This is a genomic window from Brevundimonas vesicularis NBRC 12165, assembly GCF_001592205.1.
Lineage (GTDB): Bacteria > Pseudomonadota > Alphaproteobacteria > Caulobacterales > Caulobacteraceae > Brevundimonas > Brevundimonas vesicularis.
This window is the reverse complement of sequence record NZ_BCWM01000006.1, coordinates 1-177627: the sequence shown is the minus strand read 5'-3', so window position 1 is coordinate 177627 and position 177627 is coordinate 1. Positions and strand designations below refer to the sequence as shown.

Genomic DNA, 177627 nt, shown 5'->3' with positions numbered 1-177627 from the left:
ATTTCACCATCGCCCCCGTTCCATCCGCTCCCGCCGCCGCAAGGTCGCAGGCCAGGCGAGCCCTCCATGCGACGAGACGGATGTATTATGGGGCCGTTTGACCCCGTGGACGGGAGACGGGGGACATAAATCGGCAAGCGGTTGAAATCGCTGCGGATGGGCCAGCGTCCTTGCGATGGCTGAGCGACGCCACCTCCCCATGTCATGGGGAGGTGGCTCGAAGCGCAGCGGAGAGACGGAGGGGGTCTTCGCGCATCCCCGGCGCTTAAGCGGCGTCAAGACCCCCTCCACCGCGCCGCCTGTCCTCGGGCTCGCCTTCGGCGAGACCCGGGGGCGGTCCCCCTCCCCACAAGTGGGGAGGCGACGGTGTGTGGCGCTTGCCCTCGGGTAAGTCTCGGCTTACGGGTCCGCGCCTTGATGAACGATTCAGGGAGCGGTCGATGACCCTCGCACTTCTGTTTCCGGGACAGGGCAGCCAAGCCGTCGGCATGGGCGCGCAACTGGCGGACGCTTTCCAATCCGCCCGCGACGTCTTCGCCGAGGTGGACGAGGCGCTAGGCCAGAAGCTGTCGGTGCTGATGCGCGAAGGCCCCGAGGACCAGCTGACCCTGACCGAGAACGCCCAGCCCGCGCTGATGGCGGTGTCCGTGGCGGCGATCCGGGCGTTGAAGGCCGAGTTCGGCTTTGACGTGGCGAGCGCGGCCTATGTGGCCGGTCACTCGCTGGGCGAATATTCGGCCCTGGCGGCCGCGGGCGCAATCTCGCTGTCGGACACGGCGCGGCTGCTGAAACTGCGCGGTCAGGCCATGCAGCGCGCGGTTCCGGTGGGGCAGGGTGCGATGGCCTCGCTGATCGGACCCAAGACGGATCTGGCGCTGGCGGAAGCAGCGGCGGCGGCCGGTTCGGAAATCGGCGTCTGCGTGGTCGCCAATGACAACAACAACGGCAATATCGTCATCTCAGGCGAGAAGGCCGCCGTGGATCGGGCGATCGAGAAGGCCAAGGAACTAGGCGCGCGGGCCATTCCTCTGAACGTCTCGGCGCCCTTCCACTGCCCGCTGATGCAGCCGGCGGCCGACGAGATGGCCGCCGCCCTGGCCGAGGCGAAGATCGTCGCCCCGGTCGTGCCCGTCGTCGCCAACGTTCTGGCGCGGCCCGAGAGCGATCCGGAAGTCATTCGTCGGCTGCTGGTCGAACAGGTCACCGGCCGGGTGCGCTGGCGTGAGAGCATGGAATGGATGGCGACCGAAGGCGGCGTGACGCGCTTTGTCGAGATCGGCTCGGGCAAGGTGCTGACCGGCATGGCCAAGCGGATCGCGCCTGACGCCGAGGCCCTGCCGCTGAACACGCCGGAAGAGCTGGAAGCCTTCGCCAAGGCGTTGTGAGCCACGTAGGTCGCCATCCTCGGGCTTGACCCGAGGATCGGACCGTCCGCACTTCGGCGTCTGAGCGCCATCATCGACATCGGCGCTGCACAGCGCCTGATCCTCGGGTCAAGCCCGAGGATGACGGAAGGAATAGAGGGAACAGATGTTCAATCTTGCAGGCAAGACCGCGCTGGTGACCGGCGCGACGGGCGGGATCGGCGGGGCGGTGGCGCGGGCGCTGCACGCCCAGGGCGCGACCGTGGTGTTGTCGGGCACGCGCGAGGCCGTGCTGGCGGATCTGGTCAAGGATCTGGGTGAGCGGGCGCATTTCGCCACGGCGAACCTGTCGGATCCCGAGTCGGTCGATAATCTGGTCAACGCAGCCGAAACGGCGGCGGGCTCAGCCCTGGACATCCTGGTGGCCAATGCGGGCATCACCAAGGACGGCCTGCTGATGCGGATGAAGGATGAGGATTTCCAGTCGGTCCTGACCGTCAATCTGGAAAGCTATTTCCGCCTGACCCGCGCGGCGGTGAAGGGGATGATGAAGCGCCGTTCGGGGCGAATCATCGGCGTCACCTCGGTCGTCGGCGTGACCGGCAATCCGGGCCAAACCAACTATTCGGCGTCTAAGGCCGGGATGATCGGCTTTTCCAAGTCGCTGGCGCAGGAGGTCGGCTCGCGCGGCATCACCGTCAACTGCATCGCGCCGGGCTTCATCGCCTCGCCGATGACCGACGTGCTGAACGATCAGCAGCGCGAGACCATTCTGGGCCGGATTCCGGCAGGCCGGCTGGGTTCGGGCGACGAGATCGCCGCCGCCGCCGTCTACCTTTCCTCCGACGAAGCCGCTTATGTGACGGGCCAGACCTTGCATGTGAATGGCGGCATGGCGATGATTTAAGGGTCGCGGCCCTTATCGCGTCGCGCAACAGACTATTTCCAGCCCGAAAGCCTGTGCTAAAGGGTTGAACGCGTCGGCGGTTCGGGCTTTCGGGCTTGCGTCGCCTTCGCTGCCGTGAGACGGCGATTTCTGAGCTACCCCCGCCTCTACGGCGATTTCAAACAGGCAGAGAGACACTCATGTCCGACACCCTCGAGCGCGTTCGCAAGATCGTCATCGACCATCTGGACGCCGATCCGGACAAGGTCACCGAAAAGGCCAGCTTCATCGACGACCTGGGCGCTGACTCGCTCGACAACGTCGAGCTGGTGATGGCCTTCGAAGAAGAATTCGACATCGAGATCCCGGATGACGCCGCCGAGCACATTCAGACGGTCGGCGATGCGGTCAAGTTCATCGACGAAAAGTCGGCCGGCTGATCTCAGTCGCCGATCTCGGCCGAATAGGCTGACGGTTCACAGGGCCGCCCGGCGCTCCTAGCGGAGACGCCCGGCGGCCTTTACTGTTTCTGACCCGCGCGAATCCGCAATGATTCCGAAGGGTCGGGCTGGAGATAAGGGAGCACGCACCATGCGCCGCGTCGTCGTTACGGGCATCGGTCTGCTGACCCCCCTGGGTTGGGGCGTCGAGAAGAGCTGGAAAGGCATCGTCGAGGGACGCTCGGGCATCGGCCCGATCACGTCGTTCGACACTACGGGTTATGGCTGCACCATCGCCGGCGAAGTGCCGAGCGTGGATGGACGCGGCGGCGGCGGCGAGGGCGACTTCGATCCCGAGAAGATCATGTCCGCCAAGGACAGGAAGCGTGTCGATGATTTCATCCTGTACGCCATCGCGGCGGCGGACGAAGCCCTGGCCGATGCCAAGTGGAAGCCCGAGACGGACGAGGACAAGGAGCGCACCGGGGTGATGGTCGGCTCCGGTATCGGCGGCCTGGGCCCCATCGCCGACACGGCGATCGTGCTGAAGGAGCAGGGCGTGCGTCGCGTCAGCCCCTTCTTCATTCCCAGCGCCCTGATCAACCTCGCCGGCGGCCAGATTTCGATCCGTCACGGTCTTAAGGGGCCGAACCATGCGGCGGTGACCGCCTGCGCTACGGGCGCCCACGCCATCGGCGATGCGGCCCGGATGATTTCGTTGGACGACGCGGACGTGATGGTGGCGGGCGGGGCCGAAAGCTCGGTCGTGCCGATCGGCATCGCGGGCTTTCTGGCCTGCAAGGCGCTTTGCACCGCCTATAACGACACGCCTCAAAAGGCGTCGCGTCCCTATGATCGGGGCCATGCGGGCTTCGTCATGGGCGAAGGCGCTGGCGTCCTGGTGCTGGAAGAATACGAACACGCCAAGGCGCGCGGGGCCAAGATCTACGCCGAGGTCGTGGGCTATGGCATGAGCGGCGACGCCTATCACATCACCGCCCCGTCCGAGGACGGCGAAGGCGGGGTGCGGGCCATGAAGGCGGCGCTGAAGCGGGCCGGTCTTCAACCGTCAGACCTCGACTACGTCAACGCCCACGGCACCTCGACCATGGCCGACTGGATCGAGCTGAAGGGGATCGAGGGGTTAGTCGGCGATCATGCGCGCAACCTGACCGTCTCTTCGACCAAGTCGATGACCGGACACCTGCTGGGCGCGGCGGGCGCGATCGAGGCGGCCTTCTGCGTGCTGGCGATCCGCGATCAAATCGCGCCGCCGACGATCAATTTGGACGATCCCGAGATGGAGACGCCCATCGACCTGGTCCCCAACAAGGCCAAGCCGATGAAGATCGATGTGGCCATGTCCAACAGCTTCGGCTTCGGAGGCACAAACGCCTCGGTGATCTTCAAGAAGGTCGACTGAGATGTTCGGGCGCGGGCGGGTCGAGAAATCCAGCGGGCGGTCGGGCTTTACGGTCTCGCTGCTGACCGCGTCCGCGACCTTCGGCCTGTTCCTGCTGGTGGCGCTGATCGCCGTCTGGGCGGTCTATTATGCGCCGGGACCGTCCGCGCGGCAGGGCCAGACGACGGTCGTCACCCTGCCCAGCGGGTCCGGCGTCTCCGCCATCGCCGCGCGGATGAAGGCGGCGGGAGTAATCCGATCGACGGACCTGTTCCGCGCTGCGGCGACCCTGACCGGCGCGGATCGGCGGCTGAGAGCCGGCGAATACGAGGTTCCGTCCGGCACGTCCCTGGCCGGGGTGCTGAACCTGCTGGTCGAGGGGCGGGTGGTGCGCCATTTCGTGACCCTGCCAGAGGGCTGGTCGTCGTTGCAGGCGGTGGACATCCTGAACAAGGAGGCGGTGCTGACCGGGACGGTCGCCGAGACGCCCGAGGAAGGCAGCCTGTGGCCCGACACCTATGAGGTTTCGCGCGGCGACACGCGCCAGTCGGTGATCGACCGGATGCAGCGCGCGGCGACGGAAAATCTGCGTCTGCTGTGGAGCCAGAGGTCGCCGGCGACCGTGGCGCGCACGCCGCAAGAGGCGGTGATCCTGGCCTCCATCGTGGAGAAAGAGACCGCGCTGGCGGCTGAGCGGCCCCGCGTGGCGGCGGTGTTCTCCAATCGTCTGCGCGCCGGGATGCGGCTGGAGAGCGATCCGACCATCGTCTATGGTGTGACCAAGGGAAGGCCTTTGGGGCGCGGCATCCGGCGCTCGGAGCTACTGGCTCAGACGCCGTGGAACACCTACCAGATCAACGGGCTGCCGCCGACGCCGATCGCCAATCCGGGTAAGGAGGCGGTCAAGGCCGTGTTGAATCCGCCGGCTGATCCGGCCCTGTTCTTTGTGGCGGATGGCTCCGGCGGACACGCCTTCGCCCTGACCTATGACGAGCACCTGCAGAACGTCGCGCGGTGGCGTCAGATCGAGCGCCAGAAGGCGGGCTTGCCGCCGGAGGCCACGCCGCCCGCAACGCCGGGAACCAGTGCGGCGCCGATGACGACCGAGCCGGCCGCCGCGTCGATTGAGAATGGTCAGGCGACGATCACCCTTCCGGCCGGCGCGACGCAGGGGCCCCGATGAGCACGCTTTCTGGCATGACCGGCTTTGGCCGGGCCGACGGGGCCGGCGAGGGCTGGACCTGGTCGGTCGAGGCGCGCTCGGTCAACGGGCGCAATCTGGAGGTCCGATTCCGTGGGCCAAACGGTTTCGACGGGCTGGAGCGCGCGGCCAAGGCGGCTGGCCAGGCGCGGTTTGCGCGGGGCCAGGTCACCATCGGCGTTCAGGCCAAGCGAGCCGAAGCCGGCGAGGCGGCAGTCACAATCAACGCCGCCGTGCTGGCGCGCTATCTGACGCTGGCGAACGAACTGGCTGAAGACGGCGCAACGCCGCCGTCCGCCGACGGCCTTCTGGCCCTGCGCGGCGTGATCGAGGCGCCCGAGGAGGCGGACGATCCCGAGGCGCGGGCGGCGGTCGAGGCGGCCATGACCCGCACGGTCGAAGAGGCGCTGGATGCGCTGAAGGCGTCACGCCAGAACGAGGGCGCGCAACTGACGCCGGTGCTGGACGAATTCATCGCTCGGATCCAGGCGCTGGTCGCCCAGGCGGAAGGCGAGGCGACCGCGCAGGTCGAGGCTATTCGCGACCGCTTCACCCGCCGAATTTCCGAACTGGCGCCCGATGCGCCGGGGCTTGAGGACCGGATTTTCCTGGAAGCAGCCGCTCTGGCGACCAAGGCCGACGTGCGCGAGGAACTGGATCGGCTGACCGCCCATGTCGCCTCGGCGCGTCAGCTTGTGGCCTCGGCGCCCGCCGGGCGGAAACTCGACTTTCTGATGCAAGAATTCATGCGTGAGGCCAACACGCTGTGCTCAAAATCCGCTACGACCGCGCTCACCGGAATCGGCCTGGAGCTCAAGGCCGTCATCGAACAGTTGCGTGAGCAGGTCCAGAATGTCGAATGAACGCAGCCCCCGCCGGGGTGTCCTCCTGATCGTCGCCAGCCCGTCGGGCGCCGGAAAGACCTCGCTGTGCCGGCGGTTGATGGCCGATCACGGCGGTCTGGAGCTGTCGGTCTCAATGACCACGCGCGGCATCCGGCCGGGCGAGGTGCATGGGCGCGACTACAACTTCGTCGGCCATGACGAGTTTCAGCGCCTGATCGACGAGGACGCCTTCCTGGAATGGGCGGACGTCCACGGCAATCGCTACGGCAGCCCGCGCGGGCCGGTGGACAAGGCGCTGGCCGAGGGGCGCGACGTGCTGTTCGACATCGACTGGCAGGGCGCGCGCGACGTGGCCGAGAAATGTCCCGAGGACGCCGTGCGCGTCTTCATCCTGCCGCCCAGCCTGGAAGAGCTGCGGCGCCGTCTCGTCACTCGCTCACAGGATGCCGACGACGTGATCGAGCGCCGTGTGGCCAACGCCAAGGGCGAGATCGAACACTGCGACGCCTTCGACTATGTGCTGGTGAACGAGGATTTCGACCGGTCCTACGCTGAACTGGCCCACATCTATCACGCCGAGCGTTCGCGTCGGTTCAGGAACCTGTGGGTCGGCGACTACAAGGCCGCCCTTCTGAACGAAGCCGTCTGAAAAAAACAGCGCCACAGGCCGTGGGGACCTGCGGCGCTGTGGGGTACTCAACGCTACGCTACTGACGCTGTTTTGCCGCCCAGAAGATTTCGGACGGTAAACGCGGCCATAGGGAATGTCCCGTAGCCGCCCAACGGCTCAGGTTTACGTCCTGTTCGCCCTCTTGACCTAACGTCAGGCGGTGAATGGGGGTATCATGGGCTTTCTTCATTCGATCGCGCCTCTCCTGGCCAGCAGCGCCAAGGAGAGGGTCAGGCAGGTCCCGGTCAGGCTTTTGCTGGCCGCCTTGGTCGGTTGGGCCATGAACGAAGCTGGAATGCTGCGATGGGTCCCGCTGTGGCTGGCGGTCGCGGTTCTGGTTCAGGCGTTCGAACTGTGGGCCATGGCGCCGTTCAGACGCGCTGATGCGTCGCAGAGCCCGCTGTCCGTGTTTGTCGCCCTGGCGTCCACCACCGTGATGGCGACGACCTATGCCGCGATGGCCCTGATGGTCTGGTCCACCAACCATCCAGCGCTGGTGACGCTCGCCGCCTTGACGATGGCGGGCGGGCTATTGACCAATGTCGCGTCCGGCATCGCCTCGCGTCGGATCTTCTTCATCGGCGGCAGCCCTTATCTGGCGGCGCTGGCCTTGATGCCGGCGATCAAGGTGATCCAGGGCGATACCCGCGGGGTCGTGGTCATGACCCTGTCCGCCATCCTGTTCGTCGGCATGGTGTTGAACATCTACTGGCGGGTGCACGGATCACGCGAAGCCGAGGTGAAATCTCGGGCGGAGGCGGAAACGCGCTTGGAGCAGGCGCAGGCGGCCATGGCCGATCGTGCGGCGATGGCGGCGATCGTCAGCCACGAACTGCGCACGCCCGTCAGCGCCATCCTGGCCGGCGCCCATGTCATTCGTGATGGCAAGTCGCCGGAGCACCGCCAGGAGACGGCCGACCTGATCATCGACGCCGGACGATTGATGACCGGCATGCTGAACGATCTGCTGGACCACTCCAAGATGGAGGCCGGGGCGATGGCTATGGAAAGCCGCGACTTCGAGCTGGGCGATTTGATGCGCGATACGGTGCGGTTCTGGGCGGCGCCGGCCGCTGACAAGGGACTGACGCTGGACATGTCGGGCGTGGGCAGCGAGGCGGTGTGGCTGCGCGGGGACCCCTATCGTCTGCGTCAGATCATCAACAACCTGGTGTCCAACGCGATCAAGTTCACACCGTCAGGCGTGATCCGTCTTGAGGCGTCCGCGCCGCGTGGCGACGGGAAGCACTGTCTGACCCTGACCGTCATCGACCAGGGCGCCGGCATTGCGCCAGACGCGATGAACCGGCTGTTCACCCCCTTCGCACAGGGGTCGGCCGAGGTGGCACGCACCTATGGCGGGACGGGCTTGGGCCTGACCGTCAGTCGTGAACTGGCGCGGTTGATGGGCGGCGACCTGACGGTCGAGAGCACGCCGGGGCAGGGCGCGGCCTTCACCCTATGTGTCGATCTGCCGGCGGGTCAGCCGACGCAGGCTTTAGATGGGCAAGAGACGGCGGCGCCCGTTCTGGCCCGGCGGCTTCGCGTCCTGGCCGTGGACGATCACGAGATCAATCGCCGCACGATCTCGCTCGTGCTTCAGCCGCTGGATGTCGATCTGACCACGGCCTCGGACGGCCATCTGGCGCTGGCGCTGTTGTCGGAGAAGGCGTTCGACGTGGTGCTGATGGATGTGAATATGCCGGGCATCGATGGCAACGAGACGACGCGCCGCTTGCGGGCATCGGACGGGCCTAATGCGGACGCCCCTGTGATCGGGTTCAGCGCGGGCACGGAGGCCGAACAGGTGCAGGCCTGCTATGCGGCCGGTATGACGGACTGGTTGGCGAAGCCGCTGGAGCCGAAGAAGCTCTACGACGCCTTGCACCGGGCGACATCGGCTGCAGTTCAGCCCAAGGCGGCTTAAGCCAAGGCAACTTATCAGAGGGCTGCAAACCAAGGCCGCAGGCGGCTCAAGGCGTCTTCGATTTCGGGCGTCGAAACGGCGAAGCTGAACCGGATGAAATGGTGGCCTTCGACGGGGTCGAAATCGACGCCGGGCGCGGTGGCGACGCCGGTGTCGCGCAGCAATCGCTCGCAGAAGGCCACGCTGTCGTTCGTCAGATGGCCGATGTCAGCCCAGATGTAGAAGGCGCCGTCGGGGGGCGCGATCTTGCGCAGACCCAGCGCGGGCAGAGCGTCTAGCATCAACTGGCGGTTGCGGGCGTAGGTCCGGATATGGCCTTCCAGCTCATTGATCGCGTCCATGGCGACCAGACCGGCATGCTGGCTGAGGCTGGGCGGCGTCAGGAACATGTTGCCGATATAGGCGCGGGCGGCGTCGATCCGGTCCTCTGTGACCAGCAGCCAGCCCAGGCGCCACCCCGCCATGCTCCAGTATTTCGAGAAGCTGTTGATGACCACGGCGTCGGGCGCAAACTGCAGCATCGAGGGCGTCGGGCCGACGTAGCTGAGGCCGTGGTAGATCTCGTCCGAGACGATGGCGATGTTGCGCGCGCGGCAGACCTCGGCGATGGCGGCCAGCTCGGCGTCCGGAATGATGGTGCCGGTCGGATTGGCCGGGCTGGCGATGATGACGCCGGCGGGGGCGGGATCCAGCCCCTGGAGTTGGGCGGCGGTGAGCTGGAATCGGGTCTCGGGACCGCAGGCGATTTCGACCGGCTCAAGATGCAGGGCCCGCAGGGTGTTGCGATAGGCGACGTAACCGGGCCGGGCCAGGGCGATCCGGTCGCCGGGCTTGAACAGAGTGCTGAGCGCCAGAACCAGGGCCGGGGAGGCGCCGCAGGTCAGCAGGATGCGGTTGGGATCGACGGCGACGCCGTACCGCTCGTCGTACAGGCGCGCGATGCGGCCGCGCAGATCGGGACTTTCCCAATAGCCCATGGCGTCGGCGTCCAGCACCTGATGCGCTCGCGAAATGGCGGCGGCAGGCGCGCCGGTCGACGGCTGGCCGAACTCCATATGGATGATCGAGCGGCCTTCGCTCTTGAGCTGATGCGCCAGGCGGCTGACGGAGATGGCGCGGAACGGTTCGACGGTCATTGAAGGGCGTCCGCCAGTCGCAGGAAGCCCGCGACGTCGATGGTTTCGGCGCGGGCGTCGGGCTCAATGCCGGCGGCCTCGCACAGGGCGGCGCCGCCCAGCTGTTTCAGGCTGGACCGCAGCATCTTGCGGCGCTGGCCGAAGGCGGCGGCGGTGACGCGTTCCAGCTTTTTCAGGCGTTCCGGCGACGGCCGCTCATCCAGCGGGACCAGATGGACGACGGCCGAAGCCACCTTGGGCGGAGGGGTAAAGGCGGTGGCGGGCAGATGCATGACGATGCGGGCGGTGCAGACGGCCTGGGCGATGACGGCCAGACGGCCGTAGGCGTCTTCGCCTGGCCCTGCGGCGACGCGTTCGGCGACTTCCTTCTGGAACATCAGGGTCAGGCTGTGGGGCAGCCACGGGCCGGTCAGCCATTTGATCAGCAGGGGGGTGCCGACATTGTAGGGCAGGTTGGACACCAGATGGGTCGGGCCGGAGACCAGATCCGCCTCCTTCACCTTCAGCGCATCGGCTTCCACGATGGTCAGGCGGCCGGAGCCGTCGTCCAATTCGGTCAGCAAGGGAATGAAGCGCGGATCCTTTTCCACCAGGACCACGGGGCCGGCGTCGGATTCCAGCAGGGCGCGGGTCAGGCCGCCAGGACCGGGGCCAACCTCGATCACGGCGCGGCCCTCGAACGGACCGGCCAGGCGCACGATCTTGCGAGTGACATTCAGGTCCAGCAGGAAATGCTGGCCGAAGCTCTTCTTGGCCGAAAGGCCGTGGGCGTCGAGGGTTTCGCGGAGGGAGGGAAGGTCTATCACACGCCCTGTTAGCGCGCGGCGCGGGCCGCCGCCATCTCCGATGCCAGGCGAATGGCGGCGATCAGGCTGTCAGGACGCGCGACGCCCTTGCCGGCGATGTCGAAGCCGGTGCCGTGATCGGGCGAGGTGCGGATGATCGGCAGGCCGAGGGAGACATTGACCCCGCCCCAGAAGTCCAGCGTCTTTACCGGGATCAGGGCTTGGTCGTGATACATGCAGATGGCCGCGTCATAGGTCGCGCGCGCCCCATCATGGAACATCGTGTCGGCCGGTCTGGGGTCGGTGATGTCGATCCCCTCGGCGCGAAGCTGTTCGGCGACGGGGATCAGGATGTCGAGTTCCTGCAGGCCCAAGGCGCCGCCTTCGCCCGCGTGGGGATTCAGCGCCGCCATGGCCAGGCGCGGGCGGGCGATGGCGAAGTCGCGTTTCAGGCTTTCGTGGACAACGCGGGCGGTGCGGGCGACACGCTCGGCTGTGACCAGTTCCGGCACCTGGTCCAAGGCGACGTGAATGGTGACGAGACAGGCGCGCAGGTTCTGGGCCGTCAGCATCATCACCGGGCCGCGCGTACCGGCGTATGGCGCGTGGGCCGTCAGTTCGGCAATGAACTCGGTATGGCCGGGAAAGCGAAAGCCCGAGGCGTACATCGGCGCCTTGGCGATCGGGGCGGTGACGACGCCGGACGCCTCGCCGGATAGGGCGAAGCTGACCGCCTCCTCGATGCCGTCCGCGACGGCCGAGGCATTGGCTGGATCGGGCGACCCGACCACGACCGGGGCGGGCAGGGGGCGATGGATGACGGGAAGGGCGGATCCGAACAGGCCGCCGGCGTCGCCGGGAACCCCGATCTCGGCCACGGGAACACCCTGCGTCCGCATCAGCGCCGCGTCGCCGATCACAGCAAAGGCCGTCTGGTCGGCGCGCAACGCTTTCCAGGCGGCGGCCACGATCTCCGGCCCGACGCCGGCGGGTTCGCCCAGCGTCAGAACCAGAGGCGCGACCGCTGGGCTCATTTGAACTCGATCAGGGCGTCGCTGCGCAGGTCGCGCAGATAGCGGCGCTCCAGCACGGCCAGGTTCTGGGCGCGCAGACGGTTTTCGACCTGCTGACGGTTCGGCGCTTCCGGCCCACCGACGCGACGACCGCAGACGGCGACCAGGTGCAGGCCCAGCGGGGTGCGGATCGGCGTGGAGACCGAACCGATTTCGCCGGTGCGCGCGAACTGCTGGAACTGGGGCGCCAGGTTGGCGACATCCGATTCACCGAGATCAGCGCCCAAGACGCCCTGCGTCGCGCGGGCCTGGGAGATGATATTGTCGCAGGTCAGACCGTTGCGCAGACCTTCCAGCTTGGCGGTCGCAGCGGCCACGTCAGCTTCCGACGCGGTTTCGGGCAGTTCGACCATGACCTGTTTCAGCGAAACCAGGCTCGTCGAGGCGCCGTCACGCTTGTCGCGCAGGTAGAGGATATAGACGCCGCCATCGACGACGATGGGGTTCGACAGCTGGCCCGGCTGGAGCTGTTCCAACACTGACTGCACAGCCGGCTGGAGCGAATCCTTGACCACCCAGCCTGCATCGCCTGGGACGCGGGCGCTGGCCGAGGGGGCGGCGGAAAACTGCTGGGCGACGGCCTGGAACGGCGCGCCCTGGATGATCTGCTGCACCAGCTGGCGGGCGCCGTTCAAGGCTGCCTGCGCGCCGCCGACGCGCGCGGCGTCGATGTAGATTTCCCCCAGCAGGAACTGAGGCTTGGACGCCGCCTCGTTCAGACGACGGACTTCCTGATCGACTTGAAGGGTGCTGGCGCGGGCGCGGCTATTGAAGCGACCCGGGATCAGCTGGCTCCAGCCGATCTGGGTGCGCAGGTTGTCACGGAAGGCTGCGGGCTGGATGCCGCCCTGTTGCAGGAATTGCAGATAGGCCTGCGGCGTCGTGCCTGCGGCGCGGGCCATTTCGGCGATCTCGCCGTCGATTTCCTCGTCCGTGACCTTCAGGCTCTCGAACTTGGCCATCTCCTGATCCTTGAGGCGATCCTCGATCAGGGCGTTCAGGGCGGCCTGCTGAATGGCGGGCAGGTTCTGCTCGGTCGGCTGAACCTGAGACGAGGCGATCAGCATCAGCATACGCTGACGCAGATCAAAGCCGGTGATGATCTTGTCATTGACCGTGGCGACGATGCCGTCGGCCATTTCGAACTGAGGCTCGGCGCGCGCCGTCGTCGGCGCCTCTTCAGCTGCAGGATTCGGCGCGCCGGCCGCAGGACCTTGCGCGGGCGTGGGGGTCTGTGCCGGAGCGGGCGCCGTCTGGGCATAGGCCGAACCGGCGAGGAGGACTGCCGCGAGCGCAGCCCCCGTCGAATAACGCATCAAACCCATTGGTCGTCCTGATTCCTCACAGCGGTCCGCCAGCCAGGCCGGCAGGCGGTCGCGCCCCGTAAAGCGTCATGCTCAACGCATATCGCCCTGTCCATAACCTGAACCTCCGAAAGTGGCGAGGTTTAGGCGCACATAGATGCCTTCCGACGGGCCGCCGGGCCGGGCGCGGGTGTTGTCGCGCCGATAACCCAGTTCGAACCGCAGGCAGTCGTCGTCGAACAGCACGCCGACTTCGGATCGCGTGATCTCGTTCTGGTCCAGATCGGCGATGCCGGCGACGGTGAAACCCCAGTTCTGGAAGACGAACTGCTGGCCGGCCAACTGGACGAACTCGTAGTTGCGGTTCAGCGGCCCGTCGACGGGGTTCGACTGATCCAGAATGTAGCTGACGGTCGCCAGGTTGCGGCGGCCCCAACGACCGTCCAGCGCCGCTTCGGCGCGGCGCACCTCACCCGACCCGTCGACCGTGGCGTGGAACCAGCTGCGGATGCGATCCGACGGCGAGAAGTCGCCCTGGACCACCCAATCCGAGGTCTCGGAGGCCAGACCTGTCGGGTCATAGAGACGCGCGGGATCGTCGGGAATCGACGTACGGAAGTCGTCTTGCTGGTCGAAGCGATAGCTGCGTCCCACAAACAGGCTGGCCTTACGACCTTCGGCCCAGCGGATGGTGGCGCGACCGCCCGCCGTCACGCGCGCGCCGCCTTCCAGCAGATCGTAGCCGGAGAAGCGATCCATGCGGAACAGCGACGACTCGTCCAACTCCAGAACCTGGGAGTCCTCGATGGGAATGCGGCGGTCCAGGCTGACCTTGTTGGAGACCGAGAACTGACCCACCGGCTCCAGGATGATGTCGGCGTCGGCGATGCGTTTGATCAGGGGATAGGCGACGTCCACGCCCGCGCTGAACCTGGATCGACTGACCGTTTCGTCGCTGTCGACGCCCATCATCGGCGGCAGATCGGACATGGAATAGAGATCGACGCGCGTATCGACGAACGGCTCCACCCGCATGCCGACAGGAAGGATGATCGCCCGTCGCCATTCCACTTGGCCTGTGATGCGGCGGCTGTCCACGCCGGCCAGACCTGTCGTGACGGTTGGGACGATCTCCGGGTTCAGGATCGGCGCGCCGACGAAAGCGTCGCGGTAGAGCGAAACGGCCGAACCCTTCAAGCGCAGCCGGCCGCCGAAGACCAGTTCGCGCGGCTCCCAGCGGGCATCGATCAGCGGAGCGACGAAGGGCAGGGTGTCGTCGTCCTCGAACACCTTGAAGCCGTTGGCGTCGCGGAAGTCCGTCGCGGCGAAGGCCGGGTTCAGGCGCAGGCTCTGGATCGAGAAGGCCGCGACCGAAACATAGGACCGATCGGTCTGATGTTCCGCGTAGATCTGGCTGATCAGACGACGGCGGTCGCCGTAATACAGGCCGTTGTCCTGATACGGAGAGCGCACGTCATAGCGGTCGAACAGCGTCTTGTCCGAGGTGCGCTCGGCCGTGAAGCCGAACCGCCACGGGCCGTCGGGATCAAACTCGCCGTGCGACAACAGATAGCTGCGGTGTTCGCGATCGCCGAACTTGACGTTGCTTTCGAAGTCGCCGTCCCCGTCCCGATCGAAGTCGCCGAACTCGCGCTCGTAGGTGTAGCCGCCGCGCGCCACGATCATGCCGTTGGCGAACCGTCGCCGCCATTGCAGGTTCAGCAGCGGCGCGACCCTGGTGTTGATCTGCGGGCTGATCAGCCAGTCCTCGGACGGCGACACGACGTGCAGATAGGGAACCTCGACGGAGACACCGCGACCCTCGTCATAGTTGACGATCGGCACCAGGAAGCCCGAGGCCCGCTCCACCGAGGGATCGGGGTGGGCGAAGAAGGGCGTGTAGAAGACGGGCACCGGCCCGATATAGAAGACGGCGTTGCGATACAGGATCGCGCGAAGTTGCTCGTCCTGCGTCACCTTTTCCGCCTGGATCGAGATGGTCGGCGTCTTGGGACCGCCGTCGTCGCAGATCGGGCAAGGTGTGAAGCGGGCGTAGTTCAGTTCGCTGACGTTCTCGCTGCGGCGGACAGCTGTTGCGGCCATCAGGCTGGCGCCGTTGGCCAGACGCGTGGCGAAATCCACGGCGACGCCGGTCTCCAGATTTTCGTCCAGCTCGAGACGGCTGGCGTAGACCACGGTGCCATCGGGCGCGATGGCCTCGACGCGGCCTTCGGCGGTCGCCGAACCGGCGTTCAGATCATAGGACAGGTTCTCGCCGCGCAGCACATGGCCGCGCGTGCGGACATAGGCGCGGTTCTCGGGCGTGCCGCTGACGATGATGTTGTCGCCTTCGCGACGCGCATTGTCGGCATCGACATAGACCGCTTCGGGCGGCAGGCCGTCGGAACGGGCGGCCGCGGCTGGAGGGGTCGTTTGCGCCCATGCGGGCGTCGCCAAGGGCGCGCAGGCGACCAGGGCCGCACCGGCGAGAAGCCTTGCTTTGAAAGCGTCGAAGCGCCGATCACCCTGCATAGGCCATCCGTAGTCTGAGAAGCGAGCGCCCGATTAGCCGTCTTCGGTATAGAACAGCAAGGTCAAGGCTGCGAGCGCTGTAAGAACAGGCGGCAGCCAGGCGGCGACGAAGGGCGCCACGACCTCGGCCGATCCCATCGCCGACGAGAACTGGTTCAGGAAGAAGAAGGCGAAGCCCAGCACGACAGCCGCCACGCTCATGCGCGCCAGGTCGCCCAATCGCATCAGCCGCAGCGAGAAGGCGGCGGCCAGGATGGACATGGCGGCGAACACGAGCGGCGTGGCCAGAAGTTGCTGGAAGCGCAGGCGATAGGCGGTCGAGGTGAAGCCCGCGTTTTCGATTCGGCTGATCTGGTTGGGCAACGACCAGAAAGGCGTGGCCTGCGGCCGGGCGAAACGCTCGAAGGCCTCGTCATCCGCCAGGCTGGAGACGAGGGTCAGGCTGGAATAGGTGACGGCGCGCTGGCCGATCTGGGCGCCGACGGCGTCGGTCAGGCGCCAGCTGCCGGCGTTCAGCGAAGCCGACTTGGCGTCGATCCGCTCGGAGAAGGTGCGACCGCCGCCGGGCGCGGTTGTGTAGATGAAGAAGCTGACGTTCAGCAGTCGCGCGTTGGCGCGGTCCTGCTGGCCGGCGCGAATGATCATCTGGCGCTGATCGTCGCCCTCGCGCAGCCAGATCGCTTCCTTGGGGTCGCCGCCGGGCGCCGTACCGGAAATCCGCGCGCGCTCGCGTTGCCACAGACCGTCGCCGGCCGAGGCCATCGGACCCAATACCGTGACGGTCAGCACACCCAGCACGAAGGCCATGCCGGCCGCCGGCAGGACGAACCGCCAGGCGGAGACGCCCGCCGCGCGCATGGCGATCAGTTCGCTGCGTCGGTTCAGGCTGATGAAGGCCGACAGGGTGCCGAACAGGAAGACGAACGGCATCAACTGCACGATGACCGAGGGCGACTTCAGCAGCACCAAGCCGAAAATGCGGACGGCCGACAAATCTTGCGCCGAGCCGACGCCGCGCGAGACTTCGACGAAGTCGATCAGCATGACCAGGGCCGAGATCACGGCCAGGGCCACGCCCAGCGACTTCAACTGCTGGACCAGCACATAACGTTCGATGCCGCCGAGACGGGGGATATGCGGCGAGCGACGGGCGGCGACGGCGGTCATGCGAACTTGGCCTTCAGATCGCGCAGGGCGGCGGTGGTCCGGCTGCGACGCGGCTTCAGCGCGCGGAACAGAACTCGCAGGGCGACGACGATGGCCACGATCGGCACGACGTATTGCAGTAGGTTCATCCAGCCGTTCCAGGCGCTGGCGGCGACCAGGCCATAGCCGATGACGCGCAGGACCAAAAACAGGCCCGCCGCCTTGGCGATGCGCAAGGTATAGCCGGTGCGGCTGAAGGCGCCGCCCAGGATGGCCGAAAGCGCCAGGGCCATGGCGACCATGGCGTAGAGCGGCGAGGCTAGCCGCGAATGCGCCTCGGCGAGAAGTTCGCCGCGCGAGCCGGCGACCTCAAGCACCTTGGCCGTCGGGTTCAGCAGCTGGCGCAGATAAAGGTCGGTCGGCTTGTAGCGAATGGTGTCGGTCACGCCGACGAAGGGCGCGAGAGAGAAATCGTATCGCCCGAACGACAGCGTCTCCAGCACGCCGCCCGACGAATAGCGCTGGGCCGAGCCGTCGATCATGGTCAGGATCGGAATGCCGCCGGCGTCCCGGCTGAAGCGCGCCTCCGACGCGTTCCAGGTCGTGACCTTGTCCTTGTCATCCAGATAGACAAACAGGTTCTTCAACAGACCGTTCTGTTCGATCTGCTGCACATAAACGGTCAGACCGTCAGGCCCCTGAACGAACTGGCCTTCCTCGACCAGAAGCGCGGCTAGGTCGGTGCGGATGTCGAACGCCTGACGCCGCGCCTCCTGCTGCGCCCAGGGCAGAATGAAGACATTGACCAGAAGGGTGACCAGGGCGACCAGCACGGCGATACGGGCGGCGGGGGATATGACCTGCCACCGGGTCATGCCCCCGGCGAAGGCCGCTGTCAGCTCCTGTTCGCGTTGCAGACGGGTCAGGGCGATGAGCGCGCCGACGAAAAGGCCGATCGGGAGAATCACTGACAGCAGTTGCGGCAGGGCGAGCAGGGTCAGCTTGACCATGATCCACACGCTCTGACCCCGCTCCACAATGACCTGGAGTTGGTCGAGGCTCTGGCTCAGAATCCCGATTCCCGCCAGCGCTGCGCACGCGGCGATCACAGGGAACAAGATCTGGCGAAAAAGGTATCTTTGAATCAGGGTCATGGGCGGATGGACTTCGCCCGGTTGCAGGCGGCGATATTGAGGCGCATCTAGTAGCACATCAGGGCGCGTCCGCGACAAGCAGACGCGCCGTTGTCATTTTGCTGTTTGCAGACGCCGGGTGGGGCCTGGCTGGAGTTGATTGAATGAAGATCGAATTCGTCGCCGCCGTGGACGCCGCCGAGATTTTGGCCGTTCCGGTTTTTGAAGATCGCACCTTCACCGCCGCCGGGACCGCGCTGGACGGCAAGACCAACGGCGCCCTGACCAAGGCGGCGGGCAAGGGCCGTTTCACCGGCAAGGCAGGCCAGAGCCTGAGCATCGCCGCGCCGGCGGGTGTCGAGGCGGACGTCGTGCTGCTGGTGGGCGTAGGCGCCAAGGACAAGCTGGACGATCTGGCGGTCGAGGCCTTTGGCGGCAACGCCTATGCGGCGGTCAAGCTGTCGGGCGCCGAGGTGCTGACGATCGACGCTTCGGACCTGTCGCCTGAGCAGGCCGCCCGCGTTGGTTTCGCCGCGCGTCTGGCCGCCTATCGCTTCGATAAATATCGCACGACGCAAAAGGCCGACAAGATTCCGTCGATCACCGCCATCCGCGTGGTCACGACCGACCTGCGGGGCGCGGAAGCCGCGCTGGAGCCGCTGTCGGCGGTGGCCGACGGTGTGATCTTCGCGCGCGACCTGGTGTCCGAGCCCGCCAACGTCCTGTATCCGGCCGAGTTCGCCAAGCGGGTGAAGGCGCTGGAGAGCCTGGGCCTTGAAGTCGAAATCCTCGGCGAGGCCGAGATGGAGAAGCTGGGCATGCGCACCCTGTTGGGCGTGGGCCAGGGCAGCCGTCGCGAAAGCCAGCTTGCGATCATGAAGTGGAACGGCGGCGAAGCCGGCGCTCAGCCGCTGGCCTTCGTCGGCAAGGGCGTCTGCTTCGACACCGGCGGCATCTCGATCAAGCCGGCGGACGGCATGGAAGACATGAAGTGGGACATGGGCGGCGCAGCAGCCGTCACCGGAACCATGATCGCCTTGGCCAGCCGCAAGGCCAAGGCCAATGTCATCGGCGTGCTGGGTCTGGTCGAGAACATGCCGGACGGCAACGCCCAGCGTCCGGGCGATGTGGTCGTGTCCATGTCGGGCCAGACGGTGGAGGTCATCAACACCGACGCCGAAGGTCGCCTCGTCCTGGCCGACGCCCTCTGGTACACCCAAGAACGTTTCAAGCCGAAGTTCATGATCGACTTGGCCACCCTGACGGGCGCCATGATCGTGGCGCTTGGCCTGGATTACGCCGGCGTCTTCTCGAACTCCGACGATGTCGCCGATCCGATCCTGGCGGCGGCCAAGAAGGTCGGCGAGAACTTCTGGCGTATGCCGATCCCGTCCATCTACGAGCAGCACATCGATTCCAAGATCGCCGATGTGAAGAACACCGGCAACGGCCGCGCCGGTGGCTCGATCACCGCCGCCCTGTTCCTGCAACGCTTCACCAACGGCGTGCCGTGGGCGCACCTGGACATCGCCCCGACGGCCTGGGCCAACAAGAGCCCCAGCCCCACCGTCCCGGAAGGCGGCGTCGGCTTTGCTGTGCGGACTCTGGACCGGATGGTCGCGGATTCCTACGAAGGCTGATCGGTCGGGAGGTAGAGCCGGGTGAGCGACAAGCCCGAAATCTGGTTCTATCACCTGGAGCGTTCATCGCTGGATCAGGTGCTGCCAACCCTGCTCGAAAAGACGATCGAGCGGGGCTGGCGCGCCATGATCAAATCGTCGCATTCGCATCGACTGGATGAGGTCGACGAGACGCTGTGGACGTTTCGCGATGACAGCTTTCTGCCCCACGGCCGGGCCGACCAGCCTCATGCCGAGCGCCAGCCTGTGCTGTTGAGTGAAACGGGCGAGAACCTGAACGGCGCTCAGGCGCTGTTCATAGTCGACGACGCAGAACTGGGCGGGACGGAAGGGTTCGAACGATGCTTCATTATTTTCGACGGTCGCGACGAGCCGGCTTTGCAACACGCGCGGGGACGTTGGAAGGCGCTGAAGGGGCAGGGCGCGAACCTGGCCTATTGGCGTCAAACGGACGAAGGGCGCTGGGAAAAGGCGGCCTGATCGGACTGGTTTTGTTGGCCGGCTGTTCGACGCCGGTCTCTGAGGCGCCCGCGCCGCGTGCGGTCGAGCAGGCTCAACTCAACCCGCCCGTCGGCAGCCGGATGCCGACCGCCCAGACGGAGGACGTCTGCAAGGCCGGCGAGATGCAATATCTGGTGGGCAAGTCCCGGACCGAAATTCCGGTGCCGGTGGATGTCGTCAATCGGCGCGTGACCTGCACCACCTGCCCGGTGACGCAGGACTTCTCCGCCTATCGTCTGAACATCTTCTACAACGAACAGACTGGCATCATCGAACAGGTCCGCTGCGGCTGAGCCTGACGCAAGGAGACGACCATGAAGATCATCGTGAGCACCCTGTTGGCCGCCGGCGCCTTGGCCGTGTCGGCCTGCGCGCCGGTCCAGACCGCCGAGCCTGCGCCCGGATCGGACACCGCCTTCAAGGCGTGCAAGGTTTCGGATTATCAGAGCTACGTTGGCCGCAACCGTTCGGCCATCCCGACCGCGCCCGCCGGCCAGACCTTCCGTGTGCTTTGCACCACCTGCGCCGCGACCATGGACTATCGCGAGAACCGGGTGAACTTCGTTTATGACGAGGCGACGAACATCGTGCGCGAAGTGAAGTGCGGCTGAGCGTTACCGCCCGACCGTATCGCCCGGCCAGAGCGGTCCGCTGAACTTCGCCGCCAGATAGTCCATGAAGGCCGTGACCCTGGCCGGGCGCGGTCCGCCGCTGGGCGCCACCAGATGCAGGGCGATGGGCGGCAGGCGCCAGTCGGTCATCACCGTCTCGAGATTGCCGTCGGCGACGTCCTTCCAATAGATGAAATCCGGCTGTGGAAAGAGCCCCAGACCCGCGCACAGCGACGCCGTCAGGGCGTCGGAGTTGTTGGCCCGCAGCGGCCCGCGCGGATGCACCACCACTTCTTCACCCGCCGCATTGCTGAACCGCCAGGTGTCCGGGCTGGGCATGTAGGCGTAGCCGAGGCAGGCGTGACGGGCCAGATCGTCGGGATGGGTGGGGCGGCCCCGCTGATCCAGATAGGACGGCGAGGCCACCAGGGCGCGGGCCACAGGTCGCAGCTTGCGCGCCGTCAGCGAGGAATCGGCCAGGGCGGCGATCCTCAGCGCGCAATCGAAGCCGCCGCCGACCAGATCGATGACCTCGTCCGACAGGTGCAGATCGACCGACACGTCCGGGTGAGTGGCGAGGAACTCGGGCAGGGCCGGGGCCACATAGGCCATGCCGAACGACATCGGCGCCGCCAGTCGCACCAGGCCGCGCGGCGTGATCGACATGTCGAGCGCCTCCGACACCGCGCCCTCGGCCTCGGCCAGCATGTGGGCGGCGCGGGCGGCCAGGGTTCGGCCTGCATCGGTAAGGGCGAAGCGCCGCGACGTGCGGTGGAGCAGGGTGGTCTTCAGCTGTTGTTCCAGACGCGTCACCGCTTTGGACACGGTCGCCTTGGACAGGCCCAGCGTCTCGGCTGCGCCGGAGAAGGATTGGCTGTCGGCGACCTTGGCGAAGATGGCCAGGGCTTCCAGATCGGGCAGGCGGGACATGGGCGGCTTTGCGTCCTGAAACGATGAGTTTCGGGTGTTTCTATTTCTGATCGGTCGCCGATCTCTATCTTGGCGTCAAGCAAAGGCGTCGGACGGTTCCGACGCGAAAGGACGAGTGCGATGATCGAGCGCAGACCATTTGAATCCCTCGGCGGCGCCAACCATGGCTGGCTGAACGCCAAACACCATTTCTCCTTCGCCAACTACTATGATCCCAAGCGGATGAGCTGGGGCAATCTGCGGGTGTGGAACGACGACGAGATCGCCGCCGGCACCGGCTTCCCGCCGCATCCCCACGCCGACATGGAAATCATCACCTATGTCCGCGACGGGGCCATCACCCATGAGGACAGTCTGGGCAATAAGGGCCGCACCGTCGCGGGCGATGTCCAGGTGATGAGCGCCGGAACCGGCATACGGCACGCCGAATACAACGCCGAGCCGGACCTGACCCGGATCTTCCAAATCTGGATCGAGCCGACCCGCCGCGGCGACGCGCCGAGTTGGGGCACCAAGCCCTTCCCCAAGGGCGAGCGGTCAGGCCAGTTCGTGGTCCTGGCGTCGGGCTTTGAGGGCGATACTCTTGAAAGCGGTGGGGACGCCCTGCCGATCCGCACCGATGCTCGGATTGTGGCGGCGACGCTGAAGGCGGGCGACAGCGCCGACTATCCGCTAGGCGGCGCGCGGCGGGCCTATCTGGTCCCGGCGAAGGGCGAGGTCGAGGTCAATGGCGTCCGACTGAACGCCCGTGACGGCGCGGCCATCGCTCAGGAGGATGTCGTGACGGTCAAGGCGCTGTCCGACGCCGAGATCGTGCTGGTGGACGCCGCCTGATTTTCGGATCAAGCTTCACGGTCGGACCCGATCCGACCGTGGACAACCGCATCAAAAAGGCGAGGAAAGAGAATGTTCAATCAAGTGAATGGCTGGTCTTCCCGCGCCTTGGCGGCGCTCAGGATCGTCGCCGGTCTGCTGTTCCTGGCGCATGGCGTCATCAAGGTCTTCGGCTTTCCGGCCGGGGCCGAGCCCGGGCAGCAGGAACTGTTGTCGCTGTTCGGCGTCGGCGGGGTGATCGAGCTGATCACGGGCTTGCTGCTGATCCTGGGACTGTTCACGCGTCCGGCCGCTTTCATCGCCTCGGGCCAGATGGCGGTCGCCTATTGGATGTTCCACTTCCCCAGCAGCCCCTATCCGGCGGTGAACGGCGGCGACGCGGCCATCCTGTATTGCTTCATCTTCCTGTACATCTTCACCGCCGGTCCGGGCGCGTGGAGCATCGACAATCGAACCACAAAACGGTTCTGATTTTTCAGAATGGAAAGGCCGCCGCGCTGTCCTGCGCGGCGGCTTTTTCATTCCTGAAGGCTTGCAGCCCAGTCGGCGGCGCGGACCAGGCTGTCGACGATACCGGGTTCCGACGAGGCGTGGCCGGCGTCGCCGACGATGTCCAGATGGGCCTCGGGCCAGGCGCGGTGCAGAGCCCAGGCGCCAGAAATCGGCGTCACCACGTCGAATCGGCCCTGCGCGATCCAGCACGGGATATGCCGCATCCGGTCCACATTCTTCAGCAGCCATCCGTCCTCCTCAAAGAAGCCGGCGTTGGTGAAGAACCAGTTCTCGATCCGAGCGAATGCGACGGCGAAGTCGGGCTCGGCGAACTTGTCCGGGCGGGCGTTGGGGCCCTCGACGCTGACGGTCTCGCCCTCCCAGCTGGACCAGGCGACGGCGCATCGCTCGCGCTCGGCGACGTCATCGCCGATCAGCCGCTTGTAATAGGCGGCCATCAGGTCGCCGCGCTCGGCCTTGGGGATGGGGGCGATGAAGCGCTCCCAGGCGTCGGGGAAGATCATCGAGGCGCCGTCCTGATAGAACCAGTGCAACTCCTTCTTCGTCAGCAGGAAGATGCCGCGTAGCAAGAGCGCGATGACCCGCTCAGGATGGGTGATGGCGTAGGCCATCGACAGGGTCGAACCCCAAGACCCGCCGAACACCACCCATTTGTCGACGCCGCACAGGGCGCGCAGGCGCTCGATGTCGTCGATCAGGGTCCAGGTCGTGTTGTCTTCCAGCGAGGCGTGGGGCCGCGACTGACCACAGCCGCGCTGGTCGAACATGATGATGCGATAGACGGCGGGATCGAAGAAGCGGCGCATGCCCGGATTGACCGCACCGCCTGGTCCGCCGTGAAGGACCAGAACCGGCAGGCCGTGCGGATTGCCGGACTCCTCGTAATAGATTTCATGCACGCCTTCGGTCGGCATCCAACCCGAGGCATAGGCCTCGATCTCAGGGTGGAGCACACGACGCGGCTCGGCGGGCGTGGGGAAGGCCATGGATGCTTGGTCTTTCTACGAGGAAATCAGGGGCGAGAACGCAAGGCCGCAAAGGCCAGGCAGAGCCAACCGGCAATCATCAACAGGCCGCCGATCGGGGCTACGGCGCCGAACGCCGGTACGCCGAGAAAGGCGATCGCCGCCAGGGCGAGGCAGAAGATGAGGCCGCCGATTGATCCGAGCCAGCCCGCAAGCCGCGCCAGCCCGCCGCCCCCTGTCCAGTGGGCGCAGGCGAAGGCGAAGACGGCGTGGACGATCTGATACTGGGCGCCGGTGGTCAGCAGGGTCTTGATCTGCGGCCCGGCGCCATGCGCGGCGAAGGCGCCGAGCGCCACGGCCAGGGCGCCGTTCAGGGCGGCGAAGACGATCAGGTTGCGACTCACTGTCATTTCGAAACCCTAGACCGCCAGTTCGTCGATGTCTGCGACCCAGGAGGGTTAACCGACGCGCGGCAGCGGCGTCAGGTGGCTGGCCATGGCCGAGGCGGCGGCCTTGACGCCCTTGCGCACCGCCGCTTCGTTGGCGGGGGCGGGCGCGCGCAGCAGGCCGATCGATGGCGTCAGCGGCCCATCCGGAAGGTCCGAGAGCACGCGGTAGAGCAGGTAAGAGCCGGCGTCCTCTTCGATGTCGGACGAGGCGTCGGCTTGCAGCCCGGCTGCGGTCAGGGCGCGAACCATGTCGGCGACGGGCGCCGTGGTGCGGGCCACGCCCGGCCCGGTGCTGGACAGGCGGTGCTTGTAGTCGAGGGTGCGGTTTTCCGCGCGCATCTGGACCCGGAAGCCTGCGCCCTTTTGCGTGCGTCCGACGAGTAGGACGGCCCGGCATTCCCCGCTGCCGAGACGGGCGGCCAGGGTCGAGGCGAGCTCGTCGGGATCGGCTGCGGCGATGGGCACGGCGCGGGCCCCGCTGGGGCTCCAGATTTCGCCCGACAGATCCTCGACCAGATCCCAACCGTCATCATCGCCGTCATAGGCGCAGATGATGATGCCAGGGCGGCGATCACCACTGGAACGACTGTCGATTTGGTTCATCGTGCCAGCCATAGCCCCATCCATGACAGTTCGGTGACGTGCAAGAGGCTGTAACTTCCCGACGCCGTCAAGTCCGCAAGAGTCTTAGCCCAGGTCGCCGACCGCCGCATCCAGCAACATGAAGGCGCGACCGCTGTCGGACGCCAGGCTGGACTGCACCGCCGCGCTGTCTCCGGCGCGGGCGGAAGCGTTCAGCATGACCGCAAAGTTGCGGACGTACCGTTCGGCGTCGGCGCGCAGTTCAGCGTCGCTGAGGACACGCCGAGACACGCTGCGGACAGCGGCCGGCGCGACGCGACGCACGATCTGGCGTGCGGCATCGGGGTCGCCATTGCTGAAGGCCCGAGCGGCCTCTTCGACGCGAGAGCGAGGCAGGAGGGCGTTGGGATCGACCCCCATGCGCCGGATGGCGGCGGCGACCCGGTCGGACAGGGCTTCGGCCTCGGCAGGCGAGGGGGAGGGCGTGTCCAGCTCCAGCGGCGCCTCGTTGTCGTCGTCGCCGTCGATCAGATCGCTCCAGTCCAGGCCCTTGTCCGCCGACGGCGGCGGCTCGGCGGGCTCGAGGCGCAGACGGCTGCGCAGACCGAACCGGCGCTCTTCGACGGGCGGCGAGGCGGAAGCCGTCGTGCGCTCGGTGCGGCGCTCGGGACGGGGCTCGGGACGGGCCTCGATCTCCGCAGCCGGCTCGCGACGACGCGCCGGCGTCGTATCGCCCGACACCACGCCCATCAGACGCACGGCTTCGGTCAGCATGTCGTAGTTCCGGCGCACGCGATCCTGGAAGCCGACATCCAGCGCCTCGGTGTCCTCGGCCGCCTTGCGCGAGGCGGCGGAAAGGGAGGCCAGGCCTTCCTCGACAGTGGCGCGCACGGCGTCGGCGCGGACGCGGGCTTCCTGAGGCAGGCGCGCGGCCCGTTCGTCGATGTCGGCGACGGCGGTGTCGATTTCTGACAAGGCGCTGTTGAGACGTGCCACCAGGGTTTCCAGGCGGCTGACCATCCGCTCGCCGGTCTCTTCGACCAGGCCGGACGTTTCGGTGACGATGCGGCGGGCGTCGGCGATGCGGGCGTCGGCGGCGGTGTCGGCCTTTTGGGCCGCGTCAAACAAGGATTCGCCCAGGCGGTCGGTGCGCAGACGCGCCTGTTCGGCGGCGTCGGCGGCGGCGGCGCGAGAATCCTCGGCCGTGGCGCGCATCTGCTCCAGGGCGCGGCGCGTCTCTTCCATCAGGGCGTCGCGCGCCTCGGCTGCCAGGGCCTCGAAGCGGTCGAGGGCGAGCTTGGTGGCGGAATCGAAGCCGTCGGCCTCGCGTTGCGACATGTCGACGAGAGCGCGGAACTGGTCGGTGGCCGCCTCGACCAGATCGCGCATGGACTCGACCGAGGTCTGGGTGGTGCGATCCAGATCGCCCGCGGCGCTGCGCGTGGCGGAGAGATGTTCGATCAGTTGAGCGCGCTGGCTTTCGACCTGAGCGGAGAAGTCCTCCTGATCGGTGCGCAGGGCGTACGCGGCGGTGACCAGGGCGGCGCGCTGCTGGCTGAGGCCTTCCTCGACGGACTGGATCTGCTCGGCGACGCCCGAACCGGCGTTCTCAAGTCGGATGGTCTGGCGCGCCAGATCGTCGGACGCCACGCGGGCGGCGTCCTGGGCTTCGCCTGCGGCGGCGGCGAGGTCGGCGGCGCGGGCGGCGAGGGCGGCCTCGGCTTCGCGAAGTTGCGCCTGAGCCAAATCAGAGGCGTCGGCGACCATGCGCGACTGACGCTCGACGGCGTCGATGACGCCCGACGCCTGCGTATCCAGATGGATGCCCAGGGTCTGCATCTGGTCGCGCTCGCGGCCCAGGTTTTCCGTGAGACGACGCGCGGTGCGGCCGGCGTTCTCGGCCGCCTCGTTCAGCCGCGTTGTCTCTTGGGCCAGCGCCTCTCGGAGCAGGGCCATATCGTTGCGTGCGCGTTCCGCCGCCAAAGTGGCGTGATCGATGTCGGAACGTAGCGACTGAAGCACCTCGCCGGTCTGCTGGGCAGCCAGGGCGGTCGGGGCGACGAGGGCCTCCGCCAGTTGCCGGGCGCGACGCGTCTCTGCGGCCAGACCGGCGCCCTGTCGGACGGCATGGGCCAGCATGATGGCCAGGCCCGCAGGGGCAAGGGCGATCAGGGCGTAGATGGCGATCCGCAGCGGATCCAGTTCCGCCCCGCCGGCGCCGAACTCGTAAGCAGCCCAGGACGCGACGCCGCCGATCCACAGGGCGGAGGCGACGCCTGCGATCACATAGGCGTGGCGCCCGGACGTCTCGGCCTGGGCCTTGGCTTGAACGGTTTTCACAGCGGGCGGTTTGGACAGCTCGAACGGCGCGGGCGGCTGACCGACGGCGACGGCCATATCGACAGGAGTCTCTGGCGTCGGTTTCGCATTGACGGGGGCGGCGCCGCGTTCGGCGGCAAGGGCGCGTTCCTCGGCCTGCCGCTGCTCTTCCAGCAGGCGACGGCGACGCCGTTCCGACATTGGCGGCTCGAACGTCGGCTGCACGATTTCGAAATCGGGCTCGGGGATCGGGTCGAGCGGCGGTGTCGCCTCTTGGACCGGCATTTCATCTGAAGTCGAAAGCTCGACCGGCGCGACGGCCTCGTCGTCGGTCAGCTTCAGAGGCGGCCGTTTGGGAGACTTCATAAGCTCAAAAACTCGATCTCTACGCGGGCGTCCGACAGCGCCGAGGAAACTCTAGAGCATGATCGATGCGGACGAAACCGACTCAAGCCCGCAACCTGTCGATGAAGCGCGTCATGCAGCGCAAAGCGCCGCAGCGTTCAGCAGTCGCGCTTGGATTCGGAAAGCAGCGTGGCGTTGGAGCCGGTGTCACGACACTCCACCACACGACGCACTTCGCGGTCGCCGTGGTTGGGGTTGTGGGTGTCGACGCCGAACTGCGTCAGGACGGCGGCGGCCAGCAGGGCGATGAAGCCAGCGATCAGTTCGACAAGCGCCTGCATTCTACCCTCCCTCGCAGCCTGTATGGCTACGCTCCTTATGCGCCAAATCGGCGAACGTCACAATCCCGCCCTGAAAGATTGACCGAAGGACACGCGCGTGGAACGGAGGATGCAGGCGCTTCGACACCATGTCACGCGAATCAGACAGATAGGTCGCATGACTTTAGCCGGCGACAGTTACGAAGGCAGTCTGCTGGAGCCGGGGCCTGCCCTGTGGACGTCCGCCGTCGCGCACCGCTTTTCCGTGCTGATGGAAAACGAGGCCTATTTCGACGCCCTCTCGTCTGCGATTCACAAGGCCCAACGCTCCATCGTGCTGCTGGGATGGCAGTTCGATCCACGCACCCATCTGGATCCGGAAACGCGACCCGGCGACAAATCGGCGGAAATCGGTCGCCAGCTGCGGATGCTGGTCAAGAAGAAGCCGGACCTAGATGTGCGACTGCTCATCTGGAAATCGCCGCTGCTGATCGCCGCGTCGCAAGGCTTCTATCCGCACAAGGCGCAGCGCTGGTTCCGTAAGCGGATGGTGGAGTTCCGGCTTGATTCCCCCGGTCCGATCGGCGCCTGTCATCACCAGAAGGTGGTTGTCATTGACGACAAGGTGGCCTTCTGCGGCGGCGGCGACATCTCCACCGATCGCTGGGATTCCGACGAACATCTGGACGGCGACCCGCGCCGCGCCCTGCCTAGCGGCCTGATCTGCAAGGCGCGTCACGAGGTGATGAGCGTGATGGACGGCCCTGCGGCGCGTGCGCTGGGCGATCTGGCGCGCGAACGCTGGTTCAAGGCGACGTGGGAGCGCACCATCCCGGACGAGGTCGAGGACGATCCCTGGCCCGACGGCGTGCCGGTGCAGATGACCGACGTGCCCGTCGGCATCGCCCGCACCGAGCCGAAATGGTCGGGGCGGCAGGAGGTGCGCGAGAGCGAAGCCTTGCACCTGGAATCAATTCGGCGCGCCAAACGGCTGATCTATATCGAGAACCAGTATTTCACCTCGCCGGTCATCGCCGCCGCATTGGCCGAACGACTGGCCGAAGTGGATGGACCGCAAGTCATCGTCATCTCGACCGCCAAGAGCCCGAGTTGGTTCGACAGCATGACTATGGACACGGCCCGGGCCGAGGTGCTGCACCGGCTGGAGCAGGCGGACAAATACAACCGCTTCTTCGCCTTCGCCCCGCTGACCGCCGACGGCGACCGGATCATCGTCCACGCCAAGGTGACGATCATCGATGATCGGCTGCTGAGGATCGGGTCCACAAATCTCAACAACCGGTCGATGGGCCTGGATACAGAATGCGACATCGCCGCCGAGCCTGTCGATGCGGCCGGTCGAGCCTTCATCACGGCGCACCGTCACCGGACGATCGCTCACTGGCTGGGCGTTGCGACGGAAGACTATGCGGCGGTCGAGGGCGTCTTCGGCTCGGTGGGGCAGGCGATCTGCAACTTCGAAACCGATCGGCTGAAGCCGCTGGGCTCGGAGCCGCCGACGCGTATCCAGCGGATGTTCGCCGAATGGCAGTTGGGCGACCCGACGTCGTCCAGCGACGCCTGGCGGCCTTGGAAGCGTCTGAACCGCTCCCAACGCACGCGACCAGCGTCCGAGGGCGGTCACGCGCCGGGTTGAACGACCTCGAAATCGACGATCAGCGGCAGGTGGTCCGATGCGATGCGGGCCAGGGGCGAGAAGGCGGATCGCACCGCGCGGATGCGGATATGCGGGCTGACGAAACAGTGGTCGATGCGGATGGCGGGGAAGGCCGACGGGAAGGTTTTTACGCTGGGCTTCTGGCCCAACTGACGCTGGCAGTCCTGCAGGGTGCGACACAGGGTCTGATAGGGGCGGGTGATCGAAGTGGCGTTGAAATCGCCGGCCAGCAGGATCGGTCCGTCGCATCCGCCGACCCAGCCGGATCCGGCCAACGCGGCGGCTTGAAGCCGCTGCTCGCGCGGAACCAGACCCAGGTGGGTGTTCATGACGTTGACGGCCGTGCCGTCGATCTCGATTTCCGACCAGATCGCCCCGCGCGGTTCCAGGCCCGGAATGCCGCTCACGGTCGGCAAGGCGCCGGCGCGGATCAGCCGTTCGGGATGCGGGGTCAGGATGGCGTCGCCGTACTGTTCCGCCTCGACCCGCATCGCTGGATGGAAACGCGAGGTCATGGCCAGACCGTCGGCGATCGCCTCGGCCTGATCGACCCCGCCCGTGCGCGCTCGGCCGACGTCCAGTTCCTGCAGGCAGACAATGTCCGGCTCGAACTCGGCGATGACGGCGACGATCCGGCCGACATCCAGACGGCGATCCGTGCCGACACAGCGGTGGACATTGTAGGTAAGAAGGCGAGGCATGAGGTGGCGGCTGTTTGAACGTTGACCGTGGGCTAGGCCTTCTGGCGCGCGAATGCGACCCCGATGCGACGATCAGAGCAGGATCAGATGATCGGGCAACTCATTGCGGTTGTCGGCGCGCGGTGGAAAGTGGCGGGCCAGAACCTCGCCGCATAGGGCGACGGCGGCGGCGAAGCCATCGACGGGGCGGTCGGCGCGCAGTTCGCGGGTCAGTGCCGCGACGGCCTGGGCCCAGGCGTCCTCGTCGACCTTGGCGTAGATGCCCTCATCGGCGATCAGTTCGACCTGATGTTCATCCAGGGCCGCGAAGATCAGGACGCCCGTGCGCTCCTCCGTGACATGGACGCCGTGCGCCAGGAACTGCTGCAAGGCGGCCTCCCTCACACGGCCGCGCCTGACGCCGGCCGGGGTCACCAGACGACGCACAGCCGGAATACGGGTCAGCAGAAAGACGCCGACGAAGACGATGGCCTGCGACAGGGCGTAGAGGCCCAGCGCCTGCGCCGTCGTGGCGTCCTGCGCGACCTGGTGGGCCGCTTCCCAGCCGTCGCCGGGCCAGCGAAGATCCAGCACGAACGGAACGAAGACGATCGGGGCCACAAGCGCCATCGCCGCCGCCCAGGCCAGGCTGACGTCCACATAGGTCGAGACACGACGCGCGACGACGCAGAAGATTTCGCCCGATGTCTGACGCTCGGCGGCCGCTATGGCTTCGGCGATGCGGGTGCGGTCGTTGTCCGTGATCTGCATCACCATCCCCCCGAGGCGCCGCCGCCGCCGAAACTGCCGCCGCCGCCGCCGAACCCGCCCCCGCCGAAGCCGCCGCCGCCGCCCCAACCGCCGCCGCCTCTGCCGGAGTTCCGCAGCGCCTCTGACGCGGCCCACAGCAGGACCGAGCTGACATTGCTGCGTCGTCCGCGCCCGGACCGCATGGCGATCAAGAAGATGAACAGGAAAAGCCCGGCGATGATGACCAGCGGGATGACGGATTCGCCTTTGGTGTCGGCTTGCTCGGTCGCGGCGGCCTGGGCGCGCGCCTGCGCCTCCGCCGGGTCGAGCGACAGCTGGGAGATCAGGGCGTCGACGCCCTTGATCACCCCAGCCTGGTAATCGCCGTCTCGAAACGACGGCAGGATGTCGTTGCGAATGACCTGAGACGAGAAGGCGTCAGTCAGAATGGGCTCCAGCCCATAGCCGACCTCGACGCGGACCTTGCGTTCATTCGGCGCGACGATCAGCAGGGCGCCGTTATCGTTCTCCTTCTGACCGATGCCCCAGGCGCGACCCAGCTGATAGCCGTAGTCCTCGATCTCCTGATCCTGGAGGCTGTTGACCGTCACGACGACCAACTGGTCGGTGGAACTGGCCTCCAGCGCCGCGAGCTTTTCGGTCAGGGCCTGTTCCGTCGCCGGATCGAGCAGATTGGCCTGATCGACCACGCGGCCGGTCAGCGGCGGAAAGTCGATCTTGCTCTGCGCGGCCGCCGGAAGGACGAGCAGCAGCGCGATGAACAGGCCGAAGATGAGGGCGGCGACGCCCGGCGAACGCCGCGCCGCCGCTTGAAGGGTCGTCACTGGGCGGGCGGGGTCGCGCCCGGCGTTACGGCCGGTGCGCCGCCGCCGGGCGCCGAGGCGTTGGCGGGCGGGGCGTTCAGGTTGAAGTTGACTTGCGGCGCCGATTGGGCGGCGGCGGTGGCGGTGAACAGCTGCATCGGCTGCGAACCGCCATGCAGGGTCTTGGCCCAGATCACCTGCGGGAAGGTGCGCAGGGTCGTGTTGTAGTCGCGAACGGCCTCGTTGTAGTCGCGGCGCGCGATCTGGATGCGGTTTTCAGTCCCTTCCAGTTGCGACTGCAGGGTCAGGAAGTTCTGGTTGGCCTGAAGTTGCGGATAGGCCTCGACCGTCACGAGCAAGCGCGACAGGGCGCCGGACAGCTGGCCCTGGGCTTCCTGATACTGCTGGAAGGCCTGCGGATTATCGAGGTCGTCGGCCGAGACATTGACCGAGGTGGCGCGGGCGCGGGCGTTGATGACGTCCGTCAGGGTGGTACGTTCCTGAATCGCGGCGCCTTGCACGGTCGCGACCAGATTGGGAATCAGGTCGGCGCGGCGCTGATACTGGCTCTGCACATCGGCCCAGGCCGCCTCCGCGCGTTCCTGCTTGGTCGGAATGGTGTTGTAGCCGCAACCCGCCACGGCGGGGACGATTGTTAGAGCGCCGGTCAGAGCGACGGCGCGAGCGTTGAAGCGGACCATGACATCTCCCGTTCGGCGATAGCGCCGTGGGGCGGGACTATTCACCGGCCCAATGAATGCATCAAGCGTCCAATGGCTCCGGTTGGATATTGTTGAGGCGGCAGGCGGCCGAATAGGTGTTGGCCAACAAACAGGCGATGGTCATGGGGCCGACGCCGCCCGGCACCGGCGTGATGCGGCCCGCGACCTCGACCGCTTCCTTGAAAGCCACGTCGCCGACGACGCGGGTCTTGCCCTCGGCGGCCTTGACGGGATCGGCTGACGGGACGCGGTTGATACCCACGTCGATGACGGTCGCGCCCGGCTTGATCCAGTCGCCCTTGATCATCTCGGGCCGACCGACGGCGGCGACCAGAATGTCGGCGCGGCGGCAGACCTCGGGCAAATCCCGCGTGCGCGAGTGGGCGATGGTGACCGTGCAGCTTTCGCCGAGCAGCAGTTGCGCCATCGGTTTGCCGACGATGTTGGAACGGCCGACGATGACGGCGTTCAGGCCCGACAGATCGCCGAGTTGATCCTTCAGCAGCATCAGACAGCCCAGAGGTGTGCAGGGGACCAGACCCGGCAGACCGACGGCCAGACGACCCGCATTGACCATGTGAAAGCCGTCCACATCCTTGTCCGGCGAAATGGCGTCCAGAACCACCGTCGCGTCGATGTGGGCGGGCAGGGGCAGTTGGACCAGGATGCCGTGGATGCCCGCATCCGCATTCAGCTGAGCGATCAGGGCCAGCAGCTCGTCCTGGCCGGTCGATTCGGCCAGGCGGTGGGTATCGGAGCGCATGCCGGCTCGCAGCGTCGTCTCGCCCTTGTTGCGGACGTAAATCTGGCTGGCCGGATCCTCGCCGACGATGACGACGGCCAAGCCGGGTTTGACGCCGTGCGCGGCCTCCAGCCGGGCGACGGCCGCGCCGACGCGTTCCACCAGGGCGGCCGAGAAGGCCTTGCCGTCGATCAGGGTCGCAGGCGTGGATTGGGCCGACATGGCAGCTCCGTCTGGTGGGAAATCAGGATGGCGCGATTTACAGCCGTCACGGTTCGGCGTCTATGATCCGCAGCCTATGCTGGAGGAATTCATGAACCGTCCGTCGCTCGCCGCCGCTGTCAGCACCCTGGCCCTTTTGTGGGCGGTCGCGCCGGCCGTGGCCCAGGACGCGCAGTCTCTGCGCATCGGCGCCAACGTGACCGGCGCCCTGACGGATGGCGACGCCAAGGCGGCGGATGACGAATATCGCTACGACGACTATCGGTTCGAGGCGCGGGCGGGGCAGCGGCTGGAAGCTACGCTGAGATCGGACGCTTTCGACGCATATCTGGAAGTCTACGACGACGGCGCAGCGGGCGAGCCGCTGGCGTCCGACGACGACGGGTTGGGGGACGGCACCAATGCGCGGCTGCGGTTCACGCCTGACCAGGCGGGGACCTATGTTCTGAGGGCCCGGACGTTGAGCGGACTGGACGGTGGCGACTATCGTCTGTCGTTGCAGGAACGCCCGGCGCCGCCGCGTGCGCCGCGACCCGGCGGCATTCGTGTCGGGGCGACCCAGAGCGGCGAACTGACGACGCGCGATCCTGAGCAGGAAGACGGCGGCCGCTATGACGCCTACGCCTTCCGCGCCAATGCCGGCGATCGGTTTGTCGTGACGCTGGACTCCGAGGCCTTCGATCCCTTGGTGCGGGTGGGGCGGATGAACGGGCCCGATTTCATCGAGATCAGCTCGAACGATGACGCGCCCGGCGGCGGGCTGAATTCCCGGTTGACTTTCACGGCGCCGACAGCCGGCGAATATGTGATCCGGGCTACGTCGCTGGAAGACGGGCTGGGTCGCTACGAATTGGGCCTGGCCGAGGCGCCGCCCGCGCCGCCGTCAAAGCCCATCGCGATCGGTGACGAGATCAAGGGCGAACTGGGCTCGGACAGCGCCACAAATGATGGCGGCCAGCGCGCGGAGACCTATCGCTTCACCGGGACGAACGGCCAGCGCGTCGCCATCGAGATGAAGTCGAGCGACTTCGACGCCTATCTGACGCTTCGCCGTGCTTCGGATGATACGGTTTTGGCGGAGGACGATGACGGCGCCGGCTCGGGCACCGACGCCCGCATCGCGCGCACGCTGGAAGCCGACGGCGACTACATCATCGAGGCGCGCGGGTTCAGCGACGAGGCCGAGGGCGACTATACGCTGAAGCTGACCGAAACCGCGCCGCCGCCGCCGCCGACCACGGCGACCCTGGGTCAAACCGTGGAGGGCGAGATCACCGACGAGGATCCCCAAGGCGACGATGGCAAACGCTATGACGCCTACGTCTTTTCCGGAACCGAAGGACAGCGCGTCCAGGCGATCCTGCGGTCCGGCGATTTCGACGCCTATCTGGAGATCGGCAAGGCCGACGGTGAGTTCGAGGCCCTGGCCAGTGATGACGACGGCCTGGCCGAGGGCACCGATTCAAGGCTGAACTTCACCCTGCCGTCGGACGGGAACTATGTGGTCCGCGCCATGCCGCTGGATGCGGAAGGCAAGGGCCTCTATTCACTGGAGCTGCTGGATCGCGGGCCAGAGCCCAAGCCCGGCAGCCTGCTGATCGGGTCGACCGTGCGCGGAACCCTGTCGAACAGCGCCGCGCTCAGCGACGAAGGCGCCTTTTTCGACGCTTACCGCTTCCAGGCCAAGAAGGACGAGAAGCTGCGTCTGACGATGGTGTCGAACGCTTTCGACTCCTTCATCGATCTTGGCAAGGAAGACGAGGACGGCGATTTCACCAGCCTGGCCACCGACGACGACAGCCTGTCCGACGCGCACGCCAAGCTGGATTGGACCGCGCCGGATGACGGCTGGTACGTCGTGCGCGCCCGCGCCTATGGGCCCAACCAGATGGGCGCCTATGCCCTGACGGTCGAGCGCCAACCGGCCGGCGCATCGACCTCGGCGCGCGATGATGCGCCCGCCGCGACGGCGCCCAAGTCGGGCACATGATCGACCTGTGAGGTTGCCAAGCGCAGGAAGCGGCGTGTAGAGAGCCGCCTCCTGTTGGGGAGTAGCTTCCGGCGTTCGTCGTCGGGATCGCGTCAACATACTCGCGCTTCGGCGCGTGGCGCGATCAGCGGAACCACCGCCTAGCGAGACCAGCGTGTCCTGACGCCGCGACCGGCCGGTGCAGGACCGCTGTCACGCGTCCGGTCGAGTGCTGTCCCATGACCCCAGGCGCCATCGCCATTCTCTCGCTCAGCATGTCCACGGACGCCTTTGCAGCCGCCGTCGGACGCGGGGCGTCGCATCGACCCGCCGTCAAGGACGCCGTAAAGGCCGGCTTGGTCTTCGGCGTCATCGAGGCGATCACGCCCCTGATCGGCTGGGGATTGGGCATCATCGCCGCCGGCCTGGTTGAGAAGGTGGATCACTGGATCGCCTTCACCCTGCTGCTGATCGTCGGCGGCAAGATGATCTGGGAAGGCGTTCAACCGCGGGGCGCGGGCGAGGATGAGGCGCAGCGCCGGTCCGGCCCGTGGGCGCTTGTGGCGACGGCGGTCGGAACCAGCATCGACGCTGCGGCCGTGGGCGTGGGTCTGGCCTTCATCGGGGCCAATATCTGGGTGATCGCCGCCTCGATCGGCTTCACCACCTTTGTGTTGACCACCATCGGCATGCTGATCGGCAAGGCCGTAGGCACGCGCTTCGGCAAGACGGCCGAGATCATCGGCGGCGTGGCCCTGATCGGTCTGGGCACGGCCATCCTGCTGGAACACCTGGGCGTTCTCGGCGGCTGAGCGGGATCAGGCCGAAGGCAGCAGGTCCGCCGCAAAGGGTCGGTAACGACCCGCGCGCACGGCGTCGGTTGCACGGGCGATGTCCGGGGCGAAATAATGGTCGCTGGCATAGGGGGCGGCCGCTTCTCGCACGATGGCGAAGACCTGTTCCAGCGTCGGCGAGCTGGTCAGCGGCCTATGGAACTCCAGTCCCTGCGCCGCCGCCAGAAGCTCGATACCGACCACTGTCGCCGTATTCTCGGCCATGTCCAGCAGGCGGCGGGCGCCGTGGGTGGCCATGCTGACGTGATCTTCCTGATTGGCGCTGGTGGGCACGGTGTCCACGCTGCACGGATGAGCGACCATGCGGTTCTCGGCGATCAGGGCCGCAGCCGTCACCTGGGCGATCATGAAGCCGGAGTTCAGGCCGCTTTCCTTGACCAGAAAGGCCGGCAGTTCGCTCATCTTGGGATCGACCAGAATCGAGGTGCGACGTTCCGAAATATTGCCGATCTCGCACAGAGCCATGGCGATCTGATCGGCAGCGAAAGCAACGGGTTCGGCGTGGAAGTTGCCGCCCGAAATGACGTCGCCATCCTCGATGAAGACCAGCGGATTGTCGGTGACGGCGTTCGCTTCGCGCGCCAGCGTGGCGGCGGCGCTGGTTAGCACATCGAGGATCGCGCCCATGACCTGGGGCTGGCAGCGCAAGGAGTAGGGGTCCTGAACCTTGGAGCAGTCGTCGCGGTGACTGTCGCGGATGGCGGAGCCCGCCATCAGCTCGCGCAGGCGGGCGGCGACGGCGATCTGGCCTGGTTGGCCGCGCAGGGCGTGGATGCGATGATCGAAGGGGGCGTCGGACCCTTTCAGCGCATCGACCGACAAGGCGCCGGCGGCAATCCCGGCGGCAAACGCCGCCTCGGCCGCGAATAGACCCGCCAAGGCCAGCGCCGTCGAACATTGGGTGCCGTTAAGCAGGGCCAAGCCTTCCTTCGGGCCGAGCGTGAGCGGCAAAAGCCCGACCTTGGCCAGAGCCGCTTCGGCCTCCAACGTCTCGCCGTTCAGCCGCGCCTCGCCCACGCCGATCAGGACGCAGGACATATGGGCCAGCGGCGCCAAATCGCCCGAGGCGCCGACCGATCCCTTGGACGGAATGCAGGGCAGGATGTCCGCGTTGACAAGAGCAATCAGGGCCTCCAGCGTCTCACGCCGAACGCCAGAGGTGCCACGCGACAGACTGGCGATCTTCAGCACCATCAGAAGACGGGTCACCGCATCCGGCAGCAGCGGCCCGACCCCGCAGGCGTGGCTGAGAACCAGATTACGCTGCAGCGTCTCCAGATCCTCAGGCGCGATGGAGGTGTTGGCCAGCAGGCCGAAGCCCGTGTTGACGCCGTAGACGGTGCGCCCCTCGGCCACGATGGCGGCGATGGTCGCTGCGCCTCGGTCCACATCGGTCCAGGCGGTGGGCGTCAATGAGACGGTAGCGGGCCCCTCCAGCACCGCACGAAGCTGCGCCAAGGTGAGAGGTGATTGGCCGAGGGTGATCGCGGTCATGGCTCAGGCCTTCAGGCTGGGAAGGTTCAGTTCGTGCTCGCGCGCGGCCGCGCGGGCGATCTCATAGCCGGCGTCGGCGTGACGCATGACGCCCGTGGCGGGGTCGTTCCACAGCACCCGCTCAAGCCGTTGCGCGGCTTCCGGCGTCCCGTCCGCGACGATGACGACGCCCGAGTGCTGAGAATAGCCCATGCCGACGCCGCCGCCGTGGTGCAGCGACACCCAGCTGGCGCCCGAGGCCGTGTTCAGCAGGGCGTTCAGCAGCGGCCAGTCGGACACGGCGTCCGATCCGTCCACCATGGCCTCGGTCTCGCGGTTCGGGCTGGCGACCGAGCCGCTGTCGAGATGATCGCGGCCGATGACGATCGGCCCCGACAGTTCGCCCGACGCCACCATGTCGTTGAACATCAGACCGGCGCGGTGGCGATCACCCAATCCGATCCAGCAGATGCGGGCGGGAAGGCCTTGAAAGGCAATGCGCTCGCCCGCCATGTCGAGCCAGCGGTGCAGACCTGCATTGTCGGGGAACAGGCGCTTCATCGCCGCGTCTGTCTTTCTGATATCTTCCGGATCGCCGGTCAGGGCCGCCCAGCGGAACGGACCGATCCCCCGACAGAACAGCGGGCGGATGTAAGCGGGCACGAAGCCGGGGAAGTCGAAAGCATTCGTCACGCCCGCGTCGAAGGCGACCTGACGGATGTTGTTGCCGTAGTCGGTGGTCGGAACGCCCATCGCCTGGAAGTCCAGCATGGCCTTCACATGAGCGGCGATGGAGGTGCGCGCGGCGGCGGCGACGCTGCTGGGTTCGCTGACGCGCTTGTCTTCCCACTCCGCGACGGTCCAGCCCGAGGGGAGGTAACCGTTGATCAGATCGTGCGCGCTGGTCTGGTCGGTAACCAAATCGGGCCGGATGCCGCGTCGGACCATTTCAGGCACCAGATCGGCTGCATTGCCCAACAGGCCGATCGACAAGGGTTTCTTGTCCCGGAACGATTGCTCCAGCAGCGCCAAGGCCTCGTCCAGGGTTTCGGCCATGACGTCGACGTAGCGCGTCCGCATACGGAACTCGATCCGGCTGCGTTGGCATTCGATCGTGATGCACGAAGCCCCCGCCATGGTCGCGGCCAGGGGCTGGGCCCCGCCCATGCCGCCCAGGCCTGCGGTCAGGATCCACTTGCCCGACCAGTCGCCGCCGTAGTGCTGGCGGCCGGCCTCCATGAACGTCTCGTAGGTGCCTTGGACGATGCCTTGCGTGCCGATGTAGATCCACGACCCGGCGGTCATCTGGCCATACATGGCCAGACCCTTGCGATCGAGTTCGTTGAAATGCTCCCAGGTCGCCCATTTGGGCACCAGGTTGGAGTTGGCGATCAGCACGCGCGGGGCGTCGGCATGCGTGCGGAAGACGCCGACCGGCTTGCCCGATTGCACCAGCAGGGTCTCGTCGGCTTCGAGCGTCTTCAGCGTCTCCACGATCCTGTCGAACGCCGCCCAATCCCGCGCCGCCTTGCCGATGCCGCCATAGACGACGAGGTCCTGCGGCCGCTCGGCCACCTCGGGATCGAGGTTGTTCATCAGCATGCGCATGGCCGCCTCGGCGGCCCAGGTCTTGGCGGTCTTTTCCGGTCCGCGCGGGCTGCGGACGATCCGTGCGTTGGGCGTGTTCATCGTTGGCTCTCGGCGAAGGCGATGCAGGCGGTCAGGACGCGGCGCAGATGACCGCGCAACGGCTCGGTCCGATCCGGCTCATAGGGGCTGGGCCAGTTGTCGGGCGACACCGGGCCGGTTGGATCGAGGATGTAGCCCCGGTCCGCCAGTTCCATCTGGATGGCGTGAAGACCGGCCTCGGGACGGCCGTAGTGGCGCGTGGTCCACCCGCCCTTGAAGCGGCCGTTGACGACCACGCTGTCGCCGCTGGCCGTGCAGGCGACCGCGACGGCTTGGGTCAGACTGCGCGCGCACGTGGCGCCGTCGTTGTCGCCGATGTTGAACTGCGGCAGTTCGCCCTCGAACAGGCGCGGCACGACGGACCGGATGGAATGGGCGTCGTAGAGAACCACCGGGCCGGAGCTGCGCAGTCGATCCAACTGGCCCTGCAGGGCGGCGTGATAGGGATCGAACCAAGTCGCGCGTCGCTCGGCGATTTCGGCCGCGTCGGGTTCTTGGTCTGGGCGATACAGCGGCTCGCCGTCGAAGGTTTCGGTCGGACACAGGCCGGTCGTGGTCATGCCGGGATAGAGGGAGACGCCCGACGGATCGCGATTCACGTCGATGACACTGCGCGACACGCCCGTTCGCACCAGGGTCGCGCCCATGTTGATCGCGAAGTCGTACAATCGATCCACCCACCAGTCTGCGTCCTTGCGGGCCAGCCAGGATGAGGTCATCCGCGCCTCGATGGCGGGCGGAATGTCGGTCCCCGTGTGCGGCAGGCCGATCACCAGCGGCGCCGAACCTTCGTGGATGGTCAGCCAGTCCTGCATCCGTTCGGCCTCCCTCGCCAAATCGATCCACCGTGGTATGTCTAGACATATTGATCGTAACGACACGGACCTGTCCAGTGACCCTTCAGCCGCAGCCTGTGGATCGCACCCTATGGTTCGAGGCAGCCCTCTTGCCGGATGGATGGGCGCAAGATGTGCGGATCGGCGTGGCTGGCGGACGGATTGTCAGTCTGGAAACAGACGTTGCGCGCAGCCCGGCGGACGAAGGGGGCGGTGTCGCCCTGCCGGGCGTCGCCAATGTCCACAGCCACGCCTTTCAGCGCGCCATGGCGGGCCTGACCGAGGCGAGGGGGCCTTCGGACGACGACTTCTGGACGTGGCGCGAGCTGATGTACCGTTTCCTGGATCGGGGCGGTCCGGAAGAGATCGAGGCCATCACCGCTCTGGCCTTCATGGAAATGCTGGAGGGCGGCTTCACCCGCGTCGCCGAGTTCCATTATCTGCACAACGACCCGTCGGGCGCGGCCTATTCGGACCGGGCCGAGATCGCCGCGCGGATCGTGACGGCGGCGCAGGCGACGGGCATTGCCCTGACCCTGCTGCCGGTTTTCTACGCCCATGCCGGGTTCGGCGGACAGCCGCCGGCGCATGGACAGCGGCGTTTCATCAACGATCTGAACGGATTCGCCGATCTGGTCGCGCAATGCCAGATCCTGACCGCCGATCTGCCCGACGCCGTGGTCGGGGTGGCGCCGCACAGTCTGCGCGCGGTCAGTCCGGATGAACTGACGGCCATGCCTTCGCTGGCGGGCGATGGGCCGATCCATATCCATGTGGCGGAACAGACCAAGGAGGTCACGGACTGCCTGGCCTGGTCGGGCGCGCGGCCGGTCGAATGGCTCCTGGCCAATGCGCCGATCGATCCGCGTTGGTGCCTGATACATTCCACCCATGTGACTGAGGCCGAGTGGCGCGGCGTCGTCGCGCGCGACGCCGTCGTCGGCCTGTGCCCGATCACCGAGGCCAATCTGGGCGACGGCGTCTTCCCGGCGGTCGATTTCACGCGCGCCGGCGGGCGGTTCGGCATCGGGACCGATTCCAACGTGCAGATCGGCGTCGCCGAGGAACTGCGAATGCTGGAATACAGTCAGCGGCTGGCGCTGCGCGGTCGCGCCGTCATGGCGGACCCTGAACGCTCGACGGGCCGCGCCTTGTTTGATCGCGCGCTGGCGGGCGGCGTTCAGGCGACGGGCGCGGCGTCGGGTCTGAGCGTCGGGGCGTCGGCGGACATCGTATCGCTGGATACAAGCGGCGTCGCCTTTGCGGGACGGTCGGGCGATGCAGTGCTCGACAGCTGGATCTTCGGCGCGCCGACGGGCTCGATCCGTTCGGTGTGGCGAGCGGGCCGCGAGGTCGTGAAAGACGGCCGCCATATCGCCCGAGACGGCATCGAGGCGCGCTATCGCAAGGCCCTGTCGGCGGTGTTGGGGTGAGCCTGCATCGCCGCATCTATGCCGATCTTGAGGGGCTTATCCTGTCCGGCGAGCTATCGCCCGGCGACCGCATTCCATTCGAGCATGAGCTGACCGAGCGCTACGGCTGTTCGCGCATGACGGTGTCCAAGGCCATTTCGGAACTGGCGGGGCGGGGGCTGGTGACGCGCCGACGTCGCGCCGGCACCTTCGTCGCCCAACCCAAGGCCCACGCCGCCGTCCTGGCTATTCCCGACCTGCGGGCCGAGGTGATCGAGCGCGGGCAGGCTTACGGCTATGTCCTGCTGGAGCGGATCGCACGCAAGCCGGACGGTGAGGACGAAATCGAACTGGCATCCGGTGGTCTTCTGCTGGACCTGACCTGTCTGCACAGCGCCGACGGCGCGCCGCTGGCTTTGGAACACAGGCTCATCGCGCTCGGCGCGGCGCCTCAAGCCATAGACGTCGATTTTCATACGGTTCCGCCGGGAAGCTGGCTGCTGGACTCGGCGCCCTGGACCGAGGCTGAGAACCGCATTTTAGCGATCGCGGCGGACGCCCGCGCTGCCCGCCTACTGCAACTTAAGACCGGCGCCGCCTGTCTGTGCGTCGAGCGGCGGACATGGCGGGACGGGCAGGGGGTGACGCGGGTGTGGCAGATCTTTCCGGGCGACCGCTACGATTTGGTGGCGCGCTTCTCGTCCGCCCATTCACCCGTTCTGGCAAAGGAGCCTCGCCGATGAAGGCCGATCGTCTGCTGATCGATTGCCATGTCGCCACCATGGCCGAGGGACCGATCCCTTATGGCGCCATCCGGGACGCCGCCGTGGTCGTCGCCGATGGCCGCATCGCCTGGGTAGGGCCACGCGCTGACCTGCCGGCCGTGGAAGCGGCTGAAACCGAGCGGCTGGACGGGCGATGGATCACGCCTGGCCTGATCGACTGCCACACCCATCTGGTGTTCGGCGGCGACCGTTCGGCCGAGTTCGAACAGCGGCTAGGCGGAGCGACATATGAGGAGATCGCGCGTGCAGGCAGGGGCATCGTCTCATCCGTGAAGGCCACACGCGCCGCGTCGGAGGATGACCTGTTCGCGTCCGCCATGACGCGGTTGGCGGGGCTGAAGGCCACCGGAGTCACCACCGTCGAGATCAAGTCCGGCTATGGTCTGGACCTTGAGACGGAGCTGAAGATGCTGCGCGTCGCGCGCAGGATCGGGCGCGAGGGCGGGGTGCGTGTCTGTACCAGCTATCTCGGTCTGCATGCCGTGCCGCCTGAGTATCGCGACGACCGGGCGGCCTATGTCGACCTGGCCATCGACCACATCCTGCCTGCCGCCCATGCCGAAGGTCTGGTTGATGCGGTCGACGCCTATCGCGAACCCATCGCCTTCTCGACTGCAGAAGTGTCGCGTCTCTTCGACAAGGCGCGCGTTCTATGTCTTCCGGTGAAGCTGCATGCCGACCAGTTGTCGAACGGCGGCGGTGCGGCCTTGGCGGCGCGCTATCAGGCTCTGTCCGCCGATCACATCGAACATGCGAGCGAGGAAGGCGTCGCCGCCATGGCCGCAGCCGGGGGGGTCGCCGTCCTGCTCCCCGGCGCCTATTTGATGCTGCGCGAGACCCAGGCGCCGCCCGTCGATCTGCTGCGCCGCCACGGCGTGCGCATGGCCGTCGCCACCGACTGCAATCCCGGCACCTCGCCCGTCACTTCCATGACCGCCGCGCTCAACCTCGCCTGTGTTCAGTTCCGCCTGACGCCAGAAGAGGCTTTGGCCGGCGCAACGCGGGAGGCGGCGCGGGCGCTGGGGGTGCTGGCCGAGATTGGGACGCTCGAAGCCGGAAAGGCGGCCGACCTTGCGATCTGGGATATCTCGCGACCGGCCGAGCTTTGTTACTGGCTGGGCAAGCCCTTGCTTAACGCTGCATACAGAGACGGAAAACACGTATAGATTGCGTTCAGGAATCGAACCATAGATTGTCTGCATGGGCGCAGAACAATCAGACGATGTCGAAGGCTTCATCAAACATTGGTCCGCTGCGCCGATCAGCGAACGCGACCACTATCAGACCTTCATCATTCAGCTCTGCCGCCTGATCGGCGTCCCCGCGCCGGACGACGAACGCGCGGGCGATCTGGACTATTGCTTCGAGCGGCCGATCCGCTTTCATCACGACAATGGCCAGACGACGGCGGGCTGGATCGATTGCGCCAAACGGGACTGTTTCGTCCTGGAAGCCAAACAGTCGCGCAAACGCCGCGACGGAGGTCCGCTGGACCCCGCCGCGCAACTGGCTTTATTGGGCAAGTCCGCCGGAAAGGCGCATGCGCCGTCGATGGAGGCGCTCGATCGCGTGATGCGGGTCGCCAAGCGGCAGGCTGAAAACTACGCCAAGGCCTTGGCCGAATGGCCGCCGTTTTTGATCACGGTGGATGTCGGACGGTCGATCGAGCTGTGGTCGGACTTTGCGAGGCAGGGCAAGATCTATGCGCCGTTTCCAGATCGGGCGGGCTATCGGATCACGCTAGACCAACTGCGCTCGCCCGAGGTTAGAGAGCGGCTGCGCCGGGTCTGGACCGATCCGATGTCGCTCGATCCGGCCGCCCGGTCGGCGGCGGTTACGACGGAAATCGCAAAGTCTCTGGCCTGGTTGGTAAAGTCGATCAACGGTCGGCGACAGGCCGGGCTTGGGCCAGTCGATCGCGCCGCGCAGGCGAGCAAGACCGCGCGTTTCGTGATGCAGTGCATCTTCGCCATGTTCGCGGACAGCGTCGGCCTGATCGAGCGGCGCAGCTTTCTGAGCTTGCTCGAAAGCTACCGCGGGGAGTCGGAACGCTTCCACCAGGGCGCGCGGTCGTTGTTCGTGGCGATGGATCAGGGCGGCTATTGCGTCGCCACCCGCCAACACATCCGCCGGTTCAACGGCGGCCTCTACAGCGCGGTCGACACGCTGCCCATCGAGGAAGGCGAGTTGGAGGCCTTGATTGCTGCGGCGAAGAGCGACTGGACCGACGTCGAGCCAGCCATCTTCGGAACCCTGCTGGAGCAGGCGCTAGACCCGGCTGAGCGGGCCGAACTGGGCGCGCATTACACGCCTCGCGCCTATGTCGAGCGCCTGATCGCGCCGACGATCATGGAACCGTTGCGCGCGGATTGGGAGGCGGTGGAGGGCGAAGCCGTTGCGGACTTCATGCAGGGCGATGTCCTCAAGGCGCGTCGCCGCCTGCACGCGTTTCATGATCAGCTGTGCAAGACGCGCGTGCTGGATCCCGCCTGTGGCACGGGCAATTTTCTCTATGTCGCCATGCGGATGATGAAGGAGCTGGAAGAGGAAATCTTCAGCGCCCTGGGAGAGATGGGCGAGCATCAGGGCGTGCTCGCTTTCGACGGGCGGGTGGTCAGCCCCGAGCAATTCTATGGGATAGAAAAGAACGCCAACGCCGCCTGGATCGCCGAGATGGTCATGTGGATCGGCCATCTTCAGTGGCACTTCCGCATATCCGGCGCGCCGATGCCGTCGGAGCCCATCCTCAAGAACTTTCGTACCATCCGACACGCCGACGCCCTGCTGGAGTTCTCGCGCGTCGAGATGGTCCATGGACGTGATCAGCCCGAGCGAGAGCGAGTTCGCTATATCGACCCGCGCCCCACACCTTGGCCGGACGTTGAATTCATCGTCGGCAATCCGCCCTTCATTGGCGGCAAGGGCCTGAGACGAGAGCTGGGCGACGGTTACGTCGATGCCCTTGCAGCCATACGGGGCGGCCGATTTCTTTCCGCAGACCTGGTCATGGCCTGGTGGGATAGGGCAGCGGAAATCCTGATCGAGCCAGATACGCGGTTGCGGCGCTTTGGGTTCATCACCACCAATTCGATCACCCAGACCTTCTCGCGACGCGTGATCGAACACCATCTGGCCAAACGACCGCCGATCAGGATTGTCTTCGCCATCGCGGACCATCCGTGGGCCAGAGGCGTGGGATGCGCTGACGTCAGGATCGCCATGTCGGTCGCCGAGCGGGGCGAGCCGGACGGCCAGGGACGATGGCTGAGGGTCAAGGATGCGGATGCCACGACGTTCGAGGAGCGTCACGGCGACATCGGCGCGGACCTGATGCTGGACAGTCGACTGATGCGCGTTCGACAGCCGAAGGCCAACGCGGTGCTGGCCTATCGCGGCGTGCAGCTGATGGGCTCGGGTTTTCAGGTCACGTCAGAGAAGGCCGAACGCCTTCTATCCGGCTCAGACCCGCAGGCGCCGTCGCCGGTTCGCGACTATCAGAATGGCCGAGATCTGGCGGATCGATCACGCGGGCTGCAGGTCATTGATTTCTTCGGCTGGGACGAAGGCGAGGCGCGTCGTCGGCATCCGCTGCTGTTTCAGCATCTGCTGGAGACGGTGAAGCCGGATCGGGATCGCAACAACCGGGCGGCCTATCGCGACAACTGGTGGATCTTCGGAGAGCCGCGTCGTGATCTGCGCGACGCCCTGGAGGGATTGAGCCGCTTTATCGTCACCATAGAAACCGCCAAACATCGCTGGTTTAGATTCATGGATGCCGCCACCTTGCCGGACAACAAGCTGGTGGTGATCGCCAGCGATGATCCGTTCGTGCTTGGCGTCTTGTCTTCGCGCCAGCATCGCGCATGGTTCGCCGCCAACGCCGGCCGCATCGGCGAATACGAACGCGAGGCCGTCTATGTGAAAGGCGCCTGTTTCGACACCTTTCCATTTCCGGATGCAGGCGCCGCCTTGGCGGCAGAGATCGGCGTCCTGGCTGAAGAACTTGATGCCGTAAGGGGTACCGTCCTGCGCCACAGCGACGCCTTGACGATGACCGGCCTTTACAACGCCAGAGCAAGGATAGGCCTGGGCGATCACGGGTCGGACGCTGAACGTGCGATCGACGACCAGGGGCGCGTCGGCATCATCGACCATCTGCATCAGCGCCTCGATCAGCTGGTCGCCAAGGCCTATGGCTGGCCTGACGACCTGGCGGACAGGCAGATCGTCGAGCGCCTGATCCAGCTGAACCAGGCCAGGGCTGAGCAGGAGGCGCAGGGCGACATCCACTTCCTGCGACCGGATTATCAAGCCGGCAAGGTGCGCCAAGGGACTGCAAGACCGACGCAGCCTCTTCTACCGACATCGAGGCAGAAGGCCCTGTTTCCCGAACAACCCGGCGTTCTGGCGTCCAGCCTGCTCTCAATCCTGCGCCGACAGGGCGTTCCGATGTCGCCGACCGAACTGATGGACGAGTTCGAGGGCAGTCGGCCGCGTGCGAAGCGGCTGATTACACATACGCTCACGGTGCTGGCCGTCGCAGGGTCCGTGCAGACTACCGATGAAGGATGGTTCGCGCCGCGGCGGATGCCGAGTTAGGGGTCAGGCCTCGGCGACGCCCATGGCCTTCATCAGGGCGTCGCGGATGGCGGCTTCAGTGAAGGGCTTCTGGATCGTGGGCTGGCCGCGCCATTCGTCGGGCAGACCGCCTTCGCCGTAGCCGGTTGAAAAGACGAACGGCACGCCGCGTTCCTTCAGCGCCTCGGCCACGGGAAAGACCTGCCGGCCAGCGACGTTCACGTCCAGCAGGGCGGCGTCGAGATTTTCCGTCTCTCGAGCCAGTTTTTGACCGTCGTCCACATTGGAGGCGGGGCCTATCGGCACGCATTCCATGTCTTCCAGAATCGTTTCCAGAAGCATGGCGACGAGCGACTCGTCCTCGACCACAAGGACACGGCGACCGGTCAGAGGTTGAGTCATTGTGCGGCCGTCCTGTCCAGTGGAACCGTCAGTTCCGCGATCAATCCATCCGGGGCGTAGACCAGATCGATCTCGCCCGCCAGATCATGTCGAATGTTTCGTTCAATCAAACGGCTACCGAAGCCTCTTCTGTCCGGAGCCGTAACTTTGGGGCCGCCAATTTCGCGCCAGCTCAGCTTGAGTTTGCGGTCGCGCTGATCCGCCAGACCCCAGTCGATGAGGATGCGACCGTCCGGCGTATGCAGCGCGCCGTATTTGGCGGCATTCGTCGCAAGCTCATGGAAGATCATGCCCAGAGACAGAACGACGGCCGGCTCCAGCGCCACCGGTGGTCCATTCAGGCTTATGCGGGTCGGCCCGTAAGCTTCAGTCTCATGTTCCAAGATGGCGCGCAGGTCGGCGCCCTCCCAATGGCTTTGCGTCAGCAGATTGTGGGTGTGCGACAGGGCCATGATCCGGGACTGGAAGGTCTCGGCGAAGCTGGCCGGGTCGGTGTTGGAACGGGCCGTCTGGATCGCGATGGATTGCACCGTGGCCAAGGTGTTCTTCACGCGGTGATTCAGTTCGTCGATCATCAACTTCTGGCGCTGGGCGGCCAGGACGTTCTCGGTGATGTCGTGGCCCTGAACGAAGATGCCCACGACCGCGCCTGAGTCGTCGCGGATCGGTTGATAGATGAAGTTGAGATAGACGGTTTCGAGCAGCCCGTCGGGCTTGCGCTGCAGCTGCGCTGCGCTCTCGCGGCCTTCATAGGGTTCGCCTGTGGCGAAGACGCTGTCGAGAAACTCGTAGAAGCCTTGGCCTTCCAGTTCTGGCAGGGCCTGCCTGACGGGCTTGCCGGCGATGTCCCTATGGCCGATCAGCTGGCTGTAGGCGTCGTTGTGCATCTGGAAACGGTGATCTGGCCCCGACAGGATGGCGACGAAGCCGGGTGCCTGCATGAACATTTCGACAAGCCGATTGCGCTCGGTTTCCAGGCGACGATTGTCCTCCTGCACCGACTGGGCGCGACGCAGGACGGAGCCGCCTACGATGGCGTCCAGCGCGGTGGTCGGCTCATCCGGGCGGATGACGGGCGCCAGATCCGTCACATCCGTGGTGTGCTGAAGCAGCATGACCACGTCGCCGTCGGCGTTCAGGATGGGCATATGGGTGGCGCTCCAAAGGCGCTCTTCGAAAATCTCGCTGCCGTCCGGCTGGGCTCGGGGCATTGAAAAGCGCACGACCGCTAGGTGATCGCGTTGTCGGGTGTCGCGCGCCTTTTCCAGTGAAGCACGGACTTGGCGGACGTTCTCTGGGGCGTCCGAGCCAGGACCCGAGTCAAAAGCGGCAAAAAGAGGTTGGCCCAAAACTTCGCTGCGCTTGGCGCCCGTGACATCCATATAGGCCTGGTTGACCTCGGCGATCCGAAGGTCAGGCGTAAGCAGCACATAGGGATTGGGCGAGGCCTCGAAGGCCGCGCCCAGATCGACGGTCAGGTCGCTTGATTTCACTGTTTCGTTCAACGCCTACCCCGCACAGCTTGGCGATAACGCGCCACATCGAAATCGGTTCTCTCACCGTGTGTCGTGATCTGTGATCGCAAGATGATTGGCGCGCCGCCGTAATTTGCTAATCAGCGCGCATGACAATCGCCGGCGTTTTCGCCACCCTCTCGCTCATGATGGCGCCCGCAGCCGACCAGCCCACCGTCCGCATTCCGCAGGGCGTCCTGAACGGACGCGCGGATGCCGATGTGGCTGCGTTCAAGAATATTCCCTACGCCGCGCCGCCGACGGCCGAGCGGCGTTGGCGACCGCCCGGCCCCGCGCCGACCTGGCAGGGCCAGCGCGACGCCTCGGCCTATGGTCCGCTGTGCATCCAGGCGCCGCCGAACGGCGACCCCGGCGTCGGTCCCTTGCCGATGAGCGAGGATTGCCTGAACCTGAACGTCTGGCGGCCCATCAGTGCGGCTCAACCCGCCCCGGTCATGGTCTGGATTCATGGGGGCGGCTTGGTCAACGGGTCGGGAACCGCGCCGCTGTATGACGGAACGAACCTGGCCAAGCGCGGCATGGTCGTGGTGACGCTGAACTATCGGCTGGGGCGGCTGGGCTTCTTCGATCATCCGGCGCTGGCGGCCGAGCGGCCGGCGGGCGAGGCGGCGGCTAATTACGGCCTGATGGACGTGACGGCGGCGCTGAAATGGGTGCGCGCCAATATCGCGGCCTTTGGCGGCGACCCCAAGAACGTGACCATCTTCGGCGAATCGGCAGGCGGGGCGATCGTCACGCGGCTGATGATCTCGCCGCCGGCGCGCGGTCTGTTCGATCGGGCGATCGTTCAGTCCGGCCTGGGGCGGGAGTTGCAGACGCCGCTGGACCGCAAGGGCCCCTATGGCGCGCCTTCAGCGCGGGAGCGCGGCGAGGTCTGGGCCTATGGCGCCGGATTGAGGACGGCGGCGGATTTGCGCGCGGCGCCGGCCGATCTGTTCCTGACGCCGCCTCCGGTCTTCGCCAACGGCGACCTGACGCTGATCGACGGGCGGATCGTGCCGTCCACCGTCGAGGCGGCGTTCAAGGCGGGTCGGCAGGCCCCGGTGCCCTTCATCATCGGCAGCAACAGCGCTGAATTCTGGTGGATGCGGCCCACGGATCGCAACGGCTATGGTCAGATCGATGACGACATGACCTGGCTCGAGCGCGCCGACGCCGTTCAGGCCTATGGCGGGCTGGAGGCGTTCGACAAGCTGGCGATCACGGATCTGGTGTTCTCCGAGCCGGCCCGGATGCTGGCGCGGCTGCATGCCAAGGCAGGCCATCCGGCCTGGCTCTATCGGTTCGATATCTCGTCGCCGCAGAATCCCGAGCCGCATGGCGGCGCGACCCATGCGATCGAGCGGCCCTATGTTTTCGGCACGTTGAACACCCTGCCGTATCCGGTCGAGGATCGGGACCGAAAGGCGTCGGAGGCCATGATGGGCTATTGGACCGCATTCGCGCGCTCGGGCGATCCCAACGGCGTTGGACGGCCGCGCTGGCCTACGGCGACCCGTGTGGACACCCGGCTGATGAACTTCGGCAATCGGGGACCGGCCGTGACGCCCGTGCCCTTCAGCGCCCGGCTGGACCTGCTCGAGCGGTTCCGCGAGCGGCCCAGGCCCTGAGGGCAAGCGTCAGCCGGCGGAGGTCGCGCCCGACTGCTTCTCCTTCAGCGTGACCAGCTCTTCGGCCATGGTGGGGTGAACGGCGCATGTGGCGTCCCACTGCGCCTTGGTCAAGCCGGCCTTTACCGCGATGGCGGCCAGCTGAATCATCTCGGGGCTGTCGGGGCCGACGATATGGACGCCGACCACCCGCTGGCTGTCGGCATCGACCACCAGCTTCATCAGCACCCGCTCATCCGAGCCGGTGAAGGCGTATTTCATCGGCCGGAACCGAGTGACATAGACATCGACGCCGTTCGAGCAGGAGCGACGGGCCTCCGCCTCGCTGAGGCCCACGACCCCGACCGGCGGCTGGCTGAAGACGGCGGTAGCCACGGCCTCGTAGTCGAAGTGCTGGGGATTGTCGCGATAGACGGTCTGATGGAAGGCGACGGCTTCGCGGATGGCGACGGGCGTCAGGTTCATCCGGTCGGTGACGTCGCCGAGGGCCCAGATATTGTCGGCCGTCGTCCTGGAATGGGGATCAACCTTGATGGCGCCCGCTTCATCCAGCTCGACGCCTGCGCTCTCCAGCCCCAAATCCTTGACGTAAGGGATGCGGCCGGTGGCGAACATGACCACGTCCGTCTCCAGCTTCATCCCGTTTTCGAGGTGATTGACCAGGCCGGTGTCAGTCTTTTCGATCTTCTCGTGCTGGCAGCCGAGAATGACCTTGATGCCGCGCTTTTCGATCTCTCCGGCCAGGTGCGCGCGCACATCGTCGTCGAAGCCGCGCAGGATGTTGGGGCCGCGATAGATCAGTGTCGTCTCGACGCCCAGGCCCGCGAAGATGCCGGCGAACTCCACCGCGATATAGCCGCCGCCCGCGATCAGGATGCGCTTAGGCAGTTCCGGAAGGTGGAAGGCTTCTTCGGACGTGATGGCGTGCTCAATGCCAGGTAGCTCTTCCGGCTTCCACGGGCGGCCGCCCGTGGCGATCAGAATCTTTTCGGCGGTGATTGTGCGATCCTTGCCGACGATCTCCACAGTATGGGCGTCTTTCAGAACCGCCCGCCCGTGGACCAGTTCGACCCCGGCCTTGCCCAGATTGGCGGCATAGATGCCGGACAGGCGCGCGATTTCGACATCCTTGGCTTCAAGGAAGGTGGGCCAGTCGAACTTCGCATTGTCGAACGACCAGCCGTAGCCCTCGGCGATCTCGAGCGCGTGGCTGACCTCGGACGCCATGACCATGAACTTCTTGGGCACACAGCCACGAATGACGCAGGTGCCGCCGACCCGATATTCCTCGGCGACCGCGACCTTCTTGCCGTCCAGCGCCGTCAGCCGCGCCGCTCGCACCCCGCCTGAACCGGCGCCGATGACGAAGAGGTCGTAGTCGTAGTCGGCCATAGGTCGGATTCCGTTCAGCGGCAGGCATCGGCATTTAAGCCACGCCGCGCGAAATCCAAGAGGCTGTTGGGAAGCTAGGGAAAGACGATGGTGGGTGATGTAGGGTTCGAACCTACGACCCGCTGATTAAGAGATGCCGATTTGGCGCTTTCCGAACCCCGCCGGATGCACGCTATATCGCGATATTACACGATTGATTTAATTAGACATTTTCTTGTTTTGGCGTAGACTGGCGTACGTCGGAGAAACGATCCGCTGATAACCCGGCAGGTCAATTTCACCGTTCTAAACGCCGTTCTAAATCACCGTTCTAAACGCCAAAAAGTCAGCACATGGCCGACCCTCGTCTCACCCTCACCGACCGCGCGATCGCGGGCCTCGCCTACGCCAAATCCGGCCAGTATCGCGTCCGCGACACAGAGCTCGCCGGCTTCTTCGTCCTGATCGGAAGCCGGACGAAGAGTTTCATGATTCAGGCCGATCTGAGGACCGGCAAATCCAGGACCTCTATCCGAATGAAGGTCGGCGAGGTCGGCGAAACGTCCGCGCGGGACGCCCGCGCCAACGCCAAGATCCTGATCGGTCGGATCGAGAAGGGCGACGACCCGCGACCACCCAGGGCGCCGAAGCTGCGGGCAGGGGGTGCTGGAGACGGTTCCGGCATAATGATCGCGTCAGCCGACGGCGTACCCACGCTTCGTGAGGCATGGTTGCGTTTCAAGGCGTCCCACCTCGAACGCAAGAAGCGCGCCCCCGGAACGGTGCGGAGCTACACCGATCACATGGAGCGGCTGTTCGTCGACTGGCTCGACCGCCCGCTGTCCGAGCTTGGCGACGACCCCATGCTTCTCGCAAACCGGCATGACACGATCACCTCGGCGAACGGACCGGCGATCGCCAACGGCGCCATGCGCAGTTTCCGCTCGGTCTACAATCACGCCAAGAAGACCTGCAAAGCCTTGCCGCGCGAGAACCCGGTCAGCGGCGTCGACTGGAATCCGGAGCATCGCAAGGACACGGCCATGGGGGTCACAGATCTGCCGGCCTGGTTCGAGCAACTGGCCCTGATCGCCAACCCTGTCCGTCGCGAATTCCACCTGATGACGCTCCTGTCCGGCTCTCGCCCGGAAGTGCTCAAGAACGTCAGGGTGACCGATCTGGACCTCCGAAACCGGGTCATGCGCATGAGCAAGCCCAAGGGCGGAGAAATGAAGGCCTTCGACATCCCGCTGTCGCGCGCGATGATGGAGTGCATCTTCCGCCTGCGCCGCATCGCCCCGATCATCTATCCGCAGAGCGGGCGCGAGTGGCTGTTCCCCAGTGACGCGCCGTGCGGCCATCTGGTCGAACACAAGGAGGACCGCGCGGTTCTCAGCCATTGGGGGAACGACCTGCGCCAGACCTATCGAACGCTCGGCCAGGCGGCCGAGGTGTCCGAGGTCGATATGCACTTGCTGATGAATCACTCCCTGCCGGGCGTGAACGCCGGCTACATCACCCGCTCCAAGTTGATGCGGGATCACCTGAGAGCCCAGCAGGAGAAGCTCTCGCGGTTCCTGATCGGCTCTTGCGTGGGGCGTGGAAAGCGATCCAGCGCGGAGCTCAGCCGTTGGCTCAACAGCACCAGCCGGACCTTGCTCGATGACCTGATGGCCGAGCATCCGGATCAGGCCAGGCTGAGCGGGGGATCCCGCGCGGCGTTGCGCAAACTCGAGGTGCAGGCGGCGCGCGTTGCTGTCCACGCCCTGCCCGGGACCCTGATCGATGCGCCGAGCCGGCGCGCGACACGCGCGGTCTAGGCAGGAGGCACTCGACCTGCTGCACTACGGCCGTGGACACCAAGGGGCCCGAGGGAGGCGGCGATGACGGATCAGCCGGGCAAGAGGCCGAGGTACAGGTTCGATGGCTGGGACGACGCGGACTACCTGTTGGGGGCGGATCTCGACTATCGCACGCAGGTGCGAGCAATCGAAGAGCTCCTGGCGCGTCTGGACAAGGCCGACGGCGAACTGTCCCAACAGATAGAGGACCTCGAGGCGCGGGCCCGAGGCGCTATGGGCGACCACGCGGAACATCTGGTGGACCTGTCGGTCGACCACATGCACTTCTCTGTCTACCAGCACGCGGCGCACGCGATGGCGGCCGCCGGCATGCTGGCGCCTCTGTTTGAATCCATGCTCGTTCGGATCTTCGCCCGGATCGGCGAGCGACCCTGGCCGGTAGGCCAAGCGGACCGTCTCGCCCGCGCGGGCGCCGGTCATGCCGACCTGTGGAACGCGCAGATCTGCTTTACCGAGGACGGCGGTCCAAAGTCGGACCTGCTCGGCGGCGTGCGTCAGCTCGCCACGATGAGCGGCCTGGTCAAACGGCTCCCGAGCGATTTCCACGCCGTGTTCGAAGCGCTCATGCTTTATCGCAACAACATGTTCCACAACGGCCTGGAATGGCCTGTCGAGAAAAGGGCGAAGTTCCAGCGGCAGATCGGCAACAAACGCTGGGAGAGCTGGTTCAGCGCAGCGACGACCGGCGGAGAGCCCTGGGCCTTTTACATGACCGACGCCCTGATCGTGCGATGCCTCGAGGTCTTCGACGAGGTGATGGTCGGCGTCAGCGGCCTTGTGCAGGCCCAGGTGGAGGTCCACGGCTGGAGCGATGAACCGCTGGAGCCGCCTCCGGACTTCATTGTCGCGATGCTGGAGGAAGACGCCTCCAAACATTGAAGGGCCGGTCGCGCCCGTCGGCCCTCCCCAGTCTGTCCCCCGTTAGCGCAAATCCTCGAGAATTCCGGTCGCAAGTTCACGGTACGAGGTTCCGGTATAGCCCAGCCTCCGCCCATCCTGGCGCATGAGCGAGACCAGCAGGCAGGCCGTGATCACCCAAAACGGTGACTCGTCAGGCAGATTGTAGCCACCGATCATCGCCTCCAGTCGAGATCCGATGGGCGGATAGTCGCCACCGCCCCAGTGGGCATGTCTCGGTGTCATCGCGTGGATCGCCACCGCGGCAAACGCGATGCCCGCCGCCCGCTTCTGAAGAACCTGCGCGTGGCTCCAGCCGTTCTCCCTAGCGTATATGGCAAGCCCCGACGTCATGTAGTCACGCGCCCAGATATCACATGCCATCTCTTCCTCGGAGGCGGGCTGACGTTCTCCCTCGGGCGTTTGGTGCGCGTGTTCGGTCGCGCGCGCCTGAACGTGCTTGAACTCGTGAAGAAGGGCAAAGGCCAACGCCAGGGCGACCAGGTCGAACACGGCCTGGTCCTGGCTGGTAGGGAGGCTTTCGCGATCGGCCGTCGGCTGGGGCAGGTCGTCAGGCCATTCGATCTCGGAGGTTTCAGCGGAGTCCAGAAGCGCCCTGGCGCTTGCGATCCGCGACTTGAAATCCTGCTCGAAGCGTCCGCGTTCGTCATCAATCCCAAGCGCAGCGTCGACTGTCGCGCCGGTCAGGGTCGCGACGGTCAGGGCCGGCGCATAGACCTCGATCGCGCGCCAGGCGCTGAACCCGATCAGCCAGAAGAAGTCGATGGTCTTGGTGTCGAACCGAATACGCTTGCTCGTCGCCTCCATCGTCGAACCCACCGAGTTCGGGACCACGTCGACCTCATGGCCATGTGCACGCCACAGCCTGGAGATCTCGTCAGCACGCTCGGGGACGGCGCCCCGCAGGAGATTGAGAACGATGGTCCCATCGGTTGAGCGCGTCGTCATCTCTTCTCCTCGTCGCCTTGATGGCTGGTGGCCGACCGTCCGGCGAGACCGTCATAGTTGGGAGCGATGCGAATGCGCCAGAGCGGAAGGGCCTCGCTGTTCTGGACCTCCCTGAAGGGGGCGAAAAGCTCCGGGTTAGGCGGCGCAGCGAGCCGGACGACGGCGCGCTCTTCCAGCGTATGATTGGCATAGTAACGGGCGAACATCCGACTGAGAGTGCCGACATGGTCGAACCCTTGTTCGGCCGCTTCCTCCGGCTCATGGACAAACTCCACACCCAGCAGCCGCTCTCCGTCCATCACCGCGAGAGGGCCTTCGACCGACCACTGCCCGAAGTTCATCAGGATCCAGGCGATCTGTTGATCGACCGGATCCAGAAGCTCCCGATCCTGGCTGAAGACCTGAGCCTTGCCGACGATGAACTGCGCGATGCCCTTCTCGTCGATGAAGTGTGGTTGGTCGGGATTGGCGGTCAACCGCATCACCAGTGGTCCGCAGGTGCTGATCCCCTCATCGCCGAGCTCCGAGAGTTCGTTGACGGTCATAGCCGTGACCATGTCCAGCTCGAGATCCTCGTCTTCGGCGACGAGCCTGGACGGGGTGACCAGCGTCCAGATCGACCACCGCGCCCAGAAGACCGCCAACTTCAGCTCGGCGCCGGTGGCGTTGGCATAGGCCTCCATCGGGCGGCGGTAGGCGGCGGTCATGATCTTCTTGCGCTGTTCGCCGGGATCCTCGCAGTAGACGTTCTTGACCTCGACCAGCCACTGCGCGCCGTTCTTCAGCACCAGCCGAAAATCCGGCACCCGGAAGTCGGCCTCCGGCCAGACCTTGCCGCCGTCCTCGGCCTTGATCATCCGGCATCCCCCGAGGGCGATCATCAGGGCTTCGAACATCGCTTCGACGCGCTGGCCCTGAAGCAGGGCCGGCATGCCGAGGCCCACGTCGAGCTGCTGGCCCACATGCAAATCGAAGGCCGCCCTGGTCTCGGGGTCGTTCAGTGAGGCATCCCGGTTGGCGCTGAACTTCCCGTACAATTGCATCAGGTCGAAAGGCGGCTTCTCCATGGGCGTCGTCACCTGCGCTTGGGGGGAGGGTTGAGGAGCCGAATGACCTCGCCGCACACCACAGGTTCCCCGAGATCCTCGACGGCCTTGTCGTCGAGGATGATCGTCTCGTCACCCAGGGCGCGGGCCACGGCGACATGGCCGGGTGGAAGCAGCGCGGCCATAGCCTCGGCGGTGGCCGGATCCCGCTTCGCCATGCCGTAGATCAGGGGCGCCACCATGATCCTCCGACGTTGGGAGGCCGCGACGCCGCGCGCCGTCACCAGGGCGGTGGCCGGGTCGCCGGCGAGACCCAGAAGGAATGCGAGAGGCGCGGCGATGGCGGCCCCTGTTCGTCGCAGGACGTCGGCGTCGACGCTGGCCGCCAGGTTGGGCCCGATCCGGTCGTAGCCATACATGAGAGCATAGGCGGCGGTCCTGCGAATGAGGCCTCGCCCGGGCGCGATGGCGAGGTCCATGACACGTCGCTGCTCCTCCTCGGCGCCCGTTGCGATCAGGAGAGAGAAGATCGAGGCGCGAAGGGTCTGGTCCCTGGTTTCGATCGCAATGTCGTAGAGACGGCCGATCCAGGTCCTGTCGAGCGGCGAGTAGGCCGCGAGCGCGGCGACCGCCTGCCGGGCGATCGGGTAGGTGGAATCCTCATCCTCGTAGTGAATGCTCGACGACCAGGTGTCGCCAGCGAGCCTGACCAGCGTTTCCGCGTGGGTCGGATGAGCGTCCCTCGCCAACTGCCCGACCAGCGACTTCAGCACGATGCTGGAGTTGCTGTTGGCCCTGGCCAGGAAGCGCGCTTCGAGCGGCGGCGGCGCATCGGCGACGATGGCCTCGAAGGCTGTCGTGCTGACCCGCGCGAAGGGATGTTCGAGGGCTGTGTCGACCACCTCCGCCATTCCCTGCCTGATGGCGGCGTCGATCGCGATCCCTGCATCTGCGGCCGCGTCCGCATCCGTCCTGGCGAGCAGCCACTGGATGTCGTCTGCGACGTCCAGATCGACGAACGCGGACGCCTCGACGCGCAGCCGGTGAACCGCTGCGCTTCCCCCTCTGGCGGAGCGCAGCAGGGTCAGGCTCTCATCGGCAAAGGCCGGCGTCTCGTCCAGCGAGAGGGCGAGCGAAGCCTCGATCAGTCCTGCCACGGAAGCCGGCAGCATGGCCTTGACGCGCGCGACATCGTCCGTTCCGCTCTCCTTGCGCCTTGGCCGCTCGCTGACTTCGGCCAGATCGATGGCGATTTCGACGATGCGCGCGGCCAGGCCACGGCGTTCGAGTTCCGCGACGATGCGGGGAAGTTCATCGTGGGCGTGGGCGACCAGGCAGGCCAGGGCGGGGCGGCGGACATTTCGCTCTGGATGGCCGTCACGGACGCGCGCTGCGAGTGACGCGTGGTAACGCTCGTCCCAGGCGTTCGAGACGACAAACCACAGCAGGCCTTCCTCGTCCGTGCCGAGCGCGGCTGCGGCGGCCCCGTTCACCTCGTCCGGGTCTAGCGCCGTCGTCCGAACGTCGCGGGACATGTCGAGGAGCCAATAATAGCGCAGACCCGGCGCATGGGGGTGTTGGCTGACACGCCGCCAGCCGAGCGTCTCGCGGACATGGCTGACGTATTCCGAGAGGAAGACGCCGGCGGTCCAGCCTTCGTCATGGTCGGCGAAATCCCCGTAGTCGTCCGGATAGACGCCGTTCTCCATCGCGAGCCGCTCGGTCTCGGCCGCCTCGCGATCCGCCTGGGTCGGCTCACGCACTTCGACGGCGGTGCTGACGATCTCCTCGAACCCGCCGAGGTCGCGCATCGCGCCCTTTGCGACGGTGCCCGAGGCTTCTGTCAGCCCCATCCCGACCATCAATCTCGCCGCCGTGAGGTAGTCGGCCGTCAGGTCCGGCGCGAAGCGTTCGACGGCGTCGACGAAGTGTGTCGGGTAATCGTCCCGGTCGACCGGCAGCACCTCGCGGACGAACCGACCGAGGATCGACGCCGCTCTCGGATCCCCGCGCATACGCTCGTACCAGGCCTCGTCATGGTCCTGCTGACCCCAGCGATGGAACCCGCCGAAATCGGGGTCGGGGCGGTGGAGGATAAACCGTGCAGCCTCAGAGGCGATGCTTGCGTCCGAACCCGCATTGGCTGCGAGGCGCAGGTCGTCCGCGAACGTCTTGCTGGTTTCGTCGGTCAGGCGACGATCAATCCAGGCGTCGATCAGGATCCGCGCATTGTCCGGCGCGACAAACCTGAGGTCCGTCCGAGCCGCGGCGGCGATGATCCGTGCAGACGCTTCTGCGCCCCACTCGATGTCCGGACTGTCGGTCGACACGAGATACTCGACGAGGGCGCGCAACGCATGGCGGGCCTGCATACGCTTTCCGGCGAGCGCGCGCGCGATCCCCGCCTCGACACGGTGGTGATAGTAGGCGGTGACACCTTCGCCGGGTCGCAGATTGCGTGCGGCAGTGAAGAAATTGATCAGGGGCTGCACGCCGTTCCCGAGCGGCGGGTGCCGTGCGGCCAACCCATCCTCGATGTCGGGCAGCAGGGCGAGAGACAATTTGTCCGCCGCCTTCAGCATGCCCCACAGGACCGCCGCGGCCGCAATCTCTCCACGTTGCTCGATCTGTTCCTGGACCGTGGCCTCGATCGCGTTCTGGTGGGCCTTGCTGATCGCGTCGGTCACCAACCCATGCGGATTGTCGGGATCGATGCGGTCGAGCATCTGCAGGGCGTCGAAGAATTTCTGGATTTCGAGGGGCAATCCGATCTCGGACAGCACCCGACCGATGTTCTGGATCGCGAGCGGACGCAGCCGGCGCGGCAACAGATCGATGCGGGATCGGTACAGCTGGATGCGCTCCTGCCAGCCGTAATTCTCCGCCTCCAGATCGAAGCGCCATGCCTCCAGTCCCTCCAGCGCGCCGGCATCCTGGATCACGTCCTTGCGGGATGTCGCGATGAAAAGCCGATCATGACGCGCCTCGCTGAAGAAGCCCGGCAGCTGATTGGTCCAGCGCCGGCGCGACGGGTCGAAATCGACCCGCCCCCAGGGATCCTCGATATCGTAGAGCACCGGGCCGGTGGTGGTGTCGGTGGCCAGCTGTTCAGGGCCCTGGGTGATCACCACGCGCTTGAGGCCGGGGATCTCGGCCCGGAGCTCCTCGTAGAGCTTGCGTGTCGCCTCGGTCTTGCCGGTGCCTGATTGCCCCACGATCACGGCCGCGCCATGGGTCTTCATCAGGGTTTTCAGCGCCCCCCAGTTGGTGGGGTGGACATACCGGTCCAGCGTCGGGCTGGCCGCCAGATAACCGCCATGGGCGCGAATGGTCTCCTCGACCTCGCTGCGGCTCCAGACGCCGCCCGCCACGCCCTGGATGCGCAGCCGGGCGGCGTCCCGCAGATCGCGAAGGCAGGCGCGCCAATCGTCGAACGGTACGCGGCAACGCTCGATCAGCAGATCCTTGATCTCTCGTTCGAGTTTCTCGTCGTCAATAGCCCCGACGATGGCGACGCGGCCGGCTGCGTTCTCGGGTAGGATGTCCGCGATCGTGGAGGGTATGTCCGCGGCCTTGGGCCAAGCACCGGTCCGGCGAACCTGAAGGTCGCGCGCGCCGCCGTTGAGGGCCGCGCTCGTGACGAGCACATAGCGGGCGTTGGGCTGTTCGAGGCGTGTCGCCGCTGACACCCGAGTCGGACCACCATGCTGGAGCAGGGCGCGGACGCCGGCCACGGTCCAGGCGTCGCCCGTGCGGCGTTTCGCCTGGACGATCATCTGATAACCCTCGACCGTCGCCTTGCCGGCGACGACGCCTGGGTCGGTCTCGGCCAGTTCGGCCTCGAGGTCTTCGTCGCCCTTGGGTTCAAGCACGAGTTCGCCGGTCAGGCGGCGCGCGACCATCAGATCCAGAGCGATCCAGACCGAGGCATTCATCTGATACTCGTAGCCGGCTAGGGCGTGGCCGCCGGAGCCTTCCGGTTGCTCCGCGGCTTCGTCCGACGTTTCCGCGTCGCTCAACTCAACGCCTCCCTTTCCTGCCCCTGAAGTCGCGCGGGCGCCGCGCCGCGCATGTGTGATCTCTGGCGATGCCGGTTTCGGCGAGCCTAGATGTCCATGCGCAGACTGGGATCGATGGACTTGCGCATGGCTTCGTCGACTTCGGCTTCGGCCGCGAACCTCGGCCAGTCGGCGACGGTGGCCACCACCTCGTCGATGATGGCGCGGGCGCGGGCCGCGTTGATCGACGCCGTGGCCGCGCAGGCCTCGAGGTCGGCGCGGGTGAAGTCGTCACGGCGGCCATTGACCGACATCTGGTGCTGCCGGAGCCACTTGTTCGTCGGATCCATCGCCCAGGTCACGTCATAGGCGGGGGCGAGCGACCAGACGCCTTCGCGATCCATCAGGAAGGCGATGTTCTTGACGTGGTCGTCCTGGTTCCGGGCCACGACGTTGAACGTCATGCGCCGGAACAGCTCCTCCATCTGGTCCATCGGCAGACCCAGCCGCCGCATGACCTGGAAGGCCTGCTCATAGGTGTAGCTGTCGGGGCTGCAGTAGTCGTAGTGGGCAAGGGCCGCGAGCGACTGCATATGCAGCTTGCCCCCGGCCTCCGTGCGGTCGAACCGCCGGGTCATGAAGTGACGGCGTCCGCCCTCGGGAAGGAGCCGGCAGTCCGTCATCGCGATCCCGGCCGCCTTGGCCATTTCCGAATAGGCGAACTCCACGGCGCCGTAGCCCTGGGGGTCGGCCAATCCCCGGTCCTTGTTGTTGCTGACCCCGTCAAACTTGAGGAGCCAGTAGCCGAAACCGTCTCCGGCCTCGACCTGGCCGGAGCGGACCTCGTTCGTCTCCGGGTTCCAGGCGATCACCGCCTTGGCGCGGGCGCCGCCGGCCGAAGTGCCGACCTGCAGGATTTCATGCAGGGCGGCGGCCTTATCCGGGTCGGCGAAGGACACCTGCAGGGTGTTGCGATTGCTGAGCACCTCCGAGGCCAACTGAACGAGGCTCTCGACGTGGATCCGTTCCGACTTGCGAGTGCGGGGCCCCGCCGCCGGTGTGAACTCCAGTGCGCCCATGCCGCGTGCGCCCATGTAGCAGAGCCGCTCCACGGCATCGAAGCTGTCTGGCGTCCGGCCCTGGGTCGCCAGCCAGGCGTCGATCAGGGTGTGGCCGTAGCGGTCGGGCAGGGCGTCGGCGAGCAGGCCCGGCAGGCCGTAGAAACTCTCGGGGTTCAGACCCGGAAAGCTGTAGATGCGGTCGCCGAGCGGCATGAACAGCGGCGCCACCTCGATCTGGGAGCGCACGAAGGCCGGTTCATAGGCGAAGGTCGCGACATCGGCGCCCTCGGCCAGCGAGACGGCGCCGATGCGGCGCCCCCATAGATTGACGGCGGCGAGGGTCATGCGTCGTCTCCCCAACGCCAGGGCTGACCGGCGTCCTCGTCCGGTCGGGCGTCCGGCCGGGCGCGCTGTCGGGTCTTGCCGTGGCGCTCCAGAAGATCGACGGGATTGGCCGGAGCCTCCGGCAGGAAGCGATCGAAGGCCGCAAGCTTGTCGAGGACGCGCAGGGCCCGGATGAGATTGATGAGCTGGACGGACTCGCCCGCTTCGAGACGCTCAACGGTGCTCTTGGACACGCCCGCGGCTTCTGCAAACTGCGACTGGGTCATATGACGTTGCAGTCGATAGTCGGCCGTTCTTCGGCCGAGTTCGGCCAGAACCGTCTGATCCGTGGTAAGATTGGTGATCTTCATAATTCGTCACTTTCGACGAGTTATCTACCATTCCGAGAGTTAATTCGTCAACAATGACGAATTATGAGTGGTTAGGTGGATCATCGATAATTCGTCATAGGTGACGAGTTATCGAGAATTCTACAAGGTAAGTCGTCAATTTTGACGACTTATGAGGATGCAGCTTCCTATCGTTTGGACCGGCTTCCGAGAAGGCTCATCGCCTCCCGCAGGCTGCGCTCGTCGACACAGTGCGCCAGAGGGGTCGCCATGCCGAGTTCGGGGCGCCGGTTGTTGAGGAAGAACTCGGCGCGGGCGGGCTCGAAGCTTGCCCCGGCGGCCTGCCGAAGCCGAGCCTGAAAGCCCCCGATGACCATGGCCTTGCGGGCGGCCTCCTCCAGTTCCGCGACATGGCGCCTGAGGGCGCCCAGCGCGGCGCCAAGGCCCTCGTCGGATTGCTCGGACATCCTGATCGCGCAGGCGGCGCCCGGCGCCAAGGGGGATGAGAGCCAGCCTTCGGCCTCACCGTTCAGGGCGGCCCAGGCCGCCTCTCGAATAGCGACCACCCGCCCCGCTCTGGCGCGACGTTCGGCCTCTTCCTGGGCCGCCCGTTCCTGGGCCGCGATCCACGCGGCCTGCCGCCGGCCCTCCTCGAGCCGCTCCTCGAACGGCAGGCCGAGGAGTTCATCCGTCAGCGCACCCCCCGCCAGCATCCGCTCGATGGCCGAGAGGCCGGAGAGAAGCGCGCGCCAGTCGGCGTCGCCGGCCATCACAAGATCGGCCAGGCTTCGTCCGGGGGCGATCGGCGGATTGCGAGTCCACGCCGCCAGGGAAAAGGCGTCGTCCTCCGTCGGCTGGTCAGCCAGAGCGAACAGGCGTTCCAGTCGGGCCTGGACATCCGTCTCCCGCCGCAGCCGCGCCGCCTCGGCCGCCGCGGCGGCGCGGCGAGCGTCCCGGTCGGATCGAACCCGTTCGATGAGCGCGGGCGACAGGCGATGATCGCCCTTGCGATACAACAGGAGCCCTTCGCTCTGCAGGTCGTCCATAAAGGCCTGCATCGCTTCGCTGGGAGGTCGGAAGCCGGGCACAGCCGACCTCAGCGCCTCCAGGCTCGCTCTCTGCCGGGGCGGACGATCATCGCTCCAGAGGCAGTCCCGGATCAGACCCAGAAGCATTTCCGGAGTCACCTGATCGACCGGCCAGCCATCGAGCGCGCGCGCGACGAGCCGGGACAGGGCGGCGGCTTTCCACAGATGCGCCGGCACGATGAAGCCGTCGCCGGGCCTGGCGCCACCGACCAGCCGCCCGTAGCCCAGATGGACCAGCTCGGCGCGCATCAGCTCCAGCTCACGCGGCCGACGGACGGGGGCTTTGCGGATGCGGGCGACCAGCCGTTGGCCGCCCTCCTTTTGCCGTGCCGCCTCCGCTCGCGCCCGCGCTTCGGCTTCGCTGGCGAGCAGGGCCCCGACCTCGTCGAGCCTGGGATTGAAGAGCCAGACCCGCGGCGCCTTGGTCAGTAAGGCCTGGGCGACCTCTTCGGCGTCGTCGCAATCCTTCCAGGCCGACAGGTCCACCTCGATCGCAGAAACGCCTCCGGCGCGGATCCGTGCGATCTTCTCCGGTCCGCAGGCGTGGGTCACCAGCACCTCCACTATAAGACGCCGTCCATCAAGCGCCGTGAGCTCGACGTCGGGGACGATCTCGCCGGCACGCTTCTCCAGCTCGGCCTTGAGGAAGGTGAAGTCCTGACCCCGATGGACCTGTCTGGCGAGGCCGCCGCCCTGGGCCACCAAAGGTGGCAGCCGTATCCAGAGATGGGCGCCCAGGGCCTGTTTGGCCCAGAGGTGCGCGTTGGTCTCCAGACCGGTTCCGCAGCTTTCGCCGGAGCCGGCGTGAGCGAAGTGGTGGACGAGGATGTCCCCCTTGTGCGCTACGAGTTCGCCGCCACAGGCCGGGCAGATGCACCGGCAAGCCGCGCCGCGCTCGACATCGCGGATGGACACGTGGACGCCATCGCGCAGGCCATAGGCCAGCTCCTTGCGGAACCCCAGAAACTCACTGTGATCCTTCCGACGGGACATCACGCCGAACCTGACGCCGCTTCGCCTCCGGCGACAAGACGGGCCTGAACGGGGTGCGACCAAAACTGACGTATCTCGCGGCCGGGCTCGAGGTGGATGACCGAGACCGACTCCGCCTATGGCCGTCGCATGACCCGTGATGATCTCGATCAGACGCTCGACCGGATGGCGGCCGAAGCCACGGCGCCGGAGGGGCAGCCCGGCCTCGTCACGGTCCAGACTGACAACTGGCTCGGCAGCCTGTCCGGGGTGAAGGTGAAATGCGCCTCCCTTCAGGACGGGATGCGCTACCGGGAGATCCAGCTTCAGGTCTCTTCGCAGTTCGAGACCCGGGTCCTGTCACGGGCGGAGGCCGGCGGACGCGGCGAACCCTATCGCGAGCTGCTGCCGAAACCGACGGACGCCTGACGACAGGCGGCGTTCAATGCAGCGCCAGGCCCTCGGGTCTGGCCGGCGTCATGATCAGGCTCTCGACCATGGCGTCGATCTCTTCGTGCAGCTCGGCGATGTCCTGACCGGGAAAGCGGTCTTCGGCGGCGCAGCGCCAGGCCGCCCTCAGAACCTCACGAGCCGCTTCAGGATCGAGATCGTCGAGATAGACGAGGCCGCGTTCCGCGAGGATGCGGCGGGCCACGACGCCGGCCCGTTCGGCCAGGTCGGCATAGACCTCCGCTTCCTCGCTGGAGAACTCTTCGGCCATAGCGATCCTCGTTCAGGACGAATGGGGGACGGGCCTGGAACTTCTGTGAAGAAGCCCGGTGTTTCGGAACCGGCCGCCGCCGACGTGTGAACGTCCCCCGGCTCCAGATCGGCTCCTATCATCCCGGAACCCGTCGCCGCCTAGCCTACAGTCTCGCCGACCAGGCGCAATGTTAAGGCCCGGACGGGCCTGCGAGATCGCGAGAATCGATCTGATGCTCTACGCGGGATCGCCGGTTGGCGACCGACCTCGCCGCCGGCTGCGGCCCTGCGCCGACCCGCCGTCGGCCGGGCCGCACCCTTTCCGGAAAAGGATCCCGGCGATGAAATCCCTGATCGCGCTCTCTCTTTCAGCCACCCTTCTGGCGAGCTGCGCCGGTTGGACGCCGTCGCGTGAGAGCGACGCGCTGAAGGTCGCGAGCTGGAATCTGGAGCATCTGGCCGAACGGGATGGGGAAGGGTGCGCACCGCGCACCGAACCCGACTACGCCCGTCTGCGTGAGCACGCGATCGCGCTGGGCGCCGATGTGGTCGCCTTCCAGGAGGTTCAGAACCGCGCCGCGGCCGAGAGGGTCTTCGATCCTGCGGTCTACGACGTGGTGATGTCAGGTCGGCCACCCAGTACGCGCAGCGGCGAATGCCGGGGGCGGCCCGGTCTCTTCATCCAGAACCAGGCCGTGGGCTTCGCCATCCGCAAGGGCATCCCCTGGACACGCAACCCGGATGTCAGCGCCCTGGCGCTGGGCAATCCGGACTTGCGGTGGGGCGTGGACATCACCGTGTCGAGGGGGCGGCCGGTCCGCCTCCTGGCCGTGCATCTGAAATCAGGATGCAACGCCGGTCGCGACCCCGCCGACCCGGACTGCCCGGTGCTCTTCGACCAGCTCCCCATCCTGGAAGGCTGGATCGAGGCTCGGGCTCGCGAAGACGCGGCCTTCGTCGTCCTCGGCGACTGGAACCGCCGTCTGGCCGGAGCCGGAGACGCTTTCCTCGCGGACCTGAACGACGGCGAGCCTGCGGGCTCGATGTTGACGCTAACATCCGGAAATCGACCGGCGGGCTGCAAGGTGCGCTACCGCGAGTATATCGACTTCATCGCTACCGGCGTTCGCGCGTCGGAGCGGACGGTCGCTGGTTCGTTCGAGGAATACGCCTACGGGGGAGTGCCCGAGGATGAGCACCCCTCGGACCACTGCCCGATCGCCGTCCGGATCGCCGGCTGAGGCTCGGGCCGTGGCTGGCTTCACGAGCTAGTCCACGATGGATCCGAGATCCTCGACCTCCTGAAGCGCGTCGAACGCGCCTTCGAGGGTGAACCGGGTCGCCAATCCGACTGCGGGCACGGACACCCGGAGCGACGAGCCCTTGCGGAAAGCCGCCACGATCTGACGAAGGTGTTCGACCTCTCGCCACTGGATGGCGTGGATGCTGAACGATCGTCCTCCGTCATCCGGAAGGTCCAGTTCGAAGAGTTGGTCGTCCACTTCCAGCACCACCTCGACCGTGTCCGTTCGACGCGCCCCCCTTTGCCCAGTCAAACTGATGTCGAAACTGATCTTGTCTGCCCCGGCGCCAGGGTTGGCCGACACGACGAACTCGCCGCCCGAGTTGGTGCGGACGCGGATTTCGATCCAGCCCTGACCGAAACCGACCGCTCTCCAGCGGCGATTGACCGGAGGCTCCGTTGTTTTCCCGCGAGCCCGCCAGTTGGCCCAGAAGAGCACCAGGCCGACCAACATGATGGCCCCGACGCCGAGCAACAGGCCGCGCGCCAGTGGGACATCGAGATCCGGAAAGGCGAGGGGAATGAGCAGGGAGATGCCGGCCGCGGCGACGGCCAGCAGGCCGGCGCCGATGACGCGCTTGCGCGTACCGGCATGATCCGGCTCGTCAGCGGGCTCGTTCATAGGTTCCCCGGAAGCTCACGTTCATGCCGTAAAGGCCGAGTTCGTTGTCCTCATCGACCGATAGAACGCCGCCGTCGAAGGTCAGACGGATCATGTGAACCTCATCGCCCCGCCTCGGCTCGAACACCTCGATCACGCCATTGCGCAGGGCTCCGACGAAAGCGGTCTCGCCGATGTTTGGACCATACTCGCGGTGCGAGCCCCACAGGGCCTCGCCCGTGATCGCGTAGCGCGCGTCGCCTTCCGGGCTGTCTGCGATGGGGGTGAGGGAAAGTTCTGCGGTGTCCGTTCCACTTCCGACGCGGATCCACACGCCTGCATGGGGGTCCTGCGGTGGGATGCGCAGTTCTCCGAAATGGACCGGCAGGCTGAGGACCTCAGCCAGACGCGCATAGAGCTCATCGCGATAGGCTCTCACCTCAGCTTCGACGAGGCCTTTTCGCTGACTTGTCCGGCTGTCGTACTCGTCGTGATGCTCGAGACAGAGATACGCGAGGTTGTCCTCGCTCGGGTCGTCATTCCGCTGATTGAGGTGCGCGATCTGGCCGGGCTTGAGTCCAAGATCGCGGCTCAGTCCGAAACAGATGCAGCAGCGCCGCCGCGACTTCAGAAGCACTGCGGTTTCGGTGGCCTTCGGAATCGAGCGGCGCGTCATGGCCTGAATAGTGGCAGGGCGAAGCCAACCTGCACAGATGGACGCGGGCATATCCATGTCGTGCCGACAGGCGCCAGCAAGAGGCTAGGGGCTCCGCCCCCGCGCGGGCCAGGGTGCGCGGCTACGCCGCCGGATAGGCCGGTCTCCCCGGCCTTCCGCGCCGGCGAAGGATGTCCGGTCTCCCAAGTCAGTCAGGCTTGTGCAGGCCGGGCGATCCCCCTCCGGCCGATCCGCCCTGGCCCTTGCTACCCCGGTCTCGCCGACGGGCAGGGTTTCAGGCGCGCCTTCCGCGTGCCTGCAACCCTTGCCCAAAGGAGGCAGACATGACTGCTCAATCCACCCAAGCCCGTGTCCCGGCGGCGGCTGACGCCGCCGGGACCGGAGCGGAGGAGCCGAAGCACGGCGCGGAAATCTTCGTGCCGCTCAATCTGTTGAAGGCGTCCTCCAAGAACGCCCGGAAGGTGAAGCATTCCGAGGCCACCCTCGAAGGGCTGGCGGCGTCGATCAAGGCGAAGGGGGTGTTGCAGCCGCCCGTGGTCGAGATCGAGCGTGGCGAGGACGGCGCCCCCACCGGCGCCTATCTCGTGACCATCGGAGAGGGGCGGCGGCTGGCCCTGCGGATGCTGGTCAAGCGCAAGGCCATCAAGCGGAACCATCCGGTCAAGGTGACGGTCGATACCGAGAACGACGCGCACGAGATCAGTCTGGACGAGAACATCACCCGCGAGGCCATGCACCCCGCCGACCAGTTCGAGGCGTTCAAGCGGCTCGCGGACGAGCGCGGCTATGGCCCCGAGGAGATCGGCGCCCGGTTCGGGGTTTCGGCCCAGACGGTGCGCCAGCGGCTTCGGCTCGGCGCGGCGGCGCCGGAGTTGATGACCGCCTATCGGGAGGAGGCGCTGGCGCTGGACCAGCTGATGGCCTTCTGCCTCAGCGACGATCAGGATCGCCAGCGTCAGGTGTTCGAGCAGATGGGCCAGCACATGCCGGTCTATGCGATACGCCGCGCCATGACCGAATCCAAGGTCGCCGCTGGCGACAAGCGGGTCCGCTTCGTCGGCGTCGAGGTCTATGAGGCCGAGGGCGGGACGGTGCTGCGCGACCTGTTCACCGAGGATGGCGGCGGCTGGCTGGACGATCCGGCGCTGCTGGATCGACTGGTCAGCGAGAAGCTGGCGGAGCTGGCCGATGAAGCGCGTCAGCGCGAGGGCTGGAAATGGGCCGAGGCCGGGTCGGACTATCAGGACGCCGCCGCCCTGGGCCGGGTCTATCCGGTCGAGGTGGTCCGCTCCGAGGCCGACGCCGCCCGGATCGCGGCGCTGTCCAAGGAATACGACCGCCTCGTTTCCGAAACGGACGCGGCGGACACCCTGCCGCCCGAGGTGGATGCCCGGCTGGAAGAGATCGACAAGGCCCTGCAAGCCTTCGGTCCGGACTTCGACTACACCGCCGAGGTCAAGGCGCGGGCCGGGGTCATGGTCCTTCTGGGTCACGACGGTCTGGCCCGGTTCGAGCGCGGACTGGTTCGGGCCGAGGATGCGGTGGAAGACCGCCGCCCCGATCCCGAGGCGCCGGAAAGCTGGACGGAGTCTGAGCGGGAAGGCGAAACGCCCCCCGCACCGGACGCCGAGGCGGACGAAGGGCTGGCGCCCCTGTCCGAGCGGTTGGTGATCGACCTCACGGCCCACCGGACCATGGGCCTCCGCGATGCGGTTCAGGCCGACGAGACCATCGCCCTGACCGTCGTGGTCCATGCGCTGGCCTTGCAGGTCTTCTACCCGGCGTGGGGGACGTGGACGCCGCTGCAACTGCGGTTGAGCGTGACCGGGCTGGAGCGTCTGGCCCCCGGCGTCAGCGATGGCCCGACGGGGCGGCGGGTGGCCGACCGACTGGAGGCGTGGGGCGCGCGGCTCCCGGAGGAAGCCCGCGACCTGTGGGCCGTGCTGGCGGTCATGCCGCCGTCCGACCTTCTGGGCCTGATGGCCTGTTGCGCGGGCGTGGGTCTCTATGCCGTGCGCGATCCGCACGACCGGAAGCCTGATGCGCTGGCGCATGCCGAGACGCTGGCGACGGCGACTGGTCTGGATATGACCGGGACGTGGTCTGCGACCGCGTCGTCGTATTTCTCGCGGGTGTCCAAGGCGCGGGTTCTGGAAGCCGTGACCGAGGCGACCACCCCCGAGGAAGCCGGGCGGATCGCCGGGTTCAAGAAGGGCGACATGGCCGAGGCCGCCGAACGGCTGGTCGAGGGCAAGGGCTGGCTGCCGGTGGTGCTGCGCACGGCCCCGGCGGTCGATCCGGACGCTCCGGAGCCGGAAGGCGAGGCGACAGAGCCGCCGCCATCCGATGACGACGCCTACCGGTTCGCTGCCGAGTAAGCGGCGTCAGGTCCGAAAACTGGCCGCGCGCCCCTTGGGGGCGCGCGGCTTTTCGCTGTGAGCGCCGGCTAGCCGGCGAAAGTGAAATAGATGGTGGCCACGAGGGCGAGCGCCACCACCACGGCGAGGCCGAGGCCGCTGGCGGAAAGTCGCCAACCAGGGGCTTCGAAGTCGAAGCGGTGCTTTTCAGGATCGTTGGTCGTCATTCGAACTCTAGCCTTTCTAAAAAGGCCTCGGCTCTGTCGCGTGTTGCAGGTGCAGCAGCAGGCAGAGATCCGAGACCGGTTGGGGTCTCTGCCGTTCCAACCGATCTGCGCCGGGGACGAACGGATATCTCGCGGAACCCGTTACTGGAGAGGGTTCCATTACCTGCCGCGGTAGTCACGCTCAGACGTTCTTGTGCGGCGTCACCAGATGATTTCGAGGTGAGAGCGTTGATATCGAAACGCGCTTCCACCGCGCGAGTTGCATGACGCGAGCGTCCGCCTATTCCCAGAGGATCGGTCATGCAAAGAGGGATTCGTGAGCGCGATATCCGAACGCACCAAGCATAAGGCGCAAGTCTACGACGTGGCCTTGAACGCCTTCTTCCGCACCCGCGATCTCGACGCTGAAAGTCTCGGAACGTCTAGAACCGACACGGGCTGGGATATTGCCGAGGCGATGGTCGCGGCGGCCATAAGCGGCGTCACCTACAAGACCCGCAGCCAGACGACGCTCATCGACGCCGCGATGCTGCTGAGGGGTCTTGCGGACAAGGTCCAACAGGACGGGCTTGCGAGTCTGGACTGGGGCTACAAGGGCGACATGCTTTCGCGCCACGCTTGGCGCCCGGACATCCGGACGTCCGACGGTCTCGATCAGCTCGACAAACGCACGGCCGCGCTCATCGACGGATTGATGGGCACGACCCGGTCGCGCACGGTTGCGGACAAGCGCGCTATCGTTTGCCTGTCTTTCGCCCGCATGGCGCTCGATCAGGTATGCGACCTCATCGATCAGGAGCCGGAGAGCGCAGAGGGCATCCGGAGCGCGGCAGTCGCCATAGTCCAGAACCGGCTCGAAGAATTGAAGACCACCTCAGCCCAATAAGGCGGCGAGTTGGCAGGCAGACCCTGACGACCTGTGCAGAAATTCAATCATGTCTTGCCCGGACGCAGGTCATCGGGGAGACTCGCGACGTGAAGAAGACCCTCGATCATTTGCCGCTGCCCAAGCAGACCGAGCTGCGTCACGTCGTCGATGTGATCCGAACCTCCTTCGAGGAAGCGATCGTTACGCGACGCGCCGAGCGCCTGAAGAACGGCAAAATCCTCAAGATCATCCTGTATGGATCATACGCTCGGGGCGATTGGGTTCATGATCCGGTCGGCCGCTACTTTTCGGACTTCGACCTTCTGGTCATCGTCGATCATGAAGACCTGACCGACGGCGAATTCTGGTTCGACGCGCACAACAGGACCATGCCCGGCGAGGGAGAAATCCGGACCCCCGTCAGCATCATCGTCCACAGCATGGACGACGTGAACGAGCAACTGGATCGCGGGCGCTACTTCTTCGCCGACATCCTGCGCGACGGCGTCATCCTCCACGACACCCCGGGGGCCAGGCTGCATAAGCCGGCGACAATCAAGGCGAAGGCAGCGCTCGTTGAGGCGGAGGAATTCTTCGCCGAGTGGATGGCCAGCTCGGCAGAATTCCAAGCCGGAGCAGGCTTCTACGCAGCCCGCGAGAACAACAAGCTGGCTGCCTTCAGTCTGCATCAAGCTGCGGAGCACCTCTACCATTGCATCCTGCTGGTCGTGACGCTCTACAGCGGCAAGGCGCATAACCTCGCTTTCCTTCGGAAGAAGGCCGAAGCCATCGATCCTCGACTGTCGGACGCCAGGCCGCGTGAGACCAAGTTCGAACGCCGCTGCTTCGAGCTGCTGCGCGAGGCCTACGTCAAGGCGCGATACTCGAAGCACTACAAGATCAGCGACGAGGAACTCGCTTGGCTGACCGAGCGGATCGAGGTGCTGCGCGGGCTGACCATAGCCGTATGTGAGGCGCGTCTGGTCGAGCTGCGACGGGAGGCCGCCGACGATGTCTGAGGCTCCCGCCTTCTTCCTACCGTTCGCTGATTCGGCCGCGACGGCCGACGAGGCCTACGAAACGATCCGATCCACAATGGCGAAGGAGGCCTTTCCGCCCACCGATCGCCGCATCTACCGCGTCGCCTACCAGCACAACGGGCGCGACCTCGTCGCGACCGTTGGCGAAAAAGACGTCGACGGCGAGACCGTGATCGCCATTCTGGAGGCGTACAATCCGGAGCCGATCTATATGATCTGCACGCCGAGTAGGGGCGTGGTGCGGGGCGATCCCATTCTCGCGGGCGCCGCCTTGGCGGTGATCGATTTTTCCGAGGAGAAACCGGCATGAGCGTCAAGGACAAGGTCGATCGAGCCATCTTCGGCTATCACGGAGATGACCTGCATGGCGTCACCGTGGGCTTTGAGCTCTGGGATGACTTTTGCCGAGAAACCGGATTGACGCCTCATCCGGCCCAAGTCGGCGGTGAGGATGTGGAGGTCACCTACCAAGGCCTGAGCATCAGGCCCGGCGTCACCCCAGACGCGATCAAGCTCGTGACGGGCTTCTAGGCACCGGTCGCTATGAGTGCGCCTGATCCGGACATGGATAATTTCATGCGCCGGCTCGAACTGGTCCAAGCCTTTCGCGCTAAGGAGCCCGTGGTCATTGACGGCGTAACCTTCGACCTCCGCTGGGACATCGACAAGGACTACTGGCGCCCGGTGGCGCCGATCGGCACCTATGGGCGGCAGACCCTTCGCTTCGGTCCACGCATCGTCTTTCCCTGGACGCCCCCCGAGTGGATCGAGCACTGGCGCGACAATGGCGGATATCTGGCCGCTCCCGCCGGCAGCACGATCAAAACCGCCCTCGTCCGCGCCGTTCCAATCGAAGGGTCGTTCGAAGTCCTGGAGGTTGAGGACAATCGCGAATGCCAGCTGATGTACCTTTGGGTCTTTTCGCCTGACGGCCAGATGAAACCAGCTGAACCGCCGCTGGCGTTGTTCGCTCGAACCGCGACCCCGACCCAGATCGATCTAGGCGAGTTTGACGTCGCCTATGGCGGTCTTGTGTCGAAGCTCGAAGAGATGCTCGACTGCGACGACCTGGAGGAACGGCTGGACAAACCCAAGCCTGACTTTCCACGCCCCGGCCCCGATATGCCGCTAACCTATCGGCGGGCTGTCCTGACGCTGCACGAGGCCATCCAGGAGAACGATGAGAAGGCCTACGTGGCGTTCGGCTATCTGATGGGACGGGCGGAGGCCGAGCTGCAACTGCTCGACCTCGCCCTGCGCGAACATAAGGCGACGGGCGACCGGGCCCGTGGCGGACGAACCCGTCACGAGACCAGCCGCCGCGACACCGAGCCTCTGCGCGATCTCGCCAAACGACTGATCCGGTGCAATGCGAACATGTCTCTCGGCGGGTGTGCGCGTAGGGTCTCCGAGGCCCTTCCTGACAGTTGGCGTCGTGGTCGCGACCCCGAATGGATCAAGGGGCACATCCGCGAGCTATTCGAGAAACGCAGCAAAGGCGTGGGGTATCGGCCCCGGCGCGAGTGGGTCAATCCGAGTGACGGAGAAGGGGGTTGATCACAGATCAGGGGGGGATGATCACAGGCCCGCGCCTGTATCCTGGAACGTCTCGGAAGATGAAAGGTCTCCACGCAAGGAGACCCGCCATGGACCCGAACTGGCTGACCGCGATCGCCGCTCTCGTCGCCGCAGTCGCGACTTTTATCACCGCCGTGCGCAAGAAGTGACCGCTCCCGATCCCGAGGGCCCGTCGCAGTATTTCCTCGACGAGAGCGGGGCGAGCGGAGACCTGTCCACCGCCGGTCCCGGCCTCGACTTCAAGCGTCAGCCGGTCTTCGTCCTTGCCGCCGTCGGCGTCGATGACGAGGCGGCTCTTGGCGATCGACTGGCCGAAATCCGCAGGCACCGCTTCCCGCAGGCCGGGGAGCTGAAGGCCGGCAAAGGACACGCGACGGCGGTCGTCGTCTCGGAACTGCTGGATGTGATCGACGCGCTGGAGGGCGGCGTCTTGCTCGAGGTGATGGAGAAGCGCTTCACGATTGCGGCCACTATGATCAACACCCTCATCCTGCGGCCGTTGTCGCCGGCGGATCAGGCGCCGAAAGCGCTCTGGTTTCGGGCGCAGCTAGCCGAGCAACTTCACGAGAGCGCCCCAGCGGACGTCTACGACGCCTTCATCGCGGCGTGTCGTGAGCCGGGTGAGGCGAGCCTGAAGGCGGCATTCCGCGCGCTGCTGGACGCCTTTCCGCCGGAGGCGCCGCGCGACGCGCCGGCCGGGGCCATACGCTTCTTCGCGCTCGACAGCCTGAAAGACTTCCGGAAGGCTGGCGCGCGGAAGCAGGAGGTCCAGCGCCGCTTTCTGCCGCTTCCCGACCCCAGCCACACTGGCAAGGAGGTCTGGATACTGCCGCACCTGTCTGCCTTCACCAATCTCTATGCTCGCATCAACAAGTTGAGGAACGGGCACATGGCGGGCGTCCGGATTGTTCACGACGATCAGCCGTATTTCGCAGAAATCCTCCGGTCGTCGAAACAGGCCGCCGAGGATCTGGCGGCGAAAGACGAAGTGATCAATCTCGCGCGAGCGGACTACCGGTTCGTCGAATCTGGCGAGCTCTCCTTTGCGCCGTCAACCGGATCGCCGGGGGTCCAAGCCGCCGATCTTGTTGCGGGGTTCGCCATGAGGTTCGCTCGTGATGCGTTGTCAGGGGCTTCGCCAGATCGCGAACACCGAGCAGTTTTCCGGCGGCTCGCTCGCTCGCTGGATACAGCGCCGGGGTTCGGCATGAACCTGATGATGTCCAACCGCGATGTCTTGCGATGCGGCCTGGCCCCCGGCCGGGATCCGTTGGTGACGCCTTCCGATCCTCGTTGATTGAGCACCGCGAGGACATACGATCGCCCTATCGAAAATCCCGGGTGCGAACCCGGATCGCCTCAAGCGACAGGTCAGGGATGTAGATGTCGCGAACCTTGGGCGTTCGCGCGTCGGGCGCGCTGCCGCGATAGACTTCGTCGCCTCGCCCGTGAGGAAGCGGAAACGGACCGCGCTGACCAAGCGACGCCAAGAGGTTGGAGGCGTCATGGAGGCGGGTCGCCACGATGTGAACGACGTCCCCCTCGCGCTGAACCTTGCCATCCACGACGAGCAGGCTGGCCCCGAGCACAATGCGGCGCTGCTGTTCATAGAGGCTCGGCCAGATCACGAGGTTGGCGACGCCGGTTTCGTCCTCGATCGTGATGAACATCACGCCCTTGGCCGACCCCGGTTTCTGACGGACCAGAACAAGGCCGGCGACGCGCGTCAGCCGGCGATCGCGCATGGCCGACGCGTCAGTGCATGTCATGACGTGGCGGGCCTGGAGCGTCTCGCGCAGAAAAGCGACGGGGTGATCGCGCAGCGTCAGGCCGACGTGGCTATAGTCCTCCACCACCTCCTGACCGGCTGGCGTGGTCGGCAGGATGAGCGCCGGTTCGGAAACCTCCGACGTCGTGGCGCCGTCGCCCTGAACAACGGCGAACAGAGGCAGCGGATCGTCGCGCAGAGCCTTGATCGCCCATAGGGCTTCGCGCCGCTGAAGGCCCAGGTCGGGAAGAAAAGCGTCCGCCTCGGCAAGACGGGTGAGGGCGCCGACTGGCGTCGATGAGCGCCGCCAAAGGTCGTCCACACTGACATAGGCGCCAGCTTCGCGGTGTATGATGAGACGCCCAGCATCGGCGTTCGCCAACCCTCGTACCATCCGGAGACCGAGGCGCACCGCGAACCGGTCTTCCCGGCCGGTCGGCTCCAATGTGCAGTCCCAGCGGCTGGCGTTGACGCAAACCGGCCGGATCTCGACGCCGTGCTCACGCGCGTCGCGGACGATCTGGGCCGGGGCGTAGAAGCCCATCGGCTGGGCGTTGAGCAGGGCGGCGCAGAAGACGTCAGGGTGGTGGCATTTGAGCCAGGACGACGCGTAGGCGATCAGCGCGAAGGAGGCTGCATGGCTTTCGGGGAAACCATAGGAGCCGAAGCCCTCCAGCTGCCCGAAGGTCTTTTCGGCGAACTCCGCCTTATAGCCGCGCTCCAGCATGCCCGAGACCAGCTTGTCCCGGAAATGGCTGACGCCGCCGGTGAATTTGAAGGTCGCCATGGCGCGCCGAAGCTGATCGGCCTCGGACGCGGTGAAGCCCGCGCATTCGATCGCCACCCGCATCGCCTGTTCCTGGAACAGCGGCACGCCCAGGGTCTTGCCAAGCACTCGCTCAAGCTCGGGCGTGGGGTAATCGACAGGTTCGCGACCTTCGCGCCGGCGCAGGTATGGATGGACCATATCGCCCTGGATCGGCCCCGGGCGCACGATCGCGACCTCGATCACCAGATCGTAGAAGGTGCGGGGCTTGATCCGGGGCAACATGGCCATCTGGGCCCGGCTCTCGATCTGGAAAACCCCGAGCGTGTCCGCCCTGCGGATCATCGCATAGGTCTTCGGGTCCTCTGCCGGGATGGACGCGAGATCGAGGCCGACGCCCTTGTGGTCGCGCAGCAGGTCGAGGCCACGCCTCATGCAGCTGAGCATGCCGAGCGCCAGCACATCGACCTTCATGAACTTCAGGGCTTCGATGTCGTCCTTGTCCCACTCGATGACCTGCCGGTCCTTCATGGCGGCTGGCTCGATAGGGACGAGATCATCCAGGCGGTCGTCCGTCAGAACGAACCCGCCCGGATGCTGACTCAGGTGTCGGGGAAAGCCGATCAGCTGGCGTGACAGATCGAGCGTCAGCCGCAGGCGACGGTCCTGAAGGTTGAGGTTCAGTTCCTCGGCATGCCGATCCTCGACCCCTTCGCTCGAATACCTCCAGACCTGGGACGACAGGGTCTTGATCAGATCCTCGGACAGGCCGAGCGCCTTGCCGACGTCGCGCAGGGCCCCCCGTGACCGGTATCGGATCACGGTGGCGCACAGCGCCGCCCGGTCGCGGCCGTAGGTCTCATAGACCCACTGGATCACTTCCTCGCGTCGCTCGTGCTCGAAGTCGACATCGATGTCCGGCGGCTCTTTCCGCTCCTGACTGACGAAGCGCTCGAACAACAGGTCGTTGCGGCTGGGGTCGATCGAGGTGATGCCGAGGACGAAGCACACCGCTGAGTTGGCGGCCGACCCTCGACCCTGACAGAGGATGTCGCGGCTCCGGGCGAACCGGACGATCGAGTTCACCGTCAGAAAGTAGGGGGCATAGCCGAGCGCCTCGATCAGGGTCAGCTCGTGACGGAGGCTGGCGCGGACCTTCTCCGGGAGGCCGTCCGGATAGCGTTCCGCCGCACCCTCCCATGTCAGCTGTTCCAGCGCCTGTTGCGGTGTCTGGCCGGGGAGGGCGGCCTCCCTGGGGTACTGGTACGACAGTTCGTCCAGATTGAACCGGCACCGGTCGGCGATCTCGACCGTCCGGCGCAGCGCATCGGGATAGCGGGCGAACAGCCGATGCATTTCCTCGGCGCGCTTGAGATGGCGGTCGGCAGACCGCTCGCGCTTGAAGCCAACGTCGTCGATCGTGCAGCCTTCGCGAATGCAGGACAGGATGTCCTGTAGGATGCGGCGGTCAGGGTGGTGGAAGAGGACGTCGTTGGTCACCACGGTCTTCACCCCGAGCTCGGCGGCGAGCTCGGACAGCTGATGCAGCCGCATCTGGTCGCGAGGGCGGCGGCGGAGCGTCAGGGCGCAATAGGCGTCGATGCCGAAGATGTCGGAGAGTGCCGTGAGGCGTCTCCGGCAAAGCGCATCAGCGCGGTCGGTCACGAGCACGGCGACCATGCCCTCGGCATGATCGGCCAGATCAACCCAGTCGAGATAACAGGCGCCCTTGCCCCCGCGCCCCTTGCCCAGGGTCAGTAGCCGACAGAGCCGGCTGTAGGCCGCCTTGTCCGTTGGGTAGACGAGGATGGCGGCACCGTCGGCGAGTTGGAGGCGACATCCGACGATCAGCCGGACGCCCGTCGACTTGGCGGCTTCGTGCGCGCGTACAATGCCAGCGACGCTGTTCAGGTCGGTGACAGCGAGCGCTTTCAGACCGCAGACAGCGGCCTGGGAGAAGAGTTCGTCGCATCCGCTCGCGCCGCGCAGGAACGAGAAATGGGACGCACATTGAAGTTCGGCATAGAGAAAGTGTGACACGATGTTCGCGTTATGTTCTCACCTTCGCCGATCTGGAAGTCCGGATCTCAGCCCCGCGTCGAGAAATCCATGGGGGATAGGCGTCGGCCCAGAAGCCGACCCTTGTCGCCGTCGTCCGTGAGGTGAAGACGCACGAAATTCTCGAGCACCATATCGCCCATATGGCCATTCGGGAGCGCGCCTTCGTTCAGGCAGCAAATGTACTGGAAGCCCTCGCGCTCGGCGACGGCGGCGCCGAGCTGGAGCGCCAGCCCGAACTGGCGAGGATCCACGTCCGCGAACAACGAGCTGTCGTGGATGAGCGTCCGGAAACGCGCGCCCCGCCGTGCGCGAAGGGTGGCGACGGTCAGATCGAAACAGAACACGACCATCTGATCGACGCCGTCGCTCCCTTGGCGATCGATCAAGAACGTGAGTGTGTACCCGGCCTGACCGACATCAATCCCGAGGCGGCCCGGCCGTCCGTAGAGGAAGCCGCTAAACTCCGCGAACAACTCGATCGCTTCGTCCGCGGCGACCCGGCGATCATCGAGGTCTTGTTTGAGGAGCTTTCGGGTCGAGCCAATGTCAGCGGTGAGATCATCCTTGCGACGGTCGAACCGCTTGCGCTCCTCGATGCGCGCCTTGAGCCCTTCAAGCTGTCCAGCGAGGTCTGAGGTCGAACGCTGAAGCTCGATGAGGGTCTCAAGAGCGCCGCTTGAGCTCAGCACGCCGAGCAACTGGGATTTCTGGGCTGTAGCGCCTTCGATCCTGTCGGTGCGGGCCGCGATCTGGCCCTTCAGTCGCTGGATTTCGCTGGCTAGGAAGGCCGATCGGTTCTGATAGACCTGCTGATGGAAGGCGGAGACCTCAGCAAGCGCTCGCAAGGCCTCGGGCTGGAACAGCGCGCCGGCGTCTCGCAGGATTGCTACCGGTTCGTCCTTGTTGAACAGCGGCGCTTCCATCGCGCTATCCTCATAGTAGCGCAGCAACTGACGGTCGGCGTGATTGTCGTTGATCAAGTCGTGAAGGGCGCGGTCTGCATTTCCAAGTCGCCGCTCGAGCTCGTGGTAGTCGCTACGCAGGTTGAAGCCGGCCACCTCAGCCTGTCGGGCTGTCAGCGCTTTTTCCAGAACGACCCTCTCGGCTTCGAGATCGCCGATTGAGGGTTCCGATGATCCATCCTGTGCGTCGCCCAGCGCCTTCAGCGCGGCGCTCACCTTGTCTCGCTCGGCCAGCATCCCATGAAGGCGCCGCTGCACCTCCCAGTTCATGTCCAGCAGATAGCTCACGGCGAGGCGCTTCGGCGGTCCCTTCTGATTGGCGTAGGCCTTGCTCGGTTCCGAGAAGGCCTCCTTGCCGAGACGGATCAGATAGAGGACTACCTCGCGGAAGCTCGGAGAATAGGCTTCGTCCGCGCCGTCCCGTCGGGTCTCAGGCGTGAACAGCCTCGATAGCGCCGATCGCCATGTGTCCCAGTGCAGCCGGGCGCGTCCTTCCGACACTTCGACATCGAGCGGCACCAGGTCGAGGAGGCCGGCGTCCACAACGACGAGGTCGGCGGAAGAGGTATTGCGCCAGACAGCGTAGACTTCGCCGTCGATCTCTAGGTCGATGCCGAAAGTCACCCCCGCAAGCTCGTCATGCGCAAGGATCGAGTTGCGCTTGAACTCCGCGCCCAGCACGAAATGGATGATACGGAGTAGCGTGGATTTTCCGAGGCCGTTGGTGCTCTCGGTGTCTTCGGAATCCTTGCCTCGGTTGGCCAAGACGATGCTGAGCCCGGTTCTGTCGAACTGGGCTTCCCTGAAATCCGGCAGGCTGGACCACACACGCCGGATCACGACACGATCCCTGGCATGGTTCTTTGAAGCCGTCCGCGTTCCAGACGTATCAGGCGTCCGGCGTAGAGGATGGTCAGCGCGGCGGCGAACCGGTCGAACGTTCTCACCCGCTGGTCAGCGCGGCAGCGGTCCCACAGGGACGACACCGTGTCGTTGGGCCGGACGATCGCGATGAGGAGAGCCGCCACGCCAACGAGCGACTGTTCAACCGGCACATGCTTGGTGGGCAGGGCTGACACGCGGCTACTTCTCGAAGACGTCGCAGAGGATGAAGAGGTGCGACAGAATGCAGAGCCCGGAAGCGCGTCGTACCTCGTCGTCGCTCCCGCCGCTCGCCCAATCGTACATCTCGAAGAAGAGATCGTCTCCGGTCAAGCCAAGCGCCTTTTGCTTTTCGTAGTGCGCAACGAAGCCGGCGGTCATTCGCGCCGGCATGTACGGGTCGAGCTGCGCCGCCTTCAGGAGCACCTGTTCGACCTCGTGCGACTTTGCGGCGCCCATGGACAGCAACAACGCCGGCTTTGACCCGAGTTGGTTCCGCTCCATTTTATCGGCAGGTGGGATCACGGTGTAATCCGTGGGTGACGGCGCTGCCGTCGCGGCCGCCACGGCCCTCGCAGCGACCTCCAGTTCGGCGTAACCCACATCCGTGATGGATCGTCGCAGATCGCGACTGATCTTCGTTTCTTGGGCGGCTTTCCACTCGAGCAGCGTATCGGCAGGGAAGCGTTGGTGCTGGCCATCGACTTCCCCATGATGTGTTGGGCAGAGAACGATCAGATTCGAGGGATGATCGCGCTCGGCCGGAGTCAGGCCGGGCTTGCCGCGCGGCCCCTTGTCACTGGAGGCGTAGATGTGGGCGATCTCGCCGACCACCTGAACATCAGCCCCATCTCTGGCGGGGCGAATAACCCGCTCGGTGCAATCCGGCTCTGCGCATCTGTTGCCGGAAAGGGCAAACAGCGTCTTCAGCGTCTTGGGGCTGTAGCTGCGGGCTCGAGGCTTCTTCGGCGGTTGAGACATGCGACTCGTGACACCTCCCGCGCCACCGCCCATTCGTAAGGCCAGAGGGCGTTGCACGCCAAGGTTTCGTTGAACGTGGGTCATCGCGTCATCCGAAACGGCCATGGATGAACCAGGCCTGTGAGCCGGTGGTGGCGTCCTCGCCGTCGCCTGCGCGGAACAGCCAGAAGCGTTCGCCAGCCTCGTCCTCGACTTGGAAGTAGTCGCGGACTGCCCACATTTCGGCGTCGCGGCGTCCCCATTCGCCGAAGATCCGCTCCGGCCCATCGGCCCGGCGGATACGGCGGCGGACGCCCCGCCAGGTGAAATGGGTCGGGGGATTGTCGGGCAAGAGCGCCATGGTCTCGATCGGCTCCGGCCTCCTGAACAGGCGGGTCGGACGCGGCCAGTCCGGCGTCCAGGTCGCACCCGTCGGTGCGGCGAGGGGGCCGACCTTGCGGGTCGACCGCTCGGGCACGTCGCTCTCGACCGGCGCCAGCCGATAGAGCCGGTCGGCGCCAATCCGGTTCGCCAGGGTATCGACGAGCATTGACACATCCGGCGTCAGCTCCGCACCGAGACGTGCGGCGGCTGGCCGCCAGTCCAAGGCCTCGGCCGCGCTGGCCGCGAGCGTCATGCGTTCGATGCCGAAGCCCGGGTCGATGGTCTCGATCCGGTCCGCCAGCAAACGGGTCAACCGCCGAACATCCCGCACCGGCTGAGCCAGACCGATGCGGGTCGCCTCGATCCGATTGTCGACCCGGTAGCACAGCCAGTCCAGGCGGCGTGCGCCAAGGCCTCGCGTCTCCATGAGCGCGCATAGCGCCTCGGCGAGCGCGCCCGCGTAGCGCGCCAGCGTCTCCGGCGCGCCGATCGGTTCGGCGAAGACGCGTTCAACGGAAGGCGTGTCCGGCGCCTCGACCGGGATCAGCGGCTCGGCCGCCCGGCCGTAGGCCTGGTCAAGCCGTCGCCCCAGCTCCGCGCCGAAACGCAACTGAAGCGGTGCGCGAGGGCGATGGGCGATGTCGCCGATCCGCTCGAAGCCCATACGTCTTAGTGTGGAGGGAAGATCGGTCGGGAGGCGCAAGGCCTCTAACGGCAACGGCGCCAGAGCCGTGTCGATGCCACTGTCGGCGACCAGGTGAAGATCGCCACGATAGCGGGCGACCGCGTGAGCGGCGCCAAAGGTCGGTGCGACGACGCCACGACTTGTCACGCCGACGCGTCCGAGCCGCGCCGTCAGATCCAGCAACAACGCCGGCTCGCCCCCTTTCAGGTGCGCGGCGCCGGTGATGTCGATTGCTAACCCGTCCGGCGGGTCGGCCTGACAGATCGGGGCGTAGCGGTGCATCGCCCAGAGGGCGAGGCGATCAAGGGCGTGGGCGTCACCGGCGGGATCGGCGTCCCTGACATCCAGGCCCGGGATCAGGGCCTGGACTTGTGTCGCGGCCATGCCGACGCGCGCGCCGCACGCGGCGGCGGCGGCGTTGCAGGCCGTGACGATCCGCTTGCGGCCGACCCGGCCGGTCAGGACAAGGGCGCGATCAGGCGGCGGCGCGTCGGCGCCCAGCTGTTTGCGCAGCCGTTCGACGGGCCAGTTCGGCAGGAAGAGCGAGACGACCCGTCTCATCGCAAGCGTCCAGAATGAAATCCGCCGCGTCGGCGCCGCGGCAGCGCATGAGTTCGATCCGCCATCGCGCTCGCCCGATGCCGGGGACCGGCAGGGGCGCCGATGGCTCCGCGCTGACCCGCCATCGCGTCGCGGCGGCCGTCGGCTGGCCGAAGTCGGCCGCTTCGGCAGCGCGCCGCCATCGTCGAACCGCCACACCGATCACGCCCGACGCCTCGGCAGCGAGCTGGAGCCGGCGCGAGGCGGTCATGGTCAAACGCGATGTTTCGCAGACGACCCCGGCCAGACCGCCATGGCGAAGACCTTCCTCGAAGCAGGCCATGAGGGCCTTCTCGTCGCCGGCCTCGACATAGATGACGCGGTCCGGCTCCAGCCCGGCGTGGCAGAGCGCCGGGGCGAACAGGTCCGGCCGCGTGACACACCAGAGCACCGGGCCGGGCAGGCGAGCGACGACCCCGGCCGCGAACAGCGCGGCGGCCGCGCCGCCTACGGCGTCGTCGCCGCCGCCGGCCACCTCGTGAAGGGCTCCCAGGGCCAGACCTCCGCCGGGGAGCGCAGCGTCCAAAGCCTCCACCTCGAACGGAAGCACGCCGACCGATCGACGGTCAGCCTGCTCCAGTGCGCGGACCTGTGCGCGCAAACCCTCGAGTTGGGCCGAACCGGCGGCCGGCATGGACGAGCTCCTCCTGTGTCTATAATGTTCCCGAAATGTTCTGGTTCGAAGCGGATGACGGAGTCAATCCGGTCGGCGCCTTATCCCCTTCGATTTGCAGCGGCACCGGACCCGTGAAATCCTCTATCCGAAGCCACAGGAGATCGCGCGATGTGCAATGAGTACCAGCTCATCCTGCCGTTCGACGACATCATCGAGGCGTTCAACCTCAGTGGAAACCGGCTGGTCTTCCCCGGGGGCATGCCGAACTTCGGTCCGATGGCGTCCATCCGCATCGGAGATCGAGCCCCTGTCATCCATATGGGGGCTCAAGGGCCTGAAGCGGTGATGACGCCCTGGGCCTGGAAGGGGCCGGGCGGGCGGCCGGTTTTCAACTTCCGATCCGACGGCCGATCCTTTGAAGGCTCGAACCGGTGCCTGATCCCGGCGGACGGCTTCTTCGAGTTCACAGACCCCGAAGCGGGCCAGAAGCGAAAGACCAAGTGGCGCTTCACCCTGACCGGCCAGCGGCTCTTCTGGGTCGCGGGCCTGATCAAGGATGGAGCCTTCGCCATGCTGACCACGGAGCCGGGGGCGGATATCGCCCCCTATCACGACCGGCAAATCGTGCTTCTGCGTCCCGAGGATGGTGCGGCCTGGCTCAATCTTCAGAAGCCCGAGGCCGAACTGTTGCGGGCGTTGCCCGCCGGGAGCCTTGACGTCGAGAAGGTCTTCCCGATCGCGGCCTGAGCCCCTGGGCATCGGTGGGGTCTTGAGAGCCGTGGGGTCGTCGGCTGCGGTGTCGGAGGAGGAGGCGGCCCCGTCTCGCCCTGTTCTCGCGCCAGCCAGCGCGGCCTCTCGATGAGGCGGATCTGACCGAAACCCGGTCGGCTGGCGCAACCGCTATCGCGACTTTCATCCCCGGCCTGACGGCCTTCCTCGCGAAACAAGAAAGTCTCTCATCGCGGTCCTCCGCTTCGCTGCGGGGGCTCGCTCCGCTCTCCCTGCGCGCCGCCCGGTCCCCGGTCTCCCGATCGCCATCGAGGCCGCGGCAGGCGTGGCCCGAAGCAAAGGAGAGACTGACATGGCAACCATCGGCACCTTCACCGCTCAAGGCGACGGCTACACCGGTTCGATCAAGACCCTGACCCTGAACGTCAAGTCGGCGGTCCTGCGTCCCAACGAGAAGACCGACGACAAGGCCCCCGATTTCCGGATCTTCGCCGGCCAGACCGAGTTCGGCGCAGCCTGGAAGAAGACGAGCCAGCAGAACCGCGAATACCTCTCGGTCAAGCTCGACGATCCCAGCTTCCCGGCGCCGATCTACGCCTCCCTGGTGGAGGTCGAGGGCGGACACAGCCTGATCTGGTCCCGCTGACCCAAGAGCCGCGGCGGCGCGGGGACCGCGCCGCCGCTCCGTCTTCCCACAATCCAGTTCGAGGAGGCCGCCATGACGCGCCCCGCCGATCCTGCACGCCCGGACATCCACACCCGGATAACCCAACAGATCATCGCTCAGCTCGAAGCCGGGGTCCGCCCCTGGACCCAGCCCTGGAAGAGCGCCGCATCCGTAAGCCGGCCCCTGCGCCATGACGGCACGCCCTACAATGGCATCAACGTCGTCCTGCTCTGGGGCGAAGCGGCCAGCCGGGGCTACACCCGGCCGACCTGGATGACGTTCCGGCAAGCGATGGCCCTCGGTGCTCATGTCCGAAAAGGGGAACGGGGCGCGACCGTGGTCTACGCCAACCAGATCGTCCGCGAGGCTGCCGACGAGAAGGGGGAGGGCGTTGAGCAGCGCATTCCGTTCCTGAAGGCCTACACCGTCTTCAACCTGGATCAGATCGAGGGGCTACCCGATCGCTACGGTGCGCCCGAGGTCCAACATATCAATCCGGACGAACGGATCGCGCGCATCGACGCCTTCTTCCGAAACTGCGGCGCCGACATCCGTCACGGCGGCGGGAGCGCCTATTACGCGCTTGGTCCCGATCTCGTGCAGATGCCGCCCTTCGAATGCTTCGAGCATGCCGACGCCTACTACAGCACCCTGGGGCATGAGATGACGCACTGGACGCGCCATCCCTCGCGCCTGGACCGGGACTTCGGCCGTCAGCGTTTCGGGGATGCCGGCTATGCTCGCGAAGAACTGGTCGCCGAACTCGGCGCCGCCTTCCTCTGCGCGGACCTCGGTCTGGCCCTCGAGCCGCGCGAGGATCACGCCGCCTACATCGCGAGCTGGCTGCAGGTCCTGAAGGACGACAAGCGGTTCATCGTCTCCGCCGCCTCTCATGCGCAGAAGGCCGTTGACCATTTACACGGTCTGCAGCCGCCGACGTGAGCGTCAGCGGATCCGATTGAGCTGTTCCGCGACATAGGCCTCCACTACGGGGCTGCGAACGGCGGGCGGCGGCGGAAAAGCGACCGCCGCCGCCTCACGTCGCATGTCATCGAAGATCGATAGCGTCAGTGGGGTCCCGATGCCGTGGTTCGTCTTCTGCATCTCGGCGAGCAGCGCGCGCTGGCGCGCGGCGGGTATCGCTCGCCAGACGGAGGGTTTGATGAACCAGTGATCCGTGCCGCGGATCATCCAGCGCTCGATGGTGTCGATAAGCGGAAGCCGGGCGGTCTTGTGTTCAAGATGGCCGTTGATCCGGTCTTGGGACCCGGGCGGGCCGACCATGAAGATGAGGGTTCCGATGTCTTGGGGGATAACCCCGAGCAGGCACATGACGGTGCGATCCGGCAGATGCAGATCGGTCATCCCTGACAACGCCACCGGAAACGGGAGTTCGATCTCGAAAGCGATACCCTCCAGAGCGGTCGGGCCGGATTGCTCGACCGTCGGGTAGTGGGCGGCATGGAGCGCCCGAAGTTCCGCAAGAGTCCCGGCCGCCTCTTCGATGTAGTCCTCCGCGAGATTGAGGTTCATCCCCTGGTAGGTGAAGGTGCTGAACTCCACCCTCAGACGGCGCGCCTCGTGCTCGACGTCTCGCGACAGGCGCGCATGGAGATCGGCGACACGCGTCTCCAGGCGGGCCAGATCGAACTCCTTGCGACGGATCTCCCGGCAGAGGCTGCGGAAAATCTGGAGGGCGAGATCGGTTTCGCTCCTGATCCTGCGCGCCCTTTCGAACGACGAGAAGGCGCTCTCATGACCGGCGCAGTACCCCGGAAATGTGGACGCTTCCGCGCCGCCGATTTTCACCATCGACAAACGCCCCTTGTAGGACCGTGGCGTGAGGACGTGATCATCTTCCAGCAATGGGGAAATCGGCCCAGCTCGCTGAAGCGTGTGCGAGGCGGTGATCGTTCGTTGGTCGCAGCCCGGAAACATGCAGACCGAAGAACGACGCCAATCCCGGACAGCTTGGGCCGCCTCGCCATGGAAGGCTTTCTTGTGTTCGGCGTCCGAGGCGAACAGCAGACGCGTCTGGGTCAGACGGTCTGAGATGTATTCGATGAGCTGAAGCGCCGCGCGGGCCTTGGCCGGATCCATCATGCCGTCGGATGATGGCACCCAGCCTTGCTGAAGCAAATCGTCCGCCTGGCTGGGGCGCCCTTCAGGGCGGCGGGCGAGCGGCCGGAACCGGCCGCCGAGGGGAGGGCGGGCAGACCCGTAGGCCTACGGGGCGAAGGGGATGACGGTCGAGGGCAGGATAGGCTTTGCGCCGGCAATGTCTGACAGACCGACCCCCTCATGGACCGCCTCACGCTTCGCGTTACGCCCGATCTGATCCACCGGTTCGACGCAGCCGCGGCATCCCAGGGCGGCCGCTCGCGCCTGCTGCGACAGCTGATGGAGAGGGCCGCGCATGCGGCTCTGCCCGAGAGTCTGGATGCGTCGCCGGCGCGTCTGACCGGCAAGCTGGGACTCAGGCTCGTGCCGGCGGACCTCGCTGCCCTGGAAGCCGAGGCGGCGCGCAGGGGCATGAGCCGCACCCAGTGGACCGTCGCCCTGATCCGGGCGCGACTGTATCGTCGACCGCAGCTCGACCGCGCCGAGGCGCTGGCCCTGATCGAGGTGCAGCGCGAACTGCGGCGCATTGGGGTCAACGTCAACCAGATCGCCCGGGCCCTGAACACGGCGGTGATGGAAGGCGCCGTGCTGGACCTCGAGGTGGCGCAACTCGGCGCCTTCTCCGGGGAAATCCGAGGACACCTGTCCGGCGTTCGGGCCGCTTTCGAGGGGAACCTCGCCTACTGGTCGGTCGAGGCGTGAACGACTTCCATATCCCCTCCGGATTTGAGGAAGCCCTGCGTCCGCCCGTCCGCATGCGACGGGCGCGGCTCGCTCATGCGGTGCTGCGCGTCGGTCGATCGGGGGATGCCGATGCGGGCCGGGCCCAGCTCCAGCGTGTCGTGCGCGGGGCACCCGAGGTGATGGTCAAGATCACCGGGCGGACCCGGGACGGCGGCCATCTGCAGCGTCATCTTGACTACATCACTCGCAACGGAAAACTGACCCTGGAGGGGCCTGACGGCGAGCGTCTGATCGGGCGGGCGGACGTCCGGGCGCTGGCCGAGGACTGGCGGTCCGAGTTGTCGGTGGTGGCGCAACGACGGGACGCGCCCGTGTCCCTGTCGATCGTTCTGAGCATGCCGGCAGGCACGGACGAGGGCCGGGTCCATGATGCGGCGCGCGCCTTTGCCTCGCGCCTGTTCGCGGACCGGCATCCCTATGTTTTCGCCCTGCACACCGATGATCGGCACCCTCATGTTCATCTCACGGTCCGCGCGCTTGGGCGGAACGGCGAACGCCTCAATCCCCGAAAAGGCGACCTGCAGCTGTGGCGGGAAACTTTCGCGGCCGCTCTGCGGGACCGGGGCGTCGAGGCCGAGGCGACGCCCCGTCGGGCCCGCGGCGTCGTGCGCAAGGCAGAGCGCACGCCTGTACGCAAGCTGCGCGAACGCTTCGAGCGCGGTGAAGGACCGATGCCGAAGACGCTGGAAGGCGCGCTGAAATCGGCGGCGAATCCTACGGCCGTCGAGCCGGTCTGGGAGACGCGTCTGCGTCAGCGTCAGGCAGCCATCCGACGCACGCTCGTGGTCGAGGCGTTACGACTGCAAGCATCGACGGCCGAGGGAGATCGGCGCCTCGGCCAGGACCTTGAACAGTTCCTTCGCACCTTGCCGCCGGTCCTGACCCAACGAGAGATTCTTGCGAAGGCACTGGGATCAGACTTGAAGAGGATGCCGCCGACCAAGGGGCGATCGCGCTGAGTGCTCAATGGCCGGAGCGGGGCCATAAAACCGCAACTGCAACCGCAATCGTCCGGAAAAAGCTGTTGTCCGCCTTGGCCGCATCCGACACTGCCTGCGTCATCCGCGCTGTTGCCGTTTGCCTCGACCTCCCTTACAGGCCGAAGGACTGGGGGAACCGCGTGAGCCGAACGCTTCGTCAGATCTTCGCCTGCTTGGCCGTGACGCTCGTCGTCGCGCTGCAGGGCTATGGCGTGGCATCGTCGCAGCATCGTCTGGTTCATGCCGTCGATTTCCCCGGGGTCTCGTTCGCGGATTCTTCCCACGACGGGCACGACCACGACCACGCCGAAGTGGTCGATGACCACGACTCGGGGTCTTCGGTCGATGCCGCAACCTCGGATGACGGCGACACACCTGTCCGCCATCACCACCATTCGACCGGCGACCTGCACATCGCCCTGAATACGGCCAGCCACCCGTCCGACGACCGCAACACGCTGTCGTCGCGAATGCCGCTTGGCCGCGATCAACTCCCTCCTGGGGCCGACCGCGAGGCGCCCTCCGACCCTCCAAAAGCACGCGCCTGATCACCTGAAACGCTGATCCTGCGCGGCCGCACGGCTGCGCGCGCCCTTTTGGAGCCCATCCTTGTCATACTCGAAGTCCGGCCTGGCCGGATGGCGGGTGCGAGCCGTTTCGACGCTCGCGCTCGCCTTGGCGGCAGCCTTGCCGACCGCGCAGGCGTTCGCCCAGGCGACGCTTGAAGAACCCCCTGCGACCGCTCCGGCGGCGCCTCTCCTTACCTTGGACCAGGCGCTCGCCCGGGCCGCCGAAGCCGACCCCGCGCGGGCCGGGGTCGCGGCGCGGATGCGCGCTGTCGAAGCCGGGGTGCGTCAGGCCGACGTGAGGCCGAACCCCACCCTCGGCCTGATGGTCGAGAACCTGCCGACCCTCGGCGCCGGCGACTTCATGAGCCGGACCGAGACGACGCTGACCTATGAGCAGCGTCTGGAACGCGGCGGCGACCGACCGGCGCGGGTCGCCCTGGCCCAGAGCGAGGGCGCCTTGATCCTCGCCCAGGCCCAGGCGGCTCGGCTGGATCGGCTGGAGACCGTCCAGCGGCTGTGGACCGAGGCGCTGGCCGCCGAAGCCCTGCTAGAAATCGCCCGCGAACGGCTGGATCTGGCCGAACGCTTCCAGTCGGAGGTGCAACGCCGGGTGGACGCCGCCCGTGATCCCCTGTTCGCAGGAGCGCGCGCCGAGGCCGAACTGGCCCAGGCCCAGATCGAGTTCGATCAGGCCGATGTGACGGTGCGCACCGCGCGCATCTCGCTGGCCCGCTACTGGGACGGCCGGGTCGATTTCTCGCTGGGTGCGGATGCGTTCGAGGACACCAGCGCCTCGCGCGTCGCGGCCGGGGCTCCGGCCCAGGCGGACCTCGACGTCTTCCTGGCCCGCCGCGCCACGGCCGAGGCCCAGGTGCGGGTCGAGACGGCCCGCGCGGTCGTCGATCCCACCGTCAGCGTCGGCGTCCGGCACATCTGGGACAATGACGTCTCGCTGGTGTTCGGCGGGTCGATCCCCCTGCAACGCTACGACCGCAACCAGGGCGCCATCGACCGCGCCCGGGCCGAGGGCGTGGCGGCGACCGCCGACGCCGAGGCCTACCGGATGGATCGGGAGCGGGAGATCGCCCGGCTTCAGGTGCAGCTCCTCAGCCGCGCCACCGAAGCCCGCCGTATCGCGGAGGAGACCCTGCCCCAGGCCGAGCGGGCCGTGGTTCTGGTCCGCGACGGCTTCAACCGAGGCGGCTTCACCTACAACGACGTCATCACTGCCCAGACGTCGCTGCTTCAGACCCGGGCCAGGCGCGTCGCCGCGCTTCAGGCCTTCCACAATGACCGCGCCCGCCTCGACCGGCTGACCGGCGCGCACGCTGACCTCGTCGGCATGGAGACCCAATGATGACCCGCACACCATCCCGCCACGCCATGGGCGCGGCGATGACCGCGCTTGCCCTGGCGCTGGCCGCCTGTGGCGGCGGTTCCGAAAAGGCCGAGAAGGCGGAAGGGGCAGAAGGCGCCGACGCGACCGATTACGAGCGCGGTCCGCACAACGGCCGCCTGCTGCGCGACGGCGACTTCGCCCTTGAGGTCACCATCTACGAGGAAGGGCCGGAGCCCCTGTTCCGTCTCTATCCCTACCTGAAGGATGAGCCGCTCGATCCGCGTCAGGTCCAGGCGTCCATCGCCCTGACCCGTCTGGGGCCGAAGGTGGATCGCTTCACCTTCACGGCCGAGAACGATTATCTGGCCAGCCCGGGTGTCGTGTCGGAACCCCACTCCTTCGACGTCGCGGTCGCGGCGACGCGGGGCGCCCAGCGCTCGAACTGGACCTACCAATCCTATGAGGGCCGCACGATCATCGCCGCCGACGCCGCCCGCGCCGGTGGGGTGACCACCCAGCGCGCCGGTTCGGCCGTCCTCGGCGAAAGCCTGGAACTGGCTGGCCGTGTCGAGATCAAGCCGGAGGGCGAGGCCGAGGTCCACGCGCGCTATCCGGGCCGGATCGTTTCGATGAACGTCGAGTTGGGGTCGCGGGTCTCGCGCGGTCAGGTCATCGCCCGCGTCGAGTCGAGCGAGAGCCTCCAGACCTATGCGGTCACCGCCCCGATCTCGGGCGTCGTCCTGGTCAAGAACGCCAACCCCGGCCAGATCACCGGCAACGGCGAGCCGATGATCGAGATCGGCGACCCGACCCAGTTGCACGCCGAGTTCTTCCTCTATCCCCGCGACGCCGAGCGCGTTCGCGTAGGACAGCGGGTCGAGGTGCGCAGCCTGGCGGGAGAAAGCCGCGTCAGCGCGACGATCGAGGCCATCCTTCCCGCCGCCGATGTGCTCAGCCAGACGATGGTCGCCCACGTCCATCTGCCGGCCGGCTCCGGCTCCTGGCGGCCGGGCCTGGGGGTCGAGGGCACGGTTCAGGTCGGCTCGGGCGAGGTTCCGCTCGCGGTCCAGACACGGGCACTCCAGCCGTTCCGCGACTTCACCGTCGTCTACGCCAAGGTCGGCAACACCTACGAGGTCCGCATGCTGGATCTCGGACGTCGCACCGACGAGTGGACCGAGGTTCTGGGCGGGCTTGAGCCCGGCACGGAATACGTCGTGGACGGCGCCTTCCTCATTCGCGCGGACATCGAGAAGTCCGGCGCGAGCCACGACCACTAAGCGGGGGATGCGCCACAATGCTTGAACGCATCATCCGCCTGTCGATCCAGTTCCGCTGGGTCGTCATGGCGCTCGTGCTGGTCGCCTGCGCGGTCGGGGTCTGGAGCTTCCAGCGCCTCCCGATCGACGCAACGCCGGACATCACCAACGTCCAGATACAGGTCAACACAGAGGCCCCCGGCTATTCGCCGTTGGAAGCCGAACAACGCATCACCTTCCCGGTCGAGACCGCCATCGCGGGCGTGCCGGGTCTGTCCTACACCCGCTCCGTCTCGCGCTACGGCCTGAGCCAGGTGACGGTCGTGTTCGAGGACGGCACCGACATCTACCGGGCGAGGCAACTGGTCAACGAGCGGCTTCAGACCGCTCTGGGCCAGCTCCCGCCCGGCGTGTCGCCCGAACTCGGCCCGATCGCCACGGGGCTCGGCGAGATCTTCATGTATACGATCGAGGCCGAGCCCGGCGCCCGCAAGGCGGACGGCACGGCTTACACGCCCGAGGATCTGCGAACGCTTCAGGACTGGGTCATCCGGCCCCAGATGCGCAACACGCCCGGCGTCACCGAGGTCAACACCATCGGCGGCTTCGAGCGGCAGTATCACGTCACCCCGCGCCCGGAGCGGCTCGCCGCCTACGGCGTGACCATGGGCGAGGTGGTCGAGGCGCTGAACCGCAACAACGCCAACGTCGGCGCGGGCTATGTCGAACGCTACGGCGAACAGTATCTGATCCGCGTGCCGGGTCAGGCCTCGACCACCGAGGACCTGCTCAACATCGTGGTGACGACGCGCGGCGGGGTTCCGATCCGCATCGCTGAGGTCGCCGACGTCGGTCTGGGCGAGGAACTGCGCACCGGGGCCGCGACAGAGAACGGCAAGGAGACAGTGCTCGCCACCGTCCTGATGCTGGCCGGAGAGAACAGCCGAGTGGTGGCCCAGGCCGCCGCCGCCAAGCTGGAGGAAGCGTCCAAGGCCCTGCCCAACGGGGTCGTCGCCTCGCCGGTCTATGACCGGACCGATCTCGTCGAACGCGCCATCAAGACAGTCGAGAAGAACCTCGTCGAAGGCGCGCTGCTGGTCATCGTCGTCCTGTTCCTGCTGCTCGGTAACATCCGTGCGGCGCTGATCACGGCGGCGGTCATCCCGGTCACCATGCTGATGACCATCACCGGCATGGTGCAGGCGGGGGTCTCGGGCAACCTGATGTCGATGGGCGCTCTGGACTTCGGTCTGATCGTCGATGGCGCCGTCATCATCGTCGAGAACTGTCTGCGGCGGTTCGCCGAGGCCCAGCATCAGCACGGGCGTCTGCTGACCCGTCAGGAGCGGTTCGACCTCGCGGCCGAGGCGTCCAGCGAGGTTATCCGGCCGTCGCTGTTCGGCGTCCTGATCATAACCCTCGTCTATGTGCCGATCTTCGCCCTGGACGGGGTCGAGGGTAAGACCTTCCACCCGATGGCGATCACTGTCGTCATCGCCCTGACCGGGGCGCTCCTGCTGTCGCTGACCTTCGTGCCGGCGGCCGTGGCCATGTTCGTCACGGGCAAGGTGCAGGAGAAGGACAGCTTCCTGATGCGCTGGGCGCGCCTCGGCTATCAGCCGGCGCTCGACTTCGCGCTGAAGGCGCGCGGCCTGATGATTGGCGGGGCCATCGCCCTGGTGCTCATCGCCGGCTTCATCGCCTCGCGGATGGGTTCGGAGTTCGTGCCGAACCTGGACGAAGGCGACATCGCCATGCACGCCCTGCGTATCCCGGGCACCAGCCTGAGCCAGGCCATCGAGATGCAGACCGCGCTCGAAGCCCGGATCGCGCAGTTCCCGGAGGTCGAGCGTGTGGTCGCCAAGATCGGCACCGCCGAGGTGGCGACCGATCCCGTCCCGCCGTCCGTCGCCGACACCTTCATCCTCCTGAAGGATCGCAAGGACTGGCCCAACCCGCGCAAGGATCGCCTCGAACTGGTGCGCGAGATGGAGGAGGCGGTGAACGCCGTCCCCGGCTCGAAATACGAATTCACCCAGCCGATCCAGATGCGCTTCAACGAACTGCTCTCGGGCGTTCGGGCCGACGTCGCCATCAAGATCCACGGCGACGACCTCGACCAACTGGTGGCCCTCGGCTCCCAGATCGAGGAGATCGTCGGCTCGGTCGAAGGCGCGGCCGATCCGCAATCGGAACAGGTCACCGGCCTGCCCATGTTGCAGATCACGCCGAACCGGGCCGCCATCGCGCGGCTGGGGCTCAGCATCGACGACGTCCAGCAGGTCATCGCGACCTCCATGGGCGGCACGACGGCGGGCCAAATCTTCGAGGGCGACCGCCGTTTCGACGTCGTCGTCCGCCTGCCCGAGGACCTGCGCTCCAACACCGACGCCATCGGCCGCATCCAGGTGCCGCTGCCGGCGGCGGAGGGGCAGCCGCGCGGCTTCGTGCCGCTCAGCGAGATCGCTACTATCCAGCTTGAGACCGGCCCGAACCAGATCAGTCGCGAGGACGGGAAGCGACGCATCGTCGTCACCGCCAACGTCCGCGACCGCGATCTGGGTTCCTTCATCGGCGAGGTGCGCGAGCGCGTCGAACGCGATGTGGAACTGCCCGCCGGCTACTGGATCACCTATGGCGGCACCTTCGAGCAACTGATCTCGGCCGCCCAGCGGCTTCAGGTCGTGGTTCCGGCGGTGCTGCTGCTGATCCTGGGCCTGCTGTTCGCTCTGTTCCGTTCGTGGCGGGACAGCCTGATCGTCTTCTCCGGCGTGCCTCTGGCGCTGACCGGGGGCGTGGCCTTCCTGGCCATGCGGGGCCTGCCCCTGTCGATTTCGGCGGGCGTCGGCTTCATCGCGCTGTCGGGCGTGGCGGTGCTGAACGGCGTGGTGATGGTCAGCTTCATCCGAAGCCTGATCCAGGAGGGCAAGCCGGTGGGCGAGGCGATCCGCGAGGGCGCCCTGACCCGTCTGCGTCCGGTTCTGATGACCGCGCTCGTGGCCAGCCTGGGCTTCGTGCCCATGGCCCTGAACGTGGGCGCAGGCGCCGAGGTCCAGCGTCCGCTGGCCACGGTGGTCATCGGCGGGATCATCTCCTCGACGATCCTGACCCTGCTCGTGCTCCCGGCCCTCTACAGCCTGGTGCATGGACGTGAGCGGGGCGCCGACTGGCCGCGTCCGGCATGGCTGGACCACCTGCCGTTCCGGAGAAGGAATGCCTGATGAGCGCCGCGCCTCCTGCGGAGCGCGGCAATCCCGGCGCGGTCGATCCGACCGCGTCGGACCCGGGCTTCCCTGAACGCCTTCCGGCCCTGACCAGCGTGCGCTTTCTGTTCGCGCTGGGGGTGGTGCTGTTTCACTACCAGCTCAACATCGTCCAACCGGGCGATGCGGGGCTGGCCCTGATCGAGCGCGCCCGGCTGGCGGTGGACTTCTTCTTCATCCTGTCCGGCTTCGTCCTGGCCCACGTCTATGGCGCGGCTGTGCGGAGCGGGACCTACGATCACGGGCGGTTCCTGATCGCCCGTCTGGCGCGGATCTATCCGGCGCACATCGCCATGCTGGCCTTCATGGCCGTCCTGGCGATCGCGGCGGTCTTCCTGAACCAGACCTTCGACGCCGAAAGCTATTCGATGGTCGGCTTCCTTCAAGCCGTCCTTCTGATCCACGCCTGGTTCCCGGCGACGACCCCGAACGAATGGAACGGGCCGTCCTGGTCTCTGTCCGCCGAGTGGGCCGCCTATCTGGCCTTCCCAGTCTTCGCCTGGATCGGACTGAGGCGAGGCCGCAACCCCTGGGCGGTCATCGCCCTGGCGGTCGGTTTATTCGTCGGCATCGATGCTCTCTACCGCGCGCGATACGACGAGATCCTGACCCACGCCGAGCTTGTGCTGGGCGTGCTGAGGATCGTGCCGGAGTTCCTCTTCGGCATCGGCCTCTATCAGCTCGGGTCGCGGCTGCGTCCGTCGCCCGTCGTCGCCCGCTGGGCGGCGATCGGCGCCACAACCACCCTCGTCCTGATGATGGGCTTCAGTGCCGACGAACGCCTGACCGTGTTCGTCTCCGACCTCTTCATCCTGACCCTGGCCTAGCTCGCCCGGTCCGGGTCCGACCGCGCCTTCGCCCATCCGTGGGCGCTGGCGGCGGGCGAGGCCTCCTACGCCCTCTACCTCGTCCATCTGCCGCTCCTCATCGTCTGGAAGAACGGCATGGCGATGTGGATGGGTATGACCAGCGCCTACCGGATGTCCGCGCCGGAGGCTGCCCTCCTTCTGGTCATCACCGTCGCGGCGGCCTTCGCCCTGCATTTCCTGTGGGAGCGACCGGCCCGTCTCTGGGCGCGCGACACCTTCCTTCCCGAACCTTCCCCCACCGCACCGAAAGGACACTCATGACTTCCGTAGCGTCCCGCGATCCAGGATCGCGGCTCCGCTCCCTGATGCTGCTGGCCCTGCTCACGCTCGGCCTCTTCTTCATCGAGGGGCTCTACAGCTCCGCCCTCGCTCACGGCGTGGCCGAGGGCGACAAGGGCTATATTCAGGAAACCTCCGGCTTCCTGTTCTGGCCGTTCGTCTACCTGGGGGCCAAGCATATGGTCACCGGCTACGACCACCTGCTGTTCCTGTTCGGGGTGATCTTCTTCCTCTACCGGATGAAGGACATCTCGATCTATGTGACCCTGTTCGCCATCGGTCACTCGTCCACCCTGCTGCTGGGCGTTTTGACCAACGTCAGCGTCTCCAGCTACGTCGTGGACGCCATCATCGGTCTGTCGGTCGTCTACAAGGCGCTCGACAACATGGGCGCCTATCAGCGCTGGTTCGGCTTCCAGCCCTCGACCAAGGCCGCGACCGTGATCTTCGGGCTGTTCCATGGCTTCGGCCTGGCGACCAAGCTCCAGGACTTCCAGCTCTCGCCCGACGGCCTGATCGGCAACCTGATCGCCTTCAACATCGGGGTCGAGGCCGGACAGCTTCTGGCGCTCGGCGGCATCCTGATCCTGATGGGGTTCTGGCGCCGCTCGAACAGCTTCTGGAAACACGCCTACCTCACCAACGTCGTGCTGATGACGCTCGGCTTCCTCCTGACGGGCTACCAGCTCGTCGGCCTCTTCATCATGTGATCGGAGACCCTCCATGTATAACGCAAACCGCCCCAACCGCACCGACCTGCCCAGCACGTCCGAGCTCCTGAAATCCACCGGCATCGCCGCCGTGGTCGCCGCCGTCATCACCGTGACCATCGTTATGCCGGCGGAATACGGCGTCGATCCCACCCGTATCGGCTCCGTCTTCGGCCTGACCGAGATGGGCCGCATCAAGGTGTCCCTCGCCAAGGAAGCCGAGGCCGACGCCGCCATGGACGCCCAGATCGCGGCAGGCGGCGCGGTTCCCGTTGCACCCGCTGCAACAGTTTCACCTGCCGCCACGCAACCCCTGCCGCCGACCCCGGCCGGCGGTCGCGCGGACCAAACCGTCATCACCCTCGAGCCGGATCAGGGCGCCGAGATCAAACTGGTCATGGAGGAGGGCGCCACCGCCCGCTTCACTTGGACCAGCAGCGGTGGCCGGATCAACTTCGACACCCACGCCGACCGTCCGGGCCTGTCCTACCACGGCTACGGCAAGGGCTCGGCGAGCGAACAGACCGGCGAACTGACCGCCGCGTTCACCGGCAGCCACGGCTGGTTCTGGCGCAACCGCACCGGCGAGCCGGTGACCATCACCCTGCGCACCGAAGGCGCATACTCCGAGGTGAAACGGGTCGTCTGATCCACGCGGGCCGATCTCGAAAGGGTCGGCCCGCCCCTTCCTTTTCGGATGCACAGGCGCATCCTCGAACATCAACCGGCAGATCGCCCATGCAACTCCTCGCCCCGCTCCGCCACGCCGCCTATCGACGGCTCTTCACCGCCCAGGTCGCGGCCCTGCTCGGCACGGGTCTCGCCACCGTCGCTCTGGGCCTTCTCGCCCACGACCTCGCCGGGGCCAATGCGGGCGAGATCCTCGGCATCGTGCTGGGCATCAAGATGGTCGCTTATGTCGGGGTCGCGCCCTTCGCCAGCGCCCTCGTCAGCAACCTGCCGCGCAAGACCCTGCTGGTGAGCCTGGACATCGTCCGAGCACTGGTCGCCGCCAGCCTGCCGTTCGTCAGCGAGGGCTGGCAGGTCTATGCCCTGATGACGGTCCTCTATGTCGCCGCCGCCGCCTTCACCCCGGCCTTCCAAGCCATGATCCCGGACCTCCTGCCGGACGAGCGCGAATACACCGAGGCCCGGTCCCTCTCGCGTCTCGCCGCCGATCTGGAGAGCGTCGCCAGTCCCGTGCTCGCGGCCTTGCTGCTGTCGGTCATGACCTGGAGCGGTCTCTTCGGCGGCACGGCGATCGGCTTCGTCATCTCCGCCCTGTTCGTCGTCTCGGCGGCGCTCCCGACCGCCAAGGCGGCCGCGCCCCGTCCCTTCATCGAACGTCTGACCGGTGGCCTGCGCCTGTTCCTGCTGACGCCCCGTCTGCGCGGCGTCCTCGCCTTCAGCCTCGCCACCTCGGCGGGCGGCGCCATGGTGTTCGTCAATACCGTCGTCCTGGTCCAGTCGGGCTTTGACCTCGGCGAACAGGCGACCGCCTGGGCTCTCGCTGCTTTCGGTCTCGGTTCGATGGCCACCGCCTTGACCCTGCCCCGCGTGCTGGAGCGCGTTCCGGATCGCAGCGTCGTCGCCACAGGCGGCGTGATCATGACCCTGGTCCTTATCGCCGGCAGCATGCTCGCCACCCGCTACCCGGTCCTTCTGGGCCTGTGGCTGGTGCTGGGCGCCGGCTACGGCATGACTCTCGTTCCAATCGGACGGGTCCTGCGTCGCTCGTCTGCGGCGGAGGACCGGCCCGCGCTATTCGCCGCCTACTTCGCCCTGTCCCACGCCTGCTGGCTGATCGCCTATCCGGTGTCGGGATTGGTCAGCGCCACCGTCAATCCGGCCGCCGCCTTCCTGACGCTGGCGGCGCTCTGCGCGATTGGCCTGGTCGCGGGCCTTCTCCTGTGGCCGCGCCGCGATCCCGACGCTGTTCCGCACAGCCACCCGGAGCTGGCCCCGGACGACCCGCACCTGGCCGATCACCCGCTAGAAGGCGGCGTCCACGCCCCCGCCTTCGTGCTCGACGACCTGCACCGGCGCTGGCCCGGCTGAGGCGGGACGACCGAGATCGATGGCGGACCTCAACGAGATCCGATGTGGGCCACAGCCAGTTGCCCACAATGCGCTCGAGCGGACTGTCGTGCTCACCGCGATCGTCAATGGCTGCTGCCTGAAATTCTCACCTACCGCTCTCGGCTTCTTTCCGCTCTCCGACTTTTGCCGGGATCGCGAGCGTGCGTCTGTTCCGCCCCCGATCGTGCCCGGGACCACGCCCGTTTCATCAGTCGCGTCTGGACCGCCGGATCGGCGATCAGGGTGCGGACCACGACGGCCGCCAGCTCGAGCCGCCGTTTGACGGTCTGCGTGGCGGGCTTGGTTTCGGCATCCCTGGAGGGGCGCCCGCCCGCGACGCGGTCCGGTTGATCGTTGGCGGCCTGGCGGTCGCGTTCCGTGGGCTTGTGGCCGGCCACCTCCAGGCCAAGGCTACGGCCCTGAACCCAGACCTCGCGGCGGAAGGCCTCGTCTCCGGACACCTTGATGTGCGTCCATCCCCGGTGCTGCGCGATCCGCAGCATGGAGGCGACCGAGTCCGGATAGGCCTGGAGCGATGACAACGCACGGCCGTGGTCGCGGAAGACGGGATCGGCGGTCTTGTGGTCGCGGTAGTAGCGCTCCGGCCGGCCCTGGCGATCGCGCTCGATCAGATACCGATCCAGCAGCTGGGCGGGTACGTCGCCCTTGTCGAGCGAGCGGCGCTCCGGGGCGGCGCCGGGCTGCGGCGCCAGCCGGTTGCTTGGAGTCGGCCGAGGGGCGGACTGGCTCATGGTCTACGCTCGAGAGGGGCGCGCGCGGTGGCGGGGGCCGCCACGACGCGGTCGAGCCAGGCCTGGACCTCGGCTTCGCTGGCCCCCGGAGCCGGAGGTTTGAGCCCTTCCGCGGCGAAGCGGCGGACGATGCTGTCGAAGTCCATGTCAGGCTCCTCGATCGCTGGTGATCGGGGAATGACGGCCGCCAACGGCGGAGGCGGCGCGGGCGCAGTTTCCGGCTGCGGCCGCAATCGGGCGGTGAAGCGGCGGTCGCGGTAGAAGACGAGTTTGCGTCCACGGGTGGGCGACAGCCCCGCCTTGAGGACGATCAGCGCCTTTCCGGAGAGCTGCATAAGCTCCTGTGGGAGCATCAACGCCCGCTTCTGATCGGAGTCTGTCAGGCTGCGTCGGCCCTGTCCCAGGCCGATCGGACGGCTGCGGCTGCGCGCCCGGTAGGTGTAGTAGCCGAGCCGCTCGCTCAGCTCCTGGGCCACCTTCAACTCCTTTGGTGCGAAAACGATCTCCAGGCCGCAGTTGGTCAGGATGTCCTCGGTCACGTCCGGGCCGTAAAGGGCGCGGAGCTGGGACGGGCTCTGCACGACCGGCAGCAGCCGCAGGCCATAGCCGGCGACCCAGGCGAATGCGTGGGCCAGCACCGGGGCGCGGCCGAGACGGGCGAACTCGTCGAGCAGCACCAGGGTCCGGGGGGCGTCTGGCGCGGGCAGGTCCCGGCTGTTGAGATCGACCAGTTGCTGGAAGAGCAGGGCATAGAGCGGGGCGACACGATCCATGTTCTCGGGCGAGGCGGCCAGATAGAGCGACAGGCGGCCGTTCCGGATCGTCCGCAGATCGAAGTCGCTGGCGCTGGTCGCGGCATCCACCAGGGGGTTGAGCCACAGGCCCATCCGGGTGGTGATCGACTGACGGATCGAGGCGAAGGTGTTCTCGCCGGAGCTGCAGAAATCGGTCAGGGCCGTCGTCGCGCCTCGGGGGAGAGGATCGCCGTCGAGGCGACGTTGTTCGATCAGCCTCGGGAAGCGATCACGCGGATCGCCCTCGGTCAGCTGGCGGTAGATCTCGCCAAGGGTGAACGGCAGATCGGGAGTGGTGGCCACATAGGCGCCCACCCCGATGAAGCCAGTCCGGGCCGCTTCCGACCAGAAGGGGTCGGCATGGCTATGGGCGGGGAACAGCATGCCCGCGATCCGCTGAAGTTCATCGAGGACGATGACCGGCTTCGTGCGGTCGATATGATCGAGAGGGTTGAACCTCGCCGTCCGCCCGTCGGCGGCAAGCGGGTCGAACAGGTGAACCGTCTGCCCGGCCTCTGCCCGGAAGCCGGCGGTGGCGTTGAAATTCTCCCGCTTGATGTCGAGGACCACGACCGAGTTCGGCCAGGCCAGCAGGTTCGGGATCACCACCCCGACGCCCTTGCCGGTGCGGGTGGGGGCGTAGAGCAGCACATGCTCGGGACCGTCGCTGACGAGAAGCTCTCCCGTCGCTTCGCCCAGCAGAAGTCCGCTGCGCGCCCGCAGGCCGTGCCGGCGCTGCTCACCCGCCGTCGACCAACGTGCGGCGCCGTGCAGCGGGCGTCGTATGCCCAGAGCAATGGCGGCCGCGAGCACGACAAGCACCAGGCCCATGACGGCGCCGCCGATCGTCAGCCAACGGCGGACCTCGGGATCCTGTCGGTAGTAGAGGAACCAGCCCGGAACCCGGGCAGGATCGATGTCGCCGGAGAAGCGGCCCAGGCCGATCAGCGCGAGGGTCAGGGTCCCGATCGTGAACAGGGCGAGGGCGGCCAGGACGGCGACCGCGACCAGGCCCGCTCTAGTCGCCGGCGCGGCGCTTGCGAAGCGGCTCATGCCAGACCTCCGTCATCAGGAACCGGCCGTCGATCTTCTTCATCTGCACCACCACATCGACCATCAGGTGCAGCATCGTGCGAATGTCGTCGCGCGGCAGGTCGCGACCGCCCTCGGACTCCCGGACCAGCAGCGTGAGCTGTTCGAAAGCCAGGGTGGCGGAATCGGCATGGACCGTCGTGATCGATCCGGGATGGCCGGAGTTGACGTTGCGCAGGAAGAAGAAGGCCGTTCCGTCACGGAGCTCCTGCAGCAGGATCCGGTCCGGGCGCATCCGCAGCGCGCTCTCCAGAAGGGCTTTCGGGCCGACCTTGGCCAGACCCTGGCCATCCTTCGAATAGAGCAGATGGACGACATTGCGCTGAGGCAGGACCAGTTCGCGCGTGTCCTCGATCGTCAGCAGCCGCTCATGCTCGGGGATGAGTTCGACCAGGCCCTTGGCGAAGGTCGTCTTGCCGGAGCCCGTTGCGCCCGAGATGAGGATGTTGCGGCGGCGCTCGACCGCCAGTCGGAAGAAACCCACCCAGTCGCCCGCCTCGCGCAGGCGGATCAGCTCGGTGTCGGTCTCATCTAGCCCGCCGTGCACGGTCCTGGCCGCGGCGAACAGGCCGGCGGCGTGAAAGTCCTCGAGACCCATGCGCGCGCCGGAGGGTTTGCGGATGGTCAGGGAGACGGCGCCGGCGGGGACGACCGGCGGCAGCACGATCTGACACCGCGCGTCGCCGGGAAGGACCGTCGAACAGATCGGCCGCTCGGCATCGACATCCTGCCCGGTGTAGGCGGCCGCCGCGACGGCGAGGGTGCGCAACCAGGTTTCCGTCAGCTCGGGCACTTCATGCCAGCGCCAGCCGTCAGGATGCTCCACCCCGACCTCGCCCGGCCGGTTGACCACGACCTCGGTCACCGACTGGGGAGCCAGGAAGGGACGGAGCGGGGCGAGGTAGTGGTCGATGACGGAGGTGTCGCGCATCACCTCGGCCGCAGGCGATAGACGTCCGCGAAGTCGAGGTCCTGAGCTACGAAGATCGAGACCTCCGCTCCCTGGGCCTTACGCAGGGTGGGCCGAATGCCGACCGAGCCCTGCAGGGCGACTGAGGCGGCGTCCGACGGCACGCGCGCGGTGGACTGAAGGGACTGGCCGCCGCCGGCCGCCGCGTAGGCGGCGTCATCGACGATCGACAACAGAAGCGCCCCGCCGAACCGGTCCCAGAACCGGGTGTCGATGGCGCCGTCGAAACCCGCTCGCCCGAGCGAATCCGCGGCGGGCGAGGCGAGGGCGACGGCGACGCCGGTCGGAGTGACGGCGCGGGTCCACAGAACGAACAGCCGGCCTCGACCCGGCTCCACGGCGCCGCGGTACTCGCCGAGCACCCGGGTCCCTCGTTCCAGCAGCACGACCGCGCCATTCTCCGAATAGACGTCCCGCGAAATCAGGCAGCTGACGTAGCCCGGCGTCGAGCTGTCCATCGCCGTCTGCAGGACGCAGGGCACGCTGGACCCCGCCGTGATCAGAAGGTTGCGATCCGGCAGACGGCCGGCGCGGGCCGAGGCGATCGGGCTGACCCGTCTCAGGGTGTCGAGCTCATGACCGGGCGGGTCGGACCGGTCCGAGGCGAGGAGGGGGGCGACGGCCGCGGCGGCTCGATCCGGGGCGCCGCCGGGGCGGCTGTAGGCGAGCACCGGCGACCGCTGGGCGCTTTCCGCGAGCGCGCGTCTTTGTTCGCCTGGTGTCGGTCCAGACGTCGAACCGGCGGCAGGCCCCGGTTCGATTGCAGGGATCCGCTCGTCGTCATCGACAAGGGTGGGCGCGAACGGGTCTGTCTCCGCCGTTTCCAGCAGCGGCGGCTCGGCCCGTCGCGCCGGCTCGAACGGCGCCAGCTGGCGGGGAGGCGTATCGTCCGCCGCCCGATCGCGGTCGCGGTCTCCGCCCCGGTCCCAGGTTGCAAACAGAAAGACCCCGCACCCGGCGGCGAGGGCCGCGAGGGTGATCATCCGGCCCTGACGGCCGACGAGCCGGCCCGCGATCGGCGAAACGCCCCGGTCCTGTCCTGTCGTCGGCGTCTCCGGAGTCTCGGCCGGCGGGGGCGGAGCTGCAGTGGTCATGGCCGGTCTCCCGTCACGGTCCGATCGACGGCCGGAGACGCCGTTCCGGTCCCGGTCGCGCGCCCGCGCGGATCGAAGGCCTCGTTGAAGATGCAGAGAACCGACCCGCCGTGGCGCAGGCGCAGGCCGGCGACCACGCCGTGGATCACCACGAATTCACCGCGGACATCGTAGGGCACGAGCCGTTCGGATCCGTCTCCGGCGACCTCGAAGATGGCGGGCACGGGCTGGTTGCCCGGGAAGCGGAGCACCGTGAACCGGCCGTTGTCCGTCACCTCGCTTGGCTGGAGGCCGGGGTCCCCCTGGGCGGAATAGGCGAGGTTGCGCCGGCCCTCGATGGCGCCGGCCTGAAGCTCAAGACCTATCAGGCGCTCCTCCGCGACCTGCGCCGAGAGGGCGAGGGCGGCGGCCGCTCGCGCCTGATCGTCGTCGGGATACCGGAAGCGGACCTGATAGGCCGCCGTCCTTGCGGACCGGTCGTGGGCCAGGAGTTCGAACACGTAGTGCCGGGCGACGCCGGCTCTCTCGGTGACGACCAGAAGATTGGTGGACTGGTGGCGCTCGCGTGGTTTCAGGAACAGGACGGACCCCTCCGCCGCGACCTCCCACGCCACGCTGTCGCCGATGGCGGCGTGCCGGATCGTCTCTTCGGGCGAGAAGATGATCTGCGTCGCCGTGCGGAAGGCGCCGGAGATCGGATAGACCCCGTTCGGCGCATAGGTCAGCTCCTGGATCCGGCCGCCCGGATCGGTCCGAGCCAGGGTGGGGCTCGCCGTCGCCACCAGAGCAACGGCCAGAAGAAGCGCGGGGGTTCTCATCGAATGACCTCCGGGTCGGCGCGGTAGGACGTCACCTGGAAGCCGAGCGGGTTGCGCAGACGATCCGCCTCCGACATCGGGGCCCGGGTGTAGGCGAAGGCGATCGTGGCGATCCAGTCGCTCTCGGTGATCTGCTGGGCCTGCCGCACCGTCCGGCGAAACCGCACATTGGCCACGCTGTCGTTGATGAAGCCGATCGCCCGGATCGACACCACGGCCTCTCCGTCGCGCCCGTAGAGGTTCTGGGGGCTTTCCGGATTTGAGCCGCGGTAGAGGTCGGCCCAGCGGCGTTGCTCGGAGGGCGCGGACAGGATCGAGACCTGGCGGAACGCATCTTCGGCGGCGGGATCGAGATAGCCTTCGCGGCCTCGGACGTACTGGCCGAGGAAGTATTTGCTGACCGCCTCGTCATATCGGATCGGCCCGTCGTCGGCCGAGAGGCCGCGCACGACGTCGACCGATCCGGTCGTCCGGTCGACGCGAATGACGAAGGGTTCGCTCGTCTTGAGGGGCGTGAGGAAGGTCACGGCCGCGGTCGCCGAGATCGCCAGCGCCGCCGCCACGCTCGCCGCCGCCCACGCCAATCGCCGGGACTGCAGGGCGCTGGCCAGTCGGTCCTGGTCCCAGCGCCGCGCCTCGGTGAAATAGCGCTTCAGCTCCTCGGAAGGGACGCCGCTCATGCGCAGCCTCCCGCCGACGGCTCGCCTTCGACCGGTTCGACCGGGGGCTCGGGCGGCGTCGCGGGCAGCGATGGGACGAGGATCGACCCGTAGGGATTGGCGGGACGCCGCTCTCGACCGTCGCAGGTCGGCGGCGTCTCCGTCCGTCCGGTGGCGCAGCCGCCGAGGAGGACGCACAGGGTCAATAGCAGGCGAAGGCTCATGTCAGGCTCCGTTCGGTCGGATGGTTCCGCCGCCCTTCGGCGGCTGCCGGCTGGCCTCCTGCGGACCTCTGGCGCGTCCCGAAGGGCTCGACCCGAGGGCGGCGGCGTTGGCGAAGTCGGCGAGGCCTGCGCTGGCGCCGCCGGCGATGCCTGCGGCGATGGCCGGCGTCTGCAGGAAGAAGATCGCGCCCAGCAGACAAAGGGCGATGAAGATCAGGCCGCCGATCATGGGATCGGAGCCCTGGATCGAGCCCCATTGGTCGCGCACCAGCGACAGCACGAGCTGGAAGATGACGATGATCAGGGCGAACAGGACGAGATAGTTCACGGCCTGGCTCAGCCACCCGAAGAAGTAACGGCGTGTCGCGTCGAACAGGGCGCAGGCGATGAAGATCGGGCCGAGGGTGACCAGAAGCGCGAGCGCCAGCTTGGCGACCAGCACCACACCGAAACCGAGGGCGGCGGCCAGGGCTCCGACGATGAAGACCCCGGCGGCGACGATGTAGGGGGCCGGATTGAAAGCCGAGGCGTCCCGGGAAATGTCCTCGCCCAGCCAGGCGGCATAGGCGAAGAACTGGTCGAACGCGGCCCCCACGCTCGGCGTTTCAGAGCCACTGACCGCACGGGTCAGGGCATTCGGCATGTCGCTGAACAGCGGCCCGGTGACGAAGGTGGAATAGGCGGGGGTTGTCGCCAGCGCGTAGAGGAGGGCGAGCTTGATGGAGCGGACCGCGAAATCCCGCATGGGCTCGGTGATGGAGCCGCGCAGGATCGCGTACCCGTACAGGACCACATAGAGGAGCAGGGCGACGCGTAGCGGACCCTCCACCTGGGCGATGACCGACGACAACCGTTCGCCCAGGAACACATTGAGGCGCTCGTCGATGAAGTCGTAGCTGGGCTCGAAGACGCGGAACGACATGATCAGGGCTCGCGGAACGTCCGGGCATAGGCGTCCATCCGATCGCGCCGGCGGGCTTCCGCCAGCCCCCCTCGCGCCGCCGCGCAGTCGGACCGGTGAGCGCCGGCGTCGCAGTCGGCGACCACCTGGAGGGCCGCTTCCGGCTCCGCCGCGAAGGCCGCAGCGTCCCGCTCCGGGGGCGAACAGGCCGCCAGGGCTAGGACGCCGAGAAGACGCCCGAGCCTCACCGGAAGGCCCGTTCGTAGGTCGCCTGACGCGCGGCCCGCGCGGCCTCGGCGCGTTCGCGGTTTCTCTGCTCCTCCAGCCGCGCTTCTGCGGCCTGGGTGACGGCCAGCCCCTGCAGGCGCAGCTGCTCGTTCTGGATCAGCGCCTGTTCGGCGGCGAGGCGGGCCTCCAGGTCCATCACCGCGCGCGCATTGGGTGCGGTGTCCAGCGCGCGGCGCAGCGTCTCCAGGCCCCCCAGTCGGCGGTCGGACGCCTCGCCGACGGCCTCTCCGATGGCCAGATCACGGGCCGTGCGCGCGCCGGCCCGCTCCAGGCTGTCGCGGTAGTAGGCATCGGCCTCGGACAACTCGCCGGCAGACGGTGTGAACAGCCGTGTTTCGCGACGGATCGCATCGGCCCGGTCGGCCAGGGCCCCCAGAGCCGACAGGTCGCCTTCGGCGGCGGCGCGCAGCGAGCGCGCATCCGGCAGCGGATTGCGCACCTCGGGCAGGCCCAGAGCCTGAGCCAGGCCGTTGACGTCGGACAGATCGTTCAGGCTGTCGAAGAGGGCGCGTTGTTCCTCGATCTGCGCCTGCAGGGCCTGCAACTGCTGCAGGCTGGTGCGGGCGTCCTCGATCATCTGCACCAGGGCGCGAGGATCGTGCACGACATACTGGGCCTGGGCGGCGGGGGCGGCGAGCAGCAGGGCGCCGGCCAGGGCGGCCGACGCCAGATGACGAAGGGTCATGACGTTCTCCTTTGGGCATGGAAGGGGGCGCGCCAGTGCGCGTAGTCGTCGCCGACCTCGGCGCGGATGCGGTCCAGAAGGGCGACCGTGGAGGCGCGACCGGACAGGATCGCCAGGGCGTCGTCCATGCCGCCGAGATCGAGCTCCACCACGACGCTGTCGTGGCCCTGCTTGACCAGAAAGCGGTGGGACTCCGGCGTGAGCTCCTCGCGCACGAGGCGGAACTCCTCCTGCGTCAGCCCGAAGCCGTCGACATAGTCCCGCGCCTGCCCGTGGGCGTTCGGCAGGAAGATCTGGGTGGCGCACTGCTCCAGGATGGCGTGGGCGATCGGCGAGCGAAGGACATCGGCCGGCGACTGGGTGCCGAACACCATGAAGGCATTCTGCTTGCGCCAGGTCTTCAGACCGTCCTGGGCCAGATCGGTGAAAGCCGGGTCGCCCAGAACCTTCCAGAACTCGTCGATATCGAGGACCAACCGTCGACCATCGACACGCTCGGTGATGCGATGGAACAGATAGAGCATCGCCGGGGTCCGGACCTCGTCCTGATCCAGAACGTGGGTCATGTCGAAACCGGCGAAGCGAGCGTCCAGACTGAGCGCGTCCTCGTCGTTGTCGAGCACCCAGCCGAGTGGACCGCCCTTCTGCCAGCGCTCCAGCCGCGCGCCGATCCCGCCGGCGTCGGCCTGGCCCAAAAGGCTGCGGAGGGCGGCGATAGAGCGCCGCTCGCGCGGCAGGGCCTCGAGCGCCGAAACGCCCTCGTCGATCGCCCGGGCCTGGGCGACCGAAAGGGTGTCGTCGCCGCGGGCGACCAGCGTCCGGACCAATCGGACGAGGAAGGCCCGGTTGGCGGGCGAGGGAGACAGCGCCTTGAAGGGCGCGAAACCCGTCGGCTCTCCGTTGCGCAGCGCGAGGTAGGTTCCGCCGCTGGCCCGCACGAAGATCTCGGCGCCGCGATCCTTGTCGATGAAGATCTGCTGGGCGCCGAAGCGCTCCAGCTGAGCCAGCATGAAGTTCTGGACGACGGTCTTGCCGGATCCCGACGGCCCGCAGATGAAGGCATGGCCCAGGTCGCCGACGTGGAAGTTGAAGTGGAACGGCGAGCCCGCCGTCGTCCGCAGAAGCGCGACCGCCGGACCCCAATGATTGCCGTCCGCCTTACCGACGGGGTAGGCGTGAAGGGGCGCCAACGCCGCGAAATTGCGCGAGGTGATCGCCGCCGGCCGGGTTCGCCGCGAGAAGACCCCCGGGAACTGAGACCAGAACGCGGCCTCAAGCCCCAGATCCTCGCGCGCCACCACCAGTCCCGAATCGGCCAGTATGGCGCGCGCCTTCGACAGATGGTCCGCCAGGGCCGCGGGGGTGTCGCCGTGAACCAGCACCGACGCCTGATGCTCGCCCATCACGAACCGGTTGCTCACCAGATCGTCCAGGGCGTCCGACAGGCCGACGATCTGGGACCCGGCCTTGTCGCGGGCCGAGACCATCTGGTTCTGCTTGCGCTCCATCACCGCACGGGCCGAGGCCTTCGACAGGAAGGCGAAAGACTGGGACATCACGAAGCCGAAGCGGGCGTTGAGCAGCCCGTCCCAGAGGCCTGGGCGCGTCGTCGCCGGATACTCCTTGATCGCGAGGACGCCGCCGAAACGCTCCCCGGCCGCGCCGCGCAGCTCCAGGGTCTCGCGGCCGAAGATCGCTCTCACGGTATAGGCGGCCGCGCCGAGGTGCCCGTAGACGAGGGGCGCGGGCGAGCGCCGTCCGGTCAGGATCAGGCCCATGACCTCGAGCGGTTCCGAGAACCAGAGACCGTCCCGTTCAAACAGAGCGAGACGGCGCGGGTCGTAGCGCTCCAGATATTGCGCGAGGTCACGGCCGGCCTCCTCGAGGCGCCGGACCTGCGCGACCATCACTTCACCGTCGTCGCGGCGCGCCTGGCGCAGGCGGCGCATCAGGGCGGCGGCGCGATCGCCCGCGTCCCGGCCGGGATGCAGCACCAGGGTGACGAACAGCTCGTTCACCCAGAGGCGGCGGCCGGACATCTGGGCGTCGTAGTCCGCAGCCAGGCCGGCGGCGAAGGCCGACCGATAGCCGTCGCAGGATGATGGAGCGACTTCGCGGCGGACGACATGGTGCCAGACCGCCAGCCGGTCGTCGGCGAGGTTGCGCCAGGCCTGGTTGAGCTTGACGTGCCAGTCGTTGAGGTCGCGGACATCGGCGGTTTCGAAGCTCGCGCCCGCGACCTGGAAGACCATCATGAGAGCGCCGCTGTCGAGGGCGACGATGTGGTCGTTCACATGGCGTGCGTAGGGGAGGTGGGACCGAACCTCGGTCTCGCGACGCAGGCGCGACGGGGAGGCGGCGCCGTCAGCCACGACGCAGTTCCTCGACGACGTAGCGGCGCACCACGGGCAGCGGCGAGACGGAGCTGCCGCCCCACAGCGCGCCGTTGCGGCAGCGGCCCTTGGTGTCGACGTAGACGAAGAGCAGACGGAAGGCGTTGTGGTCGGCGCGGCAGATCGCGCGGAACACCAGGTGAAGGGCCGGGGCGACGAGCAGGTAAAGCAGGCTGCCTCCCACGAGGAAGACGACGCCCGAGAGGATGACGTTGACGCCCATCGCCTCCATCGGCACTCCCATGATCATGGCCGGGCGGGTGCAGGCCAGGAACAGCGGATCCTCGGTCAGGCGTTCCTCACCCATGTCCGCCTCCGTCGATGAGCCAGACGCCGGCGCAGACCAGGGCGATCCCGCCGGCGCCGCCGCCCGCGAGTTGGGCGAACCTCTTCGGAGAGATCAGGCCGAGGCCCTGGGCAAGACAGAGCGACAGGAGGCCGGCGGTCGCGCCGATCAGCAGGACGGGTCCGGGAAAGGGCATCACGAGCCCCCGGTGATCAGGTTGACGATTTCGGCCGCCCCGAAGACCACCACGATGCCGAGCACCACAATGGCTGCCCGTCGCAGGTCGAACAGGCCGAACATCCAGAGGATGCCGACGACCACGACGGCGAGCACCGCAAGAAGCCGCGCGGTATTGCCCGTGAGCATGTCGACCACGTTCTGCAGCAGTCCCTCGACGTTCGCGGACGCCAGGGCAGGCTGGGCCGTCAGGGCGGTCGCGGCCAGGGCGATAGAGAAAAGGGCGCCGAGATGACGGGCGGGGCGGCGCGAAGGCGCGATTGAAAGCATCAGAGTCACCGTTCGGGGGAGGTTGAAAAGACGATCAGCTCCGGTTCCGGCCGGCCGAAGACGTCCCAGACGGGGGCGGCCGTTGGAGGCGGGGAGGGCGGAAGCGGCGTCGGGTTGATGGAGATTGTGGGGAGCGCCGAGGATGGCGGGGCAGTCAGCCGGAGCGTGACGGCGGCGTTCTCGACACGGCCGACGTAGCCGTTGCGGAATCCCCTCGACGCGTCCCCCGTGTTGTAGCGGGACAGGGCGACGCGTAACGCCGCCTGCGCGTCCTCGGCTGTCGGGCCGGACACCTGATAGCCGGCGCGCAGGACCGTCGCGGCGGCCGCCAGATTGCGGCAGGGGTCGAAGGCCTGTTCTACAGTCAGTCCCAGCCAGGTCAGATTGCTGCTGTTGATCTGGGCGAGGCCGAGGTCGAGGTTCGCGCCGGTCGCCAGCAGACTCTTCGCCACCCGCGTGGCCTCGGCGGCATCGCGGGCGGGAGGGGGACGACGGCCGCCCCGATTGACGCCGATCGCCAACGGATCGAAGCGGCTCTCGACGTGTGCGATCGCCGCCAGGGTCTCGGGTGCGATAGACGGCGCACAGGCCTGGGAGAGGGCGAGAACCGCGACGAGATCGAGCATGGAGGGCTCCTGGCGAAACGCCGATCACCTCACCCGATCCGTTTTCCGCAAACGACCCGCGACCTTCCCGCCGGAAATTTACGGGCGGAAGCTGCGCCCCTCCGCGGGCCGTTCGCTCCTGACCAGTCTCGCGACGGCCTGGATTCGGGTTCGGACCCCCAGAACCACGCACGCCGACGTCAGGTGCTCATCAACTGTTCGTGGTGAGACGCCGAGACGATCCCCGATCGCGGCCGATGTCAGGCCCTCGGCCGCCAAGGTCAGACATTCGCGCTGGCGCGACGTGAGGTCGTCCACGCAGGCGGTCGCGCTAGTCGGATTATGGGACGGTTCGAGGCGCACATCGCCATTGAGCCCCGAACGCCGCGCACCGTCGAGACGGAAGGTCTCGGGCGTGAATCTACGGTGGGGTTCAGCTTTCGCCGTTTCCGTCGTCACGCGCCGGCGTCATCAGTCGGCCCCTGCGCTGCTCCAGCCAGGCCTCCGCCTCCGCATCCTTGCTGACGGACTGGTCGGCGAGATCCTTCAGTGTCTTGGTGAAGGCGTTGATGATCGTTCGCGCATCGAGATCGATGATGGCGTCACCAGCCTCCTCGTCGAATTCCTGAAGCACGACGGCGATGATGGTCGCCAGCTTGTTGTCGGCGCACCGCAGAGCGAAGGCCGGAGAGCCAAGCGCCAAGGCCGCCAGGATCGCATGCGGATCGCTGTTCGTGACCTCGGCGAACCGGTGGATCCGCTCCAGGTTGATGCGTCCGGCTCCGGACTCGAAATGTTCGTAGGAGCGAAGAGCCATGTTCATCCCGGCGGCCACGTCGACCGTGCGCATCCGCCGGTGAGACCGGATGAGGCGCAGGCTGGAGGAGAGCACCGCGTTGGATGACTGGGTCTGCCGATTGTCCATGTTCCGGTTCACCGCCCCGCCATCGACATCACGCAACCAACACTCCCGTCACCTCTGCAGGTTGAAAAATGCCTCAGGCTTGCGTCAAATGAAAGCCTATTAAGATCAACAGCATAAAAGCTGCGGTTATGGCGCAAGTTTCTTGCGGATGTGAGTATAGACGCTACCTCGCCGCGTGCGCGCCCCGCAGATGGAGGGTCGATGAACTACGGGCGAAGGCGGTTTCTTGCGGGGATGGCCCGTGAGACAGCGTGATCCCTTCGGCGACGCGACGGCTAGTCTGCGGAGGGCCCTCGAGCAGGGGCTCGCGCCAGGCCAGCACCTGTCAGTGGCGGATATCGCCGCATCGCTGAAGCTCAGCACCAGTCCCGTTCGGGAGGCTCTGTCCCGGCTCTGCGGCGAAGGTCTCGTCGAAGATCGGCGAGGGCTGGGCTACTTTACGCGATCCGCGCCGGTCGAAGACATTGTGGGATTGCTGGACCTCGAGGCCGCACACGTCCGGCTGGCCGCGACCTGTTCGATGAACGTGCCGCCGCTGGATGACGGCTCCGACGAAGCGGTAGAGGCCTGGATCGTCACATTGGTGGAGCACTGCGACAACCAGCCCCTGGTCGAGAGCCTGTTACGGGTCAGGCGTCGGCTCGCCCCACTCCGTCGTCTGAACGGGTCGACATGCCCTTCGGAAGGATCGGATCTGGACCACCTCAACGCCTACTACGCGCGGTGGCGGACCGCCGCCGGCGGCTTGGCCGCGCGGGTCAGGCGGCTTGATCCCGACGGCGCCGAATACATCCGCAATATCGTTTGAATCGATTTGAACCCGGGTGCTGATGGTGCGTCGTCGACCTTCCGTCGACCTTCAGAAAGAGGAGACGACCATGACCACCAAAAGCATCTCGCGCCTCGTTCGCCTGGGCGCCGCCCGCAAGCTCACCCGGGCCGGCGTCCTCGGCGAGTTCATCGAGCTGAACCCGGCCGAGCGCTACGACATCACTGTCGGCGCCTGACCGAATGGGCCGCCCCCACAGGGGCGGCCCACACGCCCGGGATGTCCCGACCGTGGCGTCGTTCGTCTAGGGGCATCACGACGAAACGGAGACTGGTGATGAAAGCCACCACCCGAGTCCTGCGGTTGGGTCAGGCGCGATGCCTGACCCGCGCTGCCATGGACGGCGAGCTCGTCGAGCTCAACTCCCACCTCAAGTGGGATATGCCGGTCGGCTGAAGACGGACGGGCCGTCACAGCTGACGGCCCGATCTGCCGCCCCAGGAAAGCCAAGCGACAACCGCATTCAGCTTCAAGGACCTTCATGCAGCCCGCCGTCTCGCCTTCGTTCGGAGACCATCTCGAGCGCGGCCGACTCGCCGACACGGTGTACGCCGCCAAGGCGGGCTCCGATCTCGTTCTGCTGGACCTCTCGACGGACGGCTATCTGCTGGTTCCGGATTGCAGTCAGGTCCAGGTGGACGGCGGATCGTTGCTGGCCCCAATGGATCTCATGCTCGATCTGGCGGCGAACGAGCTGCTGCACGCGGATGCGCCAACGGGTCCGCGCCGCCCACCGCCGCCGATCCCGCTGCATCGTCTCCCGGATGTCGAGGTCGGAACGCCTTCCACCGCAGACATGGCGACGTTCGCGCTGCTCTGGGCCGATACGGCTCGGCGCAAGCCAACGCTGCAGGCGCTGTCGCAGAATGTCTCCGGACGTGGCGGACGTCGTGACGACCTGGCCGCAATCGCGGCGAGGGTCGGCGTGTTTCACCGGATGCTTCCTTATGCGCCTGTCGTCGGCGCCTGTCTGTTTCAGGCCGAGCTCCTGCTCCGGTTCCTGAACGCCGCCGACCTCGACGCCGACTGGGTCTTCGGCGTGCGGGTGTGGCCATTCCTCGCGCACTGCTGGCTCCAGGTGGGGGACCATTGCGTCAGCCAGGCGCCGGACACCCTGACCATCTACCGGCCGATCATGGTGATGTGACCATGAGCGCGGACGCCTACGTCGTTCTGGTGGGAGACGATGCGGCGGCGCTGGAGGCGCTGAGCCAGAAGGTGGCTCGACGCCTCGCCGGGGCCGGCTGGAGTCGCCGCGTCTTTCACCCCTTCATCGCCGTCTACGCGCCCGCGACGTCCCGGGTTGAGATCGTAGCCGCTCTCGACGGCCACGGCGCCGTGGTCGGAGAGATGTTCGACCAGACTGGTTGTCCGTTGTCGGCGGCCGAACGCGGCGTTCTGGCCTGCCGTGTGCTCGACGCGAAGCAAGCAGCGACAGTCGTTTCCACCCACTGGGGACGCTACGTCCTGATCCGGCGGACCCCCGGTGGCGCGGCGATTCTGCGAGACCCCTCTGGAGCCGTCGAGGCCGTAGTGTGGCGCAAGGGCGGCGTGAGCGTGGTGGCGCCGACCGCGCCGCCCGCCCTGGACGGCCTGCTGCCCGACGAGCTCGCCATCGATTGGCAATCGATGCGGGGGCTGCTCGCAAGAGGTGGCGGCTATCGCCACGAACTGGCGTTGTCCGGACTCACACCGGTCGCGGCAGGCGGTCTCACGGTCGCTGGCCGAGGCGGCGTCGCTTCCCGGCAAATCTGGAGCCCCGCAGACATCTATCGGAACGCCAGGGAGAAGGCGCGACCCGACCTTCGTGAAGTGGTCGATCGGACGGTCCAGGCGCTGGCCGGAGAGCGGGTGTGGATCGCCGAGGTCAGCGGAGGTCTGGATTCGGCGATCGTGGCCGGCGCGCTCACGGATCAACAGCGTGCCCGCGTCGCCCAATGGGTCAATCACTTCGTTGGCGATCCGGAAGGCGACGAGCGGGCGTTCGCGCGGCCCGTCGTGGAACGGCACGGATACGACCTGACGGCAGTGAGGCGCAGCGGCCTGACCCTGTCTCCAGCGCGTCTGGCTCGATCAACAGACGCCTTTCGGCCGGCAACCAACGATATCGATACTGACTACAATGACGACATCGCGGGTCGTGTGGAAAGTTCGGGCGCCTGGGGCTCTTTGACCGGCCAGGGCGGTGACGTGGTGTTCTTCCAGATGCCGACGTTCCTGATCGCTTTCGACGAAGTGCTGGAACGGCGCATGCGCGCGCGGGCACAGGTTCTCCATGATGCTGCGCGATGGACCGGTCAGTCGCTCTGGCCCAGAACCTGGTTGCAGACGCGACGCGCTCATTCCCTTGCGTTGCGTGAGCGGCGGCATCCCTGGCTCGAAGCGCTCAAGGGCGTTCCTCCAGGGAAGGTGATGCAGATCCTTGGACTGGTGAATTCCCAGGCATTCCAGGGGCACGCGGTTCGGAGCCGAAATGGGCCCTGCGTGAACCCGCTTCTCAGCCAACCTGTTGTGGAAGCGGGGCTCGCCTGGTCCTCCGTCGATTTGACATGGGGAGGACGCGACCGGTCTGCGGCGCGGGCAGCCTATGCCGACGCCATCCCTGCCGCCATCTTCCATCGACGTTCCAAGGGAGAGCTGGGCGCGTTCTACGGTGAAGCCGTCGCCGGCAAGCTCGATTTCCTTCGAGGCTATCTCCTGGAAGGGGAACTGGCCGCAGCGGAGCTCCTGCCTCGGGGGCTCGCGGACGAAATGACCCGCGAGGCCCTGGTCTGGCGGGGTGGCTTCTCCCGATTGCTCACCCTGGCGCTGACCGAAGCCTGGCTTCGGCGGTGGAAGGCCCGGATCGCCTCTCGTCGGGCCTGAGATACTGGTCGAACCAGGCCGTCAGCTGATCGTAGTAGACCCGGGCGTTACCCGGGTTGTGAACGCTGTGGTCCTCGCCGAACAGATAGGTCAACGCGACCGGTCGGTGGAGACGAACGAGTGCGGCGTACATCTGCTCGGTGTGAAACCCGAGGAAGTCCAACTCGCCGTGGAAAAGAAGGATCGGGGTCCTGATGCGGTCGGCTTGCTCGAAGGGGCTGCCTCGCCGATATCGCTCGGGATCCATCCAATACGGTCTGAGCATCCCTGCTTGCCCGGTTTCGAGCCATCGCGCGCCACTTACGGCGTCGATGGTGTTTCCGCCGAGGATGCGCTGGCTCTGGGCCATGTCGGCAAGAGACAGTTGCAGATTGTAGGGCCCGTTGAGGGCTACGACTGCGCTGAAACGGGGCGATTGGGCGGCGCTCATCATGACCGACCAGCCTCCGAAACTATGACCCCAGAGCCCGATCCGATCGGCATCGATCGAACCGTCGGCGGCGGCGGCGTCGACAACGGCCAGAATCCTGTCCGCGATACCAACCGACGGCTCGGCGTTCGTCGGTAGATCGGGGTAGATGACCGCATAGCCCGCCGCGACAAGCAGCCCCCCGTTCTGGGTCATCTGCACCATCTCCGGGCGCATCTTTGCCGGAGCGGTGGAATAGGTCGTTCCGGGGTAGGGAATGACGATCACCGGTGGCGGTTGACCGGAGGTCGCCTCGGGCAGGAACAGCCAGCCCCGGGCGCCGTCTGGACCGGTGATCAGGCGGGCCTCCGGTACAAAGACCGTGTCGAGCTCCGGATTGAGACGCCTTACGACCTCGGAACCCGCGTCACTGCGGACCTCGAGCTGGTTGAGCTGACGACCTTCACTTCCGATCCCGACGCTGACCCTGCGCTCCCAACTGACGCTGGCGCCGGGTCTCGCAGCCACGCATGCCGGCGGTTGGGCCTGGACATCGGCGAAGACCCGGCACAACCGGCCGCCGTCTCCCACCACCTCCGTCGCACTCTCGCCCATCGGGTCGGTCTGGCGTCTGTACCCGAAGATGCCGAGAGAGCGTGAAATCCTGCCGGTCTGGCCGAGATCCTCGGACGACAGGTCGGAGCTGAGGCGAAGGACGCGCCCTCGATCCTCGAAAAGCGCGGACTGTCGTCCACGGGCGACCACGCGCGCTGTGTTGCTCAGGCTGTTCACAGCGACGACCCCGGTCCCGCGTCCGGACCACCATGCCATTTGCCCGTCGCGGGCGCCGCGAACGACGACTTCGCCGCCAAGCCAGGCCGCGTGCGCTGTCGGGCTTCCGAAGACGTCGGGCTCTTTGTCCGGCGACACGCCGGTCGGAGTTCGATCCTGAACCTGGCCAGTCGGCGAGATCGAGAGGAGACGGGCAGGATCGGCGCCGACGACGCTCACCAGCAACGCCGAGGAATCCGCCGACCAGCCGAGAAGGCTGGTGGAGATGTCCACGGCCTCGGGCGGGTCTACCCACGAACCCGTCCGCGTGTTCAGCAGACGCAACGACCGCGCCCGGCGAAACTCGGTCGAGGCGTCCAGGCCCGGGGGAGCGGCCAGAGGGCCGTCCTTGAGCACGGCGACATGGCTCCCGTCCGGGGAGGCTTCGAAGTCAAGGAAGTCGCCGTCGGTCAGGACCGTGGCGGCGCCCGTATCCGCATTCACGCGCCAGAGGATGCGGGACTCGCGGATTTCCTCGGGCGCCCCCTGGCCGGCGGACACGAAGGCCGACTGACCCCGTGCGGCCCGGGCCCACAGATCGGGGAGGCGGGTCTGGGTGACGATCTGGATCGCGAGGCGCGGCGGCAGATCGCCGTCAGGCATACCGAGCACCAGCAGCTCGCTGTCCGAGATCCACTGCACCGATCGCCCCCAGGCGCCGCTTTCGGGAGAGAGGTCGCTCCAGGCGACGACTCCGGTTCCCAGATCGACGATGCCGAGCCGGAACACGTGCCCCTGGAGACGATACACGACGAGCTGAGAGCCGTCGGGCGAGAAGGGCCCCATGGTGTAGCCCGCGTCCTCTTCCATCGGCAGCAGCGGCTTGATCCCGGAGGGTCTGTCGAGGTCAAGCCGGTAAAGATTTGCGTACCGGAGAAAGCCTTCGGGCTGCAGATCGTACTGCGGAAGATTTCCACGCGCGCGCCGCTCCTCGAAGACGGCGACAGAGCCCGAGGGATCGATCTCGATCCGTCCGAAAGTCTCCAGGCCGAGCAGCGTGTCGAGGGTGAGGGGCTCCGTAACAGCGCGCGACGGGCATGCGAGCACGAGCGCGCCAAGCGCGCACAACACAGTGATGCGCATGTCGGATCACCAGCGCTTGACGAGCTGGAGGGAGACCTGGCGTCCGAGCGCATTGGTATTGGCGCCGTCGAAACCGAGACCGTTGGGGGAGTCGTAGAAGGGCGGCGCCGCATTGGAGAGGTTCAGCACATTGAGGCTGAGCGAAAGATCTTCCCCCCAACCCGCCGCGAAATCGTATCGCACCTGACCGTCGAAGGTGGTCCAGTCGTCGATCCCGCGATTGGTCAACGGGTCGGTGCCGCCGCTGACATAATTCGCGGCCAGTCCCAGAGTGATCGGACCGCGGATCCACTGCGTTCCGGCACGCCCCCGCCATCTGGCCGGGAAGTTCGGATCCCCGAGCAGGTGCTCGGTGGGGGAGGCCGCGGTGATCTGCCGATTATTGGTCAGCAGATGGGTGATGGTCGTGTCGATCATCGCCTGACCGGCGGCGAGATCGAACTGGTAGCGCGCGGACAAGTCCAGTCCCTCGACTTCGACGCTCGCCGCATTGACGAAACGATTGTCCACGATGACGCCGTAGGAGGTCGCCGGGAAGACCGTCGGATTGAAGTTGCCGGGGTGGTCCAGAAGCGACTGGACCAGGGCTCGGTCATCCGCAGACGTGGTCGGGGTGACATAGCGAACGAAGGGGGCCAGCGCCGGGTCGTTCAGCGCGTTGACGAGGTTCTGAAGAACCGGATTGCCGATGCGGTCGTTGAACTGCGTGCGGAACCAGCTGCCTTCGAGGCGGAGACCGTCGTAGGCGGCCGGCGTCCAGACGAAGCCCGCTGTGATCGACTCCGCGGTTTCCGGTCTGAGGTCGGGGTTTCCACCGTACTGGATGAGGGTCAGGACGTTGCCGCCGCCGCGGTTCAGGAACGACGGGCCGATCTGATAGGTGCTCTGCAACTCCCTGAGGGATGGCGCGCGAAAAGACGTCCCCCAGGAAGCTCGCAACACCAGATCGGGCGTTGGGCCGTAGAGCACGCCGAGCTTGGGATTGCTCGTCCTCCCCACACCCTCGTGGTCTTCCACTCTCCCCGCCAGCGACAGTTCCAGCCGTTCCAGGCCGGGGCGGGCGTTGGTCGGGCCGAAAATCGGAACGCGGACTTCGGCGAAAGCGGAGGAAACGTCTCGTTCGAATGAGATCGGGGCGGTCACGCGCGGAGCGGTTCCGGACAGAAAACTCTCGCCACCCGACTCGAACCGCTCGGCGCGGAAGTCCAGGCCGAACGCAGCCTGCAGCGGACCACCGGGCAACTCGAAGACCGTCCCATCCGTCTTGATGTTGAAGGACGACACCGTGCTGACGTAGTCGGTATCGGTGTAGCCCGAGCCGATGTGCGCCAGGATCGTCGCGGAGTTCGCGGCCGGGCCGCCAAACGGGTTGAAGAATCCGTCCGTCGCTGTCCTGAAAGTCGTGGTCGGTAGATCCGCTCTTGCGCCCAGTGCTTCCTGCAGGAAGGTTGTCTGCACACGATTGGACAGACGGCGGTCGGTGATCTCCTGTGCGCCGCTGGCGTAGGCGGAGACATTCCAGCCGAGGAGTCCGCCCGATACACCGATCGCACCGCCGACGCTCTCGGTGCTCCCTTCGGACACGCCCGGTCCCAGATCGTTGACCCACGAGTAGGCGATGTCATGGGAGGTCGAGCCGTTCGGCGACACGAAGTAGGGATTGGCGGCGGTGACGGTGAAGGTCCCCGCGTCCGCGCTGGTCTTCAGGAAGAAGTCTCGCTCGGTGTATCGGACATCGCCGTCCAGGCTGAACCCGGCCGGGAGGTTCTGCCTCGCCGCCAGAAAGACGCTCTGACGCTTCTGATCCGGCAGGAACCACTGACCTTCGAGTTGATTCGTCCTGTTGATCCGCCCGGCCAGGAAGTCGCCGGGCGCGAGACCAATGCCATTCTGGCCGGAAGGAATCGCGAAGAGCGGAATGTAGGTCGCGGTGGCGGCGTCGAGGCGGACGATGTTTCCGGGTGAAGCCGTGAGGAGCCGGCGATCGGTTCCTCCAAACCGGCGCAGGTCGGCGTCTGCGGTAGCGTCGCGGTCTGCCCCCTGGAGCTCGCTGCGATCGTGATACTCGTAGGCGGCGACGATGCTGCCGCTTCCCCAGCTTAGACCTCCAGCATGGGAGAAGAGGAACTCCTCGGCGCCGCCGTCGCTCGTTCCGCCGACGCGGGCCCGGGTCTCTGCGCCTTCGAAGCGGGATCTGAGGATGATGTTGACCACGCCGCCGACCGCGTCCGCGCCATAGAGGGCCGAGGCGCCGTCGAGCAGGACATCGGCCCGCGAAATGGCGCTGGACGGGATGTTGGAGATGTCCGCGAAGTCCCCGGCGCTGCCCGTTCCGGCGACCCGTCGCCCGTTGACCAGCACCAGAGTCGCGTCGGCCCCGAGGCCACGGAGATTGACGCCGGTCGCGGATCCGATGTTGCGCCCAGAGCGGTCGGCCCCGGTATTGGCCGAGCCTTCGTAGGCTGAGCCGGTGAAATTCTGCGGCATAGCGGCCAATGTTTCAGCGACGGTCGCCCGGCCTTGTCGCGCGACGTCGGCCTGAGTGATGACGGTCACGGGGGACGGGCTGTCGGCTCCGCGCAGATAGGTGCCGGTGACCACGACCTCGTCGAGCTCAACCGCCTCGACCCCGGACGCTTCGGCGCGGGCCGAGGGATCGACGAGGACGAACACGGTCGGGCGGCTCTGGCGATAGGTCAGTCCGGAATCGCGAAGGAGCAGCGTGAGCGCCGCCTCTGACGTCAGGTCGCCGTTGACGGCGGGCGACTGCCGCCCCGCCACGAGTGCGCTGGGATAGAGAATCTGCAGCCCGCTCTGGCGAGCGAACTCAGGAAGGCTGCGATCCAGCGGGCCAGCCGCGATCTCGAAGCGGCGCGCGACATCGCTCGACTGTGCGATGACCGGCGTGGCGACGCCCATCATCAGTGCGGCAAGCGCGGTCGACGTGAATCCTTGGCCCATGACCATCCCCCGTTTTTCTACCCGCGGATGTGCGGGACGGGGAGGAGACGTTGGGTCGCGGGGTTTCCTCTAAGTCGGGTACGGATAAATTTTCAGGCGGGTCCGCTGAGGACGATGCGGCCATCCTCGGCCCTGGTGGCCTGGAGGGCGTAAAGGTCGCTCAGTGCGGCCACGAAGCCGTCGATGTCGCCGGCGTTGAAGACACCGCTGACCTGCACCGAGGAAATCCGGCTGTCGCGGAGCTCTATCGGCTCGCGGCTGTAGCGGTTCACCTCCGCCACAGCCTCGGCGATGGGCGTGTTCTCGAACGTCAGCCGCCCGCTGGTCCAGCTCGTGGAGGCCGGGACATTGGCCGTGGCGATCGTCGGGCGGGGCGCCGAGGTCGTGACCTCCTGACCGGGCGACAAGGCCCAGCGGCCGTCCGCCGCGGCCTCTCGTCTGACGTCGACCCGACCCTCGACGAGAATGACGCGGGCGCCCGCCCCCGATCGGCGCACGTCGAACCGGGTGCCGATCGCCGTCACCCGGGTGTCGCCGGCGGCCACGATGAAGGGTCGAGCCGGATCGCCTTCGACGTCGAACATCGCCTGGCCGTTGTTGAGCGTCACCGAGCGACGCCCTCCGGTAAACCGCACCGCGACCTCGGAGCCGGTGTCCAGGATGATGCGCGATCCGTCTTCAAGCTGGATCGTGCGTTGCTCGCCGACCGCGGTCGCGTAGCGCGTCGGCTGCTGCGACATCCACAGGACGCCGCCCGCGCCCAGCGCCAGGGTCAGCGCGCCGACGACCCCGATCGGGATCAGACGGCCCGTCGCCAGCCTCGGCTTCCGGACGGGCTTGGCCGCCGTTGCAGCCTCCCGCGTCAGGTTGGCCATATCGGGATTTTTCGCCAGGGTCCCGGCAGCCTCCCACATCGCCTCGACACGGCTGAAGGCGCGCGCGTTCTCAGGATCGCGACGCCAGTCGCTGAAACCTCTCACATCCGCAGTCGTGACCGTGCGCTGGTTGAGCCGCGCGAACCAGTCAGCCGCTTCCTTCCGTCTCGTGTCGACGTCACCCTCGATCGTCATCCGTCTTGCCTAAAGGTCCAGCCGAGACGCGCAGTACTCGATCGCCCTGGCCATTCGCCATTGCACCGTCTGCACACTGATCTCGAGCGTCCGGGCGATCTCTGGATAAGTCATACCGCCAAAGCGGTTGAGAACGAAGACGTTCCGGTAGAGCGGCGGCATCGAATGGATGACCTGCGATAGAAGAAGCTCGTCGAACTGGGTCGCGGCCTCGCCTTGCGGAGGCGCTTCGGCCTCGTTCTGCTGCGGCTGGCGCGACTGCCGTCGGCGCTCGTCCCGCAGAAGGTTCATGGCGATCCGCAGAAGGAAGGCCTTCGGATGCCGGATGTCCGCCAGGGCGTAGGGCGCGGCGCGGATGTAGGTCTCCTGAACCACGTCAGCGGCGTCGTCCGGCCCAATGCGCGACCGCAGCCGACGGCTCAGCCAGGGGGCGTATTGCCGGTACAGGCGGTTCAGGCCGTCCCGTCCATCCACGCCGAGCTGTTTCGCCTCTGTCACCACGCCTCTCCGGCCTCTTCACGAGAGGTCTGGAATCCCGGCGCGGCCGCGCGACCGGGCGCACGCGCGCGAGCGCATGCCTCCGGAGCCGTCGGCAACCGACATCCGCGCGCGGCGCGGGGTCGTCGATGATCAGATGTCGCACAGGGGATTCCAGGCCCCACCAGCGCGGACGCCGGCAGGCGAACCATGAATCAAAGGCGGCGGGCGCGCAAGTCGGCTGGGTGCGCGGGAGCTGGCGCCTTCGTTCCGCAAGATTATTGCGGGCGGCCCGCAATTCACTGTCGTTGCCTGAAATGGGGATTCCCGCCCAACGTGCGCGAAACACGTCAAGGAGCAGCCATGGACTGTGCATCCCCGTCAGAACCTCGACCGATGACGCCCCTGAGCGCGCGCGAGACCGAATGCCTGCTCTGGGTCAGCCGCGGCAAGAGCTCCGTCGATATCGGGCAGATCGTCGGCCTCTCGCACAGGACCGTGGACAGTTACCTCGAGAAGACCTGCGCCAAGCTCAGGGTGCGGACCCGGATCGAAGCGGTTGCGGTCGCGGTACGTGCCGGCATCATCGATCCGGACAGCGACTGAACGCCGCACGAGGGGGCCGCGGAGGGAAGGGGGCGGGCCTGGAACTTCTGTACGGAAGCCGGGCGTTTCAGCCCTGATCGCCGCCGACGCAAAGCGTCCCCCGGCTCAGGATCAGCGTCTATCCGTTCCGGGACCCGCCAGCATGAAACCTACGGCTAGGCTTCCCGGAGAGTCTACCCGGACATTAAATTCGTCTCCTATGGCGGTGTCATTTTGCAGGTTGCCTGCATGAATGTTCGCGCCGTTGGAAAATAAACCAGCCTGGCGGCGAGTGCGGCGTCGCCCCCGCGCGTATGACTTTTGATGGCCGGCAAGCCAAATGACCGGTTCGCGTCGTCCGGTGGACGCCGCCTTCCGCATCATGTCGCGACCAATGTCGCGGACGCTCGCGCGAGTGTCTGGTGAGACTGAGCCTCGCGACAGCAGAAGGAGGACATCATGCAAGAGCATCAGCAAGGAAAGAACCTCTACAAGAGTTTCTTTATCGAGATCGGCATCGACTTCGTCATCATGTTTCTGGTGATGTATACGATGATCGCCTCGCTCGATCATTTCTATCTCAACCTTAACAACGTCTACATGACCCTGATGATGGTCGCGCCCATGGGCCTGCTCATGTTGGGCTTCATGCGCGGCATGTACCCCTCGGGCAAGGTCAATCTCGCCATCGCCGCGGGCGCGGTCGTAATCTTCCTGTTCGCGTTCTGGGGCATGCGGACACAGGCTTTCGTGGGCGATCACGAGTTCCTTCGATCGATGATCCCGCATCACTCCGGCGCCGTTCTGATGTGCGAGCAGGCCAAGCTCAGTGATCCACGGATCGTCTCCCTGTGCGACGACATCGTCAGGTCGCAACGAGAGGAGATCGCTCAAATGAAAGCGCTCCTGGCGGAGACCTGACTGGGATTCAGCGACGCGGGCGTTCGGGCGGTATAGAAGTCGCCGACTTGTTGAGGGGTATGTCCGCCGTCCGCGTATCAGGTGTAGGGGCGTCGAGTTCCAAAGGAGTTACAGTTGACCCGCTTCAAGATTGCAACCTTCGCGGCTTCCATCGCCGCGCTCTCTCTGTTCGCCAGTCAGGCCGATGCGCATGCGCGTCTCGTGTCGGCGACTCCGGCGGCCGGGTCGACGGTGAGCGCTCCGCGCACCATCACCCTGACCTTCAGCGAACGCATGGTGCCGGCCTTCTCGGGCTTCGACGTGGTCAATGCGGCCGGCGCGACGATCCCGGTGCGGACGCAAGTCTCCGACGATGGCAAGACGGTGTCCGGCGCCCCTGCGCGTGCGCTGCCCGCCGGGGCTTACACCGTCAACTGGCGGGTCGCCTCGCCCGACGGTCACCGCATGACGGGAACCACCAACTTCGTCGTTCGGTGATCCCATGGAAACAACGGTCATCCTGCTGAGGTTGGGGCAGTATATCGGCGCTACCCTCCTGTTTGGCGTCCCCCTTTTCTTCGCGTTCAGGATGCCCCTGTCGAACGCGGCCATCGAAAGATGGCCGCGAACGACACTCGCGATCGCTGGCGCCCTTACGAGCGTCGCCGCCCTGGCCGCCCTGGTCGTTCAGACCGCGGTCATGGCCGGCTCGGTCAGCGAGGCCTTGAAACCCGAATCCCTGTCCTACGTCGCACTTGGCACCGGCCTCGGCATCGCCTTCCTTGTTCGTGCGGCCGGAGCCGCCTTGGCCGCTGTGCTGGTGGTGATCCTGAAGCCTTCGCGCGCGGCCTGGGCGAGCCTGATGATCCTCGGCGGCGTCGTGACTGCGAGCCTCGCCTGGACCGGTCACGGCGGCGCCACCGAAGGCGCCGGGCGCTGGCCGCATCTCGTTGCTGACGTCGTGCACGCACTCGCCGCCGGCCTATGGCTAGGCAGCCTCGCCGCCCTGACCCTGATGCTCCGCCCCCGACACGGCCATGCCGCCGGAGCGCCCTTGACCCACGCCGCGCTTGAGGGGTTTTCAGGTTTGGGCACCCTTGCCGTCGCGCTGCTCACGGCGACCGGCCTGATCAATAGCTGGTTCCTCATCGGTATTGACGGGCTTCCAGGGCTTGTGACGACGCCCTACGGCTGGCTCCTTCTGTTCAAGCTCGCGGTGTTTGGCCTGATGCTGTTGCTGGCGGCTTCGAACCGGTTCGTTTTGACCCCCAACCTCGGAGCCAGCCTCGATGACGACTGGGCGCGCCCACATGCGCTCCAGCGGCTTCGCAGGAGCCTGGTCCTCGAGAGCGGCCTCGCGCTCGCCCTCCTGTTCGCCGTGGCGATCATGGGCACCCAGGCGCCGCCGGCCGCCATGGTGATGTAAGAGGGCCCCCCCGCCTCAGAGCGCTGGTGCGGGGGGCTCGCTCTTCTGATCCGGAAGGCCGCCTCTACGGCTTTCGGTCCGGTTGACCCAGGCTTGTGTCGGCCGGTCGAACCCATACCGGAACATCGCTGCGGCGATGAATGCGGCTGCCAATCCGGCGGCCCAGGCGGCCCAACGAGCCGCCGGACTCCATCCAGACCAGCCGGCGGCGTCAAGAACGCCGAACCAGGCGATCCTCACCACTTCGTTCGTCAGAAAGATCGAGAAGGCCATCAGCGCCAGATGCTCGACCACCCGCGACTTCCGCCGGACGGGCAGGGCCCCGGCGGCGAAGATCAGCAGGGTAAGCAGGCCCAGCGTGGGCAGGCTATAGCGCCCCCACGCCTGCAGCAGGATCAGACCAATGAGCGCCAGACCCGTCAGCGCCACGGCCAACCGCGGAGAGCAGTAGACCTGACGGGCGAAAAGGGCGACGGCTACGCCGAGAACGAAGAGCGGAAACGCCCGAACGAAACCCAGACGCAACGGCATTTCGTAGACGGGCAGGCCAAAGAGCGCATGGGTGGTGAGATTCGCCAGCAGCAGACCGCCGATGCCCGCCGCGAGGATCAAGCACGGAGAATGGTCTTTGGCCACGCGCGCCAAGAAAGGCAGGGCGAGATAACAGCCCAGAAGCGCCGAAAGCGTCCAGGTCGGAGCGTTCCAGCCTTCGCCCCCCGGAACGCCGTAGGCCTGCACGAGGAAAAACTGGGCGGGCCATGAGGACCAGTCGAACCATTCCGGATGGCTGGGCGCTTGCCCGGCCAAGGCAGCGGCGAGGACGAGCGCGGCCAAGCCGAGACTCACGGCCATGTGCGCGGGCACGACTCGCAGGAAGCGCTGCTTGTAAAAGGCGGGCAGCGGGATGCGGTGCTGCGCGAGCCTGTCGGCGTAAACCCGCGCGAGGACATAGCCGGAATCGATGATGAAGAAGTCCGTCAGCAAATAGCCGCGATCAAAAACCGGATGAAGATCAGGCAAGGGCAGCGGCGCGACGTTGCGGAAGTGGTAGAGGACGATCATCGCACCGACGATGAAGCGTAGGGCATCCAGCCAACCGCCCCGGCCGATCGGGGGCGGGCGCAGTACGGTCGTCGGCGGCGTGGACGCGGTCATCGGATCATCTTGAGGATGAGGCGTGCGGAAAACGGGGTTGATCGACGCGGTGCCTCAGCGCGGATCGCGTCGGCGAGCGCGCCAGAGGGTGAAATCTCTCGCCAGTCTGATCCAGAGCAGGATGAAACCGGTGATGACGATAGTGAAGGTCAGGAAGGTGACGATGATGATCAGCGGATGGTTGAAGTTTTCGCCCTTCTCCAGGTCCATGATGTGAAGGCGCCAGAAGAAGTCGTAGACGCGCCAGACATTGGATCGACGTGTAACCACTTCGCCCGTCTGGGGCGACAGATAGAAGGTGGTCCGCTCCATGTCGTCGAAATCCACGCGCCAGATCGGGCCCTCGCGACCCGTTTCCTGGGGCGCTATAGCAAGCAACGTCGCGCCGGTGGCCGCGCCCTGCCCCCTGTAGGCTTCGGTTGCGATCCTGCGAGCGACGTCCGGCGTCATCGTGGGAAACGCTTCACCGGTGCGTGCCGACACCGTCAGCGCAGCGCCCTGGACAGGGCTCAGCATCCACGCCGGTCCGCGGGGCGTCTCTCGCAACTCGGCCTTTGACAGGGTCAGGCTGCGCGCGTTTGCGATCTCCGCGACCGGGCGGACCTGTGCGAGATCCAGCGCTGTCGGCGGACGCTCGCGCACATGATGTTCGCTGCGCACCGTCTCGATCGGAATGGCGGTCATCACCAGTCCGCCCGCGACCCAGAACAAAACCTGGATGCCGACAGCGAGAGCCACCCATTTGTGCAACTGGGTCGAGATACGGAGCGTCTTCATCTTGACCTTCAGGCGTTGTGGCTAGCGAAAACACGCGTCTCGCCGGATCTGAGGACCAGAAGGGTGTCGTAGGCGTCCCGATCTCCGGCGTCGGTTTCCATCCCCGGCGAGCCTAGCGGCATTCCCGGAACGGTGATGCCGACGGCGTCGGGGCGTTCGGTAAGGAGGCGACGCACATCCTCCGCCGGTACATGGCCCTCGATGAAATATCCGTCGATCAGGCCGGAGTGACATGACGCCAGCGCCTCCGGCATCCCGTGACTGCTGCGCAAGCCACGGAGATCAGGAAGGACGTTGATTGTCGTACGAATTCCGGCCCGATGAAGGTGTTCCACCCAAGCGTCGCAACACGCGCAGGTCGGCGTTTTGTAGACCGTCATCACACTGGGGTCGCGAAGCCGGGCGCAGGCCATAGTCGGGAGGGCGGCGACCAGAATGACAGAGCCAAGAAACCCGCGACGGGCAAAGATCGTGGAATGAGACATGATGTGACTTTCTGAAACGGTTAACGGGGCGGACCGCAAGCGGTCCGCCACCTCGCCGATTAGCAAGGGGGGCTATGCCCGGCGTCAGCCACCCGCACGCGGTGTGCGCGAGGAGGAGTGATAGGTGATGATGCGCCATTCGCCGCGTCGCCGTTCCAGCACGCTGGTTGCGACGCCGCGTCGTTCGATGGCGGCACGGCTCGAATCCTTGAAGGAGATCCGGTAACTGTAGGTTTCCGTAGCGTAGGCGATATCGCCGACCGTCCGGAGATCGACGTCATAGTTGCTGAAGCTGAACGCCGAGAAGGCCTCCAACTCAGGCCCGAGATGGTGCGACAGATAGTTGGTGTAGGAACCTTCCACACCGCCCTGCTCGAGCACCTGTCCCTCGGGCCAGAAGAAGGCGGCGCCCGCCCGGCCGTCGAGCGCCTCGATGGCGGCACGATAGCCTTGCAACGCCTGGGCCGGCTCGGCGGCCGCGCGCGACACCGTCGCTGCGGCGGGTTCGTCATGGGCGAACGCCGCACCGGCCGGAGCCGTCAGGGCGAAGGCCAAGATCATGAAGGCGCGCGTCATCAGAATGGTTCTCCTTGGTCGCTGTTGAGGCTTCGACGGGTCTCGCCGGGCGAAGCGAGGGCTTTGCGGTCCAGCCATCGACGGATCACGGATCGGCCGGGTCGCTCGACCAGCACATGGATGAGAGCGGCTGCGGCGAGCGTGGTCAGGAGCAGGACCGCGAGCTCAGGAAGGCCCATGCGGTACGAGCCATCCAGCCCTGTCAGAGCCTGGATCGCGTTGCGCCAGACCATCAGGATCGGGATGTGCGCGAGATAGAGCGCATAGGAGGCCTCGCCGGCGAAAAGCCAAGCCGGTCGGTCGAGGAAGATCCTGACGCCCGACTTTGCGAGCAGGGCGAGCGACAGAAGGAAGGGGCCGGCCAGAGCCACGATCACCCGGTCGTCCAATGGGATCTGCATCGCGACCAACAGCAGTAGGGTCATGGCGATGCAGACCGTGATCGCGGTTCGGGCCGAGAGGCGGACGCGTTGCCCGAGATAGTAAAGGCCGATCCCGTAGAGGAATTCAGGGATGATCCTCAGGATGCCGAGATTGTCTTCGGCGCGGGGCAGGACGACACCGTAGGCGCGACCGTAGAGGAAGTCGATGACACCGAAGCTGACGATCGCCAGACCGACCAGCACAAGCGGCCGTTCACGCAGGCGCAACGCAATCCAGGCGTAGGCCGGGAAGACCAGATAGGCGAACCATTCGGCGGACAGGGACCAGGCCGGGCCGTTCCACAGGGTCATCGACTGACGCGGAAGCCAAGCCTGGGTCAGTAACAGGGTCTGGATGAAATCCGGCGCGTTGAAACGGCCCGGTTCCAATCCGACGCCGACCAAGTTCGCGCCGCCGACGAGCGCCAGCATCCCAAGAAGGATGAAGATATGAGCCGGATAGATGCGGGCAAAGCGCGCCACGATGAAGCGGCGAAAGGACGGCGGTTGATCTCCCTGCAGGTAGACATGCGTCAGAATGAAGCCGGAGAGGATGAAAAAGACGTCGACCCCGAGACGGGCGCGGTTAAGCAGACCTGAGGCTTCGGGCGGCAGGGTCCAGGCCAGTTGGTAGTGGAACAGCACGACGCCGAGAGCGAGAAAGAACCGCACACTGGTCAGCGGCGCCAGAACGTCGGGGAAAGGATGGCGCCTAGAAGCGGAGATGGTCGACGCCATGGCTCAGCACTCCCCCCAGAAAGCCGTTGAGCAGGACGGCGGCGATGATCGAGACCAGAAGCACGGCGTAGACCGGTCTCGCCCAGGCGGGCCGGTTGGTTTGAATGGTGCGTTCTTTGACCCACCAGGCCAGGAGGCCGGCGATTGCGATGCCGGTCCCGATCCAGCGATGAAGTGTGTGAGTGAGATCCTCCCCAGGGCCGGGCAGTCCCATCGCGAGCCAACCGAGCGACGCCGCGCCGATCGCCGACACCGACGCCAGACCTATGAGCACCCGCGTGCCGTCCGCCAGCCATGCCCGGCGCCGCGACAAGGCGGCTGCCTCGAGCACGCCGGTGGCGAGGAACAGGGCAATCGGGAAGTGAATCGCCGCCGGATGCCAGCGACCGAGCCAGCTGACGACGCGCTGAGGAATGGGTTTGGGCGGGCCGTCCATCTCCATGCCGTGATCCATGCCCGCCATTCCGGCGGGTCCGGCCGCCGCCGCGACGGCGGAGGAGGGCGCATGGTCCTCGTGAGCGCTGACGGGCGTGGCGGCCTCGAACAGGGCGCCCAAGATCAGAACGATCGCGATCCAACGCCCCGTCATCGTTCGCCCCTCCCGCCAAATGCCTGCTATTGGAGTGTTACGCGCGGACGAGATGCGCCCCTCGCCGGTTTGTGTCGAAATATCGATGCGGCCGGAGCGAGGGGCTCGATCCTGCACCGCGTAGTGTTTTATGGGGGCGTGGAATAAGGCGACGCATCATGAACAAGCTGGATGATTGGCTGACGCACGCGCCGGCCGGAGGAGCCTCGCTGGATGATTTGGAAACGAGCGTCTGGGCGCGGGTCAGGGAACTGCGCTCCGAGCGGGCTCAGACGCGATTCCGGGTCGTTGCGGTCGCGTTCGCGCTGAGCGTGGGCATCGCGAACGGTGGCGTCGGCGCGACCCTGTTGCAGCCGCCCCGTTCGGAGATGGCGGTGTTCACCTCGGCTTCGCTTTCGCCTCTGGCGCGTCTGGAGGCCGGTTGATGTCGGCAGGCTGGAAGTCGATCGCGCTCACGGCGGCGCTGGCGGTGGCAGCAAGCGGAGCTGGCGCCTGGGGCGGGGCAAGCTGGATTCTCAAACGTCACACCCAACCGTCCTTGCACGAGATCGTCCACGGCGATCTCGACCTCGACAAGAGCCAGTTGGAGCGAATCGAAGAGATCGAGAACCGTTTCGCGGCCCGACGGGTGACCCTCGAGCGTCGGGTTCAGGCCTCCAACCGCGAACTTGCGGGGGCGATCGCCGCCAGTGACGGCGACAGTCGCCGCGTCCAGCCGGCCGTCAACCATTTTCACGACGCCATGGGCGACCTTCAGCAGGAAACCATCGCCCACATTTTCGAGATGCGCACGGTCATGACGCCCGCCCAAGCAGAACGGTTCGATAGGCGCATCGTCGAGGCCCTGTCGACAGAAGGCGACTGAGCCTCGGTGAGCGAGCCCGACAGCTTCGCCGCAAGGGCCGCCGAGGGCGACGTCGCCGCTTTCGGGGAGCTGATGACGGCCACCAAGGCGAGCCTCTATCGCTTCGTGCGCCGCTACGTCGGAGATGCCGAAGAAGCCTATGATCTCGTTCAGGAGGCCTATGCGGCGGCTTGGCTGGCCATTCGTCGTTATGATCCCGAAAGACCGTTTGAAGCCTGGCTGCATACGATCGCGATCAACAAATGCCGGGACTGGAGCCGACGACGGCGCGTTCGGCGCTGGTTGATTGGTGTGAGCGACCTGGGGAATACGGAAGCGCTCGCCGTGCCTGACACGGCGCGGAACCCTGAGGCGGAACACGAGGCGGCTCAGGACGCGGGTCGCCTCGAAAGAGCCATCGCCGACCTTCCGCCGCAGCTCAAGGAGCCGCTTCTTCTCACCGCGATCGAGGAACGCAGCCAGGCCGAAGCCGCCGCCATCCTCGGGGTGTCCGTCAAGACGGTCGAAACGCGCGTCGCACGCGCAAGGCGCAAGCTGGCCGAGGTTCTGACCGCCCAGGGGATGACCCTGTGAGCCGACGCGGAACCGATGACCGGCGGTCGATTTCCGTCAGCAGGCTGCGGCAGCCTGTCACGAGGGATGGGCGTCCTGGACGCGTAGGTACTTCAGAGGGTCGGCGTCCGCACGTCGGCTACAGGATTACGGAGTAAGGTATGAAGCTCGATCGTCGAGCCCTTTTGCGTGGCGCGGCCGTTGGCGGCGGCGCGCTGGCCCTGCAGGGCCTGATGCCCGCGTGGGCGCAAACCGGATCGCAGGGGCTGAGGGCGGATCTGCCGACCTTGACCGGCCCCAATGTGGACCTAACCATCGGACACACGCCTTTCACCGTTGGCGGTCGAACCGCTATGGCGACGACGATCAACGGGGTCCTTCCCGCCCCGTTGCTGCGGTTGCGTGAGGGCCAGAACGTCCGTCTCGCGGTTCATAACGGTCTGGACGAGGACACTTCGATCCATTGGCACGGCCTGCTGTTGCCTTTCCAGATGGATGGCGTCCCTGGCGTCAGCTTCCCCGGCATCCGGCCTCGCGAAACCTTCGTCTATGAGTTCCCGATCATCCAGTCCGGGACCTACTGGTATCACAGTCACTCCGGCCTGCAGGAAGCTTTGGGACACTATGGTCCGATCGTTATCGATCCGGCCGGGGCCGACCCCGTCGGCTACGATCGAGAGCATGTGCTGGTGCTCTCGGACTGGAGCTTCATGAACCCCCACGAAATCCTCGAAAAGCTCAAGAAGAATCCGGGCTACTTCAATCGCCAGCGGACATCGCTTACCGGCCTGATCGACGGCAGCGACCGGATGAGCCTGGAGGAACGCCGGATGTGGGGGGGCATGCGCATGGACCCCCGGGACATTCTCGACGTCAACGGCTCCACCTATACCTATCTGATCAACGGGCATGGCCCGGAAGAAAATTGGACCGGCCTGTTCCGGCCGGGCGAGCGCGTCCGCCTTCGGGTCATCAACGCCTCGGCCATGTCCATCTTCAATGTTCGTATCCCGGGACTGGCGATGACCGTGGTCCAGGCCGATGGCGACAACGTCCGGCCCGTGGAGACCGACGAGTTCCAGATCTCGGTGGCCGAAACCTATGACGTGATCGTCCGGCCGACCGAGGACCGCGCCTATACGATTGTTTCAGAGGCGATCGACCGATCGGGCATGGGGCGGGCCACTCTGGCGCCCCGTCTCGGTATGACGGCGGAGGTTCCGCCGCTACGCGAGGTTCCCAACCTGACCATGCGCGATATGGGCATGGGAGGAATGGCCGGCATGGACCATGGCGGCGGCTCGATGGCGGGTATGGACCACGGGTCCATGCCTGGTATGGACCATGGCGCGATGAGCGGCACGCAGGGCCCGGACGCCATGGCCGGAATGGACCACGGTTCGATGTCGGGCATGAACATGCGCGATCCGGAGAACGCGCCACCGAACATGGCAGTCGGCGTCGGCGTCGATATGGTCAACATGTCGCCGATCAACCGTCTGGGAGAGCGTCCCACGGGGTTGGAAAACGTTCCGCACCGGGTGCTGGTCTATACCGACCTGGTGTCTCTCGCGCCGAACAAGGACCGGCGCGCGGCCTCCCGCACGATGGAGATCCATCTGACCGGGAACATGGAGCGGTTCATGTGGGGCTTCGACGGGCGGAAATTCTCCGAGCTGGTCGAGCCCATCCGCTTCGAGCGCGACGAACGCGTCCGTGTCACGCTGGTGAACGACACCATGATGGCGCACCCGATCCACCTGCACGGCCACTTCTTCGAACTCGTCACGGGCGGGCCGGAAGGCCACCAGCCCTTGAAGCATACGGTCAATGTGGCGCCGGGGGGCAAGGTCACCTTCGACCTGACTGCCGACGCGCCCGGAGACTGGGCCTTCCACTGCCACCTGTTGATGCACATGCATGCCGGCATGTTCAACGTCGTCACCGTGCGTCCGTTGGATGGAGCAGCCTCGTGATCAAGACTGCTGTAGCTCTCGTACCCCTGTTGCTCGCGGCCGCTCCGGCCTACGCGCAGTCGCATGCTGGTCACACCCCGGCGGCCAGGGTCCAGGCCGTTCCCCTGCCGACAGGTTGCGTGCGTCGCGGGGCGCCGGATGGAGACCTCTCCAGGGTGGGCGCACCCGGTGCGCCAGTCTGTCCGCCTGGAACCGTACCGCAACGCGTGGCGCCGATGGCCGGCCACGACATGTCCACGATGGACATGGGGGCTCCGACCCAGCCTGACGCCGACCCGCATGCGGGTCACGACATGTCCACCATGAACATGGGAACTCCGGCTCCCGCTCAGCCCGCCGCCGATCCGCATGCAGGCCATGACATGTCGGGTATGACCGCAGGGCAGACGCCCGCGACGCCGGCTACTCCGGCGGCGGGCCCCGACATGTCCACCATGAACATGGGAACTCCGGCTCCCGCTCAGCCTGCCGCCGATCCGCATGCAGGCCATGACATGTCAGGTATGACCGCGGGGCAGACGTCCGCGACGCCAGCTACCTCGGCGGCGGGTCATGACATGTCCACCATGAATATGGGCCAGATGCCGACGCAGTCGTCATCGGATCCTCACGCCGGCCACGACATGGCCGGGATGGGGGCCATGGCGATGCCGCCCGACGTCCCCACGAGCGCGAATAATCCCGGCCGGCCGCCGCAAGACCCTATCCCCGTGGCCGCTCTCGGTTGGCCCGCCCATGCGGCGGACCTGCTGTTCGATCCGAGCGAGATGATGGCGTCGCGCGCGCAGCTTCTCGTGGAGAACGGCGATATCAGGACGACCGCCGTAATCATCGACCAACTGGAAGCGGGCTCTTCAGACGGTGAGGAAAGCTACTCCTGGGATGCTCAGGGCTGGACGGGTGGCGACATCAATCGTTTCTGGTGGAAATCGGAAGGGGAGGGCGAGTTCGGCGGCGGTCTGGAGGAAGCTGAGCTTCAGGCGCTCTACAGCCGTGCCATCCGCCCGTTCTTTGACGTGCAGGCCGGTGTGCGCCAGACCTACCGGCCCGAGGGCGCCGACCGAACGGACCTCGTGGTCGGCATCCAGGGGCTTGCACCCTACTGGTTCGAGGTCGACGCCGCCGCCTTCCTGTCGACGAAGGGAGAGCTGACGGCGCGGGCGGAGGCTGAGTATGATCAGCGCATTACCAACCGCTGGATCCTGCAGCCTAGCGTCGAGGTCGCCTTCTCGGCTTCAGATGTCCCCGAGCTTGCAATGGGGACCGGACTGACCTCGGTCCAGCTCGGCGCCCGTCTCCGCTACGAGATCCGCAGGGAGTTCGCGCCCTATGTCGGGATCGAATGGTCGAAGAGTTTTGGCGGAACTGCGGATTATCTGGAGGCCTCCGGTCGCGGCTCAGAGGACACGCGGATCGTGGTCGGCCTCCGGGCCTGGTTCTGAACCGAAGGAGAAGACTATGAGAATACTGACCATCAGCCTGCTGGCCTCGGCTGCGGCGCTGGCGGCCTGCCAGCCGGCGGCGGACACCCCAGCCCAGGCTCCGGCCGAAGCCCAGCCCGTGCCTGTCGAAGCCCCACCCGCCGTCGCGTCCGAGCCGACGCCGGGGGCTGCTCCGGCCGCGCCGTCGCAGACCGCGACGTCGGGCCCGGCCGCTCGCGCTCCGGCTCCGAACCGCGAGCGAGCCTCGCCGTCCGCCTCCCCGCCGCCGGCGGAGCACGACATGTCGAACATGCCCGCCGAGATGCCCGGCATGGATCATTCACCGAACTAAAGGAGCCTTCCCGATGCGTACCTTGATCACCTTGGCCGTCGCACTGGCGATGACGACCGCCGCCGGCGCGGTTCATGCCCAGACGGCGTCCAACCCTCATGCCGGCCACGACATGTCGGGGATGGCGATGAGCGCCCCGGCCTCCGGGGTGCAAACCACCCCGAGCGACGGCTGGATGGGCGCTGTGGCGCCGACGTCTTTCAGCGCCACCTTTCCGCATGCCATGCGTCTGACGACGCTCAGCGTAAAGACGGGTGATGAGGCCGCCGTGGACGTCGCCCTTCCGGCTGCGGAACCGGCCATGACCATCAGCGTGCCTTTGCCGACGATCGGCAAGGGCAATCATGTGTTGACCTGGTCGGCGCAGGGCGCAGATGGCCATGAGATGAACGGGACCGTTCGGTTCATGGTTCACTAGACCCACAGACCCTTGCCGTTGCGAGAGCCGCGCTCGGTCCTGGGCGCGGCTTTTTCTTACGCGATAGAGGCCGTTCGCTAGAGGGCGCGGAAAATCCGCAGACGCTTGAAATCTTCCAGGCGTCCGGCAGCCTCGCGATGCCCAAGCGTGGATGATCGCTCCGCCTGGACTCAGGCGTACGACCCGGGGCGAGACAGAATGTGGCGGCACGACGGGGGCACCGGGTTCATCAGATCCCGGAGTTCGTCATTTGTCAGGGTCTCCTCGGCGTCGTTGCGAACATATCGCAGCCGCACAACGTGGATGGGGTTGGCGATGTGCGATGACACTAGGGCCGCGGACGCATGGATGCTCAAACTCCAAACAAAGCGCCAGCCCTAGCTTCACACTGCAACAACCGATTTGCGGTCTGGATCCAGCCGGGAGCGGGCCCACAGGCGGCCGGGCTTCTCGACCAGCAAATGGAGGGCGATCGCGACGAGAACCGTCACCACAAACAAGCCCGTCAGTTCAGCGGGGGTGATCCGGAAGGCGCTGTCGATGCCGCGCAGTTCTGCCACGATGCCCTTCCAGGCCACGACGATGGGCATGTGGACTAAATAGAGGGCAAACGAGACCTCCCCAGCAAAGACCAGAGGCCGGGACGCGAGAAAGCCTTCGCTGCCGGTGCGGCCGAGCAGGGACAGGCTGAGGATCAGAGGGGCGGTCAGCGCGACGACGATCCTGTCGTCGAGAGACAATTGCATCGCGGTCAGGAGCAGGATCGTCGAGACGAAGGTCGCCGCGACGGCCCGGCGGCGGCTGACGGTGAGGCGGTGGCCCAAGCCGTGGAGCGCCATGCCAATCAGGAAGGCCGGGGCGATACGCAAGATGCCCAGATTGACCTCGGCGCGCGGCAGGGTCTTGCCGAAGAGCGCTCCGTAGACGGTGTCGATCACGACATAGCCGATCACGCCCACCAGAAGCATTCGCCAGGGTCGGCGGCCGAGCCTGGTGGCCAGAAGGGCGTACGCGGGGAACAGGAGATAGGCGAACCACTCAGCCGATAGCGACCAACTCGGGCCGCTCCAGTTGTTCCCGACGGCGTCGGGAAACCAGGCCTGAACGAGGATGAGGGTTTTGAGGAATCCCGCGACGGTGTAAGTGCTCGCATCGAAGCCAACGCCCATAGCGAACGCGCTGGCGACGATGGCCAACACTCCCAGCAAGATGATCAGGTGCAGCGGATATAGCCGGGCCAGCCGCGCGACGATGAAGCGCCGATAGCTGAACGTCCCGTCCGCGAACGACGGCCCATAGACGTGGAACAGAATGAAACCGGACAGGATGAAGAAGGCGTCGACCGCCAGTCGGCTGCGTTCGATGATCGGGCTATAGCCGAGTGCCGGGTCCCACTGCAGCTGGTAGTGGAACAGAACTACGCCCATGGCGAGGAATGCCCGCAGGCTCGTGAGGGCTCGTAGATCGACGGGATAGCCTTCAGTCGTCGGCGATATGGATGTCATGCTTCGCGGCCCGGCGGACAGGCGATGTCCCGCTCACTCATCGTCTTACGCAGCGGACGTTCAGTCCCCTCGTCCGATCGCACTCCCCCTCTGAGCTCTCGTCATGATCCGGTGAAAAAGGTCCGTGTGGTCGGATCGGCTGGAGCGCGATCAGGAAGCCGGTCGCCGCGCCGGTCCAAAGGCGTCGCTCCAACATGGCAGGCCGGGATGCGGCTCCAGTCAGACCGGGTGGCGTCGTGCGATGGACGACCCAGGCTCGCGAGAGGTCCCACCGGAAGAGGGCGAGCCCCCGCGACCGCAGCAGCAGGGGCCGCCCATCGATGACCTCAGGTCAGTGGCCGGTGTGGTCTGCAGTCGCGTTGAAGGTCAGGGACGCGTTGTTCGTGACGAACCTCCCGCCCGCTTGGCTCGGCACGTTCAGGGTTGCGGCAACGAGCATGACAGGGCCGGTCACCCCTTCGGGAAGGCTCAGCCGGCCCTCCTGATCGGTCATCGCTTCATGTCTTTGCCCGTGCCCGAACCTCACGGTGACAGGGTGTGACGTCAGCGGCTGGCCGTTTCTGACAAGCTGGAACCGCGTTGGCGACGCGTGGCCGGCGTCGAACTCCGGAAGAAACTCGACTTCCAGACCCGTCGGCCCCGTCCCGGTCGGGTCGCAGGTCTCAAAGCAGGCGAGCGTCTTGGCCAGGCGGCGGGACTGGATGTTCAGCGTGGAACCTTCGGGAAGCAAGCGCCGGACCGCCGCAACCTCCTCAACCTTGAAGGGATGCTCCTCCAGATAGGTGTCCACCTGATCCGGCCGCCAGCTCGACTCGCCCCAGATGGTTTGCAGCGTGACCACTGCCATGCCGGGGCGCTCGCTGGAGACGGCCAGCCGAAGGGACTGGGCTGCCCGGTCCTGGATGGTCACGGACGCGGGATGACCGCCGACCGAGGCACGGACCGCACCAACGCGGCTTTGCGGGGAACTCACATTGAGCGCCGGGAAATCCGAAGAGGAAGTCGCGTGAACGATCAGCGGCTGCGTCCTCGGGCCGGCGAAGCGATCCGGCACGAGAAAGAAATCGTGCGCGGCAGCCGCACTGGCGAATAGTCCCAGGCCGGCGGTCACCGCCAGTAGTAGACGCTTTTTCATGTCATTCGATCCTTCTCGATCAATTCAGGTATTCCGCCGGCGGATCGCCGAGCGGCGTGGTGGTAGGGTCAGCGGCAGAGACCGATCCGGCGAGCCGCGGTCAGGGCTAGAAGCGAGCGGTCAGGCCGACGTAGTAGCGCCGGCCGATCAGGTCGTAGGTCGAGGGGTCAGTGTTTGCAGCGATCGCCGGCGCATAGACCGGGGGCTGTTCGTCGGTGAGGTTGTTCACGCCCGCCCGGAGCGACACTCTTTCGTTCATGCGGTAGGCCGCATTCAGATCGAAATAGTTGAAGGCCCCAAGATCCTGGGTGCGGTTGTTGAAGTTCTCGACCGCTCCTTGATGGCGCCACCGGACGCCGATGTTCCACGGATCCTGGATCCAGTTCAGCGTCGAGAGGAACTTCCACTCCGGCAACGTCAGTCCGAAACTGTTCGATGCGGTACCCTTGCGATCGGTGAACGGGCCACCCGGAATGTCCTGGCGCTGCCATTCCTCGAGTTTCGTGCCGGTGATGTTGAACGCCAGTGCACCCCAGTTGGGCGCGCCGATTTCGTCGAGCTCGAGGTTCCAGTCGATCTGGAAATCGATGCCTTTTGTCTGCAGCGTGCCGAGGTTGGCGTTCGTTTCGAAGGTGCTCGTGATCTGCCCCGAGTTCGGATCACGGCTGAACAGCCGGCAGAACAGATTGTTCGGATCGTAGTTGGGGTTCGAGGCCCCGTCCTGGTTGAAGCAGCGACGGAGCTGCTCGGTTGTCGAGACGGTTCCCACGACTTGCTCGATCGAAATGTCGTAGTAGTCGATCGAGCCGGACAGACGGCTGAGCCAGGGATTGGAGAACGGGGACTGCCAGATGACGCCCACCGTGAACGAGTCTGCGGTTTCTTCCTGAAGCGAGGGGTTGCCGCCGGTGAGACCCGACACTTGGGAGTTGGAGAAGGTGTAGGTGTCGATAACCTGGGTCGGGACGTTCTGCGCCAGGCACAGGGTTCTGACAGCGGTCGCATTCGCAGCGCCCGGTGCGCGATACGCGCCACGGATGTCGCAGGGATCGCCTGAGAACTGACGGACCCCGGTCGAGGAGACAGGCACGCCGATCGACGGGAAGCTCAGGTTCTGCGCCGAGAACAGCTCGCCGATCGATGGCGCGCGGACCGCCCGCTGGACGCCTCCGCGCAACCGCAACCCGCTGAACATCTCCCAGCTGAGATCAGCTTTGTAGGAACTCACCCGGCCGATGGTGTCGTAGTCGGATACCCGGTAGCCCAGATTGGTCTCAAGGCTCTGCACGAAGGGGAGGTGACTGAGAAGCGGGATCAGGATTTCGCCGTAGAACTCGGAAACTTGGTCCGACCCTGACAGGGGCGTGCTGGAGTTACCGGCCAGTTCAGGTCCGGTCACCCCATTCAGGGTGAAGGTGCTCAGCAGCAGATTATCGGGGACGAAGGCGTAGTTCTGTTCACGATAGGCGGCCCCGACCGCGACCCGGACTTCGCCGGCCGGGAGCGTCAGGACGCCGCCCTGCAGGTTGAGCTCGGCGACGCTCTGATCGTTCGTGGTCGAGTTCTTCGCCACACGACCGACATAGGCGATGCACGAGGCGCTCAAGGGGTTGAAGCCGAACGGGTTGAAGCCGCCCGCGCAAAGCGACGCGCCGCCGTCAGGCGCGTCCAGCAGCCGCTGGACAGCTGACCGCGCCAGATAGCCGGTGTAGACCGTGTCATTGTCCACACGCCCGTATGACATGTAGGCGTCGTAGGTCCAGTCACGAAGGCCGATCAGGTCGCCCCGTAGTCCGGTGGTGAACTGATAGACCGAGTACTCCTCGTTCTGGCGGCGCGGGCCGAGCTCGTTGAAACGCTTGTCGAGCCGGAAGCTGCCGGCAGGGTTCGGCCTCGAGTTCAACAGGCCGCGCAGTTCAGCGGGGATGAAGGGGTTGGTCGACGGGACGCGAAACCCGGTCGTGGGTCCCGTCGCCGGGTTCGAAGCCAACTGGTTTCCACTGTCGTACTGAGAGAACAGGAAGTCCGCATAGAATTCGGCCGCCGGCGCGAGCTCGTAGTCCACAGCGGCGTAGACGTTATATCGCGTCTGCGGGATGATCATGTAGTTGCGATCACCTGTCGTGTAGGTGAAATCCGTCTGCTGGAGCGGGCCAGGCGTCCGGAAACCTTCATAATCGAGGCCTCCCGGGCTGACGTAATCCCGGGCGCCTTGGTAGGTGAACAGGGTCCCGTTGTTGTTGAAGCCGAACGTATCGCCGCGCGAAGCGCCCGGAACCGCGCCGGTGACTGCGAGCGCCGAAGGAAGATTGGTCGCGTCGAACACCGTCGAACCCAGGGGCGAGGTGCCCGCAAAACCTGAGATCGCGGCGAAGGAGCGGTCTGCGTTGAGCACCGACTCGCGGTTCGAGTAACTTGCGGAAAACACCGCATGACCTCGGCCTTCGGCGATGTCGCCGCCGACGGTGAGGCTGACCGCCTCTGCCGCAGCGTCGCCTCGTGAAGACGCGCCATACTGCACATCCAGTTGCGCTCCTTCGAAATTCTGATTGAGAAGGAAGTTCAGGACGCCACCCACGGCGTCTAACCCGTAGGTCGAAGACGCGCCGCCGGTTATCGTCTCGATGCTGGAAATCAGTGCGGTCGGCAGCAGATTCAGATCGACGACTGAAGAAGCGTTGGACGGCACCACCCGCCGCCCGTTCAGAAGCACTAAGGTTCGGGTCGATCCCAGCCCCCGTAGCTGGACATTCGCCTGGCCGCCCAGGTTCGGGCTGTTCGAGGCCGCGTTACCCAAGGGGGTGAACTGCGGCAGATCGTTGATCAGGCTCTCGATGTTCACCGAGCCGGTCGCGCGGATGTCTTCCTGGGTGACGGTGACGATCGGGCTGTTGGCGACATAGTCTTGCCGAGCGATGCGCGAGCCTGTGACCACGACCGTATCGATCTCGGTCGCGGCTTCGGCGGAAGTTGGATCCTGAGCCTGAGCCCAGGTCGGCCCCGCCGCCAGCGCGGTTGCAAACACCGCGACACCCGAGACTATGGACGAGGTGGTCAGTAGGCGTCGGATTGATTGCGTGGCCACAGGCTTCTCCGTGTCAGATTGCAGGCCAAAATGCGGCCCCACGATCTGACCTACGCGGCGGCCCAGATCTCCCCTCGCGCCGGGGGAAGATTGTTTCTATTTTTGCTGTCGGAGAGGCTTGCTGGGGTGAATTTTTGCGCAGCTCCCTATTATCTGCGGTTGTGGGGGCCTGCGCGGGAGATGTCGCTCGCATCGACAGCAGACGCACTGGCGGTGCGCGATACACGCCATCGGAGAAATGCCTCCGGCGACCGTGTTCTCGTTCGTGGCGCTATGCGTTTTGAATGCCCCGATCCGCATTGAAGGGGTAGGGCACGCTGGCGAGCATCCGGCTTCGCGCGATCAGGGCAGATCCGCCTGAAAGGCGGCGATGATCGGGCAGGGCCCCTTGTCGCTGGCGGCGCACGCCCGGGCGAGACGGCTCAAGGCCGCCCGGGCCTGCTGCATCTCGGAGATCGTTTGATCTAGAGCCGTAAGGCGTTGCGACGCCAGGACACGTGCCCGCGCACGATCCTGTCCGGCGTCAAGTGCGAGCAACTCCTTGATCTGGGCCAGCGTGAACCCTGCGGTCTTTGCGGATTTGATGAACCGCAGGCGCCGGACCTCGTCGTCCCCGTATCGTCGAATGCCGGTCCCGGGCCCGTCCTTTGACCAGCGCTCAGGCGTCTGAAGCAGACCGAGGCGTTGGTAGAAGCGCACAGTCTCGACCGTCACCCCGCTGTCCTGCGCCAAGCCTGCAATCGTCCGCGTTCTCATGCTTGACTCCGTATCATGGTACGGAAGCTAGGATGTCTGCCTCGGATTCAGAAGATCTCGGAGGCAAGAATGACGAAGACCGCCATCATCTACCGAATGGTGATGCCAGAGCACACCTGTCCCTGGGGGCTCAAAGCGCGTCACTTACTTAAAAGCAGAGGCTATCGCGTGGATGACCGCTGGCTGACAACCCGCGAGCAAACCGATGCCTTCAAGGCGGAGCATGACGTCAAGACCACGCCTCAGGTGTTTATTGACGGAAAGCGGATCGGAGGGCACGACGATCTGCGCCGGTTCTTGGGGCTCAAGGTCCAGGACCCCAAGGCCACCACCTACACGCCAGTGCTGGTCGTGTTTCTGACGACGGCCGTGATGGCCGCTATGTTGAGCCTTGCGGTCTATGGCACGCCCGTGACGCTCAGGGCGGGCGAATGGTTCATTGGCTTCTCGATGATGGCCCTCGCTATGCTGAAGCTTCAGAACGTCGAGAGTTTCTCGACCATGTTCCTGAACTACGACCTGCTTGCCAAAAGATGGGTCCCGTACGGAAAGATCTATCCCTTCGCCGAGTTTGGAGCGGGCGCCCTGATGGTTGCGGGGGCGCTGACATGGCTGTCGGTTCCTGTCGCCCTGTTCATCGGTGGCATCGGCGCGGTCTCCGTCTTCAAAGCAGTTTACATCGACAAGCGCGAGTTGAGGTGCGCCTGTGTCGGCGGCGATAGCAATGTGCCGCTCGGCTTCCTGTCGCTGACGGAAAATCTGATGATGATCGCCATGGCAGTCTGGATGCTGGCGATGGAGCTTGGCGCCGCTGGTTCAGCCGGTTCTCATTAGCGGGAGGCGGGGCGCACTTCACCCGCTAGCGGACCGCGACGAGCTCTTAGGAGATCCTGCCGGGTCGACCGCGGTGCGAGAGCGGGGTAAGCCTAGTTGCTGGTGTGCGGCCCTGGCTTCGCGGCCGAAGGGCCGCTCAGGCTCTCTGCCGTCGATCGACGCAGCCCCGTGTCCGCCCAAGCACGTAGTTCTTCTTCTGAGTAGACGACGCGTCCTCCGAGCTTCCTGTAGCGCGGACCCGTCCCGTAGGTCCGATGCTTCTCGAGAGTGCGGCCAGAGAGACCCAAAAGTCTGCCGGCTTCCGGCGTCCGTAAAAACCTGGCGATCCCATCGGTTGGCGATTTCATCGGCGGCTCCAATACACGCTGAGGAGACTGATTCTCCCGCATGAGAACGGTGGGTGCACCCCGTAACTAACCGGTCGTGGCGCGCATAATGGTGCGCAAATCCGCCGTTCTAGAAACCGTTCTAAACAGCCAAGCTAGACCGAAGGTCTGTCGACATCTTTCTGTAAGTGTCTGATTTTATTGAGGGACGATGGTGGGTGATGTAGGGTTCGAACCTACGACCCGCTGATTAAGAGTCAGCTGCTCTACCAACTGAGCTAATCACCCGACCGATCGTCTGCGTCTTCGGGGGCGAGGCCTTGCCGAAGGGCGCTCCTACTACCCAGAGGTTTGGGGGTTGGCAAGCGCTTTCGCAAACTTTCTGCGACGGAGTATGGTCCCCGTGGAATCAGCCGCGGCAAGCGGCGGGGGAGCGAACATCATGGCCTTCTGGAACCGTCGTCGATCAATCGACACCATGATGGCGCCGCACGACGGACCGCGGCTGAAGCCGACGTTGAGCTGGCCGCACCTGCTGGCCCTGGGCGTGGGGGCCATTGTCGGCACCGGCATTTTGACGCTGATTGGGGTTGGGGCGGGGTTGGCCGGTCCGGCCGTGTTGATCAGCTTTGGCCTTGCGGGACTGGTTTGCGCCTGCGCGGCCCTGGCCTATGCCGAGCTGTCGACCATGATGCCGACGGCGGGCAGCGCCTACACCTATTCCTATGCCGTGCTGGGTGAGTTGATCGCCTGGATTGTGGGGTGGAGCCTGATCCTGGAATATTCGCTGGTCGTCAGCGCTGTGGCGGTGGGCTGGTCCGGCTATGCGGTGGGCTTTCTGAGCGGGCTGGGGATCGATCTGCCGACGGCGTTGGTTGCTGGGCCGCATGCGGGGGGCATCATCAACCTGCCGGCCGTGGCCATCATCGGGGTGGTGACGGGCCTGCTTCTGCTCGGCACCAAGGAGAGTGCGACGCTGAACGCGGTGCTGGTTCTGATCAAGATCGCGGCCTTGGTGGTGTTCGTCGCCATCGCCCTGCCGGCGTTCAAGCCCGAGCATTTCACGCCCTTCATGCCCAACGGCTTCGGCGCGCCCTTCGTCCAGACGGGGGTGATGGCGGCGGCGGCGATCATCTTCTTCGCCTTCTACGGCTTTGACGCTATCTCGACGGCGGCCGAAGAGACCAAGAAGCCTGAGCGTGACCTGGCCATCGGCATTGTCGGCTCCATGCTCATCTGCACGGCGCTATATCTGGTCGTCGCGGCCGCGGCCATCGGTGCGCGGCCTGTCGCGACCTTCGCCAGCAGTCCCGAGCCGCTGGCCCTGATCCTGCGCCAGATGGGGCAGGGGACGGCGGCCCAGTGGATCGCCGCTGCGGCGGTGATCGCGCTTCCGACCGTCCTGCTGGCCTTCCTGTTCGGGCAAAGCCGCATCTTCCTAGGCATGGCGCGCGATGGCCTGCTGCCGCGTCGCCTGGCCAAGGTATCGAGCCGGGGCGTGCCGGCGGTGGTGACTGTGTTCACCGCCATCGGCGTGGCGATTCTGGCGGGGTTGTTGCCGCTGGACGAACTGGCGTCGTTGGCCAACGCCGGGACGCTGGCGGCCTTCTGCTCGGTCGGGGTTTGCCTGATCGTGTTGCGCATCCGCGAGCCGGGTCGCAAGCGGGTGTTCAAGGCGCCGCTATGGCCGGTCGTTGGAGCGGTCAGCGTGATCGGCTGCCTGGTCTTCTTCCTGAGCCTGAAGCCGGTGACGCAGATCGGCTTCGTGGTCTGGAACGTCGGCGGCTTGGCCATCTATTTCGCCTGGTCCTCGCGGAACTCCCGCCTCGCCAAGGGCGAGGAGACGGCGGCCTGATGGCGTTGCGCGATCTGACGGGCGCCGTCGATTTCGCCGTGCTGAACGGCATGACGGGCGGGGACGACGCCATCAACGAGGAAGTCTTGGGCCTGTTCGTCAATCAGGCCGGCCTTTGGTCCGTCATGCTGGATCCCAAGGTCGAGGGCTGGCGCGACGGGGTCCATACGATCCGAGGCGCGGCGGCGGGCATCGGCGCGCGAGACCTGGCGGCGATCTGCGCCGAGGCGGAAGCAGTGGATCAGAAGCTGGCCGCGCCGGCTGTGGAGCGGGTGCGCGATGCGCTGGAGGCGGCCTTGGCTGATGTCGCGGCCTATCGCCACGAAATCATGCTGAGAAGTCTCAAGACCTAGTTGGGCCTGTTACGTTCAGCTGCGCGTGCGGTCATAGGTGGCGAACTCGTGGGCGATGCAGCGGTCGATGAGCAGGCGCCAGACGGGTTCGGCGATGTCGGGCGACAGATCGTGGGCCTGGGCGGAGACCAGAACCTTGGCGACCACGTCGTCGATCCGGGCCTGGTCGAAGACGGCGTCGCGGTCGGGCTTGATGCGGGCGGCGGCGTCCATGTAGCGCTGACGCTCGGCCAGCAGGGCGACCAGGGCGCGGTCCAAGGCGTCAACGCCCTGGCGGACCTCGGCCATGGACTGGCATTCGGACGGATCGACGCGCGCGTCGACGGCGACTAGGGCAGGCTTTGACATGGCGTCGGGTTAGCGGGTCAGGCCGCCCAAGCCAAGGCTGTCAACCAACGAAGGCCCGCTCCAGCACGTAGTCCGCCGGTTCGGCGTTGGAGCCTTCCTTCAGGCCATAGGTCTCCAGCAGTTCGCCGGCTTCCTTGATCATGGCCATGGAGCCGCACAGCATGGCGCGGTCGCGGGCGGGGTCGAACCCTTCGGGCAGGCCCAGGTCCCGGAAGAAGTCGCCGGACTTGATGCGGTCGGTAATCCGGCCCGGCGTCTCGAACGCTTCGCGGGTGACCGTCGGATAGTAGGTCAGCTGGGCCTTGGCCTCGTCGCCGATCAGAGGATCGTCGTGGATATCGCGGGTGAAGAAGTCGCGGTAGGCCAGGTCGGCGACGCTGCGGACCGTGTGGATCACATAGACATGGCCGAAGCGGGAATAGGTCTCTGGATCGCGCGCGACGCTGAGCCAAGGCGCCAGACCCGTGCCGGTGCCGATCAGAAACAGGCGTTCGCCGCCAGTCAGGGCGTCCAGAACCAGGGTGCCGGTCGGCTTCTTGCCCATCAGGACGGTGTCGCCGGGCTGGATCTTCTGCAGGCGCGAGGTCAGGGGGCCGTCGGCGACCTTGATCGAGAAAAACTCCAGCTCTTCGGCCCAGCAAGGGCTGGCGATGGAATAGGCGCGCAGGACAGGCTTTCCGCCGTCTTCGCCCGGCAGGCCGATCATCACGAACTCGCCCGAGCGGAAGCGGAAGTCCTCGGGCCGTTTGACGCCGAAGCTGAACAGGCTGTCGGTCCAGTGGCGCACCCACAGAACCTCCAGCTCGTTAAACGGACTGGCTTTCACGGGGGCGGGGGAGAGGGCGGCGTCTGTCATCGTGCGTCTCTCTAATCTGAGAACCCCTCGCAGGGAAGGACAAGCCTTTCACACGGCGACGACATTTCCTCGTGACGGCTTGCAGAAGCACCGCTAGCGTCCCGACCCATGCGCACCCTTCTTCTCGCCTCGACCATCCTCCTGTCCGCCAGTTCGGCGCTTGCGCAGGAGACGCCCTCCAACATCCTGACGCCCGAGCGGGTGTTTTCCAGCCCCAGCCTGAACGGGCCGGTGGCCAAGGGGGTCAGCCTGTCGCCTGACGGCCAGTTGGTCGCCTTCCTGCGCTCGCGCGAGGACAATGTGGATGTGCAGGACCTGTGGGCCGCGCCGACGGGTGAGGGTGAACCCTACAAGCTGATCGATGCACGGGCGCTGGTTCCCGACGCCGGCGAACTGTCGGAGGCCGAGAAAGCTCGGCGCGAGCGGATGCGGATCAGCGCGCGCGGCGTGGTCGAATATTCGTGGGACCAGCAGGGCCGCTACATCCTGGCGCCGCTGGAAGGCGACATCTTTCTGGCGAACCGGGCGGACGGCAAGGTGCGCCGCCTGACCGAGACGCCCGCCGACGAGATCGACGCCAAGGTGTCGCCCAAGGGCAGCTACGTCTCCTATGTCCGCGATCAGAATCTGGTCGTCTATGATCTGGCGAGCGGCAAGGAGACGCCGATCACCGACGACGGCGCGGGTTTGATCACCTGGGCCACGGCCGAGTTCATCGCCCAGGAGGAGATGGATCGCGACACCGGATACTGGTGGAGCCCCGACGAGCGCTACATCGCCATGACGCGCGTGGACGAAAGCCCGGTCGATATCGTGCCGCGCTTCGAGATCACCGGCGGCGGCGCGACGATGGTGGAGCAGCGCTATCCTCGTGCGGGCCGGCCCAATGCGGTGGTCGAACTGTATGTGCGCGACCTGCAGGGCGGGGGCCGGGTCAAGGTGGACCTGGGATCCAACACCGACATCTATCTGGCGCGGGTGAACTGGTCCGGCGACGGCAAGACCCTGTATGTCCAGCGCCAGTCGCGCGACCAGAAGACACTGGACCTGCTGAGCGTCGATCCGACGACCGGCGCGTCACGCATGATCCTGAGCCAGAAGGCGCAGGCCTGGGTCGATCTGAACGACGACTTCCGCGTCCTGTCTGACGGCCGGTTCATCTGGTCCAATGAGGATTCGGGCTGGCGGCACCTGTATCTGTACGACCGCAACGGGCGTCGCCTACGGGCCATCACGCGCGGCGACTATCCGGTCAAACATCTGGACGGCGTCAACGAACAGACCGGCGATGTCTATTTCACCGCCTCGATGCGCGACGGCAAGGAGCTGCCGATCGAGCAGCAGATGTTCCGCGCCAACCTGAACCGCACGGTCGATCCGGTCGCGGTGACGCCGGGCGGCGGCTGGTGGACGGTGTCGGTTAACGGGCCGGCGACGGCCTATGTCGGCAACTATTCGGACCCGGCGACCCCGACGCAGTCGGCGCTGTACCGCATCGACGGCACGCGCGTACGCTGGATCGAAGAGAACAAGCTCGACGCCAGCCATCCGTTCGCCCCTTACGTCTCGCGCCTGCGCACGCCCGAGTTCGGCACGATGCAGAGCCATGGTCAGACCCTGGTGTGGCGCATGACCACGCCGCCGGACTTCGATCCGTCCAAGAAGTATCCGGTGGTGATGCAGGTCTATGGCGGCCCCGGCACCGGGGCAGGCGTGCAGAAGAGCTGGCAGCCGCTGACCAACCAACTGCTGACCGAGGCGGGCTACATCGTCTTCCGCGTCGACAATCGCGGCGAGGGTGACCGGTCGCAGGCGTTCGAGACCAGCATCTATCGCCGTCTGGGCATTCCGGCGGTCGAGGATCAGGCCCAGGCCGCGCAATGGCTGAAGACCCTGCCTTACGTCGATGCCGACCATATCGCGGTGATGGGCTGGAGCTTCGGCGGCTTCCTCAGCCTGCTGACACTGACGGACAAGGACGCCGGCCTGGCCTCGGCTCTGGCGGGCGCGGCGCCGACGGAATGGAGCCTGTACGACACTCACTATACCGAACGGTATATGTCCACGCCCCAGGCCAATCCGGAGGGCTATGCCGCCACCGACGTCCTGCCGCGGCTGGATGACATGACGGGGCGGCTGCTGCTGCTGCACGGCATGGCCGACGACAACGTCATCTTCGGCAATGCGACGCGCGTCATCGACGCCTTGCAGGCCAAGAGCGTGCCGTTCGAGATGATGCTCTATCCCGGCCAGCGGCACGGTGTCCGCGGCGATCCGAGGCAACTGCAACAATGGCGCACCTATCTCGACTTCCTGGACCGCACGATCGGCAAGCGGGCCGAACCCAAGGCCGACTGATTCTGGCGGCTGCGGTCGCGCTGGCCCTTGCGGGTTGCGCGACCGGTCAGGGCGCCTATCCAACTGCATCCGCCGTGGTCGCGGCGGGGCGGGCGAACGACAGCGCCCATTCGGTGCTGGTCTGGACCGCGACATCACCCAGCCGGGGCGTGTCTGCGATTTCCGGCATGCCGATCCTGCTGAAGGACAATATCGAGACGGCGGACATGCCGACCACCGCCGGATCGTTGGCGCTGGCAAACAATGCGCCGGGACGGGACGCGCCGCTGGTCGGGCGACTGCGCGCCGCCGGGGCCGTAATCGTCGGCAAGACCAACCTGTCGGAGTGGGCCAATATCCGCTCATCGGACTCGATCAGCGGCTGGAGCGCTGTCGGCGGCCAGACGCTGAATCCCTATGATCCCGCGCGCACGCCTTGTGGATCGTCGTCCGGCAGCGGGGCGGCGGTGGCGCTGGGGCTGACGCCTGTCGCCATCGGAACGGAGACGGACGGGTCGATCACCTGCCCGGCGTCGGTCAACGGCGTGGTCGGGTTCAAGCCGACCGTTGGCCTGGTCTCGCGCACCCACATCGTGCCGATCAGTCATTCGCAGGACACGGCCGGGCCGATGGCGACCACTGTCAGGGATGCGGCCAGGGTGTTGACGGTCATCGCCGGGTCCGATCCGGCCGATCCGGCGACGGTCGAGGCCGATGCGCACAAAATCGACTACGCCGCCGAGCTGGACGCCAACGCGCTGCGCGGTGCGCGGATCGGGGTGATGCGGTTTTTGAAAGGCTACTCGCCCGAAACGCAGGCGGTGTTCGAGCAGAACCTGAAGGCCTTGCGCGATGCCGGCGCTGTCCTGGTCGATCTGCCGGATGGACCGGACGGCCGGATCATAGGCGCGGCCGAGTTCAAGGTGCTGCTCTATGAGCTGAAGCACGATCTGAACGCCTATCTGGCCTCGACGGACCCGGAGCAGGTCCGCACCCGCACCCTGGCCGACGTCATCGCCTTCAACGCCGCCGAACCGCGCGAGACGGTGCTGTTCGGTCAGGACATCTTCGAGCGCGCCCAGGCGATGGGCGATTTGACCGACGCTGACTATCTGGAGGCGCGCGCAGCCTCGCTTAGGCTGGCAGGGGCTGAGGGCATCGATCGACTGATGAGGGACAATGGCGTGATCGCCCTGATCGCGCCCACCACGTCGCGCGCCTGGACCAACGATCCCAAGGACGACGACGATATGCAGGGATCGGCCAGCCGACTGGCCGCCGTCGCCGGCTATCCGCACCTGACCGTGCCGATGGGCTTTGATCGGGGGAGGCCCGTGGGAATCAGCTTCCTTGGCGGGAAGTGGGACGATGCGCGCATCCTTTCGCTGGGTTACGCCTTCGAACAGGTGACCCAGGCCAGACGGCCGCCGCCTGGCGTTCGACGCTGACATTCACTGGGGCGGCCGCTGAGAGTGCGGCATGTGCAGATTTAGCCTCAACGTCATGTCGACGATTACGGCATGAGCGACCTGATCGCCAATATCGTCGGCTCAGCGGCTGCGATCTGCTCGATCACCAGCTTCGCGCCTCAGGCGGTCAAGATTTGGAAGGAGCGCGACGCGTCGTCGGTCAGCTTGAAGACCTACTCCCTGACGGTGACCTGCTTCGTGCTGTGGGTCGTCTATGGCGTCATGACGCAGGCCTGGCCTGTTACGGTCGCCAACGCATGCGCCCTGGTGATGGCGTCCGGCGTGCTGGTGATGAAGTGGCGATTCCGCGACGGCGATCCCGACAAATAAGGGTTTGATCCTGATCAAGGCGCGCTGGCGCGATAGGGCTCAGAACGGCGGCAGAGGAGATTTCCAATGCCGCAATCCGCTGTTCCCTTCGTCGCCGCTATCGTGACGGCGTTCGCCTTCTTCATGGTCGCGCTAGGCGCAGCCAGCCTGTATTCCAGATCCGCTGACGAGAAGTGACCGAGCTTTCCCCGACGTGATCTTGGCGCCCCCGCCGATGCGGGCTAACCCGTAGTTCACAACGTCCAACAGGGAGACGCCCCCAATGCCCGACCTCGCACAAGTCACCGAACACATCCGCGGCGCCGTCGGCGACAACTCCGGCCTCGGCAAGACCGTCAAGCTCGACCTCGGCGACGAGGGCAAGATCTACATCGACGGCGCCTCCACGCCGAACACGGTGACGAACGAGGACAAGCCCGCCGACGCCACCGTCTCGATGAAGTGGGATGACTTCATGGCCCTGTCGGAAGGCAAGCTGGACCCGATGATGGCCTTCATGCAGGGCAAGCTGAAAATCGCCGGCGACATGATGATCGCCCAGAAGCTGGCTCCGCTGCTGAAGCGCTGATGCCGGTCTGAACAACCAGTTATGGCGGCGCGGCTCCCGACCAGGGGCCGCGCCGTTTTCGTATCGAGCGTCCGGCAGAGGCGCGAACGGGAAAGAGGAAACGACATGGACTTCAAACATTCCGACCGCGCCCTGGATTGGCACGCCCGCGTCCGTCGCTTCCTGGACGAGCAGGTCATCCCGCGCGAAGCCGAATATTTCGCCCAGGTGCGCGAGGATTCGAACCGTCAGCCGCCGGTCATGGAGACGATGAAGGCGGCCGCGAAAGAGGCCGGGCTGTGGAACATGTTCCTGCCCGGCGCCCATGAAGGTGAGAATGGGGGGGCGGGTCTGACCAATCTGGAATACGCGCCGCTGGCCGAGTTGATGGGGCGGCATCTGTGGTCGGCCGAGGTGTTCAACTGCAACGCCCCCGACACCGGCAATATGGAGGTGCTCCATATGTACGGGAACGCCGAACAGCAGGCGCGCTGGCTGAAGCCCCTGATGGCCGGCGAAATCCGTTCGGCCTTCCTGATGACCGAGCCTGAGGTCGCCTCATCCGACGCCACCAACATCCAGACCCGGATTGAGCGGGACGGCGAACACTATGTCATTAACGGCCGCAAGTGGTGGTCGACCAATATGGGCCATCCGAATCTGGCCGTGACCATCGTCATGGGCAAGACGGATCCGGACGCCGCATCCCACGCCCAGCAGTCGCAGATCATCGTGCCCGCCGACACGCCTGGCTTCCGCGTCGAGCGGATGCTGTCGGTGTTCGGCTATGACGAAAAGCCGATCGGCCACGCCGAGGTCGTGCTGGAAAATGTCCGCGTGCCGGTCGAGAACCTGATCGCCGGCGAGGGCAGGGGCTTCGAGATCGCTCAGGGGCGGCTTGGCCCGGGCCGTATTCACCACTGCATGCGCACGATCGGTGCGGCCGAGCGGGCGCTAGAACTGATGGTGACGCGGCTGTTGAACAGAACGGCGTTCAAGAAGCAGTTGGCCGAGCATTCGGTCTGGGAACAGCGCGTCGCGGAGGCGCGCACCAACATCGAGATGTGCCGCCTGCTGGTGCTGAAGGCCGCCTGGATGATGGATCAGGCGGGAGCCAAGAACGCGCGTTCCGAGATCGCCCAGATCAAAGTCGCCGCGCCGAAGATGGCCTTGCGGATCATCGACGACGCCATTCAGGCGTTCGGCGGCGCCGGTGTGTCAGGCGACACGCCTCTGGCCGAGCTTTACGCGGGTGTTCGCACCTTGCGCATTGCCGACGGCCCGGACGAGGTCCATAATCGCACCATCGCGCGGTTGGAATACGCCAAACATGGCGGCCGCCCGATGCGCTGATGCGTGATCCCGAACGCCAAGTGCTTGGGAACCTTGGCCTTGTTGGTGCGTTTGTTCGGCACTGACAAGGCGCTGGGGCTGGTGTCGGACGGGACAGCTGACATGAATGCGCGCTCCGAGCCCGACCCGCGGGTTGCGTCAGACGTGGCGCGGTTCAAGTCTGTTCGCGCGCGCATGATCGCTTTGGTTGAAGGTTTGTCTGCCGAGGATCTGTCAGCTCAGTCGATGGCGGATTGCAGCCCAGGGAAATGGCATCTGGCGCACACCAGCTGGTTTTTCGAGGCGATGATCCTGTCGTCCGATCCTGAATACCAGCCTGTCGATCCGCGTTTTCAGCAGCTGTTCAACTCCTACTATGAGGCCTTGGGCGAGCGGGTCAGGCGGGACCAGCGCGGGCTGATGACTCGCCCCTCCGTCGATGAGGTCCTGGCCTATCGCCGAGAGATCGACCGCCGCATGGTCGCCTGGTTGGCGCAGGGCGAGACCAGCGGCCATCAACGCTATCTGTTCGAGCTGGGGCTGCACCACGACCAGCAGCATCAGGAGCTTTTCCTGATGGATATGCTGAACCTGATGTCGCGCTCTCCGCTCGACCCCGCCGCCTATGAGATCGAGCCCAGAGCCGAGACGCTCCAGATCACGCGCGGTGGAACGGTGGCGTTCGACGGCGGTCTGGTGACGATCGGCCACGACCAATCGGGCTTCGCCTTCGACAATGAGGGGCCGGCGCACCGTGTGTGGCTGGAGCCGTTCGCTCTGGCTGCGGATCTGGTGACGAACGGGGACTGGATCGCCTTCATCCAGGATGGCGGCTATTCGCGTTCCGACCTGTGGCTGTCGGACGGCTGGGCGACGGTCAAGGCTGAGGGCTGGACCGCGCCGCTGTATTGGCGTTTGGCTAATGGCGCCTGGACCGTGATGGGTCTGACGGGGCGTACAATTGTCGATCCTGCCGCTCCGGTTCGCCACATCAGCTTTTACGAGGCCGACGCCTATGCCCGTTGGGCCGGCAAGCGGCTGCCGTCCGAGGCGGAATGGGAACATGCCGCCGCCTCTTCGCCTGATGCGTTCTCGAACCTGGCTGGCGAAGTGTGGCAGTGGACGTCCAGTGCCTATGCGCCCTATCCCGGTTTTCAGCCGACGCCGGGCACCGCCGCCGAGTACAACGGCAAGTTCATGGCCAATCAGATGGTGCTGCGGGGCGGATCTTTCGCCACGCCGCCGGGCCATGACCGCATCACCTATCGCAACTTCTTCTATCCCCAACAGAGGTGGGCCTTCATGGGTTTGAGACTGGCTGAAGATCGGACCGTGGCGCGAGACGCCGCAGCGGACGACGCCCAAACCGCCGCCTTTCGAAAGGATATGATCGAAGGGCTGTCGCGTGCGCAAAAGGCCGTGCCGCCGAAGTGGTTCTATGACGCGGACGGGTCACGTCTGTTCGAAGACATCACCGTGCTGCCCGAATACTATCCGACCCGGCAGGAAATGGCGCTGTTGCGCGATCGCGCAGCAGAGTTGACGGCCGACTTTGGCCCCGACGCGGTGCTGGTCGAATTCGGATCCGGCGCCAGCGAGAAGACGCGGATTTTGTTGGACGCCGCCACCGACCTCGGCGCCTACGTTCCGCTCGACATCAGCGAGAGTGCTCTGATGGACGCCGCCATTCGCGTCCGTGCTGATTATCCAAACCTGCGCGTGCAGCCGGTTCTGGGCGACTTCGAACATCTGGCCCCGCTGCCCGACGATCTTCCGTCGGGGCGACGGATCGGCTTCTTCCCCGGCTCGACCATCGGCAATCTGCAACCGGAAGAGGCCGAGCAATTCCTGGCGGCGGCGCGTCGGATGCTGGGCGAGGGGGCGTTGTTCATTCTGGGCGTCGATCTGGTCAAAGATCCTGCGATCCTGGTCGCCGCCTATGACGACAGCCAGGGCGTCACGGCGGCCTTCAATCGCAATGTTCTGATCCGCGCCAATCACGAGTTGGATGCTGATTTCGATGTGGACGCCTTTGTTCACCGCGCCGTGTGGAACCCGGACGCCTCGCGAATGGAAATGCATCTGCAGGCGATTGCGCCGACGACCGCGCACGTGGGAGATCGGACATTCCGCTTCATGACCGGCGAGACGATCCACACCGAAAGCTCGCGCAAGTTCACGCCTGAATCGATCCAAGCCATGGCGGCCGCCTCCGGCTGGACGGTTGTCCGCATCGACACCTCTCCGGCGCCGAGCGTCGCCTTGGCGGTCCTGCGCGCCTGAGCCGAATGCGCGGCTGATCGCGGGCAATAAAAAGGGCGGCGCATCGATCGATGGGCCGCCCTTGTTTGTATCGAGTTCCGCCGACTACTGCCCGTCGGCGGCGTCCGCGTCTTTCTTGGTTCCGTGCGACGCTTCTCCACCCTTGCGGCCCGCCTGTGCGGCGAGGCTGCGGTCCTGGGAGAAGCTGCGTTTTTCGCTGGGGACGCTTGCGCCCCCTTTGCGCGCGATTTCGCGCTGACGTTCGGGATCCATGGAGGCGAAACCTCGCTTGGAAACGCCGGAGGGGCGTGTGGGTTGGCTGTCCATCGTGTTCCTTTCAGTGCTGCCGTTGCGCTTGCTGAAGTGAACCCAGTGACTCGGTGACGGTTCCGTCGGGAACTCCGTTTTACTGTCGCGATCCTCAAGGGCTCGTGAGTTTGACTTTACCCAGCGCCGTAAGGCCGCGAATCACCTTCGCCGCCACCATCCGGTTCCATCGGGGGAACTTCATCGGGCGTGTCTGAAGGCTGTATTTCCGGCTGCTGCGTCGGCTCAGGCTGGATCTCGGGTTGCGGCGTGGTCGGAGTGGGTTCGATATAGGTCATGAGCGGCTCCTTGTGCGATCAACCAACGCACCCTGATCGCCCGCGTTCAAAAAGGAACCATGGGTCGCAACACCGGTTTGTTCAGCGAACCACGGAGATCGAGATGACCAACACCCCGATAAGCGCGACATCACCCGACCACATCGTCCTGGAGGACGATGATCTGACCCAACGTCTGGACCGACAGGCCGACGCAATTCTTGCCCAAGGTGAGGGCCGCAGCTTTGGCAAGACCACTTCAGTCCGTCAGGCCGTCAGAGAAGATGCGGGCCTGGTGCGTGAGAGGATTTCCGGACGCGTTCATCGCGTGCAGGAAGACATTCAGGACAATCCGATGAAGGCCACGCTCTATGCACTGGGCATCGGCGTCATCATCGGGATGATCCTGCGCCGATAAGCCACACGATCAGCAGGCTCAGGCAGGCCCCGACGGCTCACGCTGGATCGGGGCCTGTCGCATTGCGGCGTCAGACACGAACGGATTGGTCCGTCGCTCTTCACCAAAGGTGGAGATCGGCCCGTGGCCCGGCACAAAGGTGACGTCGTCGCCCAGCGGCCAGAGCTTTTCGATCACGGAGCGGATCAGGGCGGGCGGGTCGCTCATAGGGAAGTCGGTGCGGCCGACCGAACCCTTGAACAGAACGTCGCCCACCTGAGCGAATCGCGCCGCACGATTGAAGAAGATGACGTGCCCGGGGGTATGGCCGGGGCAATGGCGCACGTCCCAGGTCGTTTTCCCCAGCGATACCGTGTCGCCATCTTCCAGCCAGCGGTCGGGCGTGAAGGGGCGGGCGTCAGGCAGGCCGTACATCCGGCCGCTTTCCACGATTCGGTCGATCCAGAACTGGTCGGCCTTCTGAGGGCCGGTGATCTGGGCGCCGGTCTTTTCCTGCATTTCTGCTGCGCCGCCCGCGTGATCCAGATGGCCGTGGGTGATCCAGATCCGATCCAGCGTCAGGCCGCGCCGCGTGACCTCGCCCAGGACTGCATCGACCGAACCGCCAGGATCGATCACGGCGGCCTTGTTGGTGGCGGTGCACCAGACGGTCGTGCAGTTCTGTTGAAGCGGGGTGACGGGCGTGACGAAGACGCCGATGGGGGAGGCGGGTTGGCTCATTTGGTCAACATAGCCACGCAAAGGCCGCGAAACCACCGGCTCTGACTACGCCCGCGTTGACCTTTCGGGCCCTTCTCGACATAAGGGCGGGCTTCGAGGCGCCGCTCCACACGGGGCGGCCTTCTTGCTTTATCCATTCCGCGCCGGCCGTCTCGATGGCTCATGCGCCCCAGAGCGTCAGAATCCCGACCATGCAAGTCGTCGAAAAGTCGAACGAAGGCCTCAGCCGCGTGATCGCGGTCACCATTCCCGTCGCGGAGCTGAACGAAAAGCTCGAAGCCCGCGTCAAGGAAGTCGCCCCGCAAGTGAAGCTGAAGGGCTTCCGTCCGGGCAAGGTGCCGGTCGCCCACGTCAAGAAGACCTTCGGCCGTGAGTTCATGGGCGAGATCATCAACGCCGAGCTGAACGAAACCAGCCAGAAGGCGCTCGACGAGGCCAAGATCCGTCCCGCCGCGCCGGCCGAGATGAAGCTGACCTCGGACATGGACAAGGTCATCGCCGGTCAGGAAGACCTGGCCTATGAAATGTCGCTGGAAATCATGCCGGACTTCGAGCCGGTCGATCCCAAGACCCTGAAGCTGGAGCGCCCGACCTACGAAGCGTCGGACGCCGATCTGGACGAGGCCCTGACGGAACTGGCCGGTCAGGCCAAGACCTACGAAGACAAGAAGGGCAAGACCGTCAAGGCCGCCGAGGGCGACCAGCTGACGATCGACTTCCTGGGCAAGCTGGACGGCGAGCCCTTCGAAGGCGGCGCCGCCGAGGACGCGGACCTGGTGATCGGCTCGGGCCGCTTCATCCCCGGTTTCGAAGAGCAACTGACGGGCGCCAAGGTCGGCGAAGAGAAGACCATCGAAGTCACCTTCCCCGAGAACTATCAAGCCGCTCATCTGGCCGGAAAGAAGGCCACCTTCGACATCAAGGTGAAGGCCATCAAGGCGGAAGCCGAATCCAAGATCGACGACGATTTCGCCACCCGCATCGGTCTGGAGTCGCTGGACAAGCTGAAGGAACTGCTGAAGTCCAACCTGGACCAGCAGTACGCCGGCGCGGCCCGTTTCAAGCTGAAGCGCGCCCTGCTGGACCAGCTGGATGAGGCCCACGACTTCCCGTTGCCGCCGAAGATGGTGGACGCCGAGTTCGACGGCATCTGGCAGCAGGTCGAGGCTGACAAGACCGCTGGTCGTCTGCCGGAAGAAGACGCCGCCAAGTCGGACGAAGATCTGAAGGCTGAATACCGCAAGATCGCCGAACGCCGTGTGCGTCTGGGCCTGGTGCTGGCCGAAATCGGTCGCGCCAACAACGTCCAGGTCACCGACCAGGAACTGAACGCCGCCATCCTACAGGAAGCCCGCAACTATCCGGGCCAGGAACAGGCCGTCCTGAACTTCTACCGCCAGAACCCCAACGCCGCCGCCCAGATGCGCGCGCCCATCTATGAAGAGAAGGTCGTCGACCTGATCGTGGGCGTCGCCGACGTGACCGACAAGCCGATCACGAAGGAAGAGCTGCTGAAGGAAGACGACGAAGGCTGATCGTTTTCAGGGGGATTGGCGATGACTAGTCTGGTGACTTTGGCTGCTGCCGCGGCGTTGGTCCTTCCCCAGTCATCGTCAGATCCCTCCCCGGTCGTTCTGCCCGATATCGTAGTGCAGAGCACGCCTGTTGAGACGCAGGCCAAGGCATTCGTCGCCGCCGTTTCGGCGCCGTTTCCGCAGGCGACGCTCGCGCGCTGGAACCAGGCGATCTGCCCCGCTGTGGTCAATCTTGAACGGGGCTTGTCGTCGATCATCTCAGATCGCGTTCGAGACGAAGCGAGATCGCTGCGCGTTCGCGTCGGTGATGGGGCGTGTCGCGCGAATATCATCATTGTCGCGACGGACGCCGCTGACCTTACAGCGCAGGGATTGGTTCGAGATGATTTTCGAACCTTCCATCCGGGCGATAGCGGAACGGATTTGGGCCGGTCGGCGCTGCGCCGCTTTCAAAATTCCGATGCGGCTGTTCGTTGGTGGCATGTGGCGATGCCGGTCAGTGATGATACCGGCAAGCTTGCAATCGCATTGGATGGGGAAGTCCCGCCAGTGGTTGCAGACCGTGTCGTTACGCGACTGCGTGCGAACGTACGCTACGACATGGCGTGGGTGATCATCGTCATCGATGTCACGCAGACAGCCCAGATACCCGCGTCAAGCTTGGCCGACTACATCGCGATGGTCGCTCTGGCGCAGATTGACCCTCAAGCAGATTTTACGGCGCACGATACCGTGCTCAATCTTTTTGCGCCCGGCGCCGCACTTCATGGCATGACCGAATGGGATCACAGCTATCTGAGCGCCCTCTATGATAGCGACGCCAATGCCGCAAACTTTGCGTCGCAAAAGGACGACATGGAACGATCGTTGGCGGATGGCTTGCGACGTCGACGATCCTTGGATGAGGAATAGCACTGCTGCGCCTTGCGCGGTGGCGTTAGCAACGCGATATCTCGTGACAGACAGTGCGACACGTGAGTCGCAGAAGGCCCGAACGAGGCCACATTACGAGAAGGCTAAATGCGCGACCCCATCGAACTCATGAACATGAACCTCGTCCCCATGGTGGTCGAGCAATCCAGCCGCGGCGAGCGCTCCTTCGACATCTTCTCGCGCCTGCTGCGCGAGCGGATCATCTTCCTGACGGGACCGTTCGAGGACGGTATGGCGTCGCTGATCTGCGCCCAGCTGCTGTTCCTTGAATCGGAGAACCCGAAAAAGGAGATCAGCATGTATATCAACAGCCCCGGCGGTCAGGTGACCTCGGCGCTCGCGATCTACGACACCATGCAATACATCAAGAGCCCGGTTTCGACCGTGGTGATGGGTATGGCGGCGTCGGCTGGCTCGCTGATCCTGACGGCGGGCGCCGCTGGCCAACGTATCGCCCTGCCGAATGCGCGAGTCATGGTGCACCAGCCCTCGGGCGGGTTCCGGGGTCAGGCGTCGGACATCGAACTGCATGCCGCCGACATCCGGTACACCAAGCGTCGTCTGAACGAGATTTACGTCCATCACACCGGCCGCACGTATGAGGAGGTCGAAAAGACGCTGGACCGCGACCACTTCATGTCGGCCGAGGAAGCCAAGGCCTGGGGCATCGTGGACCACGTCTATGATCGCCGCGAGCAGGCTGACGCCGACGGCGTGAAGACGCCCGGCAACTAAGACAGCTGTCGAAAGACGAAAGGGCGCGCCCGTTGCGGCGCGCCCTTTTCATTTTGTGCTATCGGAACCGCCATGCAGTTTACACGAGATCAAAGCGGCACGGTCGATGTCGATGGCGAAAGCTACGTCTGGGAGCTTCGTCGCCAACCTCAGCCCAAGGGCGGCAACGTCTGGGAGGGCATGGCCGTCTCCCTTCGTCACGCGGACTTCAAGCGCGAAGCGATTGTGCAGTTTCCGCCGCCGCTTCGGCCCAATGGCCGACCGGATGTGGAGAAGCAGCGCGTGAATGTCGACGCCGTCCGCACCGCTATCGCCTCAGCGATCGAGGCCGGCTGGGATCCGGCTTCGCGCGGCAAGGCGATGGTGTTCGATGTGGACGCCGACGGGAACTGAGCCTCAGGGCTTCTGACGGAAGACCCGGAAACCCGGCTGCTGGGCCATCGCCAGCATCTCGGTGTCACCCGAGGTGTCGCCATAGGCGGCAGTCAGGGTCATGTTCTCGCCATAGGCCGCCTTCAGCCGCCGCACCTTCTCCTCACCCCGACAGTTGGGGCCGGCGAAGTCGCCAGTGATTCGATCGTTGGCGTCGAAGACGAACTCGGTGCCCAGCAGGGCCTCGGCCCCGAGCTTGCGGGCGAACGGCGCGACGGTCGTCGTAGGAGACGCGGTCACGATGACGCGGTGCGCGCCGCGGTCGCCCCAGTCGTTCCACACCTCAAGCGCATCGGGTCGCATGAACCGCGGCCAGATCTCTTCGGCGAAGGCTGCGGCTTCCGCTTCGAGCGTCTGGCGGCCCACACCAAGCAGGAATTCCTTTACGGAGGCCGCTTTGATCCGGCCCCGGTCGCGATCCTTGGCGTAGCCAGCCAGCGCCGGAGCCAGCTTGACCAACCCCAGCGCCCAGGCGCCCGGACCGGCGCGCCAACGCAGGAACTCAGTGAAACTGTCCCGAATCGTCAGCGTGCCGTCGAAATCGAAGGCGACGATGGCAGGTCCATTCGCCGTGGACTGGCGTATTTCCTGCACAATACCCATGTCAGACATTCGCCTTGATCCCCGTCGACACTGATCCATCCACGCACTGCAACAATCCCTTGCCGCCTTCGGGGTTGTTCCGGAACGTGTGATGGGTGATTGTCATTTTTTGAAGACCTTCGCATCCAGAGTGCTGGAATCAATGTGAGGGAAGCGCGTTTCGGGCCATTTCGGTCCGCCCCGCGGGAGTGAGATAAGGGTCTATGACCAAAGCAGCCGGCACCGACGCCAAAAGCACCCTCTACTGCTCGTTCTGCGGAAAGAGCCAGCACGAGGTCCGCAAGCTCATCGCGGGCCCGACCGTCTTCATCTGCGATGAATGCGTCGAACTGTGCATGGACATCATCCGCGAAGAGCACAAGATCGGCTTCAAGAAGACGACCGACGGCGTGCCCACGCCCAAGGAAATCCGCGACGTGCTGGACGACTATGTCATCGGCCAGGCGCACGCCAAGAAGGTGCTCTCGGTCGCCGTCCACAACCACTACAAGCGCTTGAACCACGCGACGAAGAACAACGACGTCGAACTGGCCAAGTCGAACATCATGCTGATCGGGCCGACCGGCTCGGGCAAGACGCTGCTGGCCCAGACGCTGGCGCGCATCATCGACGTACCGTTCACCATGGCCGACGCCACGACCCTGACCGAGGCCGGCTATGTGGGCGAGGATGTCGAGAACATCATCCTGAAGCTGCTGCAGGCGTCGGACTACAACGTCGAGCGGGCCCAGCGCGGCATCGTCTACATCGACGAAATCGACAAGATTTCGCGCAAGTCGGACAACCCGTCGATCACCCGCGACGTGTCAGGCGAAGGCGTGCAACAGGCCCTGCTGAAAATCATGGAAGGCACCGTCGCCTCCGTGCCGCCGCAAGGCGGTCGCAAGCATCCGCAGCAAGAGTTCCTGCAGGTCGACACGGCCAACATCCTGTTCATCGTCGGCGGCGCCTTCGCTGGGTTGGAGAAGGTCATCTCGGCGCGCGGGGCAGGGGCTTCGATCGGCTTTGGCGCCCAGGTCAAGGAGATCGATGAACGTCGCACCGGCGACATTCTGAAGGGTGTCGAACCTGACGACCTGATGCGGTTCGGCCTGATCCCCGAGTTCATCGGTCGTCTGCCCGTTCTGGCGACGCTGGAAGATCTGGACGAGACGGCGCTGGTCACCATTCTGACCGAACCGAAAAACGCTCTGGTCAAACAGTACAAGCGTCTGTTCGAGATGGAGAACGTCGAACTGACCTTCACCGACGACGCCCTGATCGCCGTCGCCAAGAAGGCCATCACCCGCAAGACTGGCGCGCGCGGCCTGCGCTCGATCCTAGAAGGCATCCTGCTGGAGACCATGTTCGAACTGCCGACCTTCGAAGGCGTCGAAGAAGTGGTGGTCAACGCCGAGGTCATCGACGGCAAGGCCCAGCCCCTGCTGATCTACTCGGAAGCCTCCAAGAAGAAGGCCGACGGCGCCGCCTGAACTGGCGACAAACGCTGAAATGACGAAGGCCGGAGCGAGATCGCTCCGGCCTTCCTCGTGCGAGCTCGCTGTCCGCAAATCTATTTGATCGGCGTATTGATCAGCACGGCCGGCGTCACGGGTTGACCCGTGGCTTGAGCGACGAGTTCGGCGGTGCGGGTTTCGATCACGGCTTCCAGGCGAGCCAGGAACTCGTCCTTGGGAAGGCCGACAGGGATCGGGTCGAGGAACTCTAGCGTCGCCGTGCCGGGGTGCTTCTCGTACTTTTCCTCGGGCCAGAAGAGGCCGAGGTTGGTAGCGAGCGGCACGACCGGCACTTCGAAGTCGCGGTACATGTGCCAGACGCCGGAGCGATATTTGAACTTCTTGCCGACGGGCGCGAGGTGCCCCTCGGGATAAATCAGGATTTTGCGGTTCTCAGCGCGGGCCTCGGCGGCGCGCATGGCCAGGGCCTGGCGGGCTTCGTGGCCGCCGCAGGAGTTGACCACGATGGCGCCCAGCGTCTTCAGCACGCCGCCCAGCAGGGGAAACTTTTCCAGGTGATCGCCGGTGACGAAGGCGATGTCGTCGAACTGATCGTAGGTCGCAAAGCCGTCGCCCCAGCTTTGATGCTTAGAGGCGATGATGAAGGCGCCTGCGGGCAGTCGATCCTTGCCGCGAACGTCCAGCTTGATGCCGGCGAAGATCGACATGGCCTGGACCATGCGCTTCACATAGCGGCGGATGACCCAACTGGCCGGGCCGCGACCAGGGGCGAGCGCGGCGAAGGCGGCGGTCAGCCCATAGCCGATCGACACGATCCAGTAGGCGACATTGAAGGCGAAGCTGCGCATGGGGCGACTATGGCAGAAAGCTTGGCCTTGTGAGACCCTAAGCCGCCTTTTCGAGTGACGAAGCGGGCGTGACACAGTTTCGACCCGCACGCTTGGATTCGTACAGGGCGGCGTCGGCGCGTTCCAGCAGGCTGGCGGCGGTTTCGCCCTTTCGACGCTGGGCGAAGCCGGCAGAGACCGTGACTGAGCCCAGGTCGTCATTGGTCGAGCGACGACGCAGCGCGCGTGACGCCACGTCGTTGCGGATGCTCTCCAGCGCCGCCATGACGACGCCAGCGCCTTCACCAGGGAAGATGATGGCGAACTCTTCGCCGCCGAACCGAGCGGCGAATCGGGTCTTGCCGCAGATGTTGGACAGGACGGTGGAGACATAGCGCAGCACCTGATCGCCGGTCTGGTGGCCCCAGGTGTCGTTGAACCGTTTGAAGTGGTCGATGTCCAGGATGGCCAGGCTGAGCGGCGCGCCGTCGTCCTCGGCGCAGGCAGCCTCAAGCCGTTCATCGAAGGCCTTGCGGTTGGCCAGATTGGTCAGCGCGTCGGTCATGGCGTCACGGCGCACCTGTTCCAGGTTTTCACGCAGACGGATGACTTCCTTGTTGGACTTTTCCAGACGCTTTTCGAGGATCGCCGTTTCGCGGCGCACCCGGTTGGTCGCGGTCGAAAGGCCGCCGACCAGATCCTTCAGCGAGGACGGATCATCGACCGTTTCCATGCACTGAGAGGCGTCGGCAAGGGTCTCGCCATAGTCGTGCTGGGTCTTGTGCGCCATTGCAATGGCGCTGGCGACGCTGGCCAGTTCGCGGTCCAGCACCGCGCCGACGTCGCGGATTTGATCCGGCAGTCGGCCGCGCGGGAGGAACTCGGCGGCCAGCATTTCGGACGTCTTGTCAGTGATGACGGCGGACTGCGCCAGAAGACGGCGGATTTCCTGGGCCAGGGGGCCGTCGGGGTCGCTGATGTAGTGCAGCCAAAGCTCGAAGTTCAGCGGAGTCGGCCAGACGCCGGCTTTTTCCATTTCGCCGATGACGTTGCGCACCAAAGCATAGGCTTGAGGAGCTCTTAGCGCCGTCTCGACCTTTTTCGACATTCTTGTTCCCCTAGGCTCCTGTTCTGGAGCTGTATAGGGGCGCACACTACGGGATGTTCCGTAATGCAGGGTAAACGGCGCAGCGTTTCACCGCGCCGTTGTGTACGAAATCAGGCGCGGATAACGACGGGCCGACGCAGGAAGGCGGGGATGTCGTCGCCGAAGCCACGCACGCCCTGGCGCTGCGTGTCGCTCTTGTCGGCCTTGCGATCGCCGCGACGATCGGATTGCAGTAGGTGCGGCTCGCGGTCTGCGCGCTCGGCACGCGGGGCGCGGGCCGTTTCGACGGGTTCGATGGTCGGCTCCGCTTCGATTGCGGCGGCGACGGGAGCCACAACTTCGACCGGCGTCTCGGGGCGGGCCTTGCGGCGGCTGCGGCTGCGGGGCGCCTCGGCCGCCTGAGACGAAGGCACGGCGGTGACGGGGGCGATGTCGACAGGCTCGGCGGACGGGGTGGGCGCGCTGCTGGTGCGCGACCGGCTGCGACCGCGTTCGCCCGAGCGTTTGTCGTCGCGGCGTGGGCCGTCCTTGATGGCGGCGAAATCGATGCCGTCCAGAAACAGCTCTTCCGGGTCCTTCTTGATCAGCTTCAGCACCTTATCCAGCGACTTGTCGTCGGCCGGGGTCACGATCATGAAGGCCTGGCCCAGCTTGCCGGCGCGGCCGGTGCGGCCGATGCGGTGGACGTAGTCGTCAGCGTGGTGCGAGACGTCGTAGTTGAAGACGTGGCTGACGTCCGGGATATCCAGGCCGCGCGCGGCGACGTCGGAGGCCACCAGGATTTTCAACGCGCCCGACCGGAAGTCCGCCAGGGTCTTCATCCGGTGCGACTGATCCAGGTCGCCGTGGATCGGCGCGGCGTCGAAGCCGTGGGTCTTCAGCGACTTGGCGACGATATCGACTTCGGATTTGCGATTGCAGAAGACGATGCCGTTACGCACGTCCTCACGGCCGACCAAGGCGCGCAGGGCGGTCCGCTTCGCCTTGGGGTCCGAGGTCGGGATACGGACGATATATTGGGTGATGGTGTCGGCGGTCATCGCCGGACGCGAGGCCTCGATCCGGGTCGGATCCTTGAGGAAGGCGGTCGTCAGGCGCGTGATCTCCGGCGGCATGGTGGCCGAGAAGAACAGGGTCTGGCGACGGGGCGGCGTAAGTTTGAAAATGCGCTCGATGTCGGGGATGAAGCCCATGTCGAGCATCCGGTCGGCCTCGTCGACGACCATGATCTCGACGCCGGTCAGCAGCATCTTGCCGCGTTCGAACAGATCCAGCAGGCGGCCGGGCGTGGCGATCAGGACGTCGACGCCCTTGTTCAGCGCCGCAACCTGGTCGCCCATGGAGACGCCACCAATCAGCAGCACCCAGCTCAGTTTGGTGCCCTTGGCGTATTTGGCGAAGCTCTCGGCGACCTGGTCGGCCAGTTCGCGGGTCGGCGCCAGGACGATGGCGCGCGGCATACGGGCGCGGGCGCGGCCGGTGGACAGGCGATCGACCAGGGGCAGGGTGAAGGCGGCGGTCTTGCCGGTGCCGGTCTGGGCGATGCCCAGAACATCACGTCCGGCGAGGGCGACGGGGATCGCCTGTTCCTGAATGGGCGTAGCGGTCGTGTAGCCGGTGTCGGCGACGGCCTGAAGGGTCGTGGGCGAAAGGCCCAGTTGGGAAAATTCGGTCATGAATCCTTGGGAGAGAAAGCGTCTGCGTGCATAGCAGCGACGGAACCGCCCCTCTTTGGGCGAGCGGGCGGCGCGGATCGCAGACCTGTCCCGAGGCTGGGGGCGATATAGAAGTCCCTGCGTCAAAGTCAAGTATTCTCGGTATTCGGCCGCCAGAGCGCGCCGGAATAAATTCCCATGGCCAAGGTTGCTTGCGCTTGACTCCGAGGGTGGGGCGAGCGGCATATAAGAGAACAAAAGGAGAACTGTTGTGCGGTCCGACCGCGGTATCGAGGCATTGCGTCAGCGCCTGAGGGCGATGGAAACGGACGGTCATCCGACCGACGCCGACCGCTTTGACTTGGGTCACGCACAAGCGGACCGTCACATCGGCGGGCTTTCGAGCCATAGTCTGCACGAAATCTATGCGGCGACGACGCCGGATGCGACGGCCGCTTTGGGGTTTGCCTTGGGTCTTTTTCAGCGGGCCTCGAAGGATCGACCATTGGTGTGGGGCATCCAGGCCATGGCCGGGCTGGAGACCGGTCAGATTTACGGACCCGGATTGCGCGAACTGGGTTTGGATCCCGGACGAGTGATCTTGGTGAGCGTCAAGGAAGCCAAGGACCTACTGGCGGCGGGTGAGGAGGCTCTATCATGCGGCGCAGCGGGTGCGGTGCTGCTTACGACCTGGGGCGAAAGCCGGGTCCTAAGCCTGACGGCGACGCGACGTCTGTCCATGGCGGCGGGGCAGGGGCGGGCGACGGCGATCCTGACCCGACTGGCGGCTCAACCCCAACCCAGCGCAGCCGAGACCCGCTGGCGCGTTCGCGCAGCCTTGTCCCAAGCCTTGGAGGCGGATGCTCCCGGCCGTCCGAACTATGGGATCGAGTTGTTGCGGCATCGGTCGGGCGCGCCGCCGAAGGCCTGGACCATGGAATGGGATCGTGAGCGCGGAGTTTTCGAACAGGGTGGGCGCAATGTCGGACATCAACACGCGCAACGACCGGCGCTACCTGTCGGTCTGGTTTCCTCTGTTGTCGACAGATCGGCAGCGGCGCGAGGAGGGGCGATCCGACGCTTCGGCTGAGCCGGCGAGCGTGCTGGTCGAGAAGGTGAAGGGCGCGCTGCGGCTGGCAGCCGCAAATCGGGAGGCGTTGGAGATGGGACTGTCTGCTGGAATGACGCTGGCGGACGCGCGAGCCAGGGCGCCGGATCTTCGCGTGGTCGTGCATCGTCCCGAAGCGGATGCGGCGCTGTTGAAGCGCGTTCTGCTGGATTTCGGCCGGTTCACGCCGATGGCGGCGACGGACGGTCTGGATGGCCTGGCGCTTGATGTGACCGGTTGCGCCCACTTGTTTGGAGGCGAGTTGGGAATGATGCAGGCCGTCGAGGCGCGGGCGCGTCGCGTCGGTCTGGCGGTGCGGCTGGCCATGGCCGGCACGCCGGAAGCGGCGCGTGCGTTGGGGCGGTTTGGAAGCGGTGGGATTTACGAGGGTGCCAACCAGCGTCAGGCTCTGCGTCGTCTTCCCGTCGCGGCCTTGGAGCTTTCGGACAAGGAGACGCAGGCCCTGTCGCGCGCCGGGCTGAAGACCATGGCGCATCTGGACGATCGACCCACGGCACCCATCGCCGCCCGCTTTGGCGCAGTGGCGGCGACCCGGCTGAACCGCGTCCTGGGGCGTGAGGATACGCGGATAAGACCCCAACGGCCGGTCATGATGATCGCCGTGAGCCGGATCCTGGTCGAACCGATCACGGAAATGATCGATGTCGAAGCCGTCATCGGCGATCTGCTCCTCGAGGTGATGGATCAGTTGGATTTGCGCGGTCAGGGCGGGCGCGCCTTTCGTGTCAGCTTCTTTCGTATCGATGGGGAGGTGCGCCATATCACCGTCCGAACGGGGCGACCGAGCCGGGACGCTTCCGGTGTTCTGCGTCTGTTTCGGGAAAGATTGGCGGCGCTGGCCAAGCCGCTGGATCCAGGGTTCGGGTTTGATCAGCTGCGCCTTTCGGCGCCTGTCACTGATCGACTGGCTTCGCGTCAGGGCGGCTTCGAGCACACCCCGCCGGGCGCCGAGGATCTGGGCCGTCTCGTGGATCGCTTGACGGCGCGCCTGGGGCCCGAGGCTGTTAGACGGTTCGAACTTGTGGAGTCTCACTGGCCCGAACGCGCGGTTCGACTGACTCCTGCGGCCCTGCCATCCGGCGAACAGGTCAATTGGCCCGAGCCTGATCCTGTGGACCCGCCGCTGCGTCCCTTGCAGATGTTCGACCCGCCCCAACCGATCCTCGCCACGGCGGAGGTGCCCGACCATCCGCCGAACCGTTTCATCTGGCGTCGAGTGGATCATCGTCTCGTCCGGGTCGAGGGACCCGAACGGATCGCGCCCGAATGGTGGCGCAGATTGCATGGGCCGCTGGAGGCCACGCGGGATTATTATCGGGTCGAGGACCAGGAGGGGCGGCGCTTCTGGCTGTTCCGTTCGGGTTTTTATGGCGAGGAGCCGGCGCCACGCTGGTTCCTGCATGGCGTTTTCGCATGACCGCCTATGCCGAGTTGGCGACGCGCAGCAACTTCTCCTTCCTGGAAGGGGCGTCGCATCCAAAGCATCTGGTGCTGAGCGCGATCCTGCGGGGACATACAGGCATGGGGTTGTCCGACCGCAACACCCTGGCCGGGGTGGTGCGGGCATGGAGTGCGTTGAAGACCCTGCGCCAAGACGGCTGGTCGCCGCCGGACAAGGTGCGTCAGGGCGGCGGTCCCGGCGAGACGATACTCGTGGAGGACAAGTTCCCGGTCGATCTCGACCCGGAGACAATCAAGGCGCGGGCCGAGGCCTTCAAGCTGATCCTGGGTGCACGGCTGCGGTTCAACGACGGGACGCCGGACATCCTGGCCTATCCCGAAGATCGGCAGGGCTGGGGTCGTCTGTGTCGCCTGCTGACGCTTGGTAATCGCAGGGCAAAGAAGGGGCAGTGCGAGCTGGGTCTAGGCGATCTGTTGCGAGCGCCTGAAGGCTTGCTGCTGATCGTCATGCCGCCGCGTCGAACGCAGGGATTGGAATCCTTGCTCCGTCAGGTGAACGAGGCTGCTCCAGGTGCTGTCTGGCTGGGCGCCACGATGCACCGAATGGGCGACGACCGCCGAAGGCTGGCGAGGTTGAAGGCGCTTGGCGCAGAGACCGGAACGCCCCTGCTGGCGGTCAATGATGTCCTCTATCACGACGTGGAACAGCGAGACTTGCAGGATGTCGTGAGCTGTATCCGTGAGGGCGTGACCCTGGAGGCGGCAGGTCGCCGTCTGGATCAGAACGCAGAACGCCACCTGAAACCGACCGCAGAGATGAGCCGCCTGTTCGCCGACGCGCCCGAGGCGATAGCCGAGACACAGGACTTCCTGGCGCGGGTGGGGTTCGATCTTGGCCAACTCACCTACAACTATCCGGAAGAGCCTGTACCGCCCGGCATGACAGCGCAGGATCGTCTGGTTTCGTTGGTGGCGACCTATGAAACCCGAAAATATTCGGATGGGGTGCCGGTCAAGGTGCGAGACCTTCTGAAAAAAGAGCTAGCCTTCATCTCAAAGGAAAGGCTGGCCCATTATTTCCTGACAATCCACGACATCGTCAGATTTGCGGATGACCAGCGCATCCTGTGTCAGGGACGAGGTTCGGCGGCGAACTCGGCCGTCTGTTACGTTCTTGGGATCACCTCGGTCGATCCCAGTGTGCACAATGTGTTGTTCGAACGCTTCCTGTCGTCGGACCGAAATGAGCCGCCCGACATCGATGTCGATTTCGAACATGAACGGCGTGAGGAGGTCATCCAGCACATCTATTCGAGATATGGTCGCCACCGCGCCGGTATAGCCGCAACCGTGATCCGCTATCGCCCGCGCAGCGCCATTCGCGAAGTCGGAAAGGTGATGGGGTTGACCGAAGACGTCACGGCGCGTCTGGCGGGAAGCCAGTGGGGCAGTTTCGGATCGGATATCCCGGATCGTCATGTGGAGCAGGCCGGGCTTGAGATCGGCAATCCGACCTTAACGCGCGCTATCGCCATGACCCGGCGGCTGCTGGAGTTTCCTCGGCATTTGTCTCAGCACGTCGGCGGCTTTGTCCTGACCCAGGATCGACTGGATGAACTGGTTCCCATTGGCAATGCGGCCATGCCGGATCGGACCTTTATCGAATGGGACAAGGACGACATCGACGCGCTGCGCTTGATGAAGGTCGATGTCCTAGCGCTGGGAATGCTGACCTGTATCCACAAGGCGTTCGATCTGCTGCTTGAACACAATAGGCAGGAATTAAAGCTAAACACGGTCCCAGACGCCGACGAGCCGACCTACAAGATGTTGCAGGAGGGGCGGTCCATCGGCGTCTTTCAGGTGGAGAGCCGGGCGCAGATCAACATGCTGCCAAGGCTGAAGCCGGAGCGGTTCTATGACCTTGCCATTCAGGTGGCGATCGTTCGGCCGGGACCGATCCAGGGCAATATGGTCCACCCCTATTTGAGACGACGACAAGGGCTGGAAACCGTCGACTATCCATCGCCTGGCGCAGGATATGGCCATCCCGATGAGTTGAAAGACGTGCTGAAGGTGACATTGGGCGTGCCGCTTTTTCAGGAGCAGGCGATGAAGGTCGCCATGGTCGCGGCCGGCTTTAACGACAAACAGGCCAACGGCATGCGCAAGGCCATGGGGACCTTCAGAGGCGACGGAAACCTGAACTATTTCGGGCAACTCATGGTCAAGGGCATGGTCGCGCGCGGCTATGATCCGGCCTTTGCGGAGCGGTGCTACGAACAGATCAAGGGGTTTGGCTCCTACGGCTTTCCCGAGAGCCACGCCATTTCGTTCGCCCGGCTGGTCTACATCTCGTCCTGGATCAAATGCCACCATCCGGCGGTGTTCGCCTGTGCGCTGCTGAACAGCCAGCCGATGGGATTCTATGCGCCGGCGCAATTGGTGAGGGATGCACAGGATAGTCCGCAGAAGGTCGAGGTGCGGCCGATCGATGTAAATCACAGCGTCTGGGACAATACGCTTGAGCAGGGCGAGCGCGGTATGGCTCTGCGCTTGGGGATGCGCCAGATCGACGGGTTCAATCAGGCCTGGGCGAACCGGATCGTCGCGGCGCGCGATACGCCCTTCATGGACGTGGAGGAGATGGCGCGACGGACAGGTGTAGAATCCGCAGCGATGCGTAAGCTGGCGGATGCGGACGCGTTTCGGTCGATGGGACTGGATCGACGCGAGGGGCTGTGGGCGGTCAGGCGATTGCCCGACGATGAGCCGCTGCCGTTGTTTCAGGCGGCGCGGGCGAGAGAACTGGGAGAAGAGGCGGCGGCGAACCTGCCGATGATGCCGCTCAAGGAGCATATCGCCACCGACTATCAGACGACGCGTTTGTCGCTGAAGGGGCATCCAATGCAGATCTTGCGTCCGATGTTCCGCGCCGAGCGCGTACTCAGCGCCGCCGAAGTCATGGCCCAAAAGCATGGTCGTCTGGTGCGTGCGGCAGGGGTCGTGCTGGTTCGACAAAGACCGGGCACGGGCAACGCCATTTTCGTGACGATGGAGGATGAAACAGGGGTGGTGAATGCGCTGATCTGGGCACGACTGTTCGAGACCTTCCGGCGCGAGGTGATGGCCGCGCGACTGATGGAGGTGGAGGGCACGGTTGAGAAAAGCGCCGAGGGTGTGCTGCACATCATGGTGCGAAAAGTCGTGGACCGCTCGGCCGAGTTGCGCCGGCTATCTGAAGACTATGATCTACAGGTCGAACTGTCGCGGGCGGATGCGGTGAAATACCCGCAAGCGCCGCGCAGCCCGACCGGTCGACATCCGCGCGATGTCCGTATCCTGCCTGGATCGCGCGACTTTCACTGAGACGATCACAACGAAAATCGCCGGACGGGCGTGCCGTCCGGCGATCTGCTGGATTAGAGAAAAAGTGCGATCAGCGCTTGCCGAAGATCATGTCGCCCAACTTGGCGAAGAAGCCCTTTTCCTCGGGCTTGGCGGCGGGAGCCGGCACCGGCGCCGGCTTGGGGGCTTCGACCGGCTTGGGAGCAGGAGCCGGCGTAGGCGCGGACGCCGCCGCGGGTGCAGGGGTGGCGGCAGGCTTGGGCGCGGCGACGGGTTCAGCAGGCTTGGGCGCCGCTGTGGCCGGCTTGGCGACAGGCGCAGCCTTCGGGGCGGCGGCGGGTTTCGAAGCGGCGGCCTTGGGCGCAGCAGTTTTGGTCGCTGCGGGCTTGGTCGCCATCGCCTTGGGCGCGGCCGCTTTCGGAGCCGCGGCCTTCACTGCCGCCTTGACGGCGGCCGGTTTGGGTGCAGCAGCCTTGGGGGCAGGGGCGGGTTTCGGCTTGGCTGCGGCCTTGGCCACCGGCTTAGCGGCGGCCTTGGGGGCGGCGGCCTTGGGGGCGGCGGTTTTGGGCGCCGCGGCCTTGGGCGCGACTGCCTTGGCGGCGGCGGCCTTCGGCGCAGCGGCTGCCGGCTTTGCTGCAGCCTTGGGCGCAGCGGTTTTCTCGGCGGCGGTCTTCACGGCGCTCGACTTCGGCGCGGCTTTAGGCTTGGAAGCGGCGGTCGCCGGCTTTGGCGACGCTGGTTTAGACGTAGACGGTGACTTGGCCATGTATTCCCCGACCCCTCGGTTTGATAAAAACGCGGCGGCGACGGGCGTTCAGCACCGGATCGCTACGATTCGCCATATTACCGGTGTTTGAAAAATGTCCGAGTCCGCACTTCAGATAATCGCACGTGGCCCGCGCGCCGCCGCAGAGGCCGCCGCAGAGGCCGTCGACGCCGATCCGCGGCTGGAAGGCGCGACCTATTCGATCCTGGAAGAGGACGAGGACAACGACGTCTGGCGCATCGACGCCTTTCCCACGACCGATGACGAGGTCGAGGGGCTGAAGGCGGTGCTGGCGGGCTATCCGGTGACGGTGCTGGTGGAGAAGCTGGCGGACGCCGACTGGCTGGCCATGTCGCTGTCGGGGCTGCCGCCAGTCGAGGCCGGACGGTTCTTCGTCTATGGCGCGCACGATCAGGGCAAGGTGCCCGAGGGCCGCGTCACGCTGAAGATCGACGCCGGCGCCGCATTCGGCACGGGCCACCATGGCACCACGGTCGGCTGCCTGGAGGCGTTCGACAAGCTGCTGGAGACCGAAAGCTTTGAGAAGGTGCTGGACGTCGGTTGCGGTACGGGCGTGCTGGCGATCGCGGCGGCCAAGACGGGCACGCCTATCGCCGTCGGCACCGACATCGACGAGCCCTCGGCCCGGATCGCCAATGAGAACGCCGAGATCAACGAGGCCAAGTGCGACTTCTATTTCGCCGATGGTCTCAGCGATCCGCGCATCGCCCAGCACCAGCCATATGACCTGGTGTTCGCCAACATCCTGGCCGCGCCGCTGGTGCATCTGGCGCCCGAGATCGGGGCCGCGCTGAAGAGCGGCGGGGTCGCGATCCTGTCGGGCCTGCTGCGCACGCAGGAGGAGCGGGTGCTGGAGGCCTATCTGCCGCTGGGCTTCACGGTCGAACAGACCATCCATCACGACGCCTGGAGCGCCCTGCAACTGCGCAAGGACTGAGGATCGATCATGCGCCAGACTTTCGACGAGACGACCGACCCTTCCTTTGGGGCCAAACATCTGCCGCTGCTGCGCGCCGAAATGGCCGAGCAGGGATTGGACGGGTTTCTGATCCCCCATGAGGACGAGCATCAGAACGAATATCTGCCGGACGCCAATGAGCGTCTGGCCTGGGCGACCGGCTTCACCGGCTCGGCCGGGGCGGCGGTGGTGTTTCAGGATCGGGGCAGCATGTTCACCGACGGTCGCTACACCGTTCAGGTGAAGGCCCAGACCGATCCGGCCCTCTTCGAGCGGCGCGACCTCAATGACGTGGCGGCCTATCTTGAGACGGCGGCGAAGGGGGCGGTGATCGGTTATGATCCGCGTCTGCACAGCCCGGATGCTCTCGTCGGCCTGAAGGCGGCGGCGCAGAAGGCGGGGGCCACCCTGAAGCCCGTGGACGCCAATCCGCTGGATATGGCGTGGGGCGCCGATCGTCCGGCCCAGCCGACGGCGCCGGTCGTGCCGCATGAGGACGCCTATTCCGGCGAGAGCCATGCATCCAAGCGGGCGCGGATCGGCAAGGCCGTGGCGGACGCCGGCGCAGACGCGGTGGTGCTGACGGCGCCGATGTCGATCGCCTGGCTGTTCAATGTGCGCGGCGGTGACGTGATCCGGTCGCCTCTTCCGATCGGCCAGGCCATCCTGGCGGCGGACGGCAAGGCGCGGCTGTTCCTGGACCCGGCCAAGGTGACAAATGCTTTGCCGGGCTGGCTGGGCGACGATGTCCGCATCGAGGCGACCGAGCAGCTGCCGGCGGCGCTGGACGGGCTTTCGGGCCAAAAGGTCATGATCGATCCGTCGCTTTCCTCGGCCTGGTATTTCGACCGGCTGGACGCGGCAGGCGCGACGGTGGTGCGGGCGATGGATCCCTGCGCCATTCCCCGCGCAGCCAAGAATGCGGTGGAGATCGAGGGCAGCCGCCAGGCGCATATCCGCGACGGGGCGGCGCTGAGCCGGTTCCTGCACTGGGTCGATACGGTGGTGCAGGAGACGCTGCCGGACGAGCGCGAGGTGGTCGAGGCGCTGGAGCGATTCCGCGAGCAGACCGGGGCGCTGAAGGACCTGAGTTTCGACACCATCGCCGGGGCCGGGCCGAACGGGGCCTTGCCGCATTACAAGCCGGTGGGCGCCAGCATTCGCAAGGTCGAGAAGGGCTCGCTGCTGCTGGTGGACGGCGGCGGTCAGTATCTGGACGGCACGACCGATGTGACCCGCACCATGGCGGTGGGCGAACCGAGCGAAGATCAGCGCCACAAGTTCACGCTGGTGCTGAAGGCGCATATCGCCATGGCGACGATCCGTTTCCCGGCGGGGACCAGCGGCATGGCGCTGGACGCCATTGCGCGGGCTCCGATGTGGGCGGCGGGGCTGGATTACGATCACGGCACGGGCCACGGCGTCGGCAGCTATCTGGGGGTCCATGAGGGGCCGCAGCGGATCGCGAAATGGGGCACGTCCCAGCCGCTGCTGGAAGGGATGATCCTGTCCAACGAGCCCGGCTATTATCGCGAAGGCCATTGGGGCATCCGCATCGAGACCCTGCAGGTGGTGACGCCGGCGGTGGTCCCCGAGGGCGGCGAGCGGCCGATGCACGGGTTCGAGCAGCTGACGTTCGCGCCGATCGACCGCAAGCTGATTTCGGTCGAGATGCTGACGCCGGACGAGCGGGCCTATGTCGACGCCTATCACGCCGAAACGCTGGCCAAGGTCGGCCCGTTGATGGATGGCGAGGCGCTGGACTGGCTGAAGCGGGCCTGCGCGCCGCTTTAAGGGGCGGGTGAGGGCGCCGGGGGCGCGCTGGGGCAGTGGCGCATCTGGGTGACGGGGCAGGCAAGGTCGGCGAGCGCCGCCTTTGTCGCCTCGTAGCCGATGGCGACGGGGCCGTCGTAGGTCTTCCAGTCGCGAATATCGCTGCCGGCGACCTGGGGCAGGATCAGGACGTCGGCGTCGGCGCGCGACTGTGTCATCTCGACGTCGGTGGTGATTGTGGCCGAGCGCATCAGGATCGAGACGATGGGCGGGCCGGCCTTCCAGGCTCCGGACAGGACCCATTTCCACCAGGACGGCGGATTCTCCAGCGCCTGGGGATCGACGCCGCGCGTCTGGGACATGTCCACACCGATGATCGGGCCGCTGTTCAGTTGACGCATCACGCTAGTGGGGAAGTTCTTCAGCACGGCCCCGTCCACCAGCACCTGACCGTCCATGACGACCGGCGGCAGGACGCCGGGAATGGCGATGGAGGCGCGCATGGCCCGCCGCATCAGGCCCGTGCGATGCGCCTCGATCCGGCCCGAGGTCAGGTTCGAGGAGACGGCGAAGAAGGGCAGGGCCAGGTCCGCCAGGTCGATGTCGCCGTAAGCCTGTTCCAGCAGACGGGCGACCTTGCGGGCGCGGGACATGGCGATGATCGGCACGGCCAGGTCCGACAGCGGATCGGACTCGACGAAGGCGCGCCGAATCTCGAAATCCAGCCGCTCGTAGGACCAGCCCAGGGCCGGGCCGGCGGCGACGACCGCGCCCATGGAGGCGCCGCCCGCGAAGTCGATGGGCACCTTTGCCTCTTCCAGGGCTCTGATCGCGCCGATGTGGCAATAGGCTCGCGCGCCCCCGCCGGACAGAACCAGTCCGACCGCCGTGCCGGTGACGACGCGGGCGATGCGCTCGGCGTCTGTGGCCAGGCCTTCGACGCAATGGAACCAGCGATCGGGCTGTAGCGCATCCAGCCAGACGCGCGTGTTGGCGGGGTGATGCATGCGCGGATCGCGCAGCAGGATCAGGTCGGTCAGGCGGCGGCCGTCGCCGAAGCCCTGGCGGCGCGGCACGGCGGACGGCGGCGCCAGAAGGCCGCTGCCGACGATGAACATCCGGTCCACCTGACGCGCGCACAGGCTGGCCCAGGCGGGCTGATCCTGTTCGGCGACATAGAGGACATAGTCGTGGTCGCCCTCCACCCTGCTGAACCATTCGGACGCCGAGGCCAGGGCCGACTGGTCTATGACCTGACAGGTGAACCCCATGGCCTGGATGGCGGCGGCGATGCGTTCGACAAAGGCGCGGATGGGGCGGGGACGGGCCGAGACGAAGCCGAAGACGCTGGGCTCGGATGCGCCGGCGGTGCGTTCGCGGGCGCGGTGGATCATCAACCGCGACAGCTCGACCATCAGGTCCGGCTCGGTGCGGGCGGCCTCGAAGAAGGCTTCGCGCGGCAGGGCCAGAATCTCGCTGTCCCTCAGGGCGACGACGGTGGCGGTGTGCGGCGTGCCGGCCAGCATGGCCATTTCGCCCACCGGCTCGCCCGCCTTGACCACGCCCAACATGTGCGGCGGCTGATCCGCCTCCATTCGAAACACGCCCAGACGGCCGGAGCGGACTAGATACAGGGTGTCGGCCGGATCGCCCTCGGTGAACAGCGGCTCACCGCCGGTCAGCGCGAACCAGCTGGCCCGGTCGACCATGCGACCTTCGAAGATGCGCGCGAGCGAGGTCGCCAGCGTGTCGGGGCGAAGCGTGGCCATGGTCCGTTTGTAGGCGCGATTCTGGGCCGGGTGAATTGGGATGTTTGGACGTGCGACGGCGCCTTCGCGCGATCGCAGCGAAGTCTGGAGGGCTGGGCGGAGCGCCGGGCCTTCGCCCGGAGTGTGATTAGAGATTACCGTTTCGACGAAGGGTGTGACGCTCCGCGCGGAAGG

The 177627-nt window shown here is 66.1% G+C and carries 166 protein-coding genes, 1 tRNA gene and 1 riboswitch; of the genes, 82 read left to right on the top strand and 85 right to left on the bottom strand.

Annotated elements, in window-relative coordinates:
• Nucleotides 1–440 precede the first annotated feature (440 nt).
• The 8 genes from fabD (at nt 441) to BVE01S_RS06675 (ending at nt 8735) form a co-directional block, all read left to right on the top strand.
• A complete protein-coding gene (gene fabD, locus BVE01S_RS06710; RefSeq protein ID WP_066625801.1) occupies nt 441–1385 on the top strand; it encodes an ACP S-malonyltransferase in 945 nt (314 codons plus the stop codon).
• Nucleotides 1386–1530: 145 nt separating this feature from the next.
• Nucleotides 1531–2271 (top strand): 3-oxoacyl-[acyl-carrier-protein] reductase, encoded by a 741-nt coding sequence (fabG, locus tag BVE01S_RS06705; RefSeq protein WP_066625794.1) that lies wholly within the window; start codon nt 1531–1533, stop codon nt 2269–2271.
• Nucleotides 2272–2450: 179 nt separating this feature from the next.
• Nucleotides 2451–2690 (top strand): acyl carrier protein, encoded by a 240-nt coding sequence (locus tag BVE01S_RS06700; protein ID WP_008264317.1) that lies wholly within the window; start codon nt 2451–2453, stop codon nt 2688–2690.
• Nucleotides 2691–2841: 151 nt separating this feature from the next.
• A complete protein-coding gene (gene fabF, locus BVE01S_RS06695; RefSeq protein WP_066625792.1) occupies nt 2842–4113 on the top strand; it encodes a beta-ketoacyl-ACP synthase II in 1272 nt (423 codons plus the stop codon).
• Nucleotide 4114: 1 nt separating this feature from the next.
• Nucleotides 4115–5275 (top strand): endolytic transglycosylase MltG, encoded by a 1161-nt coding sequence (gene mltG, locus BVE01S_RS06690; RefSeq protein WP_066625790.1) that lies wholly within the window; start codon nt 4115–4117, stop codon nt 5273–5275.
• Nucleotides 5272–6156, top strand: a complete 885-nt coding sequence (locus BVE01S_RS06685; RefSeq protein ID WP_066625787.1) for a YicC/YloC family endoribonuclease — start codon at nt 5272–5274, stop codon at nt 6154–6156. Before mltG ends, BVE01S_RS06685 begins: the two co-directional genes overlap by 4 nt.
• Nucleotides 6146–6787: a guanylate kinase gene (gene gmk / locus BVE01S_RS06680; RefSeq protein ID WP_039247959.1), complete on the top strand. Its 642-nt coding sequence runs from the start codon at nt 6146–6148 to the stop codon at nt 6785–6787. The genes BVE01S_RS06685 and gmk overlap by 11 nt, the downstream gene beginning before the upstream one ends.
• Before the next feature lie 301 nt (nt 6788–7088).
• Nucleotides 7089–8735, top strand: a complete 1647-nt coding sequence (locus BVE01S_RS06675; RefSeq protein WP_240612084.1) for an ATP-binding protein — start codon at nt 7089–7091, stop codon at nt 8733–8735.
• Between the two features lie 14 nt (nt 8736–8749).
• On the opposite strand, the gene BVE01S_RS06670 is transcribed toward BVE01S_RS06675, so the two are convergent.
• From BVE01S_RS06670 to BVE01S_RS06640, 7 genes are all read right to left on the bottom strand, one after another.
• Nucleotides 8750–9871 carry a pyridoxal phosphate-dependent aminotransferase gene (locus BVE01S_RS06670; protein WP_066625784.1) on the bottom strand — a complete coding sequence of 374 codons (1122 nt, stop codon included), beginning with the start codon at nt 9869–9871 and terminating at the stop codon, nt 8750–8752.
• Entirely contained in the window at nt 9868–10674 is an 807-nt protein-coding gene (gene rsmA / locus BVE01S_RS06665) for a 16S rRNA (adenine(1518)-N(6)/adenine(1519)-N(6))-dimethyltransferase RsmA (protein WP_066625833.1), read from the bottom strand. Before rsmA ends, BVE01S_RS06670 begins: the two co-directional genes overlap by 4 nt.
• Before the next feature lie 11 nt (nt 10675–10685).
• Nucleotides 10686–11690, bottom strand: coding sequence for a 4-hydroxythreonine-4-phosphate dehydrogenase PdxA (pdxA, locus tag BVE01S_RS06660; RefSeq protein ID WP_066625782.1), 1005 nt, complete (start codon nt 11688–11690; stop codon nt 10686–10688).
• Nucleotides 11687–13054 (bottom strand): peptidylprolyl isomerase, encoded by a 1368-nt coding sequence (locus tag BVE01S_RS06655; RefSeq protein ID WP_240612085.1) that lies wholly within the window; start codon nt 13052–13054, stop codon nt 11687–11689. The genes pdxA and BVE01S_RS06655 overlap by 4 nt, the downstream gene beginning before the upstream one ends.
• A gap of 72 nt (nt 13055–13126) precedes the next feature.
• Entirely contained in the window at nt 13127–15565 is a 2439-nt protein-coding gene (locus BVE01S_RS06650) for an LPS-assembly protein LptD (RefSeq protein ID WP_066625779.1), read from the bottom strand.
• A gap of 33 nt (nt 15566–15598) precedes the next feature.
• Nucleotides 15599–16732, bottom strand: a complete 1134-nt coding sequence (gene lptG / locus BVE01S_RS06645; protein WP_066625775.1) for an LPS export ABC transporter permease LptG — start codon at nt 16730–16732, stop codon at nt 15599–15601.
• Nucleotides 16729–17865 (bottom strand): LptF/LptG family permease, encoded by a 1137-nt coding sequence (locus tag BVE01S_RS06640; RefSeq protein WP_066625773.1) that lies wholly within the window; start codon nt 17863–17865, stop codon nt 16729–16731. The genes lptG and BVE01S_RS06640 overlap by 4 nt, the downstream gene beginning before the upstream one ends.
• A 143-nt stretch (nt 17866–18008) precedes the next feature.
• Between BVE01S_RS06640 and BVE01S_RS06635 the strand changes: the two genes are divergently transcribed.
• From BVE01S_RS06635 to BVE01S_RS06620, 4 genes are read left to right on the top strand one after another with little or no spacing between them, the layout of a single operon-like run.
• Nucleotides 18009–19484, top strand: coding sequence for a leucyl aminopeptidase (locus BVE01S_RS06635; RefSeq protein ID WP_066625770.1), 1476 nt, complete (start codon nt 18009–18011; stop codon nt 19482–19484).
• A 21-nt stretch (nt 19485–19505) separates the two neighbouring features.
• Nucleotides 19506–19964 carry a DNA polymerase III subunit chi gene (locus BVE01S_RS06630; RefSeq protein WP_055755192.1) on the top strand — a complete coding sequence of 153 codons (459 nt, stop codon included), beginning with the start codon at nt 19506–19508 and terminating at the stop codon, nt 19962–19964.
• Between the two features lie 14 nt (nt 19965–19978).
• Entirely contained in the window at nt 19979–20278 is a 300-nt protein-coding gene (locus BVE01S_RS17095) for a DUF1996 domain-containing protein (protein ID WP_240612086.1), read from the top strand.
• A gap of 21 nt (nt 20279–20299) precedes the next feature.
• Nucleotides 20300–20596: a hemolysin gene (locus BVE01S_RS06620; RefSeq protein WP_066625767.1), complete on the top strand. Its 297-nt coding sequence runs from the start codon at nt 20300–20302 to the stop codon at nt 20594–20596.
• Nucleotides 20597–20599: 3 nt separating this feature from the next.
• Here BVE01S_RS06620 and BVE01S_RS06615 read toward each other — a convergent pair whose 3' ends face one another.
• The gene (locus BVE01S_RS06615; RefSeq protein WP_066625765.1) at nt 20600–21526 is read right to left on the bottom strand and encodes a LysR family transcriptional regulator; all 927 of its coding nucleotides are present in this window, start codon (nt 21524–21526) and stop codon (nt 20600–20602) included.
• A gap of 120 nt (nt 21527–21646) precedes the next feature.
• Here BVE01S_RS06615 and BVE01S_RS06610 point away from each other — a divergent pair, with 120 nt between their 5' ends.
• Nucleotides 21647–22360, top strand: coding sequence for a pirin family protein (locus BVE01S_RS06610; RefSeq protein WP_055808681.1), 714 nt, complete (start codon nt 21647–21649; stop codon nt 22358–22360).
• Between the two features lie 72 nt (nt 22361–22432).
• Nucleotides 22433–22831: a DoxX family protein gene (locus tag BVE01S_RS06605; RefSeq protein ID WP_066625763.1), complete on the top strand. Its 399-nt coding sequence runs from the start codon at nt 22433–22435 to the stop codon at nt 22829–22831.
• A gap of 47 nt (nt 22832–22878) precedes the next feature.
• Here the strand turns inward: BVE01S_RS06605 and pip are convergent, their stop codons facing one another.
• The 5 genes from pip to BVE01S_RS06580 form a co-directional block, all read right to left on the bottom strand.
• Nucleotides 22879–23859: a prolyl aminopeptidase gene (gene pip, locus BVE01S_RS06600; protein WP_066625760.1), complete on the bottom strand. Its 981-nt coding sequence runs from the start codon at nt 23857–23859 to the stop codon at nt 22879–22881.
• A gap of 26 nt (nt 23860–23885) precedes the next feature.
• Nucleotides 23886–24248: a DUF423 domain-containing protein gene (locus BVE01S_RS06595; RefSeq protein ID WP_066625757.1), complete on the bottom strand. Its 363-nt coding sequence runs from the start codon at nt 24246–24248 to the stop codon at nt 23886–23888.
• A 48-nt stretch (nt 24249–24296) separates the two neighbouring features.
• A complete protein-coding gene (locus BVE01S_RS06590; protein ID WP_084375320.1) occupies nt 24297–24902 on the bottom strand; it encodes a C15 family peptidase in 606 nt (201 codons plus the stop codon).
• 72 nt (nt 24903–24974) lie between these two features.
• Entirely contained in the window at nt 24975–27554 is a 2580-nt protein-coding gene (locus BVE01S_RS06585) for a tipN (RefSeq protein ID WP_066625754.1), read from the bottom strand.
• 137 nt (nt 27555–27691) lie between these two features.
• Entirely contained in the window at nt 27692–27874 is a 183-nt protein-coding gene (locus BVE01S_RS06580; RefSeq protein WP_039247996.1) for a hypothetical protein, read from the bottom strand.
• A gap of 157 nt (nt 27875–28031) precedes the next feature.
• Here BVE01S_RS06580 and BVE01S_RS06575 point away from each other — a divergent pair, with 157 nt between their 5' ends.
• Nucleotides 28032–29510, top strand: coding sequence for a phospholipase D-like domain-containing protein (locus BVE01S_RS06575; RefSeq protein ID WP_066551664.1), 1479 nt, complete (start codon nt 28032–28034; stop codon nt 29508–29510).
• On the opposite strand, the gene BVE01S_RS06570 is transcribed toward BVE01S_RS06575, so the two are convergent.
• From BVE01S_RS06570 to folD, 5 genes are all read right to left on the bottom strand, one after another.
• Complete coding sequence (locus BVE01S_RS06570) at nt 29495–30232, bottom strand: endonuclease/exonuclease/phosphatase family protein (protein WP_066625751.1); 738 nt, start codon at nt 30230–30232, stop codon at nt 29495–29497. The two genes, BVE01S_RS06575 and BVE01S_RS06570, sit on opposite strands and share 16 nt — an antisense overlap.
• A gap of 72 nt (nt 30233–30304) precedes the next feature.
• Nucleotides 30305–30982 (bottom strand): TPM domain-containing protein, encoded by a 678-nt coding sequence (locus BVE01S_RS06565; protein WP_240612087.1) that lies wholly within the window; start codon nt 30980–30982, stop codon nt 30305–30307.
• Nucleotides 30982–31806 carry a TPM domain-containing protein gene (locus BVE01S_RS06560; protein ID WP_084375319.1) on the bottom strand — a complete coding sequence of 275 codons (825 nt, stop codon included), beginning with the start codon at nt 31804–31806 and terminating at the stop codon, nt 30982–30984. The genes BVE01S_RS06565 and BVE01S_RS06560 overlap by 1 nt, the downstream gene beginning before the upstream one ends.
• Nucleotides 31803–32486 (bottom strand): LemA family protein, encoded by a 684-nt coding sequence (locus BVE01S_RS06555; RefSeq protein ID WP_066625748.1) that lies wholly within the window; start codon nt 32484–32486, stop codon nt 31803–31805. The genes BVE01S_RS06560 and BVE01S_RS06555 overlap by 4 nt, the downstream gene beginning before the upstream one ends.
• A 61-nt stretch (nt 32487–32547) precedes the next feature.
• A complete protein-coding gene (gene folD / locus BVE01S_RS06550) occupies nt 32548–33471 on the bottom strand; it encodes a bifunctional methylenetetrahydrofolate dehydrogenase/methenyltetrahydrofolate cyclohydrolase FolD (protein ID WP_066625747.1) in 924 nt (307 codons plus the stop codon).
• A 91-nt stretch (nt 33472–33562) separates the two neighbouring features.
• On the opposite strand from folD, the gene BVE01S_RS06545 reads away from it, so the two are divergent.
• Both BVE01S_RS06545 and BVE01S_RS06540 read left to right on the top strand, forming a co-directional pair.
• Nucleotides 33563–35461, top strand: coding sequence for a PPC domain-containing protein (locus BVE01S_RS06545; RefSeq protein ID WP_084375325.1), 1899 nt, complete (start codon nt 33563–33565; stop codon nt 35459–35461).
• Nucleotides 35462–35508: 47 nt separating this feature from the next.
• Nucleotides 35509–35652, top strand: a riboswitch (yybP-ykoY riboswitch).
• Nucleotides 35653–35679: 27 nt separating this feature from the next.
• A complete protein-coding gene (locus BVE01S_RS06540; protein WP_066625738.1) occupies nt 35680–36252 on the top strand; it encodes a manganese efflux pump MntP in 573 nt (190 codons plus the stop codon).
• A 6-nt stretch (nt 36253–36258) separates the two neighbouring features.
• Here BVE01S_RS06540 and hutH read toward each other — a convergent pair whose 3' ends face one another.
• From hutH to hutG, 3 genes are read right to left on the bottom strand one after another with little or no spacing between them, the layout of a single operon-like run.
• A complete protein-coding gene (hutH, locus tag BVE01S_RS06535; RefSeq protein WP_066625734.1) occupies nt 36259–37788 on the bottom strand; it encodes a histidine ammonia-lyase in 1530 nt (509 codons plus the stop codon).
• Nucleotides 37789–37791: 3 nt separating this feature from the next.
• Nucleotides 37792–39456 carry a urocanate hydratase gene (gene hutU / locus BVE01S_RS06530; protein WP_066625728.1) on the bottom strand — a complete coding sequence of 555 codons (1665 nt, stop codon included), beginning with the start codon at nt 39454–39456 and terminating at the stop codon, nt 37792–37794.
• Entirely contained in the window at nt 39453–40271 is an 819-nt protein-coding gene (gene hutG, locus BVE01S_RS06525; RefSeq protein WP_066625725.1) for an N-formylglutamate deformylase, read from the bottom strand. The genes hutU and hutG overlap by 4 nt, the downstream gene beginning before the upstream one ends.
• A gap of 77 nt (nt 40272–40348) precedes the next feature.
• Between hutG and BVE01S_RS06520 the strand changes: the two genes are divergently transcribed.
• Genes BVE01S_RS06520 through BVE01S_RS06505 form a run of 4 tightly spaced genes read left to right on the top strand, consistent with a single transcriptional unit; the run spans nt 40349 to nt 47088 of the window.
• Nucleotides 40349–41725, top strand: a complete 1377-nt coding sequence (locus BVE01S_RS06520) for a formimidoylglutamate deiminase (RefSeq protein WP_088582783.1) — start codon at nt 40349–40351, stop codon at nt 41723–41725.
• A complete protein-coding gene (hutC, locus tag BVE01S_RS06515) occupies nt 41722–42447 on the top strand; it encodes a histidine utilization transcriptional repressor HutC (RefSeq protein WP_066625723.1) in 726 nt (241 codons plus the stop codon). The genes BVE01S_RS06520 and hutC overlap by 4 nt, the downstream gene beginning before the upstream one ends.
• Nucleotides 42444–43655, top strand: coding sequence for an imidazolonepropionase (gene hutI / locus BVE01S_RS06510; protein ID WP_066625720.1), 1212 nt, complete (start codon nt 42444–42446; stop codon nt 43653–43655). Before hutC ends, hutI begins: the two co-directional genes overlap by 4 nt.
• A gap of 34 nt (nt 43656–43689) precedes the next feature.
• Nucleotides 43690–47088, top strand: coding sequence for a class I SAM-dependent DNA methyltransferase (locus BVE01S_RS06505; RefSeq protein ID WP_066625717.1), 3399 nt, complete (start codon nt 43690–43692; stop codon nt 47086–47088).
• 3 nt (nt 47089–47091) lie between these two features.
• On the opposite strand, the gene BVE01S_RS06500 is transcribed toward BVE01S_RS06505, so the two are convergent.
• Nucleotides 47092–47469, bottom strand: a complete 378-nt coding sequence (locus tag BVE01S_RS06500; RefSeq protein WP_066625716.1) for a response regulator — start codon at nt 47467–47469, stop codon at nt 47092–47094.
• Nucleotides 47466–48962, bottom strand: a complete 1497-nt coding sequence (locus BVE01S_RS06495; protein ID WP_244878363.1) for a sensor histidine kinase — start codon at nt 48960–48962, stop codon at nt 47466–47468. Before BVE01S_RS06495 ends, BVE01S_RS06500 begins: the two co-directional genes overlap by 4 nt.
• A gap of 131 nt (nt 48963–49093) precedes the next feature.
• Here BVE01S_RS06495 and BVE01S_RS06490 point away from each other — a divergent pair, with 131 nt between their 5' ends.
• Complete coding sequence (locus BVE01S_RS06490) at nt 49094–50614, top strand: carboxylesterase/lipase family protein (protein WP_066625712.1); 1521 nt, start codon at nt 49094–49096, stop codon at nt 50612–50614.
• 9 nt (nt 50615–50623) lie between these two features.
• Here the strand turns inward: BVE01S_RS06490 and gor are convergent, their stop codons facing one another.
• The gene (gene gor, locus BVE01S_RS06485) at nt 50624–52006 is read right to left on the bottom strand and encodes a glutathione-disulfide reductase (protein ID WP_066625710.1); all 1383 of its coding nucleotides are present in this window, start codon (nt 52004–52006) and stop codon (nt 50624–50626) included.
• A 332-nt stretch (nt 52007–52338) separates the two neighbouring features.
• On the opposite strand from gor, the gene BVE01S_RS06480 reads away from it, so the two are divergent.
• Both BVE01S_RS06480 and BVE01S_RS06475 read left to right on the top strand, forming a co-directional pair.
• Nucleotides 52339–53805 (top strand): integrase arm-type DNA-binding domain-containing protein, encoded by a 1467-nt coding sequence (locus BVE01S_RS06480; RefSeq protein ID WP_084375318.1) that lies wholly within the window; start codon nt 52339–52341, stop codon nt 53803–53805.
• A 63-nt stretch (nt 53806–53868) separates the two neighbouring features.
• On the top strand, nt 53869–54726 hold the full coding sequence (locus BVE01S_RS06475) for a hypothetical protein (RefSeq protein WP_066625709.1): 858 nt from the start codon (nt 53869–53871) through the stop codon (nt 54724–54726).
• A gap of 42 nt (nt 54727–54768) precedes the next feature.
• On the opposite strand, the gene BVE01S_RS06470 is transcribed toward BVE01S_RS06475, so the two are convergent.
• From BVE01S_RS06470 to BVE01S_RS06445, 6 genes are all read right to left on the bottom strand, one after another.
• Nucleotides 54769–55713 carry a phage exclusion protein Lit family protein gene (locus tag BVE01S_RS06470; protein WP_066625706.1) on the bottom strand — a complete coding sequence of 315 codons (945 nt, stop codon included), beginning with the start codon at nt 55711–55713 and terminating at the stop codon, nt 54769–54771.
• Entirely contained in the window at nt 55710–56780 is a 1071-nt protein-coding gene (locus tag BVE01S_RS06465; protein WP_066625703.1) for a hypothetical protein, read from the bottom strand. The genes BVE01S_RS06470 and BVE01S_RS06465 overlap by 4 nt, the downstream gene beginning before the upstream one ends.
• An 8-nt stretch (nt 56781–56788) precedes the next feature.
• Entirely contained in the window at nt 56789–60661 is a 3873-nt protein-coding gene (locus BVE01S_RS06460) for an nSTAND3 domain-containing NTPase (protein WP_157076438.1), read from the bottom strand.
• A 203-nt stretch (nt 60662–60864) separates the two neighbouring features.
• A complete protein-coding gene (locus BVE01S_RS06455; protein WP_066625691.1) occupies nt 60865–62163 on the bottom strand; it encodes a type II toxin-antitoxin system HipA family toxin in 1299 nt (432 codons plus the stop codon).
• Complete coding sequence (locus BVE01S_RS06450; protein WP_066625688.1) at nt 62160–62513, bottom strand: helix-turn-helix domain-containing protein; 354 nt, start codon at nt 62511–62513, stop codon at nt 62160–62162. The genes BVE01S_RS06455 and BVE01S_RS06450 overlap by 4 nt, the downstream gene beginning before the upstream one ends.
• 167 nt (nt 62514–62680) lie before the next feature.
• The gene (locus tag BVE01S_RS06445; RefSeq protein ID WP_157076437.1) at nt 62681–64495 is read right to left on the bottom strand and encodes a competence protein CoiA family protein; all 1815 of its coding nucleotides are present in this window, start codon (nt 64493–64495) and stop codon (nt 62681–62683) included.
• Nucleotides 64496–64669: 174 nt separating this feature from the next.
• Here BVE01S_RS06445 and BVE01S_RS06440 point away from each other — a divergent pair, with 174 nt between their 5' ends.
• Nucleotides 64670–64981: a hypothetical protein gene (locus BVE01S_RS06440; protein ID WP_066625681.1), complete on the top strand. Its 312-nt coding sequence runs from the start codon at nt 64670–64672 to the stop codon at nt 64979–64981.
• A gap of 13 nt (nt 64982–64994) precedes the next feature.
• Here the strand turns inward: BVE01S_RS06440 and BVE01S_RS06435 are convergent, their stop codons facing one another.
• Nucleotides 64995–65273 (bottom strand): hypothetical protein, encoded by a 279-nt coding sequence (locus tag BVE01S_RS06435; RefSeq protein ID WP_066625679.1) that lies wholly within the window; start codon nt 65271–65273, stop codon nt 64995–64997.
• A gap of 322 nt (nt 65274–65595) precedes the next feature.
• Between BVE01S_RS06435 and BVE01S_RS06430 the strand changes: the two genes are divergently transcribed.
• Nucleotides 65596–66495, top strand: coding sequence for an endonuclease/exonuclease/phosphatase family protein (locus BVE01S_RS06430; RefSeq protein WP_066625677.1), 900 nt, complete (start codon nt 65596–65598; stop codon nt 66493–66495).
• A 27-nt stretch (nt 66496–66522) separates the two neighbouring features.
• Here BVE01S_RS06430 and BVE01S_RS06425 read toward each other — a convergent pair whose 3' ends face one another.
• Nucleotides 66523–67179 (bottom strand): YfjT/YkfB family phage-associated protein, encoded by a 657-nt coding sequence (locus BVE01S_RS06425; RefSeq protein ID WP_066625675.1) that lies wholly within the window; start codon nt 67177–67179, stop codon nt 66523–66525.
• The gene (locus BVE01S_RS06420; protein WP_157076436.1) at nt 67163–67885 is read right to left on the bottom strand and encodes a hypothetical protein; all 723 of its coding nucleotides are present in this window, start codon (nt 67883–67885) and stop codon (nt 67163–67165) included. The genes BVE01S_RS06425 and BVE01S_RS06420 overlap by 17 nt, the downstream gene beginning before the upstream one ends.
• Before the next feature lie 272 nt (nt 67886–68157).
• On the opposite strand from BVE01S_RS06420, the gene BVE01S_RS06415 reads away from it, so the two are divergent.
• Nucleotides 68158–70212 (top strand): ParB/RepB/Spo0J family partition protein, encoded by a 2055-nt coding sequence (locus tag BVE01S_RS06415; protein ID WP_066625670.1) that lies wholly within the window; start codon nt 68158–68160, stop codon nt 70210–70212.
• 68 nt (nt 70213–70280) lie between these two features.
• Here the strand turns inward: BVE01S_RS06415 and BVE01S_RS17010 are convergent, their stop codons facing one another.
• Complete coding sequence (locus BVE01S_RS17010; RefSeq protein WP_169802116.1) at nt 70281–70418, bottom strand: hypothetical protein; 138 nt, start codon at nt 70416–70418, stop codon at nt 70281–70283.
• 370 nt (nt 70419–70788) lie between these two features.
• Here BVE01S_RS17010 and BVE01S_RS06410 point away from each other — a divergent pair, with 370 nt between their 5' ends.
• The 6 genes from BVE01S_RS06410 (at nt 70789) to BVE01S_RS06385 (ending at nt 75201) form a co-directional block, all read left to right on the top strand.
• Nucleotides 70789–71304: a hypothetical protein gene (locus BVE01S_RS06410; RefSeq protein ID WP_157076435.1), complete on the top strand. Its 516-nt coding sequence runs from the start codon at nt 70789–70791 to the stop codon at nt 71302–71304.
• An 89-nt stretch (nt 71305–71393) separates the two neighbouring features.
• Nucleotides 71394–72305 (top strand): HEPN domain-containing protein, encoded by a 912-nt coding sequence (locus BVE01S_RS06405; RefSeq protein ID WP_066625664.1) that lies wholly within the window; start codon nt 71394–71396, stop codon nt 72303–72305.
• Between the two features lie 76 nt (nt 72306–72381).
• Nucleotides 72382–72636: a hypothetical protein gene (locus tag BVE01S_RS06400; RefSeq protein WP_157076434.1), complete on the top strand. Its 255-nt coding sequence runs from the start codon at nt 72382–72384 to the stop codon at nt 72634–72636.
• Nucleotides 72633–72857 (top strand): hypothetical protein, encoded by a 225-nt coding sequence (locus BVE01S_RS06395; RefSeq protein WP_066625659.1) that lies wholly within the window; start codon nt 72633–72635, stop codon nt 72855–72857. The genes BVE01S_RS06400 and BVE01S_RS06395 overlap by 4 nt, the downstream gene beginning before the upstream one ends.
• 45 nt (nt 72858–72902) lie before the next feature.
• Complete coding sequence (locus tag BVE01S_RS17250; protein ID WP_244878362.1) at nt 72903–73883, top strand: hypothetical protein; 981 nt, start codon at nt 72903–72905, stop codon at nt 73881–73883.
• A complete protein-coding gene (locus BVE01S_RS06385; protein ID WP_244878367.1) occupies nt 73864–75201 on the top strand; it encodes a DUF3800 domain-containing protein in 1338 nt (445 codons plus the stop codon). The genes BVE01S_RS17250 and BVE01S_RS06385 overlap by 20 nt, the downstream gene beginning before the upstream one ends.
• 28 nt (nt 75202–75229) lie before the next feature.
• Here the strand turns inward: BVE01S_RS06385 and BVE01S_RS06380 are convergent, their stop codons facing one another.
• The 6 genes from BVE01S_RS06380 to BVE01S_RS06355 are packed head-to-tail and all read right to left on the bottom strand — an operon-like array spanning nt 75230 to nt 83606.
• Nucleotides 75230–78478: an error-prone DNA polymerase gene (locus BVE01S_RS06380; protein ID WP_066625649.1), complete on the bottom strand. Its 3249-nt coding sequence runs from the start codon at nt 78476–78478 to the stop codon at nt 75230–75232.
• A gap of 47 nt (nt 78479–78525) precedes the next feature.
• Entirely contained in the window at nt 78526–80301 is a 1776-nt protein-coding gene (locus BVE01S_RS06375; RefSeq protein ID WP_066625647.1) for a DUF2326 domain-containing protein, read from the bottom strand.
• Nucleotides 80298–80540, bottom strand: a complete 243-nt coding sequence (locus tag BVE01S_RS06370) for an ABC-three component system middle component 6 (RefSeq protein WP_066625645.1) — start codon at nt 80538–80540, stop codon at nt 80298–80300. Before BVE01S_RS06370 ends, BVE01S_RS06375 begins: the two co-directional genes overlap by 4 nt.
• A gap of 4 nt (nt 80541–80544) precedes the next feature.
• The gene (locus BVE01S_RS06365) at nt 80545–81408 is read right to left on the bottom strand and encodes an HNH endonuclease (protein ID WP_157076433.1); all 864 of its coding nucleotides are present in this window, start codon (nt 81406–81408) and stop codon (nt 80545–80547) included.
• 4 nt (nt 81409–81412) lie between these two features.
• The gene (locus BVE01S_RS06360; RefSeq protein WP_066625637.1) at nt 81413–82933 is read right to left on the bottom strand and encodes a Y-family DNA polymerase; all 1521 of its coding nucleotides are present in this window, start codon (nt 82931–82933) and stop codon (nt 81413–81415) included.
• The gene (locus tag BVE01S_RS06355) at nt 82848–83606 is read right to left on the bottom strand and encodes an ImuA family protein (protein WP_066625635.1); all 759 of its coding nucleotides are present in this window, start codon (nt 83604–83606) and stop codon (nt 82848–82850) included. The genes BVE01S_RS06360 and BVE01S_RS06355 overlap by 86 nt, the downstream gene beginning before the upstream one ends.
• Before the next feature lie 150 nt (nt 83607–83756).
• Here BVE01S_RS06355 and BVE01S_RS06350 point away from each other — a divergent pair, with 150 nt between their 5' ends.
• The 3 genes from BVE01S_RS06350 (at nt 83757) to BVE01S_RS06340 (ending at nt 85926) form a co-directional block, all read left to right on the top strand.
• Nucleotides 83757–84335 carry an SOS response-associated peptidase gene (locus tag BVE01S_RS06350; protein ID WP_066625633.1) on the top strand — a complete coding sequence of 193 codons (579 nt, stop codon included), beginning with the start codon at nt 83757–83759 and terminating at the stop codon, nt 84333–84335.
• 334 nt (nt 84336–84669) lie between these two features.
• A complete protein-coding gene (locus tag BVE01S_RS06345; RefSeq protein WP_026108286.1) occupies nt 84670–84963 on the top strand; it encodes a DUF736 domain-containing protein in 294 nt (97 codons plus the stop codon).
• Between the two features lie 72 nt (nt 84964–85035).
• On the top strand, nt 85036–85926 hold the full coding sequence (locus BVE01S_RS06340) for an ArdC family protein (protein ID WP_066625632.1): 891 nt from the start codon (nt 85036–85038) through the stop codon (nt 85924–85926).
• Between the two features lie 3 nt (nt 85927–85929).
• Here the strand turns inward: BVE01S_RS06340 and BVE01S_RS06335 are convergent, their stop codons facing one another.
• Nucleotides 85930–87123 carry a hypothetical protein gene (locus BVE01S_RS06335; protein WP_157076432.1) on the bottom strand — a complete coding sequence of 398 codons (1194 nt, stop codon included), beginning with the start codon at nt 87121–87123 and terminating at the stop codon, nt 85930–85932.
• Nucleotides 87124–87285: 162 nt separating this feature from the next.
• On the opposite strand from BVE01S_RS06335, the gene mobC reads away from it, so the two are divergent.
• From mobC to BVE01S_RS06280, 11 genes are all read left to right on the top strand, one after another.
• The gene (mobC, locus tag BVE01S_RS06330; protein WP_066625626.1) at nt 87286–87807 is read left to right on the top strand and encodes a plasmid mobilization relaxosome protein MobC; all 522 of its coding nucleotides are present in this window, start codon (nt 87286–87288) and stop codon (nt 87805–87807) included.
• A 161-nt stretch (nt 87808–87968) separates the two neighbouring features.
• Nucleotides 87969–88808 (top strand): relaxase/mobilization nuclease domain-containing protein, encoded by an 840-nt coding sequence (locus tag BVE01S_RS06325; RefSeq protein ID WP_244878366.1) that lies wholly within the window; start codon nt 87969–87971, stop codon nt 88806–88808.
• Nucleotides 88809–88873: 65 nt separating this feature from the next.
• Nucleotides 88874–89377 (top strand): hypothetical protein, encoded by a 504-nt coding sequence (locus tag BVE01S_RS06320; protein WP_157076431.1) that lies wholly within the window; start codon nt 88874–88876, stop codon nt 89375–89377.
• Nucleotides 89378–89438: 61 nt separating this feature from the next.
• Complete coding sequence (locus tag BVE01S_RS06315; protein WP_066625620.1) at nt 89439–90755, top strand: TolC family protein; 1317 nt, start codon at nt 89439–89441, stop codon at nt 90753–90755.
• Complete coding sequence (locus BVE01S_RS06310) at nt 90755–92017, top strand: efflux RND transporter periplasmic adaptor subunit (protein WP_066625817.1); 1263 nt, start codon at nt 90755–90757, stop codon at nt 92015–92017. The genes BVE01S_RS06315 and BVE01S_RS06310 overlap by 1 nt, the downstream gene beginning before the upstream one ends.
• Before the next feature lie 17 nt (nt 92018–92034).
• On the top strand, nt 92035–95217 hold the full coding sequence (locus tag BVE01S_RS06305; RefSeq protein WP_066625617.1) for an efflux RND transporter permease subunit: 3183 nt from the start codon (nt 92035–92037) through the stop codon (nt 95215–95217).
• The gene (locus BVE01S_RS06300) at nt 95217–96086 is read left to right on the top strand and encodes an acyltransferase family protein (protein WP_066625614.1); all 870 of its coding nucleotides are present in this window, start codon (nt 95217–95219) and stop codon (nt 96084–96086) included. The genes BVE01S_RS06305 and BVE01S_RS06300 overlap by 1 nt, the downstream gene beginning before the upstream one ends.
• A 117-nt stretch (nt 96087–96203) precedes the next feature.
• On the top strand, nt 96204–96389 hold the full coding sequence (locus tag BVE01S_RS06295; protein WP_066625611.1) for a hypothetical protein: 186 nt from the start codon (nt 96204–96206) through the stop codon (nt 96387–96389).
• On the top strand, nt 96386–97117 hold the full coding sequence (locus BVE01S_RS06290; RefSeq protein WP_066625608.1) for a HupE/UreJ family protein: 732 nt from the start codon (nt 96386–96388) through the stop codon (nt 97115–97117). Before BVE01S_RS06295 ends, BVE01S_RS06290 begins: the two co-directional genes overlap by 4 nt.
• Nucleotides 97118–97130: 13 nt before the next feature.
• Nucleotides 97131–97766 (top strand): transmembrane anchor protein, encoded by a 636-nt coding sequence (locus tag BVE01S_RS06285; RefSeq protein ID WP_066625605.1) that lies wholly within the window; start codon nt 97131–97133, stop codon nt 97764–97766.
• 89 nt (nt 97767–97855) lie between these two features.
• Nucleotides 97856–99175 carry an MFS transporter gene (locus BVE01S_RS06280; protein WP_066625602.1) on the top strand — a complete coding sequence of 440 codons (1320 nt, stop codon included), beginning with the start codon at nt 97856–97858 and terminating at the stop codon, nt 99173–99175.
• A 131-nt stretch (nt 99176–99306) separates the two neighbouring features.
• Here BVE01S_RS06280 and BVE01S_RS06275 read toward each other — a convergent pair whose 3' ends face one another.
• From BVE01S_RS06275 to BVE01S_RS06200, 17 genes are all read right to left on the bottom strand, one after another.
• Nucleotides 99307–99948, bottom strand: a complete 642-nt coding sequence (locus tag BVE01S_RS06275) for an LPD7 domain-containing protein (RefSeq protein ID WP_066625600.1) — start codon at nt 99946–99948, stop codon at nt 99307–99309.
• Nucleotides 99945–101795, bottom strand: a complete 1851-nt coding sequence (locus BVE01S_RS06270) for a type IV secretory system conjugative DNA transfer family protein (protein WP_066625598.1) — start codon at nt 101793–101795, stop codon at nt 99945–99947. The genes BVE01S_RS06275 and BVE01S_RS06270 overlap by 4 nt, the downstream gene beginning before the upstream one ends.
• Nucleotides 101761–102765: a P-type DNA transfer ATPase VirB11 gene (gene virB11 / locus BVE01S_RS06265; RefSeq protein WP_066625596.1), complete on the bottom strand. Its 1005-nt coding sequence runs from the start codon at nt 102763–102765 to the stop codon at nt 101761–101763. Before virB11 ends, BVE01S_RS06270 begins: the two co-directional genes overlap by 35 nt.
• Entirely contained in the window at nt 102765–103898 is a 1134-nt protein-coding gene (gene virB10 / locus BVE01S_RS06260) for a type IV secretion system protein VirB10 (RefSeq protein ID WP_218015915.1), read from the bottom strand. The genes virB11 and virB10 overlap by 1 nt, the downstream gene beginning before the upstream one ends.
• Nucleotides 103895–104716: a TrbG/VirB9 family P-type conjugative transfer protein gene (locus BVE01S_RS06255; protein WP_066625594.1), complete on the bottom strand. Its 822-nt coding sequence runs from the start codon at nt 104714–104716 to the stop codon at nt 103895–103897. The genes virB10 and BVE01S_RS06255 overlap by 4 nt, the downstream gene beginning before the upstream one ends.
• A complete protein-coding gene (locus tag BVE01S_RS06250; protein ID WP_066625592.1) occupies nt 104713–105396 on the bottom strand; it encodes a VirB8 family type IV secretion system protein in 684 nt (227 codons plus the stop codon). Before BVE01S_RS06250 ends, BVE01S_RS06255 begins: the two co-directional genes overlap by 4 nt.
• Entirely contained in the window at nt 105393–105599 is a 207-nt protein-coding gene (locus BVE01S_RS06245; RefSeq protein WP_066625590.1) for a hypothetical protein, read from the bottom strand. The genes BVE01S_RS06250 and BVE01S_RS06245 overlap by 4 nt, the downstream gene beginning before the upstream one ends.
• Before the next feature lies 1 nt (nt 105600).
• Complete coding sequence (locus tag BVE01S_RS06240) at nt 105601–106521, bottom strand: TrbL/VirB6 family protein (RefSeq protein WP_066625580.1); 921 nt, start codon at nt 106519–106521, stop codon at nt 105601–105603.
• 2 nt (nt 106522–106523) lie between these two features.
• Complete coding sequence (locus tag BVE01S_RS06235; RefSeq protein ID WP_066625577.1) at nt 106524–106748, bottom strand: hypothetical protein; 225 nt, start codon at nt 106746–106748, stop codon at nt 106524–106526.
• The gene (locus tag BVE01S_RS06230) at nt 106745–107473 is read right to left on the bottom strand and encodes a type IV secretion system protein (protein ID WP_066625575.1); all 729 of its coding nucleotides are present in this window, start codon (nt 107471–107473) and stop codon (nt 106745–106747) included. Before BVE01S_RS06230 ends, BVE01S_RS06235 begins: the two co-directional genes overlap by 4 nt.
• Nucleotides 107470–109845: a VirB4 family type IV secretion/conjugal transfer ATPase gene (locus BVE01S_RS06225; RefSeq protein ID WP_066625573.1), complete on the bottom strand. Its 2376-nt coding sequence runs from the start codon at nt 109843–109845 to the stop codon at nt 107470–107472. The genes BVE01S_RS06230 and BVE01S_RS06225 overlap by 4 nt, the downstream gene beginning before the upstream one ends.
• Nucleotides 109838–110173 carry a VirB3 family type IV secretion system protein gene (locus BVE01S_RS06220; protein ID WP_017504271.1) on the bottom strand — a complete coding sequence of 112 codons (336 nt, stop codon included), beginning with the start codon at nt 110171–110173 and terminating at the stop codon, nt 109838–109840. Before BVE01S_RS06220 ends, BVE01S_RS06225 begins: the two co-directional genes overlap by 8 nt.
• Entirely contained in the window at nt 110166–110348 is a 183-nt protein-coding gene (locus tag BVE01S_RS06215) for a hypothetical protein (protein WP_066625570.1), read from the bottom strand. The genes BVE01S_RS06220 and BVE01S_RS06215 overlap by 8 nt, the downstream gene beginning before the upstream one ends.
• The gene (locus BVE01S_RS06210; protein WP_066625567.1) at nt 110348–110659 is read right to left on the bottom strand and encodes a TrbC/VirB2 family protein; all 312 of its coding nucleotides are present in this window, start codon (nt 110657–110659) and stop codon (nt 110348–110350) included. The genes BVE01S_RS06215 and BVE01S_RS06210 overlap by 1 nt, the downstream gene beginning before the upstream one ends.
• 5 nt (nt 110660–110664) lie before the next feature.
• Nucleotides 110665–111285 carry a lytic transglycosylase domain-containing protein gene (locus BVE01S_RS06205; protein ID WP_066625558.1) on the bottom strand — a complete coding sequence of 207 codons (621 nt, stop codon included), beginning with the start codon at nt 111283–111285 and terminating at the stop codon, nt 110665–110667.
• A 78-nt stretch (nt 111286–111363) separates the two neighbouring features.
• Complete coding sequence (locus tag BVE01S_RS17245) at nt 111364–111582, bottom strand: helix-turn-helix domain-containing protein (RefSeq protein WP_244878365.1); 219 nt, start codon at nt 111580–111582, stop codon at nt 111364–111366.
• Between the two features lie 115 nt (nt 111583–111697).
• Nucleotides 111698–112225, bottom strand: coding sequence for a helix-turn-helix domain-containing protein (locus tag BVE01S_RS06200; protein ID WP_218015914.1), 528 nt, complete (start codon nt 112223–112225; stop codon nt 111698–111700).
• 205 nt (nt 112226–112430) lie between these two features.
• Between BVE01S_RS06200 and BVE01S_RS06195 the strand changes: the two genes are divergently transcribed.
• The 4 genes from BVE01S_RS06195 (at nt 112431) to BVE01S_RS06180 (ending at nt 115883) form a co-directional block, all read left to right on the top strand.
• A complete protein-coding gene (locus tag BVE01S_RS06195) occupies nt 112431–112997 on the top strand; it encodes a GntR family transcriptional regulator (protein WP_017504266.1) in 567 nt (188 codons plus the stop codon).
• A 70-nt stretch (nt 112998–113067) separates the two neighbouring features.
• The gene (locus BVE01S_RS17380) at nt 113068–113196 is read left to right on the top strand and encodes a hypothetical protein (RefSeq protein ID WP_280513210.1); all 129 of its coding nucleotides are present in this window, start codon (nt 113068–113070) and stop codon (nt 113194–113196) included.
• Nucleotides 113197–113499: 303 nt separating this feature from the next.
• Nucleotides 113500–114165 carry a lasso peptide biosynthesis B2 protein gene (locus BVE01S_RS06185; protein WP_066625554.1) on the top strand — a complete coding sequence of 222 codons (666 nt, stop codon included), beginning with the start codon at nt 113500–113502 and terminating at the stop codon, nt 114163–114165.
• Nucleotides 114166–114167: 2 nt separating this feature from the next.
• Nucleotides 114168–115883 (top strand): asparagine synthase-related protein, encoded by a 1716-nt coding sequence (locus BVE01S_RS06180; protein ID WP_066625551.1) that lies wholly within the window; start codon nt 114168–114170, stop codon nt 115881–115883.
• Here BVE01S_RS06180 and BVE01S_RS06175 read toward each other — a convergent pair.
• The 4 genes from BVE01S_RS06175 to BVE01S_RS06160 all read right to left on the bottom strand — a co-directional run bounded on the left by BVE01S_RS06175 (nt 115816) and on the right by BVE01S_RS06160 (nt 122735).
• Nucleotides 115816–118206 carry a S9 family peptidase gene (locus BVE01S_RS06175; protein ID WP_066625549.1) on the bottom strand — a complete coding sequence of 797 codons (2391 nt, stop codon included), beginning with the start codon at nt 118204–118206 and terminating at the stop codon, nt 115816–115818. The two genes, BVE01S_RS06180 and BVE01S_RS06175, sit on opposite strands and share 68 nt — an antisense overlap.
• A gap of 6 nt (nt 118207–118212) precedes the next feature.
• Complete coding sequence (locus BVE01S_RS06170; RefSeq protein WP_169802113.1) at nt 118213–121167, bottom strand: TonB-dependent receptor; 2955 nt, start codon at nt 121165–121167, stop codon at nt 118213–118215.
• Between the two features lie 92 nt (nt 121168–121259).
• A complete protein-coding gene (locus BVE01S_RS06165; RefSeq protein WP_066625545.1) occupies nt 121260–122237 on the bottom strand; it encodes a FecR family protein in 978 nt (325 codons plus the stop codon).
• 9 nt (nt 122238–122246) lie between these two features.
• Nucleotides 122247–122735: an RNA polymerase sigma factor gene (locus BVE01S_RS06160; protein ID WP_026108284.1), complete on the bottom strand. Its 489-nt coding sequence runs from the start codon at nt 122733–122735 to the stop codon at nt 122247–122249.
• Between the two features lie 375 nt (nt 122736–123110).
• Here BVE01S_RS06160 and BVE01S_RS06155 point away from each other — a divergent pair, with 375 nt between their 5' ends.
• The 4 genes from BVE01S_RS06155 to copD all read left to right on the top strand — a co-directional run bounded on the left by BVE01S_RS06155 (nt 123111) and on the right by copD (nt 125625).
• Complete coding sequence (locus BVE01S_RS06155; protein ID WP_205618608.1) at nt 123111–123320, top strand: response regulator transcription factor; 210 nt, start codon at nt 123111–123113, stop codon at nt 123318–123320.
• 438 nt (nt 123321–123758) lie between these two features.
• Complete coding sequence (locus BVE01S_RS06150) at nt 123759–124220, top strand: DUF305 domain-containing protein (RefSeq protein WP_066625542.1); 462 nt, start codon at nt 123759–123761, stop codon at nt 124218–124220.
• A gap of 114 nt (nt 124221–124334) precedes the next feature.
• Nucleotides 124335–124697: a copper homeostasis periplasmic binding protein CopC gene (gene copC / locus BVE01S_RS06145; RefSeq protein ID WP_066625539.1), complete on the top strand. Its 363-nt coding sequence runs from the start codon at nt 124335–124337 to the stop codon at nt 124695–124697.
• 4 nt (nt 124698–124701) lie between these two features.
• A complete protein-coding gene (copD, locus tag BVE01S_RS06140; protein WP_066625536.1) occupies nt 124702–125625 on the top strand; it encodes a copper homeostasis membrane protein CopD in 924 nt (307 codons plus the stop codon).
• 15 nt (nt 125626–125640) lie between these two features.
• On the opposite strand, the gene BVE01S_RS06135 is transcribed toward copD, so the two are convergent.
• The 6 genes from BVE01S_RS06135 to BVE01S_RS06110 all read right to left on the bottom strand — a co-directional run bounded on the left by BVE01S_RS06135 (nt 125641) and on the right by BVE01S_RS06110 (nt 130367).
• A complete protein-coding gene (locus BVE01S_RS06135; protein ID WP_066625534.1) occupies nt 125641–126780 on the bottom strand; it encodes an acyltransferase family protein in 1140 nt (379 codons plus the stop codon).
• A 54-nt stretch (nt 126781–126834) separates the two neighbouring features.
• On the bottom strand, nt 126835–127557 hold the full coding sequence (locus BVE01S_RS06130; RefSeq protein ID WP_066625532.1) for a PepSY domain-containing protein: 723 nt from the start codon (nt 127555–127557) through the stop codon (nt 126835–126837).
• An 8-nt stretch (nt 127558–127565) separates the two neighbouring features.
• Nucleotides 127566–128042: a DUF411 domain-containing protein gene (locus BVE01S_RS06125; RefSeq protein WP_066625810.1), complete on the bottom strand. Its 477-nt coding sequence runs from the start codon at nt 128040–128042 to the stop codon at nt 127566–127568.
• Between the two features lie 84 nt (nt 128043–128126).
• Nucleotides 128127–128618, bottom strand: a complete 492-nt coding sequence (locus tag BVE01S_RS06120; RefSeq protein WP_066625530.1) for a YybH family protein — start codon at nt 128616–128618, stop codon at nt 128127–128129.
• Nucleotides 128618–129778 carry an acyltransferase family protein gene (locus tag BVE01S_RS06115; RefSeq protein ID WP_066625527.1) on the bottom strand — a complete coding sequence of 387 codons (1161 nt, stop codon included), beginning with the start codon at nt 129776–129778 and terminating at the stop codon, nt 128618–128620. The genes BVE01S_RS06120 and BVE01S_RS06115 overlap by 1 nt, the downstream gene beginning before the upstream one ends.
• Nucleotides 129753–130367, bottom strand: coding sequence for a DUF2231 domain-containing protein (locus tag BVE01S_RS06110; protein WP_066625516.1), 615 nt, complete (start codon nt 130365–130367; stop codon nt 129753–129755). The genes BVE01S_RS06115 and BVE01S_RS06110 overlap by 26 nt, the downstream gene beginning before the upstream one ends.
• A 158-nt stretch (nt 130368–130525) precedes the next feature.
• On the opposite strand from BVE01S_RS06110, the gene BVE01S_RS06105 reads away from it, so the two are divergent.
• From BVE01S_RS06105 to BVE01S_RS06075, 7 genes are all read left to right on the top strand, one after another.
• Nucleotides 130526–130792, top strand: coding sequence for a hypothetical protein (locus BVE01S_RS06105; protein WP_066625513.1), 267 nt, complete (start codon nt 130526–130528; stop codon nt 130790–130792).
• Complete coding sequence (locus tag BVE01S_RS06100) at nt 130792–131232, top strand: Spy/CpxP family protein refolding chaperone (protein WP_066625510.1); 441 nt, start codon at nt 130792–130794, stop codon at nt 131230–131232. Before BVE01S_RS06105 ends, BVE01S_RS06100 begins: the two co-directional genes overlap by 1 nt.
• 6 nt (nt 131233–131238) lie before the next feature.
• Nucleotides 131239–131805: an RNA polymerase sigma factor gene (locus BVE01S_RS06095; protein ID WP_066625507.1), complete on the top strand. Its 567-nt coding sequence runs from the start codon at nt 131239–131241 to the stop codon at nt 131803–131805.
• Between the two features lie 140 nt (nt 131806–131945).
• Complete coding sequence (locus BVE01S_RS06090; protein WP_066625504.1) at nt 131946–133760, top strand: copper resistance system multicopper oxidase; 1815 nt, start codon at nt 131946–131948, stop codon at nt 133758–133760.
• Nucleotides 133761–133975: 215 nt separating this feature from the next.
• Nucleotides 133976–135202, top strand: coding sequence for a copper resistance protein B (locus tag BVE01S_RS06085; protein WP_244878364.1), 1227 nt, complete (start codon nt 133976–133978; stop codon nt 135200–135202).
• Nucleotides 135203–135218: 16 nt separating this feature from the next.
• Entirely contained in the window at nt 135219–135533 is a 315-nt protein-coding gene (locus BVE01S_RS06080) for a hypothetical protein (protein ID WP_066625501.1), read from the top strand.
• Between the two features lie 13 nt (nt 135534–135546).
• Nucleotides 135547–135951, top strand: a complete 405-nt coding sequence (locus BVE01S_RS06075; protein ID WP_066625498.1) for a copper resistance CopC family protein — start codon at nt 135547–135549, stop codon at nt 135949–135951.
• Nucleotides 135952–136334: 383 nt separating this feature from the next.
• Here the strand turns inward: BVE01S_RS06075 and BVE01S_RS06070 are convergent, their stop codons facing one another.
• The 4 genes from BVE01S_RS06070 to BVE01S_RS06055 form a co-directional block, all read right to left on the bottom strand.
• Nucleotides 136335–137456: an acyltransferase family protein gene (locus tag BVE01S_RS06070; protein WP_084375313.1), complete on the bottom strand. Its 1122-nt coding sequence runs from the start codon at nt 137454–137456 to the stop codon at nt 136335–136337.
• Between the two features lie 331 nt (nt 137457–137787).
• Nucleotides 137788–138591, bottom strand: coding sequence for a DUF4198 domain-containing protein (locus tag BVE01S_RS06065; protein ID WP_244878361.1), 804 nt, complete (start codon nt 138589–138591; stop codon nt 137788–137790).
• Nucleotides 138592–138697: 106 nt separating this feature from the next.
• A complete protein-coding gene (locus BVE01S_RS06060) occupies nt 138698–141676 on the bottom strand; it encodes a TonB-dependent receptor plug domain-containing protein (protein ID WP_066625494.1) in 2979 nt (992 codons plus the stop codon).
• Between the two features lie 342 nt (nt 141677–142018).
• The gene (locus tag BVE01S_RS06055) at nt 142019–142432 is read right to left on the bottom strand and encodes a MerR family transcriptional regulator (protein WP_066625492.1); all 414 of its coding nucleotides are present in this window, start codon (nt 142430–142432) and stop codon (nt 142019–142021) included.
• 69 nt (nt 142433–142501) lie between these two features.
• Here BVE01S_RS06055 and BVE01S_RS06050 point away from each other — a divergent pair, with 69 nt between their 5' ends.
• Nucleotides 142502–143266 (top strand): MauE/DoxX family redox-associated membrane protein, encoded by a 765-nt coding sequence (locus BVE01S_RS06050; protein WP_066625490.1) that lies wholly within the window; start codon nt 142502–142504, stop codon nt 143264–143266.
• A 92-nt stretch (nt 143267–143358) separates the two neighbouring features.
• On the opposite strand, the gene BVE01S_RS17240 is transcribed toward BVE01S_RS06050, so the two are convergent.
• Nucleotides 143359–143613 carry a helix-turn-helix transcriptional regulator gene (locus BVE01S_RS17240; RefSeq protein ID WP_084375312.1) on the bottom strand — a complete coding sequence of 85 codons (255 nt, stop codon included), beginning with the start codon at nt 143611–143613 and terminating at the stop codon, nt 143359–143361.
• Between the two features lie 191 nt (nt 143614–143804).
• Nucleotides 143805–143880, bottom strand: a tRNA-Lys gene (locus BVE01S_RS06045).
• A gap of 154 nt (nt 143881–144034) precedes the next feature.
• On the opposite strand from BVE01S_RS06045, the gene BVE01S_RS06040 reads away from it, so the two are divergent.
• Together BVE01S_RS06040 and BVE01S_RS06035 are read left to right on the top strand one after the other, a co-directional pair.
• Nucleotides 144035–145447 (top strand): amino acid permease, encoded by a 1413-nt coding sequence (locus BVE01S_RS06040; protein ID WP_066625488.1) that lies wholly within the window; start codon nt 144035–144037, stop codon nt 145445–145447.
• Nucleotides 145447–145800 carry an Hpt domain-containing protein gene (locus BVE01S_RS06035; RefSeq protein ID WP_066625486.1) on the top strand — a complete coding sequence of 118 codons (354 nt, stop codon included), beginning with the start codon at nt 145447–145449 and terminating at the stop codon, nt 145798–145800. Before BVE01S_RS06040 ends, BVE01S_RS06035 begins: the two co-directional genes overlap by 1 nt.
• A 15-nt stretch (nt 145801–145815) precedes the next feature.
• Here BVE01S_RS06035 and BVE01S_RS06030 read toward each other — a convergent pair whose 3' ends face one another.
• Together BVE01S_RS06030 and BVE01S_RS06025 are read right to left on the bottom strand one after the other, a co-directional pair.
• A complete protein-coding gene (locus BVE01S_RS06030; RefSeq protein WP_066625483.1) occupies nt 145816–146148 on the bottom strand; it encodes a chorismate mutase in 333 nt (110 codons plus the stop codon).
• A gap of 40 nt (nt 146149–146188) precedes the next feature.
• Complete coding sequence (locus BVE01S_RS06025; RefSeq protein ID WP_066625481.1) at nt 146189–147004, bottom strand: ferredoxin--NADP reductase; 816 nt, start codon at nt 147002–147004, stop codon at nt 146189–146191.
• 108 nt (nt 147005–147112) lie between these two features.
• Between BVE01S_RS06025 and BVE01S_RS06020 the strand changes: the two genes are divergently transcribed.
• From BVE01S_RS06020 to egtB, 6 genes are all read left to right on the top strand, one after another.
• Nucleotides 147113–149362: a S9 family peptidase gene (locus BVE01S_RS06020; RefSeq protein WP_066625480.1), complete on the top strand. Its 2250-nt coding sequence runs from the start codon at nt 147113–147115 to the stop codon at nt 149360–149362.
• The gene (locus tag BVE01S_RS06015; RefSeq protein WP_084375311.1) at nt 149296–150789 is read left to right on the top strand and encodes an amidase; all 1494 of its coding nucleotides are present in this window, start codon (nt 149296–149298) and stop codon (nt 150787–150789) included. The genes BVE01S_RS06020 and BVE01S_RS06015 overlap by 67 nt, the downstream gene beginning before the upstream one ends.
• A gap of 72 nt (nt 150790–150861) precedes the next feature.
• Nucleotides 150862–151140 carry a SemiSWEET family sugar transporter gene (locus BVE01S_RS06010; RefSeq protein ID WP_066625477.1) on the top strand — a complete coding sequence of 93 codons (279 nt, stop codon included), beginning with the start codon at nt 150862–150864 and terminating at the stop codon, nt 151138–151140.
• A 262-nt stretch (nt 151141–151402) separates the two neighbouring features.
• Nucleotides 151403–151708 carry an SCP2 sterol-binding domain-containing protein gene (locus BVE01S_RS06005; protein ID WP_017506191.1) on the top strand — a complete coding sequence of 102 codons (306 nt, stop codon included), beginning with the start codon at nt 151403–151405 and terminating at the stop codon, nt 151706–151708.
• Between the two features lie 105 nt (nt 151709–151813).
• Nucleotides 151814–153040 carry an acyl-CoA dehydrogenase family protein gene (locus tag BVE01S_RS06000; protein ID WP_066625476.1) on the top strand — a complete coding sequence of 409 codons (1227 nt, stop codon included), beginning with the start codon at nt 151814–151816 and terminating at the stop codon, nt 153038–153040.
• A 102-nt stretch (nt 153041–153142) separates the two neighbouring features.
• A complete protein-coding gene (gene egtB / locus BVE01S_RS05995; RefSeq protein WP_066625803.1) occupies nt 153143–155302 on the top strand; it encodes an ergothioneine biosynthesis protein EgtB in 2160 nt (719 codons plus the stop codon).
• A gap of 84 nt (nt 155303–155386) precedes the next feature.
• Here egtB and BVE01S_RS05990 read toward each other — a convergent pair whose 3' ends face one another.
• Together BVE01S_RS05990 and BVE01S_RS17005 are read right to left on the bottom strand one after the other, a co-directional pair.
• Nucleotides 155387–155608: a con-10 family general stress protein gene (locus BVE01S_RS05990; protein ID WP_039243609.1), complete on the bottom strand. Its 222-nt coding sequence runs from the start codon at nt 155606–155608 to the stop codon at nt 155387–155389.
• 116 nt (nt 155609–155724) lie between these two features.
• Nucleotides 155725–155886 carry a hypothetical protein gene (locus BVE01S_RS17005; RefSeq protein ID WP_167544819.1) on the bottom strand — a complete coding sequence of 54 codons (162 nt, stop codon included), beginning with the start codon at nt 155884–155886 and terminating at the stop codon, nt 155725–155727.
• A 103-nt stretch (nt 155887–155989) separates the two neighbouring features.
• On the opposite strand from BVE01S_RS17005, the gene BVE01S_RS05985 reads away from it, so the two are divergent.
• Nucleotides 155990–156283, top strand: a complete 294-nt coding sequence (locus BVE01S_RS05985) for a hypothetical protein (RefSeq protein WP_066625471.1) — start codon at nt 155990–155992, stop codon at nt 156281–156283.
• Nucleotides 156284–156301: 18 nt separating this feature from the next.
• Here BVE01S_RS05985 and BVE01S_RS05980 read toward each other — a convergent pair whose 3' ends face one another.
• A complete protein-coding gene (locus tag BVE01S_RS05980) occupies nt 156302–157003 on the bottom strand; it encodes an MBL fold metallo-hydrolase (protein ID WP_066625469.1) in 702 nt (233 codons plus the stop codon).
• 191 nt (nt 157004–157194) lie between these two features.
• On the opposite strand from BVE01S_RS05980, the gene tig reads away from it, so the two are divergent.
• The 4 genes from tig to BVE01S_RS05960 all read left to right on the top strand — a co-directional run bounded on the left by tig (nt 157195) and on the right by BVE01S_RS05960 (nt 160599).
• Complete coding sequence (tig, locus tag BVE01S_RS05975; RefSeq protein WP_084375310.1) at nt 157195–158538, top strand: trigger factor; 1344 nt, start codon at nt 157195–157197, stop codon at nt 158536–158538.
• Nucleotides 158539–158559: 21 nt separating this feature from the next.
• Complete coding sequence (locus tag BVE01S_RS16755) at nt 158560–159450, top strand: hypothetical protein (RefSeq protein ID WP_105625211.1); 891 nt, start codon at nt 158560–158562, stop codon at nt 159448–159450.
• A 108-nt stretch (nt 159451–159558) separates the two neighbouring features.
• Nucleotides 159559–160206 (top strand): ATP-dependent Clp protease proteolytic subunit, encoded by a 648-nt coding sequence (locus tag BVE01S_RS05965; protein WP_017506180.1) that lies wholly within the window; start codon nt 159559–159561, stop codon nt 160204–160206.
• A 72-nt stretch (nt 160207–160278) separates the two neighbouring features.
• The gene (locus BVE01S_RS05960; protein WP_066625462.1) at nt 160279–160599 is read left to right on the top strand and encodes a hypothetical protein; all 321 of its coding nucleotides are present in this window, start codon (nt 160279–160281) and stop codon (nt 160597–160599) included.
• Between the two features lie 3 nt (nt 160600–160602).
• On the opposite strand, the gene BVE01S_RS05955 is transcribed toward BVE01S_RS05960, so the two are convergent.
• On the bottom strand, nt 160603–161250 hold the full coding sequence (locus BVE01S_RS05955; RefSeq protein WP_066625459.1) for an HAD-IB family hydrolase: 648 nt from the start codon (nt 161248–161250) through the stop codon (nt 160603–160605).
• A 194-nt stretch (nt 161251–161444) separates the two neighbouring features.
• Here BVE01S_RS05955 and clpX point away from each other — a divergent pair, with 194 nt between their 5' ends.
• Nucleotides 161445–162713, top strand: a complete 1269-nt coding sequence (gene clpX, locus BVE01S_RS05950; RefSeq protein WP_055755232.1) for an ATP-dependent Clp protease ATP-binding subunit ClpX — start codon at nt 161445–161447, stop codon at nt 162711–162713.
• An 80-nt stretch (nt 162714–162793) separates the two neighbouring features.
• Here the strand turns inward: clpX and BVE01S_RS05945 are convergent, their stop codons facing one another.
• From BVE01S_RS05945 to BVE01S_RS05935, 3 genes are all read right to left on the bottom strand, one after another.
• Nucleotides 162794–163546 (bottom strand): lysophospholipid acyltransferase family protein, encoded by a 753-nt coding sequence (locus BVE01S_RS05945; RefSeq protein WP_066625456.1) that lies wholly within the window; start codon nt 163544–163546, stop codon nt 162794–162796.
• Nucleotides 163547–163583: 37 nt separating this feature from the next.
• Entirely contained in the window at nt 163584–164633 is a 1050-nt protein-coding gene (locus BVE01S_RS05940; protein ID WP_066625455.1) for a GGDEF domain-containing protein, read from the bottom strand.
• A gap of 110 nt (nt 164634–164743) precedes the next feature.
• Nucleotides 164744–166309, bottom strand: a complete 1566-nt coding sequence (locus BVE01S_RS05935; RefSeq protein ID WP_066625454.1) for a DEAD/DEAH box helicase — start codon at nt 166307–166309, stop codon at nt 164744–164746.
• Between the two features lie 250 nt (nt 166310–166559).
• On the opposite strand from BVE01S_RS05935, the gene BVE01S_RS16750 reads away from it, so the two are divergent.
• The 3 genes from BVE01S_RS16750 to BVE01S_RS05925 are packed head-to-tail and all read left to right on the top strand — an operon-like array spanning nt 166560 to nt 172187.
• Nucleotides 166560–167378: an ImuA family protein gene (locus tag BVE01S_RS16750; protein ID WP_146112060.1), complete on the top strand. Its 819-nt coding sequence runs from the start codon at nt 166560–166562 to the stop codon at nt 167376–167378.
• Complete coding sequence (locus tag BVE01S_RS05930; RefSeq protein WP_066625452.1) at nt 167269–168834, top strand: Y-family DNA polymerase; 1566 nt, start codon at nt 167269–167271, stop codon at nt 168832–168834. Before BVE01S_RS16750 ends, BVE01S_RS05930 begins: the two co-directional genes overlap by 110 nt.
• On the top strand, nt 168831–172187 hold the full coding sequence (locus BVE01S_RS05925; RefSeq protein ID WP_066625450.1) for an error-prone DNA polymerase: 3357 nt from the start codon (nt 168831–168833) through the stop codon (nt 172185–172187). The genes BVE01S_RS05930 and BVE01S_RS05925 overlap by 4 nt, the downstream gene beginning before the upstream one ends.
• 70 nt (nt 172188–172257) lie before the next feature.
• On the opposite strand, the gene BVE01S_RS16745 is transcribed toward BVE01S_RS05925, so the two are convergent.
• On the bottom strand, nt 172258–172842 hold the full coding sequence (locus tag BVE01S_RS16745) for a histone (protein ID WP_088582843.1): 585 nt from the start codon (nt 172840–172842) through the stop codon (nt 172258–172260).
• A 184-nt stretch (nt 172843–173026) separates the two neighbouring features.
• Between BVE01S_RS16745 and BVE01S_RS05910 the strand changes: the two genes are divergently transcribed.
• The gene (locus BVE01S_RS05910) at nt 173027–173890 is read left to right on the top strand and encodes a 50S ribosomal protein L11 methyltransferase (protein ID WP_066625442.1); all 864 of its coding nucleotides are present in this window, start codon (nt 173027–173029) and stop codon (nt 173888–173890) included.
• 9 nt (nt 173891–173899) lie between these two features.
• On the top strand, nt 173900–175705 hold the full coding sequence (locus tag BVE01S_RS05905) for an aminopeptidase P family protein (RefSeq protein ID WP_066625438.1): 1806 nt from the start codon (nt 173900–173902) through the stop codon (nt 175703–175705).
• Here the strand turns inward: BVE01S_RS05905 and BVE01S_RS05900 are convergent.
• Nucleotides 175702–177453, bottom strand: a complete 1752-nt coding sequence (locus tag BVE01S_RS05900; RefSeq protein ID WP_066625435.1) for a patatin-like phospholipase family protein — start codon at nt 177451–177453, stop codon at nt 175702–175704. The two genes, BVE01S_RS05905 and BVE01S_RS05900, sit on opposite strands and share 4 nt — an antisense overlap.
• Nucleotides 177454–177627 lie beyond the last annotated feature (174 nt).

Excerpts from the sequence above, each read along its gene's own strand:
- fabD (WP_066625801.1), top strand. The coding sequence starts at position 441 with ATGACCCTCGCACTTCTGTTTCCGGGACAGGGCAGCCAAGCCGTCGGC.
- fabG (WP_066625794.1), top strand. The coding sequence starts at position 1,531 with ATGTTCAATCTTGCAGGCAAGACCGCGCTGGTGACCGGCGCGACGGGC.
- BVE01S_RS06700 (WP_008264317.1), top strand. The coding sequence starts at position 2,451 with ATGTCCGACACCCTCGAGCGCGTTCGCAAGATCGTCATCGACCATCTG.
- fabF (WP_066625792.1), top strand. The coding sequence starts at position 2,842 with ATGCGCCGCGTCGTCGTTACGGGCATCGGTCTGCTGACCCCCCTGGGT.
- mltG (WP_066625790.1), top strand. The coding sequence starts at position 4,115 with ATGTTCGGGCGCGGGCGGGTCGAGAAATCCAGCGGGCGGTCGGGCTTT.
- BVE01S_RS06685 (WP_066625787.1), top strand. The coding sequence starts at position 5,272 with ATGAGCACGCTTTCTGGCATGACCGGCTTTGGCCGGGCCGACGGGGCC.
- gmk (WP_039247959.1), top strand. The coding sequence starts at position 6,146 with ATGTCGAATGAACGCAGCCCCCGCCGGGGTGTCCTCCTGATCGTCGCC.
- BVE01S_RS06675 (WP_240612084.1), top strand. The coding sequence starts at position 7,089 with ATGAACGAAGCTGGAATGCTGCGATGGGTCCCGCTGTGGCTGGCGGTC.
- BVE01S_RS06670 (WP_066625784.1), bottom strand. The coding sequence starts at position 9,871 with ATGACCGTCGAACCGTTCCGCGCCATCTCCGTCAGCCGCCTGGCGCAT.
- pdxA (WP_066625782.1), bottom strand. The coding sequence starts at position 11,690 with ATGAGCCCAGCGGTCGCGCCTCTGGTTCTGACGCTGGGCGAACCCGCC.
- BVE01S_RS06655 (WP_240612085.1), bottom strand. The coding sequence starts at position 13,054 with ATGGGTTTGATGCGTTATTCGACGGGGGCTGCGCTCGCGGCAGTCCTC.
- BVE01S_RS06650 (WP_066625779.1), bottom strand. The coding sequence starts at position 15,565 with ATGCAGGGTGATCGGCGCTTCGACGCTTTCAAAGCAAGGCTTCTCGCC.
- lptG (WP_066625775.1), bottom strand. The coding sequence starts at position 16,732 with ATGACCGCCGTCGCCGCCCGTCGCTCGCCGCATATCCCCCGTCTCGGC.
- BVE01S_RS06640 (WP_066625773.1), bottom strand. The coding sequence starts at position 17,865 with ATGACCCTGATTCAAAGATACCTTTTTCGCCAGATCTTGTTCCCTGTG.
- BVE01S_RS06635 (WP_066625770.1), top strand. The coding sequence starts at position 18,009 with ATGAAGATCGAATTCGTCGCCGCCGTGGACGCCGCCGAGATTTTGGCC.
- BVE01S_RS06620 (WP_066625767.1), top strand. The coding sequence starts at position 20,300 with ATGAAGATCATCGTGAGCACCCTGTTGGCCGCCGGCGCCTTGGCCGTG.
- BVE01S_RS06615 (WP_066625765.1), bottom strand. The coding sequence starts at position 21,526 with ATGTCCCGCCTGCCCGATCTGGAAGCCCTGGCCATCTTCGCCAAGGTC.
- BVE01S_RS06610 (WP_055808681.1), top strand. The coding sequence starts at position 21,647 with ATGATCGAGCGCAGACCATTTGAATCCCTCGGCGGCGCCAACCATGGC.
- BVE01S_RS06605 (WP_066625763.1), top strand. The coding sequence starts at position 22,433 with ATGTTCAATCAAGTGAATGGCTGGTCTTCCCGCGCCTTGGCGGCGCTC.
- pip (WP_066625760.1), bottom strand. The coding sequence starts at position 23,859 with ATGGCCTTCCCCACGCCCGCCGAGCCGCGTCGTGTGCTCCACCCTGAG.
- BVE01S_RS06595 (WP_066625757.1), bottom strand. The coding sequence starts at position 24,248 with ATGACAGTGAGTCGCAACCTGATCGTCTTCGCCGCCCTGAACGGCGCC.
- BVE01S_RS06590 (WP_084375320.1), bottom strand. The coding sequence starts at position 24,902 with ATGGCTGGCACGATGAACCAAATCGACAGTCGTTCCAGTGGTGATCGC.
- BVE01S_RS06585 (WP_066625754.1), bottom strand. The coding sequence starts at position 27,554 with ATGAAGTCTCCCAAACGGCCGCCTCTGAAGCTGACCGACGACGAGGCC.
- BVE01S_RS06580 (WP_039247996.1), bottom strand. The coding sequence starts at position 27,874 with ATGCAGGCGCTTGTCGAACTGATCGCTGGCTTCATCGCCCTGCTGGCC.
- BVE01S_RS06575 (WP_066551664.1), top strand. The coding sequence starts at position 28,032 with ATGACTTTAGCCGGCGACAGTTACGAAGGCAGTCTGCTGGAGCCGGGG.
- BVE01S_RS06570 (WP_066625751.1), bottom strand. The coding sequence starts at position 30,232 with ATGCCTCGCCTTCTTACCTACAATGTCCACCGCTGTGTCGGCACGGAT.
- BVE01S_RS06565 (WP_240612087.1), bottom strand. The coding sequence starts at position 30,982 with ATGCAGATCACGGACAACGACCGCACCCGCATCGCCGAAGCCATAGCG.
- BVE01S_RS06555 (WP_066625748.1), bottom strand. The coding sequence starts at position 32,486 with ATGGTCCGCTTCAACGCTCGCGCCGTCGCTCTGACCGGCGCTCTAACA.
- folD (WP_066625747.1), bottom strand. The coding sequence starts at position 33,471 with ATGTCGGCCCAATCCACGCCTGCGACCCTGATCGACGGCAAGGCCTTC.
- BVE01S_RS06545 (WP_084375325.1), top strand. The coding sequence starts at position 33,563 with ATGAACCGTCCGTCGCTCGCCGCCGCTGTCAGCACCCTGGCCCTTTTG.
- BVE01S_RS06540 (WP_066625738.1), top strand. The coding sequence starts at position 35,680 with ATGACCCCAGGCGCCATCGCCATTCTCTCGCTCAGCATGTCCACGGAC.
- hutH (WP_066625734.1), bottom strand. The coding sequence starts at position 37,788 with ATGACCGCGATCACCCTCGGCCAATCACCTCTCACCTTGGCGCAGCTT.
- hutU (WP_066625728.1), bottom strand. The coding sequence starts at position 39,456 with ATGAACACGCCCAACGCACGGATCGTCCGCAGCCCGCGCGGACCGGAA.
- hutG (WP_066625725.1), bottom strand. The coding sequence starts at position 40,271 with ATGCAGGACTGGCTGACCATCCACGAAGGTTCGGCGCCGCTGGTGATC.
- hutI (WP_066625720.1), top strand. The coding sequence starts at position 42,444 with ATGAAGGCCGATCGTCTGCTGATCGATTGCCATGTCGCCACCATGGCC.
- BVE01S_RS06505 (WP_066625717.1), top strand. The coding sequence starts at position 43,690 with ATGGGCGCAGAACAATCAGACGATGTCGAAGGCTTCATCAAACATTGG.
- BVE01S_RS06500 (WP_066625716.1), bottom strand. The coding sequence starts at position 47,469 with ATGACTCAACCTCTGACCGGTCGCCGTGTCCTTGTGGTCGAGGACGAG.
- BVE01S_RS06490 (WP_066625712.1), top strand. The coding sequence starts at position 49,094 with ATGACAATCGCCGGCGTTTTCGCCACCCTCTCGCTCATGATGGCGCCC.
- gor (WP_066625710.1), bottom strand. The coding sequence starts at position 52,006 with ATGGCCGACTACGACTACGACCTCTTCGTCATCGGCGCCGGTTCAGGC.
- BVE01S_RS06480 (WP_084375318.1), top strand. The coding sequence starts at position 52,339 with ATGGCCGACCCTCGTCTCACCCTCACCGACCGCGCGATCGCGGGCCTC.
- BVE01S_RS06475 (WP_066625709.1), top strand. The coding sequence starts at position 53,869 with ATGACGGATCAGCCGGGCAAGAGGCCGAGGTACAGGTTCGATGGCTGG.
- BVE01S_RS06470 (WP_066625706.1), bottom strand. The coding sequence starts at position 55,713 with ATGACGACGCGCTCAACCGATGGGACCATCGTTCTCAATCTCCTGCGG.
- BVE01S_RS06465 (WP_066625703.1), bottom strand. The coding sequence starts at position 56,780 with ATGGAGAAGCCGCCTTTCGACCTGATGCAATTGTACGGGAAGTTCAGC.
- BVE01S_RS06460 (WP_157076438.1), bottom strand. The coding sequence starts at position 60,661 with ATGGTCGCGCGCCGCCTGACCGGCGAACTCGTGCTTGAACCCAAGGGC.
- BVE01S_RS06455 (WP_066625691.1), bottom strand. The coding sequence starts at position 62,163 with ATGACCCTCGCCGCCGTCAATCTATGGGGGCGCCGCATCGGCGCCGTC.
- BVE01S_RS06450 (WP_066625688.1), bottom strand. The coding sequence starts at position 62,513 with ATGAAGATCACCAATCTTACCACGGATCAGACGGTTCTGGCCGAACTC.
- BVE01S_RS06440 (WP_066625681.1), top strand. The coding sequence starts at position 64,670 with ATGACCGAGACCGACTCCGCCTATGGCCGTCGCATGACCCGTGATGAT.
- BVE01S_RS06435 (WP_066625679.1), bottom strand. The coding sequence starts at position 65,273 with ATGGCCGAAGAGTTCTCCAGCGAGGAAGCGGAGGTCTATGCCGACCTG.
- BVE01S_RS06430 (WP_066625677.1), top strand. The coding sequence starts at position 65,596 with ATGAAATCCCTGATCGCGCTCTCTCTTTCAGCCACCCTTCTGGCGAGC.
- BVE01S_RS06425 (WP_066625675.1), bottom strand. The coding sequence starts at position 67,179 with ATGAACGAGCCCGCTGACGAGCCGGATCATGCCGGTACGCGCAAGCGC.
- BVE01S_RS06420 (WP_157076436.1), bottom strand. The coding sequence starts at position 67,885 with ATGCCCGCGTCCATCTGTGCAGGTTGGCTTCGCCCTGCCACTATTCAG.
- BVE01S_RS06415 (WP_066625670.1), top strand. The coding sequence starts at position 68,158 with ATGACTGCTCAATCCACCCAAGCCCGTGTCCCGGCGGCGGCTGACGCC.
- BVE01S_RS17010 (WP_169802116.1), bottom strand. The coding sequence starts at position 70,418 with ATGACGACCAACGATCCTGAAAAGCACCGCTTCGACTTCGAAGCCCCT.
- BVE01S_RS06400 (WP_157076434.1), top strand. The coding sequence starts at position 72,382 with ATGGCGAAGGAGGCCTTTCCGCCCACCGATCGCCGCATCTACCGCGTC.
- BVE01S_RS06395 (WP_066625659.1), top strand. The coding sequence starts at position 72,633 with ATGAGCGTCAAGGACAAGGTCGATCGAGCCATCTTCGGCTATCACGGA.
- BVE01S_RS17250 (WP_244878362.1), top strand. The coding sequence starts at position 72,903 with ATGCGCCGGCTCGAACTGGTCCAAGCCTTTCGCGCTAAGGAGCCCGTG.
- BVE01S_RS06365 (WP_157076433.1), bottom strand. The coding sequence starts at position 81,408 with ATGACCCACGTTCAACGAAACCTTGGCGTGCAACGCCCTCTGGCCTTA.
- BVE01S_RS06360 (WP_066625637.1), bottom strand. The coding sequence starts at position 82,933 with ATGAGACGGGTCGTCTCGCTCTTCCTGCCGAACTGGCCCGTCGAACGG.
- BVE01S_RS06355 (WP_066625635.1), bottom strand. The coding sequence starts at position 83,606 with ATGCCGGCCGCCGGTTCGGCCCAACTCGAGGGTTTGCGCGCACAGGTC.
- BVE01S_RS06350 (WP_066625633.1), top strand. The coding sequence starts at position 83,757 with ATGTGCAATGAGTACCAGCTCATCCTGCCGTTCGACGACATCATCGAG.
- BVE01S_RS06345 (WP_026108286.1), top strand. The coding sequence starts at position 84,670 with ATGGCAACCATCGGCACCTTCACCGCTCAAGGCGACGGCTACACCGGT.
- BVE01S_RS06340 (WP_066625632.1), top strand. The coding sequence starts at position 85,036 with ATGACGCGCCCCGCCGATCCTGCACGCCCGGACATCCACACCCGGATA.
- mobC (WP_066625626.1), top strand. The coding sequence starts at position 87,286 with ATGGACCGCCTCACGCTTCGCGTTACGCCCGATCTGATCCACCGGTTC.
- BVE01S_RS06325 (WP_244878366.1), top strand. The coding sequence starts at position 87,969 with ATGGTCAAGATCACCGGGCGGACCCGGGACGGCGGCCATCTGCAGCGT.
- BVE01S_RS06310 (WP_066625817.1), top strand. The coding sequence starts at position 90,755 with ATGACCCGCACACCATCCCGCCACGCCATGGGCGCGGCGATGACCGCG.
- BVE01S_RS06305 (WP_066625617.1), top strand. The coding sequence starts at position 92,035 with ATGCTTGAACGCATCATCCGCCTGTCGATCCAGTTCCGCTGGGTCGTC.
- BVE01S_RS06300 (WP_066625614.1), top strand. The coding sequence starts at position 95,217 with ATGAGCGCCGCGCCTCCTGCGGAGCGCGGCAATCCCGGCGCGGTCGAT.
- BVE01S_RS06295 (WP_066625611.1), top strand. The coding sequence starts at position 96,204 with ATGGCGATGTGGATGGGTATGACCAGCGCCTACCGGATGTCCGCGCCG.
- BVE01S_RS06290 (WP_066625608.1), top strand. The coding sequence starts at position 96,386 with ATGACTTCCGTAGCGTCCCGCGATCCAGGATCGCGGCTCCGCTCCCTG.
- BVE01S_RS06285 (WP_066625605.1), top strand. The coding sequence starts at position 97,131 with ATGTATAACGCAAACCGCCCCAACCGCACCGACCTGCCCAGCACGTCC.
- BVE01S_RS06280 (WP_066625602.1), top strand. The coding sequence starts at position 97,856 with ATGCAACTCCTCGCCCCGCTCCGCCACGCCGCCTATCGACGGCTCTTC.
- BVE01S_RS06275 (WP_066625600.1), bottom strand. The coding sequence starts at position 99,948 with ATGAGCCAGTCCGCCCCTCGGCCGACTCCAAGCAACCGGCTGGCGCCG.
- BVE01S_RS06270 (WP_066625598.1), bottom strand. The coding sequence starts at position 101,795 with ATGAGCCGCTTCGCAAGCGCCGCGCCGGCGACTAGAGCGGGCCTGGTC.
- virB11 (WP_066625596.1), bottom strand. The coding sequence starts at position 102,765 with ATGCGCGACACCTCCGTCATCGACCACTACCTCGCCCCGCTCCGTCCC.
- virB10 (WP_218015915.1), bottom strand. The coding sequence starts at position 103,898 with ATGACCACTGCAGCTCCGCCCCCGCCGGCCGAGACTCCGGAGACGCCG.
- BVE01S_RS06255 (WP_066625594.1), bottom strand. The coding sequence starts at position 104,716 with ATGAGAACCCCCGCGCTTCTTCTGGCCGTTGCTCTGGTGGCGACGGCG.
- BVE01S_RS06250 (WP_066625592.1), bottom strand. The coding sequence starts at position 105,396 with ATGAGCGGCGTCCCTTCCGAGGAGCTGAAGCGCTATTTCACCGAGGCG.
- BVE01S_RS06245 (WP_066625590.1), bottom strand. The coding sequence starts at position 105,599 with ATGAGCCTTCGCCTGCTATTGACCCTGTGCGTCCTCCTCGGCGGCTGC.
- BVE01S_RS06240 (WP_066625580.1), bottom strand. The coding sequence starts at position 106,521 with ATGTCGTTCCGCGTCTTCGAGCCCAGCTACGACTTCATCGACGAGCGC.
- BVE01S_RS06230 (WP_066625575.1), bottom strand. The coding sequence starts at position 107,473 with ATGACCCTTCGTCATCTGGCGTCGGCCGCCCTGGCCGGCGCCCTGCTG.
- BVE01S_RS06220 (WP_017504271.1), bottom strand. The coding sequence starts at position 110,173 with ATGGGTGAGGAACGCCTGACCGAGGATCCGCTGTTCCTGGCCTGCACC.
- BVE01S_RS06215 (WP_066625570.1), bottom strand. The coding sequence starts at position 110,348 with ATGCCCTTTCCCGGACCCGTCCTGCTGATCGGCGCGACCGCCGGCCTC.
- BVE01S_RS06210 (WP_066625567.1), bottom strand. The coding sequence starts at position 110,659 with ATGCTTTCAATCGCGCCTTCGCGCCGCCCCGCCCGTCATCTCGGCGCC.
- BVE01S_RS06205 (WP_066625558.1), bottom strand. The coding sequence starts at position 111,285 with ATGCTCGATCTCGTCGCGGTTCTCGCCCTCTCCCAGGCCTGTGCGCCG.
- BVE01S_RS17380 (WP_280513210.1), top strand. The coding sequence starts at position 113,068 with ATGACCACCAAAAGCATCTCGCGCCTCGTTCGCCTGGGCGCCGCCCGC.
- BVE01S_RS06185 (WP_066625554.1), top strand. The coding sequence starts at position 113,500 with ATGCAGCCCGCCGTCTCGCCTTCGTTCGGAGACCATCTCGAGCGCGGC.
- BVE01S_RS06180 (WP_066625551.1), top strand. The coding sequence starts at position 114,168 with ATGAGCGCGGACGCCTACGTCGTTCTGGTGGGAGACGATGCGGCGGCG.
- BVE01S_RS06175 (WP_066625549.1), bottom strand. The coding sequence starts at position 118,206 with ATGCGCATCACTGTGTTGTGCGCGCTTGGCGCGCTCGTGCTCGCATGC.
- BVE01S_RS06170 (WP_169802113.1), bottom strand. The coding sequence starts at position 121,167 with ATGGGCCAAGGATTCACGTCGACCGCGCTTGCCGCACTGATGATGGGC.
- BVE01S_RS06165 (WP_066625545.1), bottom strand. The coding sequence starts at position 122,237 with ATGACGATCGAGGGTGACGTCGACACGAGACGGAAGGAAGCGGCTGAC.
- BVE01S_RS06155 (WP_205618608.1), top strand. The coding sequence starts at position 123,111 with ATGACGCCCCTGAGCGCGCGCGAGACCGAATGCCTGCTCTGGGTCAGC.
- BVE01S_RS06150 (WP_066625542.1), top strand. The coding sequence starts at position 123,759 with ATGCAAGAGCATCAGCAAGGAAAGAACCTCTACAAGAGTTTCTTTATC.
- copD (WP_066625536.1), top strand. The coding sequence starts at position 124,702 with ATGGAAACAACGGTCATCCTGCTGAGGTTGGGGCAGTATATCGGCGCT.
- BVE01S_RS06135 (WP_066625534.1), bottom strand. The coding sequence starts at position 126,780 with ATGACCGCGTCCACGCCGCCGACGACCGTACTGCGCCCGCCCCCGATC.
- BVE01S_RS06130 (WP_066625532.1), bottom strand. The coding sequence starts at position 127,557 with ATGAAGACGCTCCGTATCTCGACCCAGTTGCACAAATGGGTGGCTCTC.
- BVE01S_RS06125 (WP_066625810.1), bottom strand. The coding sequence starts at position 128,042 with ATGTCTCATTCCACGATCTTTGCCCGTCGCGGGTTTCTTGGCTCTGTC.
- BVE01S_RS06120 (WP_066625530.1), bottom strand. The coding sequence starts at position 128,618 with ATGACGCGCGCCTTCATGATCTTGGCCTTCGCCCTGACGGCTCCGGCC.
- BVE01S_RS06115 (WP_066625527.1), bottom strand. The coding sequence starts at position 129,778 with ATGGCGTCGACCATCTCCGCTTCTAGGCGCCATCCTTTCCCCGACGTT.
- BVE01S_RS06110 (WP_066625516.1), bottom strand. The coding sequence starts at position 130,367 with ATGACGGGGCGTTGGATCGCGATCGTTCTGATCTTGGGCGCCCTGTTC.
- BVE01S_RS06105 (WP_066625513.1), top strand. The coding sequence starts at position 130,526 with ATGAACAAGCTGGATGATTGGCTGACGCACGCGCCGGCCGGAGGAGCC.
- BVE01S_RS06100 (WP_066625510.1), top strand. The coding sequence starts at position 130,792 with ATGTCGGCAGGCTGGAAGTCGATCGCGCTCACGGCGGCGCTGGCGGTG.
- BVE01S_RS06090 (WP_066625504.1), top strand. The coding sequence starts at position 131,946 with ATGAAGCTCGATCGTCGAGCCCTTTTGCGTGGCGCGGCCGTTGGCGGC.
- BVE01S_RS06085 (WP_244878364.1), top strand. The coding sequence starts at position 133,976 with ATGGCCGGCCACGACATGTCCACGATGGACATGGGGGCTCCGACCCAG.
- BVE01S_RS06080 (WP_066625501.1), top strand. The coding sequence starts at position 135,219 with ATGAGAATACTGACCATCAGCCTGCTGGCCTCGGCTGCGGCGCTGGCG.
- BVE01S_RS06075 (WP_066625498.1), top strand. The coding sequence starts at position 135,547 with ATGCGTACCTTGATCACCTTGGCCGTCGCACTGGCGATGACGACCGCC.
- BVE01S_RS06070 (WP_084375313.1), bottom strand. The coding sequence starts at position 137,456 with ATGACATCCATATCGCCGACGACTGAAGGCTATCCCGTCGATCTACGA.
- BVE01S_RS06065 (WP_244878361.1), bottom strand. The coding sequence starts at position 138,591 with ATGAAAAAGCGTCTACTACTGGCGGTGACCGCCGGCCTGGGACTATTC.
- BVE01S_RS06055 (WP_066625492.1), bottom strand. The coding sequence starts at position 142,432 with ATGAGAACGCGGACGATTGCAGGCTTGGCGCAGGACAGCGGGGTGACG.
- BVE01S_RS06050 (WP_066625490.1), top strand. The coding sequence starts at position 142,502 with ATGACGAAGACCGCCATCATCTACCGAATGGTGATGCCAGAGCACACC.
- BVE01S_RS17240 (WP_084375312.1), bottom strand. The coding sequence starts at position 143,613 with ATGAAATCGCCAACCGATGGGATCGCCAGGTTTTTACGGACGCCGGAA.
- BVE01S_RS06040 (WP_066625488.1), top strand. The coding sequence starts at position 144,035 with ATGGCCTTCTGGAACCGTCGTCGATCAATCGACACCATGATGGCGCCG.
- BVE01S_RS06035 (WP_066625486.1), top strand. The coding sequence starts at position 145,447 with ATGGCGTTGCGCGATCTGACGGGCGCCGTCGATTTCGCCGTGCTGAAC.
- BVE01S_RS06030 (WP_066625483.1), bottom strand. The coding sequence starts at position 146,148 with ATGTCAAAGCCTGCCCTAGTCGCCGTCGACGCGCGCGTCGATCCGTCC.
- BVE01S_RS06025 (WP_066625481.1), bottom strand. The coding sequence starts at position 147,004 with ATGACAGACGCCGCCCTCTCCCCCGCCCCCGTGAAAGCCAGTCCGTTT.
- BVE01S_RS06020 (WP_066625480.1), top strand. The coding sequence starts at position 147,113 with ATGCGCACCCTTCTTCTCGCCTCGACCATCCTCCTGTCCGCCAGTTCG.
- BVE01S_RS06015 (WP_084375311.1), top strand. The coding sequence starts at position 149,296 with ATGGCGCACCTATCTCGACTTCCTGGACCGCACGATCGGCAAGCGGGC.
- BVE01S_RS06010 (WP_066625477.1), top strand. The coding sequence starts at position 150,862 with ATGAGCGACCTGATCGCCAATATCGTCGGCTCAGCGGCTGCGATCTGC.
- BVE01S_RS06005 (WP_017506191.1), top strand. The coding sequence starts at position 151,403 with ATGCCCGACCTCGCACAAGTCACCGAACACATCCGCGGCGCCGTCGGC.
- BVE01S_RS06000 (WP_066625476.1), top strand. The coding sequence starts at position 151,814 with ATGGACTTCAAACATTCCGACCGCGCCCTGGATTGGCACGCCCGCGTC.
- egtB (WP_066625803.1), top strand. The coding sequence starts at position 153,143 with ATGAATGCGCGCTCCGAGCCCGACCCGCGGGTTGCGTCAGACGTGGCG.
- BVE01S_RS05990 (WP_039243609.1), bottom strand. The coding sequence starts at position 155,608 with ATGGACAGCCAACCCACACGCCCCTCCGGCGTTTCCAAGCGAGGTTTC.
- BVE01S_RS17005 (WP_167544819.1), bottom strand. The coding sequence starts at position 155,886 with ATGACCTATATCGAACCCACTCCGACCACGCCGCAACCCGAGATCCAG.
- BVE01S_RS05985 (WP_066625471.1), top strand. The coding sequence starts at position 155,990 with ATGACCAACACCCCGATAAGCGCGACATCACCCGACCACATCGTCCTG.
- BVE01S_RS05980 (WP_066625469.1), bottom strand. The coding sequence starts at position 157,003 with ATGAGCCAACCCGCCTCCCCCATCGGCGTCTTCGTCACGCCCGTCACC.
- tig (WP_084375310.1), top strand. The coding sequence starts at position 157,195 with ATGCAAGTCGTCGAAAAGTCGAACGAAGGCCTCAGCCGCGTGATCGCG.
- BVE01S_RS16755 (WP_105625211.1), top strand. The coding sequence starts at position 158,560 with ATGACTAGTCTGGTGACTTTGGCTGCTGCCGCGGCGTTGGTCCTTCCC.
- BVE01S_RS05965 (WP_017506180.1), top strand. The coding sequence starts at position 159,559 with ATGCGCGACCCCATCGAACTCATGAACATGAACCTCGTCCCCATGGTG.
- BVE01S_RS05960 (WP_066625462.1), top strand. The coding sequence starts at position 160,279 with ATGCAGTTTACACGAGATCAAAGCGGCACGGTCGATGTCGATGGCGAA.
- BVE01S_RS05955 (WP_066625459.1), bottom strand. The coding sequence starts at position 161,250 with ATGTCTGACATGGGTATTGTGCAGGAAATACGCCAGTCCACGGCGAAT.
- clpX (WP_055755232.1), top strand. The coding sequence starts at position 161,445 with ATGACCAAAGCAGCCGGCACCGACGCCAAAAGCACCCTCTACTGCTCG.
- BVE01S_RS05945 (WP_066625456.1), bottom strand. The coding sequence starts at position 163,546 with ATGCGCAGCTTCGCCTTCAATGTCGCCTACTGGATCGTGTCGATCGGC.
- BVE01S_RS05940 (WP_066625455.1), bottom strand. The coding sequence starts at position 164,633 with ATGTCGAAAAAGGTCGAGACGGCGCTAAGAGCTCCTCAAGCCTATGCT.
- BVE01S_RS05935 (WP_066625454.1), bottom strand. The coding sequence starts at position 166,309 with ATGACCGAATTTTCCCAACTGGGCCTTTCGCCCACGACCCTTCAGGCC.
- BVE01S_RS05930 (WP_066625452.1), top strand. The coding sequence starts at position 167,269 with ATGTCGGACATCAACACGCGCAACGACCGGCGCTACCTGTCGGTCTGG.
- BVE01S_RS05925 (WP_066625450.1), top strand. The coding sequence starts at position 168,831 with ATGACCGCCTATGCCGAGTTGGCGACGCGCAGCAACTTCTCCTTCCTG.
- BVE01S_RS05910 (WP_066625442.1), top strand. The coding sequence starts at position 173,027 with ATGTCCGAGTCCGCACTTCAGATAATCGCACGTGGCCCGCGCGCCGCC.
- BVE01S_RS05905 (WP_066625438.1), top strand. The coding sequence starts at position 173,900 with ATGCGCCAGACTTTCGACGAGACGACCGACCCTTCCTTTGGGGCCAAA.
- BVE01S_RS05900 (WP_066625435.1), bottom strand. The coding sequence starts at position 177,453 with ATGGCCACGCTTCGCCCCGACACGCTGGCGACCTCGCTCGCGCGCATC.